194 protein-coding genes, 1 pseudogene and 2 riboswitches (2 of these 197 cut by a window edge) are annotated in these 230,686 nt (G+C 70.8%); of the genes and pseudogenes, 113 read left to right on the top strand and 82 right to left on the bottom strand.

Translation table 11 applies throughout. The annotated features are described in order from the left end of the window. The 6 genes in view from pcaH to F4558_RS17790 are tightly spaced (each overlapping or abutting the next) and all read left to right on the top strand, a layout consistent with a single transcriptional unit that may run on beyond the window. On the top strand, positions 1–400 hold the 3' portion of the coding sequence (pcaH, locus tag F4558_RS17815; RefSeq protein ID WP_167945222.1) for a protocatechuate 3,4-dioxygenase subunit beta. 353 nt of this gene lie to the left of the window's left edge; 400 of the gene's 753 nt are visible here — the last part of the coding sequence; its start codon lies off the left edge, out of view; the stop codon is at positions 398–400. After that, entirely contained in the window at positions 393–965 is a 573-nt protein-coding gene (gene pcaG / locus F4558_RS17810; RefSeq protein ID WP_167945221.1) for a protocatechuate 3,4-dioxygenase subunit alpha, read from the top strand. The genes pcaH and pcaG overlap by 8 nt, the downstream gene beginning before the upstream one ends. Beyond that, positions 940–2,280, top strand: coding sequence for a 3-carboxy-cis,cis-muconate cycloisomerase (gene pcaB, locus F4558_RS17805; protein ID WP_312877354.1), 1,341 nt, complete (start codon positions 940–942; stop codon positions 2,278–2,280). Before pcaG ends, pcaB begins: the two co-directional genes overlap by 26 nt. Beyond that, on the top strand, positions 2,277–3,056 hold the full coding sequence (pcaD, locus tag F4558_RS17800; protein WP_167945219.1) for a 3-oxoadipate enol-lactonase: 780 nt from the start codon (positions 2,277–2,279) through the stop codon (positions 3,054–3,056). Before pcaB ends, pcaD begins: the two co-directional genes overlap by 4 nt. After that, positions 3,053–3,433 carry a 4-carboxymuconolactone decarboxylase gene (gene pcaC / locus F4558_RS17795; protein ID WP_053655946.1) on the top strand — a complete coding sequence of 127 codons (381 nt, stop codon included), beginning with the start codon at positions 3,053–3,055 and terminating at the stop codon, positions 3,431–3,433. Before pcaD ends, pcaC begins: the two co-directional genes overlap by 4 nt. Continuing rightward, entirely contained in the window at positions 3,430–4,287 is an 858-nt protein-coding gene (locus tag F4558_RS17790; RefSeq protein ID WP_053655948.1) for an IclR family transcriptional regulator, read from the top strand. Before pcaC ends, F4558_RS17790 begins: the two co-directional genes overlap by 4 nt. A gap of 57 nt (positions 4,288–4,344) precedes the next feature. On the opposite strand, the gene F4558_RS17785 is transcribed toward F4558_RS17790, so the two are convergent. The 4 genes from F4558_RS17785 to F4558_RS17770 all read right to left on the bottom strand — a co-directional run bounded on the left by F4558_RS17785 (position 4,345) and on the right by F4558_RS17770 (position 9,214). Beyond that, entirely contained in the window at positions 4,345–5,049 is a 705-nt protein-coding gene (locus tag F4558_RS17785; RefSeq protein WP_167945218.1) for a DUF4386 domain-containing protein, read from the bottom strand. A gap of 211 nt (positions 5,050–5,260) precedes the next feature. Next, a complete protein-coding gene (locus F4558_RS17780) occupies positions 5,261–6,295 on the bottom strand; it encodes a hypothetical protein (RefSeq protein WP_231640052.1) in 1,035 nt (344 codons plus the stop codon). 73 nt (positions 6,296–6,368) lie between these two features. Beyond that, entirely contained in the window at positions 6,369–7,505 is a 1,137-nt protein-coding gene (locus F4558_RS17775) for an SPFH domain-containing protein (protein WP_245241342.1), read from the bottom strand. Between the two features lie 389 nt (positions 7,506–7,894). Continuing rightward, positions 7,895–9,214: a CE1 family esterase gene (locus F4558_RS17770; protein WP_053655955.1), complete on the bottom strand. Its 1,320-nt coding sequence runs from the start codon at positions 9,212–9,214 to the stop codon at positions 7,895–7,897. A 792-nt stretch (positions 9,215–10,006) separates the two neighbouring features. Between F4558_RS17770 and F4558_RS17765 the strand changes: the two genes are divergently transcribed. From F4558_RS17765 to F4558_RS17705, 13 genes are read left to right on the top strand one after another with little or no spacing between them, the layout of a single operon-like run. After that, the gene (locus F4558_RS17765) at positions 10,007–11,662 is read left to right on the top strand and encodes an ABC transporter substrate-binding protein (RefSeq protein ID WP_053655957.1); all 1,656 of its coding nucleotides are present in this window, start codon (positions 10,007–10,009) and stop codon (positions 11,660–11,662) included. Between the two features lie 14 nt (positions 11,663–11,676). Beyond that, positions 11,677–12,687, top strand: a complete 1,011-nt coding sequence (locus F4558_RS17760; protein WP_053655959.1) for an ABC transporter permease — start codon at positions 11,677–11,679, stop codon at positions 12,685–12,687. Further along, positions 12,687–13,571, top strand: a complete 885-nt coding sequence (locus tag F4558_RS17755; RefSeq protein WP_053655961.1) for an ABC transporter permease — start codon at positions 12,687–12,689, stop codon at positions 13,569–13,571. Before F4558_RS17760 ends, F4558_RS17755 begins: the two co-directional genes overlap by 1 nt. A 2-nt stretch (positions 13,572–13,573) precedes the next feature. After that, the gene (locus F4558_RS17750; protein WP_053655963.1) at positions 13,574–15,610 is read left to right on the top strand and encodes a dipeptide ABC transporter ATP-binding protein; all 2,037 of its coding nucleotides are present in this window, start codon (positions 13,574–13,576) and stop codon (positions 15,608–15,610) included. Beyond that, entirely contained in the window at positions 15,607–17,658 is a 2,052-nt protein-coding gene (locus F4558_RS17745) for a hydantoinase/oxoprolinase family protein (protein ID WP_053655965.1), read from the top strand. The genes F4558_RS17750 and F4558_RS17745 overlap by 4 nt, the downstream gene beginning before the upstream one ends. Then, complete coding sequence (locus F4558_RS17740; RefSeq protein WP_167945216.1) at positions 17,655–19,343, top strand: hydantoinase B/oxoprolinase family protein; 1,689 nt, start codon at positions 17,655–17,657, stop codon at positions 19,341–19,343. Before F4558_RS17745 ends, F4558_RS17740 begins: the two co-directional genes overlap by 4 nt. Further along, entirely contained in the window at positions 19,336–21,000 is a 1,665-nt protein-coding gene (locus F4558_RS17735; RefSeq protein WP_167945215.1) for a hydantoinase B/oxoprolinase family protein, read from the top strand. Before F4558_RS17740 ends, F4558_RS17735 begins: the two co-directional genes overlap by 8 nt. Then, positions 20,997–22,262 carry an amidohydrolase family protein gene (locus F4558_RS17730; protein WP_167945214.1) on the top strand — a complete coding sequence of 422 codons (1,266 nt, stop codon included), beginning with the start codon at positions 20,997–20,999 and terminating at the stop codon, positions 22,260–22,262. Before F4558_RS17735 ends, F4558_RS17730 begins: the two co-directional genes overlap by 4 nt. Further along, the gene (locus tag F4558_RS17725) at positions 22,259–22,672 is read left to right on the top strand and encodes a nuclear transport factor 2 family protein (protein ID WP_053655974.1); all 414 of its coding nucleotides are present in this window, start codon (positions 22,259–22,261) and stop codon (positions 22,670–22,672) included. Before F4558_RS17730 ends, F4558_RS17725 begins: the two co-directional genes overlap by 4 nt. Further along, a complete protein-coding gene (locus F4558_RS17720) occupies positions 22,669–23,673 on the top strand; it encodes a zinc-binding dehydrogenase (RefSeq protein WP_167945213.1) in 1,005 nt (334 codons plus the stop codon). Before F4558_RS17725 ends, F4558_RS17720 begins: the two co-directional genes overlap by 4 nt. Continuing rightward, positions 23,670–23,999: a TIGR04076 family protein gene (locus tag F4558_RS17715; protein ID WP_053655977.1), complete on the top strand. Its 330-nt coding sequence runs from the start codon at positions 23,670–23,672 to the stop codon at positions 23,997–23,999. Before F4558_RS17720 ends, F4558_RS17715 begins: the two co-directional genes overlap by 4 nt. Next, positions 23,996–24,994, top strand: coding sequence for an LLM class flavin-dependent oxidoreductase (locus tag F4558_RS17710; protein ID WP_167945212.1), 999 nt, complete (start codon positions 23,996–23,998; stop codon positions 24,992–24,994). Before F4558_RS17715 ends, F4558_RS17710 begins: the two co-directional genes overlap by 4 nt. 5 nt (positions 24,995–24,999) lie before the next feature. After that, positions 25,000–26,094 (top strand): alpha/beta hydrolase, encoded by a 1,095-nt coding sequence (locus tag F4558_RS17705; protein ID WP_231640054.1) that lies wholly within the window; start codon positions 25,000–25,002, stop codon positions 26,092–26,094. Positions 26,095–26,182: 88 nt separating this feature from the next. Here F4558_RS17705 and F4558_RS17700 read toward each other — a convergent pair whose 3' ends face one another. Both F4558_RS17700 and F4558_RS17695 read right to left on the bottom strand, forming a co-directional pair. Further along, complete coding sequence (locus F4558_RS17700; protein ID WP_209274339.1) at positions 26,183–26,818, bottom strand: helix-turn-helix domain-containing protein; 636 nt, start codon at positions 26,816–26,818, stop codon at positions 26,183–26,185. Between the two features lie 181 nt (positions 26,819–26,999). Further along, positions 27,000–29,033: a nuclear transport factor 2 family protein gene (locus F4558_RS17695; RefSeq protein ID WP_167945211.1), complete on the bottom strand. Its 2,034-nt coding sequence runs from the start codon at positions 29,031–29,033 to the stop codon at positions 27,000–27,002. A gap of 273 nt (positions 29,034–29,306) precedes the next feature. Between F4558_RS17695 and F4558_RS17690 the strand changes: the two genes are divergently transcribed. Both F4558_RS17690 and F4558_RS17685 read left to right on the top strand, forming a co-directional pair. After that, on the top strand, positions 29,307–30,251 hold the full coding sequence (locus F4558_RS17690) for an acyltransferase domain-containing protein (protein WP_167945210.1): 945 nt from the start codon (positions 29,307–29,309) through the stop codon (positions 30,249–30,251). Positions 30,252–30,327: 76 nt separating this feature from the next. Further along, positions 30,328–30,720 (top strand): YybH family protein, encoded by a 393-nt coding sequence (locus tag F4558_RS17685; protein WP_167945209.1) that lies wholly within the window; start codon positions 30,328–30,330, stop codon positions 30,718–30,720. 124 nt (positions 30,721–30,844) lie between these two features. Here F4558_RS17685 and F4558_RS17680 read toward each other — a convergent pair whose 3' ends face one another. Further along, the gene (locus tag F4558_RS17680; RefSeq protein WP_053655992.1) at positions 30,845–31,174 is read right to left on the bottom strand and encodes a TraR/DksA family transcriptional regulator; all 330 of its coding nucleotides are present in this window, start codon (positions 31,172–31,174) and stop codon (positions 30,845–30,847) included. A gap of 838 nt (positions 31,175–32,012) precedes the next feature. On the opposite strand from F4558_RS17680, the gene F4558_RS17675 reads away from it, so the two are divergent. Further along, positions 32,013–33,554 (top strand): non-reducing end alpha-L-arabinofuranosidase family hydrolase, encoded by a 1,542-nt coding sequence (locus tag F4558_RS17675; protein ID WP_167945208.1) that lies wholly within the window; start codon positions 32,013–32,015, stop codon positions 33,552–33,554. 81 nt (positions 33,555–33,635) lie between these two features. On the opposite strand, the gene F4558_RS17670 is transcribed toward F4558_RS17675, so the two are convergent. Both F4558_RS17670 and F4558_RS17665 read right to left on the bottom strand, forming a co-directional pair. Beyond that, the gene (locus F4558_RS17670; RefSeq protein WP_167945207.1) at positions 33,636–34,352 is read right to left on the bottom strand and encodes a hypothetical protein; all 717 of its coding nucleotides are present in this window, start codon (positions 34,350–34,352) and stop codon (positions 33,636–33,638) included. A gap of 106 nt (positions 34,353–34,458) precedes the next feature. After that, positions 34,459–35,334 (bottom strand): alpha/beta fold hydrolase, encoded by an 876-nt coding sequence (locus F4558_RS17665; protein ID WP_053657129.1) that lies wholly within the window; start codon positions 35,332–35,334, stop codon positions 34,459–34,461. A 153-nt stretch (positions 35,335–35,487) separates the two neighbouring features. Here F4558_RS17665 and argG point away from each other — a divergent pair, with 153 nt between their 5' ends. The 7 genes from argG to F4558_RS17630 all read left to right on the top strand — a co-directional run bounded on the left by argG (position 35,488) and on the right by F4558_RS17630 (position 43,272). After that, on the top strand, positions 35,488–36,939 hold the full coding sequence (argG, locus tag F4558_RS17660) for an argininosuccinate synthase (protein ID WP_053657127.1): 1,452 nt from the start codon (positions 35,488–35,490) through the stop codon (positions 36,937–36,939). 438 nt (positions 36,940–37,377) lie between these two features. Continuing rightward, positions 37,378–38,943, top strand: a complete 1,566-nt coding sequence (locus tag F4558_RS17655) for a pectate lyase family protein (protein WP_053657125.1) — start codon at positions 37,378–37,380, stop codon at positions 38,941–38,943. Between the two features lie 205 nt (positions 38,944–39,148). Continuing rightward, positions 39,149–39,556: a YciI family protein gene (locus F4558_RS17650; RefSeq protein ID WP_053657123.1), complete on the top strand. Its 408-nt coding sequence runs from the start codon at positions 39,149–39,151 to the stop codon at positions 39,554–39,556. Next, on the top strand, positions 39,553–40,692 hold the full coding sequence (locus tag F4558_RS17645; RefSeq protein WP_167945205.1) for an RNA polymerase sigma factor: 1,140 nt from the start codon (positions 39,553–39,555) through the stop codon (positions 40,690–40,692). The genes F4558_RS17650 and F4558_RS17645 overlap by 4 nt, the downstream gene beginning before the upstream one ends. Before the next feature lie 82 nt (positions 40,693–40,774). Further along, the gene (locus F4558_RS17640; RefSeq protein WP_053657119.1) at positions 40,775–41,755 is read left to right on the top strand and encodes a DUF2804 domain-containing protein; all 981 of its coding nucleotides are present in this window, start codon (positions 40,775–40,777) and stop codon (positions 41,753–41,755) included. A 114-nt stretch (positions 41,756–41,869) separates the two neighbouring features. Beyond that, positions 41,870–42,313: a DUF6010 family protein gene (locus F4558_RS17635; RefSeq protein ID WP_053657185.1), complete on the top strand. Its 444-nt coding sequence runs from the start codon at positions 41,870–41,872 to the stop codon at positions 42,311–42,313. A 17-nt stretch (positions 42,314–42,330) separates the two neighbouring features. Then, complete coding sequence (locus F4558_RS17630) at positions 42,331–43,272, top strand: GlxA family transcriptional regulator (protein ID WP_167945203.1); 942 nt, start codon at positions 42,331–42,333, stop codon at positions 43,270–43,272. 8 nt (positions 43,273–43,280) lie between these two features. Here the strand turns inward: F4558_RS17630 and F4558_RS17625 are convergent, their stop codons facing one another. Next, on the bottom strand, positions 43,281–43,718 hold the full coding sequence (locus F4558_RS17625) for an iron chaperone (RefSeq protein ID WP_053657115.1): 438 nt from the start codon (positions 43,716–43,718) through the stop codon (positions 43,281–43,283). A gap of 209 nt (positions 43,719–43,927) precedes the next feature. Here F4558_RS17625 and F4558_RS17620 point away from each other — a divergent pair, with 209 nt between their 5' ends. Continuing rightward, positions 43,928–44,950, top strand: a complete 1,023-nt coding sequence (locus tag F4558_RS17620; RefSeq protein ID WP_053657113.1) for a LacI family DNA-binding transcriptional regulator — start codon at positions 43,928–43,930, stop codon at positions 44,948–44,950. A gap of 27 nt (positions 44,951–44,977) precedes the next feature. On the opposite strand, the gene F4558_RS17615 is transcribed toward F4558_RS17620, so the two are convergent. From F4558_RS17615 to F4558_RS17600, 4 genes are all read right to left on the bottom strand, one after another. After that, on the bottom strand, positions 44,978–46,690 hold the full coding sequence (locus F4558_RS17615) for an amylo-alpha-1,6-glucosidase (protein ID WP_167945201.1): 1,713 nt from the start codon (positions 46,688–46,690) through the stop codon (positions 44,978–44,980). Positions 46,691–46,720: 30 nt separating this feature from the next. Beyond that, on the bottom strand, positions 46,721–47,545 hold the full coding sequence (locus F4558_RS17610) for a carbohydrate ABC transporter permease (RefSeq protein ID WP_167945199.1): 825 nt from the start codon (positions 47,543–47,545) through the stop codon (positions 46,721–46,723). Further along, the gene (locus F4558_RS17605; RefSeq protein WP_312877353.1) at positions 47,542–48,381 is read right to left on the bottom strand and encodes a carbohydrate ABC transporter permease; all 840 of its coding nucleotides are present in this window, start codon (positions 48,379–48,381) and stop codon (positions 47,542–47,544) included. Before F4558_RS17605 ends, F4558_RS17610 begins: the two co-directional genes overlap by 4 nt. 153 nt (positions 48,382–48,534) lie before the next feature. Then, positions 48,535–49,770: a sugar ABC transporter substrate-binding protein gene (locus F4558_RS17600; protein ID WP_053657102.1), complete on the bottom strand. Its 1,236-nt coding sequence runs from the start codon at positions 49,768–49,770 to the stop codon at positions 48,535–48,537. 295 nt (positions 49,771–50,065) lie between these two features. Between F4558_RS17600 and F4558_RS17595 the strand changes: the two genes are divergently transcribed. Beyond that, positions 50,066–51,901, top strand: coding sequence for an RICIN domain-containing protein (locus F4558_RS17595; RefSeq protein ID WP_312877352.1), 1,836 nt, complete (start codon positions 50,066–50,068; stop codon positions 51,899–51,901). A 190-nt stretch (positions 51,902–52,091) separates the two neighbouring features. After that, positions 52,092–53,582: an arabinofuranosidase catalytic domain-containing protein gene (locus tag F4558_RS17590; protein ID WP_167945197.1), complete on the top strand. Its 1,491-nt coding sequence runs from the start codon at positions 52,092–52,094 to the stop codon at positions 53,580–53,582. Positions 53,583–53,662: 80 nt separating this feature from the next. On the opposite strand, the gene F4558_RS17585 is transcribed toward F4558_RS17590, so the two are convergent. Beyond that, a complete protein-coding gene (locus tag F4558_RS17585; protein ID WP_053657096.1) occupies positions 53,663–54,283 on the bottom strand; it encodes a TetR/AcrR family transcriptional regulator in 621 nt (206 codons plus the stop codon). A 109-nt stretch (positions 54,284–54,392) separates the two neighbouring features. On the opposite strand from F4558_RS17585, the gene F4558_RS17580 reads away from it, so the two are divergent. The 3 genes from F4558_RS17580 (at position 54,393) to rox (ending at position 59,225) form a co-directional block, all read left to right on the top strand. Beyond that, positions 54,393–54,860 carry a MarR family winged helix-turn-helix transcriptional regulator gene (locus tag F4558_RS17580; RefSeq protein ID WP_197281568.1) on the top strand — a complete coding sequence of 156 codons (468 nt, stop codon included), beginning with the start codon at positions 54,393–54,395 and terminating at the stop codon, positions 54,858–54,860. Next, positions 54,857–56,494 (top strand): MDR family MFS transporter, encoded by a 1,638-nt coding sequence (locus F4558_RS17575; RefSeq protein WP_053657092.1) that lies wholly within the window; start codon positions 54,857–54,859, stop codon positions 56,492–56,494. Before F4558_RS17580 ends, F4558_RS17575 begins: the two co-directional genes overlap by 4 nt. Positions 56,495–57,797: 1,303 nt before the next feature. After that, positions 57,798–59,225, top strand: coding sequence for a rifampin monooxygenase (gene rox, locus F4558_RS17570; RefSeq protein ID WP_167945196.1), 1,428 nt, complete (start codon positions 57,798–57,800; stop codon positions 59,223–59,225). Positions 59,226–59,309: 84 nt separating this feature from the next. On the opposite strand, the gene F4558_RS17565 is transcribed toward rox, so the two are convergent. Then, a complete protein-coding gene (locus F4558_RS17565) occupies positions 59,310–59,879 on the bottom strand; it encodes a hypothetical protein (protein WP_053657088.1) in 570 nt (189 codons plus the stop codon). A 489-nt stretch (positions 59,880–60,368) separates the two neighbouring features. Between F4558_RS17565 and F4558_RS17560 the strand changes: the two genes are divergently transcribed. Continuing rightward, a complete protein-coding gene (locus F4558_RS17560) occupies positions 60,369–61,736 on the top strand; it encodes an endo-1,4-beta-xylanase (protein WP_167945195.1) in 1,368 nt (455 codons plus the stop codon). A 184-nt stretch (positions 61,737–61,920) separates the two neighbouring features. Here F4558_RS17560 and F4558_RS17555 read toward each other — a convergent pair whose 3' ends face one another. From F4558_RS17555 to F4558_RS17540, 4 genes are read right to left on the bottom strand one after another with little or no spacing between them, the layout of a single operon-like run. Beyond that, positions 61,921–62,253 carry a putative quinol monooxygenase gene (locus F4558_RS17555; protein ID WP_053652806.1) on the bottom strand — a complete coding sequence of 111 codons (333 nt, stop codon included), beginning with the start codon at positions 62,251–62,253 and terminating at the stop codon, positions 61,921–61,923. 13 nt (positions 62,254–62,266) lie between these two features. Continuing rightward, positions 62,267–63,094: a PIG-L family deacetylase gene (locus F4558_RS17550; RefSeq protein ID WP_053652805.1), complete on the bottom strand. Its 828-nt coding sequence runs from the start codon at positions 63,092–63,094 to the stop codon at positions 62,267–62,269. A gap of 43 nt (positions 63,095–63,137) precedes the next feature. Beyond that, entirely contained in the window at positions 63,138–63,743 is a 606-nt protein-coding gene (gene prfH / locus F4558_RS17545) for a peptide chain release factor H (protein ID WP_053652804.1), read from the bottom strand. Further along, on the bottom strand, positions 63,740–64,879 hold the full coding sequence (locus F4558_RS17540; RefSeq protein ID WP_053652803.1) for an RNA ligase RtcB family protein: 1,140 nt from the start codon (positions 64,877–64,879) through the stop codon (positions 63,740–63,742). Before F4558_RS17540 ends, prfH begins: the two co-directional genes overlap by 4 nt. 207 nt (positions 64,880–65,086) lie before the next feature. Between F4558_RS17540 and F4558_RS17535 the strand changes: the two genes are divergently transcribed. Further along, positions 65,087–65,659 (top strand): P-loop NTPase family protein, encoded by a 573-nt coding sequence (locus tag F4558_RS17535; RefSeq protein ID WP_053652802.1) that lies wholly within the window; start codon positions 65,087–65,089, stop codon positions 65,657–65,659. Here F4558_RS17535 and F4558_RS17530 read toward each other — a convergent pair. After that, complete coding sequence (locus tag F4558_RS17530) at positions 65,609–66,259, bottom strand: class I SAM-dependent methyltransferase (RefSeq protein WP_231639912.1); 651 nt, start codon at positions 66,257–66,259, stop codon at positions 65,609–65,611. The genes F4558_RS17535 and F4558_RS17530 overlap by 51 nt on opposite strands. 237 nt (positions 66,260–66,496) lie before the next feature. Here F4558_RS17530 and F4558_RS17525 point away from each other — a divergent pair, with 237 nt between their 5' ends. Continuing rightward, positions 66,497–67,246, top strand: a complete 750-nt coding sequence (locus F4558_RS17525; protein WP_053652801.1) for an SDR family oxidoreductase — start codon at positions 66,497–66,499, stop codon at positions 67,244–67,246. A gap of 3 nt (positions 67,247–67,249) precedes the next feature. Here F4558_RS17525 and F4558_RS17520 read toward each other — a convergent pair whose 3' ends face one another. After that, positions 67,250–69,442, bottom strand: a complete 2,193-nt coding sequence (locus tag F4558_RS17520) for a hypothetical protein (RefSeq protein WP_231639911.1) — start codon at positions 69,440–69,442, stop codon at positions 67,250–67,252. A gap of 230 nt (positions 69,443–69,672) precedes the next feature. On the opposite strand from F4558_RS17520, the gene F4558_RS17515 reads away from it, so the two are divergent. The 21 genes from F4558_RS17515 to F4558_RS17415 all read left to right on the top strand — a co-directional run bounded on the left by F4558_RS17515 (position 69,673) and on the right by F4558_RS17415 (position 95,880). Continuing rightward, entirely contained in the window at positions 69,673–70,890 is a 1,218-nt protein-coding gene (locus tag F4558_RS17515) for an FUSC family protein (protein WP_167945194.1), read from the top strand. A gap of 62 nt (positions 70,891–70,952) precedes the next feature. Then, complete coding sequence (locus F4558_RS17510) at positions 70,953–71,486, top strand: AKAP7-like phosphoesterase domain-containing protein (protein ID WP_053652798.1); 534 nt, start codon at positions 70,953–70,955, stop codon at positions 71,484–71,486. Positions 71,487–71,561: 75 nt separating this feature from the next. Further along, complete coding sequence (locus tag F4558_RS17505) at positions 71,562–72,404, top strand: DUF4097 family beta strand repeat-containing protein (RefSeq protein WP_167945193.1); 843 nt, start codon at positions 71,562–71,564, stop codon at positions 72,402–72,404. A gap of 34 nt (positions 72,405–72,438) precedes the next feature. Continuing rightward, the gene (locus F4558_RS17500) at positions 72,439–73,395 is read left to right on the top strand and encodes an ATP-binding cassette domain-containing protein (RefSeq protein ID WP_167945192.1); all 957 of its coding nucleotides are present in this window, start codon (positions 72,439–72,441) and stop codon (positions 73,393–73,395) included. Beyond that, positions 73,392–74,180, top strand: coding sequence for an ABC transporter permease (locus F4558_RS17495; RefSeq protein ID WP_053652795.1), 789 nt, complete (start codon positions 73,392–73,394; stop codon positions 74,178–74,180). Before F4558_RS17500 ends, F4558_RS17495 begins: the two co-directional genes overlap by 4 nt. A gap of 611 nt (positions 74,181–74,791) precedes the next feature. Next, positions 74,792–76,498 carry a ribulokinase gene (araB, locus tag F4558_RS17490; protein WP_167945182.1) on the top strand — a complete coding sequence of 569 codons (1,707 nt, stop codon included), beginning with the start codon at positions 74,792–74,794 and terminating at the stop codon, positions 76,496–76,498. Then, on the top strand, positions 76,495–77,187 hold the full coding sequence (locus F4558_RS17485) for an L-ribulose-5-phosphate 4-epimerase (RefSeq protein ID WP_053652793.1): 693 nt from the start codon (positions 76,495–76,497) through the stop codon (positions 77,185–77,187). The genes araB and F4558_RS17485 overlap by 4 nt, the downstream gene beginning before the upstream one ends. A 126-nt stretch (positions 77,188–77,313) precedes the next feature. Further along, positions 77,314–78,318 (top strand): ABC transporter substrate-binding protein, encoded by a 1,005-nt coding sequence (locus tag F4558_RS17480; protein WP_369814764.1) that lies wholly within the window; start codon positions 77,314–77,316, stop codon positions 78,316–78,318. Between the two features lie 191 nt (positions 78,319–78,509). After that, positions 78,510–80,051, top strand: coding sequence for a sugar ABC transporter ATP-binding protein (locus tag F4558_RS17475; RefSeq protein WP_053652791.1), 1,542 nt, complete (start codon positions 78,510–78,512; stop codon positions 80,049–80,051). Further along, positions 80,048–81,118 carry an ABC transporter permease gene (locus F4558_RS17470; RefSeq protein WP_053652790.1) on the top strand — a complete coding sequence of 357 codons (1,071 nt, stop codon included), beginning with the start codon at positions 80,048–80,050 and terminating at the stop codon, positions 81,116–81,118. Before F4558_RS17475 ends, F4558_RS17470 begins: the two co-directional genes overlap by 4 nt. After that, positions 81,115–82,104 carry a galactofuranose ABC transporter, permease protein YjfF gene (yjfF, locus tag F4558_RS17465; protein ID WP_053652789.1) on the top strand — a complete coding sequence of 330 codons (990 nt, stop codon included), beginning with the start codon at positions 81,115–81,117 and terminating at the stop codon, positions 82,102–82,104. Before F4558_RS17470 ends, yjfF begins: the two co-directional genes overlap by 4 nt. Before the next feature lie 26 nt (positions 82,105–82,130). Then, a complete protein-coding gene (gene araA / locus F4558_RS17460; RefSeq protein ID WP_053652788.1) occupies positions 82,131–83,633 on the top strand; it encodes an L-arabinose isomerase in 1,503 nt (500 codons plus the stop codon). 347 nt (positions 83,634–83,980) lie between these two features. Next, positions 83,981–86,107 carry a family 43 glycosylhydrolase gene (locus F4558_RS17455; protein WP_167945180.1) on the top strand — a complete coding sequence of 709 codons (2,127 nt, stop codon included), beginning with the start codon at positions 83,981–83,983 and terminating at the stop codon, positions 86,105–86,107. Between the two features lie 411 nt (positions 86,108–86,518). Next, a complete protein-coding gene (locus F4558_RS17450; RefSeq protein ID WP_197281424.1) occupies positions 86,519–87,508 on the top strand; it encodes a LacI family DNA-binding transcriptional regulator in 990 nt (329 codons plus the stop codon). A gap of 373 nt (positions 87,509–87,881) precedes the next feature. After that, positions 87,882–89,027: a multiple monosaccharide ABC transporter substrate-binding protein gene (chvE, locus tag F4558_RS17445; RefSeq protein ID WP_053652786.1), complete on the top strand. Its 1,146-nt coding sequence runs from the start codon at positions 87,882–87,884 to the stop codon at positions 89,025–89,027. 83 nt (positions 89,028–89,110) lie between these two features. Further along, the gene (mmsA, locus tag F4558_RS17440) at positions 89,111–90,649 is read left to right on the top strand and encodes a multiple monosaccharide ABC transporter ATP-binding protein (protein ID WP_167945178.1); all 1,539 of its coding nucleotides are present in this window, start codon (positions 89,111–89,113) and stop codon (positions 90,647–90,649) included. Continuing rightward, on the top strand, positions 90,646–91,896 hold the full coding sequence (gene mmsB, locus F4558_RS17435; protein WP_167945167.1) for a multiple monosaccharide ABC transporter permease: 1,251 nt from the start codon (positions 90,646–90,648) through the stop codon (positions 91,894–91,896). The genes mmsA (F4558_RS17440) and mmsB (F4558_RS17435) overlap by 4 nt, the downstream gene beginning before the upstream one ends. Positions 91,897–92,704: 808 nt before the next feature. After that, positions 92,705–93,874: a peptidoglycan DD-metalloendopeptidase family protein gene (locus tag F4558_RS17430; protein ID WP_245241341.1), complete on the top strand. Its 1,170-nt coding sequence runs from the start codon at positions 92,705–92,707 to the stop codon at positions 93,872–93,874. A gap of 65 nt (positions 93,875–93,939) precedes the next feature. Further along, positions 93,940–94,821, top strand: a complete 882-nt coding sequence (locus F4558_RS17425) for a peptidoglycan recognition protein family protein (protein ID WP_082377244.1) — start codon at positions 93,940–93,942, stop codon at positions 94,819–94,821. 100 nt (positions 94,822–94,921) lie between these two features. Continuing rightward, the gene (locus F4558_RS17420; protein ID WP_053652783.1) at positions 94,922–95,575 is read left to right on the top strand and encodes a M23 family metallopeptidase; all 654 of its coding nucleotides are present in this window, start codon (positions 94,922–94,924) and stop codon (positions 95,573–95,575) included. Between the two features lie 74 nt (positions 95,576–95,649). Continuing rightward, positions 95,650–95,880, top strand: coding sequence for a DUF2188 domain-containing protein (locus F4558_RS17415; protein ID WP_053652782.1), 231 nt, complete (start codon positions 95,650–95,652; stop codon positions 95,878–95,880). 118 nt (positions 95,881–95,998) lie between these two features. Here the strand turns inward: F4558_RS17415 and F4558_RS17410 are convergent, their stop codons facing one another. Continuing rightward, positions 95,999–97,117, bottom strand: a complete 1,119-nt coding sequence (locus F4558_RS17410) for an ROK family transcriptional regulator (protein ID WP_053652781.1) — start codon at positions 97,115–97,117, stop codon at positions 95,999–96,001. Between the two features lie 90 nt (positions 97,118–97,207). On the opposite strand from F4558_RS17410, the gene F4558_RS17405 reads away from it, so the two are divergent. Further along, positions 97,208–98,506: a DUF1479 domain-containing protein gene (locus F4558_RS17405; RefSeq protein ID WP_053652780.1), complete on the top strand. Its 1,299-nt coding sequence runs from the start codon at positions 97,208–97,210 to the stop codon at positions 98,504–98,506. Positions 98,507–98,567: 61 nt separating this feature from the next. Here the strand turns inward: F4558_RS17405 and F4558_RS17400 are convergent, their stop codons facing one another. Beyond that, positions 98,568–99,827: a glycoside hydrolase family 16 protein gene (locus tag F4558_RS17400; RefSeq protein WP_053652779.1), complete on the bottom strand. Its 1,260-nt coding sequence runs from the start codon at positions 99,825–99,827 to the stop codon at positions 98,568–98,570. A gap of 292 nt (positions 99,828–100,119) precedes the next feature. Here F4558_RS17400 and F4558_RS17395 point away from each other — a divergent pair, with 292 nt between their 5' ends. Further along, entirely contained in the window at positions 100,120–100,521 is a 402-nt protein-coding gene (locus F4558_RS17395; RefSeq protein WP_167945165.1) for a hypothetical protein, read from the top strand. 30 nt (positions 100,522–100,551) lie between these two features. Here the strand turns inward: F4558_RS17395 and F4558_RS17390 are convergent, their stop codons facing one another. Next, positions 100,552–102,009 carry an aminotransferase class V-fold PLP-dependent enzyme gene (locus F4558_RS17390; protein WP_157552255.1) on the bottom strand — a complete coding sequence of 486 codons (1,458 nt, stop codon included), beginning with the start codon at positions 102,007–102,009 and terminating at the stop codon, positions 100,552–100,554. Between the two features lie 166 nt (positions 102,010–102,175). Between F4558_RS17390 and F4558_RS17385 the strand changes: the two genes are divergently transcribed. From F4558_RS17385 to F4558_RS17365, 5 genes are all read left to right on the top strand, one after another. Beyond that, positions 102,176–103,354: a glutathione-independent formaldehyde dehydrogenase gene (locus F4558_RS17385; protein WP_053652777.1), complete on the top strand. Its 1,179-nt coding sequence runs from the start codon at positions 102,176–102,178 to the stop codon at positions 103,352–103,354. Positions 103,355–103,966: 612 nt separating this feature from the next. Beyond that, complete coding sequence (mmsA, locus tag F4558_RS17380) at positions 103,967–105,514, top strand: multiple monosaccharide ABC transporter ATP-binding protein (protein ID WP_053652776.1); 1,548 nt, start codon at positions 103,967–103,969, stop codon at positions 105,512–105,514. Continuing rightward, positions 105,511–106,809: a multiple monosaccharide ABC transporter permease gene (gene mmsB / locus F4558_RS17375; RefSeq protein ID WP_053652775.1), complete on the top strand. Its 1,299-nt coding sequence runs from the start codon at positions 105,511–105,513 to the stop codon at positions 106,807–106,809. The genes mmsA (F4558_RS17380) and mmsB (F4558_RS17375) overlap by 4 nt, the downstream gene beginning before the upstream one ends. Before the next feature lie 57 nt (positions 106,810–106,866). After that, entirely contained in the window at positions 106,867–107,970 is a 1,104-nt protein-coding gene (locus F4558_RS17370; RefSeq protein ID WP_053652774.1) for a substrate-binding domain-containing protein, read from the top strand. Positions 107,971–108,068: 98 nt separating this feature from the next. Then, positions 108,069–109,331: an ROK family transcriptional regulator gene (locus tag F4558_RS17365; RefSeq protein WP_082377238.1), complete on the top strand. Its 1,263-nt coding sequence runs from the start codon at positions 108,069–108,071 to the stop codon at positions 109,329–109,331. A gap of 50 nt (positions 109,332–109,381) precedes the next feature. Here F4558_RS17365 and F4558_RS17360 read toward each other — a convergent pair whose 3' ends face one another. Continuing rightward, positions 109,382–109,729 carry an avidin-fold protein gene (locus F4558_RS17360; protein WP_167945163.1) on the bottom strand — a complete coding sequence of 116 codons (348 nt, stop codon included), beginning with the start codon at positions 109,727–109,729 and terminating at the stop codon, positions 109,382–109,384. 88 nt (positions 109,730–109,817) lie between these two features. Between F4558_RS17360 and F4558_RS17355 the strand changes: the two genes are divergently transcribed. The 3 genes from F4558_RS17355 to F4558_RS17345 all read left to right on the top strand — a co-directional run bounded on the left by F4558_RS17355 (position 109,818) and on the right by F4558_RS17345 (position 112,111). Continuing rightward, positions 109,818–110,783, top strand: a complete 966-nt coding sequence (locus F4558_RS17355) for an ATP-binding cassette domain-containing protein (protein ID WP_312877350.1) — start codon at positions 109,818–109,820, stop codon at positions 110,781–110,783. Continuing rightward, positions 110,780–111,604 carry an ABC transporter permease gene (locus tag F4558_RS17350; protein WP_231639909.1) on the top strand — a complete coding sequence of 275 codons (825 nt, stop codon included), beginning with the start codon at positions 110,780–110,782 and terminating at the stop codon, positions 111,602–111,604. The genes F4558_RS17355 and F4558_RS17350 overlap by 4 nt, the downstream gene beginning before the upstream one ends. A 111-nt stretch (positions 111,605–111,715) precedes the next feature. Further along, on the top strand, positions 111,716–112,111 hold the full coding sequence (locus tag F4558_RS17345; protein ID WP_245241340.1) for a divalent metal cation transporter: 396 nt from the start codon (positions 111,716–111,718) through the stop codon (positions 112,109–112,111). Between the two features lie 86 nt (positions 112,112–112,197). On the opposite strand, the gene F4558_RS17340 is transcribed toward F4558_RS17345, so the two are convergent. From F4558_RS17340 to F4558_RS17315, 6 genes and pseudogenes are all read right to left on the bottom strand, one after another. Next, entirely contained in the window at positions 112,198–112,470 is a 273-nt protein-coding gene (locus F4558_RS17340; RefSeq protein WP_167945151.1) for an Rv3202a family protein, read from the bottom strand. A 108-nt stretch (positions 112,471–112,578) separates the two neighbouring features. Further along, a pseudogene (locus F4558_RS17335) lies at positions 112,579–115,275 on the bottom strand (DUF5682 family protein); the annotation flags it as partial. Then, positions 115,272–116,384, bottom strand: coding sequence for an ATP-binding protein (locus tag F4558_RS17330; RefSeq protein ID WP_167945147.1), 1,113 nt, complete (start codon positions 116,382–116,384; stop codon positions 115,272–115,274). The pseudogene F4558_RS17335 and the gene F4558_RS17330, both read right to left, overlap by 4 nt. A 14-nt stretch (positions 116,385–116,398) precedes the next feature. Further along, positions 116,399–117,808: a VWA domain-containing protein gene (locus F4558_RS17325; RefSeq protein ID WP_053652767.1), complete on the bottom strand. Its 1,410-nt coding sequence runs from the start codon at positions 117,806–117,808 to the stop codon at positions 116,399–116,401. After that, positions 117,805–119,196, bottom strand: a complete 1,392-nt coding sequence (locus F4558_RS17320) for a hypothetical protein (RefSeq protein WP_167945145.1) — start codon at positions 119,194–119,196, stop codon at positions 117,805–117,807. Before F4558_RS17320 ends, F4558_RS17325 begins: the two co-directional genes overlap by 4 nt. Next, positions 119,196–119,663, bottom strand: coding sequence for a hypothetical protein (locus tag F4558_RS17315; RefSeq protein ID WP_312877442.1), 468 nt, complete (start codon positions 119,661–119,663; stop codon positions 119,196–119,198). Before F4558_RS17315 ends, F4558_RS17320 begins: the two co-directional genes overlap by 1 nt. A 326-nt stretch (positions 119,664–119,989) precedes the next feature. On the opposite strand from F4558_RS17315, the gene F4558_RS17310 reads away from it, so the two are divergent. The 4 genes from F4558_RS17310 (at position 119,990) to F4558_RS17295 (ending at position 124,055) form a co-directional block, all read left to right on the top strand. After that, complete coding sequence (locus F4558_RS17310) at positions 119,990–121,096, top strand: NHL repeat-containing protein (protein WP_245241339.1); 1,107 nt, start codon at positions 119,990–119,992, stop codon at positions 121,094–121,096. Positions 121,097–121,198: 102 nt separating this feature from the next. Next, positions 121,199–122,248: an NAD(P)H-dependent flavin oxidoreductase gene (locus F4558_RS17305; RefSeq protein ID WP_167945141.1), complete on the top strand. Its 1,050-nt coding sequence runs from the start codon at positions 121,199–121,201 to the stop codon at positions 122,246–122,248. A gap of 65 nt (positions 122,249–122,313) precedes the next feature. After that, positions 122,314–123,402, top strand: a complete 1,089-nt coding sequence (locus F4558_RS17300) for an SRPBCC domain-containing protein (protein WP_167945139.1) — start codon at positions 122,314–122,316, stop codon at positions 123,400–123,402. Between the two features lie 14 nt (positions 123,403–123,416). Then, the gene (locus tag F4558_RS17295) at positions 123,417–124,055 is read left to right on the top strand and encodes a CG0192-related protein (protein WP_167945137.1); all 639 of its coding nucleotides are present in this window, start codon (positions 123,417–123,419) and stop codon (positions 124,053–124,055) included. 53 nt (positions 124,056–124,108) lie between these two features. On the opposite strand, the gene F4558_RS17290 is transcribed toward F4558_RS17295, so the two are convergent. Next, positions 124,109–126,145 carry a glycosyl hydrolase family 28-related protein gene (locus F4558_RS17290; protein WP_167945135.1) on the bottom strand — a complete coding sequence of 679 codons (2,037 nt, stop codon included), beginning with the start codon at positions 126,143–126,145 and terminating at the stop codon, positions 124,109–124,111. A 212-nt stretch (positions 126,146–126,357) separates the two neighbouring features. Between F4558_RS17290 and F4558_RS17285 the strand changes: the two genes are divergently transcribed. Further along, complete coding sequence (locus F4558_RS17285; RefSeq protein WP_053652763.1) at positions 126,358–127,452, top strand: PIN domain-containing protein; 1,095 nt, start codon at positions 126,358–126,360, stop codon at positions 127,450–127,452. A 123-nt stretch (positions 127,453–127,575) separates the two neighbouring features. Continuing rightward, on the top strand, positions 127,576–127,797 hold the full coding sequence (locus F4558_RS17280) for a hypothetical protein (protein ID WP_030335934.1): 222 nt from the start codon (positions 127,576–127,578) through the stop codon (positions 127,795–127,797). Positions 127,798–127,913: 116 nt separating this feature from the next. Here F4558_RS17280 and F4558_RS17275 read toward each other — a convergent pair whose 3' ends face one another. The 3 genes from F4558_RS17275 to F4558_RS17265 form a co-directional block, all read right to left on the bottom strand. Further along, a complete protein-coding gene (locus F4558_RS17275) occupies positions 127,914–128,975 on the bottom strand; it encodes a Gfo/Idh/MocA family oxidoreductase (RefSeq protein WP_167945133.1) in 1,062 nt (353 codons plus the stop codon). A gap of 95 nt (positions 128,976–129,070) precedes the next feature. Then, positions 129,071–129,736: a response regulator transcription factor gene (locus F4558_RS17270; protein WP_053652761.1), complete on the bottom strand. Its 666-nt coding sequence runs from the start codon at positions 129,734–129,736 to the stop codon at positions 129,071–129,073. After that, entirely contained in the window at positions 129,724–131,037 is a 1,314-nt protein-coding gene (locus F4558_RS17265; protein ID WP_167945131.1) for a sensor histidine kinase, read from the bottom strand. The genes F4558_RS17270 and F4558_RS17265 overlap by 13 nt, the downstream gene beginning before the upstream one ends. 116 nt (positions 131,038–131,153) lie before the next feature. Between F4558_RS17265 and F4558_RS17260 the strand changes: the two genes are divergently transcribed. The 3 genes from F4558_RS17260 to F4558_RS17250 all read left to right on the top strand — a co-directional run bounded on the left by F4558_RS17260 (position 131,154) and on the right by F4558_RS17250 (position 134,993). Continuing rightward, complete coding sequence (locus F4558_RS17260; protein ID WP_245241338.1) at positions 131,154–132,914, top strand: MFS transporter; 1,761 nt, start codon at positions 131,154–131,156, stop codon at positions 132,912–132,914. A gap of 52 nt (positions 132,915–132,966) precedes the next feature. Continuing rightward, positions 132,967–133,728, top strand: coding sequence for a TetR/AcrR family transcriptional regulator (locus F4558_RS17255; protein ID WP_053652759.1), 762 nt, complete (start codon positions 132,967–132,969; stop codon positions 133,726–133,728). Positions 133,729–133,805: 77 nt separating this feature from the next. Beyond that, positions 133,806–134,993, top strand: coding sequence for a low temperature requirement protein A (locus F4558_RS17250; protein WP_167945129.1), 1,188 nt, complete (start codon positions 133,806–133,808; stop codon positions 134,991–134,993). Between the two features lie 62 nt (positions 134,994–135,055). Here the strand turns inward: F4558_RS17250 and F4558_RS17245 are convergent, their stop codons facing one another. The 3 genes from F4558_RS17245 to F4558_RS17235 form a co-directional block, all read right to left on the bottom strand. Then, the gene (locus F4558_RS17245; RefSeq protein ID WP_053652757.1) at positions 135,056–135,451 is read right to left on the bottom strand and encodes a hypothetical protein; all 396 of its coding nucleotides are present in this window, start codon (positions 135,449–135,451) and stop codon (positions 135,056–135,058) included. Then, a complete protein-coding gene (locus tag F4558_RS17240) occupies positions 135,448–135,897 on the bottom strand; it encodes a hypothetical protein (protein ID WP_157552253.1) in 450 nt (149 codons plus the stop codon). Before F4558_RS17240 ends, F4558_RS17245 begins: the two co-directional genes overlap by 4 nt. Positions 135,898–136,261: 364 nt before the next feature. Beyond that, a complete protein-coding gene (locus tag F4558_RS17235; protein WP_167945127.1) occupies positions 136,262–137,140 on the bottom strand; it encodes an alpha/beta fold hydrolase in 879 nt (292 codons plus the stop codon). A gap of 151 nt (positions 137,141–137,291) precedes the next feature. Here F4558_RS17235 and F4558_RS17230 point away from each other — a divergent pair, with 151 nt between their 5' ends. Together F4558_RS17230 and F4558_RS17225 are read left to right on the top strand one after the other, a co-directional pair. Beyond that, positions 137,292–140,792 carry an ATP-binding protein gene (locus F4558_RS17230; RefSeq protein WP_167945126.1) on the top strand — a complete coding sequence of 1,167 codons (3,501 nt, stop codon included), beginning with the start codon at positions 137,292–137,294 and terminating at the stop codon, positions 140,790–140,792. 383 nt (positions 140,793–141,175) lie between these two features. Beyond that, the gene (locus F4558_RS17225) at positions 141,176–142,753 is read left to right on the top strand and encodes a Na+/H+ antiporter (protein WP_082377233.1); all 1,578 of its coding nucleotides are present in this window, start codon (positions 141,176–141,178) and stop codon (positions 142,751–142,753) included. 45 nt (positions 142,754–142,798) lie between these two features. Here F4558_RS17225 and F4558_RS17220 read toward each other — a convergent pair whose 3' ends face one another. From F4558_RS17220 to F4558_RS17205, 4 genes are all read right to left on the bottom strand, one after another. After that, positions 142,799–143,536, bottom strand: coding sequence for an amino acid ABC transporter ATP-binding protein (locus F4558_RS17220; protein WP_312877441.1), 738 nt, complete (start codon positions 143,534–143,536; stop codon positions 142,799–142,801). 2 nt (positions 143,537–143,538) lie between these two features. Beyond that, positions 143,539–144,315: an amino acid ABC transporter permease gene (locus F4558_RS17215; protein WP_053652754.1), complete on the bottom strand. Its 777-nt coding sequence runs from the start codon at positions 144,313–144,315 to the stop codon at positions 143,539–143,541. Positions 144,316–144,360: 45 nt separating this feature from the next. Next, on the bottom strand, positions 144,361–145,233 hold the full coding sequence (locus F4558_RS17210) for an ABC transporter substrate-binding protein (protein WP_053652753.1): 873 nt from the start codon (positions 145,231–145,233) through the stop codon (positions 144,361–144,363). A 280-nt stretch (positions 145,234–145,513) separates the two neighbouring features. Beyond that, positions 145,514–145,625, bottom strand: a riboswitch (SAM riboswitch). A 72-nt stretch (positions 145,626–145,697) separates the two neighbouring features. Next, a complete protein-coding gene (locus tag F4558_RS17205; RefSeq protein ID WP_167945122.1) occupies positions 145,698–147,647 on the bottom strand; it encodes an APC family permease in 1,950 nt (649 codons plus the stop codon). A gap of 194 nt (positions 147,648–147,841) precedes the next feature. Here F4558_RS17205 and corA point away from each other — a divergent pair, with 194 nt between their 5' ends. Further along, complete coding sequence (corA, locus tag F4558_RS17200) at positions 147,842–148,963, top strand: magnesium/cobalt transporter CorA (RefSeq protein ID WP_053652751.1); 1,122 nt, start codon at positions 147,842–147,844, stop codon at positions 148,961–148,963. Between the two features lie 30 nt (positions 148,964–148,993). Here the strand turns inward: corA and F4558_RS17195 are convergent, their stop codons facing one another. Continuing rightward, a complete protein-coding gene (locus F4558_RS17195) occupies positions 148,994–149,185 on the bottom strand; it encodes a hypothetical protein (protein WP_157552249.1) in 192 nt (63 codons plus the stop codon). A gap of 297 nt (positions 149,186–149,482) precedes the next feature. On the opposite strand from F4558_RS17195, the gene F4558_RS17190 reads away from it, so the two are divergent. Continuing rightward, complete coding sequence (locus F4558_RS17190; protein WP_053652749.1) at positions 149,483–149,992, top strand: mycothiol transferase; 510 nt, start codon at positions 149,483–149,485, stop codon at positions 149,990–149,992. Between the two features lie 15 nt (positions 149,993–150,007). Here F4558_RS17190 and F4558_RS17185 read toward each other — a convergent pair whose 3' ends face one another. Further along, positions 150,008–151,054, bottom strand: a complete 1,047-nt coding sequence (locus tag F4558_RS17185; protein ID WP_053652748.1) for an NAD(P)-dependent alcohol dehydrogenase — start codon at positions 151,052–151,054, stop codon at positions 150,008–150,010. Between the two features lie 167 nt (positions 151,055–151,221). Between F4558_RS17185 and F4558_RS17180 the strand changes: the two genes are divergently transcribed. Continuing rightward, positions 151,222–151,611 (top strand): SCP2 sterol-binding domain-containing protein, encoded by a 390-nt coding sequence (locus tag F4558_RS17180; protein WP_053652747.1) that lies wholly within the window; start codon positions 151,222–151,224, stop codon positions 151,609–151,611. After that, positions 151,608–153,671 carry an amylo-alpha-1,6-glucosidase gene (locus F4558_RS17175; protein WP_167945121.1) on the top strand — a complete coding sequence of 688 codons (2,064 nt, stop codon included), beginning with the start codon at positions 151,608–151,610 and terminating at the stop codon, positions 153,669–153,671. Before F4558_RS17180 ends, F4558_RS17175 begins: the two co-directional genes overlap by 4 nt. Before the next feature lie 51 nt (positions 153,672–153,722). Here the strand turns inward: F4558_RS17175 and F4558_RS17170 are convergent, their stop codons facing one another. After that, positions 153,723–153,992 carry a hypothetical protein gene (locus F4558_RS17170; RefSeq protein ID WP_157552247.1) on the bottom strand — a complete coding sequence of 90 codons (270 nt, stop codon included), beginning with the start codon at positions 153,990–153,992 and terminating at the stop codon, positions 153,723–153,725. 57 nt (positions 153,993–154,049) lie between these two features. Beyond that, a complete protein-coding gene (locus F4558_RS17165; protein ID WP_053652744.1) occupies positions 154,050–154,550 on the bottom strand; it encodes a DinB family protein in 501 nt (166 codons plus the stop codon). A gap of 134 nt (positions 154,551–154,684) precedes the next feature. Here F4558_RS17165 and F4558_RS17160 point away from each other — a divergent pair, with 134 nt between their 5' ends. Continuing rightward, positions 154,685–155,608, top strand: a complete 924-nt coding sequence (locus F4558_RS17160) for a DUF72 domain-containing protein (protein ID WP_167945119.1) — start codon at positions 154,685–154,687, stop codon at positions 155,606–155,608. Between the two features lie 79 nt (positions 155,609–155,687). On the opposite strand, the gene F4558_RS17155 is transcribed toward F4558_RS17160, so the two are convergent. Beyond that, on the bottom strand, positions 155,688–156,059 hold the full coding sequence (locus F4558_RS17155) for a hypothetical protein (RefSeq protein WP_053652742.1): 372 nt from the start codon (positions 156,057–156,059) through the stop codon (positions 155,688–155,690). Between the two features lie 97 nt (positions 156,060–156,156). Next, positions 156,157–156,783, bottom strand: coding sequence for a hypothetical protein (locus tag F4558_RS17150; protein ID WP_053652741.1), 627 nt, complete (start codon positions 156,781–156,783; stop codon positions 156,157–156,159). Between the two features lie 186 nt (positions 156,784–156,969). Between F4558_RS17150 and F4558_RS17145 the strand changes: the two genes are divergently transcribed. Continuing rightward, on the top strand, positions 156,970–157,140 hold the full coding sequence (locus tag F4558_RS17145) for a hypothetical protein (RefSeq protein WP_157552245.1): 171 nt from the start codon (positions 156,970–156,972) through the stop codon (positions 157,138–157,140). 24 nt (positions 157,141–157,164) lie between these two features. Here F4558_RS17145 and F4558_RS17140 read toward each other — a convergent pair whose 3' ends face one another. Together F4558_RS17140 and F4558_RS17135 are read right to left on the bottom strand one after the other, a co-directional pair. Further along, positions 157,165–158,028 carry an alpha/beta hydrolase family protein gene (locus F4558_RS17140; protein WP_167945117.1) on the bottom strand — a complete coding sequence of 288 codons (864 nt, stop codon included), beginning with the start codon at positions 158,026–158,028 and terminating at the stop codon, positions 157,165–157,167. Positions 158,029–158,228: 200 nt separating this feature from the next. After that, positions 158,229–159,512 (bottom strand): SGNH/GDSL hydrolase family protein, encoded by a 1,284-nt coding sequence (locus F4558_RS17135; protein WP_053652739.1) that lies wholly within the window; start codon positions 159,510–159,512, stop codon positions 158,229–158,231. 318 nt (positions 159,513–159,830) lie between these two features. On the opposite strand from F4558_RS17135, the gene F4558_RS17130 reads away from it, so the two are divergent. Both F4558_RS17130 and F4558_RS17125 read left to right on the top strand, forming a co-directional pair. Next, positions 159,831–161,888, top strand: coding sequence for a DNA gyrase/topoisomerase IV subunit B (locus F4558_RS17130; protein ID WP_053652738.1), 2,058 nt, complete (start codon positions 159,831–159,833; stop codon positions 161,886–161,888). A 32-nt stretch (positions 161,889–161,920) separates the two neighbouring features. Further along, positions 161,921–164,404 (top strand): DNA gyrase/topoisomerase IV subunit A, encoded by a 2,484-nt coding sequence (locus F4558_RS17125; RefSeq protein WP_167945116.1) that lies wholly within the window; start codon positions 161,921–161,923, stop codon positions 164,402–164,404. Between the two features lie 12 nt (positions 164,405–164,416). On the opposite strand, the gene F4558_RS17120 is transcribed toward F4558_RS17125, so the two are convergent. The 7 genes from F4558_RS17120 to pseB form a co-directional block, all read right to left on the bottom strand. Next, positions 164,417–165,052 carry an alpha-ketoglutarate-dependent dioxygenase AlkB gene (locus tag F4558_RS17120; RefSeq protein WP_053652736.1) on the bottom strand — a complete coding sequence of 212 codons (636 nt, stop codon included), beginning with the start codon at positions 165,050–165,052 and terminating at the stop codon, positions 164,417–164,419. Positions 165,053–165,166: 114 nt separating this feature from the next. Then, on the bottom strand, positions 165,167–166,225 hold the full coding sequence (locus F4558_RS17115; RefSeq protein WP_053652735.1) for a PseG/SpsG family protein: 1,059 nt from the start codon (positions 166,223–166,225) through the stop codon (positions 165,167–165,169). Continuing rightward, a complete protein-coding gene (locus F4558_RS17110; RefSeq protein ID WP_312877440.1) occupies positions 166,222–166,977 on the bottom strand; it encodes a cytidylyltransferase domain-containing protein in 756 nt (251 codons plus the stop codon). The genes F4558_RS17115 and F4558_RS17110 overlap by 4 nt, the downstream gene beginning before the upstream one ends. A gap of 68 nt (positions 166,978–167,045) precedes the next feature. After that, positions 167,046–168,857: a class I SAM-dependent methyltransferase gene (locus tag F4558_RS17105; protein WP_167945114.1), complete on the bottom strand. Its 1,812-nt coding sequence runs from the start codon at positions 168,855–168,857 to the stop codon at positions 167,046–167,048. Next, positions 168,847–169,698, bottom strand: coding sequence for a hypothetical protein (locus F4558_RS17100; protein ID WP_167945112.1), 852 nt, complete (start codon positions 169,696–169,698; stop codon positions 168,847–168,849). Before F4558_RS17100 ends, F4558_RS17105 begins: the two co-directional genes overlap by 11 nt. A gap of 10 nt (positions 169,699–169,708) precedes the next feature. After that, positions 169,709–170,860 (bottom strand): DegT/DnrJ/EryC1/StrS family aminotransferase, encoded by a 1,152-nt coding sequence (locus F4558_RS17095; protein WP_053652814.1) that lies wholly within the window; start codon positions 170,858–170,860, stop codon positions 169,709–169,711. 5 nt (positions 170,861–170,865) lie between these two features. Further along, a complete protein-coding gene (gene pseB, locus F4558_RS17090) occupies positions 170,866–171,849 on the bottom strand; it encodes a UDP-N-acetylglucosamine 4,6-dehydratase (inverting) (protein WP_053652732.1) in 984 nt (327 codons plus the stop codon). Between the two features lie 366 nt (positions 171,850–172,215). On the opposite strand from pseB, the gene F4558_RS17085 reads away from it, so the two are divergent. Next, positions 172,216–173,949, top strand: coding sequence for a glycosyltransferase family 39 protein (locus tag F4558_RS17085; RefSeq protein ID WP_053652731.1), 1,734 nt, complete (start codon positions 172,216–172,218; stop codon positions 173,947–173,949). Positions 173,950–174,055: 106 nt separating this feature from the next. On the opposite strand, the gene F4558_RS17080 is transcribed toward F4558_RS17085, so the two are convergent. Beyond that, complete coding sequence (locus F4558_RS17080) at positions 174,056–174,565, bottom strand: GNAT family N-acetyltransferase (RefSeq protein WP_053652813.1); 510 nt, start codon at positions 174,563–174,565, stop codon at positions 174,056–174,058. Between the two features lie 99 nt (positions 174,566–174,664). Between F4558_RS17080 and F4558_RS17075 the strand changes: the two genes are divergently transcribed. The 4 genes from F4558_RS17075 to F4558_RS17060 are packed head-to-tail and all read left to right on the top strand — an operon-like array spanning position 174,665 to position 177,464. After that, the gene (locus F4558_RS17075; RefSeq protein WP_053652730.1) at positions 174,665–174,916 is read left to right on the top strand and encodes an acyl carrier protein; all 252 of its coding nucleotides are present in this window, start codon (positions 174,665–174,667) and stop codon (positions 174,914–174,916) included. Then, positions 174,913–176,175: an AMP-binding protein gene (locus tag F4558_RS17070; RefSeq protein WP_053652729.1), complete on the top strand. Its 1,263-nt coding sequence runs from the start codon at positions 174,913–174,915 to the stop codon at positions 176,173–176,175. Before F4558_RS17075 ends, F4558_RS17070 begins: the two co-directional genes overlap by 4 nt. Then, positions 176,168–176,923: an SDR family NAD(P)-dependent oxidoreductase gene (locus tag F4558_RS17065; RefSeq protein WP_053652728.1), complete on the top strand. Its 756-nt coding sequence runs from the start codon at positions 176,168–176,170 to the stop codon at positions 176,921–176,923. Before F4558_RS17070 ends, F4558_RS17065 begins: the two co-directional genes overlap by 8 nt. Further along, positions 176,907–177,464 carry a hypothetical protein gene (locus tag F4558_RS17060; RefSeq protein ID WP_209273320.1) on the top strand — a complete coding sequence of 186 codons (558 nt, stop codon included), beginning with the start codon at positions 176,907–176,909 and terminating at the stop codon, positions 177,462–177,464. Before F4558_RS17065 ends, F4558_RS17060 begins: the two co-directional genes overlap by 17 nt. Before the next feature lie 447 nt (positions 177,465–177,911). Here the strand turns inward: F4558_RS17060 and pseI are convergent, their stop codons facing one another. Together pseI and F4558_RS17050 are read right to left on the bottom strand one after the other, a co-directional pair. Continuing rightward, positions 177,912–178,964 carry a pseudaminic acid synthase gene (pseI, locus tag F4558_RS17055; protein WP_053652727.1) on the bottom strand — a complete coding sequence of 351 codons (1,053 nt, stop codon included), beginning with the start codon at positions 178,962–178,964 and terminating at the stop codon, positions 177,912–177,914. A 133-nt stretch (positions 178,965–179,097) separates the two neighbouring features. After that, positions 179,098–180,276 (bottom strand): glycosyltransferase family 2 protein, encoded by a 1,179-nt coding sequence (locus F4558_RS17050; RefSeq protein WP_167945110.1) that lies wholly within the window; start codon positions 180,274–180,276, stop codon positions 179,098–179,100. A gap of 229 nt (positions 180,277–180,505) precedes the next feature. Between F4558_RS17050 and F4558_RS17045 the strand changes: the two genes are divergently transcribed. The 5 genes from F4558_RS17045 (at position 180,506) to F4558_RS17025 (ending at position 185,568) form a co-directional block, all read left to right on the top strand. Beyond that, complete coding sequence (locus F4558_RS17045; RefSeq protein ID WP_082377228.1) at positions 180,506–181,690, top strand: acyltransferase family protein; 1,185 nt, start codon at positions 180,506–180,508, stop codon at positions 181,688–181,690. Between the two features lie 94 nt (positions 181,691–181,784). Further along, positions 181,785–182,228 (top strand): hypothetical protein, encoded by a 444-nt coding sequence (locus F4558_RS17040; RefSeq protein WP_167945108.1) that lies wholly within the window; start codon positions 181,785–181,787, stop codon positions 182,226–182,228. A 149-nt stretch (positions 182,229–182,377) separates the two neighbouring features. Next, on the top strand, positions 182,378–183,160 hold the full coding sequence (locus tag F4558_RS17035; RefSeq protein WP_053652725.1) for a hypothetical protein: 783 nt from the start codon (positions 182,378–182,380) through the stop codon (positions 183,158–183,160). Between the two features lie 288 nt (positions 183,161–183,448). Then, positions 183,449–183,590, top strand: a riboswitch (cyclic di-AMP (ydaO/yuaA leader). Between the two features lie 244 nt (positions 183,591–183,834). Beyond that, the gene (locus F4558_RS17030) at positions 183,835–184,686 is read left to right on the top strand and encodes a C39 family peptidase (RefSeq protein ID WP_167945107.1); all 852 of its coding nucleotides are present in this window, start codon (positions 183,835–183,837) and stop codon (positions 184,684–184,686) included. A 135-nt stretch (positions 184,687–184,821) separates the two neighbouring features. Further along, positions 184,822–185,568, top strand: a complete 747-nt coding sequence (locus tag F4558_RS17025) for an alpha/beta fold hydrolase (protein WP_053652723.1) — start codon at positions 184,822–184,824, stop codon at positions 185,566–185,568. Positions 185,569–185,587: 19 nt separating this feature from the next. Here F4558_RS17025 and F4558_RS17020 read toward each other — a convergent pair whose 3' ends face one another. The 4 genes from F4558_RS17020 to F4558_RS17005 all read right to left on the bottom strand — a co-directional run bounded on the left by F4558_RS17020 (position 185,588) and on the right by F4558_RS17005 (position 190,673). Continuing rightward, positions 185,588–187,273 carry a CDP-glycerol glycerophosphotransferase family protein gene (locus tag F4558_RS17020; protein WP_167945106.1) on the bottom strand — a complete coding sequence of 562 codons (1,686 nt, stop codon included), beginning with the start codon at positions 187,271–187,273 and terminating at the stop codon, positions 185,588–185,590. A 39-nt stretch (positions 187,274–187,312) separates the two neighbouring features. Next, the gene (locus F4558_RS17015; RefSeq protein ID WP_053652721.1) at positions 187,313–188,833 is read right to left on the bottom strand and encodes a bifunctional cytidylyltransferase/SDR family oxidoreductase; all 1,521 of its coding nucleotides are present in this window, start codon (positions 188,831–188,833) and stop codon (positions 187,313–187,315) included. Between the two features lie 129 nt (positions 188,834–188,962). Further along, entirely contained in the window at positions 188,963–189,772 is an 810-nt protein-coding gene (locus F4558_RS17010; RefSeq protein ID WP_157552259.1) for an ABC transporter ATP-binding protein, read from the bottom strand. Between the two features lie 4 nt (positions 189,773–189,776). Next, positions 189,777–190,673: an ABC transporter permease gene (locus F4558_RS17005; protein ID WP_167945105.1), complete on the bottom strand. Its 897-nt coding sequence runs from the start codon at positions 190,671–190,673 to the stop codon at positions 189,777–189,779. A 179-nt stretch (positions 190,674–190,852) separates the two neighbouring features. Between F4558_RS17005 and F4558_RS17000 the strand changes: the two genes are divergently transcribed. From F4558_RS17000 to F4558_RS16990, 3 genes are all read left to right on the top strand, one after another. Further along, positions 190,853–191,491: a TetR/AcrR family transcriptional regulator gene (locus F4558_RS17000; protein WP_167945104.1), complete on the top strand. Its 639-nt coding sequence runs from the start codon at positions 190,853–190,855 to the stop codon at positions 191,489–191,491. A gap of 128 nt (positions 191,492–191,619) precedes the next feature. Beyond that, positions 191,620–193,731, top strand: coding sequence for a DUF6077 domain-containing protein (locus F4558_RS16995; protein ID WP_167945103.1), 2,112 nt, complete (start codon positions 191,620–191,622; stop codon positions 193,729–193,731). Positions 193,732–194,009: 278 nt separating this feature from the next. Beyond that, positions 194,010–195,773 (top strand): CDP-glycerol glycerophosphotransferase family protein, encoded by a 1,764-nt coding sequence (locus F4558_RS16990; protein WP_053652716.1) that lies wholly within the window; start codon positions 194,010–194,012, stop codon positions 195,771–195,773. A 53-nt stretch (positions 195,774–195,826) separates the two neighbouring features. On the opposite strand, the gene F4558_RS16985 is transcribed toward F4558_RS16990, so the two are convergent. After that, positions 195,827–196,165, bottom strand: a complete 339-nt coding sequence (locus F4558_RS16985; RefSeq protein WP_167945102.1) for a DUF952 domain-containing protein — start codon at positions 196,163–196,165, stop codon at positions 195,827–195,829. A gap of 103 nt (positions 196,166–196,268) precedes the next feature. On the opposite strand from F4558_RS16985, the gene F4558_RS16980 reads away from it, so the two are divergent. From F4558_RS16980 to F4558_RS16970, 3 genes are all read left to right on the top strand, one after another. Further along, complete coding sequence (locus tag F4558_RS16980; RefSeq protein WP_167945101.1) at positions 196,269–196,580, top strand: hypothetical protein; 312 nt, start codon at positions 196,269–196,271, stop codon at positions 196,578–196,580. Positions 196,581–196,668: 88 nt separating this feature from the next. Further along, positions 196,669–197,325: a response regulator transcription factor gene (locus F4558_RS16975; RefSeq protein ID WP_053652713.1), complete on the top strand. Its 657-nt coding sequence runs from the start codon at positions 196,669–196,671 to the stop codon at positions 197,323–197,325. A 9-nt stretch (positions 197,326–197,334) separates the two neighbouring features. Continuing rightward, entirely contained in the window at positions 197,335–198,771 is a 1,437-nt protein-coding gene (locus F4558_RS16970) for a sensor histidine kinase (RefSeq protein WP_167945100.1), read from the top strand. A 4-nt stretch (positions 198,772–198,775) separates the two neighbouring features. Here F4558_RS16970 and F4558_RS16965 read toward each other — a convergent pair whose 3' ends face one another. The 4 genes from F4558_RS16965 to F4558_RS16950 all read right to left on the bottom strand — a co-directional run bounded on the left by F4558_RS16965 (position 198,776) and on the right by F4558_RS16950 (position 203,098). Then, the gene (locus F4558_RS16965) at positions 198,776–199,732 is read right to left on the bottom strand and encodes a TAXI family TRAP transporter solute-binding subunit (RefSeq protein WP_053652711.1); all 957 of its coding nucleotides are present in this window, start codon (positions 199,730–199,732) and stop codon (positions 198,776–198,778) included. An 82-nt stretch (positions 199,733–199,814) separates the two neighbouring features. Further along, positions 199,815–200,507 carry a hypothetical protein gene (locus F4558_RS16960; protein ID WP_167945099.1) on the bottom strand — a complete coding sequence of 231 codons (693 nt, stop codon included), beginning with the start codon at positions 200,505–200,507 and terminating at the stop codon, positions 199,815–199,817. 103 nt (positions 200,508–200,610) lie between these two features. After that, positions 200,611–201,408 (bottom strand): peroxide stress protein YaaA, encoded by a 798-nt coding sequence (gene yaaA / locus F4558_RS16955; RefSeq protein WP_167945098.1) that lies wholly within the window; start codon positions 201,406–201,408, stop codon positions 200,611–200,613. A gap of 64 nt (positions 201,409–201,472) precedes the next feature. Next, positions 201,473–203,098: an ArnT family glycosyltransferase gene (locus F4558_RS16950; protein ID WP_376767529.1), complete on the bottom strand. Its 1,626-nt coding sequence runs from the start codon at positions 203,096–203,098 to the stop codon at positions 201,473–201,475. Positions 203,099–203,213: 115 nt separating this feature from the next. Between F4558_RS16950 and F4558_RS16945 the strand changes: the two genes are divergently transcribed. Beyond that, entirely contained in the window at positions 203,214–204,254 is a 1,041-nt protein-coding gene (locus F4558_RS16945) for an App1 family protein phosphatidate phosphatase (protein ID WP_167945096.1), read from the top strand. A gap of 7 nt (positions 204,255–204,261) precedes the next feature. Here the strand turns inward: F4558_RS16945 and glgB are convergent, their stop codons facing one another. From glgB to F4558_RS16930, 3 genes are all read right to left on the bottom strand, one after another. Next, positions 204,262–206,364 carry a 1,4-alpha-glucan branching protein GlgB gene (glgB, locus tag F4558_RS16940; RefSeq protein WP_167945095.1) on the bottom strand — a complete coding sequence of 701 codons (2,103 nt, stop codon included), beginning with the start codon at positions 206,362–206,364 and terminating at the stop codon, positions 204,262–204,264. Further along, entirely contained in the window at positions 206,352–208,451 is a 2,100-nt protein-coding gene (locus F4558_RS16935) for an alpha-1,4-glucan--maltose-1-phosphate maltosyltransferase (RefSeq protein WP_167945094.1), read from the bottom strand. The genes glgB and F4558_RS16935 overlap by 13 nt, the downstream gene beginning before the upstream one ends. Before the next feature lie 435 nt (positions 208,452–208,886). Continuing rightward, on the bottom strand, positions 208,887–210,134 hold the full coding sequence (locus tag F4558_RS16930; RefSeq protein ID WP_167945093.1) for an HNH endonuclease signature motif containing protein: 1,248 nt from the start codon (positions 210,132–210,134) through the stop codon (positions 208,887–208,889). Between the two features lie 169 nt (positions 210,135–210,303). Between F4558_RS16930 and F4558_RS16925 the strand changes: the two genes are divergently transcribed. Continuing rightward, complete coding sequence (locus F4558_RS16925; RefSeq protein WP_167945092.1) at positions 210,304–210,702, top strand: fluoride efflux transporter FluC; 399 nt, start codon at positions 210,304–210,306, stop codon at positions 210,700–210,702. Next, positions 210,702–211,097, top strand: a complete 396-nt coding sequence (locus F4558_RS16920) for a fluoride efflux transporter FluC (RefSeq protein WP_082377223.1) — start codon at positions 210,702–210,704, stop codon at positions 211,095–211,097. The genes F4558_RS16925 and F4558_RS16920 overlap by 1 nt, the downstream gene beginning before the upstream one ends. Before the next feature lie 166 nt (positions 211,098–211,263). Here F4558_RS16920 and F4558_RS16915 read toward each other — a convergent pair whose 3' ends face one another. After that, on the bottom strand, positions 211,264–212,172 hold the full coding sequence (locus F4558_RS16915) for an aldo/keto reductase family oxidoreductase (RefSeq protein WP_167945091.1): 909 nt from the start codon (positions 212,170–212,172) through the stop codon (positions 211,264–211,266). Positions 212,173–212,312: 140 nt separating this feature from the next. Between F4558_RS16915 and F4558_RS16910 the strand changes: the two genes are divergently transcribed. Continuing rightward, positions 212,313–212,759 (top strand): winged helix-turn-helix transcriptional regulator, encoded by a 447-nt coding sequence (locus F4558_RS16910; protein ID WP_053652701.1) that lies wholly within the window; start codon positions 212,313–212,315, stop codon positions 212,757–212,759. Between the two features lie 13 nt (positions 212,760–212,772). On the opposite strand, the gene glgA is transcribed toward F4558_RS16910, so the two are convergent. Beyond that, positions 212,773–213,981, bottom strand: coding sequence for a glycogen synthase (glgA, locus tag F4558_RS16905; protein WP_053652700.1), 1,209 nt, complete (start codon positions 213,979–213,981; stop codon positions 212,773–212,775). Between the two features lie 72 nt (positions 213,982–214,053). On the opposite strand from glgA, the gene glgC reads away from it, so the two are divergent. Further along, on the top strand, positions 214,054–215,286 hold the full coding sequence (glgC, locus tag F4558_RS16900) for a glucose-1-phosphate adenylyltransferase (protein WP_167945090.1): 1,233 nt from the start codon (positions 214,054–214,056) through the stop codon (positions 215,284–215,286). 37 nt (positions 215,287–215,323) lie between these two features. Continuing rightward, positions 215,324–216,967, top strand: a complete 1,644-nt coding sequence (pgm, locus tag F4558_RS16895; RefSeq protein ID WP_053652698.1) for a phosphoglucomutase (alpha-D-glucose-1,6-bisphosphate-dependent) — start codon at positions 215,324–215,326, stop codon at positions 216,965–216,967. 138 nt (positions 216,968–217,105) lie between these two features. Here the strand turns inward: pgm and F4558_RS16890 are convergent, their stop codons facing one another. Together F4558_RS16890 and F4558_RS16885 are read right to left on the bottom strand one after the other, a co-directional pair. Then, a complete protein-coding gene (locus F4558_RS16890) occupies positions 217,106–218,026 on the bottom strand; it encodes an NAD(+)/NADH kinase (protein ID WP_053652697.1) in 921 nt (306 codons plus the stop codon). Between the two features lie 92 nt (positions 218,027–218,118). Then, positions 218,119–221,226, bottom strand: coding sequence for a M14 family metallopeptidase (locus F4558_RS16885; protein WP_167945089.1), 3,108 nt, complete (start codon positions 221,224–221,226; stop codon positions 218,119–218,121). A gap of 305 nt (positions 221,227–221,531) precedes the next feature. Here F4558_RS16885 and F4558_RS16880 point away from each other — a divergent pair, with 305 nt between their 5' ends. Together F4558_RS16880 and F4558_RS16875 are read left to right on the top strand one after the other, a co-directional pair. Next, entirely contained in the window at positions 221,532–222,782 is a 1,251-nt protein-coding gene (locus F4558_RS16880) for a hypothetical protein (RefSeq protein WP_167945088.1), read from the top strand. Positions 222,783–222,841: 59 nt separating this feature from the next. After that, positions 222,842–224,047 (top strand): MATE family efflux transporter, encoded by a 1,206-nt coding sequence (locus F4558_RS16875; RefSeq protein ID WP_167945087.1) that lies wholly within the window; start codon positions 222,842–222,844, stop codon positions 224,045–224,047. Positions 224,048–224,114: 67 nt separating this feature from the next. Here F4558_RS16875 and F4558_RS16870 read toward each other — a convergent pair whose 3' ends face one another. The 3 genes from F4558_RS16870 to gmd are packed head-to-tail and all read right to left on the bottom strand — an operon-like array spanning position 224,115 to position 227,445. Then, positions 224,115–225,236 (bottom strand): DegT/DnrJ/EryC1/StrS family aminotransferase, encoded by a 1,122-nt coding sequence (locus F4558_RS16870; RefSeq protein WP_312877349.1) that lies wholly within the window; start codon positions 225,234–225,236, stop codon positions 224,115–224,117. Continuing rightward, on the bottom strand, positions 225,233–226,435 hold the full coding sequence (locus F4558_RS16865) for a glycosyltransferase (protein WP_167945085.1): 1,203 nt from the start codon (positions 226,433–226,435) through the stop codon (positions 225,233–225,235). Before F4558_RS16865 ends, F4558_RS16870 begins: the two co-directional genes overlap by 4 nt. Then, positions 226,432–227,445 carry a GDP-mannose 4,6-dehydratase gene (gene gmd, locus F4558_RS16860; RefSeq protein ID WP_167945084.1) on the bottom strand — a complete coding sequence of 338 codons (1,014 nt, stop codon included), beginning with the start codon at positions 227,443–227,445 and terminating at the stop codon, positions 226,432–226,434. The genes F4558_RS16865 and gmd overlap by 4 nt, the downstream gene beginning before the upstream one ends. Positions 227,446–227,669: 224 nt before the next feature. Here gmd and F4558_RS16855 point away from each other — a divergent pair, with 224 nt between their 5' ends. Further along, positions 227,670–228,881, top strand: a complete 1,212-nt coding sequence (locus F4558_RS16855) for a glycosyltransferase (RefSeq protein ID WP_167945083.1) — start codon at positions 227,670–227,672, stop codon at positions 228,879–228,881. A gap of 40 nt (positions 228,882–228,921) precedes the next feature. On the opposite strand, the gene F4558_RS16850 is transcribed toward F4558_RS16855, so the two are convergent. Continuing rightward, the gene (locus F4558_RS16850) at positions 228,922–229,836 is read right to left on the bottom strand and encodes a dTDP-4-dehydrorhamnose reductase family protein (RefSeq protein WP_167945082.1); all 915 of its coding nucleotides are present in this window, start codon (positions 229,834–229,836) and stop codon (positions 228,922–228,924) included. Continuing rightward, positions 229,833–230,686, bottom strand: the 3' portion of a protein-coding gene (locus tag F4558_RS16845) for a glycosyltransferase family 4 protein (RefSeq protein WP_167945081.1). Its footprint extends 466 nt past the window's final position; the window shows 854 of its 1,320 coding nt (coding positions 467–1,320); its start codon lies beyond the right edge, outside the window — the gene reads right to left on this strand; the stop codon is at positions 229,833–229,835. The genes F4558_RS16850 and F4558_RS16845 overlap by 4 nt, the downstream gene beginning before the upstream one ends.

The raw sequence follows: 230,686 nt of genomic DNA, 5'->3' as shown, positions 1-230,686 counted from the left end.
CGCGAGCGACACCTGGCCTGCACCGCTCGACCCCCACTTCGAGGGGGGGGGCCGGGCGCTCACCGACGAGCGGGGGCGCTACCGGTTCATCACAGTGCAGCCCGGCGCCTACCCGTGGCGCAACCACGACAACGCCTGGCGGCCGGCGCACATCCACTTCTCCCTCTTCGGCCGCGCGTTCACCCAGCGCCTGGTGACGCAGATGTACTTCCCGGGTGACCCGCTCTTCTTCCAGGATCCGATCTTCAACTCGGTCCGCGACCCGGACGCGCGCAACCGGATGGTCGCCCGGTACGACCACGCCACGACGGTGCCGGAGTGGGCGCTGGCGTACGAGTTCGACATCGTGCTGCGGGGCCGGGCGAGCACTCCCTTCGAGGGCGAGGACGACGATGAGTGAGCGGTTGGGTGTGACGCCCGCGCAGACCGTCGGGCCGTACCTGCACATCGGTCTGCGCTGGCCCGACGGCCCGTACGTCGTCCCCGAGGGCACGCCCGGGGCGTTCTGGATCCGCGGCCGGATCCTCGACGGCGCCGGGGAGCCGGTTGTCGACGCGCTTGTGGAGAGCTGGCAGGCGGACCCGGACGGCCGTTTCGACCACCCGGACGACCCGCGCGGGGCCCGGCAGCCAGCGCTGGCGGGCTTCCGTGGCTTCGGGCGCAGCGAGACCGACGGGCAGGGGTGGTACGAGCTGCTGACAGTGAAGCCGGGGCCGCTGCCCGACCCGGACGGCGGCACCGAGGCACCTCACCTGGCCCTGTCGGTCCTCGGTCGAGGGCTGCTGCACCGTCTCGCGACCCGGCTCTACTTTCCCGACGAGCCGGCGGCGAACGGCGACGACCCCGTGCTGCGCAGCGTCGACGCCGACCGCCGGGACACACTGATCGCCAGTCCCGCGCCGGACGGGCTCCGCTTCGACATCCGCCTCCAGGGTGACCGTGAGACAGTTTTCTTCGCCGTCTGACGGGCTGCTGGGCAGTCTCTCCGGCGCTCCCGAGGTCGACAAGGAACTCGGCGACACGGCCCTGCTGCGGGCCCTGCTCGACGCGGAGGCCGCGCTCGTCCGCGCCGCTGCGGACGCCGGTGTCCTGCCCACGACCGCGGCCGACGCGATAGTCGAGCAGTGCCGCGCCGAACGGTACGACACGGCGTCCCTCGGCCGGGCGGCCGACGCGGCAGGCAACCCTGTCGTCCCGCTGGTGCGGGAGCTGACCGCCGCAGTGCCGGAGCACGCCCAGGGTTGGGTGCACATCGGCGCGACAAGCCAGGACATCCTCGACACCGCGCTGAGCCTGGTGGCCGTACGGGCGCTCGGGCCGCTGCTGCGCCACCTCGACGCCGCCGTGGAGGCCGCCGCCCGGCTCGCCGACACCCATCGGGACACGGTGCTCGTCGCCCGGACCCTCGGGCAGCAGGCGGCACCCACCACGTTCGGGCTCAAGGCCGCCGGCTGGTTGACAGGCCTTGTCGACGCCCGGGACCGGCTCCGGCAGGCGGGCGCCGCTCAACCCGCGCAACTCGGCGGCGCGGTCGGCACCCTTGCCGCGCTCGGCCCGGCCGGCCCGGACATCGCCGAGCGGTTCGCCGCGCACCTGGGTCTACCAGCCAGCCCGCTGCCCTGGCACACCCGCAGACAGCCCCGGCTCGACCTGGCCGCCGCCCTCGGTGGGCTTCTCGCGGCCACCGGCAAGGTCGCGCTCGACGTCGGGCTGCTGGCCCAGACCGAGATCGGCGAAGTCGCCGAGGGCGGGGCCGGGCGGGGCGGCTCCTCGGCGATGCCGCACAAGCACAACCCGGTGGACTCGGTGCTTATCGGCTCCGCCGCGCGGCGCGGTCCAGGCCTCGTCGCCACACTGTTCGCCGCCGCCGTGCAGGAGCACGAACGGGCCGCCGGCGCGTGGCACGCCGAGTGGGAGCCCCTGCTCGACCTGCTGCACCTTGCCGGCGGCGCGGCCAGCCGGTGTGCGCGGATGCTGGCCGAGCTCCAGGTCCGCCCGGAGCGGATGCGCAGGAACCTCGACGTCACGGGTGGGCTCGTGCTCGCCGAGGCGGTCGCCGCGCGGCTGGCACCCGCCCTCGGTCGCGACGCCGCACACGACCTGGTCACCCGTGCCGCCGCGGCGCCCTCGTTCCGCGCGGCACTGCTCGCCGACCCGCAGGTCCGCGCCCACCTGTCCGAGGCGCAGGTCGACGAGGCGCTCGACCCGCACCGTTGGCTGGGCTCGGCCGGCCGGTTCGTCGACAACGCCCTGGCCGCCGTGCGAGGGCCGCGGACATGACAGCTCGGCTGCACACCACAGTTGACGGACCGGCCGACGCGCCGGTGCTGCTGCTCGGCAGCTCCCTCGGCACCACGGGCGCGATGTGGGAACCCCAGGCGGCGGTCCTCGCGAAGCGGTTCCGGGTCATCCGGTACGACCACCTGGGCCACGGCCGCTCGGCGGTGCCGTTCGGCCCGTACACGATGGATCTTCTGGGCTGTGAGCTGCTGCGGACGCTCGACGACCTCGACGTGCCGTGGGTCCACTACGCGGGCCTGTCCCTCGGCGGCATGGTCGGCATGTGGCTCGCCGCGCACGCGCCCGACCGGGTGCGGCGGCTGGCGCTGCTCTGCACGTCGGCGTCGCTCGGCCCACCCGAGCAGTGGCGGGACCGGGCGGCGACGGTACGAGCCGTCGGGCTGGAAGCCGTCGCCGACGCTGTGGTGGCCCGCTGGTTCACTCCCGGCTTCGCCGCCGACCGACCGGACGTGGTCGCCACCCACCGTGCCATGCTCACCGCGACGTCCCCCGCCGGCTACGCCGCGTCCTGCGAGGCGATAGCCACAATGGATCTGCGCCCCGACCTGGCCCGGATCGACGCGCCGACACTTGTCGTCGCGGGCGCCGACGACAGGGCCACCTCCGTGGAACACGCCCGCGAGATCGTCGGGCGCATCCCCGGTGCCCGGCTGGCAGTGGTCGGCGCGGCGGCGCACCTGGCAAACGTCGAGCAACCCGAGCAGGTGAGCCGACTCCTGTTGGACCACTTCGACGAGAGACCGGGAGACCGATGAACGACAGGGAGCGGCACGAGGCAGGCATGACGGTACGCCGGCAGGTGCTGGGTGACGCGCACGTCGACAGCGCGGTGGCCGGCACCGACGAGTTCACCGCCGACTTCCAGGACTTCATCACCCGCTACGCGTGGGGCGAGGTGTGGAGCCGGCCGGGCCTCGACCGGCGTACCCGCAGTTGCATCACCCTCGCCGTGCTCGCCACCCTGCACCACGACGAGGAGTTGGCGATGCACGTCCGCGCCGCGCTGCGCAACGGACTGAGCCGGCAGGAGGTGGCGGAGGTCCTGCTCCAGGTCGGCGTCTACGCTGGCGTACCGGCGGCCAACCGGGCGTTCAAGGTGGCCCGGGAGGCCCTGCGGCAGGAGGCCGGGTGAGCGTGCGCGCGGAGGCGACGAGATCGCCGGAGTTCGTCCAATCGCTGGAGCGCGGGCTCGCGGTGATCCGGGCGTTCGACGCCGACCACCCGCAACTCACGCTCAGCGATGTGTCCCGCAGGACCGGGCTGACCCGGGCCGCCGCGCGCCGGTTCCTGCACACACTGGTCGAGTTGGGCTACGTGCACACCGACGGCAGGCTCTTCTCGCTGCGGGCGCGGATTCTCGACCTCGGCTACGCGTACCTGTCGAGCCTGAGCCTGCCCGAGGTCGCGCAGCGGCACATGGAGGCGCTTGTCGCGCAGGTACGCGAGTCCTGCTCGGTGTCGGTGCTCGACGGCGACGAGGTGGTCTACGTCGCCCGCGTTCCCACCAAGCGGATCATGACGGTGGGGATCAGCGTCGGCACCCGCTTCCCCGCGTACGCCACGTCCATGGGCCGGGTGCTGCTCGCCGCGCAACCGGCGGACTGGCTGGACGCCTACCTCGCCACGGCCCAGCTGCGGCCGTTGACGCGGCGCACCATCACCGACCCGGCGAAGCTGCGGACCGTCCTGGCGAAGATCGCCGCCCAGGGGTACGCGATAGTGGACCAGGAGTTGGAGGAGGGGCTGCGGTCGCTCGCCGCGCCGATCCATGGCGAGAACGGAACGGTGATCGCCGCGGTCAACGTCTCCGCGCACGCCTCCCGGGGCTCCTTCGAGGTGATCCGCCGGGACCTGCTTCCGCCGCTGCTGGCCGCCGCGAAGCGTATCGAGGAGGACGTCCGGGGCGGCCACGCCCGGGCAGGTGCCGACCCGTCCGCCACCCACGTCGGCGGCGCGGGTCACCCGATTCGACAGGCCAGCCGATGAGCGAGGTCCGGCGGCGCGCGGCCTGAACCGCGGCCGGCGGCAGCCGCTGCCCCTCGGTTAGACGGTGGCGTCCTGGACGGGCCGGACGCCGTTGACAGCCAGGTCGGCGGTGACCGGCGAGGGCTTGAAGCCCTTGACGATCAGGTAGACGCCCAGCGAGAACTCCCACACGGCGATGGGGAGGGCGGTGAGGGCCGTCACGGGGGACAACCGGTCCCAGAGACCGAACAGGATGCCGAGGTCGGCGGCGACGAGCAGGGGCGCTCCCGCCAGCCCGATCAGTGGGAGTACCCGTGGCACCAGGCGTGCCTGGTACAGCAGGGAACCCAGCAGCAGGGCGTTCACGGCCGGCAGGAAGCTCTGGCTGAGCAGGAAGACCGAGTCGTAGAAGGCGACAAGCATCTGACCGGTGACGAGCGCGTCCGCTCCGACTTCGGCCCGCCGCAGGGCCACGACCGTCAGGAGGCTCGCGACGCCGATGAAGATGCCTGCGGCTTCGAGGACCCGGACGCCGACGAAGCCCAGCGCACGGGCTTCACCCTGCCGCTTGAGCACCGGATACAGCGCGATGGCGGTGCCCATGCAGGCGAGGGCGACGATCACCTCGAGGGCGGCGCCGACGGCGACCGAGGTGTCCGACGTGGTGCCGACGATGTAGTCAGCGTCGCGCACCGGCGCGTACAGGGAGAGCGTCGGAATCGATACGAAGGTGAGCACATAGAACACGCCCGCGACAAGCGAGGTCTTCCTCAGTGCGTCCATCAGGGGCCCTTTCCGTCGCTGTCGCTCAGCCGACCTTTGTCATGCCGTCACCCTCCTGCGGATCGCGGCACTCGCGAATCGGCCACTCGGGCATTCCTCGACCCGTCCACCGATCCGGACCGCTTCGGCGGCCTGAAGCGCATCGGCACGGGCCACCGGTATCGGTACCGGTGGCCCGTGCCGCTGTGCGTGCCCGTCGACGGGGGAGAAGCTAGCGACTCAGCACGTACGCCATCACGAGCGCCGCCACCAGCGCCAGCGCGGCCAGCACCGCCGCCGCGATCTTCGCCGCGCTGTACGGACGCTCGCCGATGACCTCGCCGGTCCGGGCGTTGACCAGGACCTGGTACGACTTGCCGGCGTGCAGGTACGCGGCGATCCACACCGGCAGCAGCATCAACTTGTACGCCACGTCCGAGTAGGCGGTGTCCACCGCGGAGACCCGCTGCTCGTCCCCGCCGATGTCCGACCGGCAGTCCCCCTCGATGACCGGTGCCATCCGCGACTTCGCCTCGACGAGCCCCGCCTCGGGCTCGGTGTCATAGCGCAGCGCGTGATATCCGGCCAGGTAGTCGCTGTGGTACGCGACCGCCTCGGTCAGCGGCCACGGGGCCAGCTCGTCGAGCTGCTTCGCCGGCAGGTGCGTGGTGGCGGGCACCAGCACGTCGTCGAAGTCCCGGCGGACGGTGCCGCTCGCCGGGTGCCACCGGGTGTGGCGCACCTGTCGGGTGCGCGTCTCCTGCCGGCCGTCCACAGTCACCGTGTACGTCTCGGTGACGTAGTAGTGCTCACCGCGCTGACCCTGGTAGTCCGACACGGTTCGCGCGTCGAACGTCCAGTGCGGCAGGTAGGTGCCCTTGAGCGTCTCCGCCTCGCTTACCTTCTTCAGGCTCCCCGGCGCGAACCAGCGGCTGCGGCACCAGGTGCCCAGGGCGGTGCGCACGCCCGCCCGGTCCACAGCGAACGGCAGCACCGCCTCCGGCGCGATCAACTCGCCGGTCACGTTCTCCGCCACCAGTGGCGTGGCGCAGAACTGGCAGCGCTTCGCGATTGCGTCGCTCTCGGTGTGAGCGCCGCAGGCCGGGCAGACGTACGCGTGCGCGGCGACGCTTGCCACCGGCTTGCGCGGCAGGCTCGCCAGTTCGTTGTACGCGTGCTCGCGCACCTCCCGGCCGGCACCGGCGACCTCCTGCCGGTACCCGCAGTACGGGCAGCTCAGCGCTGCCGCGCCCGGCGTGTACTCCACGCGGGCGCCACACCCCCCGCACCCGTACGAGGGCGGGGAAACCGCAATCTCGCTCATGCCGGCACTCGCCCCCTCACTGCGGCGGCAGCGGTGGCGGGACGCTGGCCAGCACCGCCGCCAGCTCCGGCACCTGCCCGGCGGGCTGCCACTGAGCCATGCCGGCCTGCCAGACGAGCGTGTCCGGGCCCAACGTGCCCGCGCCCACCTGCTCGGCCAGCCCACCGAGGTCGTACGGGCCCTGCCGCTGCCCGGCGACGCCGACGTACCACTGCGCCTGGTTCGGCAGCGGCGGCGGCTCGGCGGCGGCCGGCTGAGCGGGGGCCGGCTGTGCGGCGGCTGGTGCCGGCTGCGGCGCGCCCGAGCCGCCCGCCATCGCCCGGGACATCTGCTGGCCCATGGCCATGCCCATGCCCAGCCCGATGCCGGCGCCCGCCTCGCCGCCTGGGTTCTTGGCTGCGGCCTCCATGGCGTTGGCCGCCTGGAACTGGGTGTACCGGCCCAGGTCGCCGACAGCGCCCATGCTGGTCCGCTTGTCGAGCGCCTGCTCCACCTCCGGCGGCACGGAGACGTTCTCGATGACGAACTTGGGGATCGCGATACCGACCTCGGCCAGCTCCGCTGTCAACACGCCCGCGAGGCGCCGGCCGATCTCGTCCTGGTGCGCCGCCAGGTCCAGCAGCGGCACGCCCGCCGTGGCCAGCGCGTTGCCCAGTCGTCCCACGATGAGCTGCCGCAGGTATTCCTGCACCTCCTCGGTGCGGAACTGCGGGTCGGTGCCGACAAGCTCCCGCAGGAGCTGTGAGGCGTCCACCACCCGGGCCGCGTACGCGCCGAACGCCCGCACCCGGACCACGCCGAACTCGGCGTCACGCAGGATGATCGGGTTCTGCGTGCCCCACTTCATGTCGGTGAACTGCCGGGTGTTGACGAAGTACACCTCGGCCTTGAACGGCGAGTTGAAGCCGTACTTCCAGCCCTTGAGGGTGGACAGGATGGGCATGTTCCGGGTTTCCAGCGTGTACGTTCCCGGTGGGAAGGCGTCGGCGATCTTCCCCTCGTTGACGAAGACCGCCGTCTGGGACTCCCGGACGACCAACTGGGCGCCCATCTTGATCTCGTTCTGGTACCGGGGGAACCGCCAGACGATCGTGTCCCGGCTGTCATCCAGCCACTCAACGATGTCGACGAGTTCGCCCCGGAGCTTGTCCATCAGCCCCATCGCACACCCTCCCGTCGGCGCCGAGGTCCGGCGTCGCGGCGACCATAGCAACCCCCCGCCACCTGCGAAAAGCGAGTCTTGGACACCGATTCGCCGCCGCCGATCACCGTCTCGACCGGTGGCTGAGGGCACCTTGCACCGAACGCACTGCCCGGTCGGCACTGGCGTACACCGGCCGGTGCAGACCTGGGCGGCTGGCGGTGGCCGATCGGTCAGGAAGCGTCGCCGGAGGGCTGTGCGCTGCCCGCGTTCGCTCAGGTGGCGTCGCCGGTCGTCGTCCCGGGTCGGACGTACTCGACGTACACGTTGTCCATGTTGGACAGAACTGTCGCGCCGTGTGCCCGGAGCCGGCTGGCTCCGGGCACACGTGTCGCCGTCGGTCAAGGGCTGGTGCAGGTGACGCCGCTGGGCGGCGTGGCGCCGTTGCCGGTGGCGGTGAATCCGAAGGTGGTGGAGGCGTTCGGGCCCAACGAGCCGTTGTATGCGGCGTTCTGGACGCTGACGGTGCCGGTGGTGCCGGTGTTGACGCCGTTCCAGAGGCTGCTGATGGTCTGGCCGGAGGCCAGGCCCAGGCGCACGGTCCAGCCGTTGAGCGGGGCGGTGCTGGTGTTGGCCACTGTGACCTCAGCCTGGAAACCGCCGGGCCAGGTGTTCACGGTGCGGTAGGTGGCGGTGCAGACGCCCGGTTCGCCGGTCGGCGGCGGGGTGGTGGGTGGCGGTGTGGTCGGCGGAGGCGTGGTGGGCGGCGCGGACGTGGGTGGCGGGCTCGTCGGCGGCGCGGTGGTGGGCGGCGGCGTGGTCTCGAACTGGGTGAAGAACCGCCAGATCTCCGCAGAGGTCCACGTCCGCGAGTCGTTCGGGCTTGACGACCCGTCGACAGGGCTGGGGGTGTGGTCGCCGTCGAAGGCTGCCCACTGCACCGGGTATCCGGCCCGGCAGCCGGAGTAGGTGGTGGTGATGTGGGTGAGGCTGCCTCGGCTCGGCTCGCGTGGGCTCTGCGCGGTGCAACCGTTGTTCCGGACGAACGTGTCCCGCAGCGATCGACCCATGGAGATGTTGAGGACGCTGTCGAAGGTGCCGTGGATGCCGAAGTAGGCGACGGGCTGGGTGCCGCCGTTGCATCCGCTGAGGTTGGCGCCGGAAATCACGGTTACCGCCCGGACGACGGTGGGCCGCGCGCAGGCCACCGCGTAGCTCATCGCCCCGCCGTAGCTCCAGCCGAGGGCGAAGCGCTGGGTCGTTTCGACGCAGAGGTCGTTCTCCACCTGCCGGGAGATGTCGTCGAAGAGGGTCAGGTCGCGGCCGTTGGTGTTGGCCCAGCCGTTGTCGATGCCCTGGGGCGCGACGAAGATCGTGCTGTTGTTCGACAGCGGCAGCAGACCGTAGTAGCCGGCCGAGGCGACGTTGTTCGCCGACCCGTTCAGCCAGTGGAAGCCGAAGATCAGCCGGTAGGGGCGGTTCCTGTCGTAGTTGTCCGGGATCCGCAGGATGTAGGTGCGGTTCTGCCCGCTGCTGGAGATGGTGCGCGTCCCGCTGGTCAGGGTGGGCGCCTTACCGCATCCGGCGGTCGCCGCGAGCGTGCCGTTGGTCGCGGCCTCCGCCGTGGCGCCCAGCGCGCCGCTCAACGCCGCACCGGTGGACGCCGCGAGGAGAACGGCTGCGGCGGCGATTGTCGACAACAGCTGTGTACGTTTGACCATTGCTTGCCTCCTTGCCCTTGATCGTCTGGGCCGGTGGTGCGCACGACGTCGACCGAACGACCCGCCGGCTGTGCCCGGCTCGTCCGCCATCGACGAGCCGGTTCGTGCCCGGGCTCTCCGTCGATGCGGGGGCGCCCGTGCGGGCGGGGGGAGGCTGGGCATGTGGCCGGGTCGGAATCGCCCGTTGGCCGCCTGCGGTCAGCCAGCATCGGCGGAGCGGCCCGGACTTGTCGCCGACCGGCCAGGCGGCGCGGTGGTGGTGCCCACGAGCGCCCTGCCGATTGGCTGGGGTGACGGGGAGCGTGCCCTGCACTCCCGCGCCGAAAGATAGCAGTTTATCGATAACATCTCCAGCCGCCGTCTTGCGGAAAGTAGGGCGGCGGCTGCTGTCTCCCGGGGGCGCGGCACCGCCTCGCCGGGTCGGTCCAGGGCGTCCTGGCGGCACGTTCCTCCGCCGTAACTATCGCGCCGCCGACCGCAAATTCCAGAGGTGTGGTCGCCCGGGCGCGTGTGAGCGCTCACAGCGCGTCGGGTCGCACGCCGGGCGACCGGGGGACCCGCTGGAGCCCTTCATTCGGGCGGCTCGCCGTGAACGGGTTTGGTAACGATTCTGTGAACCCGTGTGAACGCTTCCTACCTGCTAATCCCGCACTTCGAGAAGGGTTTCGGGCAAAGGTGCAGAGACGGACCGTGAACACCGTTCACCCGCTTGTTCACTCTCGCTTAATCCTGTAGAACTCGGGGTGGGTCCGCTGGGCGGCCCGTCTCCCCCTGGTTCTAGGAGGACTACTCATGGCTCGTTCACACCGCTCGGGCGCCTCCTCGCCCGCGCTCTCCCGCCGCGGGGTTCTGCAGTTGGGCGGCAGCGTCGCGCTCCTTCTGGCCACCGGCGCCTGCGCTGCGGACAGCGGCAACAAGCCGAAGGACGGCGCGTCGGGCGGACCCGCCGCCAAGACGTTGCGCATCGCTGTCTCGAGCTACCTGTCGAGCTGGGACCAGGACTTCGTCGGCTTCGACCTGACCGCGCTGATGCTCTACAAGAACGTCTTCCCGTACCTGATCGACTACGGGGTCACCACCGCCAGCGGCAGCCAGATCCTCGACACCCAGAACGTCACCCCGACGTTCGCCGAGTCGTTCCAGCCCGACGCCGAGCAGAAGGTGTGGACGCTCAAGCTGCGTCGCGGCGTGAAGTTCGCAAGCGGCAACGAGATGAAGGCCGCCGACGTGAAGTGGTCGAAGGACCGCGCGTTCGCCGCCCAGGCCAACGTGGCAGGCGTCTACCGCACCATCGGCCTCACGAGCGCCGACCAGGTCAAGGTCGTCGACGACTACACCGTCGAGTTCCACCAGGCGTTCCCCAGCGCCCTCACCCGGCAGATCCAGGCGATCTCGCTGTACGTCTTCGACTCCGTCGAGGCCAAGAAGCACGCCACCGCCAGCGACCCCTGGGCCAAGGAGTGGTTCGCGAAGAACCCGCCCACCGGCGGCTACTACAACGTTACGAAGGCCAACCAGGGCCAGGAGATCGAGCTCAGCGCGAACACCGACTACCCGGGCCCCGACCCGGCCAAGACGCCGACCATCCGGATCTCGGTCGTGCCGGCCGCGTCCAACCAGCGGTTGCAGCTGCAGGCCGGTGACGTCGACATCGCCCTCGGCATCAGCCAGCGCGACATCCAGGACCTCAAGAAGACGCCCGGCATCAAGGTCATCTCGGCCCCCAGCAACCGCCAGGTCGCCATCCAGATGTCTGTCACCGCGGCGCCGTTCAACGACGTGAACATCCGTAAGGCGCTCGCCTATGCCGTGCCCTACGAGCAGATCATCAGCAACGTGTACGGCGGTGACGCCCGCGCGGCCAAGAGCACTGTGCCGCTGGACATGCCCGGACACGACGACAACGGCTACCCGTACGCCCACGACATCGACAAGGCCAAGGCCGCGATGGCCGCCGCCGGCCGTTCGTCGCTGGACTCCGAGCTGGTCTTCGAGTCCGACAACGAGGAACAGCAGAAGATCGCCGTCCAGGTGCAGAGCGAGGCCGCGAAGGCGGGCATCAGGCTCAAGCTGACCCCGCTGGACCCCGCGACCCTCGGCGAGCGACGGACCAAGAAGAACATCCCGCTCCAGATCACCTCCGGGCAGCTCTGGGTCGACGACATCGAGTACATGCTCGCCACGAGCTTCGTGAAGGGCGCCAACCTCAACTACTCCAACTACAGCAACCCGGAGATCGAGCAGATCTACGAGAAGTCGCACACCACCGTCGACACGGCTGCCCGTAACGCGCTCTGGAAGCGGGTCCAGGAGATCCTCGCCGCGGACGTGCCGTGGGTGGTCATCTGCCAGCCGAACTTCAACCTGCCCGTGCGGGAGTCCGTGGCCGGTTGGGTGCAGCCCATGGACGGTCTCGCCCGCCTGCGGTACCTGAGCGCGTCGGCCTAGGACGCCATCCGCCCATGCGTATCTTCCGGTTCGTCGTCAGGCGACTGCTCCAGCTGATCCCCGTTCTGCTCGGAGTGGTCGTCCTGGCGTTCCTCCTGGTCCGCGTGCTGCCGGGCGACCCGGTACGCAGCATCCTCGGGCCCAACGCCAGCGCGGAGGACGCCGAAGCCGCCCGGGTCCGCTTCGGCCTGGACAAGTCGCTGTGGCAACAGTTCCTCGACTACCTCGGGGGATTGGTCACCGGGGACTTCGGTACCTCCATCCAGAGCGGCAACTCCGTGGGCTCGGAGATGGCGCTGAGGATCGGGCCCACCCTGGAACTCGTCGTCATCGCCGTGACCATCGCCCTCGTGGTGGCGACAGTGCTCGGCGTCTGGTCGGCCCGACGGGCCAACCGGCTCGGCGACCACAGCGTCCGGATGTTCGCCCTGGCCGGCAACTCCGTACCCGAGTTCTGGCTCGGCCTGGTGCTGGTGCTCGTCGGCTACAGCATCCTCGGCTGGTTCCCGGCACCCAACGGGCGCGTCGACCCCGACACGAACCTCACGCCGATCACCGGCGCCGACCTCGTCGACGCCGTGCTCACCGCCAACGGACCGGCGTTCGCCTCCGCCGCGGCGTACCTGGCACTGCCAGTGCTGACCCTCGTCGTCGGCGTGGTCGCGCCGCTGCTGCGCAGCGTACGGGCCTCCGCGCTGGAGGTGCTGCACTCCGAGTCGTACGCCGCGGCGCAGGCACACGGCCTGCGTGGCCGCACCCTGCACTACGGCTATCTGATGCGGGCGACGCTGGTCCGGCTGCCGTCGCTTGCCGCGTTGGTCTTCGGCACCGCCATCGGCTCGACAGTGCTCGTTGAGTACGTGTACTCGTGGCAGGGCTTCGGCCAGTGGGCCCTGCGCGGTCTGCTCTACCGGGACTACCCGGTGGTGCAGGCGTCGGTGCTGGTCATCGCGTTGTGCTACGTGCTGGTGTTCCTCATCGCCGACGTGGTCCACGCGATCCTCGACCCGAGAGTGAGGCTCTGATGGCCGAGCTGCGCACCGCCGTCACCGGCGACTCCACGGTGCCCGTGGTCGTCCCGGGCGGCGACCGGGACAGCCGTTTCGCACGGCGTCTGATCATCGCCGGGGCGACAATCCTGTCGGTGGTCGCGCTGGTGGCGGTGTTCGCGCCGCTGCTGAGCCCGTGGGGCGAAACCGAGATCGACCCGGCGAACACCCTTGTCGCCCCGGGTGGCAACCACCTGCTCGGCACCGACGGCAACGGCATGGACATCTGGAGCCGGATGCTCTACGCCGCCCGTCTCGACCTGGGCATCGCCCTGGCCGCTGTCGCGCTCGCGGTGGTCGTCGGCACCCTGCTCGGACTGATCGCCGGCTACTTCGGCGGCTGGCTCGACGACGTGCTGATGCGGGTGGTCGACATCTTCCAGTCGTTCCCCACGTTCATCCTGGCGCTCGCCGTGGCCGCCCTGCTCGGCAACGGCACGATCAACCTCATCATCACGATCGCCGCGGTGAACGCCCCGGCGTACGCCCGGCTGGTCCGCGCCGAGGTGCGGTCGCTGCGCGAGTTGCCGTTCGTGGACGCCGCGATCACCTCCGGCGCGTCGCCGGTGGGCGTGCTGTGGCGGCACCTGCTGCCCAACAGCCTCACTCCCGTCCGGGTGATCGCGCCGCTGAACTGCGGCTGGGCGATGCTCACCCTGGCCGGGCTCTCCTTCCTCGGTCTGGGTGTGAGCATCCCCGAGGCGGAATGGGGTGCCATGATCAGCCTGGGCGCCGCAGACGTGGTCGGTGGACGGTGGTGGACCTCGGTCCCGCCCGGCCTGGCCCTGTTCGTCTGCGTCCTCGGGTTCAGCCTGCTGGGCGAGGGCCTGCAGGACCGCGCGAACGCGAAGCGGCGGTGACCATGCTGTCCATCGAGAACCTTTCCGTGCTCATCCGCCGGCCCGGCCGGCAGGTGGCAGCGCTCAGCAACGTGAGCTTCAGCGTGCGACCCGGCGAGGTCGTCGGCCTGGTCGGTGAGAGCGGCGGCGGCAAGAGCATGGTGGCCCGCGCCATCGTCGGCCTGCTCCCCGGCGGTTCACACGCCACCGGGCAGGTGCTCTTCGACGGGTCGGACGTGCTGCGCATGGACGACACGGCGTTGGCCGCACACCGGGGGCGGGGGGTGGCGATCTGCTTCCAGAACCCGCGCGGCGCGCTCAGCCCCACACGCACCATCGGCAAGCAGCTCGTCGACCGGCTCGCGACCCACCAGGAGATGTCCGGCGCCCAGGCCCGCGAGGCGGCGCGTGAGCTGTTCGAGGCGGTCGGCATCCGCAGCCCGCAGCGCCGGCTCGACGCGTACGCCCACGAGCTGTCCGGCGGCATGGCCCAGCGGGTGATGATCTCGCTGGCCACCGGGTGCGCCCCCGACCTGCTGATCGCCGACGAGCCGACCACCGGCCTCGACGTGACGCTGACCCGGGAGATCCTGCGGCAGTTCCGGCACGCCGCCGACACCGACGGCCGGGGCGTGCTGCTGATCTCCCACGACCTCGCCTCCATCGCGGAGGTCTGCGACCGGGTGGTGGTGCTCTACGCCGGAACGGTGGTGGAGAGCGGCCCCGCCGAGCAGGTGCTGCGGGAGCCCGCGCACCCGTACACAAGGGCGTTGCTGCGCTCGGTGCCGGACGTCGGCGGCCGGCCGGTCGTCGCCACCCCCGGCGCCATGCCCCTGCTCACCCAGGCACCGGAGAACTGCCCGTTCGTGGCCCGCTGCGCGCACGCCGACGGCACCTGTTCGTCCCGGCGGCCGGCCACCAAGCCGCTCGCCGGCGGACGCGGTGACTGGTCCCTGGCCTGCTTCCACCCGCAGACCCGGCCGCTGGACGCCGGCGCGCCGTCGACGTCGCCCACAACGGCCGAAGCCGGCGCGGAGCCGGCCGAGGCGGACCGCAAGCCCGCCGTGCTGGAGATCGACGACGCGCACGTGGTCTATCGCAGCCGGTTCGGCTCCGGCGGGCACCACGCGCTGCGGGGCGTCACGCTGCGGCTCGCACCGGGCGAGACACTTGGCGTGGTGGGCGAGAGCGGCTGCGGCAAGAGCACGCTTGCCAAGCTCATCATGGGTCTTGTCGCGCCCACGTCCGGCACTGTCACCGTCGCCGGGCAGGCCCTGGTCAAGCAACCGGGCCGGCCCCGCCCCCGAGGGCGGGCTCTGCGGCGCGCACGTACCCGTGCCCAGCTCGTCTTCCAGGACCCGATCGGCTCGCTGAGCCCGCGCCGTCCGGTCGGCGACTCCATCGCCGAGCCTTTGCGGGCCGCTGGCCTGTCCCCGGCGGAACGGAACGCGCGGGTCGCCGCCGTGCTGGACCGCATGGAGCTGGACCGCTCGATTCTCCAGCGGTACCCGCACGAGCTGTCCGGCGGCCAGGCGCAACGGATCGGCATCGCCCGCGCCCTGGTCGGCGAGCCGAATCTGATCGTCTTCGACGAGCCGACCTCGGCCCTGGACGTCACTGTGCAGGCGCAGATTCTCGCGGTGATCGCCGACGTGGCCGCCGACGCGGACCGCGCCTCGGTGTTCATCTCCCACGACCTGGCGACCGTTCGGGGCTTCGCCGACCGCGTCGTGGTGCTCTACCTCGGCCAGATCGTCGAGGAGGGGCCGGTGGACGTCGTCTTCGACAACCCCCGGCACCCCTACACCCGGGCGCTGCTCGGCAGCGCACCCCGTCTCGGCGGGACGGCCGGATCCGACGGCGAGTCCGTTGAACTGGTCAAGGACCTCGAAGAAGCCGACGCCGCGACCGGGTGCCCGTTGGCCGCCCGGTGTCCGTTCGTCACCGACCGGTGCCGGGCGGAGCGGCAGGAGCTTCAGTCGTACGGCGAGAGCCGGGCCGCCTGCTGGCGCGTTCCCGAGCTCCCCGCCCTCATCGGAAGGCAGGCTGTCACACCATGACCCGTCGCCCCATCCGGCTCGCCGTCGACATTGGCGGCACCTTCGTGGACGCCATGGAACTCGACACGCGCACCAACCGGGTCCGCTTCCGCAAGGCGGCGACGACACCGGCCCGACCCGCGGACGGCGTGCTCGCCGCGATCACCGCGCTCGGCACCGACCTGTCCGAGGTGGAGCTGTTCATCCACGGCACCACCCTCGGGCTCAACGCGGTGCTGGAGCGCCGGGGTGGACGTACCGGAATCATCACCAACGAGGGTTTCCGGGACATCTTCCTGATCGGTCGCGGCAACGTGCCCTCCGACCACATGTACGACTTCCAGTACCAGCGGCCGGAGAGCCTCGTGCAGCGCCGCTTCACAGCGGGCGTACGGGGCCGACTCGACTATCGGGGACGGGTCGTGGAGGAGCTGGACCCGGAGAGCGTCCGGGCAGCCGCCCGCACACTCGTTGTGGACCAGCAGGTCACCTCGATCGCCATCTGCTTCCTGCACTCGTTCCTCGACCCGAGCCACGAGCGGGAGGCCGCGCGCCTCATCCACGAGGAGTTCCCCGACGTCAGCCTGTCGCTGTCGACGGACATCGTGCGCGAGTACCGCGAGTACGAGCGGACCAGCACCACAGTGCTTGAGGCGTACATCCGGCCGATCTTCGAGCGGTACGTGGACGAGCTTGAGGCCGGGCTGGCCGAGCGCGGCTTCGACGGACGCTTCCTGATCATGCGCTCCGGCGGCGGTTCGATGACCAGCGCGGTCGCCAAGACGGCACCCACCCACACAGTGCTCTCCGGCCCGGCCGGTGGCATCGTCGGTGCCGCCTACATCGCCTCGGAGCTGGGCCGCGACAACGTGCTCACCTTCGACATCGGCGGCACCTCACTGGACGCCTGCGTGATCGAGCGCGGCAATCCGGTCGCCGCGTACGAGGCGCAGCTGGAGCACTTCCCGCTGCTCATCCCGACGTACGACATCCGTACCATCGGCGCCGGCGGCGGCTCGATCGCCTGGCTGGACCACGGCCTGCTCAAGGTCGGCCCGCAGAGCGCCGGTGCCGACCCCGGCCCGGTCTGCTACGGCCGGGGCGGCACGAAGCCGACCGTCACCGACGCGGCAGTGGTGCTCGGCTACATGGACCCGGACCGCTTCCTCGCCGGCACCATGGGCCTGCGCGACGCCGAGGCGCGCGCGGCCATCCAGGAGCAGCTTGCCGAGCCGCTCGGCCTGACCGTGGAGAACGCGGCGGCCGGCGTGTTCGACGTGCTGCTGGCCCGCACCGTCGGCGCGGTCCGGCAGATCACCGTCGAGCGGGGCCACGACCCCCGGCAGTTCGCGCTGCTCGCGTTCGGTGGTGCCGGACCGCTGCTCGCCCCGCTGCTGGCGCGGGAGATGGGCATCGGCGAGGTCATCGTGCCGTTCGCGCCGTCCGGTTTCTCCGCGTGGGGCATGCTGTCGGCCGATATCGTCAACGACTTCAGCCGTACCGTGATGGCCACCCTCGACGACGCGGACCTGACCGAGCTGGACCAGCTGTTCAAGGCGGTCGAGGCCGAGGCGGTGGCGTCGCTCGTGGCGCAGGGCGTTCCGGCCGGCGAGGCGGTGCTGGAGCGGCAGTTCGAGCTGCGCTACCTCGGCCAGGAGCACAGCCTCATGGTCACCGTCGGGCGCGAGCTGGACCGCGACGCGGTCCGCGCCGCGTTCGACGAGACGCACCGCGGCCGGTACGGCCACACGATGGGCAACCCGTTGCAGATCCTCAACCTGCGGGTGCGCGGCATCGGCCGCACCGACCGGCCGGAGCTTCAGACCAGGCCGCGCGGCGACGGCGACCCATCGCAGGCCCTGCTGAACCACCGGGACGCCTACGACTTCGGGCAGCACGCTGTGGTGCCGTTCGCGGTCTACGACCGGGCCGCCCTTGAGCCGGGCGACACCTTCGACGGGCCGGCGCTTGTCGACGAGGGCACCTCCACCACTGTGGTGCCCAGCGGCCAGCGCGTCACCGTCGACGACCACGGATACCTGCTCGTCACTCTGGAGGAAGCCGCATGACCACGCTGGACGGAGCCCAGGTCGAGGTCGTCCGCAGCTATCTGTTGTCGGCGGCCGAGGAGATGCGGGCCACGCTGATCCGTACCTCCTTCAACCCGGTCATCTACGAGGTGCACGACTTCGGCCTGTCGATGTACGACGCGGACCTGCGGCTGGTAGCCGAGGCCACAGGGCTGACGTTCTTCCTCGGCGCCAACGACTTCTCGCTGCGCAAGGGCGTGGAGTACGTGGGCCGGGAGAACCTGCACCGGGGTGACGTGGTGCTGCTCAACTACCCGTACTGGAACGCGGCGCACGCCTACGACGCCACGCTGTTCGCGCCGGTCTTCCGGCCCGACCCGGCCGACCCGGACGCCGACGGCGACCTCGTCGGGTTCCTCTGCGTCCGCGCGCACTGGATGGACCTGGGCGCCAAGGACCCGGGCTACGTGCTCGACTCGACCGACATGCACCAGGAAGGGGTCATCTTCCCGGGCACGAAGGTGGTCTCCCGTGGCGAGCCGGTGCACGAGATCCACGAGCTGATCCGTTTCAACTCGCGGATGCCCGACGCGGTGCTCGGCGACCTGCACGCGCAGATCGCCGCGCTGCGCACCGGCGAGCGCCGGATGCTGGAGATCATCGAGAAGTTCGGCCGGGCCACTGTGGACCAGGCGATCGACCGGATCATCGCCGACGGCGAGTCCCGCGCCCGCGCCGCGCTGGCGACCCTGCCGCAGGGCACCTGGACCGCCGAGGACTGGGTGGACGACGACGGCATCACCGACGATCCGGTGAAGATGCGCGTCACCGTCACTGTCGCCGACGGGCGCTTCATAGTGGACTTCGCCGGCTCGGCAGCCGCCACCCGCGGCCCGATCAACATGCCGTTCGGCGCGACCGAGGCGATCTGCAAGGTCGTCCTGAAGTCGCTCACCTCGCCGGACGAGCCGTCGAACGCGGGCACGGTGGCGCCGCTGGAGGTGCGGGCCGAGCCGGGCAGCCTCTTCCACGCCGTCTACCCGCAGCCCACGTTCACGCTCTGGACCGGCATCGTCGCCGTGGAGTTGATCCTCAAGGCGTTGGCGCAGGGCATGCCGGACCGGTTGCCGGCCTCCAGCGGAGGTGACGTGCCCGGGTTCATGATGGTCGGCCTGCACCCGGACACCGGAAAGATGTTCGCGGTCAGCAACAACGACCTGGTGGGCTGGGGCGGCACGCCGCAGCACGACGGCATGGACGCCGCCACCCACGTCTCCGGCAGCACCGGCCGGGGCACCCCGATCGAGGTCATGGAAGCCAAGACCGGGATGTTCTTCGAGCGCTGGGAGATCCGGACGGACTCCGGTGGCGCCGGCCGGTTCCGGGGTGGTTGTGGCCTGCGGCGGGACATCCGCTTCGTGACCCCCGGCGAGTTCCTGACGGTCATCAAGAAGACGAAGAGCGCTCCGTGGGCCCTGGAGGGCGGCGAGCAGCCCGAGCCGAACCAGGTGGTGGTCTTCCCCGGCACCGATCGGGAGCACCGGGTGAGCACCAAGCGCACGAGCGTGGCGGTGGGGGACCGGGTGACGTTGTTGACCGCCGGTGGCGGTGGGCATGGTGACCCGGGGAGTCGGGATCCGGAGGCGGTCCGGCGGGACGTGGCCGAGGGCTACGTCTCACCGGAGGTGGCCCGGGACGTCTACGGAGTGGACGTCGATGGGTGAACCCACCGGGGCGACCGTCGAGGTCGTCCGCAGCCATCTCGTCTCGGCCGCCGAGGAGATGCGCGCCGCGCTGGTGCGCACCGCCTTCAACCCGGTCATCTACGAGGTGTACGACTTCGGCATCTCCATCTACGACCGGGAGCTGCGGCTGGTCGCGGAGTCGACAGGGTTGTCCCGCTTCCTCGGCGCCAACGACTACTCGCTGCGCAAGGGCGTGGAGTACGTCGGCAGGGAGAACCTGCACCGGGGCGACGTGGTGCTGCTCAACTACCCGTACTGGAACGCGGCGCACACCTACGACGCCACCCTGTTCGCGCCCGTCGTCCTGCCCGACAGCGACGAGCTGATCGGCTTCCTGTGCATCCGCGCGCACTGGATGGACCTGGGCGCCAAGGACCCTGGCTACGTGCTGGACTCCACCGACATGCACCAGGAGGGGATCGTCTTCCCCGGCACGAAGGTGTATTCCCGTGGCGAGCCGGTGCACGAGATCCACGAGCTGATCCGCTTCAACTCGCGCATGCCGGAACTCGTCATCGGCGACCTCAACGCGCAGATCGCGGCGCTGCGTACCGGCGAGCGTCGGATGATCGAGCTGTTCCAGCAGTTCGGCCCGCCCGTGGTGGATGCGGTGATCGAGCGGGTGATCCAGGTCGCCGCCGAGAGCGCCCGCGCGGCGGTCGCCGCGCTGCCGCAGGGCAGTTGGACCGCCGAGGACTGGCTCGACGACGACGGTGTCACCGACACCCCGATCCGGATGCGGGTCACCGTCACCGTCGCCGACGGCGAGTTCACTGTGGACTTCGCCGGTTCGTCACCCGCGGTGCCCGGGCCGGTGAACCTGCCGCTGGGCGCCACCATCGCCACCTGCCGGGTCGCGTTCAAGGGCGTCACCACCCCCGAGGAGCAGACGAACGCCGGGCACTTCGCGCCCCTTCGGGTACGCGCCGAGCCCGGGTCGCTGTTCCACGCGCAGTACCCCGCCGCCACGTTCACCCAGTGGACCGGCACTGTCGCCCTGGAGCTGATCCTCAAGGCGTTGGCGCAGGGCATGCCGGACCGGCTGGCGGCCTCCAGTGGCGGCGACGTACCCGGGTTCATGATGGTCGGCCAGCACCCGGACACCGGCCAGCTCTTCGCTGTCAGCAACAACGATCCCGTGGGCTGGGGAGGCACGCCGCAGCACGACGGCATCGGCCCGGCGAACCACCTCTGCCAGACCCAGGCGCGCAACACACCCGTCGAGGTGCTGGAGGCGAAGACGGGGATGTTCTTCGAACGGGTGGAGATCCGGACGGACTCCGGTGGCGCGGGTCGTTTCCGGGGTGGTTGTGGCCTGCGGCGGGACATCAGGTTCGCGACGCCCGGTGAGTTCCTCACGGTGATCAAGAAGACGAAGAGCGCGCCGTGGGCTTTGGCCGGTGGGGTGCAGCCGGAGCCGAACCAGGTGGTGGTGTTCCCGGGTACGGATCGGGAGCACCGGGTGAGCACCAAGCGCACGAGCGTGGCGGTGGGGGACCGGGTGACGTTGTTGACCGCCGGTGGCGGTGGGCATGGTGACCCGGGGAGTCGGGATCCGGAGGCGGTCCGGCGGGACGTGGCCGAGGGCTACGTCTCAGCGCAGTCCGCCCGAGACATATATGGAGTGATCGCGTGAGTGCCGCCTATTCGCCCGAGCCGTCGAGCCTGCTGCTCGGCAACTGCACAGTCCTGGACGCCCGCGTCGTGGACGGTATGGACCCCGTCACCGATGCCGGGGTGTGGATCCGCGGTGACCGGATCGCCGCCGTCGGCCGGTACGCGGACGTGTCCGCCGAGGCGCGGGCCGCCGGAGCGCTGACCAGTGTGGACCTGGACGGGGCGTACGTGACCCCCGGACTGGTGAACATGCACACCCACTTCTCGCTGTCACTGCCGGGCTCCGGGGGCGACAACGTCAAGGGGATGGGCGCGTACGACCTCGCGCACTACATGGCCGACGGTGCACGGCGTACGCTGCGCTCCGGCGTGACCACGGTGCGCTGCGTGGCGGAGAAGGACCACGCCGACTTCGCGCTGCGGCGGGCCATCAACGCCGGACGTACCTCGGGCCCACGCATCTACACCGCCGGTCGGGCGCTGGTCTGCACCGGCGGGCACGGCCACGAGAGCAACGACACCCTGGAATGTGACGGCCCTGTCGGCTTCCGTCAGGGCGTACGTAGCCAGATCAAGGCCGGCGCGGACCTGATCAAGGTGATGATCTCGGGTGGCATCGCGGGTGAGCACGAGAGCATCCACACGCCCCAGCTCTTCACCGACGAGATGACCGCGGTGATCGAGACCGCGCATGCGTGGGGCCGCAAGGTGACGGCGCACGCCGGTCCCGCCGAGGTGATCGGCGCGGCAGTGGAACTCGGGTTGGACTGCGTGGAGCACGGCTACCAGCTCACCCCCGAGGTGGCGGCGCGGATGGCCGAACGCGGCACGGCGCTCGTGCCGACGCTGCTGGTGACCCGGTGCAAGGAGTTCTTCGACGAGCTCGGCGTACCGGAGTGGATGCAGTGCCGCTCGCTCGGCGCCGGGCCCCGGCACCTGGAGAGCTTCGACATGGCCATCGCCGCCGGGGTGGAGGTGCTCCTCGGCAGCGACATGCCCCCGTTCTGGGAGTTCGAGGGCACCACCGCCTCGGTGCGGGAGTTGGAGTACATGTCCGAGCGGATCGGTACCGCGCGGGCGATCCACGCCGGCACGCGTGGCCCCATCCGTTGGCTCGGCGCGGAATCCGACCTCGGCACTGTCGAGGTCGGCAAGCTCGCCGACCTGATCGCGATGGACGCCGACCCGCTGGCCGACACCTCGGCCTTCCGGGACGTGCGGTGGGTGATGAAGGGCGGGCAGATCGTCCGCGACGACCAGAACCAGGAGGACGTGCGATGACGTTCGTGGAAGCAGGCGCGGCGGCGATCGCCGCTGGCATCGATGACATGTACGACGCGTTCCTCGCCGGGGACACCGAGCGGTTCGACACGCACCTGCACGCCGAGGTGACCACCTGGGAGACGCACCTTCCCGGGCCGCTGCGTACCCGTGCCGAGTTGAACGACTACCGCGAGCAGCGCGACGCCGCGGGCCACCGGCCCCAACTGGCGGTGCTCGCCGCGCGGGACAAGCGCATCGACGTGTGGGACGACTTCGGCGTCGCCCGGTACGTGCTGGTCTCCCAGTTGGGCGCGGACGACGAGCCGGAGTTCACCCGGGTCACCGACGTGCTGCGCCGCATCGACGGCCGCTGGGTGATCGTGCACCACCACGCCGAGTTGGTACGGGATCCGGTGGTCGCGGCATGATCCGGCGGCTGGTCGCCGAGCGGACCGGCGAGCCGGCGGACGTGCTGTCGGTGGCCGAACTGCCCGACGACCCGCCGCCGGGTCCCGGTGAGGTGCGGCTCGCCGTGCGCACGGTGGGCCTGAACTTCCTCGACGTCCTGCTGTGCCGGGGCGAGTACCCGGTGCGGCCGGACCCGCCCATGACGCCCGGTGTGGAGGCGGCCGGGCGGGTCGTCGCCGCGGGCGCCGGAGCCGAGCACCTGCTGGGTCAGGAGGTAGTGGCCTGCCCGACGTTGCCGCGCGGCGCGCTCGGAACGACGGTCACTGTGGACGCCGCCGTGGTCGTGCCGCGGCCGTACACAGTCGACCCGGTGACGGCGTCGGCGCTGCCCGTCACCTACCAGACGGCGTGGTTCGCGCTGGAGCGTGCCGGTCTCACGGCCGGGCAGACGGTGCTCGTGCACGCCGGGGCCGGCGGTGTCGGCATCGCCGCCATCCAGCTCGCCGTGGCCCGTGGCGCGCGGGTGTTCGCCACCGCCGGTGGCCCGGCCAAGACGGCGATCTGCCGCGAGCACGGCGCCGCGCTCGCCGTCGACTACGCCTCGGAGGACTTCGTGGCCGCCGTGCTCAAGGCCACCGACGGCCGGGGCGTGGACGTCGTCGTGGACCCCGTGGGCGGCGACGTGTTCGCCCGGTCCTGGGAGTGCCTCGCGTTCGAGGGTCGTCTCGTCGCGGTGGGAACGGCCGGCGGAGCACCTCCACCGGTCGACCCGGTCCGGCTGATGGCGGCGAACGCGACACTCGTCGGCCTGTCCTGGGGTTCCCGGTACCCGTGGCAGCGCGCCTCGGCGGTCGAGGCCGCCTACCAGGAGTTGTTCGACATGTGCGCGTCCGGCGCGGTCCGGCCGCCGGTCAGCAGGGTCGTCTCGCTGGACGAGACACCGGCGGCACTTACCGAACTGGCCGCCCGACGGACCACCGGCAAGATCATCGTACGGATCGACGAGGGGGAGGGACCGTGAGCGACAGCGCCGACGGCGACATGGAGATCTACGACCTGAAGGTGACAGTCGACCGGATCGAGGGTCGGTCGGTGTGCGGCATGGCCGTGGGCGACCACTTCGAACTGACAAACAGCGCGCATCTGCGGCTGCCCGAGGGAAAGCACTTCTGCGTGTACGCGCTCGCGTCGGTGCTTCCGTTCCTCGCCGCGAAGCAGCGTGACCTGGCGGAGGGGGACTGGCTGGCCCAGGACTCCCACTTCATCTGCCCCGACCCGGAGGAGCGACTCGTCATGAAGGTGGAACGGACCTGCCGGCGCACGATGAACTCGGCAGACCTGACATGACAGTCGAGATCGGACTCGGCCTGCAGAGCGACAAGCCCGCCGGCGCGTACGCCCGGCTGGCCCGCGCCGCCGAGTCGCACGGCTTCGACGTGCTTACCGTCTTCGGTGACCTGATGTACCAGCCGCCGATCTTCCCGCTGCTGGAGATGGCACAGGCGACGAGCCGGGTACGCCTCGGCGCGGCCTGCCTGAACCCGTACTCGATGGCCCCGTACGAGATCGCGGGTCAGCTCGCGGCACTTGATCTGGCCTCGCACGGCCGGGCGTACCTGGGGTTGGCGCGCGGGACGTGGCTGGGCGCGGTCGGGCTGCCGCAGCCACGGCCGTTGACAACGATCGAGGAGGCCGTGGAGGTCGTCTACCGCCTGTTGCGGGGCGACCGGACCGGTTTCACCGGCAAGGTGTTCTCGCTGGCGCCGGACACCGCACTGCGCTACGCCGTGCAGCGGCCCAACCCGCCGCTGCTGGTCGGCGCGTGGGGTCCGCAGGGCGCGGCCCTGGCTGGCCGGATCGCCGACGAGATCAAGGTGGGCGGCAGCGCCAACCCCGACATGGTGCCGGTGATCCGGGAGCGTCTGCGGCCGGGCGCGGAGAAGGCCGGGCGCGACGTCGCCGGCATCGGCATCGTGCTCGGCGCCGTGACGGTGGTCGACACCGACGGCGAGGCGGCGCGCGCCAAGGCCCGCACCGAGGTGGCGATGTACCTGGCTGTCGTGGCGGAGCTGGACCCGACGGTCGTGCTCCCCGACGACCTGGTGAAGCGGGTCGGCGAGTTGGTCGACGCGGGCGAGGACGAGGCGGCGGGCCGGTTGATCCCTGACGACGTGCTCGACCGGTTCGCGTTCTCCGGCACCCCGGAGCAGGTCGCCGCGCAGGCCCAGGCGCTCATCGACGCGGGCGTGCGCCGGGTCGAGTTCGGCACGCCGCACGGACTGACCGACGAGCGCGGCGTGGACCTGCTCGGCTCCGCCGTCCTGCCCCTGCTGCGCAGGTGAGTCCCGTGCGGCTCACCGTCGTGCTCGGTCCCGGCCTGGTGGCCGACCACGCGCTGCTGGCGTCGCTCACCGCCGCCACCTGCGCCGAACTCGACGTCACAGGCCGGGTCGTCACCGCCGCCTCGGCCGACGAGATCCGGTCGCTGCTCGCCGCCGCGGATCCGCCGGCGGTGGTGCTGCCCGGCCCGACACCCGAGGCGCGCGCCCTCATCGGCGCCGAACCGCAGAATACCGTCTGGTACGACCCGACGGTCGAGCCGCCGGTGCCCGGCGCGGTCCACCTGGCCGGCCGGGGACTGTGGGGCGTGGCGTGGGCCATCCGGCACGCCGTGCACCGCCTGCGCTCACCCGCCACCCGGATCGCCTACGGCCCGCACCCGGACCAGTGGGGCGACCTGCGGCTGCCGTCCTCCCCGTCCGCCGAGGCGGCGCCGGTCGCGGTGCTGCTGCACGGCGGCTTCTGGCGATCGGTCTGGGGAGCGGACCTGATGGACGCCGTCGCCATCGACCTGGCCGGGCGGGGGTACGCGTCCTGGAACATGGAGTACCGGCGTCCGGACCGCCACGGCTGGGAGGCGACCACCGAGGACGTGGCGGCCGGCGTCGCCGCACTGCGGGACCTCGCGGGCGACGGTTCGCTGGACGCGGACCGGGTCGTGATCCTGGGCCACTCGGCCGGCGGGCAGCTCGCCCTGCGGGTCGCGGCGGACCTGGCGGCGGGTGAGCGTGCTCCCGTCTCCGTCGCGCTTGTGGTGTCGCTGGCCGGGGTGCTCGACCTCACCGAGGGCGAGCGGCGCAACCTCGGCGACGGCGCCATCACCGAGGCCCTGGGCGGCTCGCCGGCCACAGCCCCGCGCCGGTACGCCGAGAGCGACCCGATGCTGCGGCTGCCCATCCGTGTGCCGGCCCTGCTCGTGCAGGGCACAGAGGACAGCCTGGATCTCGTCGACGCCAACCGGCGGTACGCCGAGGCGGCCCGCAGCGCGGGGGACGACGTGCGCTACCTCGAACAGTCGGGGGACCACTTCGCCGTCATCGACCCGGATTCGGCCATCTGGCAGGCCACCATGACCGCCGTGGGACGTCACGTCGACTCGTGAGGCGCGACCTCTCCGGGTGCCCCGCAAAACCCCCGTCACTCTGTTCACGTATGTGAACAGAGTGACGGGGTCGGGGTGCCCGAAGGCGTCAGAACAGCCTGGGCGTGACCACCGAGACCACAGTCGTCACCGAGTCGGTGTCGTTGTACAGCTGGTGCGGCACCGACGACCGCAGGTGCACGCTGTCACCCGGGCACAGCCGGTGCTCGACGCCCTCGACCTCGTAGAGCAGCTCGCCGGAGATGACGTAGGCGAACTCCTCGCCGCTGTGGCCGTACGCGTTCTCCCGCCGGCCGCCGGGGGCGATGTGCACGAGCATCGGTTCGAGCACCAGCTCCGGCCCCCGGTCGGAGAGCATGCGGTAGGTCTGCTGCCCGGAGACGTACTGCGTGGTCACCGTCTCTGCCCTGGTGAGCGTGAAATGCCGGGGAAGCGGCGCTGCGGCGCTGTCGGGGGAGCTGGTGCCGGAGTCGAAGAAATCCGCCACCGAGTGGTCGAGCGCCTTGGCGACGCTGCCGAGCGCGGTCAGGCCGATGGACGAGATGCCGCGCTCCACCTGGGACAGGAAGCCGATCGACAACCCGGCGCGGGAGGCAAGGCCGCGCAGGGTGAGCCCGCGCTCCTTGCGGTACCGCCGGATGCGGGCGCCGACCACGCCGGCCGGGGTGCTCTCCTCCGCTGGGCCACCCGGGCCGGCCTGCTCCGACGGCGGCTGACTGTTCATGGACCGCACGAGGACCTCCTGTCGAGGTGGCGGGGGAGCCCGCCCGACTTTGTTCGATGGTATCGAACAAGCCTGCGGGCATGCGAGAGGGAGCGCGAGGAAGCGCCCCTCCCGATCGGGACCAATCGGGAAGGGCGCCTCGTCATCGGCTCAGCGCGAGCGCCGGGCCTTCAGGGCCGGCTCAGCCGACCTCCACACCGTCGACCTGCGGGCCGGTCGGCGGCAGCTGATAGCCGTGCCGCGTCATGCTCCAGTCCGGCCGCACCTCGCAGGGAGCGCAGTCGTACCAGAACGTGGCAGGTGTCCGGCCGCTCACCGGGTTGCGGTAGTGGAACCACATCGGCACGATGTCGGGCCACTGGATGTATCCGGGGCTGCCGCCGCGGAAGCCCCTGGACCGCTCGCCGAGCGCGCTGTGCAGAACGTCCGGCGGGTAGATGTTCACGAGATTGCTCGGCGGCGGGTCGGGCAGGCTCGGATCGCGCGGGACCGCGCCACCCCAGCCCTGGGCCCAGTTTGCCGACTGCCAGTAGAACTCGTCGATGTCCAGACTCCAGATCCGCCAGATCCCGTCCTCGAGGACGAACTGGTCGTTGTACATCGCGCCGTTTATGTACCCACCGTTGTTCGCCGAGGCGTTGACGTGCATCAGTCGGGCCCGGACCGCCGTCGAGCGACCGTCGTGCGATACGTCGATCACCGGTTGCGGCCGCCAGTGCAGCACGAGGAAGGACTTCGTCGTGGGCGGCGGGGTGTTGCCGTACGTGGCGACCACCGAGCCGAGGATCCGTTCGCGCGTGCCGTTCCAGCCGGCGAACGGCGACAACTTGTGGCCCTTCACCGCGTGCACCGCCGCCATCTCCGGCCAACGGCTGTCGTCGATGTAGTAGCTGTACGCCGCCGAGACGTTCTCGGACCCGTCGTAGGCGAGCGAACGGCTCAACCTCCGCTGGAGGTCAGCGAGGTCGCGCTTGGGGCCCTGCGGCGCGCCGGCCGCCTTGCCGGGCTTCGACGCGGGCGTACGGCCGGCGACGTCGAGGAACTTCGGCACCTTCACGGACGCGACCGGGCCGGTACCGCCGTCGCCCCAACCAGTGCCGTACGGCGCCGTGATCAGGGGCGTCAGGTGCATCTCCTTGAGCTTCCACAGGCCGCCCTGCTTGACGAAGCTGTTCCGGAAGACGGAGAACTGCCAGGACGCGCCGCTCGCGTCGTTGAGCATGCCGACCTCGATGCCGCGCGTGGTCGCCTTGGTGCCGTTCTTCTCGACGTCGACGATCGTGTCGAACTGCGGCCGGTCGTTGAGGATGCCCTGCGTCAGACCTTCCGGGCCCATTCGTTCCATCGCCTGGCGTACGCCGCTGGCGTTGCGGAACTCGCCCACGCCGTCGATGGTGACCTTCGCGCCGTTGGCGAAGAGGTCGACGACGTCCGTCCACATCCGACGGTCCACGTAGTAGCCGTACGAGTGCTGGAGATTGCGCACCGAGTCCTCGTCGTTGAGCGCCTCGATGCGGTCGGCGAGCTCCTTCGCGTTGAACCTGGTCCTGGGCGCCTCCCCGGTCGCCGCGGGGATCGGCACTCCGGCGACGTCGGGCGTGAAGTGGTAGGGAACGACCGGCACCGGCTGCCGGTTGATCGTCCGGAACCCGGTGGCGTAATCCCCCTCGTAGAGCGGGTAGTGGCGCAGCAGCGAGATCTTCCACTCGCCGTTTTCCAGCACGTACTCGTTCTGGTAGATGCCGCCGTCGATGCGGGCCGCGCCGGCGCCGTCGCCCAGGAAGCGGATCCCGGACCAGCGGCCCTTCGCGGTGCGGCCGTCGGCCGACAGGTTGACAAGTGGTTGGTCGATCACAGTGGTGTGCAGCGCGCCCTGGTTCGCGCCGTTCATCGCCCCGGCCTCGGTGGCCAGCCATCCCTTGATGGCCTGGTGGCCCGTCACGACCTGGTTGCCCCACTGGAGCGTGCCGTTGCCGCTGAACAGCTTCGCCATGTCCGCCCAGCGCCCGAACTGGGCCAGGTGGGCGTAGGAGCGCTGCACGTCCTTGACCTCGCGCAGCGATTCGACCCGCTCGACGTCGCGGGCCAGCGAGTCGAGGCTCACCGGGGCGTTGGTGCTCGCTGATGCCTGCGGTGCCCGCACGGCGACGTTCACGCTGACCGCCAGCAACAGCCCTGTCGCCGCTGCCGTCAGCCGTCTTGTCGAAGGTTTCATGGTCACATCCCTATCCGTGCTGCCGCGCGGACCCCGCGCGGTCGGGTGGGGGGACATCGGCATCGCCGGTCCGGGATGGAGGGCGATGCCGTGAAACGTACGCGACATGTTCATGCAACGCAACGGCCGAATCGGCTAGTGAACATCGTAGGGTAGCTGAGTCTCTTTCGGACATCTTCCGAACATTCGGTTCGTCTGATGCCCAGCTTGTGCGTCGACCGGGGCGGAAATCGGCGGCAGGTGAGTCGGCCCGACAGCCGGTAGGGTCGTCGCGTGGATCTGGACGAGACGGCCGCCCGGCTCGGGGTGCCCGTGGCGGACGTCGAACGCGTACACCGCCTCGCCGGCGACCACCCCTCGGCTCCGCTGCCACCCAAGGACGACGCACCCGCGCTCCTCGACCGACTGGCAGTGCGGCCCGACGACGCAGCCGAGATCATGGACGGCTGGCCAGATCCGGGCTCCCCACTGTGGACTCCCGAGCTGCGCTGGCTGCTCGACCGCTCGACCGCCCTGGTCCGAGCCGACGTCGGCGGCCACACCTGGCTGCCGCCCGGTCCGGAGCTGCCCCGCGAGCGAGGCCCCGCCTGGCGGCACCTCTACGTGTACGCGTACCTGGCCCTTGTCGACGTTGCGAGGGGGTACCACAGCGATCACGGGGTCGCCGACGCCGTCACCTGGACGTCCCTCGCCGACCTCGGCCGCAACCTCGCCGTCGACCGACGGATGCGAGGCGAGGGCTGGCCGGTGATGCAGAGCTGGCTGACGCTGCACGCGCGCGGTGCCGTCTATGAGTTGGGCCGCCTGCAACACCATCGCGGCGGCGCCACCATCGACCTGCACATCCCCGAGGCGGGGCCGCTGACCCCACAGGCGATCGACGCGTCACTCGACGAGGCCCGCGCGTTCTTCCCGCGCCACTTCCCCGACGAGCACTACACGGCGTTCGCCTGCGGCTCGTGGCTGCTCGATCCGCAACTGCGGGAATACCTGCCGGAGGACTCCAACATCGTCAGGTTCCAGCGTCGGTTCGAGCTGGAGCCCTACGAGGAGCCGGAAGGGCTGGACGCCGACGTCGAGGTGCTGCGGTTCGTGTTCCGGACCCTGACCACGCCGCTCGACCAACTCCCACGCCGTACCGCGCTCCAGCGCGCCGCCGTCGACCATCTCCGGGCCGGACGTCACTGGCGCTGGCGCCGCGGCCACTTCCCGATCTAGGACGGCCTGCTCGTTGAACGCCACGCGGACGTCGTTTGGCGGGTCGCGCCGCCCGACGGATGGCAATGTGAGGTCCATGAACAGGACGGACGTTGCCGATTGGATCGCCGGCTACGAGCGGGCGTGGCGGACGCCGGGCACTGACGCGTTGGCCGCTCTCTTCACCGAGGACGCGAGCTACCAGCAGGGCCCGTACTGGACGCCCGTCGTCGGTCTGCCGGCCATCGCCCGGATGTGGGAAAAGCAGCGCGAGGGCCCCGACGAGATATTCCAGATGACCACGGAGATCGTCGCTGTCGACGGCGACACTGCGGTGTCGCGCCAGGAGGTCCGCTACGGCGACCCGGTGCACCAGGAGTACCGCGACCTGTGGGTCATGCGGTTCGCCGACGATGGGCGTTGCCGGTCGTTCGAGGAGTGGCCCTTCTGGCCGGGGCAGCAGCCGGCCAACACTCCGGACGGGCCGTGAACCGAGACTCCGCCACGGCCACCGCCACCTGACCGGCCCGGTCGACGACGGCGTCGATCAACGACCTCGCCCCCGGGGTGTGGCTGCCGTGCTGTAGAAGGCGGCACGGCAGCCACATCGGGTGTCACCTGTTGTGCTTCTCCTGGCACGGCACGCAGAAGCGGGCGTGCGGGAGAACCTCGAGCCGCTCTGCCGGAATGGACTTGCCGCACTTCTGGCAGGCGCCGTAGGTGCCGTCCGAGATCCGGCCCAGCGCGCCGGTGATCTGCTCGATGTTGCGGCGGGTGGCCGACAACAGCGCGGCCTGGTGGTGGGCCTCGCTGGGGTCGCCGGTGTCCGCGCTGAGTTCGGTCAGTTCCCGCAGCCGCGCCGTCTGTGTGGCGAAGTCGTCGGCCAGGGACGCGCGCAGATCAGCCAGCCAACTGCGGTCGACGGCACGATGATCGATGCTCATGGTCTGCCTTTCAAATGGATCCGGGTAAAGAAAAAGGGCCGAAGCTGGATAGCTTCGCCCTGGCGGTCGTTTTGGGATGCAACGATTCCGCGGGAGGGCTTCGACCGCTTCGCGCCGGGCTCGACAGCCCCTGTGTAGGCGCGAAGTGCGGTGCGCGGACCACAGGCACCCGCATCCCCGCCATGCGCTGCGGTGCCGCCGTCACGTGGGCAACGCCGAGCACCGTCACGTGAGTGACGGTAGGCGAGCAGAACGTGACCGATGGCATGCATCCACCATAGGTTGATGTCTGCCCTAAAGCCAACGCCCTTCGCCGGATGGCCGGCGCAGCGGCGTGACCCGCGCGGCGTGCCGCCCAGGCTGCGGTGGTTCGTTCCCTTGACTGCCGGCCTGGGGCTCTGGGTCCGATTCGTGTTCCCTGCGGCCGACCCGCGGCGCGCGGGGCGGTTGATCAAGTTATGCGTGGGCGTCGATGTTAGCGCCAATCAGCCGCCGGCTCCAAGGAGCCCAGCTCTGAGCCGTTGCGGCTGTCGGAGGTGAGGCTCACGGTGCCCGGCCGGGAGTGCTCACGCCTGTGGCGACAGCCTGTCACCGCCTGATGATTCCGGAACATTACGTCTTGACGAACAGCATGTTATCGCTCACAGTCGATGCTCAAGGACGACGATACCTGTGGCTTTCCGGGCGAGCCAGCCTCGTCGATCTGGATTCAGGCGTGCGCCAGGGCATGCAGACGTCTTGTAACCGCACATGTTCTCGACGCATGCCTCCGGCCACGCGTCGCGGTGCGCCCATCTTCGGGCAGACCGTTCGGCTCTTGGTCATGTCAAGGAGGATCATGTCTGCCTTTGGTAGGTCTCCATCGATCGCGCCGCCGTCGAAGCGACGGCGCGGATGGTTGCCGCGGTTGGTCACCGCCGGCGTGGCGGCAATGCTGGTAGGCGGTGCCGCCGTGGCGGTGGTGTCCTCACCCGCCGCCGCGGCGACTGTCGACACCAACGCGTGGTACGTCCTGGTCAACCGCAACAGCGGCAAGGCCCTGGACGTGTACAACCTGGCCACGAATGACGGCGCGCGGATCACGCAGTGGGCGCGCAACAACGGCAACCAGCAGCAGTGGCAGTTCGTGGACTCCGGCGGTGGCTACTACCGGGTGAAGTCACGGCTGTCCGGCAAGGTGCTGGACGTCTACAACTTCTCCACCGCCAACGGCGGCAGCATCGTGCAGTGGAGCGACGGCAACGGCGTCAACCAGCAGTTCCGGTTGGCCGACTCGGACAGCGGCTACATCCGGCTGATCAACCGGAACAGCAACAAGGTCGTGGAGGTGCAGGGCGCCTCGACCGCCGACGGCGGAAACATCGTCCAGTACGACGACTGGAACGGCGCCAACCAGCAGTGGCAGCTCGTCCGCGTCGACGGTGGAGGCAACCCCACCACGCCGCCGCCGACGACTCCGCCGCCGGGAGGAACGTGCAACCTGCCGTCGACGTACCGGTGGTCGTCGACTGGTGTGTTGGCGCAGCCGAGGTCGGGTTGGGTGTCGTTGAAGGACTTCACTGTGGCGCCGTACAACGGTCGGCAGTTGGTGTATGCGACCACGCATGACACGGGTACGCGGTGGGGTTCGATGAACTTCAGCTTGTTCACGAACTACTCCGAGATGGCGTCGGCGTCGCAGAACGCGATGAGTTCGGCGACTGTGGCGCCGTCGTTGTTCTACTTCGCGCCGCGCAACATCTGGGTGTTGGCGTATCAGTGGGGTCCGACGGCGTTCTCGTACCGGACGTCGACGGATCCGACGAATGCTAACGGGTGGTCGTCGGCGCAGCCGTTGTTCACCGGGAGTATCTCGGGTTCGGGTACGGGTCCGATTGATCAGGCGGTGATCGGTGACGATCAGAACATGTATCTGTTCTTCGCCGGGGACAACGGCAAGATCTATCGGGCGAGTATGCCGATCGGGAACTTCCCGGGCAGTTTCGGCAGCAACTACACGACGATCATGAGTGACTCGACGAACAACTTGTTCGAGGCGGTGCAGGTCTACAAGCTTCAGGGTCAGAGTCGGTATCTGATGATCGTGGAGGCGATCGGGTCGCAGGGTCGCTACTTCCGGTCGTTCACGGCCACCAGTTTGGGTGGGTCGTGGACGCCGCAGGCGGCCACGGAGAGCAACCCGTTCGCGGGTAAGGCCAACAGTGGCGCGACGTGGACCAATGACATCAGCCATGGTGAGTTGTTGCGGACCAGCGCCGATCAGACCATGACTGTGGATCCGTGCAACCTGCAACTGCTGTACCAGGGCCGCTCGCCCAACTCCGGCGGTGACTACGGTCTGCTGCCCTACCGTCCGGGCCTGCTGACCCTGCAACGCTGACCGGACACAGCCGAACAACGGGCGGGCTCGGTGCCACACCGAGCCCGCCCTTTCGTGTCCGACACGATCACCTGGCGCTTGTCAGACCAGGAGGCGTTCGCGCAGCATCGCGCCCAGGTTGATGCCACCCACCGGGCGTGGGCCGTTGGGGTCGTGGACGGCGACGGTGTTGTTGCGCCGCATCAGTTCCCGGACCGGAGGCGGCAGCCGGGGCGGATCGTCAGTGGCCGTGAGGAGCCGCCCGGTGCTGGAGATCAGCCGGTCGGCAAGGGTGGCGGCGTGGGTGTCGACCCGCACCCGCCCGTACTCCCAGCCGGCGGTGGTGAGGTCGAGTACCTCGAACATGCGGGTCAGCAGGGGGTTGGGGTCGGTCACCCGGTCGACCCGGGGCGCCTGCCTGCCGACCACAGCGACGGCGGCGGTCACCTGCGCGTACGGGTGGAAGCCGGACGGCAACGCGAACAGTGGCCAGCGCAGGGCCGGACCGGCCTCCTTCCACAGTGGCCGGTAGTTGCGGCGGTTCACCACGAGCCGTCGGCCCGTCCGTAGGTGGATGTCGTGTGCCTGGGCCTGGAGGTCGCCATGGGCCTCGTCGGCGACCTGGTTCACGATCTGGGCTGCCACCACCAGGCCGTCGTCACCGTCGAGCATCCCGGTGATCGCCTCGACCTGCTCGGGGAACCGGATCCGGGCGTGGGCGCCGTACCGGTGCCGGGCGTCGTGTAGCAGTGTCTGCTGCCGCTCGGCGTCGAGCTGGATCCGCCCGCCGCCGCCCAGCAACTGCCGGAGCCACCGCATGTCGCCTCATTTCAGCAGAGTCCGTCCGGACGGCCATGCTAGTGCGTCGGATGTCCCTTCTGTCGTGTTGGGGTGCCGGTTGGGCCGGTGTCTCGGAGCGTGCGGGTCAGTGGCCGTCGAGGACGTCGCGCAGCCTCGCCGCGAACTCCTCCGGCTTGCCCGCGTAGCCGTACTCACCGCCGAGGAAACCACCGTGGTGGCTCGGAAACACCACGGCTTCCTGGCCGAGCAGCGCCGCGGTGCCCAGGGCCGTACGCGCGGTGTACGTCCCGGCCGATTCCTCGCCGACCGCGATCACGATCCGGGTCGGCGCGGCGGTGAGCGCGTTCGCGTCGGGCACGTAGTCGGTGATCGCCCACGAATTCTGGGACAGCAGTGGATCGTCCCGGTTGCCGTCGTCGTCGGTCGACAGGCCGAACATCGCCGGGTCGGGCGTGGGCTGGGCGAAGTAGGCGTCGGTGAACTCGCCCTGCCAGGACGTCATGGCGATGAACGCGGCCATGCCGGCTCCGGCGCCGTTGGTCTGGTACGCGTCGTAGAAGGCGGCGCGGGCGCGCTCGGCTGCGGTGGCGTCCGGGAGTACGGCGTTGATGGGCGGCTCGTGCGCGACAAGCGTGACGACGTCGCCGGGGTGGGTGGCTACCAGTTCGAGTGCGGTCACCGCGCCGCCGCTGCTGGCGAACACGTCGACCGGACCGGCGTCGAGCGCCTCGATCAACAGGTGCAGGTCGGCTGCCTGGCGCTGCGGTGTGTGGTCGGACCGGCCGTCCGAGCGGATGCTGCGGCCCAGCCCGCGCGGGTCGTAGGTGACGACAGTGCGGTCGGGGAAGAGTGGGGCGAGGGCGTCGAAGCCCTCAGCCGTCATCGGCTGGCCGATCATGAGCAGTGGTGGGCGTCCGTCGGTCGGCGGCAGCGGGCCGCGAACGTCGTAGACCAGGTCGACACCGGCTATGGCGAGGGTGTGCGCCTGCGGTTCCGTCATCCGGTGAGACTACGGCCGACGGGACGGGATTGAGGTGCGCGAATCGCGCGGCCCGAGCGCCGCTTCCGGCGGGAGGTCGCCCCATTGTTAAAACCTCGTGGCGTCGACCACTTCACTATGCATGACCATGCGGCATGGTGCATACTCTTCCTCGTGTCCAAGGTTCTCACCTCCCTGCCCATCGGCGAACGTGTCGGCATCGCCTTCTCCGGCGGCCTCGACACCTCGGTCGCGGTCGCGTGGATGCGCGACAAGGGCGCCGTCCCCTGCGCCTACACCGCAGACATCGGCCAGTACGACGAGCCCGACATCGGTTCGGTGCCCGGTCGCGCACTCAGCTACGGCGCCGAGGTCGCCCGGCTGGTCGACTGCCGTGCCGCCCTGGTCGAGGAAGGGCTGGCCGCGCTGACCTGCGGGGCCTTCCACATCCGCTCCGGCGGGCGGGCGTACTTCAACACCACCCCGCTGGGTCGGGCCGTGACCGGGACCCTGCTGGTCCGGGCGATGATCTCCGACGACGTCCAGATCTGGGGCGACGGCTCGACGTTCAAGGGCAACGACATCGAGCGGTTCTACAGGTACGGCCTGCTGGCCAACCCGCAGCTGCGCATCTACAAGCCGTGGCTCGACACCGACTTCGTCACCGAGCTGGGTGGGCGCAAGGAGATGTCGGAGTGGCTGCTCGAGCGCGGCCTGCCGTACCGGGACAGCACCGAGAAGGCGTACTCCACCGACGCCAACATCTGGGGCGCCACGCACGAGGCGAAGACCCTTGAGCACCTCGACACCGGCATCGAGACCGTCGAGCCGATCATGGGTGTCCGGTTCTGGGACCCGTCTGTGGAGATCCCGACCGAGGACGTCACGATCGGCTTCGACCAGGGTCGCCCGGTGACGATCAACGGCAAGGAGTTCGGCAGCGCTGTCGACCTCGTGCTGGAGGCCAACGCCATCGGCGGCCGGCACGGCCTGGGCATGTCGGACCAGATCGAGAACCGGATCATCGAGGCCAAGAGCCGCGGCATCTACGAGGCGCCGGGCATGGCGCTCCTGCACGCCGCGTACGAGCGACTGGTCAACGCCATCCACAACGAGGACACCCTGGCGAACTACCACAGCGAGGGCCGTCGCCTCGGCCGGCTGATGTACGAGGGCCGCTGGCTGGACCCGCAGGCGCTGATGCTGCGCGAGTCGTTGCAGCGTTGGGTCGGCACGGCGGTCACCGGCGAGGTGACGCTGCGGCTGCGCCGGGGCGAGGACTACTCGATCCTGGACACCACCGGGCCGGCGTTCAGCTACCACCCCGACAAGCTGTCGATGGAGCGTACCGAGGATTCGGCGTTCGGTCCGTCGGACCGGATCGGTCAGCTCACCATGCGCAACCTGGACATCGCCGACTCGCGGGCGAAGCTTGAGCAGTACGCGACGCTCGGCATCGTCGGCGGCGGAAGCTCGCAGCGGATGGTCGGGGCCGCGCAGGCCGCCTCGACCGGGTTGATCGGCGCGATGCCGGAGGGCGGCGCGGAGGCGATCGCGTCCCGGGGCGTCTCGTCCGCCGACGACGCGGCCCTCGACCGCGCCGCGATGGAGTTCGGCGTCGACTGACGCGCGTTCGATCTTCACCCGACGGCCCGCCACGCAGCCCGCGTGGCGGGCCGTCGCTGTTGGTGGCGATGTCCTGAGGGTGGCGGCGCCACCCGCCTGAGCCGCGCCGCCGGGACCGCGGATGCGCCGACTCCGGCACCGGCACTGCAACAAACCTGCAAGCGCCAGCTCTTGCCTCCAGGGAAACCGCTTTCCTACGATTGCCTTACATCGATGTTTCGTTCGTGGGTCGGGCAGCCACACATCGACCATTGCTGCTAGCCGCAGGGCCGTTCGCGCGACGGTTCCCCATTTCCTGGGCTGTGGCATTCCGGCGAGCTGTTTGCGACTGACCGTCGTCGATTCAGGGCGGTCGGTGGTGCCCCCGTGCCGAAGAAGCGCGGCCGCGACGGCTGCCGCACGCACTGGCAGAACCAAACCGATACGAAGTGAGGCGAGATGAGACGACCAGTCGCACTGCGACTTCAGGCGGTGGTGGCCACGGCGGCCGTGGGGATCGTGACAGGGCTGAGCCTGTCGACCCCGCAGGCGTCGGCGGCGGTCGGGAGCGCCACCGGCTACGCCACCCAGAACGGCGGAACCACCGGCGGCGCGGGCGGGCAGACGGTACGCGCGACCACCGGGACCGCGATCCACGCGGCGTTGTGCGGGCGGGCCAGCAGCAGCACCCCGATCACCATCGAGGTCAGCGGGACGATCAACCACGGCAACACCAGCAAGGTGTCCGGTTCGAGCTGCAACACAGCGGATGGCGTGATCGAGCTCAAGCAGATCAGCAACGTCACGATCATCGGGGTCGGCAGCGCCGTCTTCGACCAGCTCGGCATCCACATCCGCGACTCCAGCAACATCATCATCCAGAACGTGACAGTCCGGAACGTCAAGAAGTCGGGCTCGCCCACCTCCAACGGCGGTGACGCCATCGGCATGGAGAGCACGGTCCGCAACGTCTGGGTCGACCACGTCACCCTGGAGGCGTCGGGCGGCGAGTCGGAGGGGTACGACGGCCTCTTCGACATGAAGGACAACACCCAGTACGTGACCCTGTCCTACAGCATCCTGCGCAACTCCGGTCGCGGTGGCCTGGTCGGGTCGAGCGAGAGCGACCTCTCCAACGGCTTCATCACGTACCACCACAACCTGTACGAGAACATCGACTCCCGTACGCCGCTGCTGCGCGGTGGCACCGCCCACATCTACAACAACCACTACGTGAGCCTGCGCGAGTCCGGCATCAATTCCCGGGCCGGGGCGAAGGCCAAGGTGGAGAACAACTACTTCCAGAACTCCAAGGACGTGCTGGGCACGTTCTACACGAACGAGCGGGGCTACTGGCAGGTCAGCGGCAACATCTTCGACAACGTGACCTGGTCCAGCGCCGGCAGCGAGAACTACCCCGCCGGCCCGAACCCGACGTCCAACACCACTGTCAACATCCCGTACTCGTACAGCCTCGACGGCGCGAGTTGCGTGCCGAGCATCATCCGTCAGACGGTGGGTGCCAACACGGGGCTGAGGGTGTCGAACGGCAGCTGCTCGCCGCAGACCCCGTCGCCCACGACGCCCGCGCCGACCACCCCGCCGCCGACCACGCCGGCCCCCACCACGCCGCCGCCGACCACCCCGCCGCCGTCGGGCGGGACCAACCTCAGCCTCGGCGCCGGCGCGGACGGATCCAGCAAGGCCAGCGGGACCAGCTACGGCAACGTGCGTGACGGCAACCTCGGCACCTACTGGTCCCCGGCCGGGTCGACCGGCACCATCTCGATCAAGTGGGGCTCGGCCACCCGGGTGTCCCGTGTGGTCATCCGTGAACCGTCAGGCACCCAGGGCTCCATCGGGTCCTGGCAGCTCATCAACAACGACACCGGCGCCGTCCTGGCATCCGGCAGTGGGGCGGGTTCCATCAGCTTCGCGGCAACCTCACTGACCAAGATCAACTTCAAGATCAACAGCTCAAGTGGTACGCCGCGAGTCGGCGAGTTCGAGACGTACGCCAGCTAGGCGACTGCTTTCCGTCACCGGGTCCCCTCAGAGCGTGATTCCGCTCCGGCATCGTGATGTCGGAGCGGAATCACGCTCCTGCACGTGCCCAGCCCGACAAGTCCGCGCAACTTTTTCGGGCACTGATGTCGAGAACGCGGGTCTGGTTCCGTCCCCGGGGTGAGCGCGACCACAATGGGTCGGATCAGCTTCGAGGAGAGACGCGATGGCCAAGTACCTGCTGCTCAAGCACTACCGAGGCGCCCCGCCGGCGGTCAACGACGTCCCCATGGACAAGTGGACCCCCGAGGAGATCTCGGCGCACATCCAGTACATGAACGACTTCGCGGCCCGGCTCGAAGGCACCGGCGAGTACGTCGACGGGCAGGCGCTCGCCCCCGAGGGCACGTTCGTCAGGTACGACGGTGAGGGCCGCCCGCCGGTCACCGACGGCCCGTTCGCCGAGACCAAGGACCTCATCGCCGGCTGGATGGTGATCGACGTCGACAGCTACGAGCGCGCCGTCGAACTGGCCGGGGAGTTGTCCGCCGCTCCGGGGGCCGGCGGGAAGCCCATCCACGAGTGGCTTGAGCTGCGCCCGTTCCTGACGGCCCCGCCCACGATCACTGAGTGAACGAGGTCCTGCTCCGGCGTCTCCTGCCGAGCGTGCTCGGTGTCCTCGTCCGCCGCGGAGCTGACTTCGCGGCGGCCGAGGACGCCGTGCAGGACGCCCTGGTCGAGGCCGTCCGCGTCTGGCCGACCGATCCGCCGCAGGATGCAAAGGGCTGGCTGGTCACGGTGGCCTGGCGCCGGTTCCTCGACGCGACACGCTCCGAAGCCGCTCGTCGGCGGCGCGAGGACCTCGTCGACGAGGAACCGGCGCCCGGCCCGGCGCGCGCTGTGGACGACACGCTTCAGCTCTACTTCCTGTGCGCGCACCCGTCGCTCACGCCGTCGTCGGCTGTCGCGCTCACGCTGCGCGCCGTCGGTGGGCTGACCACCCGCCAGATCGCGCGGGCCTACCTGGTGCCCGAGGCGACAATGGCGCAGCGGATCAGCAGAGCCAAGCGCACCGTCTCGGGCGTGCGGTTCGACCAGCCCGGGGACGTCGCCACCGTGCTGCGCGTGCTCTATCTGGTCTTCAACGAGGGCTACTCGGGAGACGTCGACCTGGCCGCCGAGGCCATCGGGCTCACGCGGCAGCTCGCGGCCGCTATCGACCATCCGGAGGTGTCGGGACTGCTCGCCCTGATGCTGCTGCACCACGCCCGGCGGGCAGCCCGGACCGCGCCCGACGGCAGCCTCGTGCCGCTCGCCGAGCAGGACCGCGGCCGGTGGGACACCGCGTCGATCGCCGAGGGCATCGGGATCCTCCAGGCGGCCCTCGCCCGCGACCGGCTGGGCGAGTACCAGGCTCAGGCGGCCATCGCGGCCCTGCACGCCGACGCGCCCACCGCCGAGGAGACCGACTGGGTGCAGATCGTCGAGTGGTACGACGAGTTGGTGCGGCTGACCGACAGCCCTGTCGTACGGCTGAACCGCGCGGTGGCCGTCGGTCAGGCCGACGGGCCACGCGCCGGTCTGGCGGCGCTCGCGGCGCTGGACGACGCGCTGCCGCGCCACACTGCGGTGGCGGCCTACCTGCGCGAACGCGACGGCGACCTGGCGACGGCGGCACGGCTGTACGCCGAAGCGGCGTTGAAAGCACCGAACCTCGCCGAACGGGACCACCTGACGCGCCAGGCCGCCCGGCTCAACGCCCGCCGCTGACGCCGCCGCCGGGAGAGGCAACCTCGCCGGCACGCCCTCGTCACGGCTGGTGGTATGCCTGGTGGCGGCTATCCTCCCCACCGTGACCCACGAACGTGAGCTGACCTCACCTGTAGACCTGTGCCAGCCGGACGGACGGCTCAACCCGGCTGCGGTCGGCTGGTCGCGTCGTCCCCTGCACACCGCCAACCTGCGCGGCTGGGGCCGGACCAAGCGGTGGGAGTACTGGGGCATCGTCACGCCACGACACATCGTCGGGCTTGTCGTCTCGTCGCTCGACTACGCCGGTGTGCACAGCAGCTACGTGCTCGACCGGCAGAGCGGCGTCGAGACGAAGACCGATGTGGTGGTGCCGCTGGCGCGCGGCGCGGTGTTGCCGCCGCGCAGCGGTGCGGGCGAGGTTCGGGCGCGGGGCCGCGACCTGGACATCCGGATCGATCAGCGTCCGGACGGCACCGCCATCTCGGCGAACACCTCCGGAGTACGACTGGAGGTGCTGGTGCCGCTGCCGGCCGGTCACGAGTCGCTCGCAGTGGTCGTTCCGTGGAGCCCGACGCGGTTCCAGTACACGGTCAAGGACGTCGGCCGCCCCGTTTCCGGCACGCTTGAGCTGCACGGCCAGACGTACGAGATCGGAGGACCGGACGCTTTCGCCGTGCTGGACCACGGTCGCGGCAGGTGGCCGTACTCGATCACCTGGAACTGGGCCGCCGGCGCGGCACCGGGACGGGCGATCCAGCTCGGCGGTCAGTGGACCGACGGCACCGGAGTCACCGAGAACGGCCTGTTCGTCGACGGCCGGCTGCACAAGATCGGCGACGAGCTGCGGTGGACCTACGACCGGTCGGACTGGCTGCGCCCGTGGCGGATCAGCGGCGACCGGGTCGAGGCCGAGTTCCAGCCGTTCCACGAGAAGGTGGCCCGCACCAACCTCGCAGTCGTCGCGAACGAGACGCACCAGTGTTTCGGGCACTTCTCCGGGTGGGCGAAGACCGACGACGGGACGAAGGTGAGCCTCGACGGGCTCGTCGGCTGGGCCGAGGAGGCACGCAACCGCTGGTAGGCCGGTTTCGCGCCGCTGGCCGGAACCCGTCGAGGTGTGGCAATTTCGCCTCTCGCCGCTGCGGTTCTCCCTGCTTAGGCTGCCTTTTCGTTACGGAGTTCCGAAAAGGTGATCATGCTTCGCTATGTCCTGCCAATCGTCATCGGGCTGGTCTACGTAGGCCTCAACTCCCTTGTTCCCGAGCCGCACCGCCGTCGTCTGAACGCGCTCATCGTCACGGGAGCCGGTGCCGCCTACATCAGTGGCGGCGGATTCGGCCTGTGGGAACTGGCCTTCTGCGCCGTGCTGGTCGTGGTGGGTTACGCCGGGCTCAGCTCCTACACCTTCATCGGCGTCGGATGGCTGCTGCACACCGCGTGGGACGTCCTGCACCACCGCCGCGGCACCCCGCTCATCCCGTCGCTGCACGACTCGTCGTTCGGCTGCGCCCTCTGCGATCCCGTCATCGCCCTGTGGTGCTTCGCCGGCGGCCTGTCGATCAAAGACATGTACGACCGTGTGAGCCGCCGGGCGACAGGTGCGGCCCGACCCGCGCCAACCGTCAGCGTCGAGGCCTGACTGGCTAGATTTCAGCCATGCACACCGTGGCAGTGCTCGCTCTCGACAGTGTCGTCCCGTTCGACCTCGCCACGCCGATGGAGGTGTTCCACCGCACCCGCATGGCCGATGGCAGGGCCGGCTACCAGGTTCGGATCTGTGCGGCGGCGCCCACTGTGACCACGGGCGCGTTCAGCATCGCGGTGCCGTGGGGGCTGGACATCCTCGACGACGCCGACACGATCATCGTGCCCGGTGTCAGCGACCCGGGCGCCGCCGCCCCCGCCGCCGTTCTCGACGCGCTGCGTGCCGCCGCCGCGAACGGGACCCGTATCGCCTCGATCTGCGGTGGCGCCTTCACCCTGGCCGCCACCGGTCTCCTCGACGGGCTCCGTGCCACCACGCACTGGGTCGCCACCGATGTGCTCGCCGCCCAGTTTCCGCGGGTCCAGGTCGACCCGAACGTCCTCTACGTCGACAACGGCCAGTTCCTGACCTCGGCGGGCGCCGCCGCCGGGCTCGACCTGTGCCTGCACATGATTCGGCGCGACTACGGCGCCACGGTGGCAGCCGACGCCGCCCGACTGTCGGTCATGCCGCTGGAACGCGCCGGCGGGCAGGCACAGTTCATCGTGCACGAACCACCGATCCCCGACGGGATCACCCTGGAGCCGCTGCTGGCGTGGCTGCGCGACAACGCCCGTCGCGAACTGACCCTTGCCGACATCGCCCAGCACGCCGGCATGAGCATCCGTACCCTGAACCGCCGCTTCCGTGACCAGACCGGCACCACCCCACTGCAGTGGCTGCTCCGCGTGCGCGTCCACCAGGCGCAGCGCCTCCTGGAAACCACTGCCCATCCGGTCGACCGCATCGCCGCCCGGGTCGGATTCGGCTCCACCACCGCCTTCCGGGACCGCTTCAAACTCGTCACCGGCACCAGCCCGCAGGCGTACCGGCGAGCCTTCCGCGGCACCTGAGCCGAGGGTCAGGAGATCGCGGCACGCACCAACTCGATGACCTTCTTCTCCACGGCCGGGCTCCATGCCTTCAGCGCGTACGCCACGGGCCACAGGTCGCCGTCGTCGAGGTTGGCAGTGTCCTGGAAGCCCACCGTGGAATACCGGTAGTTGAACTTGCCGGCATCCTGGAAGAAGACGACGATCTTGCCGTCGGCGTTCGTGTACGCGGGCATCCCGTACCAGGTCTTCGGTGCCAACTCGGGGGCGGCGGTGGTGATCGCCACGTGCACGCGCTCGGCGAGCACGCGATCCTCCGGTTCCATCTGCGCGATCCGGTCGAGGACCGCCTGTAGCCCGTCGGCCTTCTTGGCGCCCTTCCTGCCCTCGGCGCGCATCTCGGCGGCGCGCTCCTTCATCGCGGCGCGCTCGGCGGCGCTGAAACCATCGGTGGTGGTCGTGGACATTCTCGGCTCCCTCGTTCACGGCTCGGCGTGTGCCGGCCACCTGCGAAAAGGTTAGGTCCGGCGACCGTCGGGGTGCTTCTTGATTCCTGATCGAAAGTGCGGGCTGCCGAGCTGTCGCCGAGCCGGGGACGGGAATCCGGACGGATATGCTCGCGTCGGCGGAGCATGCTGCGTCCCCACTTCGGGGCAGGTGTCGATTCGAGGCGTACATGAACATCGGGGAGATCGCCCGCCGGGCCGGGGTGTCCCGCAGCACCGTCTCCTACGTGCTGAGCGGCAAGCGGGCGGTGTCCCAGGCGACCCGGCAGCGGATCCAGGCGGTCATCGACGAGCTGGACTACCGGCCGAACGCCAGCGCCCGTGCCCTGAAGGAGGGGCGCACCCGCACCCTCGGGCTGGTGATCCCGCCGGCGAGTCAGCGGTTGACCGACATGCAGTTGGGCTTCGTCGCCAGTGTCGTCGAGGCGGCCGCCCGCCATGACCTGGACGTGCTGCTGTCCCCGTCCGGTGGTGATCACGACCGGTCGTTCGAGCGGATCGTCACCGGCCGCCGGGTCGACGGCGTGGTCCTCATGGAGATCCGGCTGGAGGACGACCGGGTGACCCGGCTGGCCAAGGCGGGCCTGCCGTTCGTCACGATCGGTCGGACCGCCGAGCCGCGCGGCATGAGCTGGATCGACGTCGACTACGCCGGGTTGATCGCCCGTTGCGTACACCATCTGGCCGATCTGGGGCACCGGCAGGTCGCGCTGGTGAACCGCTCCGCCGAGCTGGTGGCGGCGGGGTACGGCCCCAGCCACCGAGCGCTGGCCGGCTTCCGGGAAGCGGTCGCGGAGCGGGGGCTGACCGGAGTGGACGTCTGCTGCGGCGACGACACCGCCGCCGGAGAGGCGTGCGTCGAGCAGTTGCTCGCCACGCACCGGGAGGTGACGGCGGTGGCGACGATCAACGAGGCGGCGTTGCCCGGAATGCAGCGGGCACTGACAAACGCCGGGCTGTCGGTGCCTGCCGACTTCTCCGTCACCGGAGTCGCCGCCCAGCACTGGGCGGAGGACTTCCGCCCACCGTTGACCGCCGCGGACGTGCCGACCCGGGAGATGGGCGCCGAGGCCGTGGCGCTGCTGTTGGAGAGCATCGCCGAACCGGGGGCGGTGCCCCGGCACCGCCTGTACAGCCCGCCCATCTCGTTGCGCTCCAGCACCGGGCCGAGGGCTCGTGAGTCGATCCGCTGACGCTTTCCGCCGTGCCCGGTCCGCTGCCTAGCCGCCTGTCGTCCGCCGCTGCTCCTGGGCTGCGGCGAGGATGAGATAGCTGCTTGCCGTCCAGGTGTAGGCGCGGTCCCGCAACCCGGCACCCGTCTCGGCGTCGAAGTTCTCCGCGAAGCCGGACTTCTCGCACAGAGCGAGGAAACGTCGGCTGACGTCGTCGGCGATGCTGGTGTGTCCGGCCCTCCGCAGACCGTCTTCGACGAGCACAGTGGAGGGTGCCCAGATCGGGCCACGCCAGTAGCCGTCGGCGACGTAGTGGGCCGAGTCCGGCGGCTCGGTGGCCAGGCCGTGCGTCGTCAGGTGAGCCTCGACGCCCCGGGCCAGCGCGGTGCTGACCGGGGCGGGCAGGTCCGCGCCGAGCGCGATGGGCATCAGGTCGAGCAGGCTGCGGCTCGCCCGCCGCTGCCCGGTGAGTGGGCTGCGGGCGGCGAAGCGTTCGCCGTCCCACAGGTCACGCAGCAGTGCCGTGCGAACCCGGTCGGCCTCTCGTGACCACTGCTCGGCGGGTTCGCCAAGCTCGACAGCGAGGTCGGCGAGACAGCGTAGTTGCGAGACCAGGAACGCCGCGAGGTCGGCGGTTTGCAGGACCCGGTCGTGGTCGAAGGTGCTGGCGTTGTCCCAGCCGCTGTCGTTGCCGTGCTGGTAGTGGGGGAGGTCGTGGCCGGGGGCGCGACGCGCGTCCAGCCAGAAACGGCTCCAACGGGCCAACCGGTCGTACGTCTCGGCAAGGGCCGCCCGGTCCGGGGGCTGGGGAAGACGTCGGCGCAGCTGTCGTAGGGCCCAGCCGTGGATGGGGGGTTTGACGTAGTTGTGCAGGACCTCGGAGTGGGCGACCGAGTCCGGCAGGGCACCGGCCGCGTCCTGGTGGTCGAAGGGCAGGTGGAACTGGTGCCAGGCCAGCTCCGGCTCGCCGGCGGCCAGGGCGATCGCGTTGAAGCAGTGGTCCCAGCTCCACACCTTGTCCATCCAGTGCTTGGACATCAGGACGGCCGGTCGGGCGAGGAAGCCCGCGGGGGAGACGGTGGCCGACCAGAGGACGTACGCGGCAAGCTCGGCGGCCGGTGTTTCCGCGCCGCGCCACGGAGCGACCGCGTCGACGAACGCGGCGAACTCGCTGCTGCGGTGACGGCACAACTCGTCGAAGGTGGCCGACGGGGTATACGGCTGGCGCGCTGTGGCGTACTCCTCGATGGCGATCTCCCACTGTTGCTCGCCACCGAGGTCCAGGAACCGGTCGGCGGTGCCGAGCGCCTCCACGCCGTCGGTCAGCCGGAGCGCGCCGGAGAGCACTGTGATCCGGTAGCGGCGGCCGGTCTCGTACGAGGTGAACACGTGCGAGCCGTCGGTCGGGTCGAGGTACAGGTAGGTGCCGCTGAACGGGGTGAGGGTGTCCGCCGCCGCGGCTATCCGCAGCCCCAGGCGGTGGCCCCGGATCCGCAGGGCGGCCGGTCCGTCGTAGACGGCCTCGATCCGGTCGGCGCCGCTGCGCCAGGTCAGCAACGCGGGCGTGGCGACGACAGTGGTGCCGGCGGCCGCCGGGGCGAGGCGTAGCACCGGATGCAGCCCGGTCTGGTGCGAGACCAGGTGCACATCGTCGGCGTACGTCTTCTCGGCTACCACAGGTGAGAGGTTGAACCAGGATCCGCGGTAGCTGAAGGGGATGTCCTGGATGGGGAACTCCGGACCGGGCGAGGCTACGGTCATGTGGCGGTTGCCTTTCTGCGCTGCGGATGGTCAGTCCTTGACCGCGCCGGCCGTCACGCCCGTGGAGACGTACCGCTGGGCGAGGACCAGCAGCACGGCGGCCGGGACGGAGGCGACGACGGCGGTGGCCATGATGGCGTTCCACTGCTGGTTGTTGTTGCCGATGTAGTGGTAGATGCCGAGGGTGATCGGCTGGTGGTCGCCGCCACCGGCGAGGGTCGAGGCGAAGATGAAGTCCGACCAGGACCACAGGAACGCGAAGAGTGACACAGTGACGATCGAGTTGCGGCTGACCGGCAGTACGATCGACCAGAAGGTCCGCAGCCGGCCGGCGCCGTCGACAACGGCGGCCTGGAGCAACTCGTCGGGGATCCCGGACATGAAGGCCGTGAAGATCAACACTCCGAACGGTACGGCCAGTGTGGAGTCGGCAAGGATCAGACCGGGCAGCGTGTTGAGTACGCCGAGGTGGAGATAGACGGCGTAGAAGCCCATGGCCATGATGATTCCCGGGATCATCTGCGCGATCAGCAGCACGAAGCTCAGCGCTGGGCCGCCGGGCGGGCGGAGCTTGGCCAGCGCGTATCCGGCCGGGGCGGCCAGCGCCAGGGTCAGCGCCACAGTGCCGAGACCGACAAGGAAGCTGGTGCCGAGGTACGGGAGTTGCTGGTCGAGCACGGCGCGGTAGCCGTCCAGGGTGCCGTCGGTCGGAATCAGGTGCGGGGGAGTGGCCCGCATGTCCTGGTCACGGGTGAACGACACGTTGATCATCCAGTAGACCGGGAAGAGCATCAGCCCGGTCAGCATCAGTCCGACGCCGGTCTTCCACCGGGAGCGGGGCGGGGAGGCGGTCATCGCAGGTCCTGACTCCGCTGGAAACGGATGTATCCGAGCCCGGCCACCAGGGCCATCACGATGAGCAGGTTGCCGACGGCCGCGCCGGGCCCGAACTCCGGCAGCAGATTGCCGAAACCGAGCCGGTACGACCAGGTGGCGAGCGTGGCGGAGGAGTCGGTGGGGCCACCCCTGGTCATGATCCAGATGATGTCGAAGACCTTCAGCGTGTAGACGAGCCCCAGCAGCAGGGTGATCGCCGAGACGGGACGCAGCAGCGGAAAAGTGATCGACCAGAACCGCTGCCAGCCCGTCGCGCCGTCCAGCGCGGACGCCTCGTACACCTCGGTCGGGATCGCCTGGAGGCCGCTGTGCAACACCACAAGGTTGAACGGGATGCCGATCCAGACGTTCGCGATGATCACCGAGGTGAGTGACCAGCCCGGCGAGGTGAGCCAGTTGACCCTGTCGACCCCGACGACGCCGAGCGCCGCGTTCACCAACCCGGAGTCGCTGTTGAGCAGCCACGACCACGTCGACGCCGAGACGATCAGCGGCAGCAGCCACGGAATGAGGATCACCGCCCGCAGCGTGCGCGACAGCGGGAAGTGGTTGTGGAAGAAGAGCGCCAGAGCCATGCCGATGGTGAACTGGAAGAACAGCGACGCGCCGGTGAAGACCACTGTGTGCGCCAGCGTCGGCCCGAAGGCGCTGTCGGTCAGGACCGTGCGGTAGTTGTCGAGCCCGGCGAAGGGCGCGCCGCCCTGCACGAACGAGCGGACGGTGTACTCGCGCAGGCTCAACTCGACATTGCGGTAGAGGGGATAGGCGTAGAAGGCGGTCAGGTAGACGGTCACGGGTGCCAGGAAGCCCCAGGCCGGCCATCGGCGGGGCCGGCGTCGGGCGCCGGACGGGGCACGCCCGGGTGGAGCGACCGTCGCCGGTGCGCCCGGTTCCCGTGCGCTTGTGGAGGTCTGTGTCGTCGGGGGCATGGTGTCGCTTCGGCGCGCTTACCTGGTCGCCGCCGCGGCCTGCGCGGCGCTCAGCGCTTCACGAGGCGACTTCTGACCGCTCAGGGCAGCCTGCACCGCCGTCCACAGTGCCTCTGAGATCTTCGGGTACTTCGTGCCGAGGTTGTCCCCGGTGCGACCCTTCGCCGCCCGGACCGCCTGCACCCAGACCGTGAGCTTCGGGTCCGCCGCCGCCTGCCGATCCTGCACGGCCGTGACGGGCGCTACGTAGGAGAGAGTGGTGTCGGTGGTGAGCAGGTTGTCGGCACTTGTCAGGCAGGTGACAAGCTTCTGCGACGTCGCGTACCGCTCGGTGTTCTTCTGCACGGGGATGGAGACGAACTCACCGCCGGTGGGCGCCGGCGCCGGACCGCCGGCGCTCGCCGGAATGGCGATGGTGCCGTACGAGAACCCGAGCTTCTCGGCGTTCGCCAACTGCCAGGTGCCGTTCTCGGCGAACGCGTAGTCGCCGGTGGCGAACTCCTGCCAGCTCGTGGTCTGGGTGTTGTTGATGACGGAGTTGGGGGCGTACCCCTGCTTGAGCCAGTCCGTCCAGAGCGTCAGCGCGGAGGCCGCCTGCGGCGAGTCCAGGCTTGTCAACTGGGCTCCGGCGCCCCAGAACCACGGCAGGAACTGGAAGCTGCCCTCCTCGGTGCCGATGGCGGAGAAGGTGATGCCCTTCTTTCCCGCGGTCTTGACTTTGGTGAGCGCCGTGGTCAGCGACGTCCAGTCGGTGATGGTGGCCGGATCCACGCCGGCGGCAGTCAGCAGATCCTTGTTGTAGTAGAGCGCGAGGGTGTTCGCCCCGATCGGCACCCCGTACGTCTTGCCCTCGCTCTGGCCCGCGCCGAGCAGGTTCGGTGCCATGGCCGAGACGTCGAGCTTGTTGTCGTCCGTGGTGGTGAGCGTGCCCGCCTCGGCCAGTGTGGAGATGACGGGGTTGTCCACGATCAGCACGTCCGGCGAGTTTCCCTGCTGGGCGGCGAGCAGGGCCTTGTTCGTCAGGTCGGTGGTGTCGTAGCCGGTCCGCTCGACAGTCACCCCCGCGGAGGTGCCGCACCTGTCGAGCAGCGCGACCCACTGCGAGTCGTCGGCGAACTGCGGGTACGGATCCCAGACGACGTACGCGGCGTCGCCGGGATCGTCGGCGGAGGACGAACAGGCGCTGCCGGCGGCGACGGCGAGTGCCGTCACGGCGACAGCGGCCAGGCGCCACTTGTGGCTGGGTCGAGTCATCTGGTGCCTCACTTCACGTCGATCGTCAGGTGGGGTGGGCTCGGCCGTCGGGGGCCGTTTCGGTTCGGCGAGGAAGCGAATCGATTCGACAAGTGGTTCGGCCGAAGATAGGTCGGCCCCTGCCCGGAGGTCAACAGCTGATCGCCGCGGATGTGCGGTTGCCTGGAAACGCCCGCTTCATCGAATCGTCATCGCATTGACACGGTTGAGTATCCGGTCCTACGATCCGTGCGAATCGATTCGCAAGTGCTGCCCTCCGGAGAGCGTCCCCCACGCCCCACCAAGGAGCCGCCCCGTGCAAACCCCGTCCCGTGGCAGGTCAGGACGAACCCGTGCGACAGTCGCCCGCCTCGTCGCCGGCCTGCTCGCCGTCGCCGCCACCACAGTCGCCGCCGCGTCTCCGGCCCAGGCCGCCGACGAGTCGATGAGCGTCAACTTCTCCACGACAAGCGGTTCGCCGGCCTACCGCGCGTCCGGCTGGATCTACGGCATGACCGAGAACGCCAGCGGCCCGCCCGACCACTTCTACCGGGACGTCAAGTTCCAGTACATGCGAGCGGGCGGAGCGCAGCTGCCGGGAAGTGGCTGGGTCGGCGGGAACTACGACCGCCGGTGGAACTCCACAGTCGCCCAGGCACGCCGCACCGTCGCCCTCGGCGGTCAGTTCATCCTGCTGCCGCACGACCTGTGGGGCGCCGACGGCGCCGGGATCTCCCGCTTCCCCGGCGACAACGGCAACTGGGCCGACTACGACGCCTTCCTGAGCCGCCTCGTCAACGACGTTCGGGCGTCCGGGCTCTCCGTGCAGTGGGACATCTGGAACGAACCCAACATCACCATCTTCTGGAACCGGCCGATCTCCCAGTACCTCGAACTGTGGCGGCGCACCTACCAGCGCATCCGGGCGGAGTTCCCCAACCAGCTCATCGTCGGGCCGAGCTGCGCCTGCGTACCGTCGACCACGCACACCTTCTGGAACCAGTACCTGGACTTCGTCCGCTCGACGAACACAGTGCCGGACATCGTCAGCTGGCACTCGCTGCCAGGCGACCCGGTCGCCAACGTCGCCGCCGCAAACGCCACCCTCGACCCGCGCGGCATCGCCCACCCCCGCCCGTACCAGATCAACGAGTACGGTGCGCCCGAGGAGCAGAACCCGGCCGACGGGGCGTGGTACATCGCCCGTCTGGAGCGAGCGCGCGCCGACGGCCTCCGCGCCAACTGGGCCGGTGGCGGCAACCTGCACAACGACCTCGGCAACCTGCTGGTCCGCAACTCGGCGGGGCAGCACCAGCCCAAGGGTGAGTGGTGGGCGTACCGCTTCTACGCCGGGCAGACGGGGCAGGTGGTCGCGGTGACCGCAAGCCAGTCGTACGACGCGTTCGCCACCAAGACGACAGGCACGGCGAAGGTCCTCGTGGGCGGCGGTCGGACCACCGGCAACCTGGCAGTCAACATGCAACGCCTGGACACGACGAGCGGCATCGTGCAGAACAACCAGGTCCGGGTTCTCGTCCAACGCATCCCGCACAACGGCGGCGGTGCCGTGCAGGGGCCGATCACCGTCTCGAACAGCGTCGTCGGCGTGGCAAACAACAACGCCACCGTGAACCTGCCGTACACCAACCAGAGCGACACGTACACGATCACCCTGCTGCCGCCCTCCGACGGCGGGTTCCAGTCGGTGGCGGTGGCCCAGCACTCCCAGCAGTGCCTGGACAACGCAGGACTGAGCACCTCGGACGGCAACGTCCAGCAGCAGTTCTACTGCGAGGGCGGCGACCAGCAGCTCTGGAACTTCCGTCCGGTCGCCGGGGTGGCAAACACGTACACGGTGGTCAACCAGCAGAGCGGCAAGTGCCTCGACGTCAGCGGCGTCTCCACCGCCGACGGCGCGGCGGTGCACCAGTGGACCTGCCTGAACGGCCTCAACCAGCAGTTCACCCTCCGCAAGGTGACCTACGCGGGCAACGACTCGCACGACTACCAACTCGTGGCCCGCCACAGTGGCAAGTGCGTCGATGTCAGCACGATCTCCACGGCGCCCCGGGCACCCGTGCACCAGTGGACCTGCAACCCGACCGGTCAGGGCAGCCCGTTGAACCAGACGTGGCGGGTCCTGGGCCGGTAGGCGTCACCGTGGGAGTTCGAGGTGCCTGCACCGCTTCCACGCAACAACCCCACCACCCGTAGCGCGTCGGCGAGCCCTCGCGCTTCGACGACTCCGAGGAGCCGCCCCCGTGCAACCCTCGTCCCGCACCGGGCCAGTTGATGCCCCGGTGGAAGCCCGTCACCCGCGACGCGGTCGCGTCCGTCACCTGATGGTGCTGACCAGCGTTCTGGCCGGTGCCCTCGTCGGGGTCGGCGCCGTCCCTGCCGCCCCACAGGCGTCCGCCGCCGCCATCGAGCCGGGTCAGAGCACCCGGATCGTCGGCGTGCCCTCCGGTCGCTGCCTTGACGTCCCCAACTCCAGCACCGCCAACGGCACCCAGACGCAACTCTGGGACTGCCAGGGCGGCGCCAACCAGACCTGGACCTGGACATCGAGCAGACAACTCATTGTGTACGGCAACAAGTGCCTGGATGCCTCCGGCCAGGGCACCGCCAACGGCACGGCGGCGATCATCTGGGACTGCAACGGTCAGACGAACCAGCAGTGGAACGTCAACGCCAACGGCACCATCACCGGCGTGCACTCGGGGCTGTGCCTCGACGCCAGTGGTTACGGCACCACCAACGGCACAAAGATCCACCTGTGGGCGTGTCACGGTGGCACGAACCAGCAGTGGACCTCGCCGACGACCACGCCTCCGACCACACCGCCTCCGACGACTCCGCCGCCGACGGGCGCGCGTCCCTGCGACATCTACGCCTCCGGCGGCACCCCGTGCGTGGCGGCGCACAGCACGACGCGGGCGCTCTACGGGGCGTACGCCGGCAGCCTCTACCAGGTCCGGCGTTCGTCGGACAACACGTCCCGCGACATCGGGTTGCTGAACGCCGGTGGCACCGCCAACGCGGCAACGCAGGATGCGTCCTGCGCCGGTACGACGTGCGTGGTGACAGTCGTGTACGACCAGTCGGGGCGCGGAAACGACCTCTGGTACCAGGGGTCGAGTGTGGTTCCCGGTTCGCCGCAGAGCAGGCCGGCGGTGGCGACCTCGGAGTCCCTGACCGTGGGCGGCTCCAAGGCGTACTCGCTCTACATCAACCCGGGGAACAGCTACTGGCGCGACGGGCACCTGACCGGCGTGCCGACCGGGGCCGCTCCCGAGGGCATGTACATGGTGACAAGCGGCACCCACGTCAACAACGGCTGCTGCTTCGACTACGGCAACAGCGAGACGACGAGGAAGGCCGATGCCGCCGGGGCGATGGACGCCATCAACTTCGGCACCCAATGCTGGTTCGGCGGCTGCTCCGGCACCGGACCCTGGGTGCAGGCGGACCTCGAATGGGGTCTGTTCCCGGGTGGCAGCCAGACCTGGAACCCCAACCAGCGTTCCTTCACCAGCAAGTTCGTCACCGCGACGCTGAAGAACAACGGCATTTCGCGGTTCGCCATCAAGGGCAGCAACGCCCAGTCGGGCAGCCTCTACACCCTCTGGGACGGCTCGCTCCCGCCCGGATACAGCCCGATGAAGAAGCAGGGCGCGATCATCCTGGGTAGCGGAGGGGACTGCTGCAAGCCCGACGGCGGCGCGAACCTGAGCGCCGGCACCTTCTACGAGGGAGCCATGGTCGCCGGCTATCCGTCCGACGCGACCGAGAACGCGGTGCAGGCCAACGTGGTGACCGCCGGCTACCGCTGAACCGGCGCGGCGCTGGCGGACCAACCCGTCGCGCCGGTCATCACCGCACAGTGGGTGGTGGCCGGCGCGGCGTGGTCACGTCAGTCGTCGGCGGCGCTCGTACGATCCGGGTCGGCCGGCGGGGGAGCGACCTCGGCGAGCGCGGCTCGCACCGTGTCCAGCAACTGGTCGTCCGGGTGGTCGATCCAGTGCTGGATGGCGACGCGCAGGATCGCCAGGAACGTCGCGGCCAGGAGGCGGGCGCGCAGCGCCACGTCCGCGCCGGTGAGCCGAGGTGCGAGTTCCGTCGCCAGTTCGCGCTCGATCGCCGTGTACGCCGCGACCTGATGTGCGGCCAGGCCGGAATATCCACGCAACTGTCGGCGTCGGGGCAGCCAGGACCGGTCCCGCCCGCCGAACGCCTCGGGCGTGAAGCGCTCCGCCGCCCGGCTCAGCGCCGTCCACGGCGGCTCGTCTGCCGGCCGCTCGTGGACCAGTTGCAGCAGCCGCCGCAGGCGTACGGTGTCGCCGTGAAAGAACGCTTCTTCCTTGTTGGAGAAGTAGTTGGAGAACGTCCGCCGGGAGACGTTCGCGGCGTCGGCGATCGCCTCCACGGTCACGCCGTCGGGCCCGTGTTCGGCAGCCAGGCGTAGCGCCGCCTCGTGCAGGGCGAGTCGGGTGGCCGCCTTCTTGCGCTCCCGTAGCCCGGTGATCTCGTCCATCGGCCCCAGCGTAGTGGGGGTGATGCGCTTCTCAACGAGCAAACTTGCCTAGTGGGCAAGATCGGTAGATGCTTGCGTGAGGCAACCAACTAGATGTGAGGGGCAGGGCGTGGACAGCACCGCGGGGGAGCTCGGCCTTCGGCTGTACGACCTGGTGCGGACTGTCCGGTTACTGAAGCAGCACCGGGCGGAGGAGGGGCAGGCCGTCGCGCCGGGCCTGCTCGGCATGCTCATGCAGATCGACAAGACCTCCGGCGGCTGCCAGGCCCGTGAGCTGGCCCAGCGCACCCGACTGGACCCATCCACGGTCAGCCGCTCGATCGCGGCGCTCGTCGCGGACGGTCTGGTCGAGCGGCGGCCCGACCCGTCCGACAAGCGGGCGAGCTTCCTCGCTGTCACACCGGCCGGCCGGGCCGCCCTTGCCGAGAGTTTTGGCTGGTACGGCGACGTGCTGCGCCGAGCGCTGGCCGACTGGACCCCCGACGAGGTCGACGCGCTGAGCGGCGCCCTCGGACGGTTCGCCCGCGACATCGAGGTTGCCCTCGGAAACCACGACAACCTGGAGGCCGCGCGATGAGCGCACCCACCATGACCGGCGCTGAGCCGATGACCCATCGGCGAACGCTGGAAGCGCTCAGTGGTCTGCTGCTGGTGCTGTTCGTCGCGATGCTCAGCAGCACTGTCGTCTCCACAGCTCTTCCAAAGATCATCGGAGCGCTGAACGGCTCGCAGACCCAGTACACCTGGGTCGTCACCGCCACCCTGCTCACCGCGACCGCTACCACCCCGATCTGGGGCAAGCTGGCCGACCTGTTCAACAAGAAGGTCCTGATCCAGGTCGCCATCGTGGTGTTCCTGCTCGGCTCGGTCATCGCCGGGTTCTCGCAGACCGCTGGCCAACTGATCGCCGCCCGCGCGTTCCAGGGCATCGGGGTCGGTGGCCTTCAGGCTCTCGTCCAGGTGGCGATCGCCGCCATGATCCCGCCGCGTGAGCGGGGCCGCTACAACGGCTACCTCGGTGGCGTCATGGCGGTCGCGACCGTGGGTGGCCCACTGCTCGGCGGCCTCATCGTCGACACGTCATGGCTCGGCTGGCGCTGGTGCTTCTTCGTCGGCGTGCCTGTCGCCGCCGTGGCGCTCATCCTGCTCCAGGCCACCCTGCACCTGCCGACCGCGCGCCGTGAGAACGTCAAGATCGACTACCTGGGCGCCGGACTGATCGCTGCCGGCGTGAGCGTACTGCTGATCTGGATCTCGTTCGTCGACGGCTCGTTCGCCTGGGTCTCCTGGCAGACCGCGGCCATGGTGGGCGGCGCGGTCATCCTGCTCGCACTGGCGGTCTGGGTCGAGTCGCGGGCCAGCGAGCCTGTCGTCCCGCTCGACATCGTGCGCCAGCACACCACCGCACTGGCAATCCTCGGCAGCCTCGCGGTCGGCATGGCCATGTTCGGCGGTGCCGTCTTCCTCGGCCAGTACTTCCAGATCGGCCGCGGCTACAGCCCCACCGAAGCCGGCCTGCTCACCATCCCGATGATGGCCGGAGTACTGCTGTCCTCCATCATCGCCGGACGACTCATCACCAAGAGCGGAAAGATCAAGCCGTACATCGTCGCCGGGTCGATCACCCTCGTCGCCGGGTTCGCGCTGCTGGGCACCGTCGACCACGAGACGTCGCTCGTCCTGGTCGGCGTCGCGATGTTCATCGTCGGCACCGGTGTCGGTATGACAATGCAGAACCTCGTCCTCGCCGTACAGAACACGGTCTCGCTCAAGGACATCGGCGCGGCCAGCTCCAGCGTCGCGTTCTTCCGGTCCCTCGGCGGCACGATCGGTGTGTCGGTACTCGGCGCCATCCTCGCCCGCCGGGTCAACGACCAGATCACCCACGACCTCGCCGCCGCCGGAATCCCCACCTCCGGCAACGACGGCAACAGCAACCTCAACATCACCGCCCTGCCCGAGGGGGTGCAGGAGATCGTCCGTGCCGCGTACGGCGACGCCACCGGACACATCTTCCTCATCTCCGCCGCCATCGCTGTCGTAGGCGTCATCGCCGCGCTGCTGCTCCGACCCGTCACCCTCCGGACCAGCCTGGACCTCCCGGACGCCGCCACCTCGACGGCAGTGGCAGCCGACGCTGTCGACGGTGCTCCCGCGTTCGACCAGACATCGGTAGTGGACACGTCGAAGGAACCGACGCGCCGCCGCTGACGCCAGACCCGACGTCGAACCCGCACGAAGGCGCGAACCGGGGCCGCCACCGACTTTCGATGGTGGCGGCCCCGGCACCTCGGTGGCGAGCCAGATCGGCTGCCAGGCCCGACGTACGCCGCCTCACGACCGTTGTGACCCACCCCAGTCGCCGTGCCTGAGCGGGGTGCCCTCAGAGGGTCGTCATCCCATGTCCCGGTCGTTCCCTCTTGCTGGCCGGGACGACCGTACTGATCGACTCGGTTTCCTTGAAATCGGGGTGTCCCTGGTAGTGGGACACCCCGATTTCATTGACCCCGTGTTGATCTCGCCGTTGGTGCCCGGAGCTCCGCTTCGGTGGCCCGATTGCCTCGAAGATGTGGTGGCTCCGATGGTCGCTTGCCGGCAGGGAGCCGCCGATGCCCGCCGCGTGCCTCGAGCACACGCGACGCCTCCTGCCGCTATTGGTGCTCCTGCCGCTCGGTGCTGTGCACCTCGACGATTGCCGCACTGGCGGGCGCTGAATTGTCGGCGGCGTCGTCGCGTTGCTTGGCGCCTGGCGTTGCCTGGCGCCTGGTGTTCCTGGTGCCTGGCGTTCCTGGCGCGTTGCCTGGCGTGTTGCCTGGCCTGTGGGCCTGGCGTTGCTGGCGTGTGGGCCTGGCTGCCTGTTCTGAGGCGGCAGTCGTGCGGGTCCGCCGACGCGTGAGCCGGGGCGATCGGTGCCGGCGAATGACGCGTTTGGAGGGTCGCGCCGAATGGGTTCATGCGCGGATCGCATGCCTGACGCGGCTTCCTCCCATCCGCTGGTCAGTTCCTCTCATCTGCCGAGATTTCGGAGAAGATCCACTCGGCTTCCTTGAAATCGCGGTGTCCTTGATGGCGGGATACCCCGATTTCAAGGAGCCCGTGTTGATCTCGCCTGATGGCGGCCCGGACGCATTGATCGCACTGTCGCCGCATGGGCCATGGCCCCGATGGCGCTGCGCCGCCTCGCTCGCCGCGTCACGTTGGGGCGGGGATGCCGTCGTGGCGGGGACACGATGAGCGGAAAGGGCGTCGCGGGCTGAGGGATGCGCCGACCGAAGGGGTGGGCGATGCGCCGACCGAAGGGGTGGCTGAGCAAATCTGGACGCAGGAGGCAAGAGTCGCACTCCCTGCCACTTTCAACATATACCGCACCCGGGGTCTTGCGGCAAGACCCGGGTCGTACCGCAGAATCTTCCAGCCGAGGCCACAGCCTGCGGAAACGAGGCGGGGTGTGCCGCGCGGATCGCGCTGGACGGCTGGCGCGGACGCAACCGTGGCGAATGGGGGAATGCCTTTCATGATTGACGTGATCATTGCCGGCGGGGGCCCGACCGGCTTGATGCTCGCGAGCGAGTTGCGGCTGCATGACGTACGCGTGCTCGTGCTGGAGAAGGACGAGGAACCGACCAGGTACGTTCGTGCGCTGGGTCTGCACGCGCGCAGCCTTGAGGTGTTGGATCAGCGCGGGCTGTTGGAGCGGTTCCTCGCGCTCGGCCGGCAGTTTCCGGTGGGTGGTTTCTTCGCCGCCATCACCAAACCGTCGCCGGGTCGGCTGGACACCTCCCACCCGTACGTCCTCGGGATTCCGCAGCCCATCACCGACCGGTTGTTGGCGGAGCGCGCTGTCGAGGTCGGCGTCGAGGTGCGGCGCGGCTGTGCGGTGGTCGGGCTGCGTCAGGACGAGCACGGGGTGACGGTCGAGCTGGCCGACGGGGCGCAGGTGCGTTCGCGGTACCTGGTCGGCTGCGACGGGGGTCGCAGCACGGTACGCAGGCTGCTCGGCGTGGGCTTCCCCGGTGAGCCGAGCAGGGTCGAGACGTTGCTCGGTGAGATGGAGGTGGGGGTGCCGCCGGAGACGGTGGCCACTGTGGTGGCGGAGGTCCGCAAGACGCAGCTCCGGTTCGGTGTCGGGCCGGTCGGGGAGGGGGTGTACCGGGTTGTCGTACCGGCTGAGGGGTTGGCGGAGGACCGGTCCGCGCCGCCGACGCTCGATGAGGTGAAGCGGCAGTTGAGGGCCGTTGCCGGCACTGACTTCGGCGTGCACTCGCCGCGTTGGCTGTCTCGGTTCGGTGACGGCACCCGGCTTGTCGAGCGGTATCGGACGGGTCGGGTGCTGCTGGCCGGCGACGCGGCGCACATCCACCCTCCGACCGGTGGGCAGGGGCTGAACCTGGGCATCCAGGATGCTTTCAACCTGGGATGGAAGTTGGCCGCAGAGATCAACGGTTGGGCGCCGGACGGACTGTTGGACAGCTACCACGCCGAACGGCACCCGGTTGCCGCCGACGTACTGGACAACACCCGGGCCCAGATGGAGTTGCTGTCCACCGAGCCAGGTGCCCAGGCGGTACGTCGGCTGCTGGCGGAGTTGATGGACTTCGAGGACGTGAACCGTCACCTCATCGAGAAGGTCACCGCGATCGGGGTCCGCTACGACTTCGGCGCGGGGCACGAACTGCTCGGCCGGCACCTGCGGGACGTACGTCTGAAGGGGGGTCGGCTCTACGAGCTGATGCACGGCGGGCGCGGCCTGTTGCTCGACCAGACCGGCCGGCTCTCGGTCGCGGGGTGGGCGGACCGGGTCGACCACGTCGTCGATGTCAGCGAGGAGGTGGGCGCGCCGGCGGTGCTGCTGCGACCGGACGGTCACGTGGCCTGGGCCGGTGACGACCAGCAGGGCCTGGTTGGCCAGCTGCGTCGATGGTTCGGCGCAGCCGCCGGCTGACGGACAAACCGTCGTCAGCCGCTGGCTGACACGGACTGTCGGCGTCAGCCGGCGTCACCGAGGCGCAGCACCCCGGTACGTCTGTCAGCCCGCCGCGAGGCCGTATTCCCGGTCGGTGAACAGGTCCACGTCGCGGGGCCCCAGCTTCGCGACCCGGCGGGCGTGCAGGGCAAGTTGCCGGCGTGCCTCGCCGAGGCGACGGCTGGCGATCGTCATCTCGTCGGACGGTTCGAACGGTTCGGTGCCGCTGCACTGCATGGCGGCGACCATCACCCCGTTGAACGCGGTCATGAGTCCGTTGGCGAGGGCGATGCCGTCCTGGTCGCCGTGGGTCCAGATCTGCGACCAGGCGCTCTCCACAGTGGTCATGTCCCGGGCCAGCCAGTCGTGCAGCGCCATGGGTCCCAGCGGCTTGTGCCCCGCGAACAGTTCGTTGCCCGCCTCCGGCAGGCTCGAACGCCAGTACCTGGTCTGCCGCAACGCTTCGGCCTTGTGCGCGAGCCGCAGGGCGCCGGACAGGATCAGCACGTACGCCCGTTGCAGATCTGCCCGTTCCTGGTGCCGTCGCCTCATTCGGGAGTGCACCAGGACCACGAGCAGTGATGCGAAGGCGGTGATCGCGGAGCCGAGGAGGGCGGCCAGGGTTGAGTTCACGCCGACATGATGCCTGCCGATCAATAGCGCCGATCCTTGGGATCACCCGATCCGGTCTGCCCGAGGGCACGGCGAACCGCCGGTGAGGGCAGGCGCGGGCCGCCCTGTTACCGGTAACAGGGCGGTTGGCAGCCCGTTTGCGGCGGCTCGATAGATGTCCTTCGTTACGACTTGACGAACGGCATGTTATCGCTCACAGTCGATGTCGAGGACGACAGTAGCTGTGACTCACCGGGCGAGCCCGCTGGTCGTACCTCACGACCAGACGTCCCCCAGGGCATGCGGACGTCGCATCAGCACCGTGTCAGCAGCAGCCGGCCACACGGCGGGCACATCGCGCCTGCCGACCGTCACAGGACGACCGACCCGGAACTCACTGTGATCGAAACGTCCAGCGCCAGCCGGCGATCCACCCCGGGTCATCCGGGAACCGACGCCGGCAGCGACGTCGGGTACCACCACCGCTGCAACCTCCACGAAGGACTCGACATGAAACCCAAGAAAGCCGTGCGGGCGACGGTGATCCTCGCCGTCGCCGGCGCACTGACCGCGGCCACGATGGTGGCCCTGGCTCCGACCGCCAGCGCCGGGACGACCCTGCGCACGGCGGCGGCTGAGAAGGGCCGCTACTTCGGCGCCGCGGTCGCGACGGGCAAGCTCTCCACCAGCACGTACGTCAACATTCTGAACCGCGAGTTCAACAGTGTGGTGGCTGAGAATGAGATGAAGTGGGATGCCACCGAGCCGCAGCAGGGTCGGTTCAGCTATTCCGGTGGTGATCGTCTGGTCAGTCACGCGCAGGCCAATGGCATGAGTGTGCGGGGTCATGCGTTGTTGTGGCACCAGCAGCAGCCGGGTTGGGCGCAGGGCTTGTCGGGCAGCGCGTTGCGTAACGCGGCGATCAACCATGTGACGCAGGTGGCCACCTACTACCGGGGCAAGATCTATGCCTGGGATGTGGTGAACGAGGCGTTCGCCGATGGTGGCAGTGGTGGGCGGCGGGATTCGAATCTGCAGCGCACCGGTAACGACTGGATCGAGGCGGCGTTCCGGGCTGCGCGGGCCGCGGATCCGGGTGCGAAGTTGTGTTACAACGACTACAACACCGATGGGATCAACGCGAAGTCGACGGGTATCTACAACATGGTGCGGGACTTCAAGTCCCGTGGTGTGCCGATCGACTGCGTCGGTTTCCAGTCGCATCTGGGTACGACGTTGGCCGGTGACTACCAGGCCAACCTGCAACGCTTCGCTGACCTGGGCGTTGATGTGCAGATCACCGAGTTGGACGTGATGACCGGCTCCAACCAGGCCAACATCTTCGGCGCGGTCACCCGCGCCTGCCTGGCCGTCACCCGCTGCACCGGCATCACCGTGTGGGGCGTGCGCGACTGCGACTCGTGGCGTGGGTCGGACAACGCGCTGCTGTTCGACTGCAACGGCAACAAGAAGTCCGCGTACGACGCCGTGCTGAACGCCCTCAACAGCGGTACGCCCATCCCGACCACCCCGCCGCCGAACCCGACCACCCCGCCGCCGAACCCGACGACTCCTCCGCCGGGGCCGAGTGGGTGTTCGGCGTCGGTGACTGTGAACTCGTGGACCGGCGGGTTCGTGGTGAACGTGAAGGTGACAGCTGGCTCGTCCGGCACGAGGGGTTGGAACGTCGCGCTGACGCTGCCCGCTGGGGCGAGCGTGACGAACACCTGGTCGGCCACGGCCAGTGGCAGCAGCGGCTTGGTGCGGTTCGCGAATGTGGACTACAACGGTCAGCTTGCTGCCGGTCAGGTGACCGAGTTCGGGTTCCAGGGCACGGGCACCGCCTCGGGCCTGGCGCCCACCTGCACCGCCAGCTGATCACCGAAGTGCGCTGCGCCAGCCGACACGGCCAGCGGTAGGACGACAGTCGAGCCGGTGCCCGGCCTGGGCGCCGGCTCGACGTACCCCCGGGGCAAAGCGCCGACGCGGCCTTGAACGGCGACGCCGGCCAGAACACCGGCGCGAGCCCGGAGCAAGACGCGAGCCCGGGCGGTGAGCCCGGTCAGCGGCCTTCGGGAACTGCCATCTCGCCGAGCAGCGACCAGTCCTGCTGCGGCACCGTGGTGTTGACGATGCGCGGCGTCTCGGCCAGGTGCGGCGGCAGGTGCTCCTGTGCCGCGCGGAAGTGCGCCGACTGCACGTGTGCCCCGCCGGCCTCATCGTCGCGGAACGCCTCGACCAGGACGTACTCGGTCGGGTCGTCGAGGCTGCGGGACCAGTCGAACCACAGGCAGCCCGGCTCGGCGCGGGTCGCCTCGGTGAACGCGGCGGAGATCTGGGGCCACTGGTCGGCGTGCTCCGGCAGCACCCGGAACTTGGCGGTAATGAAGATCATGGCACCAGGTTACTCAGCGTAGGCCGGCGAAGAGGTCGTCCTCGGGCAGCGGCGCGTCAGTGGTGTCCCGCACGCGGACGAACGTCTCGACGCCCATCAGCTCGGTGAAGCGCTCCCGGCCCAGTTGCAGGAAGAAGATGTTCTCGGTCTGGCTGGCGTGCGCCGCCAACGCGTCGAACTTCTGGTCGCCGTATGCCTTCGTGTCGACCCAGGTGCTGATCTCGTCGTCGGGCAGGCCGAGCGCCGGCTCGGGCGACGACGGGTCCGGGTCGGCCCACTCGATGCCCAGCTCCTTCATGATCCGGCCGAAGTCCTCGAACGCGGTGCGGGGCACGGTGGTCCAGTAGACCTTCGCCGCAACGTCGGTCTGCGCAACGGCCGCCATCGTGATGCGGTGGGCCTGGATGTGATCCGGGTGGCCGTAGAAGCCGTTCTCGTCGTAGGTGACGACGACGTCCGGTCGGTACCGGCGGATCAGCTCGGCCAGCCGGTCCGCCGCCTCCGCCACCGGCGTGGACCAGAACGAGCCGGGCTGGTCGTTCGTCGGCCAGCCCATCATCCCCGAGTCGCCGTAGCCGAGGGTCTCCAGGTGGGTGACCTTCAACGCCGCGCAACTGGCCTCAAGCTCGGCCTGGCGCATCGCCACGACGGCGGCGGGATCGTGACCGGGGTCGCCGGGCTTCACCCCGCCGGGCCCGTCACCGCACCGGCCGTCCGTGCAGGTCACGAGGACCGTCGTCACTCCCTCGGCCGCGTAGCGGGCCAGGACGCCGCCGGTGCTCGTCGCCTCGTCGTCGGGGTGGGCGTGCACCGCCATCAGGGTCAGAGGTCGCTCAGCCATGCCACCACCCTACGGGCATCGACGCCGGGGAACGGACCATCGCTCATCGTTCGGTGCGGACGGGGTCGCCCCGGACCAGGTAGTCGTGGATGCGCCACCGGGCGGTGGTCACCGCGCGCCGGGCCGCCTCGTCTCCGGCCTTCATGCGCTCCCGTAGCAGGCGCAGGGCGATGGCGCGGTTGAGGCTGAACTGCCGTTCCCTGTCCACCACCACGACGAGCCCCGACGGGCGGTGGGTAGCCCGTACCGCGGTGCTTGCCTTGTTCCGGTGCTGACCGCCGGGGCCGCCGGTGCGGCACGCCACGACGTCGACGTCCGCCTCCGTGAACGTCGTCGTCCCGGCGTCGCCCGGCGGCGGTTGCGCTGTGACATACCAGTTCTTCCGGCCGTGGCCGGGACGGTAGGGGCTTGGCCCCTGCCAGCACAGCGTGCCCGTCCAGGAGGCGGCGAACGCCTCGGCGTCGGCACCTGATATCTGGATCAACGCCGACCGGTAGGTGCCGGACTGGTTGCCCGGCACCACCTCGACGCGACGGACCGTCAGGCCACGCCGGGCGGCTTCGCCCTCCAGCCGGCGCAGCAACCGGGCCAGCGCCCAGGCGCACTCCTGCGGGCCGTGCCCGCTGGACAGCAGCAGCCGCGTACTCATGATCGGCTCCGCCCGCGGCGCTGGCGGTCCGGTCGTGGCGTGGCCCCCGCTGCCGGAGTCTTGTAGGTGATCACCGGAGTCGTTGTGGCCACAGGTGTGGCAAGCCGGTGCTCGACCAGGTCACCGATCACCTGCTCGATCCTCTTGTACGCGGTGGGAGCCTCCTCGAAGAGCAACTGGCGGTCGCCGCACACCACAAGCGACCCCACCGGCGTGCGACGCAACTCCTCGACAGTGTGCTTGGCCCGACCGCGGCGCAGGGCGTCGGCGCGGGACATCTTGCGGCCCGCGCCGTGCGCCACCGAGTGGTTGGCATCGGGGCCGGCGTGCGCGGCCACGAGGTAGGACGCCGTGCCCCGCGTACCGGCGATGAGCACGTCGCGGCCGTCACCGGGCGCCGCACCCTTGCGGTGCAGGTAGACGCCGTCGCGGACCTCGACCAGGTTGTGGCACTGGTCGACGATCGGCTCGGTCGGTTCGGCACCCAGAGCGTGCGCGACCCGGGCGGCAAGCAGCCGCCGGTTGAGTGAACCCCACCGCACGGCGTCGTCGTGAGCGGCCAGGTAGACGTCCGGGTCCGGCGCGGGGCCGGCGCCGTGAACGCTCGTGTGCGCCCGCAGGATCCGCTCACCAAGGCCGCGCGAGCCACTGTGCACGATGAGTACGAGGTCACCGGCGTCGAGCCCGAGGCGGCTCGCGTGCCCGGGGTGCGCGACGGTGTCGACGCGGGCCAGCTCGACGAAGTGGTTGCCGCGCCCGACCGTAGCGAGCCCGTCCAGGTGACCTGCGGGTATCGCACCCCGCAGGACATCCCAGGCCCTGTCGTCGGCGTCCTGCTCCGGGTCGAGCGGGCGGTCGAGGTCGGGGAACCGAGCCGCCAGCCGCTCCGGTACGACGCGCTTGAGCCGGAAGGGGAACACGGCGATGCCGCAGCCGATGTCGGATCCCACCAGGTGCGGGTACAGCACGCTCGACGCCATGGCAGCGCCGATCGGGGCACCCTTGCCCGGGTGCAGGTCCGGCATGCCGGCAACGTGGATCATTCCGTCGAGGGCGGCCACCTGTCGGCACTGCTCCAGCGCGTCGGACTCGATCCAACTCGCGGGAGAGGCGAACACGGTGACGGTGGCCGGCATGGACGCGGACAGAGACTCCCCAGGGGAGTTGTGCTCAGACAACGACGCTCACTTCTCGCTGAGAACGCAAGGGACGGACGGTGATACGGCACCTGTCGGCCTCATGCGGCCCGGTGCGGCGAGGTGGCGCCCGTCAGTACGTCATGGGGAGCACTCTGGCCGAACTCGTCCTCGGCGGCAACCGACTTTCGCGCGTACGCTTCCGCGATGAGCGCACCACGGCGCATCCTGGTCTACGGGGTGTACGGCGCCGGCAAGACCACGCTGGCGCAACAGTTGGCCGGGCGCCTCGGGTTGCCGTGGTATCCGGTGGACGACCAGTTGTGGTTGCCGGGCTGGGTCGAGGTGCCCGTCGAGCAGCAGCGCAGCCGGATCGAGGCCATCTGCCGCCGGGACACGTGGATCCTCGACGGTGCGTACCACGGGTGGCGGGACGTACCCCTTGCGCGCGCCGACCTGGTGGTGGGCCTGGACTATCCGCGGTGGCTGTCGTTCTGGCGGCTGCTGCGTCGGACAATGCGCCGGCTCGTGACGGGCGAGGTGATCTGCAACGGCAACCGCGAGTCGCTGGGCAGCGTGTTGTCCCGGGACTCGATCCTGCTCTGGCATGTCGGCGCGTTCGGCCGGGCGCGACGGCGGATGCGCGCCTGGCAGAGCGATCCCGCCGTACCGCCGGTGCTGATGTTCCAGAGCCCGGCGGCCCTGGACGCCTGGCTTGCCGGCCTGCCCTCAGCTGCGGCCGGGCTCCCGCCTGATCGCCCGGCCCAGAACGCAGGGTGAGGACGGGCTGGAACTCGTGGCCGGGAACCGGAAGCGGCGCAGCTCCCCGATGGCGAACCCGGCGGTGCCGATGGCGGCGGTGGTGTCGCGGGCGGTGTGGCAGCCGCCGAACAGTTTCGGCCAGAGCGTCGCGTCGGACAGCCGTTGGATCCGGCGCAGGCGTCCGGGTTCCTCCACTGCGACATGCTCGAAGAAGCGCAACTGGCCGCTGGGGCGCAGCACGCGGTGGATCTCGGCGAGCGCGTCCGCCTGGTCGGTCACGCTGCACAGCACCAACGCGACCACTGCCGCGTCGAACTCGCCGTCCCCGGCGGGCAACGCCTCGGCCAGACCGTCGACCACGGTGACCGGGACCGGCGCGGTCGTTGCGGCCCGGATGGCGGCGGCCCGCAGCCGTGGCTCCGGCTCGACCGCCACGACCTCGGTGACGCCCGGCGGGTAGTGGGGAAACATCCGACCGTTGCCGGCACCGACTTCGATCACCCGGCCGGACAGGCCGGCGACCAGGTCCCGGCGGAACTCGTCGAGGCCGGCGCGGTCCATCGCCACACTGAGCCGCTCGTAGACCCGGGCGAACACCGGGTGGGACACTGCGGCCACGTCGACCTCCCGCTGGGTGTGGGTGCCGGCCCCCCCGTGTCGCCGGCGCCTGCCATCAGCAGGCTAGCGGGCACCCGCCATCAGCAGGCCAGCCAGGCGCTTCGGCGACGGCAATCATCACGCCTGATCTCTGCGCCTCGGTGAGGCGCAGCTCCGTAGGCTGGAATCGGCCCACTGGGGCGCCGTTCCGGTACAGCGGCTCGATCCGACGCCTGAGGGACAGGGAGTGGTTCGATCATGAAGATCGTCGTCATCGGTGGCAGTGGCCTCATCGGCTCCAAGCTCGTCGGGATCCTCGCTGAGCAGGGCCACGAGGCGGTGGCGGCGTCACCGAAGACCGGTGTGAACACGCTTACCGGCGAGGGAGTGGCCGACGTGCTCGCCGGTGCGGACGTGGTGGTCGACACCTCCAACTCTCCGTCGCTCGACGGCGGGGCCGCGCTGGAGTTCTTCGAGACGTCCACCCGGACCCTGCTCGCCGCCGCGACGGATGCCGGAGTGCGGCATTACGTGGCGCTCTCGATCGTGGGCAGCGATCGGCTCCCGGACAGCGGATACATGGCGGCGAAGGTCGCCCAGGAGCGGCTCGTCGCCGCGTCCGGGCTGCCGTACTCGCTGGTGCACGCCACGCAGTTCTTCGAGTTCGTCCAGGGCATCGTCGACGCCGCGACGGACGGCGACTCCGTACGCCTGGCGCCGGTGCTGATCCAGCCGATGGCGGCCGACGATGTCGCGGCCGGGGTGTCGGCGGTCGCGGTCGGTGCGCCGACGAACGGCGTCGTCGAGATCGCCGGCCCGGAGCAGTTCCGCCTCGACGAGCTGGGTCGGTCCGTGCTCGCTGGCCGGGGCGACCCCCGTTCGGTCGTGACCGACCCCGACGCCCGCTACTTCGGCAGCGTGCTGGGCGAGCGCTCGCTCGTTCCCGCCGACGGCGCCCGCATCGCCGGCACGCGCCTTGACGCCTGGCGCGCCCGGAATGCGGCGTGACAGTCACGATGGGCCGAGGCGGCGTGCCAACTCCCGTACCGCGTCGGTGAAGGTCTCGTCGGATTCGCACGGCCAGTGTCCCTGGATCGGCGGGGGCACGCTGTCACCCGGCGGGGTCACCACGTCGATGGGGTCCCGCTGACGACGATCCACTCTGGACGCCGGATCGCTGGTCGGACCGTGGGTGGGGAAGATCCGGCCGCCGATCGAGTCGGTGTCGCGCCACAGGTTCACCCATCGCCAGCCGATTCGCTCGCCGATCTCGCGCAGCACCGCGTCGTCGATGTACGCGGGAAAGAGCCGCGCGTAGAGCCGGCGCAGCGGTGACCCGTGCGTGAGCAGCGCGACGCGGGCGCCGATCCGTGGCGGCAGTTGGAGCACTGTCGCGGCGAGCAGGACCGAGCCGTGGCTGTGACCGGTGAGCACCACTGTGTCGCCGCGTTCGACCAGGTAGATGATTCGTCGGGTCAGCTCCGGCACGGCGCGTTCGGCGTAGCAGGGTGGCGCGAACGGGTGGGCGGCCCGGGGCCAGAAGGTGCCGAGGTCCCAGATGACACCGACGTGCCGCCGGAACGGGACGGTCCGGTACGCGAAGATTCCGCCGATGATCAGGGCGAGGATGACCGCCGCGATCTTCCAACTGCCGAGCGCGATGCCGAAGGTGATCACGTCGGCGGGCACTCCCACGTACCTTTCGGCGACGTGGCTGGGAAACACCCCCAGCAGGCCGATGGTGGTGGTGGCCATGCCGACGCCGGTGAGGCAGGCGAAGACGACTGCCAACAGCACCAGTTTCTCGGTGAACAGTGCCTTTGCTATCGCGTCGCGGACCTGCCGCAGTCGTGGCAGGGCCTCCGCCGGCCGATCTGGGTAGTCGCGTGCGACGACCGTCGCCGCGGCGCGGTTCCGGCCAGGGCGGGAGAACACCACGACAAAACCGGCGACGACCGTCGTGACCAGCACGGTCCGGAAAAACCCGAAGATCGCCCAGGTGTACGCCCCGGGCGGGCCGGCAGCGAGGCCCTCCCCGGTCGGCAGGTTGCGGTCCAGGAAGTCCGCCACCCGGTAGACAAGCTCCGAGGAGTACGCCACCGCAATGCTGATGGAGATGGATGAGATGGCCAGCGCTCCCAGACCGAAAAGCGGACTGCCGTCGCTCTGGCGGTCCCGGTGCCGGAGCAGGACCCCGCCGAACACGGCCAGCAGTGTCGTCTGGGCGATGCACAGCCCCGCCAGGATCGCCTCGTAGCCGGGCAGCGTGCGCCCCTCCTGCCATGGCTCGGGGCTGGTCAGCACGTGGATCACCGCCAGGGCGGCAAGGATGACGGCGATGGTCCGTAGCGTGCGCGTGATCGTGTCGAGTCGGGTGTTTGTCGGAGCCCTGTCGATCAGCGCGGGGGTGCACAGCAGGCCCACACAGGCGGTCAGGACCACGCCGGTGGCGACCGCCAGCGTGAGCGTGGCGGCTGAGGCACTGTTCGTGGCGCGGGCGGCGAGCAGGACGGTGCTCAGCGTCGCGAACGCCGCAGCGACGTGTACGGAACGGAGCCGCCCCACAAGCGGTTCGGCGTCCCACTTGCCGACCGCGCTGAGCCGATGCCCGCCCAGCTCCTCGTCGGGTGCCCGGAACGCCTCGAACGATCTTCCGGGTCGGTTGCTGAGCCGCCAGACCAGGGCGATCGCGGCGGCCGGGACCAGCGCGAGCACCGCCAGCCGCACCCCGATCCGCTGCCCGCTCAGCCAGGACAGCCAGCTTCGCCCGGCCAGGCAGCGGGATGACGTCAGGCACTTCCAGGCGACAAGGTCCAGGGCGACGCCCGCGACGGCCAACACGTACAGCACGGTGAGCATCAGTGCCAGCACCCGGCACAGGGATTTGACCACCGCCTCCGAGCCCGGCTTCGCGGGGCGCATCCAGATCGCCACGTTGGCCAGCATGAACGGCAGCAGGAACACCAATCCGAGGGTCCGGGCCACGGTCCCAGAGGGCAGGTCACCCCAGCGGTACGCCTCCAGCGTCACGCCCGGTACGCCCTCCGGCGCCGGTCCGGACGGGCGTATCCGGAAAAAGCCCCCGCTGCGGTCGCCGGCGACCTGCGCCGACTGCTGTAGACCCAGCATCTGGTCGGCTCCGGCGCCGGAGACTCCGTGCACCCGCAGTTCGATGATGTCGCACGAGGTGTCGCGCCCGTTCAACAGTGCTGATCCATCCGCCATCGCCCCCCGAGGCGTTCCGGCAGCCCGGCCGACTATCCGGGCCGGGGACGCCCCGCCACCGGTGTGGCGGACCCGCGTCTACCCCGGTTCGGCGGAGCCATTCGTGCGGTGTCGTCCTGCCGCGCGAGTTCGGAACGTCCGGTCGGCCCGGCGACGACCGGCCGTCGTCCCGGCGGGCATGAGTCGGGCCGACCCGGGTAGCCGCCGCCATGGCGGCTGCCGGTCGGTCGGGAACGGACGGGGGAGCTCCGACCCGTACCGATGATTCCGCGTGGGCGGGCCTCGCGGCAACGGTCGCCCGGCTCCGTGAGCGTGCGGTGGCGACGCTGCGGGACCGTCTGCGTCGGGTGGGGGCCATCGGTGGCCTGGCCCTGCAGGCCGGGCTGGCCGCCGCGTTGTCCTGGCTTGTGGCGCACGACATCCTGCACGTCTCCCAGCCGGTGTTCGCGCCGATCTCCGCCGTGTCGACCCTCGCTGCGTCGGTCGGCCAACGCCTCCGCCGTACCGTGGAGCTGATCATCGGGGTGTCCGTTGGGGTGTTCGTCGGTGATCTGCTGCTGGCGGCGTTGGGCACCGGGGTGTGGCAACTCGCGCTCATCGTCGTGCTGGCGGTCCTCGTCGCGCTGTTCCTCGTCGGCAGTGCTGCCGTGGTGCTCCAGGCCGGCGCGACGGCGGTGCTCATCGCCACCCTCAGCCCTTCCGTGCGGGACCTGGAGATCCCGCGCTTCGTGGACGTGCTCATCGGAGGTGGCGTGGCGCTGTTGGTCACCGCCGTGCTGCTGCCCCTGAATCCGCTGCGTGTGCTCAACCGGGCCGCCCGGCCGGCGTTTGACCTGCTCAGCACGCAGCTCGACGCCACCGCAGCGGCGTTGGCAGACGGCGACGCCGGCCCTGCCCGGACCGCTCTGGCGGCGTTGCGGCAGAACAAGGGGGAGTTGAGCGCGCTCGTCGAGGCGACCCAGGGTGCTCGGGAGGCCAGCACCCTGTCGCCTGTGCACTGGCACGAGCGGCGCGGGCCGGTGGGTCGGTACGCGCGGGCGGCGGAGCCGATCGACCGGGCGATGCGCAACACCGGCACGCTGATCCGCCGGGCGGTGAGTCTGATCGAGGACGGTGAGCCGGTTCCGGCGTCGATGCCGCAGGCGGTCACCGAGCTGGCCGACGCGGTCCGGCTGCTCAAGCAGCAGTTCGCCGCCGGTCACGAACCCGATCGGGCGCGGGTGCGGGCGTTGCAGGCGGTGTGCAGGGCCGGTGACGCCTATCGGGAGGGGGTCGGCTTCTCCGGTGCCGTCGTGGTGGCTCAGGTCCGGACGACTGTCAGCGATCTGCTGGTGGCGACCGGGCTGACCCAGGAGGCAGCGAACCGGCTGGTCAGGCGTGCTTTCGGAGAGCTGGTCCGGCACGACGCTGCCGACGCGGGCGAGTGAGATGGCATCACTCTGAGCCTAAGGTGTTGCGTGCTGAGCCAAAGTGGTGCCATCATGGCGTCATGGATTTGAGGCCGTACGTCGAGAACCTGCGTAACGAGTTCGCCGTCGCCGCCGAGGGCGTCGACCCGGACGGCCGGGTGCTGGCCGAGCGGCTCTTCACCCAACTGGAGGCGGCGACCCACCTCACGCTGCTGGAGGCGCTGTCCGACGCGGCCGACGAGATCACCCGCGACCTCGCTCCGGGGTCGGTGCACGTCCGGCTACGCGGGCGCGACCCCGACTTCGTGGTGACACCTGCCAACCCGCCGACCAGCGGGCCGGCCGAGCAGACCGAGCAGTCCGGGCCGGCGACGCTGCCGGCGCCCGTGCTGCCACCGGACGGCGACGACGGCGGCACGTCGAGGATCAACCTGCGCCTTCCCGACCACCTGAAGGCAAGCGTCGAGGAGGCCGCCGGCCGGGCCGGGCTGTCGGTGAACGCCTGGCTGGTGCGGGCTGTCGCCGCTGCCGTCGGGGCCGGTGACGCGGACCGTCGCCCCGCCCGCCGGCCGGAGCCCCGCGCCGGCCAGCACTTCACCGGCTGGGCGCGCTGACCGCCCGCTCCCTCTTTTCCTTTCCACCCCGCTCACCAGCGGCGACACCCGCTGGCATCCTCCCGGGAGACCACCATGCCTGTTTTCGACACACCCGAGCCCATCTCCGTGCATGTCGAACTGCCCGTCGGCGACGCGTGGATCTCCGCGTCCGACCGCACCGACACCGTCGTCGAGGTGCGGCCCCGCGACCCGTCGAGCAAGGCCGACGTGAGCGCCGCCCAACAAACCACGATCGAGTACGCCTCCGGCCGACTGACGATCCGGGTGCCGAAGAGCTGGCGCCGCTACGGCCCCGGCCCCGGGCCCTCGGTCGACGTCCTCATCGAGGTGCCGGCCGGCTCACGGATGCACGCCGAGGCGTCGTGGGCGGCGTTCCGCGGTGAGGGCCGGCTCGGCGAGTGCCACGTCAAGACCGGCGGCGCGATCCGACTCGACGAGACCGGGCCGCTGGACATCGACACCAACCACGGCGAGGTCACAGTGACACGCGTCGACGGCCCCGCCCGGGTGAAGGCGTCCTCCGGCAAGGTGCGCCTCGGCGAGGTCGACGGCACCGCCGAGATCAAGAACTCGTCCGGCGACTGCTGGATCGGCCGGGGCGGCGGAGACATCCGGATCAACACCGCACACGGCGACATCGCCATCGACCAGTCGGCGGCCTCCGTGACGGCACGCACCGCGTACGGCAACGTGCGACTCGGCGAGGTCGCCCGCGGGTCGGTGGAGTTGCAGACCTCGTACGGGGCCATCGAGGTCGGCGTCCGGCGCGGGACCGCCGCGTGGCTCGACGTCGGTTCCCGCCACGGCCGGGTCCACAACGCCCTGTCCACGACCGACAGCCCGGCAGAGACCGACGAGACCGTCGAGATCCGGGCCAACACCTCCTACGGCGACATCATGATCCGCCGTGCCTGACCGCCGGGCGACACCGGACACGAATCGAGGAGCCATGACCCTGCCAACCCAGCCCGCGATCGTCGCGAGCGGCCTGCGAAAGTCCTACGGCGACAAGGTGGTCCTCGACGGCATCGACCTGGAGATCCGCGCGGGAACGATCTTCGCGCTGCTCGGTCCCAACGGTGCCGGCAAGACCACCACCGTGCAGATCCTGTCCACCCTCATCGCCGCCGACTCCGGCCAGGCCAGCATCGCCGGCCACGATCTGACCCGGGAGCCGTACGCGGTCCGCGCGCTGATCGGCGTCACGGGCCAGTTCTCCGCCGTCGACAGCCTGCTCACCGGGCGGGAGAACCTTCGCCTCATGGCCGACCTGTGTCACCTGGGCCGGGCGGCAGGTCGACGGCGTACCGCCGATCTGCTCGACCAGTTCGATCTTGTCGAGGCGGCGGACAAGCCGGCGGCGACGTACTCCGGTGGCATGCGACGGCGGCTCGACCTCGCCATGACACTTGTCGGCGAACCCCGCGTCATCTTCCTCGACGAGCCCACGACGGGCCTCGACCCGCGTAGCCGCCGCGCCATGTGGCAGATCATCCGCGACCTCTCCGCCGGTGGGGTCACCATCCTGCTCACCACGCAGTATCTGGAGGAGGCCGACCACCTCGCCGACCGCGTCGCGTTCCTCGACCACGGCCGCCTGATCGCCGAGGGCACCCCGCACGCGCTCAAGCGGCTCATCCCCGGTGGGCACGTCGTGTTGCGGTTCGCCGACCAGGACGGGCTCGACGCGGCGGCCCGTACGTTCGCCGGTGCGACCCGGGACGACGCGGCGCTCACCCTCCAGGTCCCGAGCGACGGCGGCGTCGGATCGTTGCGCTCAGTGCTCGACCAGCTCGACAGCGCGTCGATAACCGTGGCCGGCCTCGCCGTGCACACCCCCGACCTCGACGACGTCTTCCTCACCCTCACCGGCCAGACCGACAAGGAAGGGGCCCTGGTGCGATGAGCACCCTCACCCTCGCCGCCCGCGATTCGGGCACGATGTTGCGGCGCAACCTGCTCCACATGCGGCGCTACCCGTCGCTGACACTCATGCTCGTCGGCATCCCGGTCATCCTGCTGCTGCTCTTCGTGTACGTCTTCGGCGGCACCCTGGGCGCCGGCCTCGGGCCCACCGGTGACCGCGCCGATTACGCCAACTACGTCACCCCGGGCATCCTGCTCATCACTGTGGCGAGCGCGGCGCAGGGCACCGCCATCTCGGTCGCTATGGACATGACCGAAGGCATCATCGCCCGTTTCCGTACGATGGCGATCTTCCGGCCGTCGGTGCTCACCGCCCACGTGCTCGGCAGCCTCATCCAGGCGTTGCTCAGCCTCGCGGCGGTCACCGGGGTGGCGCTGCTCGTCGGGTTCCGGCCCAACTCCACGGCGATCGAGTGGATCGCCGTGATCGGCGTCCTCGCCATGATCACTTTCGCGGTGACCTGGTTGTCGGTCGCGCTCGGCCTGGTCACCAAGAGCGTCGAGACGGCAAGCAATCTGCCCATGCCGCTGGTGCTGCTGCCCTTCCTCGGCAGCGGGTTCGTCCCCACCGACTCGATGCCGACCCCGGTGCGGTGGTTCGCCGACCACCAGCCCTTCACACCGGTCATGGAGACCCTGCGCGGCTTGTTCTTCGGTACCGGTATCGGCAGTAACGCGATCGAGGCGGTCGCGTGGTGCGCGGCCATCAGCGTGGTCTGCTTCTTCTGGGCCAGGGCGTTGTACAACCGCGACCCGAGCGCCTGACCCGACACGCACCCGTCGTGACTCGCGGCGCAGTCCCGGCCGAGGCGAGGCGCGAACGGGGGTGGCCCGCACGATTGCCCGACAGCCCGGCCCCGATGGGCCGGGCTGTCGGCTGTCGGCGCGGACGTGGTTCGCGTCGGCCCCGGAGCACGCTCGACCAAACATCAAATGTTATCGATAACAATGCGCCGCCGGGTCGGCTGGCCGGGGTCGCCGCTGGTCGCCGGAGCGCTTGATCCTGGGCACTGTGCTGACCCGTCGGTCGATACAGAGATCCGACCACAGGACCGCGAAGCCCGATGATGTTATCGCTGACACTGGCGCTGGCGGCAGTCGCTCCTGTTCGGATGTCCGCCTCGCGATCGTGGTCGACGGCGGGCGACTCGTCCCTGACCGTCGGGGAGGGTGCCGTCGTCGAGGCAGCCCCTACGGGGCCGCCGACCCGCCAGCATGTCCCCAGAATGCCGGACTTCCGCGCTTTGCCCCGGTCTGATGGCTGCCTGTGTGCCCGGATGGGCCTCCGCGTTCCGTTACGGAGCTGTTGCGGGTAGATGTCTTGACGAGCCTGGATGTGAGCGTTAACACTATCCCCGTTAACGGCGGAGGTGAACATGAACCGTGTGGACGGAGCTGCCGAAAGCTACGTCGTCGGTGTCGACTACGGCACCCTCTCCGGGCGGGCACTCGTGGTCCGGGTCGGTGATGGTGCCGAGGTCGGGACCGCGGTGCACGAGTACGGCGACGGGGTGATCAGCGCGGCGCTTCCCAACGGCCGGTCGCTGCCCCCGGACTGGGCTCTGCAGAACCCGCAGGACTACCGCGACGTGCTGCGTCACGCCGTTCCGGCAGCGGTGTCCGCAGCGGGGATCGACCCGGCCGCCGTGATCGGCATCGGCATCGACTTCACCGCCTGCACGGTGCTGCCGACGTTCGCCGATGGCACCCCGCTCTGCGAGGACCCCGATCTGCGCGACCGGCCGCACGCGTGGGTCAAGCTGTGGAAGCACCACGCCGCGCAGCCGCACGCCGACCGGATCAACGCGTTGGCCCACGAGCGGGCCGAGCCGTGGATCGGCCGGTACGGCGGCAAGATCTCCGCCGAGTGGCAGTTCGCCAAGGGCCTGCAGATCCTGGAGGAGGACCCCGAGGTCTACCACCGGGCCGAGCGCTTCATCGAGGCGGCCGACTGGATCGTCTGGCAGCTCTGCGGCGCCGAGACCCGCAATGTCTGCACTGCCGGCTACAAGGGGATCCTCCAGGACGGCCAGTACCCGTCCGAGGGCTTCCTGACCGCGCTCAACCCCGGCTTCGGCGACTTCGTAACCAAGCTGGACGGTCCGCTGCTGCCGCTGGGTGCCAAGGCCGGCACGCTCACCGCCACCGCTGCGGCGTGGACCGGGCTGCCGGAGGGGATCGCGGTGGCCGTCGGCAACGTCGACGCGCACGTCACAGCGGCCTCGGCGCAGGCCGTGGAGCCCGGTCGGCTCGTCGCCATCATGGGCACCTCCACCTGCCACGTGGTCAACGGTCGGCAACCCGCCGAGGTGGCCGGCATGTGCGGGGTGGTCGACGGCGGCATCAGCCCCGGCGCATGGGGCTACGAGGCCGGGCAGAGCGGTGTCGGCGACATCTTCGGCTGGTTCGTCGAGCACGCCACCCCGGCCGGGGCCGCCTCGCACGAGCACCTCACCGCACTGGCCGCCAGCCAACCGGTCGGCGCGCACGGCCTTGTCGCGCTGGACTGGTGGAACGGCAACCGCTCGCTGCTTGTCAACCACGACCTGAGCGGGATGATCGTCGGGATGACCCTGGCCACCCGGCCGCAGGACATCTACCGGGCGCTGCTGGAATCCACCGCCTACGGCACCCGCATGATCATCGAGGCGTTCGTCGAGGCCGGCGTGCCTGTCGACGACCTGGTGATCGCCGGTGGCCTCACCTCCAACGAGCTGCTGATGCAGATCTACGCCGACGTGACCCGACGGCCGCTGAACATCATCGCCTCCGCGCAGGGTCCGGCGCTCGGATCGGCGATCCACGCTGCCGTCGCCGCCGGCGCGTACCCGTCGGTGCACGAGGCGTCGCAGGCCATGGGGAAGGTGCACGAGGCCGTCTACCGGCCGGACCCCGACCGGGCCCGCGCCTACGACGCCCTCTACGCGGAGTACCGGGCCTTGCACGACCACTTCGGCCGGGGCGGCAACGACGTCATGCTCCGCCTGCGGGCGATCCGCAACGCGGCGGTGGGGACCGCCGAGGCGCCGGCCGACAGCGCCCCCGTGACCGCTCACGAGACCCCGTTGGAGGTCGTCGCATGACCATCGAGGTGACCCGACAGATCCGCGAGCTGCGTGAGACGGTCGCCCGTCTGCACTCCGAGCTGACCCGCTACCAGCTGGTGGCCTGGACGGCCGGCAACGTCTCGGCCCGCGTACCGGGCAGCGACCTCATGGTGATCAAGCCGAGCGGTGTGAGCTACGACGACCTCACGGCCGACACCATTGTGGTCTGTGACCTCGACGGCGTTCTCGTCGAGGGCGACCTCGCCCCGTCCAGCGACACCGCCGCCCACGCCTACGTCTACCGGGCCATGCCCGAGGTGGGCGGGGTCGTGCACACCCACAGCTCGTACGCGACCGCCTGGGCGGCCCGCGGTGAGTCCATTCCCTGCCACCTCACCGCGCAGGCCGACGAGTTCGGCGGCGAGATCCCGATCGGCCCGTTCGCGTTGATCGGCGGCGACGACATCGGCAAGGGCATCGTCGCCACGCTCGCCGGGCACCGCTCACCTGCGGTGTTGATGCGTAACCACGGCGTGTTCACCATCGGCCGTGACGCCCGCGCGGCGGTCAAGGCCGCGGTGATGTGTGAGGACGTCGCCCGCACCGCCCACCTGGCCCGGGCGCTCGGTCAGCCGGTGCCGATGGCACAGGCAGACATCGATGCCCTGTATCACCGCTACCAGAACGTCTACGGTCAACAACCAGTCGCACCGGCGAGTTCCTGACCGTCCAGCGTGGATCAGGGTCGCAGGTCTGCACCACCGACGTACCAGCACGCACCACCCGCGTAGGTCGCCTCTCGTACGTCGGCGGCGGACGCGGTCCCCACCACACCCAGCCAAGGAGAACTGATGAGAAAGATGCGTACGCAGTCCGCGCCGTGGCGCGCTGTCGCGGTCCTCGCCAGCGTGCTGCTCGTCGGCGGCGTGGCGGCCTGCGGCAACAGCGACACGGGCGGCGGCGGCTCCACGGACGACGGCAAGATCACGATGGGCTTCTCGCAGGTCGGCGCGGAGAGCGGGTGGCGTACCGCGAACACCACCTCGATCAAGGAGGCGGCAGCCGCGGCGGGCATCGAGCTGAAGTTCGACGACGCGCAGCAGAAGCAGGAAAACCAGATCAAGGCGATCCGCAACTACATCCAGCAGAAGGTCGACGTGATCGCCTTCTCGCCGGTTGTGGAATCCGGATGGGACACCGTCCTCAAGGAGGCCAAGGACGCCGACATCCCGGTCATCCTGACCGACCGCTCGGTCGACTCTGCCGACAAGTCGCTGTACAAGACCTTCCTCGGCTCGGACTTCGTCAAGGAGGGCCGGCTCGCCGGTGAGTGGCTGGTCGAGCAGAAGAAGAGCGCCTCGGGCCCGGTGAACATCGTCGAGTTGCAGGGCAACACCGGCGCGGCTCCGGCCAACGACCGCAAGAAGGGCTTCGGCGAGGCGATTGCCGCCAACCCGAACTTGAAGATCATCGCCTCCCAGCCGGGTGACTTCACCCGGGCGGGTGGCAAGCAGGTCATGGAGCAGTTCCTCAAGGCCAACCCGAAGATCGACGTGCTGTTCGCGCACAACGACGACATGGGCCTGGGTGCCCTCGAGGCGATCACCGCGGCCGGCAAGGAGCCGGGCAAGGACATCACCATCATCACTGTCGACGCGGTCAAGGACGGCATGCAGGCTCTCGCCGACGGGAAGTTCAACTTCATCGCGGAGTGCAGCCCGTTGCTCGGCCCACAGCTGATGGAACTGGCCAAGAAGGTCCACGCCGGCGAAGAGGTGCCGCCTCGGATCGAGACCGAGGAGACCACGTTCACGCAGGAGCAAGCGAAGGAAGCGCTGCCCAACCGTAAGTACTGATCGACGCCGGGGGGCCGCCGCGCTCGCGTGGCGGCCCCGCCGCGTCGCCTCCCTACCCGAAACGGACCGGGCTTGGCCCGCGGCGACCCCCGTACCACGCCCGCCCGAGCGACCCCCCAGGGTCGACCGGGCGGGCGTCGCGGGGGCGTAGCGGCCCTTCCGTGTCGACAACCCAGAAGAGGTCTGATGGGATGACGGATAGCCGTCCGGTCCTGACGATGACCGGGATCAGCAAGTCCTTCCCCGGGGTGCGCGCACTCCACAACGTCAACTTCCGGCTCTTCCCCGGCGAGGTGCACGCCCTGATGGGCGAGAACGGCGCCGGCAAGTCGACCCTCATCAAGGTGCTCACCGGTGTCTACGACACCGATGAGGGCGCGATCACCCTCCATGACGAGCCCGTGTCGTTCACCGGGCCCATGCAGGCGACCGCAGCTGGTGTGAGCACCGTTTTCCAGGAAGTCAACCTCTGCACCAACCTGTCGGTGGCGGAGAACATCTTCATCGGCCGTGAACCCCGGCTCCTCGGGGCCGTCCGCTGGGGTGAGGTCCGCCGCCGCGCCCGTACGCTGCTGGCCCGCCTCGACCTCGACCTCGATGTCAGCGCGCCACTCGGCTCGTACTCCCTGGCGATCCAGCAGATGGTCGCGATCGCCCGCGCCATCGACATCAAGGCGCGGGTGCTGATCCTGGACGAGCCGACGTCCAGCCTCGACGCCGGCGAGGTGGCGCAACTGTTCCGCATCATGCGGCAACTGCGCGACGAGGGCATCGCGATCCTGTTCGTCACCCACTTCCTCGACCAGGTCTACGAGATCGCCGACCGGATCACAGTGCTGCGCAACGGTGGACTCGTCGGCGAGTACCAGACCGCCGAGCTGCCCCAGCTCGCTCTCGTGGAAAAGATGATCGGCAAGGAACTCGACGTCCTGGAGGGCATCGAGGAGCACTCCCGCCGGGACCTTGCCGCGCTGGAGGAGGGCACCCCGCTGGTGGCGGTGTCGAACTTCGGCCGGTCCGGCGCGGTCGAGCCGTTCAGCCTCACCATCCACGCAGGCGAGGTGGTGGGCCTGGCCGGCCTGCTGGGCTCTGGGCGTACCGAGGTGGCGCGGTTGTTGTTCGGCGCCGACCGCACCGACGGCGGCCAGGTCGCCATCGACGGCACGGCGAGCAGTCTCCGTACCCCCGCCCAGGCCATCGACCACGGCGTCGGCTTCTGTTCCGAGAACCGCCGCGCGGAGGGCATCGTCGCCGACCTGTCGGTCCGCGAGAACATGATCCTCGCCATGCAGGCGGCCCGGGGCTGGCTGCGACCCATCCCGCGACGTCGCCAGGACGAGCTTGTCGACAAGTACGTCAAGGCCCTCAACATCCGGCCCGCTGACCCGGAGGTGCCGGTACGCAACCTGTCCGGCGGCAACCAGCAGAAGGTGCTGCTGGCCCGGTGGCTGATCACCGAGCCACGACTGCTGATCCTCGACGAGCCGACCCGGGGCATCGACATCGGCGCGAAGACCGAGATCCAGAAGCTCGTGACGCAGCTGTCCGACGGGGGCATGGCCGTGCTGTTCATCTCCGCCGAGTTGGAGGAGGTGCTGCGCCTGAGTCACAAGGTGGCAGTGATGCGGGACCGGCAGATGGTCGCGCAGCTCGCCAACGACGAGAGCCTCGACGCCGACCGCATCATGCAGACAATCGCCAGCGGATCCCACCGGGAGGAGGCAGACCGATGAACGACACAATGAGCCGCTTCCGGACGATGACCGGTCACCGGCTGTTCTGGCCCGCCGCCGTGCTGTTCGCCATGCTCGCCGCGAACACGATCTACCGGCCCGGGTTCCTGTCCATCGAGCTCAAGGACGGGCACCTGTACGGCACGCCGATCGACATCCTGCGGTTGAGCGCACCGCTGATCCTCGTCGCGCTGGGCATGACCCTTGTCATCTCGACCGGCGGCATCGACCTGTCGGTCGGCTCGCTCTGCGCGATCAGCGGCGCGATCGCCTGCATGTACATCAGCAAGCAGCCCGACCAGAACAGTCTCGGTGTGGTGGTGACCGCCCTCGCGCTGGCGATGGGGGTCTCGCTCGTGCTCGGCGCCTGGAACGGGGTGCTGGTGGCCGTGATCGGCATCCAACCGATCATCGCCACCCTGATCCTGATGGTCGCCGGCCGGGGTCTCGCCCAGCTGATCACCGAGGGCCAGATCATCACCATCAACTCGGAGCCGTACCGGGCGATCGGCCTGGGCCACGCGTTGACCCTGCCGCTTGCCATCTTCATCGCTCTCGCCGCGGCCCTGCTGGTGGCCGCGTTCACCCGTCGTACCGCGCTCGGCATGATCATCGAGTCGGTGGGCGGCAACTCAGTGGCGAGCCGGCTCGCCGGCATCCGGTCCAGCCGGGTCATCTTCCTCGCTTACGTGATCAGCGCCGCGTGCGCCGCGGTAGCCGGTTTCATGATGACGGCAAACGTCTCCAGCGCCGACGGCAACGCCGCCGGCCTCTGGGTCGAGCTGGACGCGATCCTCGCGGTCGTCATCGGCGGTACGTCCCTCGCGGGCGGTCGGTTCTTCCTCAGCGGCACGATCATCGGCGCGCTGATCATCCAGACCCTGACCACCACCGTGTACGCAATGGACATCTCACCGCAGACGTCGCTGCTGTTCAAAGCGGTGGTCGTCATCGCCGTCTGCCTCATCCAGGCGCCGGCCTTCCGGGCCAGGTTCAGCCGCCGTAGGCGAAACGTCCCGCCGCCCGCCCCCGTCGCCGACAAGCCGAAGGAGCAGGTGCCGGCATGACCACTGGATCGCTTACCGCCGGTCGTACCCGGTTCCGGCTGCCGAGGAAGCAGATACCGGTCCTGGCGACGCTGGCACTGCTGCTGGTGATGTACGGCATCGGCGTTTCGCAGTACACGGCGTTCTCCAACGTGCAGGTCATCTTCAACGTCTTCATCGACAACGGCTTCCTGCTCGTCGTCGCGGTGGGCATGACCTTCGTGATCCTCACCGGTGGCATCGACCTGTCGGTCGGGTCGGTAGTGGCCATGACGGCGATGGTGTCGGCCTGGCTGCTCCAGGAGGGCCTGCCGGCGGCACTGGTGCTCGTCATCGCCCTGCTCATCGGCCCGACGCTCGGCCTGCTGATGGGCTGCGTCATCCACTTCTTCGAGATCCAGCCGTTCATCGTGACGCTCGCCGGGATGTTCTTCGCCCGGGGCATGTGCACGTTCATCTCCGGCTCGTCCATCCCGATCACCGACGGGTTCTGGACCAGGATGTCGCAGGAGCGGATCGGCGACCCCAAGGGCAACTTCGTCTCGATCAGCGTGCTCATCGCCTTCGCCGTGGTGGCAGTGGCCGCGTACACGCTTGCCTACACCCGGTTGGGGCGCAACGTGTACGCCATCGGCGGCAACCCGCAGTCGGCGCTGCTGATGGGCCTGCCGGTGGGGCGGACCCGGATCGCCGTCTACACGATCAGTGGTCTGTGCTCGGCGATCGGCGGCATCCTGCTGTCCTTCTACACCCTCTCCGGCGCGCCGTTGATCGCCGTGGGAATGGAGTTGGACGTCATCGCCGCCGTCGTCATCGGTGGCACGGTGCTCACCGGCGGCGCGGGGTACGTCTTCGGCACGGTGCTCGGCGTACTGGTCCTGGGCGTCATCCAGACTCTCATCACCTTCGATGGGAGCCTCAACTCCTGGTGGACCAAGATCGTGATTGGGGGCCTGCTCTTCGTCTTCATCCTCCTCCAGCGCCTCATCGGAATCCGTTACAAGTGACCGCCCCTCTCGCGGAAGGCAACCCCATGGCACCACACCCCGAACCCGTGATCTGGTTCCTCACCGGCAGCCAAGGCATGTACGGCGAGGAAACGCTCCGGCAGGTCGCCGAGCAGTCCCGCCAGATCGCGGCCGCGCTCGACGACTCGCCGCAGATCCCTGCCCGGGTGGTCTGGAAGCCGGTCCTGACCAACAGCGGCGAGATCCTCCAGGTCTGCCGCGACGCCGCCGCTCAGGGCGCGATCGGGGTCATCGCGTGGATGCACACCTTCTCCCCGGCGAAGATGTGGATCGCCGGCCTGGACGCGTTGCAGACGCCGTTGCTGCACCTGCACACCCAGGCCAATGTCCTGCTGCCGTGGGACGACATCGACATGGACTTCATGAACCTGAACCAGGCCGCCCACGGCGACCGCGAGTTCGGGTACATCCAGACGCGTCTCGGTGTGGCCCGTAAGACCGTCGCGGGGCATGTCAGCGACCCGAGGGTGACCAGCCGGGTCGGCGCGTGGGCGCGGGCGGCCCTGGGGTGGTCGGCGATGCGGTCGCTGCGTCTGGCCCGCTTCGGTGACAACATGCGCGACGTCGCGGTGACCGAGGGCGACAAGGTCGAGGCGGAGCTGCGCTTCGGGGTGTCGGTGAACACCTACGGCGTCAACGACCTGGTCGAGGTGGTCGGCGAGGTCACCGACGCGCAGGTCGACGACCTCGTGAAGGAGTACGAGGACACGTACCGCGTCGTCGCGGCGCTGGGCTCCGGGGGCGAGCAGCACGACTCCCTGCGGTACGCGGCCCGCCTGGAGCTGGGCATGCGGGCCTTCCTGGACGCCGGCGGGTTCCGGGCGTTCACCACCAACTTCGAGGATCTCGGCGGGCTGCGTCAGCTGCCGGGCATCGCTGTGCAACGGTTGATGGCCGACGGCTACGGCTTCGGCGGCGAGGGCGACTGGAAGACCTCGGTCCTCGTGCACACCCTCAAGGCGATGTCGGTGGGCGTGGAGGGCGGCACGTCCTTCATGGAGGACTACACCTACGACCTCACCCCCGGCTCGGAGCTGGTGCTCGGCGCCCACATGCTGGAGGTCTGCCCGACCATCGCGTCCGGCGTACCCAACGTGGAGATCCACCCGCTGAGCATCGGCGGGCGGGAGGACCCGGTCCGCCTCGTCTTCGACGCCGAGCCCGGCCCGGCGGTGGTGCTGGGGCTCGCCGACATGGGGGAGCGCTTCCGGCTGGTGGCCAACGAGATCGACGTGGTGACGCCGCCGCAGCCGCTGCGCCGGCTGCCGGTGGCACGGGCCGTCTGGCGTCCACGACCCGACCTGCCCGTCTCGGCCGAGGCGTGGATCACCGCTGGCGCTCCCCACCACACGGTGCTGTCCCAGGCCGTCGGCGTGGAGGAGTTGCACGACCTGGCCGAGATGAGCCGTACCGAACTCGTCGTCATCGACGCCGACACCGAGCCGCGCCGCTTCGCCGACGAGATCCGGTGGAACCAGGCCTACTACCGGTTGGCGCGCGGCTTCTGACCCCACTCACCAGCGCTTCCCAGACGGGTGGCGCGTCCCCGGCGGCAGTCGTCGGCCGGGACGCGCCACCCGTCTGCGTGTGCGCCTAGCACGATCGCGAGCCGGCTGTGTTACGTCTTGACTAAGGACGTGTTATCGCTCACAGTCTATAACCAAGACAATCAATGTCTGCGGCTGGCCCGCCCGCGAATTGTGTCCGCCCCCCGATTTTCACAGATTGCTGCCCTCGTGGCACGGGGAGCGATGTTAGCGATCACATCGGTCGGGCCCGTGGCCAGGCACGGCACCCCGCCCGGTGCCGGGGATGCCGGCCCAGACCGCTCGGTTCGCGTTCTCGAAGGAGGATCATGGTTGCCATCGGTCGGGTTCCCTGGGCCACACCATCCGCGCGTCGGCGCGGCTGGTTGCGGCGGCTCACCGCCGCCGCGGCGGCGGTGCTGGTGGGCGGCACGCTCACCGCGGTGGCCGCGTCACCCGCATCGGCAGCGACGGTGGACACCAACGCCTGGTACGTGTTGGTGAACCGCAACAGTGGCAAGGCGCTGGACGTGTACAACCAGGCCACGAACGACGGCGCGCGCATCACCCAGTGGGCGCGCAACGACGGCGCGTGGCAGCAGTGGCAGTTCGTCGACTCCGGCGGCGGCTACTACCGGCTGAAGTCCCGGCACTCCGGCAAGGTGCTCGACGTCTACAACTTCTCCACCGCCAACGGCGCGTCGATCGTGCAGTGGGCCGACGGCAACGGGGTGAACCAGCAGTTCCGCCTGGCGGACTCCGCCGGTGGCTACGTTCGACTGATCAACCGCAACAGCAACAAAGCAGTCGAGGTGCAGAACGCCTCCACCGCCGACGGCGGCAACATCGTGCAGTACGACGACTGGGGCGGCAACAACCAGCAGTGGCAGCTCGTGCAGGTGGGCAGCGGAGGCAACCCCACCACGCCGCCGCCGACGACTCCGCCCCCGCCGAGCGGCACGTACACCAACCCGGTCGTCTGGCAGGACTTCGCCGACGTCGACATCATCCGGGTGGGCGACGCCTACTACATGTCGGCGTCCACGATGCACTACTCGCCGGGCGCTCCCGTCCTGCGCTCGTACGACCTTGTCAACTGGGAGTTCGCCGGGCACTCGGTACCCCGCTTGGAGTTCGGGTCGAAGTACGACATGAGCGGCGGTAACGCGTACGTCGACGGGATCTGGGCCTCGACGTTGAACTACCGTCCGAGCAACCGGACGTTCTACTGGGCCGGGTGCATCGACTTCGCGCAGACCCACATCTACACGGCGAGCGCCGTGGACGGCACCTGGAGCAAGCACACCACCATCCCCAACTGCTACTACGACGCCGGGATGCTGATCGACGACAACGACACCATGTACGTGGCGTACGGCAACGGCACCATCAGCGTCGCCCAGCTGTCCGCCGACGGGAAGTCGCAGGTCCGCGCCCAGCAGGTCTACCAGACGCCGTCGAGCATCGGAACGCTTGAGGGCGCACGGTTCTACAAGCGCAACGGTGCCTACTACATCTGGCTCACCCGACCGGCCAACGGCCAGTACGTGCTGAAGTCGACAAACGGCCCGTTCGGCCCGTACGAGCAGCGCCAGGTGCTGCTCAACCTGCCCGGCCCGATCTCCGGCGGCGGGGTTCCGCACCAGGGTGGACTGGTGCAGACCCAGAACGGCGACTGGTACTACATGGCGTTCGTCGACGCGTACCCCGGTGGTCGGATGCCCGCCATGGCGCCGATCACCTGGACCGGCGACGGGTGGCCCGTCCTGCAGACGGTAAACGGCGCCTGGGGCAGCTCGTACCCGAAGCCGAACCTGCCCGCCGCGCCCCGGGCGGTGAAGCCACTCACCGGCACCGACACGTTCTCCGGCACGACCCTCGGCCCGCAGTGGGAGTGGAACCACAATCCGGACACCAGCAGGTATTCGGTGAACAACGGACTTCGCCTGCAGACCGCCACCGTCACCGGCGACCTGTACGCCGCCCGGAACACGTTGACGCACCGCATTCAGGGCCCCACCTCCACCGCCACCATCGAGCTGGACTACTCGACGATGCGCGACGGTGACCGCACGGGCCTGGCGGTGCTGCGCAACTCGTCGGCCTGGATCGGCATTCGGCGGGACAACGGTTCCACTCGTCTGGTGATGCAGAACGGCTTGACGATGGACGGCAACTGGAACACCACGAGCACCGGCAGTGAGGTGGCGAGCACCGCCGTCTCCGGTGGCCGGATCTGGTTGCGTGCCAACGCCGACATCAGACCCGGCTCCGGACGGCAGGCCCGCTTCTCGTACAGCACCGACGGGGTCAACTTCACGTCGTTCGGCAACGCCCTGACGCTCGCCAACAACTGGCAGTTCTTCATGGGCTACCGGTTCGCCATCTTCAACCACGCCACCCAGGCGCTCGGGGGAGCGGTCACCGTGAGCCGGTTCGACCTGACGACACCGTGACGCCTGTCACACACCTGTCGATCTGACCGGTGGCGCGGACTTCCCGTCCGGATCTCGGACGGGCAGTCCGCGCCACTGTTTGTGCCCGTCGCCGCCCTGCTCCGCGCCCCTTCCGGGAACGGGGAACCGGCCGGCGGCAGGGGCGCCGCCAGGGCCGTCCGCCGCCCTCGGTGTGGGTGACGGGTGGGCCGGTCCGCCGACCTGCGGCCCGTCGCGCCGTTCCCCCGCAGCCAGGCCCTGTCCAGGCCGATGCCTGGCGTAGACTGTCGGCGATCCAGCGCTGGTCACCTGGGATTCAGCACCGGCGTGGTGACTGAGCGAGGGGGATCAGGCCGGGCCGCTCCAGTCGACGTCGACGGGCTGCGGTCCGGATTTGGCGGGGGGAGTGAAATGGCCGTCCATGGTCCCGCGATGACTGATGTCGCTCGTCTCGCCGGTGTCTCCCACCAGACCGTGTCACGTGTGCTCAACGGGCACCCCAACGTGCGTGAGCAGACCCGTTTGCGGGTGCGGGCGGCGATCGCCGAACTCGGCTACCGCCCGAACGGCGCGGCGCGAGCCCTGGTGACCGGCCGGTCGCAGGTGATCGGCGTGGTGGCACAGAACACCACCCTCTACGGCCCGGCGTCGCTCCTGGCAGCCCTTGAGCAGACCGCCGCGGAGGAGGGCTTCGCGGTCAGCGTGGGCAGTGTCCGGGACCTCGACCACCGGTCGATCTCGGCAGCGGTCGAGCGGCACCTGGCGCACCGGGTCGCCGGCATCGTCGTCATCGCGCCGGTCGAGTCGGCCGGCGAGGCGCTGGAGCGGCTGCCCCAGGACGTCCCGTTGGTCACCGTCGACGGCGACCCGCATCGGCCCATGCCGCTGGTGACTGTCGACCAGGTGGCGGGCGCTCGGGCGGCGACCCAGCATCTCCTCGACGCCGGGCACCGCACCGTGTGGCACGTGTCGGGGCCGTCCGACTGGTTCGACGGCGCCGGTCGCATCGAGGGCTGGCGCGAGACCCTGCTGGCCGCCGGGATCAGCCCACCGCCGCTGATGCCGGGCGACTGGTCGGCGGCATCGGGCTACCGGTGCGGGCAGATGCTGGCGCGGATGCCCGAGGTCACCGCCATCTTCACGGCCAACGACCACCTCGCCCTGGGCGTGCTGCGGGCGCTGCACGAGTTCGGCAGGCGGGTGCCTGCCGAGATCAGTGTGGTGGGTTTCGACGACGTGCCGGAGGCCGCGTACTTCATCCCGCCGCTGACCACCGTCCGGCCCGACTTCGACGCGGTGGCGCGGGCGAGCCTGCAGATGCTGTTGACGCAGATCGAGTCGGGCAGCGGTGGGGCTCTGCGGCAGACCATCGCACCGACACTCGTCGCCCGCGACAGCGTCGCCCCGCCCCCTTCGCGCTGAGGCGCCACACGTCCCCTCGGCGGACGTGCCGGTCTGTCGCGTCCCGTCGCCTTGCCCTGACGGCCCGCCGCGCTTCGGTCGGCGGAGTCCTGCTGGCCCGTCGCGTCCCGTCGGCGGTGCCCGTCCGCGCGTTGCACTGACGGTGGTGGGCGGTCACCCTGAGGCAGCCGCTACCCAGCGTGCGATCGGGTGGCGGCATCCACTGTGGACGGCGGAATCCCAGGCCGCGCCGCCGGGAAGCCTCTCGTTACGAGACCGTGACACCGGTATTTCAGATCTACTGTTGACGTGCCTTATGTGAGCGCTAACACTACCCCAAAGGTGACACGTGGGCCCCGGCGGTCGGCGGGGGAATCCGGAGGAGGAGAGGCCCGTGAGCAGGAAATTCCTGGTTGCTCTGGGTAGCGCGATGCTGGCGCTGAGCCTGGCGGCATGCAGTGGCGAAGGCGCCGGTAGCGGCGGTAACACGAGTGAGAAGAAGCCCGGCGACCTGACCATCGGCGTCTCGATGCCGACCCAGACCTCCGAGCGGTGGATCGCCGACGGCAACGCCGTGAAGCAGAAGCTGGAGGCCAAGGGCTACAAGGTCGACCTCCAGTACGCCGGCGACGACATCCCCACCCAGTCGCAGCAGGTCGACCAGATGATCACCCAGGGCGCGGATGTCCTGGTCATCGCGGCGATCGACGGAACGGCGCTCAGCGGCCAGCTGCAGGCCGCCGCCGACGCGAAGATCCCGGTCATCTCGTACGACCGCCTGATCCGTGGCAGCAAGAACGTCGACTTCTACGTGAGCTTCGACAACTACAAGGTCGGCGTCGCCCAGGCCACCGGGCTGCTCGTCGGCCTCGGCCTGCAGAACCAGGACGGCTCGAAGGGTACGGCCACCGGCCCGTTCAACATCGAGCTGTTCGCGGGGTCGCTCGACGACAACAACACCCAGTACTTCTTCGGCGGCGCCATGGACACGCTGAAGCCGTTCATCGAGGCCGGCACGCTGAAGGTGAAGTCGCGCCAGACCACGATCGAGCAGGTGGCGATCCTGCGGTGGCAGCAGGAGACCGCGCAGAAGCGCATGGAGGACCTGCTCACCTCCAGCTACAACGACGGCTCGCAGGTCGACGGCGTGCTGTCGCCGTACGACGGCATCTCCCGGGGCATCATCACCGCCCTGCAGAACGCCGGCTACGGCGGTAGCGGCAAGAAGAAGCTGCCCGCGGTGACCGGCCAGGACGCCGAGATCGCCTCGATCAAGCTGATCAACGACGGCGTGCAGACCTGCACCGTCTTCAAGGACACCCGTCTGCTGGCCGACCAGGCCGTCAACGCCGCCGAGGCGTTCCTCCAGGACAAGCAGCCGCAGGCCAACGACACGCAGACGTACAACAACGGCGTCAAGGTCGTTCCGTCGTACCTGCTGCCGTTCGTGACGGTCTACAAGGACAACATCAAGACCGCGCTGATCGACTCCGGGTACTGGACGGCGGAAGAGGTCGCCGCCGGTCAGGCCAAGAAGTAAGCCATCCGTCGGGCTCGGCGGTCACCCCGCCGGGCCCGACGTTCGTGGCGGACCACGTCGGGACCTGACAGAGGACAGCGACCATGGACGACACCATCCTCGAGATGCGTCGCATCACGAAGACCTTTCCCGGGGTGACCGCCCTTGAGGACGTCACCCTCGCGGTACGCCGGGGAGAGATCCACGCCATCTGTGGCGAGAACGGCGCCGGCAAATCCACACTCATGAAGGTGCTGTCCGGCGTACACCCATCGGGCTCGTACGACGGAGAGATCCTCTTCGACGGCAAGCCGATGCACTTCCGGGGAATCCGGGACAGCGAGGCGAACGGCATCGTCATCATCCACCAGGAACTCGCCCTGGTGCCGCACCTGTCGATCGCCGAAAACCTCTTCCTCGGCAACGAGCGCCGGGGCCGCAGCGGCCTCATCGACTGGAACCGGGCCAACGCCGAGGCGGCGGAACTGCTGGCGTCCGTGGGGCTGCACGAGAACCCCGTCACCCCGGTCATCCAGCTGGGCGTGGGCAAGCAGCAGCTTGTGGAGATCGCCAAGGCGCTGTCGAAGAAGGTGCGCCTGCTCATCCTTGACGAGCCGACCGCCGCCCTCAACGACGTCGACTCGGCGCACCTGCTCGGGCTGCTCCGGCAGCTCAGGGACCGGGGGATCACCTGCATCATGATCTCCCACAAGCTCAACGAGATCACCGCGATCGCCGACTCGACGACAGTGATCCGCGACGGGCGCGCGGTGGAGACCCTGGACATGCGCGCCGACGACGTGACCCAGCAACGCATCATCCGGGGCATGGTCGGGCGCGACCTGGACAGCTTCTACCCCGACCGCGAGTCGTCGCCGGGCGAGGAGGTGCTGCGGATCGAGGACTGGTCGGTGCGCCACCCCACCCATGAGCGGATGGTCGTCGAGGGCGTCGGCCTGTCCGTGCGCGCCGGTGAGGTCGTCGGCATCGCCGGGCTGATGGGCGCCGGCCGGACCGAGTTGGCGATGAGCGTGTTCGGCAGGTCGTACGGCAGGGACATCAACGGCCGGTTGTTCATGCACGGCCGGCAGGTCAACGCCCGTACCGTCGCGGAGGCCATCGACAACGGCATCGCGTACGTCACCGAGGACCGCAAGCGGTACGGCCTCAACCTCATCGACGACGTCCGGCGCAACGTGTCGGCCGCCGCCCTGGACCGGCTGTCCCGAATGGGCTGGGTCAACGGCAACGAGGAGATCAAGGTCGCCGAGTCGAGCCGCCGGGACATGAGCATCAAGGCGCCAAGTGTCATGGCGGTGGTCGGCAAGCTCTCCGGCGGCAACCAGCAGAAGGTCGTGCTGTCGAAGTGGCTCTTCACCGACCCGGACGTGCTGATCCTCGACGAGCCGACGCGCGGGATCGACGTCGGGGCCAAGTTCGAGATCTACACGATCATCAACCGGCTGGTGGCCGACGGCAAAGCGGTGATCATCATTTCCTCCGAGCTGCCGGAGCTGCTCGGGATGTGCGACCGCATCTACACCCTCGCCGCGGGCCGGATCACCGGCGAGATGCCGGTGGGTGAGGCGACCCAGGAGAGCCTCATGGAGCTGATGACAAAGGACAAGGAGCTCGTCGGATGACAAGCATCAAGACCCCTTCGACGGAGCGCCCGACGTCACCGGACGCCACGCCGGCCGCCGCCCTGCACACCGGGACGAGCGACCTGCGGGCGCTCGTGTTGAACAACCTGCGGCAGAGCGGGATCTACGTCGCCCTGGTCGTCATCGTCGCGCTGTTCGCGATCCTGACCGACGGGGTGTCGCTCAGTCCCGGCAACATCACGAACATCGTCCTCCAGTACTCGTACATCCTGGTTCTGGCGATCGGGATGGTCATCCTGATCATCGGTGGGCACATCGACCTGTCGGTGGGGTCGGTGGTCGCGCTGACAGGTGCGGTCTCCGCCGTCCTGGTCATCCAGCAGGGATACCCGTGGTGGGTGGGTGTCCTTGCCGCGATCGCCGTGGGCATCGCGGTCGGCGCGTGGCACGGCTTCTGGGTCGCGTACGCCGGGATTCCCGCGTTCATCGTGACCCTGGCGGGGATGCTGCTGTTCCGTGGTCTGACCCTGCGGGTGCTCGACAACATCTCGCTGTCGCCGTTCCCTGCCGAGTACCAGCGCGTCGCCGCGGGCTTCCTCAACGGGCTGCTCGGCGGTCAGGGCTTCGACGCCTTCACGCTGCTCATCGGCGCCGTCGCCGTCGCCGGGTACGCGGTCAGCGGTTTCCGTACCCGCGTGGCGCGGATCCGCTACCAGCAGCCCGTCGAGTCGTTCCCGCTGTTCGTCGCCCGGGTCGTCGCGGTGGGTGCCGTCATCATGTACTTCGCCTGGCAGTTGGCGCACGCCCGTGGCCTGCCGATCGTGCTGATCATCCTGGCGGTCCTCGTGCTGGTCTACGGCCTGCTCACCCGGCGTACCGTCTTCGGTCGGCAGGTCTACGCGATCGGCGGCAACCTGTCGGCGGCGGCGCTGTCCGGGGTGAAGGTCCGTACCGTCAACTTCTGGATGTTCGTCAACATGGGCTTCCTGGCGGCGGTGGCGGGGGTCATCTACTCCTCCCGGTCCAACGGGGCGCAGCCCGCCGCGGGCAACATGTTCGAGCTGGACGCCATCGCCGCAGCGTTCATCGGGGGTGCGGCGGTCACCGGCGGGGTCGGTACGGTCGTGGGCGCGATGGTCGGCGGTCTGATCATGGCCGTGATGAGCAACGGCATGCAGCTGATGGGTATCGACCAGTCGACACAGTCGGTGGTGAAGGGGCTCGTCCTGCTCGTCGCCGTCGCGTTCGACGTCTACAACAAGCGCCGCGCCGGAACGGCCCGCTGACGTCGCAACAGCACGATCGTGGCCCCTGCCCGCCTCTGCGGGCAGGGGCCACGCGTCAACAGGTGGTGGTCGGTAGGCACAGCGTGCCCGCCTCGGCCCCGCGCCGGTGCCCGGCACGCTGGTTGAGGGCTTCCCGCGGCGATGCCTGAGCCGCCCTGCAGGGTCGACCCACCTGTCGGTGGTCCTGTAGAGCTGCCCCACATATGGACCGTGCCCTGCGGAGACGGTTGTGGTGCTCCGGCCGCTCGTGGTGCTCCCGCTGCTCGTGGTGGCTCCGACTGCTCGTGGTGCTCCGGCTGCTCGTGGCGGCTCCGGCTGCTCGTGGTGCTCCCGCTGCTCGGTCCTCGTGGTGCTCGTGGTCCTCGTGGTGCTGGTGGTGTTCGTGGTGCTCGCGGTGATCCGGCCGGCGCCGCCCCATTTCTGGGGCAGCTCTACAGGGAGCCGGACACACCCCAGGGCCGGCCAGGGAGGCGACACCGCAGCGCCGCAGGGTCGAGCGCGAGACGATCCCGCTGCGCCGCGGACGACGCAGCGGGATCACGCGGTCAGTGGCAGTTGCCGGTGCCGCTGTCGTTGTCGCTGCCCGGCGCGGAGTCTCCGTCACCGCTGATCTGACGGAGTGGGATGTAGGAAACCTTCGATGAGTACGTTGACTTCGACGGTTTACTACACAACAATCATCGTCAATATTCATATCCCTCTCTATCTATGCGGCACTCCACTCAGCCTCGCCGGTACCCCCACCCGCCAGCGGCCGCAGGCTCTCCATCGCCCCGGCCTCGATCCCCGTATCGAAAGTGAGGTCACGATGAGACTCGATCGACGATGGGCAGGCGGCGCAGCCGCAGCCCTGCTGACGGTCACCAGCCTGTTCTGGGCGACCCCCAGCGTCGCCGCGCCGACCGCCGACGCCTCCGCACTCACCGAGGCGGTGACCGCCAAACTCCTCGGCACCGCCCGGATGTCGAGCGCTGGCGCGCAACAGGACACCAGGATCACCGTGAGCCGCAGCAGCGGCCGGTGGGCGTTCGGCACCGCCGTCGCGGTCGCACCCCGACAGGAGGACGCTCACCCGACCGGGTCGGTCTTCATCGCGCGGGCCGACCGCGCCGGATGGCGGATCGCCTTCGACGGTGAGGCCGCCTTCGGTGAACTGGCCGCCGAGTCGCCCCTGGTGGGCGCCCAGGAGCGAAGCGTGCTCACCACGACGCCGAGCCCTCTGTACGCGGGCGGGGACTACCGGACCGGGATGGCCCTGCCGTTCGGTGTCGGACAGACGTGGACGCTCACCAGCGGCCCGCACGGCTGGGGCGGGACCGATTCGCCGTACAGCTCGATCGACCTGGCCGGCGGCGACCAGGTGGTTCGCGCGACGCGGGCCGGTGCGGCGTACACCATGTGTCGCGGGTGGATCCGGGTCATCCACGACCGGGGCTACTCGACCGACTACTACCACCTGTGGAACAGCATCTCCGTCAACGGCGCCAGCGTCGGCCAGGGCGCCGTCCTGGGCAACACCGGCACCGACGTCACCTGCGGTGGGGCTGCCTACGGCCGGCACGTCCACTTCGGACTGCGGCAGAACAGCGCGTACGTGCCGATCGCCGGGCATGACATCGGCAAGTGGGTGCTGGCCAACGGCGGCGCCGCCTACCAGGGCGGGGCGCGGCACGGATCGGCCTTCGCCGGTGTCGGCGGTGGCCTCTACAACTACGGCGCGCTCGGCTTCAACCAGGGCGTTGTCGACGCGAACGGCGGTGGCGCGCTCACTCGCCGGGCCGGTCCGGGAACGGGCTACGGCTCGCTCGGCTCGGTGGGCGACGGCGCGACAGTCACCATCTCCTGCTCCGCGAACGGCACCTCCCACACCGGCCGGTACGGCACCACGGCGCTCTGGAACCGGTTGAGCGACGGCAGTTGGGTGTCCGACGCGTACCTGTCGACAGGTGTGAACGGTCCGGTAAACGGCTGGTGCTGACGAGTACGACCGCCGAGGTTGGCGGCCCCACAGGCCGCCAACCTCCGTTCCCGCGAGGAGTGCAGATGTCCGTTCGACCCATCCTCCGAGGCCGCCTCCTACTCGCCCTGACCACCGCCCTCACCACGGCGCTCACCACTGCGCTCACCGTCGCGGTCGTCGCACCGGCCGCCGCCGACCCCAGCGGGATCGGCACCCTCAGCACCGACTACGGGCCGGCCGCGTGGGCGCCGGCCAGCACGAGCAACTACACGGTGGCCAGCCGGCCGGGCAGCCACCAGGTCACCCGCGTCGTCATCCACACCGCGCAGGGCTCGTACTCCGGCACCGTCAACTGGTTCCAGAACCCGGCGGCGCAGGCCAGCGCGCACTACACCTTCCGGTCCTCCGACGGGGCCGTCACCCAGTCGGTGCGGGAGAAGGACATCGCCTGGCATGCCGGCAACTGGACCTACAACACCCAGTCGATAGGCATCGAACACGAGGGGTACGTCGACAACGCCGCCTGGCTCACCGACGCGATGTACCGGGCATCCGCCGCACTCACCCGCAACCTCGCCAACAGGTACGGCATCCCGAAGACTCGGGCGCACATCATCGGGCACAACGAGGTGCCCGGCGCCACCCACACCGACCCGGGCCCGAACTGGAACTGGACCTACTACATGCAACTGGTGAACGGGATCACCGGCGTCGGCTCCGGAACGGTGAGCACCAGCGCGAGCACCCTCAACGTGCGCTCCGGCCCCGGCGCCAGCTATCCGGTCGTCGGGTCGGTCCCCGACGGCGCGACAGTGGCCGTCTACTGCCAGGCCGTGGGAAGCACTGTCACCGGCCCGTACGGCACGACCTCCGTGTGGAACCGGATCGGCACCAACAGGTACGTCTCCGACGCGTACCTGTTGACCGGCCACGACGGGTACATCCCGAACGTGCCGCGCTGCTGACGGCACGGCCCGGCACGGCCCGGCGCCAGCTCACCGCCGCCGGGGAGCGGTGAGCTGGCGCCGGCAACCGCCCGGATCCCACGCGTTGCCGGCGTCTGTCATGCTCGGGCCGGTGACGACCGGCCGCCCCCGCAGAGCCCGCACCCACCGCCGCCCCCGGAGCCGGCTGATCGGTGTCCTCGTCGGGCTCGTCGCGCTGGCGGTCGTCGTCGGGGTGGCAGTGGTCGTCGTGCCGCTGCTGCGCCCGCCGGGTCCGCGCCCGCTCTTCCAGATGCCCGTGGCCTGCGGCGAGACCTGGCAGTTGAGCACCTATCCCGGGCACGACGACTTCGACGTCGACCTGTTCCCGATCGAGGGCGAGGCGTGGGGGCGGCCAGTCCTCGCGTCCTACGGCGGCACTGTCACAGTGGCGGGCATCAACGGAACCCTGGGCGGACGTACCCCGGAGAACCCGGAAGGTCCACGCGGCCGTGGTGGCGGCTACTGGGTGAAGATCGACCACGGCGGCAAGTGGGAGACGCAGTACCTGCACCTGCTCGAACCGCCGCTGGTGAAGGAGGGCCAGGAGGTCACGCAGGGCCAGCAGATCGGGCGGCTCGGCAGCACCGGCAACTCCGGCGCACCGCACCTGCACTACGAGCAGCGCCGGGGGTGGGAGAAGGTGGAAACCCACTTCGACGGTACGCCGTCGGGTATCACCACCGACGAGCGCGAACAGACGCTGCGGCGCACGAGCAACAACTGCGTCTCCTGAGGACGGCGTTTTGCCCGACCCGGCTCGGGGCACTGATCGAAGGACAGTGCAGAGGCGCACGGAGGGAGCAGGCCATGGCCAAGGGTGACGTCGACACGTACCAAGAGGACGGGCAGTGGAAGAACAAGGCGGAGGGCAACGAGCGGGCCAGCAGCACGCATGAGGGCAAGGCCGACGCGCAGGCCCAGGGTCGGGAGATGGCTGCCGACCGTGGGGTCGAGCACGTGATCAAGAAGCAGGACGGCACGATCGGGGAGAAGAACACGTACCCGCGCAGCCGGGACCCGCGCGACATCGCGGGCTGACAGCTTCCCACCTTTTTCCGCGGACTGACCCCGTCGGCGTGGCCGGCGGGGTCCGCTCTGTGTCCGGCCGGGCGGGCAGGTCCAAACGCGCGTGGCGCCCGGCGGAGGGCCGTCGCGGTCAGGATGTCCGGCGGGCGATGATTGCCGAGCGTAGACGGTCGAGGGCTTCCGCGCGGGCGCCGGTGAGCGCCGGTTCGTCGGTGAGTCGTGCCGGACGCACCTCGACGTGCCGGGGCATTCCGCTGAAGACGTTGGTGACGGCGTCGAGGATCGGCGGATGGGTGCCCCATGCGCCGCCGATCAGCACGAGCCGGGGGTCGGCGAGCGCCACGACGGCGGCGAGCACGCCGCTGACGGCCTGCCCCAACGCCGCCCTGCCGGCTGCCGGAAGGCGGCGGACCCGCTCGACGTCGATGGCGGTCGTGCCGGCATGGCGGAGGCCCAGATCGGCGAACACGTCGATGAACCGGGTTGCCCTGCCGTCCGGGCCGGTGGTCAGCAGGTGGGCGATCTCCCCGGCGACACCGCTGTGGCCCCGGCGTACCGCGCCGTCGCTGACGACCGCGCACCCCAGCCCTTCGCCGAGGAAGACGTAGGCGAAGTCGCTCAGGCCGGCCGGGTCGAGGTCGCGCTCGGCCTGCGCCGCCCAGTTGACGTCGTTGTCGACGACGACCGGCCCGGCGACGTGTGGCGTCAGCACGGCGACCGGGTCGAGGTCGCCGAGCAGGAACGGCGCGTCCGGTAGCCGGATCAGCCGGCCGGTGACCCGGTGCACCGGGTCGGCGGCGCTGACGACCGCCAGCCGGATGGCTCCTCCGCCGCCCTGCCCCGCCTGCGTCGCTGCGGTGCCCACTGCGGCGGCCACCCGCTCGGCGTGTGCGGGCCGACTGATGTCGTGCCGGGTCCGTCCGACGATGTCGCCGTGGGCGTCGACCCGCTCGACCACCACCCCGTCCGGGGCGATGCTGACGGCCAGGGCGGTGCCCGCTGAGCCGGCGAGCGCGTAGTACGAGCCGACGCGGCCCATGCCCCGACCGCCAGGGGTGCGCTCCCCGGTGTCGACGACAAGCCCGGCCTCGGTCAACCGGCGCACGCTCTCCCCGACGGTGGGCTTGGACAGGCCGCTGCGGGTTGCCAGGTCGGCCCGGGTCAGCCGTCGTTGCCGCATCAGCTCCCGGAGCACGTGCTCGTCGGTAAGCGAGCGGAGCAGCTCCAGGGAGGGCTTGGCGGTGGTCACGCCAGGATTCTAGGCAGGAGCCTTGCCTGGAACGGTGAACGCACCTAGAGTCTTTTCCAAGAAGGAGCCCTTACTAGAAGGAGTCGCGCCATGAACGCCCAGCCCGACCTGGCCGTCGCCCCGCTCCCGTCAGTACCGCACTGGGAGTCGACCCCGGCCGACCTTCCGTCCGCCATCCGCGAGGTCAAGGCGGCGCTGCGGGCCCGGATCGAGGCGTCCGGCCGGACTGTCGAGGAGGTGTTCGCGGTCGTCGAGCAGCGTGTCCGGGCGCGGGTCGAGGAGATCGCCGCCGCCAGGGGCCGCGGCGAGACGATCTGGCCCGTCATCGAGTACGCGGACATCGCCGCCGGCACCGTCTCGGCGGAGGCGCTGGCGAAGCTCCGCCAGCGGGGTTGCCTGGTCGTACGCGGGCACTTCGACCGCCAGCAGGCGCTGGACTGGGACCGCGACATCGTCGACTACGTGGAGTCCAACAGGTTCTTCGAGACCTACCGGGGCCCCGGCGACGACTTCTTCGGCAGTGTGGGGTCGAAGCCCGAGATCTACCCGATCTACTGGTCGGCAGCTCAGATGCAGGCCCGCCAGAGCGACCGGATGGCCCGGGTCCAGGCGTTTCTCAACAGCCAGTGGAAGCACGAGTCCGACGGCGTGCGCTGGTTCGACCCCGACCGCGACTCGCTCTACCCGGACCGCATCCGCCGCCGGCCACCGGGCGCCGACTCCAACGGCCTGGGCACCCACCTCGACCCCGGCACGCTCGACCTGTGGATGACCGAGGCGTACCAGCGGGCGTTCCGGCACCTCTTCGACGGGACGGTCGAGGAGTACGACCCCTGGGACGCCGCCCACCGCACCGCCGGCCCGCAGTACCCCGGCAGCACCATGTGCTCGGCCTTCCGCACCTTCCAGGGCTGGACGGCGCTGTCCGACATGGACAACGACCAGGGCGTGCTGCACACCGTCCCGATCCCCGAGGCGATGGCCTACCTGATGCTCCGGCCGCTGCTGCCCGACGTACCGGAGGACGACATGTGCGGCGTCACCGTCAACCAGGTCTTCCCGGTGAGCGAGCGGTGGCATCCGCTGCTGCTGGAGGCCCTCTCCGGCATCCCCGACGTCCGGGCGGGCGACTCCGTGTGGTGGCACTGCGACATGATCCACAGCGTCGCGCCGGTACGCGACCAGCAGGGCTGGGGCAACGTCATGTACATCCCCGCGGCGCCGTGGTGCCCGCGCAACGAGCGGTACTCGGCAGCCGTCCGCGACGCCTTCCGGACTGGGTCCAGCCCGACCGACTTTCCGGCCGAGCACTACGAGCGCAGTTGGTCCAACCGATTCCAGGCCGACGACCTCAACTCCACCGGTCGGCGCGGCCTGGGTCTGGACTGACTGTCGGCAGCGGGCCGCCCGACAACGGTGTCGGGCGGCCCGCAGGCCGTCGGTGCCGTACTCAGATGCGGGACCACTTCTGGTTCGACGCACCGTTGCAGTCCCACAGGTGCAGCTTGCCACCGTTGTTGGGGTTGGCGTCCCGGACGTCCACACAGCGGTTGGCGCTGATGTTGACGAGGTCGCCGGCGCCGTTGAGCGTGAAGCGCTGCGCGGGATTGCCGTTGCAGGTGACCAGGTTGACCTCGGTGCCGTTCGCGGTGCCGGCCCAGGCGGGGTCCATGCACTTGCCCATGGCGCGGACGGTCCCGTCCGAGGCGAAGGTCCACGCCTGCGCGGCGGTGGTGTTGCAGTCCCAGATCTGGAGCTTCGCGCCCTCGACCGGGTTGGCGCTGGGGATGTCGATGCACCGGCCGCTCTGCGCGCCGCGGATCCGGCTGGTGCCGGGCGCCGGGTCGCCGCCACCGCCGGAGGTGTAGCCGGACACCCGGACGTAGTCGACGAGCATCTGCTGCGGGAACTGGGTGGAGCCGTCCGGGTAGCCGGGCCAGTTGCCGCCGACAGCCACGTTGAGAATCATGAAGAACGGGTGGTCGAACACCCAACGGTTGCCGCCCAGCCGGGCCGGGTTGACCTGGTGGTACTGCACACCGTCCAGGTACCAGGTGATGAGGTTCGGCTCCCAGTCCACTCGGTAGGTGTGGAAGCCGTCGGCGAGCGGGCTGCCGACGGTGCGGCTGCCGGTGATGCCGCCGCCGCCGGAGTAGCCGGGGCCGTGCACGGTGCCGTAGACGGTGTTGGGCTCCCGGCCGATGTTCTCCATGATGTCGATCTCGCCGGCGTCGGGCCACCCGCCGCCGGTGCCGAGCATCCAGAACGCCGGCCAGATGCCCTGGCCGCGCGGGATCTTGATGCGGGCCTCGAACCGGCCGTACGTCTGGGTGAATGTGGACGCGCTCAGCAGTCGCGCCGACGTGTACTCGCAGCGCCCGTAGTGGCACTGGTAGTTGGCCGGGTTGTCCCGGCGGGCGGTGATGACGAGGTTGCCCTGGCCGTCGTGCACCGCGTTGCTGGTGCTGTTGGTGTAGTACTGCCGCTCGTTGTTGCCCCAGCCGCCGCCTCCGATGTCGAAGCGCCACTTGTTCTGGTCGACGGGCGTGCCGGCCGAGGCGTTGAACTCGTCCTGCCAGGTGATCGGGCCGATGGCGGCCTCGGCTTGGTCGTTGTGTCCGGGTACGACGAGGGCGGCGGCGGTGGCGATGAGCGCGACCGCCGCGAGGACGAAGGGTCGCAGGCGGGGGGCGGGACGGGCTGTGAACACGGGAGGCTCCTCAGCGGGAGAGGTGGCGGAGGCTTCGCGCCGGAAAATCCGGAGAGCGCTCTTTCGACGAAGGATGTCGATATGGCGCCTTTCTGTCAAGAGTCCTTCCAATTAAAGGAGTGGCCGAGTCGCCCTGCCAGAAGGGCGAAGCGCGCCTTCCTCCGATAGGGGATGAATCGACTCCTGCTATTGCCGTCGGCGTCCACGCGGGACAGGATGACGAAAGCTCGCTCGAAACCTCGCCGTAACGTGCGAGCTGCTGGTCTCTGTCACAAGGAAGTGGGAGTCAGTCATGAGCGACGCGTCGACGGCGCTGGGTGTGCGCCTCTACCCGGACCTGGTCGAGCGGGATGGCCTGGCCCCCGCGCTCATCGAAACCGCCACCGCGCACCAGCTCGACATCGGCCGGGTGACAGCCCCCGACCAGGGACGGGCCCGGTTCACCTGCGCCGAACTGCACTCCGACCAGGGAGTCGTCTGCGTCGGGCTCGGCTCACAGGCCCGGTACTTCATGGTCGATCTCCGGGTCGACGGTGAGGTGCAGGCCCGGGGCGACGCCATGGACCTGCTCCAGGTCGCCCAGATGGCTGCGGCCTGGCACGCCGGGGCGACGCTCGCCGAGCTCACCGCCCGGTTCCCGTTCATGGAGGAGACGAAGCGGCACACCGCCGCGCCGGTCGCCCAGGTCAGCTAGCGACACCCCGCCACCGGGCCGCGCAGCCGGTCAACAGCGCAGCCGGGGCGGCAGGGGCGGCCCGCTCGTGGCGTCGCGGTCCAGATAGGTCGACTCGACGAACGCGAGAAACCGTTGCGCGTCGTCCGCCGTGGACACCAGCCCGAACGAGACGCGAACCGCGCCGCCGATCGGCAACCGCAGCGCGTGGAGGTACTGGTCGATCGAGTCGAGCCGGGCGGGCACCCGTCGCCGCAGCAGGCCCCGGCTGATCCCGAACGCCTCCTCGCCCGCGCCCGGATTGCAGAAACAGCCGGTCCGCAGCAGGAATCCGGCCGATGCGGCCTCCCGCGCGACCAGCCGCTCGTCGACAAGCGTGCCGTCCGGGCGACGGAGGTTGAACGTCACAGTGGCACCCCGACCCTCGCCCGTCACCGGCCCGTACACCTGAGCCAGCGGCTGGCCGGTGCCGTGCCGCAACGCGGTCAACCGGGCCAGCAACCACTCGGTGAGCAGCCCGACCCGGGTGTGCACGAGATCCACGCCTATCGAGTCGAGCCAGCGCAACCCGAACTCCACGTCCGGGATGCTCAGGAAGTTGAGAGTGCCGTCCTCGAACGCCGACTCGTCGTCCATCGTGCGGTGCCAGTCGCCCTGCACGCTCACCGCGCGGATCGTGCCGCCGGAGAACCACGGCCGGCGCAGCCGGGCCAGCGCGTCCCGACGGGCCAGCAGCGCGCCCACGCCGGTCGGATACCCGAACAGCTTGTACCAGCTCAGGCAGACGAACTCCGGTCGTACGACGCTCAGATCCAGCCGGTTCGTCGGCGCGAACGCGGCGGCGTCGAGCAGCACGTCGTAGCCGTGCTGGTGGGCCAGCTCCACCCAGCTCAGCGGATGCTGCACCCCGGAGAAGTTGCTCTGCGCCGGGTACGCGAACAGTCCACGCCGGGATGGGCGACCCGACAACCCGGGAAGCCGACGATGGCCGGCGTCCAGCACCCGCACCAGATCCGACTCGGCGACCCGCAGCTCCGGGCCGGCCAACGGCACGTACCGCACCGGCGCTCCGGCTGATCGGGCGTACTCGCGGATGCCGTTGACCGAGTTGTGGTTGTCCCAGGTCAGCGCCAACGGCGACGACCGGCCGAAGTCGTACGCCTCGCCGACCAGCCGGCACGCTCCGCTGGCGTTCGGAGTGAAGACGACCGCGTACTCGGAGGGGTCGGCACGGAAGAAGTCGAGCACCGCGCGGCGGGCCGATCCCACTGTCGCGCCGGAGGCCACCGAGGTGGGGTTCTCCGAGTGCGGGTTGCTGTACAGGCCGGCGAGCAACCTGTCGTGGTGGGCGCGTACCTGCGCCTGCGCGGCGACCCCCGCCCCGGTGTAGTCGAGATAGACCCGGCCGCCCTGGTCGAGGTGCCGGTATTCGGTGGCGCGCAGCTCGTCGAGCCGGGCGGTGTCGGCGTACCCCCGCATGGCCGTCGGTGTGCTCTGCTCGGTCGTCATGGCGAAGGCCCCGATCCGGTCGGTGACGTGTCCGCCTGAATATCGTGCCTCGCCGATGCGATGTCTGTCGCGACGCCGACCTGCGCGCACCCCGGCTACAGGTTGCATGATCGCGCGGGCGGCGGGAAGACCGGCGTTTCTACGGTTACCGCGCGAGGGGGTCGGGATGAGAGCCGTCGTGTACGCCGACGTGCGGTCCGTCGCCGTGCGGGAGGTGCCCGACGCGACGCTGGAGGCGGACACGGACGCGCTCGTGCGGATCACCTCCACCGCCATGTGCGGCACCGACCTGCACATGTACGACGGGCGCACCGGCGCGGACCCCGGGCTGGTGCTCGGTCACGAGCCGCTGGGCGTGGTGGAGCAGGTGGGCAGCGGGGTGCATACCGTCCGGCCGGGCAGCCGCGTGGTCATGCCGACGCACCTGTTCTGCGGTACGTGCGTCATGTGCGCCCGAGGGCTCTCGGCGGCCTGCCTGCGGGCGCGCGCCGAGGGGCCGGGTGCCGCGTACGGCTACGCCGGGATGGGCCCCTACCGGGGTGCCCAGGCCGACCTGCTGCGTGTGCCGTGGGCCGACGCGAACTGCGTGCCGTTGCCGGGGGAGCCGGGTGACGCGTACGAGGACGACTTCGTCCTGCTGGCGGACGCGTTCGTCACCGGCTGGCACGCCGCCTCCGCGCTCGCCGACGTACAGCCCGGCGACACTGTGGCAGTGTTCGGCGCCGGAACGATCGGCCTGCTCAGCGCCTACTCGGCGCTGATCCGGGGCGCACGGGTGGTGTACTGCGTGGACGGCGTCGACGCCCGGCTCGACAAGGCCGGTGAGATCGGCGCGGTGCCTGTCGACTTCCGACACGGTGACCCGGTCGAGCAGATCCGCGCCGACCGCGCCCGTGCCGGGCTGCCGCTGGGCGAGGAGAAGCTGGGCGGGATCGACAAGGTCATCGACGCGGTCGGGTTCCAGGCCCGTAACCGGGAACGCCCCGACCAGGAGCGCCCCGACCAGGTGATCGCCGACGCGGCCCGGTTGGTGAATCCCGCCGGGGCGATCGCTGTCGCCGGTGTGTACCCGGAGAGGGACCTGCATCCCCGCCCCGGGGCGAGCAGCCACGAGGACCTGCGCGCCCCCTGGGGAACGCTGTTCGGCAAGGGTGTCGCGGTGCGGTTCGGGCGTACGCACGACCGCCGCTACACGGTGCTGCTGCGCGACATGGTCGTCGCCGGCCGTGCCCGACCCAGCGTGATCGTCACGCACCACGGCAGCCTCGCCGACGCTCCGGAGCTGTACCGCAGCTTCGACCGGCGGGAGCACGGAGTGATCAAGGCGGTGCTGCACCCGAGCTGACAGGTCGCGGCGTCACCGGGGCCCGGTTCGTTGCGGAGAGGTCGCTCCCGCGCCGACGGCGACCGGGCTCGGGCGTGGTCGTCCGATGCGTGGGCCGGGCAGACGGGCACGATCGGCGCAGCGGGGGACAGCGTGTCACGACGGGGCTTCGGAGCGCCGTGAGATGACGACTGCGGGGCACCGATCCTTTTCGATTGGCCGGGCCAACGGAGTTATCGATAACATCGAAATATTCTGATGTAGCGCCGGTGGCGCATACCGCCGCTGGGTGGGCTGGCGCGCCTTGGTGGCCGCCGGCCTCCGGCTGCCTCGCGCCCGGCGGCCATGGGTCCTGCCTGGTGGGAGCCCGGTGGTCGAAGATCGGTTTCGATCAAGGCGCGAGCGTGGGTTCCGCGGGGCGCACGGCTGCTGTTAGCGGGCGGCGAGGGGCTCCTGGGACTGCTGGTGCACGTGAACAATGGATCACGTCAATATTGCCGGATTGTTACCTTTTCAACAGTCCCTCGCCTTGCAGATCGGCCGTCCGCCGCAATACGTTGCCGACAACAACAAAACCAAGTGAAGGTCCAACCTTCCGGAGGCAACGATGACGTTGGCGAGGTGGTACGAGCGATGAGCGACGTGCCGATCCTCCTTGAGATGCGTTCCATCACCAAGGAGTTCCCCGGAGTCAAGGCCCTCTCCGACGTCAACCTGGTGGTTCGCGCCGGCGAGATCCATGCCATCTGCGGCGAGAACGGCGCAGGCAAGTCCACGCTGATGAAGGTCCTCAGCGGGGTCTACCCGCATGGCACGTATGACGGCCAGATCATCTACCAGGGGTCGGAGAGCAGGTTCTCCGACATCCGGGCCAGCGAGAACGCCGGCATCGTGATCATCCACCAGGAGCTCGCGCTCATTCCGGACATGTCGATCGCCGAGAACATCTTCCTCGGCAACGAGCCACGCAAGTGGGGCGCGATCGACTGGAAGGCCGCGAACCGGATGGCGTTGGACCTGATGGCCCGGGTCGGCCTCCAAGAGGACCCGGACACCCTGATCAAGGACATCGGGGTCGGCAAGCAGCAGTTGGTGGAGATCGCCAAGGCGTTCGCCAAGGACGTCAAGCTGCTCATCCTGGACGAGCCGACGGCCGCGCTGAACGAGGCGGACTCGCGGCACCTGCTCGACCTGCTGCGCGGCTTCCGCTCGCGTGGCATCACCTCGATCATGATCTCGCACAAGCTGAACGAGATCGAGGCGATCGCCGACCAGATCACCATCCTGCGCGACGGCCGGACGGTGGAGACGCTCGACGTCAAGGCCGACGGTGTCGACGAGGACCGCATCGTGCGGGGCATGGTCGGCCGCGAGCTGGGCAGCCGGTTCCCGGACCACACCCCGAAGATCGGCGAGGTCTTCTTCGAGGTCCGCGACTGGAACGTGCGGCACCCGATCTCCGCCGAGCGGCAGGTCTGCAAGAACGAGAGTTTCGTGGTGCGCCGCGGCGAGATCGTCGGCTTCGCCGGCCTCATGGGCGCCGGCCGCACCGAGCTGGCCATGAGCGTGTTCGGCCGCTCGTACGGGGTGTACGAGTCGGGCACGATCATCAAGGACGGCAAGGAGATCGTCCTGAAGTCGGTGGCCGACGCCATCGACCACGGGCTCGCGTACGTCAGCGAGGACCGCAAGGCGATCGGCCTCAACCTGCTCGACGACATCAAGGCGTCCACGGTGGCCGCCAAGCTGTCCAAGATCTCCCACCGGGGCGTGCTGGACCAGGTGGAGGAATACAAGGCGGCCGAGGCGTACCGCAAGGAGTTGCGGACGAAGGCGCCGACGGTCGACGAGGGCGTCTCCAAGCTCTCCGGCGGCAACCAGCAGAAGGTGGTGCTGGCGAAGTGGATGTTCACGGACCCGGACCTGCTGATCCTCGACGAGCCGACGCGCGGTATCGACGTGGGTGCCAAGTACGAGATCTACGGCATCATCCAGCGGCTCGCCGACCAGGGGAAGGGCGTCGTCGTCATCTCCTCGGAGCTGCCTGAGCTGATCGGGCTCTGCGACCGCATCTACACCGTGTTCGAAGGCGCCATCACGGGCGAGATCGCCCGGGCCGATGCCACACCGGAAAACCTCATGAAGCAGATGACCTCTACGAAGAAGATGCTGACACGATGAGCCGATTGAAGGACCTTCAGAAGAACCTGTTCGGAGGGACCACCTCCAACGCTCGCCAGTTCGGGATGATCTTCACCCTGGTGGCGATCGTCGTCCTGTTCCAGATCCTCACCGACGGCCTGACGCTGCGGTCGGACAACCTGATCGCGCTGTTCCAGCAGAACTCGTACATTCTGATTCTGGCCATCGGCATGCTCATGGTGATCGTCGCCGGGCACATCGACCTCTCGGTCGGGTCCGTCGCCGCCTTCTCGGGCATCCTCGTGGCGAAGGCGATGGCCGACTGGTCACTGCCCTGGCCCCTCGCCATCCTCTTCGGCCTCGGAGTCGGTGCCCTCATCGGTGCCTGGCAGGGCTTCTGGGTGGCCTACATCGGGGTACCGGCGTTCATCGTGACCCTGGCCGGCATGCTGCTCTTCCGCGGCGGCAACCAGTTCATCGGTAACGCCAACACCATCCCGGTGCCCGAGGGCTTCCGGCAGATCGGCTCCGGCTTCCTGCCCGAGTTCGGGCCGGACACCGGCTACAACAACGCCACACTGCTGCTCGGCCTCGCCGCGGCGGTGGCCGTGGTGTGGCGCGAACTCCAGGCGCGCAAGACCCGCCGCGAGATGGACGCCGACCCGGCGCCCATGTGGATCTCCATCCTGCGGATGGGTGTCATGGTCGGGGTCATCGCCTTCGCCGCGCTGCGCTTCGCCAGCGGTCGTGTCGGCACCAGCTTCCCGATCTCCGGCATCATCCTTGTCGCGCTCGTCATCGCGTACTCCTTCTACACCCGCAACACGGCAGGTGGCCGGCACATCTACGCGGTGGGCGGCAACTCCCGGGCGGCCGAGCTGTCCGGCGTGAAGCTCAAGCGGGTCAACTTCTTCGTCATGATGAACATGTCCGTGCTGGCAGCGCTGGCCGGCATGATCTTCGTGGCCCGTTCGGCGGCCTCCGGTCCGCAGGACGGCAACGGCTGGGAACTGGACGCGATCGCCGCGGTCTTCATCGGCGGCGCGGCCGTCTCCGGAGGTATCGGCACCATCAGCGGGTCGATCGTTGGTGGTCTCGTGATGGCCGTGCTCAACAACGGCCTGCAACTGATGGGCGTCGGCACCGACCGCGTCCAGATCATCAAGGGGCTGGTCCTGCTGCTGGCCGTCGCGATCGACGTCTACAACAAGAGCCAGGGTCGTTTCTCGATCATCGGAAGCCTGATGCGGCCATTCCGTCGCGAGGAATCCGGACCGCCCGCCTCACCGCCGGACGCGGAGCGCGAGCCCGCCAAGGCAGCGGTGTCCGGCTGAACGGCCACCGACCCTCACCACCCGTCTCCACCCTTTCCAGAAAGGCAAGTCCTCACCATGCGTAAATCCTTCGGCACGTCGGTGGTGGCCATCAGCGCCGCCGCCATGCTGGCCCTCGCCGGCTGCGGCTCCGGCCGCAGCGAGGAGTCCGGTGGCTCCAACGGAGACGCCAAGGGCTTCGCGGCGAACTCGCTGATCGGCGTCGCCCTGCCGGCCAAGACCTCGGAGAACTGGGTCCTCGCCGGTGACCTCTTCAGCAACGGTCTCAAGGAGGCCGGTTTCCAGGCTGACGTGCAGTACGCCGGCGCGTCGACCACTGTCGCCGACCAGCAGGCTCAGATCACCGCCATGGTGACCAAGGGCGCCAAGGTCATCGTCATCGGCGCGACCGACGCCGCTCAGCTGTCGACCCAGGTCGCGGCGGCCCACCAGGCCGGCGTCAAGGTCATCGCCTACGACCGGCTCATCACCAACACGCCGGACCTCGACTACTACGTCGCGTTCGACAACTTCAAGGTCGGCCAGCTCCAGGGCCAGGCCCTGCTGGAAGGCATGAAGGCCAAGAAGCCGAACGGCCCGTACAACATCGAGCTGTTCTCCGGCTCGCCGGACGACAACAACGCCGGTGTCTTCTTCAACGGCGCCATGGACGTGCTCAAGCCTGAGATCGACAAGGGCAACGTTGTCGTCGCCTCGAAGCAGACCGACGTCAAGCAGACCGCCATCCAGGGCTGGAAGGCCGAGGGTGCGCAGGCCCGCATGGACCAGCTGCTCACCTCGACCTACGGCAACAAGGAGCTGGACGGCGTCCTCTCCCCGAACGACACCCTGGCCCGCGCGATCCTGACCTCGGTCAAGGGCGCCGGCAAGCCGGTCCCGGTCGTCACCGGTCAGGACTCCGAGGTCGAGTCGGTCAAGTCGATCGTCGCTGGCGAGCAGTACATGACGATCAACAAGGACACGCGGAACCTGGTCAAGGAGACCATCAACATGGTCAAGGCTCTCCAGGCCGGTGACAAGCCGCAGGTGAACGACACCTCGTCCTACAACAACGGCAGCAAGGTCGTCGAGACGTACCTCCTCCCGCCGGTCGCCGTCACCAAGGCGAACGCGGCCGAGGCGTACGCCAACGACCCGAAGCTCGCGCCGCTCACCAAGTAATTCTGTACCGCAGGTAACGCGATGGGTCCCGGATCTCCTGTTCCGGGACCCATCGTCGTTTCAGCACCACAGGTAACGACCCGGAAGGAGGTCTGACCGTGGCAACACCCGCACGGTCCGGACCAGCCGGCGTCGGCCGTAACCTCGAATCCCCACTGCAGTCGGTTCCCGGCGCGAGCCAGGAGGAGATCCGGCGGCAGAACCTCGGCGCCGTCCTGCGCTACGTCCACCTGCACGGACCGACGTCCCGGGCCGAGCTGACAAGCCGTCTCGGCCTCAACCGCAGCACCATCGGTGCCCTGGCTGCCGAACTGACCGCCAGTGGCCTGGTCACCGAGGAGGTGCCGACCACCGCTCGCCGCGCCGGTCGTCCCTCGCTGGTGGTCAGCCCTCGCTCCGACCGCGTCTACGCCAACGCCCTGAGCATCGACGCCGACCGGCTGCGTGCCGCCCGGGTCGGCCTGGGCGGGCGCATCCTCGACCTGCGCGAGGTCGTCCGTCCCGGTGGCATGTCGGCGATCGACGCCGTCGGCCCCCTGGCCGACCTCGTCCGCGACATGGAACGCGCCGTCGCACCCGACACGCTGCTTGTCGGCGGCGCGGTCGCCGTCACCGACACCACCCGTGATCCGGACGGCCGCATTCGGATCGCAAGCGTCGACGAGAGTCTGGGTGCCGCCCTCGACGCCGAGTTCGCCCCCGGCCCGGGTTTCGTGACCGGTGACCTGGCCGACATCGCGGGCCTCGCCGAGCACATCCGAGGCGTGGCAGCGGACGTCGACGATCTCATCTACCTGCACGGCGACGTGGGCATCAGCGCCGGCATCATCGTCGCCGGACGGCTGGTGATGGGCCACCAGGGTCACAGCGGCAAGGTCGGCCACATGGTGGTCAACCCGAACGGTCTGCCCTGCGGCTGCGGCTCGCGCGGCTGTTGGGAGACCGAGGTCGGCGAGGCAGCCCTGCTGCGCCACGCCGGCCGGGACCCCGGTGACCGCGCCGCTGTGGCCGAGGTGCTGGCAGCGGCGGCCGACGGCGACCCGAGGGCCAGGGAGGCCGTCGAACAGGTCGCCGACTGGCTCGGCTTCGGCGTGGGCAACCTGGTCAACGTCGTCAACCCGGATGCCGTCGTGTTCGGCGGATCGCTGCGCGACGTCTTCATCGCTGGCGCGGACGTCGTCCGGCGGCGGCTGGACACCATGCCGCTTCCGGTCTCCCGCGAGCACCTGCGGCTGCAACCGGCGGCCCTCGACGAGAACGCCGTCCTGATCGGCGCCGCCGAACTGGCCTTCGACAAGCTGCTGGCCGACCCACTCAACGTCGGCGTCGCAGGCCAGGTCGGCTGCCCCGAATCGGCCTAGCGCCTGCCGCGTGCCTTGCCTGCCCGGACGCCGCCTGAGAGGCCCGACCGTTACGCGGGACCGGGCAGTTCCTGAACCACGCTGGTGCCGCTGCCTGGCCGCGACTCCCAGGACCAGGTCTCGTGCAGACTCAGCCGGCCGTCGGCCAGCACCGTCACCTCGGAGACGCAGTGCCCGGAGGACGTCTGTCCCTCGGCGTTGAGCTGGACGTAGCGGAAGTCGAGCCGGTCGCCCTCGCGGGTGCCGACGAGGTAGCCGCGGCGGATGGACCCCCCGGCGTACTCGGCCCACACCTCGCCGGCCCGCTCGTGGTACGCGAAGACCGTCTCCGTGCCCACCTCACCGGCCACCACATCCGTCTCGGCGGCGAAACGCCGACCGTCCAACGAGATCGTCATGCCGCCGAAGGTACTCGATCAACTGTTCCCGTACCTCTTACCGTATGTTGTACGGTAGACGCCTTCGATGCGTCGGAAGGGGATGGATGTGACAACGAGCGGTGCGGCGATAGTCGCGGAGGGGCTACGGAAGCGGTATCGGGACCGGTACGCCCTGGATGGCTTCGACCTGCGGGTGGACGCCGGGACGGTGTGTGGCCTGCTCGGCCCGAACGGGGCCGGCAAGACCACGTCGGTACGGATCCTGTCCACCCTGCTGCGACTGGACGGAGGGCGGGCCGAGGTCGCCGGCTTCGACGTGACCCGCCAGCCCGACCAGGTGCGCTGTCGGATCGGCCTGGTGGGGCAGCACCCCGCGCTCGACGAGGCGCTCAGTGGCCGGCAGAACCTCGTGCTCTTCGGCCGGCTGTTCCAGCTCGGTCGCCGCCGAGCCGGCCAGCGTGCCGACGAGCTGTTGGGGCGGTTCGGCCTCGCCGACGTCGGCGAGCGACCGGTGACCACATACTCCGGAGGCATGCGTCGTCGCCTCGACCTGGCCGCCGGCATGGTCCTGGCGCCTGCCGTGCTCTTCCTCGACGAGCCCACGACCGGGCTGGACCCACGAGGCCGTAACGAGGTGTGGGCCTCGATCCGGGAGCTGGTCCACGCCGGCACCACCGTGCTGCTCACCACCCAGCACCTGGACGAGGCCGATCAGCTCGCCGACCGGATCTGCGTGGTCGAGACCGGTCGCGTGATCGCCGAAGGCACCCCGGACGACCTCAAGGCCCGGCTGGGTGGCGACCGAGTCGAGGTGGTCGTCGCGGATCCAGCCGACCTCGCCGCCGCTGCCGCTCAGGTACGCCGCATGGTCGACGACGAACCGACAGTCGACGTGGACCGCCGAGCGGTCAGCGTCGGCGTCGGGCATCGACCCGGTGCCCTCATGGAGGTGCTGCGGGCGCTCGACGCCGCGCAGGTCACGGTGGCCGACGTCGCCCTTCGTCGTCCCACCCTGGACGACGTGTTTCTGCGCCTCACCGGGCGCGGTGTCGCCGAGGAGGTGGCAGCGTGAGCGTGACCCTGCCCTCGACGGTGGACCTGACGCCCGGCCGACCCGCTCCGCTGGCCGACAGCGGCACGCTCGTCTGGCGCGGCCTGGCCCGGTGGCGCCGCGATCCAAGCCCGTTGATCGCTTCGCTCGGTTTCAACATCCTGATCGTGCTGATGTTCGCGTACCTGTTCGGCGGGGCGTTGCAGGTGCCCGGCGGTGGCAGCTACCGGGAGTTCCTGATGCCCGGCATGTTCGTGATGACCATGGTGTTCGGCATCAGTCTCACCACGATCGCCGTCGCCGAGGACCTGGAGCGCGGGGTGACCGACCGGCTTCGTTCGATGCCTGTCGCACCACTTGCCCCCCTCGTCGCCAGAGCCGTGACCGACATGCTGTTCGCCGTGGTCACCCTGGCGGTGCTGCTGGTCACGGGCCTCGCGGTGGGCTGGCGGGCGCACGGCGGGACCGGCGCCACGCTGGGCGCGGTGGGGTTGATCCTGCTGTTGCGGTTCGCCCTGGTCTGGGTCGGCATCTTCCTCGGCCTGGTCACCCGCGGTCAGTCGGCCGTGGTCGCCGTCCAGACCCTGGAGTTCCCGCTCGGCTTCCTCTCCAACGCGTTCGTCGCACCGGCCACCATGCCGGCCTGGCTCGGCGCGGTGGCCGAGTGGAACCCGCTTTCGGCGACCGTCGGGGCCGCCCGCGAGCTGTTCGGCAACCCCGGCTGGGGCGGCGACTCCTGGGCGGCGCAGCACTACCCCTGGTTGGCCGTGGCCTGGCCGATAGTGCTGGTCGCCGTGTTCCTCCCACTCTCGGTCGCCCGTTACCGGCGGCCGGCCGGCTGAGCAGCGGGCGGGTGCGCCCCCGGTGGGCCCAGCCACCGGGGGCGCGGTCGGTCAGCCCTCGGGACGCGAGCCCTGCCCGGGGGCGGCCTGGCTACTCCGGCCGGCTGGCAGGTGCAGCGAGCAGTCGCCGACAGCCTGGAAGGCGTGCACGCCGGTCTCGGCGAGACCATCGGCACCACCGCCGCGTTCGGCTTCGCCATCGCCCTGCTGGTCTCCGGCCTCGCCTCCACCAGCGTCGGCACCCAGGTCATCCTGAGCTTCGGCATCCCGTTCGCGCTGATCCCGGTGGTCGCCTTCACCCGCCGCCGCGACCTGATGGGCAACCTGGTCAACCACCCGCTCACCACCGGCCGCCGCATCACTCGTGGCCGTGCTGGTGGTCGCGCTCAACGCGTTCCTGCTCTGGCAGGTCGTCGCCGGCTGAACCGGCCGGTCGATGGCGTCGCCGTGCGGCGCGAGCGACACCCAGCCAGCGGGCCGGGCCCGGCCCTCTCCCTGACGCGGTGATACCTGTGAGTCATCTTGATGACTCACAGGTATCACGCCCACGAGGGCGGCGGAGACGGCCGACAGGCCCAGACTCACATCGCCGGTCAGGTTCGGCGGCCCTCGTCGCGGGCGGGGATCTCCTGGCGCTGTTCGAGAGCGTCCGCCGGGTTGGCGTCGGCCGGAAGGGTTGTGACCTCCTCGAGCGTTACCGCCGGCAGGGCGCCCTGCTCGGCCAGATCCGCCTCGGACGCCTCCGGGTCGACGTCACCCGACATCCGGTCCGGCGGCCCGTAGTCGACGGCGTTCTGCCGTTGCTCAAGGGCGTCCGCCTCCGGAGGAGGAAACGTTGCGTCCTGTTCGTCCCGGTACGTGCTCATCGGAGCCTCCTGCCCGGCGGGTGTCGACATGACGCCGGGCCACTGCCTACCCGGCGTCGCCGACCACATGCCCGGAGATCACATCGCGGCCCCACGCCCACGCTGAGTCAGGAGCGCGTTCACGGCCTCGGCGGTCTCGGGGTGGGCGGCCAGCAACGCGCCCACCAGACGCTGTGGCGCGGCAGCGGTGACCGCGCCCGTAGGGGCCGGAGGTGCCAGCCATGGCGGCACCCAGGAATCCAGCTCCGGCAGCGCCCCCGGGAAGATGCGCCCGGCCTCACGGACCAGCAACGGAACCAGCTCCGGGCCCTGGTCCCGCAGTGTGGTGATGAGGGTGGGCAGCCAGGGCAGCAGCACCGGGTCGGGCAGCTGGGCGAAGGCTGTGGACATCGTCTCGACGACGAACGGCGCCAACCCGGGCACCGGCTCCAGCGCGTGGACGAGCCCGGCAAGATACTGCGGGAAGGCGGGCACCACCAGCGGATTGGCCAGCAACTCAGCGCACCGGACCCGCAGCTCGACGAGGGGCAGCAGGCCGAGCTGGTGCTGACCCGCCCAGAGCAGGGCGACCTTCGCCGGCGCCGTCGGATGTGACTGCGCGACGGCCAACTCCAACTGGTGCCTATCGCAGCCCAGTGACAGGGCCAGGCCCTCCATCGAGAACAGGAAGCCGAGCATCGCGGCGACCTGCCGGACCTCCGTCTCCTCCGCCGTCACGGCGGTCGGCAGCAGGGTGCAGTAGTGCGCGTACCCGGTGGTGACGAACGCCTCGCACCAGGCCGGCAGGCTCGGCGCGGTGGCCCGGTAGTGAGCCAACAGCCGACGGATACGCCGCAGCACGTCCGGGGCGCCGTCGACGGTGCGCTCGGCGGCGAGCAGGTCCACCGCCCGCGCGCCCAACTCGTCGACCAGGCGCGGGCTGCCGAGCAGCCGAATCGCATCCTCCACTGCGGCGAGCGCACCGGCCGCGGTGGCGTCGGGGCCGCGCACCGACCGGCGTAGCCGCTGCTCCAGGACCTGCTCGACTGTCACACCCTCGTAGCCCAGCTCGATGAGCGCGCGCTGGTGGTGACCGAGTGCCAGGTCCCAGCTCTCCTGGATCGAGCGGTGCCCGAGCCGGCGCTCACCCATGATCGGGCGAACCGCGGCCGGTGGCAGCAGGTGCCGAAGGATCCACAGCAGGTCCGAGCAGGGGGCCAGCTCCGGGTGACCGGTCAGATCCAGCAGCGCCCGTTGGACGGACCGCTTCTCCAGGGCCAGGCCGAGCGGCTGGAGCCGGTCGAGGACGTCGCGGGCCAGGGGCGGGAGGGCGTCGTAACCGACCTGACCGACCCGGTCGCCGCCCAACAGGATCTCGCAGAGCCGCCGCACGTCCCGCCGGCCCGGTACCACGTCCTTCTCAATGCAGGTGACAGCCGCGTCGGCGAAGTCGTACGGGGTGGGTCGTGCCCGATTACGCAGACCGGCAAGCAGGACCGAGGTCTCGAAGACGGCTATCGCGTCGGCGGTGCTGGCCAGGTATCCATTACGGCGGGCCAGGCGGACGATGTCGACGCACCAGCCGCGCAACTCCGCCTCGTCGAGGCCGTCCAGGGCCGGCGGTGCGGAGAGAAAACCGGTGAGTACGTCGCTGACCGGGCCGTCGACAGGGGAGGGCGCCGCCGGGGCGCGGCCCCGCCGGCCCCGGGTCGCCGTGGCCCGTTGACCCTCCAGCCGGTACGGGGACAGCCGGTGACGGCTCACCGCCTTCGCCCACGTCGCCGCCGCGATCGACACCGAGCCGGGTGCCAGGCCGAACTGCGCCTCGATCGCGGAGTGACTGGACGGGATCAGCCCGTACCGCCAGCGGGTGGCGGTGCGCGGGGTGATGTCGAAATCGGCGGCGACGGAGTCCAGCCCGAACTGCTCGACCCGGCTTGCGGCGTGGAAGGCGCCGCAGACGTAGAGGCATTCGGAGGGATCGACGCCGGAGGCGGCAAGGTGTTGGCGCATTCGCGTCCACATGTACCGCTCGCGGTCCTCGTCACGGTCCAGTCGGTCCGCGGCGGCCGGGCGCAACCGCCGGAACAGGCTGCCGATCAGCACCATCACCTGGCGGTAGGTGTCGTAGTCGGCGTCGGCCAGCGGGCCTTCGACGTACTGGTCCCACCACTCCGACCAGTGCCGCACCTTGCCGTGGTGCAGCAGGTACGCCTCCAGCTCCGCGAATCGGGGCCGCAGGTCACCGATCTCCACCCCGACGGCGTCGCCGTGCAACCCGGACTCTTCGCCGGTCTGCGCGGCCGGCACGGTGTCGCCGCCCTCGGCGGTCGGATCCTGGCGCGGCGACCACTGGAAGACGTGGTCGGTGGAGCGGTCCACAAGCACCAGCTCCACACCGGGGGTCTCCAGCGCGTACGCGATGGCCTGGTATTCCGCCGACGCCTCCGTGACGGGCGCGACCACGCTGAGCGGCCCCCAGTCGGCGGGGAAACCGGACAGCTCCGACGCGAACGCCTGCACCGCTACTGGCAGACGGCAGTTGCGCAGCTCGCCGAGCAGCGGTTGGAGATCCTCGCACAGCTCCAGGTAGATGACCCGGGGTTGCTTGGCCCGCAGTCGGCGCACCATGGCAAGCGCGGAGGCCGGTGAGTGGTGGCAGACCGGGAAGATCTCCAACCGCTCGCCGAGCGCGCGGTCGACGTCGTCGACGATGCCCGCGAGGATCGCACCGAGCGCGTCGGGGGAGCCCGCGAACGCGGACGCCGCGTCGGTGAGCTGCTCGCGCAGCGGGCCGAACGTGCCGGTGACGGTCGGTGCGGTCACGACAGGGACGCGATCGCCTGGCGACCGCCGTCGAGGAAGCCCGCCCACCCGTCGGCGTCCTTACGCGCGCGGGGCTCCACCACGCCGTGCAGGTACTTGTTGAGGATCGCCAGGTCCTCCGGGCTGCGCCGGGCCAGCGAGCCGACCAGGGATCCGGCGATCGTGGCAGCCCGCAGCGTACGGTCGCCGAAGAACTGGCTGTGCAGGATGGCGTCCTCCAGTACGCCGATCTGCTCGGCGGTGGACAGCGCCGACTCCAACTTCTCGTCGTCGCTTGTCGCGGCGGCGGCACCGGCCCGCAGGTCGGCGAAGCTCTGCAGCAGGATGTCGAGCAGCGTGGGCGGCACGTCCAGCTCGATCTGGTGCCGGCGCAGCAGCTCCTCGGTACGGAAGCGGACGATCTCGGCCTCGCTGCGCTTGTTTGTCACCACCGGGATCCGGACGAAGTTGAACCGCCGCTTGAGCGCCGAGGAGAGGTCGTTGACACCTCTGTCGCGGCTGTTCGCGGTCGCGATGATCGAGAAGCCGGGCTGGGCGAAGACGATGTTGTCGTGGTCCAGTTCGGGGATGGCCACGTACTTCTCGGACAGGATCGAGATCAACGCGTCCTGCACGTCGCTTGTGGAACGGGTCAGCTCCTCGAAGCGGCCGACCACGCCCTGCTCCATCGCCGTCATGATCGGCGACGGGATCATCGAGTCCCGGGACTGTCCCTTGGCGATCACCATGGAGACGTTCCACGAGTACTTGATGTGGTCCTCCGTGGTGCCGGCGGTGCCCTGCACGACAAGTGTCGAGTTGCGGCAGATCGCGGCGGCCAGCAACTCGGCCAACCAGCTCTTGCCGGTGCCGGGGTCACCGATCAGCAGCAGGCCGCGATCCGAGGCCAGTGTGACGATGGCCCGCTCGACGAAACTGCGGTCGCCGAACCACTTCTGCGGGATCTCCCTGGACAGGCCGTCGGCCCGCTCTGAGCCAAGGATGAACAGACGGACCATGCGTGGGCTCAGCCGCCAGGAGAACGGCTTCGGGCCGGTGTCGACCGACTCGAGGAAATCCAGCTCGTCGGCGTACGTGACCTCGGCGGGGGCGCGCAGCATCTCGGACATGAGGGGTTGGTCTCCTAGGTGAGGAAGTTCTTCAGCTCGACGACGAGTTTGCGGATGTGCCCGGAGATGACCGGGGTGCCCTGGTCCTTGAGGCGCTGCCGGAACCAGGGGTTGACGCTCTGCTGCCCGGAACTGCTTACCGAGCCGACCGGGATGACCCGGGCACCGGAGCGGTGGACGGCCTGTAGACCGTCGAAGACCGCCTGGTTGTTGACCTCGTAGAAGTCGGAGATCCACACCAGCACTGTGTTCTTCGGCTCGGCGATCTTCGGTCGGGCCAGCGCCAGCGCTGCCGTGCCGTCGGTGCCGCCGCCCAGCTGGGTACGCAGCAACACCTCGAACGGGTCGTGCACCCATGGCGTGAGGTCGAGTGCACGGGTGTCGTAGGCCACCAGGTGCACGTCGACCTTCGGCAACCCGGCGAAGATCGACGCGAGGATCGTGCAGTTGACCATCGAGTCGACCATGGAGCCGGACTGGTCGACAACGACGATGAGCCGGGCCGGCGTGGTACGCCGGGCGGTCTGCCGGTAGTAGAGCCGGTCGACGTAGAGCCGCTCGTCCTCCGGGCTCCAGTTGGTCAGGTTCTGCCAGATGGTCCGGTCGAGGTCAAGGTTGCGGAACACCCGCTTGGGCGGCACCGACCGGTCCAGTGCGCCCACGCTGGTCTGCTGCACCTGCGTACGCAGCACCTCGGCCACCTCGTCGACGAAACGCCGGATCAACGCCTTGGCGTTGGCCAGTGCCACCCCGGAGAGGTTGGCCTTGTCCCGCAGCAACTGCTCGATCAGTGACATGCTCGGGGTCAATGCCTTGGCCAGCGCCGGGTCGGCGAGCACCTCCCGCAGGTGCATCCGCCGGACCAGGTCACCCTCCAGCCCCGCGAGGGTGGCACCCAGCCCACTGCCCTCCCGCCGCAGGTCGCCGGGCTCGGCCCCGAGGGCCTGCTCGAACCAGCCGGCGTCGGACTGCCAGCGGGCCAGCTGGGTGGCGCTGACCGGACCGGAGCCGGTGGCGAACACGTTGAGCAGCACCTTCGACACGAGCGCGGCCCGGCGCACTTCGGCCTCGCCCGGCCGGTAGGCCGCGCCGTCAGCAGGGCCGCCGGCACCGGAGCCGCTGTCAGCGGAACTGTCGGCAGCCGGGCCGTCGTCAGCAGAGCTGTCGGCGGCCTGCTCATCGTCGGAGGTGAGCAGTCCGCGCAGCTCCGCCCCGAGCGCCGGGAAGCGTTGCACGATGGTGTCCACCGAGACCGCCGGGTCCAGCAGGGCGGCGGGCAGCCCGAGATCGTCGACAAGAGCGACGCTCGCCGACTCCAGGCTCGGTTGCTCGTCGCGGTCGAAGAGACGTGACAGCAGCCTCCAGTAGAGGACCTGGCGGCGGTTGGCGTCGGCGGACCCGCCGGTGGGGATCGGCTCGGTCATCGGCGCAGCAACCGTCCCGCGCGCTCGCGCAACACGGCCACGGCATCGCCCGCCCTGGCCTCATCCTTGGCGACCTTCGGGTCGGTGACGCCGCACGCCCAGTCGCCGTTGTGCGCCTGCACCGTCCGCCGCTTCACAGTGGCGCGTACCGCGAACGGTTGGAGCTGCCACCGCCCGTCGTCCCAGCGCAGCAGGCCCAGGCAGGCGGACGAGGCGGCCACCAGCTCGGCCGTGAGGGGACCGGCGGCCGGTAACCGGTCGACGGCCAGGACGACCCGTTCGCCGTCCACCTCGATGGCGAGCGTCCCGTCCTCGTCGCGGAGCGGGGTGCCCTCGATGAGTACGGCCTCGCCGATGGCTGTCGGGTGTCTGTCCAGTGGGGCGGTCGTCGCCGCGACAGCCGCTGGGAGCAGCACCCGGGCGGTGGCGAACGGGTCCGCGGGCTCGTCGAGTTGGACCCGATCATCGACCCAGCCCAGGTCGCCGCCGTGCAGCGGCAGGTCGGTGACAGTCAGTGCCCGCTGCTCGGCCAGCGCCGTGAGCAGCATCGGGTGCGCCGACAGCAACCGCCAGACTGCCGGACCGACGATGGTTGCCACCTTCGCGGCGGCGACCGCCGTGCGGACCAGCCGCGGCTGCCCGCCGCCCGTCGGCTCCAGAACGGCGTGCAGTTGCACCTGCACGGCCGTGTCGTGGACGTGCAGGTCCACGCCGAGCGGCAGCAGTCGTCCGGAGACCCGTGGTGCCTCGTCGGTGACCTGGGTGCCCTCGGTGAGCAGCACGCCCCGGGCCCAGAGATCGGCCCAGCGCCGGGCCGGCACTTCCGCCATCGTGGCGATCGGTGCGCAGGCCCGTAGCTCGGCGGTCAGGCCGTCGAGCAGCACCGCGAGCCGACGGAGTGCCGGCACGGCAAGGGCGGCCTCGACCGTCGAGGCGGCGGAGGACAGCAGTTCGTGGTCGACACCGCGCCAGCCGGCGACGGCCACCTCGTGCCACCACGCCCGCGCACCCGCGAGGGCGGGCAGCGCCTCGGCGGGTCGGACGGCCGGAGCCGTCCATGGCGACCGTGCCCGGGCCGCCGCCGTGTCGAACTGCGTCAGCAGGGCGTCGTGCGCCGCGCCGAGCAGCGCCGAGCGTGCTCCGGCGAGCGCGCCGAGGTGCTCCGGCGTGACCGACCCGGCGGTGATCGCGGCGACAGCCGCGGCGACCGGGTCGGCCAGCGGCGTGCCGACAAAGGCGTGGGCGAAGGCGGCCAGTGCCGCCCCGTCCCGCTCGCCGACCCGGCCGAAGCCGTTGGTGAGGGCGTCGTCGAAGCCGGCGACCACGTCGAGCGTGTCGGCCAACCCGACCGGAACCTCGCGTAGCTGCGCGAGGTGCGTGCCGCGCATCAGCGGGTCGCCCCGGTGCCCGGGAACCACTGCAGCTCGGGAAGCGCGATAGTGCTGCCCGCCAGCTCCAGGTACGACAGGTGGCGCAGGAAGCGACTGAACACCACCGCCGCCGAGGCCGGCTCGGGCTGGCCGTCGAGCCGGGCCAGCAGGTCCGCGCCGCCGGCCACCCCGTCGCCGATGTCGACCCGCAGGTAGCGTGCGACCCGGGCGCCGCCGTACTGGAGGAGCGCCTCGTCGGTGAGCGCCTGCAGGTGCTTGCACGGCGCGCCGCGCAGGCCGCCGCAGGGCCGGTTGTTGTTGGTGCTGCACTGGTAGGCGTGGGTGCCGGCGGAGATCGACGAGACATAGACCCGCTCGATGTCCGACCCGCTGGACACGACGCCCTGCAACCGCCCGTCGGCCAGCTCGACGAAGGGCACCTTTGCCAGCTTGCGGGGCCGCGCAGGCGGCACCACCGCCAGCACGCTGCGCCGCCGCCAGCCGGCTCCGTCGGCGTCCGTCACGTCAGGCCCTCCCGCCATCGACAAACTCAGGATGATGCGCACAACCGCCGGGACCCGGCGGCGCTGCGACGACACGATCATGGACTACGGGTACGACGAAACGGCCGCCCGCCATCGTCGGGGACGGACCACCAGGGGCGGTGCGTGGCACCCCGGATCCGCGACCGGGCGGAGCGTCAGTACGTCGACAAGGGGTGTGGCGTGCGCCCCGATGGCCGTCGCCGGTGGTCGTGATCGGCCAGGATGGGCAGGTGGTCGGGTCGCGGCCGCGACGAGGAGGGCTGGCGATGCGGGTGCGCGGGTGGTTGAGCTGGGGGCGGCGTGCCCGCGTCGGGGCGGCGCTGGCGGCTCTGCTCACCGGCCTGGTCCCACCGACGGTGCTGCTGACGCCGGGTGCGGCGGGCGCGGCGACCGGCGCGTCGGTGTGCCAGATCCGCGACGACCGGCTCACCGAGATCTCCGGGATGGTCGCCACCGACGACGGGTACGTGGTGGTCAACGACGGTGCCGACAATGAGGCCCGCCGACGGATCTTCTTCCTCGACGATCGATGCGCGGTGCAGCGGACGGTCAGCTACCCGTCCCGGCCCCGGGACACCGAGGACCTGGCGATCGGTCGGGACGGCACCATCTGGGTCGCCGACATCGGTGACAACGACCGCACCCGGGAGACGATCGGGCTGTGGCGGCTCGCTCCGGGCGCCGATCAACCGGTGTTGTACCGGATGACGTACCCGGACCGCCCGCACGACGCGGAGGCGATGCTGCTCGACGGGGAGGGCCGGCCGCTGATCATCACCAAGGGCGGCAGCGGCACCGTCTACCTGTACGCGCCGACCACCGCGCTGAAGCCGGACGGCACCACAGCTCTGGCGTTGGTCGGTCAGGTTTCCCTGCCGTCCACCACCACAAGCAACCCGTACTCGTTCGTCGGTCGCAACGTGATCACCGGCGGGGCGAGCGCCCCGGACGGCCGGCGGGTGGCGCTGCGCAGCTACGCCGACGCCTTCGAGTACGACGTGTCGAACGGCGACGTGGTCGCCGCGCTGACCAGCGGCACCCCCCGGATCGTCGCGCTGCCCGACGAGCCACAGGGCGAGTCGATCACCTACAGCCGCGACGGACGGTCCCTGCTCACCGTCTCCGAGTCCGCAAGCCAGCCGGGCACCCGTCCGACGATCCTGCGGTACCCCGCCAGCAGCACGCCGACCCCGACGTCGCCACCCGCGGAGTCGGCCGCCGCAGCCCCGCCACCCACTGCGGGCAGTCCGGCGGCGCAGGCGAGCGGCCCCGATGTGAGGCAGTTCTGGCCGCTGATGGCCGGCGGGGGGACGCTGCTGGCGCTACTCGCGGTGGGCGCGGTGCTGTGGCGGCGGCACACCCTCCGGCGCTGACGACCAGCCACCGGCGTACCCGCCCGGCCCGTCGACCGCTGAACCTGTCGTACGCGCGGCGGGCACGCCCCGACCAGCGAATCGGTGCGGCAGGATGGGTGGATGTCAGTGCTCTCCGCCCTGCGCCAGCCGATCGTCGCGGCTCCGATGGCCGGTGGCCCGTCCACGCCGGCCCTCGTGTCGGCCGTCTCCGCCGCCGGCGGGTTGGGCTTCCTTGCCGCCGGAATGATCGACACCGGGCGGCTGGTCGCCGACATCGCCGAGGTCCGCGCGCGTACGCGGCGGCCGTTCGGGGTCAACGTCTTCCTGCCCGGTGACGACGCCGTCGACGAGTCCGCCATCCGGGAGTACGCGCGGCGGCTCGCCCCGCAGGCCGACCAGTTCGGTGTGAGCCTGGGCGAGCCGGTGGGCGGCGATGACGCGTACCCGGAGAAGTTGGCGGCCCTGCTCGCGGACCCGGTCCCGGTGGTGTCCTTCGCCTTCGGGCTGCCCGATCGGGCAGCCGTGGCGGCCCTGCGCGAGCGGGGTACCGAGGTGTGGGCAACTGTCACCCGCCCCGACGCCGCCACGGCCGCCGCCGAGCTGGGTGTGGACGCCGTCGTGGTGCAGGGCACCGAGGCCGGCGGGCATCGCGGCGGCGTGCCGGATGACGACGACTACGCCTTGCTGCCGCTGCTCCGGCTGGCCGCCGCCGTTTGCGACAGGCCACTTGTGGCCGCCGGTGGCATCGCCGACGGCCCCGCTCTGGCGGCGGCGCTGGCCGCCGGTGCCGCCGCGGCCCAGCTCGGCACTGTGTTCCTGCGCTGCCCGGAGGCGGGTAGCTCGCCGCTGCACCGCGCGGCGGTGGTAAGCGCCGCACCCACCGCGTTGACGCGGGCGTACACCGGCAAGCGTGCCCGGGGTGTGGTGAACGCCTTCCTGCGTGCGCACGACGCGGCGGCACCGGCCGGCTACCCGCAGGTGCTGCACCTGACCCGCCCGCTGCTCGCCGCGGCCCGGCGCGACGAGGACGCCTCGGTGGTCAACCTGTGGGCCGGTCAGGCCCACCCGCTGGCCCGGGACGTGCCGGCGGCGCAGCTCGTCGCCGAGATCAGCGCCAGTGCCCGGGCTGCGCTGGCGACGGCGGCGCAACTGTCGACGCGCTGGGGTTGACCGGCGCGTCCCGGGCAGGCGGGAGGGGCCCGACGCGTCGGTGGGCAACCCGTTAGAGTCTCGCCGTGATCGAGATCGACGCGCACGTCGACCTGTCCCACCCACCCGACCGGGTCTGGCTCGCATTGACCGATCGGGAGCTGATCGGCCGCTGGTTCGCCGAGGCCGACATGGTCGAGGGAGTGCCGGACCGGCTGCTGCTGCACACTGCCGGACTGCCCGGCTTCGATGCCAACGTCGAGGTCGAGGTGATCGAGCGTCAGGTGCCGGAGCTGCTGGAGCTACGCTGCGACGAGGCCGGTCGACTCACCGAGCTGACCTGCGTGGTCACCCCCACCACCCAGGGCTGCCGGCTGGGCGTTCGCGAGGTCCCCACCCACGGCTCCTGGTCGGCGGAGCAGCACGGACCGCGTGAGCAGCAGCTCCGTCAGGCGTTGACAGTGCGCCTGCCGGCGATCCTGGACTGGCTCGCGTTCCAGCAGGTCGACCTGCGTCGCGGCGAGGCCGGGATGACCGCCGAACTGCCGTTGATCGGCGGGGTCGGCGCAGCGCGGGCACGCCGCCGCCGTCGGACGGTGGTCACCGCCCTGGTCGGTGTCGTTCTCGTGGCGGGGCTGGTGGCCTGGATGACGCTGCCGGGCGGGTCGAAGCAGGCCGCCGCGCCGGTCTCGTCATCGCCCACCGCGACGTCGGAGCCGAGCGCCGCGACCGCCACGTCCACCGCACCACCGAAGGCGACATCGTCGGCGCGCCCGTCCCGGACCGCCGCGTCGCCCACCACCAGCCCGAGCCGCACCCCGACGGCGAAACCCTCGCGTACGCCCACGGCCGCGCCGCCCCCACCGCCGCTGACGGCCCGCTACGACACCGACTCCAGCCGGTTGTTCGGCTACACGGGCAAGGTGGTGGTCAACAATCCGGGCCGGGCACCGGCCGACCAGTGGTCCGTGGTGGTGACCCTCGCCGAGGGCAGCAGCGTCGACGAGGTCGAGGGCGCGGAATGGCGGCAGGACGATCGGGCGATCACCTTCAGCGGGCCGGCCGTGCCGGCGGGCGGGTCGCGGACGATCCGCTTCGACGTCCGCGACGGCCGACCCAAGGCCAGGGAACCGGTGGGCTGCACGGTGGACGGCAACCCGTGCGCGGGCCTCTGACCTAGGCTCTCCACATGGCACTGCTGCACCGGGCGACGCTGCGCCCCTCGAAGCTGGCCCTGCTGACGACCTGGCTGCCGGACCGACAGTGGTACCAGGGGCCGGCCGGGGTCGACGTGGTGAGCTCGGGCGCCTACCGCTTCGACGACCCGGCCGGCGAGGTCGGCATCGAGACGATGCTTGTCGGCGTCCCGGGCGGGCCCGTGCACCAGGTGCCGCTGACGTACCGCGCCGCGCCCGTCGACGGCGCGGACGCTTGGCTGGTGGGCACCACCGAGCACTCGGCGCTCGGCCGGCGCTGGGTGTACGACGGCTGCGGCGACCCGGTCTACGCAGCGGCGCTGGCCCACGCAATCCTTGCCGGCACCGGCCAGGCCGAGCAGTATTTCGAGGTCGACGGTCGGCGCGAGGTGCACGAGCCGACGATGACGGTGGTCGCCAGCGGCGCCGGGGACAACAGCGTGCGCCCGGTGGGCGACATCCGTCGGGTGGTCGACGGGGACAGCACGATCATCGTGACCGACTCCGTCGAGCTTGTCGTCGTCCGGAGACCCGCGGAGGACGGGGCCGCGGGCGCGGCCGGCGCCACCCTGAGCGGCAGCTGGGCAGGGCAGCCGACGACAGTGCCGCTGGCGTACGCCCGGACGCTCTGACGCGGCAGGAGCCGTGCGGTGGGCGGCCCGACTTCCCGGGCCGCCCACCGCGTTCACCAACGCGACGGAGGCGGTGGTGGCGAGACCGGTGGCCGGTCGTCGCAGGTGATGGTGTTGGGCAGCAGCCACGGGGCGAGCCAGCCGCCGTCGTTGCCGCCCAGGTCGGTGACTGTGAACTCCGACCCGGCCGGTGTGAAGTGGAACGACCCGCAGTTGTTGACGCCGACCGCGCCGACGTTGCGGGCGTCCACGTTGGCGAACGACGCCGACCCCGCCGAGCGGGCACTGACAACTGACGTGCCGGTGCCGTCGACCCGGATGTCGCGGAACCGCACGTCGTTGATCGAGTAGAGGTCCTTCACCGGCCAGTCGCTCACCAGCATGATCGCGTTGTACGTGTTGTCGAGGTAGGCGTCACCGGTCACCTCGATGCGCGCGTCGATGCTCCGGTCCAGGGCGAAGATCCAGATGGCGCCCAGCCCGATGTTCCAGTTCAGCTCGTACGTTCCGGCGCGGACGGTGGTGTTGTTGGTGATCCGCAGGTGCCCGGTGAACGGCTCCGCGCCGAAGCGGGCGCCGACGTGGAGGGCGCTGCCCTCGCGGACCGGGTCGGCGACGAGGTTGTGCGACACAGTGGCGTCGGTGCCGCCGTAGATGGCGATGCCGTTGGCGAGCGTGGGGGACTGCACCGTGTTGTGGTCGAACGTGTTCCGCGCGTTGGCTGTCTTGTCCGACCACATCGCCAGGCCGTCGTCGCCGGTGTTGCGGACGAAGTTGTGCGCGACGACCGAGTCGGTCACGCCGGTGTGGAAGTTGAGCGCGTCGGCGATCTGGTCGACGATGATGTTGTTGGTGACGCGCACGTTGCGCATCGGCCCGTCGAACCACACGCCCACCTTCGTGTGGTGCAGGTAGAGCCCGTCGATTGTCGAGTCGCTCATCGCGCCACCGATGGCGTTCACCTGGTCGGTGTCGATGCGTTCCCGTACGTCGCCCTCGATGGCGAAGCCGGAGAGGTGGACGTTGCGGCTGCCACCGTCGGCGGCGTCGCGGCCGTAGAACCCGACGCCTGTGTGCACAGAGCCGTCCGGTGCGGGCGGCGACAGGGCCACCTCGCGGCCCTTGATGATGGTGTGCCAGTTGCCCGCGCCCTCGATTGTGACGTCGTCGACGACGATGTGCCTGTTGACCTGGTAGGTGCCCGGCGGGAGGTACACGGTCAGGTGGGTACGCCTGGCGAACGCGATGGCCCGGTCGAGGGCGTCGGCGGAGTCCCGGCGGCCGGTGGGGTCGGCGCCGAAGGCCAGCACGTTGGCGGCGAGCAGCCGGACGCGGGGCGGCGCGACCAGTTCGGAGTCGAGCAGGTCGATGACGGTCCAGGCGGCGGCGCTGCCGCTCGGCGCGGTGAGCCGGATCGTGTCACCGGCCCGGTAGGTGCGCCCGAGCAGGAGTCGCTGCTCGTCGTAGAAGTGGGTGGGCCGGAACGGCGTGCTGATGCTCGGGTACGGGGTGGTGGCCGACGGCACGCACTGGCACTCGGTGATCCACCAGTCCGGGTGCAGCAGCCCGGCCCGGGGGTCGTTGGAGAAGGGGTACTGGTTGTACAGCCAGGAGTACTGCGACGTCAGCGTCATGTCGCGCACGTGTTTACCGTTCGCCGAGATGCGCAGGGGTGCTGTGATCCCGCCTCCGGTCGGCGCGTCCGGGATGCTGTACCGCACTGTGATGCCGTTGGCCGCCCTGGGCAGGACGAACTCGACGTACTGGCCGGGAGTGAGCCGGACCGCCCGGCGGCCGGACGCCTCCGCGGGCAGCGTGTAGGCGGACCGGTCGGGGCCGATGACAGTGCCGTTGGTGCGGGCGTTCTCCGCCTCCTGTTCGACGAAGTCCACGTCGGCGCCCCGCCCGGCGACAAGCGCCGGGTCGAGGCCGGCTCGGGTGACCACAGGCGTCGCGGCGGGTGCCGGCGGACCGGCGACGGCGGCAGTGGACCCGCCGGCCGCCAGCACTGTGATGGCGGTCGCGAGGCTGACGGTGGTGATGGTCGGGCGGCCTGGGCGACCCCGCGCCCGCATCGAGTTCCGGAACATCGGTGCCACTCCTTCGTGGATGGTGGTGGGGAGGTCCGCCCGGCGCTCCCCCCACGCCCGACATTGATCGTCATCGTGCCAGTACCGACCACTGTGCTGCAAGATGCCTATCCGTAAACGAAAAAAAGCGACAACATGCCGGTAAGAAATGGACTGTCGCATTGGGTGGTGGTTGCGCTCCGGCCGCCTCTGCGCGGCGTACGCTGTGCCGCGTGGAGCAAGAAGACCGGATCGCCCTTTTCCTGGACTACGAGAACCTCGCGCTGGGCGCCCGCGACCATCGTGGCGGCGCGGCCTTCGACTTCCGGCCGATCGCCGACGCGCTTGCCGAGCGGGGACGGGTGGTGGTGCGCCGGGCGTACGCCGACTGGTCGTTCTTCGACGAGGACCGCCGGATGCTCACCCGGTCCCACGTGGAGCTGATCGAGATCCCGCAGCGCATGGGCGCCTCCCGCAAGAACGCGGCAGACATCAAGATGGCAGTGGACGCGATCGAGTTGGCCTTCGAGCGCGACTACATCTCGACGTTCGTCATCTGTAGCGGTGACAGCGACTTCACCCCGTTGGTGCACAAGCTCCGCGAGCTGAACAAGAAGGTCATCGGTGTCGGGGTCGAGGGGTCGACCTCGGCGCTGCTGCCTCCGGCGTGCGACGAGTTCCTCTACTACGACCGGCTGGAGGGCGTGGACATCCCGCCGACCGCCAGCAGGCGGGGCCGTCCGGCCCGACAGCCGGGCCCGGGTCAGCGACCGCCCGAGCCGGAGCAGGAGGAGCGGGAGCAGGAGCCCGAGGGTCGGCCGGCGGGGGAGGAGCCCGGTCGGGACGTCGACGCCCTGGCCGTGCTGGTGGCCCAGACGGTGGCCGGGTTGCAGGGCAGCGCCAGCGGCGAGGTGACCGCATCCCGGCTCAAGCGGACCCTGCTGCGCAAGGACCCGACCTTCAGCGAGTCCGACTACGGCTTCCGTACCTTCGGGGAACTGCTGCGCCACCTTGCCGGGCACAACGTGGTCGACCTGGCCGAGGGGCCCGCCAAGGGTGACCCCGAGGTCTCGCTGCCCGAGCACGGCGACCGGGAGGTGGCCTTCGGTCTGCTCCGGTCCGTGGTGGGCGACCTCGGCAGCGCCGGCAATCCGGTGGCGCTGTCCGGTCTGAAGAACCAACTGCGTCGGGCCCGGCCGGACTTCAGCGAGAAGAAGCTGGGGTACCGCAGCTTCCTCCAGTTCTGCAAGGCCGCCGCGACCGGTGGCGTAGTCGATCTGAGGTGGAGCCCGGAGGCGGACGACTACCTGCTCACCGCGCAGGGTTGACGGCCGTCGAAGGTTGCTAACCGTTAACACTGGTCTCGATTTGCGCCTGAATTGCGGCTCTTGCCCTGGTCCGGGCGCACCTGCGCCGTACCCTCCGCGCAAAAATTGCTATACGGTCGGCGAATGAAGGTCGAGGAGCATTGGTGGAACGGAGACACGACCCCGCGCGGGCGCCGGGACGTGTACATCCGTACTGATGGGCAGGGTTGGGAGGTCCGCGCCCAGATCGGTGGGGCGTCGGGTCGTGAGCGGGTGCAGCAGTGCCCCAGCCGGGCCTCGGCGGCCATCCTCGCCGACGCCTGGCGCGGCACCCACCCATCCTGGCGCGAGCTGAAGCAGCGCTGATCCGGCACCGGGCCGGGCCGGCAACGCTCCTGGGCTCCCCGCCCGGCGCGCTCACCGGCCGGCCCGGTGTCCACGTCAACCCGCCGGCACCCCCGCCGGCCAGGCTCGGCAATCGGTCAGGCGATCGGGACCGGTAGCACCACGCCTTCGGCCGCTGACCGGTGAGCCAGCTCGATCAACTCGACGGTGGCCACCGAATCCCGCGGGTCCACAGGCATCGGCGTACCCTCGCGCAACGCCGTTGTCACCTGCGCGTAGAAGCTCTGGTACGCCCCCGGCTCGGTCGGCACCGGACGCAGATCTCCGTCGACGCCGAGCAGGCCGTACCGCTCCGGCGGGACCTCGCCCCAGCCCGGCTGGTCCGGTCGGCCGCCCTCGTGCAACGCCGCCTCCTGCACGTCGAGGCCGTACGTGGTGTAGCCGGCCCGGTCGCCCAGCAGCCGCAGCCGGGGCCCGAGCTGAGCGGTCATCGCACCCATCCACAGGTGCGAGCGCACCCCGTTGGCGTGGGTCAACGCCACGAAGGCGTCGTCGTCGACAGCCGCGCCCGCACGCCGACGGTCCACCTCCGCGTAGACGCGCTCGACCCGGCCGAACAGCTGCACCGCCTGGTCGACGAGGTGCGCGCCCAGGTCGAAGAGGGCGCCGCCAGCCTCCTCGGGGCCGGCGAGCTCCCGCCAGCCTGGCTTGATCGTCGGCCGGAACCGCTCGAACCGGGACTCGAAGCGCAGTACCCGCCCCAACTCGCCCCGCTCCACCAGCTGCCGGGCGGTCAGGAAGTCGCCGTCCCAGCGCCGGTTCTGGAACACCGTCAGCGGCACGCCACGCTCGGCGGCCTCGTCGACAAGCGCGCGGCTCTCGGCGGAGGTCGGTGCGAGCGGCTTGTCCACGACGGTCGGCAGACCGGCGGCCAGCGCCGCCCGGGCCATCGGCACGTGCTGCCGGTTCGGCGTCGCCACCACGACCAGGTCCAGAGCCTCGGGTGTACGCCACAGCGCGTCGGCGTCGTCGACCAGCCGGGCGTCCGGGAAGTGCTGCCGTGCGTGCTCGCGCCGCTGCGGGTCGCGGGTCACGATGGCGTCGAGTCGCAGCCCCGGCGTCGCGGCGATCAGCGGCGCGTGGAACACCCGACCCGCCAGCCCGTACCCCAGCAGACCGACCCGCAACGCCTCCGACATGCCGTGCTCCTCCCCGGCCCGCGCCCGGGTGGCGACGGCACCGGCTGTCGAATCTACGCCCCGACGCAGCCGGCCTGATCTAGACCCGGTGCTGGTCAGCCGGCCGGGTCGGCGCGCAGATAGGTGAGAACGGCGAGCACCCGGCGGTTGGTGTCGTCGCTGGGCGGCAGGTCGAGCTTCAGCAGGATGTTGCCGACATGCTTGCCGACCGCCGCCTCGGTGACGTGCAGCCGGGCGGCGATCGAGGCGTTGGACCGGCCCTCGGCCAGCAGCGCCAGCACCTCGCGTTCCCGGGCGGAGAGGGCGCGCAGCGGGTCGCGCGGGCGGTGCAGCAGTTGCCGCACCACGTCCGGGTCGATGGCGGTGCCGCCAGCGGTGACCCGCCGCAGAGTGTCGACGAACTCGGTGACCTCGGCCACCCGGTCCTTGAGCAGGTAGCCCACCCGCTGGCCGTCGCCGCTGTCCAGCAGCGCCGCCGCGTACCCGGTCTGCACGTACTGGCTGAGGACCACCACCGGAAGCCGGGGTCGCTCGGCGCGCAGCGCGACGGCCACGCGCAGCCCGTCGTCGCGCCGGTCCGGTGGCATCCGGATGTCGGTGAGCACCAGATCCGGCTGGTGCGTACGGGCCGCGTCAAGCAACTCGGGCGCGGAGCCGACGGCGGCGCACACAGTGAAGTCGAAGCGGGTCAGCAGCGCGACCAGGCCCTCCCGCAACAGCACCTCGTCCTCGGCGAGCACCACCCGGGTCACCGCGGCCATGGCAGCTCCACCCGGACCAGGGTAGGCCCATCGGGCGGGCTGGCCAGCAGCAGCCGCCCGTCGGCGGCGGCGACCCGATCGGCGAGACCTGTCAGTCCGGTGCCCCGGGACGGGTCGGCGCCGCCGCGCCCGTCGTCGGACACCTCGACGACGAGATCGCCGTCGGTACGGCTGAGGCGTACCTCCGCGCGGGTCGCCCCGGCGTGCCGGACCACGTTGCCAAGCGCCTCGGACACCACGAAGAAGGCGGTTGTTTCGACGATCTCCGGCAACTCGCCGTCCAGGTCGGCGGAGACGGTGACCGCGACGGGGGCTGCATCGGCAAGTTCCCGGACGGCGCCGGCAAGGCCCAGGTCGGTGAGGCTCTGCGGCCGGATGCCGTGCACCAACTGCCGGAGCATCACCATCAGGCCCCGCGCCTGGTCGTGCGCGACCGCGAGGGGCCGGGCGGCGGGGGAGTCCTCTCCCACGTCCAGCCGGGCCAGGCCCAACTGGAGCGTGAGGCTCGTCAGCCGGGGTTGCGCGCCGTCGTGCAGGTCACGCTCGATCCGGCGCCGTTCCGCCTCGTACGCGCTGACCAGCCGGGTCCGGGACCGGGCGACCTCGCGCAGCGCCGCCGCGTCGACCGGCCGGGCCAGCGTCCACCGCACCACCGCTGCCTGGCCGGCGGCGAGCAGCCCGGCCGCGTACCAGAGCACCGGAACGAGCAGCACGCCCACTATCGCGTACGGGACGGCCTCGCCCGCGGTGTCGACAGTGCCCCAGACGACGATGACCTGTGCGGCGTCGCCGGGTTCCGACGTGCTGTTGAACGCCAGCCACGGGCTCGCGATCAACCCGATGTCGAGGAGCACCAGCAGCAGGAACACCCAGTACGCGATCGGCGCGATCCCGCCGAGGCAGAACAGATACGCCACCTCGCGCCAGCCGGCCGCGCTGCGGTAGCGGGCGGCCAGGCCGGTCCACCGCGGCACCGGCAGAGGACGGCCGTCCACGAGGCCGAGCCGCCAGCGTTCGACGACGGCGACCGGGAAGCTCACGATCGGCGCGAGCGCCAGCACTGTGAGACTGCCGACGGCCAGGAACAGCATGAGGGGGAGGTCCGGCGGTCGGCCGTGCTGCCGGAACGCGTTGAGAGCGGCCAGCAGTGGCGCGCCGATGACGAGAAGCCCGATGGCGAGCACGCCGGCGATCGGCACGGTGCTGACGAGGTAGGCGAGAGCGCGCCAGGGCCAGGCGGACACCAGCCAGTCGCGGCGGCGCAGCGCCTCGGCCAGGTGACGAGGGCGTTCCGGGGTCATGCCGCAGACGCTATTCGCCGACGGCCCGGCACCCCAGCCGTCCAGGCCCCCTTCCGGGGTATGCCCAGCCCTACCTGTGCCACCCGCCGTCGATCCGGACGCTCACGAGGTGTGGCATGACCGCAAACGGGAAGGAGATGCCGTCACGCGACAGGTGTGACCTCAGGTCCCGGCTGGAGAGACATGGGTGCAGGAATGTCCGTGGTGGTCGGCGGTGGGCGCCGGCCGCGCGCGGCCGGGCGGTGGTGACGGCGGCGGCCGGACCCGCTGACCGTCCGACCTCCGCCTGGGCGCCGCTGCGTACCGCGGCCTACCGCAATCTCTGGCTGGCCCTGCTCGCCGCCAACGTCGGCACCTGGATGCAGACCGTCGGCGCGCAGTGGCTGCTCATCCACCAGGCCAACGCGTCCACGCTTGTCGCGCTGGTCCAGACCGCCAGCCTGCTGCCGGTGCTCCTGCTGGCGCTGCCCGCCGGGGTGCTGGCCGACAGCTTCGACCGTCGGCATCTGTTGATCTCCGTGCAGCTGTTCCTGGTCGCGGTGGCGGCGCTGCTGGCAGTGCTCACCCTGACCGACCGGATGCCGCCGGCGCTGCTGCTCACCCTCACCTTCGCGTTCGGGGTCGGGCAGGCGCTGACCCTGCCGGCCTGGGCGGCGGTGATTCCGGAGCTGGTGCCGCAGGAGCACCTGCGCTCGGCGTCGGCACTCGGCTCGATAAGCGTGAACGCCGCACGGGCCGTCGGGCCGGCACTGGCCGGCGTGCTCATCGCCCGGACCGGCGTCGCCCCGGTGTTCGCGCTGAACGCTGTGGCGTTCGGCATCTTCGCGTACGCGTTGTGGCGCTGGCGGCCCGGCAACACCCGCGCCGTCGAGGTTCCCGAGCGGTTCACCGCAGCGCTGCGCGCCGGCAGCCGCTTCGTACGTCACTCACCGACAGTGCGCCGGCTGCTGCGCCGTTCCATGGTCTTCGTCGTCCCGGCCAGCTCGTTGTGGGCGTTGCTGCCGCTCGTGGCGGACCGGCGCCTGGGGTTGGGCTCCGGTGGGTACGGGCTGCTGCTGGCCGCCCTCGGGATCGGCGCGGTGGGAGGTGGCTTCCTGCTGTCAGTGATCCGCGCCCGGCTGTCGGCCAACCATCTGCTGCTGATCTCCGGAGCGCTGTTCACCATCGCTTTGACAGTGGTCGGCACGGTACGGGTGGTGCCGCTGGTGCTCGTCGCCCTGCTACCCGCCGGGATGGCCTGGGTGACCGTGCTGGCCAACATCAACGCCGAGATGCAGCTCTTCCTGCCCAGCTGGGTACGAGCCCGAGGGCTGGCCGTCTACCAGATCTTCTTCGCCGGCGGGCAGGCGGCCGGCGCCCTTGTCTGGGGTCTGGTCGCTGACCTGGGCGGACTGGTGCTCGCCTATCTGGCGGCGGCCGCGGTCATGCTGATCGGCACCGTGACGAGTCGGCTCTGGCCGTTGCCGGACCTGCGTACTGGCAACCGGGAGCCGGCTGTCTACTGGCCGCAACTGAACCTGGTGTACGAGCCGGATCCGGGCGTCGGGCCGGTGCTGGTGACCGTGCAGTACACGGTGCGGCCGGAACGGACGCAGGCGTTCCTCACGGCGATGGACATGGTGCGCGGTGCCCGGCAGCGGACCGGCGCGATGCGATGGGGGCTGTTCCGGCCGGCCGAGACGGCGGACCGGTTCGTCGAGGTGTACCTGGTGCCGTCCTGGGGCGAGCACCTGCGCCAGCACGGCGGCCGGTTGACAGGCGAGGACCGTGCTGCCGAGCGGCGGGTCCAGGACCTGACCGAGGGCGCACCGGAGATCCACCACCTGGTGCCGGCAGCCGCCGGCCCGACAATGACCGACGATCGGGAAGGCGTCTGACCCGGATCCGGGCGTCGTACGGCGTACGGCCGCGTTGTTAGGATTGCCGACCATGGCGAGTCAGCGTAAGGCGAGCGCGGACCCGGCCCGCAGCCTGGCCATCCTGTGGCGCACCCGGGAGCCGACCAGTCGCAGCGCCGGCCAGGGGCTCAGCGTCGACCGGATCGTCCGCGCCGCGATGGACATCGCCGACACCGAGGGCCTCGACGCGCTGACCATGCGCAGGGTCGGTGAGGCGCTCGGCGTCGGCACCATGTCGGTCTACACGTACGTGCCGGGCAAGACCGAACTCGTCGACGTCATGATCGACACCGCCTACGGCGAGATGCCCCGCACCGCTGTCGACGGCGACTGGCGGGCCCGGCTGGAGCGGATCGCCCGCGACAACCTCGCGCTCTACAAGCGCCATCCGTGGATGCTGCGGGCCGAGACGACCCGGCCGGTGCTGGGCCCGCACACGATCGCCAAGTACGACCACGAACTCGGCGCGGTCGCCGACATCGGTCTCACCGATGTGGAGATGGACGCGGTGCTCACCCTCGTCCTCGGGCACGTCAAGAGCGCCGCCCGCGCCGCGTCGGAGGTGCTCGACCTGGAGCGGGAGACCGGCATGACCGACGGCCAGTGGTGGCAGTCGCACGCGCCGTGGCTGGAGACGTTCCTGACCGCCGACAGGTTCCCGACCGCGTCCCGGGTCGGCACGGCGGCCGGGCAGCAGCACGGCGCCGCGTACGGCCCGGAGTACGCCTTCGAGTTCGGCCTGCAACGGGTCCTCGACGGGATCTCGGTGGTGGTCGCCGAGCGGTCCCGCTAGCGAATCGACCCGGGCGCCTCGGCGCGGGTGGTACGACTGGGGCGGCGACTGCGGCTGCGTGCCCGGGGGGACGGCGAATGACGAGTGGGCTTCCGGGACGGCTGTTGCAACGGCGGGAGAACCCCCGCCGTACGTCGTTCCTGGAGTTGTTCTTCGACCTGACCGTCATCTTCGCGCTGACCCGGCTCTCCCGGGCGTTCCTGCACGACCTCAGCATCCTCGGCGGCTTCCAGGTGCTGGTGCTGCTGGCGGCGATCTGGTGGGTGTGGTTCGTGACAGCCTGGTCGGCCGACTGGTTCGACCCGCGCGCCCCGCTTATCGTCGCCCTGCTGCTCTGGGTGATGTTCGGTGGCCTGCTGATGGCCGCCGCCGTGCCCACAGCATTCGACGAGCACGCACTCGTGTTCGCCGTCGCCTACGTCGCCATCCACCTGGGCCGGGCGGCGCTGCTGCTCCCCGCCCTGCGCGGGCACCCGTTGCAGGTGCGGACGGCGCGGGTGGCGATCTGGTTCGCGGTCTCCGGGGTGCTCTGGATCGTCGGTGCCGCCCTCGCCCCGGTGCGGGAGCTGCTCTGGGCGCTCGCCCTGGTGATGGAGTACGGCCTGGCGCGGCTCGGCTGGCCGACGCCGAGGCTCGGCCGCAGCTCGTGGCCGGACCTCCAGGTGAACGGTGGACACCTCTCCGAGCGCTATCAGCAGATCTTCATCATCGCGCTCGGTGAACTCATCCTGATGGCCGGTGTCACCTACAGCGACGCGGGCTTCGACCACGAGCACACCATGGCGTTCGTCCTGGCGTTCGTGACGGCGGTGGCCCTGGCCCGCCTCTACCTGGTGCCCGCCGGCGGGCGGGTGGGTGCGGCCATCGAGGCCGCCGGCCCGCCCGGCAGCAAGCTGGCCCTCCTCGCCGGTTACCTGCACCTCGTCATGATCGCCGGCGTGCTTGCGACCTCCGTGGCCATGGAGATGACGATCGAGGACCCGGCGGTGCGCGACCACGGGCACCTGGTCGTGGGCGTCGTCGGGCCGGTCCTGTTCCTGGTCGGCCGGATCCTGCTGTCGATGCTTGTCGACTCCCACCTGCCCTGGGCCCGGCTGATCGGTGTGCCGGCCATCATCGTGGGCGGGTTCGTGAGCATCGGGCTCTCGCAGCTCGCCGCCAGCGCGATCGTCGCCGGGATACTGCTGCTGATCGTCCTGCTCGACGCGATGCCCGCAATGTGGAGGCGGGAGTCCGTCGTCGGAAGTGACGCGGCGCCCGGCTAGCCGGCCGGGCTACCAGCCCGCGTCGGCCAGCGATGGGGCAGCCACGCCGGAAGCCGGGAAGCTCAGGAGTCTTCGGGCTGCCGGTCGGACTCCGCTACGACCGCCCGGACTTTGCGCAGGGTGGCGTCGGGCGCACGGATCGCCGTCCGCCACCGGTCCAGTGTGCGGGTGAGGACCCGGACGACGAACTGCAACTGGTTGACCTGCTCGCGCAGCAGTCCCAGCTCCGATCTGGCGCTTATCGCCTGACCCTCCAACTCCGTGATCCGCGACTGTAGTGGCTGCACGAGGGTCAGGGCGGCCTCGGTGAGGGTGTCGGCCGCGTCGGCCTTGAACTTGCCGCGCTGCACAACGACTGTGGCGATGGCGGCCAGGCCGGTGCTCCCGCCGAGGATGCCGAGCAGGCTGATCAGCACCTGTACCCAGCCCGGCGCCTCGGGGGTCGGTGCTGAGATCACGTGACACCTCCCACGACCCGCCGGTGGGTCGTGCACTGGTGGCCGTAGGCCAGGCAGCGCAGGTCGTTGGCGATCTGGGCGGCCCGCCAGAACGACCCCGCAGGCACCGCGCTGATCAGCGACGCCGCGACGACGCCCTGCTGGCCCGACACCGCCACCAGCGCCACTGCGTACATGCCGGTGATGGTGCCGAGCACCAGAACGGATGCGAACTCGATGCCGAGGCCGGTGGAGAGACGACCGGGCCACAGGATGCCCAACAGCCCGGCCACCCCGACGACGATCAGGGAGACCTCCCAGCCGAGCTGGATGGGTTCGGGCATTGACAGTTGGACGGACGGTGGTCGGGCGTCGAGCGTCATCAGCAGGACACCGCAGATGGACGTCGTGATCAGAGCGGCCACCTCGAACGGCTGGTGCTTGGCCCGGACTCGCAGAATTCCCACGGCAACTCCCTGGTCGAAGGACCGTGGTCACCCGCCGCCCGCCGGGGGATGTGCCGTGCTGCTGGTCCCGCGTTCGCGGCGCGGTCCGTCTGCGGCCTTCGTCCAGGCGGTGCGTGTGGACGGTCGATGGTCGAGGAGGTGAGCGACTCGCCGTCGTTGGCTGGCCGGTATCTGCCTGTGTATCACCGGCGGGCGGTTCGCGTCCACTTGCGTAACGTCGTGTATCCGCAGGTCAGATGGGGTGCCGAAGGGCTCCGGCCGGGCTGCGCGCAGCGTGGCAGGGGGAGGGCCGGCGAACCGGCCACCTCCCTTCCATAACTATACGTGTCGGGAATCTAACTGAAAGTCATGGGCGGTTGTCGATCTATCGCCGCAGCAGGGCGCGCAGCGCCCGGACCACCTCGGCCGGCGCCTCCTCGGCCATGAAATGCCCGCAGGTGACGGTCTGGTGCTCCAGGTCCTGCGCCCAGGCCCGCCACACCTCTGCCGCGTCGTAGCCCAGTGCGGCACCCCAGTCCTGCTGGAGGACCGTCACCGGCATCCGCAGCTGGTTGCCAGCCGCCCGGTCGGCGGTGTCGTGGGCGACGTCGACCGCGGCGGACGCCCGATAGTCGGCCACGATCGAGGGAACCGCCTCCCGGGAAGCGCGCAGGTACGCGGCCCGTACGTCGGCGGGGATCGCCTCCGGATCGCGTGCCCACAGGTCCAGGAAGTAGCCGAAGAACTCGTCCGGGCTGCCGCCGATCATCTGCTCGGGCAGGCCCTGCGGCTGCGCCATCAGGTACAGGTGGAACGCGATGGCCGCCGAGACGCCGTGCAGCACGTCCCACATGTCCAGGGTGGGCAGGATGTCGAGCAGGGCGAGTCGGCTGACGGCCGCCGGATGGTCCAGGCCCGTCCGGAACGCGACAAGGGCACCCCGATCATGGCCGGCCAGCGCGAAGCGTTCGTGACCGAGCGCGCCGGCCAGCGCCACGATGTCCGCCGCCATGGTGCGCTTGGCGTACGCCTCGCCGTCGGTGTCCACGGGCTTGTCGCTGTCGCCGTACCCGCGCAGGTCGGGGCAGATGACAGTGTGGTCGGCGGCCAGGTCGGCCGCGACGTGGCGCCACATGAGATGGGTCTGCGGGAAACCGTGCAGCAGCACGATCGCCGGCCCGGAGCCGCCCACGGCGGCGCTGAGCGTCACGCCGTCGGCGACGGTGATGCGGCGGTAGTCGAAACCGTTGATCCTCGGGTCCACGGGAACCTTTCTGATGAGCGGGGTCGGCGGTGGCGGGTGCCCGTCGCCGTCGTACCTGATCGAGCCTGGCCGGTGGGCATCAGCGACCGGTCAGCGACGGATCAGTACCGGTCGGCCGAGGTGGCCCGGGACGCCCGCCTAGATTGGTCCTGTGACCAGGCAGCAGGCCGCACCCGAGGCGGTGACCTTCGGCGTGCTCGGGCCGGTGACCGCCACGACGGAAGGTGGCCCGGTCGCGCTCAAGGGGCCTCGGCAGCGCACCGTGCTGGCCCGGCTGCTGATCGCCAGGGGCCGGGTCGTGCCTGTGGAACGCCTCGTCGACGACCTGTGGGAGAGCCCTCCCGACGGCGCGGTGGGTGCCATCCGTACCTTCGTCGCCGACCTGCGGCGGGCGCTGGAGCCGGACCGGCCGCCCCGGCAGCCACCCCGGCTCCTGGTCACCGAACCCACCGGGTACGTGCTGCGGGCCGCCCCGGACGCGGTGGACGCCTGGCGGTTCGAGGCTGCGGTCGGCGAGGCGGGACAGCTGCTCACGGCAGGACTGCCCGCACCCGCCCTGGACGCCGTGGACGCGGCCCTGGAGTTGTGGCGCGGGCCCGCGTACGCCGACTGCGCGGGTGAGATCTGGGCGGCCGCGGAGATCAACCGGCTGGACGAGCTGCGGATGCTCGCCGTCGAGCGACGCGCCGAGGCGCTGCTGGCGCTGGGTCGGCCGGACGAGGCAGCCGCCGACCTGCCCGCCCACCTCGCCAACCATCCGCTCCGGGAGGACGCCTGGCGGTTGCTCGCGGTCGCCCGGTACCGCTCCGGTCGACAGGGCGAGGCGTTGGCCGCTCTGCGCCAGGCGCGCGACGTCCTGGTGGCCGAGTTGGGCCTGGACCCGGGGCCCGAGCTGCGGCAGCTGGAAGCCGACATCCTGGCCCAGGCGCCCCACCTCACCATCGCCAGCACCGCGCCGCCGCCGTCCGGGCGAGTCGGGTCCACGTCGCCGTCCGCGCGAGTCGGCTCGCCGCCGCCACCTGGTCGAGTCGGCTCGGCGCCGCAACGGCCGTTCGTGGGCCGGGACGCGGAACTTCAGCGGCTGCGGGACGCCGCCGAGGCCGTCGGCCGCGCCGGTCGGCCCGCGCTCGCCCTGCTCAGCGGTGACCCGGGCGCCGGCAAGACCGCGCTGGCCGAGGCGTTGACCCGCCGACTCGCCGCCGAGGGCTGGACGACGGCGTGGGGTCGCAGCCCGGAGTACGAGGGCGCCCCGGCGGCCTGGCCGTGGACCCAGATCACCGACGCGCTCACCGGGCCGACGCTGGCGGGGCCGGCAGCGCTCACCGGGCCGACGGCGCTGGCCGGGCCGGCTGAAGATGGGTTCGAGGGTGCTGGCGATCCGGCGGTGGCCCGGTTCCGCAGGCACCGCGCGGTGGCGTCGCTGCTCTCGGGCGTCGCCGACCGGAGCCCGCTGCTGCTTGTCCTGGACGACCTGCACCGCGCCGACGGGGACACGCTCGACCTGCTGACCGGGCTGCTCACCGGCCCGCAGCCGGCGACCGGGCCGGTGCTGATCCTCGGCACCTACCGGGCCACCGAGATCAACCCCGAGCTGACCGCCGCGCTGGCCCGCTCCGCAGGCCTGGAACCGGTACGGGAGTACCTGGCCGGCCTGTCCGACGAGGCGACCGGCGAACTGGCCCGTGCCGTCGCCGGGGTGGAGCTGGACCCGCCGACCGTCCGGCTGATCCACCACCGCAGCGGCGGCAACCCGTTCTTCGTACGCGAGCTGGCCCAGTTGTACGCGGGCGAGGGTGCTGTCGCGCTGGCGGCGGTGCCACCGGGAGTGCGCGACGTCATCCGGCACCGCGTCGGGCAGCTGCCCGAACCGACCCGTACCGTGCTGCGGCAGGCGGCCGTGCTGGGCCGCGACCTCGACCCGGAGGTCCTCGGCGCGCTCACTGACGACCCGACGACGGTGCTGGACGCACTGGACCGCGCGTTGCAGGCCGGTTTCCTGACCGAGCGGGAGTCCGACGGGCAGCTACGGTTCACCCACATCCTGGTCCGCGACACCCTCTACGCCGACCTGTCCGCGCCCCGCCGCGCCGCCTGGCACGCCTCGGTGGCCGACGTGCTGCAACAGCGCCAGCCGGTCGACCCGGCCGCGCTCGCGCACCACCTGCTGCGCGCGGGTGGACCGGACGCCGCCCACCGGGCCGCGGGCTACGCGCGTACCGCCGCCGAGCTGGCCGAGCGGGCTGGGAACCCGCACGAGGCGGCCCGGCTGTGGGCGCAGGTCATCGAGGCGTACGACAGGGCTGGTGGGACCGAGCGGCGCGTGCGGCTGAGCGCCGTGCTCGGCCTCGGGCGGGCGCTGGCGGTGACGGGCCGGCTGGCAGAGGCGCGGCGGTACCGGGCCGGGGCGATCGCCGACGCCGAAACCGTCGGCGATCCCCGGCTGACGGCGGCGGTGCTGGCCGGCTTCGACGTACCCGCCATCTGGACCCGCAACGACGACGACCTGCTCTCCGAGCGGATCGTCCGCGCCGCGGAGCACGCCCTGGCCGGTCTGGGCTCGACCGGCTCGGCGCAGCGCAGCCGGCTGCTCAGCACGCTCGCGTTGGAACTACGCGGAAGCACCGGTGACCGTGGTCGCCGGGCCGCCACCGAGGCCGAGACGATCGCCCGGACCGCCGGGGACGCCGGGCTGCTGGCCTTCGCGCTCAACGCGCGCTTCATGCACGCCTTCGACAGGGTCGGGCTGGCCGCCGAGCGGGCGCGGATCGGGGAGCAGCTCATCGACGTTGCCGCCCGGCACCAACTGGTGACTTTCGAGGTGCTGGGCCATCTCATCCTGGTCCAGGCGTGCTGCGCGCGCGCCGACCGCGCCGGTTCCGACGCGCACGCGCGCGCCGCCGACCGCCTCGCCCAGCGGTACGAGCTGCCGCTTGTCGGCGTCTTCACCGGCTGGTACGCCGCGCTGCGCCTCGCCCTGGACGGCGACCGGGCCGCTGCGGCGCACGCGTACCGGGCGGCTGCCGACCGGCTGCCGGCCGACGACATGCCGGGCCTGACCCGTGGGCTGCTCCCGCTCGCGCTGCTCGGCCTGCACCTGGACGCCGCCGCCAGCGCCGATCCGCTGGCTGCCGATCGACCGGCGCGTGCCGATCGACCGGCCGACGCCGGAGGACCGGTTGCCGGGCCGGTGGGTGCGGCGTGGTTGCTCGGTGAGGCCCAGCCGCCCGGTGCGGTGCGGCTCGTCGACGGGGCGCGCCCGGTTTCGGTCCTGGACGCCGAGGACTGGGCCAGCCTGGACTGGGGGCCGCACGAACCGTGGGTCCGACCGCTGCTGCTCGCCGCCGCGGGCGACCGGGACGCGGCCCGCAGCGCGTTGCGGACCCTCCCGGACGGTCCGCACGACCTGCTGCGGGAGACCCGGCTCTGCCTCCTCGCCCAGGCGGCGCTCGCGGTGGACGACAGATCCACCATGGAGTATGTCGCCGCCGCGCTCCGCCCGGCCGCCACCGAACTGGCCGCCGGCAGCGGGATCCTCACCGCCGGCCCGGTAGCGGGTCACCTCGCCGCGCTGGCCGCCGCGCTGGGCCGCCCCGAGGAGGCGGCCGACCACCTCCGTACCGCCCGAGCGGTCACCGCCCGCGCCCGCGCCTGAGCCTGAGCCGTCACCGCCCGCGCCCGCGCCTGAGCCGTCACCGCCCGCGCCCGCGCCTGAGCCGTCACCGCCCGCGCCCGCGCCTGAGCCGTCACCGCCCGCGCCCGCGCCTGAGCCGTCGCCGCCCGCGCCTGCGGTGTCGCCGCCGACCCGCTCTGTGCGCGCCGCCGGCATTCACCGTGAGCGTCGCAGCCACCGACACCGGTGACGTGGCGTGCGCGCTGTCGTCGGCCTGACCGGAGCGCCGTCGTCGACCGACAAGGGGTGCTGCCGCGTTCCGGCGGCCGGTCGACTTGCCGGTTCTCGTGGAACCGTCCGGCGGCGTGCGGTCAGATGGAGGCACCGGCGGGTGCCGTCGTCGCCACGGATCGAGGGAGGTACGCGTGGAGGCGCTTGTCCTGATCGTGGTGCTGGGCATGACAGTCCTGATCGGCACCACCCTCGGCGGCCGGTACCGGGTCGCGCCGCCGATCCTGCTCATCGCGTTGGGAGTCCTGCTCGGGCTGACACCGCCGTTTTCCGAGGTGACCCTGGAACCGGACCTGGTGCTGTTGATCTTCCTTCCGGCGATCCTCTACCGGGAGAGCCTCACCATCAGCCTGCGCGAGATCCGGGCCAACCTGCCGGTGATCGGGCTGCTCGCCGTGGTGCTCGTGCTGCTCACCATGGTCACGGTGTCGCTGACCGCGCAGGCGCTCGGGGTGAACCCCGCTGCCGCGTGGGTGCTCGGCGCGGTTCTCGCGCCGACCGATGCCGCCGCGGTCACCGGCCTGGCGAAGCGGTTGCCCCGCAAGCTCCTCACCACCCTGCACGCGGAGAGCCTGATCAACGACGGCACCGCCTTGGTGATCTTCGCGGTGGCCGTGGGTCTGCTCACCGGCGCCGCCGAGCCGGGTGTGCTGGGCATCAGCGAGGAGTTCGTCGGCGCCAGCGCCGGTGGGGTGCTCGCCGGGCTGCTGGTGGGCGGCTTCGTGGTGCTGATTCGCAAACGGCTCGACGATCCGCTGCGCGAGGGCGCGTTGAGCGTGCTGACGCCGTTCGGCGCGTTCCTGCTGGCCGACTCGGTGCACGCCAGCGGTGTGCTCGCGGTGGTCGTCGCCGGCCTGGTCCTCGCCTACGCCGGCCCACGGGTGATCCGCGCCCGCTCCCGCGTGCTGGCCTACGCGTTCTGGGACCTGTCCACGTTCCTCATCAACGGCGGCCTGTTCGTCCTGCTCGGCACCCAGATCCCCCGGGCCGTCCAGGGCATGACCAGCACCTCGCCGCGACGGGCTCTGGTGATCGTGGTGGTGGTCGCCTCGGTCGTGATCGCCACGCGGCTGCTGTTCGTCTACCTGACGAGCGAGTCGGTGTCCCTGCTGCGTCGCCAAATGTCGGACGACGGAAAGTCGGTGTCGACCCGCTGGCGGGTCGGCACCGTCGCCGGCTGGGCCGGGTTCCGGGGAGCCGTCTCGCTGGCTGCGGCCCTGGCCGTCCCGACGGTGACTGTCGCCGGCCGACCGGTGGTCGAACGCGACCTGATCATCTTCGTCACCGCGTTGACCATTGTGTTGATCATGCTGTTGCAGGGCACCACCCTGCCACTTGTGGTGCGCTGGGCGGGGCTGGGCGGTGACCCCGGACGCGACGACGAGTTGCGGCAGGCGCGGTTGCGCGCCACCGAGGTCGGCCTGTCCGCGATGCCCCAGGTCGCCGCGGAGATCGGTGCCGGGGAGGACGCGGTTCGCCGCTTGGAGGCCGAATACCAACGGCACCTGGCGGACGTGAAGGAGGGCGGTGGGGAGACGGCCGAGGAGCGTGACCTGGAACGCCAACTGCGCCTCGGGCTTCTCGCCCACAAGCGGCGCGAGGTCACCCGAATGCGCGACAGGCGGGAGATCGACGACCTCGTGCTGCTTGAGTTGCAGGCCACGCTCGACAACGAGGAGATCCGGCTGCTGGGGCGCGGCCCCGAGGACTGACGCTGCCCTGCGGGGCGCGGCTCAGAGCACCTGGTCGAGCGCGGCTCAGAGCACCTGGTCGAGGAACCGGCGCAGCCGTGGATGCTCGGCCCCCTCGAAGATCCTCTCCGGTGGGCCGGCCTCCAGCACCACGCCCCGGTCCATGAAGGCGACGGTGTCGGCGACCTGCCGGGCGAAGCCCATCTCGTGGGTGACCACCACCATCGTCATTCCGCCGGCGGAGAGGTCGGCCATCACGCCGAGTACGCCCTTCACCAGCTCGGGGTCGAGCGCCGAGGTGGCCTCGTCGAAAAGCATCACCTCGGGGCGCAGGGCCAGCGCCCGGGCGATCGCCACGCGCTGCTGCTGGCCGCCGGAGAGTTGCGTCGGCCGGGCGTCGGCCTTTCCGGCCAACCCGACAAGCTCCAACTGGGCGCGGGCGACCGCGACCGCCTCGTCCTCGCTGAGCTTGCGCAGCCGGCGCAGTGCGAGGGTGATGTTGCGCAGCACGCTCATGTGCGGAAAGAGGTTGAACTGTTGGAAGACCATTCCCACCCGCTGCCGCAGCGCGTCCGGGTCGTCGCCCAGCACGCTGCGCCCGTCCAGCAGCACGTCGCCGCGGTCCGGCTCGATGAGCCGGTTGAGGGTACGCAGCAGAGTGGACTTGCCCGAACCGGAGGGCCCGATCACGCAGGCCGTCGCACCGCGCGGCACTGTCAGGTCGACGCCGCGCAGCACCCGGGTGGGCCCGAAGGCGAGGTGTACGTCCCGCGCGTCGAGGCTGACCGAGGTTGTCGTCGCGATGCTCATCGGCGGTCTCCTTCCGGAATGCCGGCAAGCGCCAGCTCGTCCTCGTCGTCGTCTGGTGGCGCGGTCGCCGGCCGGCCGAGGCGCAGCCGCCGGTCGATCCAGTTGACGATGTGCGTCAGCGGGACTGTCAACGCCAGGTAGAAGAGCCCGGCCAGCAGCAGCGCGGACTGGTTGCCGGTGTTTGCCGCGTAGTCCTGCCCGATCCGGAACAGCTCCCGCTGGCTTGCCACCAGCCCGAGGAAGTAGACAAGGCTGGAGTCCTTGATCAGCGCGATGAGCTGGTTGACCCAGGCGGGCAGGACCCGCCGGATGCCCTGCGGAATGATCACCAGCCGCATCGAGTCGGCCCAGGAGAAGCCGAGCGCGCGAGCGCCCTCCAACTGGGCGGCCTCCACCGACTGAATGCCCGAGCGGAAGATCTCACCGATGTACGCCGACGCGATGAGCGACAGCGCCAGAATGCCCAGCGGGTAGGGGTCGGGCCCCCAGATCTCCATTCCCAGCGGGGCGAGCCCGACGCCGATCAGCAGGATCGTGGCCGCCGCCGGCAACCCGCGGAAGATGTCGGTGTAGACGCGCGCCGGCCAGCGCAGCCACCGGCTGCGGGAGATGCCGGCGACAGCGAGCAGCAGGCCCAGCACGGAGCCGAGCAGGGCGGCGGAGACCGCCAGGATCAGGGTGTTGGGCAGCCCGACGGTCAGCATGTCGGGCAGTGCCTCGCGCATCGACCTCCAGTCGAAGAAGGTCTCCCACAGGGTGCTCAACGGATCCATCGGTCGCCTCTCCTACCGCCCTGCTCGCTCGTCACCGGTACGCCGTCAGGAAGCGGCGGACGCGGACGCAGCAGCCGACGGCACTGCCACCGTGCCGCTGCCCGGCTTGAAGTCCTCCGGAACCGGCCGGCCCGGGTAGTACTGCGCCTGCAACCGGCTCCACGTGCCGTCCGCGATGACCTCGTCGAGGCCCTTGTTCAGCGCCTCGCGCAGCTTGTCGTTGCCCTTGGCCACCGCGTACGCGGTCGGAGAGTTGCTGAGCTGCTTCGCCGCCACGGTGATCTTGCCGTTGCTCTCGGCGGCCAACTTGTCGCCGATCTCCGCGGGGGCGATCCACGCGTCGGCGGTGCCCGCCTTGAGCTGGTTGACCGCGCCGTTGTAGTCCGGCACGCGGACCGGGTCGAGCTTCTGGCCGGTGGCGTAGTCGTCCTGGACGGTGCCCTGCACCACGACGACCCGCTTGCCGGCGAGCTGGTCGAAGCCGGTGATCGGCGAGCCGGCCGGAACGTCCAGACCGAAGTAGCTGAAGTCGTAGCCGTTGCCGAAGTCGACTGTCTTCTTCCGCGCCTCGGTGATGGTGATCGAGGAACTGCCGACGTCGAACTTGCGGTTGTTGACCTGGGACAGCAGCGCGGAGAAGTCGGTGCCGACGAACTCGACCTTCAGGCCGAGCTTGTCGGCGACCGCCGTGAGCAGGTCGTTGTCGAAGCCCGTGAACTTGCCGTCCTTGAGGAACACGTTCGGCGGCGCGTCGGACAGGGTGCCGGCCCGCAGCACGCCGGGCTGCGCCAGGTTGTACGGGTTGGCGGTGGCCTCGGACGAGGAGTCGTCGGAGCCGCAGGCGGTGAGGGCGGTCGCGGCGAGGATCGCGGCGGCACCGACAGCGGCGGCACGGGTCAGGGCAGGAAGGAATCGCACGAGTGTCTCCGAAGGTCGCGTCAGGGGCGGGCGTGGACGTGCGCCGCCCACGGTGCGCCCGATGAGGGCGTACCGCTGGTGTGGTTCCTGGAAAGGGGGAGTGCGCTAGTGCGCTGCGCGGCCGCGACAGGCGGCGCTGCACACCCGCATCATGTCCACGTGCCGTCGCCGGATCAGTACCGGCGTGACCCGACCTGTGCGGAAGTCCGCGCCGTCGGCGTGTGGATCGGTGGTGAGGATGCGCATAGAGGTCTCCCGGGTCTGTGCTGACCTGGGTGCCAGGCCACGCTTGCACCGGCGTCCTGCCGGTGCCTGGTCTTCACCCGGGGCACCCCACCGCGGAGGAGGGTTGCCGGCCAGCAAGCCGGGGCTTCGCGCTGGCACTCATGACCTGCGCCGAGGCTAGCAGCAGACCCCGGCCCGCCGTCCAGCCGATATGACCACGCTCACCGTCCGTTGCCTGGTCAGCCGGCATGCACGTGCGGCCGGCGCGTCGGGTCGGGCTCCTGGCGGCGCAGGATCTCCCTGGTCACCGAGGCGATCTCGCCCTGCCCGAACGCCAGGTAGCGCAGGACGTTGCGGGCCGGACCGCCCTCGGTCCACTCGAAGTAGATGTGGGGGCGCCGACCGCTGCGGTCGCGGATCTCCAGCAGTAGGGCGGCCAGCGCATTGGGCACCGACGAACTGGCCAGGCTGAGCACCGGGAAGCGGTCGTGCGCCACACTGCCGCGCACCAGCAGCCCGGTCTCGAAATCCGACGGGTCGGTGACGTGGACCTCGACGAAGACGACGTCGCTGTCGTCGGGGAAGTCGTTGTCGGCCATGGTCTGCGCCAGCTTGTCGCGGTACTCCGCCAGGTCGCGTCGCCCCGGCTCGTGGGCGATGAGGCGGATCCGACGCCCGGCACGCTCGGCGACGAACGCCGTCGCGAGCGGGTCCAACTCGACCCGGTCGACACGCAACTCGAAGGCCCGCAGCACCCGCGAAAGCGCCGACACCAGGATCATCGCACCGATGAAGCAGGCGGCGATCTTGACGCCGTCGGGGCGTTGCACCACGTTCGCCGCCGTTGTGTAGACGAACACGACGGCGATGACTCCGAACGCGATCATGCGCCCGCGCTGCCCGCGCCGCCGTGCCGCGAGGGTCACCGCCGTCGACGCCGAGGTGATCAGGACCAGAACCCCTGTGGCGTACGCGCCGCCCTGCGCGTCGACGCTGGCCCTGAAGATGATCGTGATGAGGAACGCGACGCCGGTGAACACCAGCACCAACGGCCGGACCGCCCGCGCCCAGGCCGGCGCCATGCCGTACCGGGGCAGATAGCGGGGCACCAGGTTGAGCAGGCCGGCCATCGCCGAGGCGCCCGCGAACCAGAGGATCCCGATCGTCGACAGGTCGTACGCCGTGCCGAAGACCTGGCCGAGATTCTCGTGCGCCAGATAGGCCAGGGCCCGCCCGTTCGCCGGACCACCCGGCTGGAACGCCTCGGGCGGAATCAGCACTGTGGTGGTCACGCTGCTGGTGATCAGGAAGACGCTCATTGTGGCGGCGGCGGTGGTGAGCAGGCGACGCGCGCCCCGGATCCGGCCCAGCGGACGGTCCTCCGAGTCCCGCCGGTCCCCCCGGATGTGCGGCATCACCGCCACGCCGGTCTCGAAGCCAGAGAGGCCCAGCGCCAGCTTCGGAAACACCAGCAGGGACAGCGCGACGACCATCAGTGGGTCGCCGTGCCCGGTGGTCAGGGCTGTGGTCCAGTCCCCGACCGCACTCGGATGGGTCACCACCCGCCACAGCGCGTCGACGATCACCACGGCGTTCAACGTCAGGTAGACAGCGACCAGGACGACGGCGATCCCGACGGCCTCACCGAAGCCCTTGAGGAACACCGCGCCGAGCAGCGCCACGAGCAGCAGCGTGAGCAGCACCTCGTGACCCTTGAGGCCACTGGGCCAGAACGGGTTCTCGTCGAGGTGCGCCGTGGCGTCGGCGGCGGACAGGGTGATGGTGATGATGAAGTCGGTGGCCGCGAAACCGAGCAGCACCAGCACGAACAGCTTGCCCGGCCAGTAGCTCAGCAGGCGTACCAGCATCGCGATGGAACCCTCACCGTGCGGGCTGTCCACCGCCACCCGCCGGTAGACCGGCAGCGCGCCCAGCACCGTCACGAGCACCAGCACAAGGGTCGCCACCGGCGAGAGCGCCCCGGCGGCAAGCGCCGCGATGCCCGGCTGGTAGCCGAGCGTCGAGAAGTAATCGACGCCGGTCAGGCACATCACCTTCCACCACGGGTGGTTCCGTTGCGCCGGTGGGCGGGCGTGCAGACCCTGCGGCACGGGCCGCTCCGACGCGTCGGCGAGCAGCCAGCGTCGCACCCGGTCGGTCCGCCGGCCGGCGCGCCTGTCGACCTCCATCGGCGCTACCCCCGTCCCGCCCATGGTCACCGCGAGTATCCGTCGGCGCACCGCCGCCCGTCCGCCGAAACCGTTGGTCGCCGGGCGTCCGGCGGGCGGCACGCCGGAGGGTTTCGGGCCGCAGGGCCCGGGGAAAGCAGCGCGTCCCGGTGGGGAGGCCGCCGGACGGGCGGCACCGGAAAAGGGAGCGCGTCATGGTCGGCGGCCGTCGGTTTCGCCCGGGCGGTGGTTTCGGCCGCCAACTCGACGAGTACGAGACCCGCGTCGGCGTGCCACCCATGGGGGAGCCGACCACGGAGCCCTCCGGCGGTCTTGTCGACAGCGCCGTCTACGTCCAGGGGCACCGGTTCGCCTCACCGAACGGTCTCGCCGACACGTACCGCTGCCTCCAGGAGCAGACCGACGCGATGGCCTGGATCGGGTTGTACCGGCCCGACATCGACCAGATCACCTCGCTGGCCCGGGAGTTCCGCCTGCACGACCTGGCGGTCGAGGACGCGATCAACGCCCACCAGCGGCCCAAGCTGGAGCAGTACGGCGACACCCTGTTCGTGGTGCTGCGCGCCGCCCGCTACGACGACATGCGGGAAGAGGTCGAGTTCTCCGAGCTGCACCTGTTCATCGGGCCGGACTTCGTGGTGACGGTCCGGCACGGTGAGGCCCCCGACCTGGCCGCTGTGCGGCGACGGATGGAGGCCGACGCGCCGATGCTCGCCCAGGGGCCCGAGGCGGTCCTGTACGCGGTCCTCGACCAGGTCGTCGACGGGTACGCGCCGGTGGTGGCGGGGCTGGAGAACGACATCGACGAGATCGAGACGCAGGTCTTCGGCGGTGACCCGAACGCCAGCCGGCGCATCTACGGGCTCAGCCGGGAGGTCATCGAGTTCCAGCGGGCGGCCCGACCGCTGCTGGCAATGCTCGGCGCGCTGGCCGGCGGTGACGGCGCCGACGAGGAACTGAGCCGCTACCTGCGGGACGTCACCGACCACCTCACCCAGGTGGTGGAGCGGGTGGACGGTTTCCGGCACCTGCTCCAGAGCATCCTCACCGTCAACGCCACCCTCGTCTCGCAGCAGCAGAACGAGGAGATGCGCAGCCTCACCGCCGCCAGTTACGCGCAGAACGAGGAGCTGAAGAAGGTGTCCTCATGGGCGGCGATCCTGTTCGCGCCCACGCTTATCGGCACCGTGTACGGCATGAACTTCGTCCACATGCCCGAGCTGCACTGGCGCTTCGGTTACCTGTTCGCGCTGCTGCTCATGCTGCTGGTCTGCGGCACCCTCTACCTGATCTTCAAGCGGCGCGGCTGGCTGTGAGCGCGCTGGCGGCCACCGGGCCGCGCGCTGTCACTCGATGCCGCGCAGGATGTGCCGCTCGTCCTCGATGTCGTCGTCACCGGCGCCGATCCGGCCGAGCAGCACGGCGGCGGCCCAGATGGTCAGTGGCGTGGCCGCCCCGGTCATGCCGCCGCCGGTCCGGTCGTCCCGGGTCTGGCTCCGCTGGTTGCGCGGTGGCCTGCGCTGAGCCTGCATGGGCACTGCCTCTCCTCGTCGAAGCCGCCCTCGGCGAAGCGGTGTGCTCCCGCGCCACCGGCCGGGCCACCCGCATCCCGGCGGGTCGACACCGGTACGGCATCCACGTCGAACCATCCCACGGCCGGCCACATCCGCACCGCCTGTTTTCGGTTTCCCGACTGTCGCCTGCCAAACCGGACATTACGCACCTAGTCGCTGGTCACCCATGCCGCGGACAGGACCATGATCAACCTGGCGGCCGAGGTTTGGCCGTTGAGTGTCGGCGGTACCTGACCCGCAATCGACAAGGAGACGTGACCTGTGGACGTGAACGACCTTCTGACCGAAACCTACGACCGGCTGCCCGACCTTGTCCGCTCGGCCGTCGACGGGCTCACCCCGGAGCAGCTGCGCTGGACGCCCGCACCGGGCGCCAACTCGATCGGCTGGCTGGTCTGGCACCTGACGCGGGTCCAGGACCATCACGTCGCCCAACTGCTCGACGCCGAGCAGATCTGGGTCAGCGGCGACTGGGCGCAGCGATTCGGCCTGCCCGCCGACCCGGACGACACCGGCTACGGCCACACGCCGGAACAGGTCGCGGGCGTACGCCCGGAGAGCGCGCAGGCCCTCGTCGACTACTACGCGGCCGTCTCGGCGCGTACCGGATCGTTCCTGGCCGGATTGCGACCGGCGGACCTGGACCGGGTGGTCGACGAGGCATGGGACCCGCCGGTCACCCTCGGCGTGCGGCTGGTCAGCATCGCCGAGGACGACCAGCAGCACGCCGGCCAGGCCCACTACGTCCGCGGCCTGCTCGACGCCGGCTGACCGGCGTCCGCCGACTCACGGCACGATCACCGCACGACCCTCGAGCGTCCCCTCGCGCATCTGGCGGTACGCGTCCAGGGCGTCGTCGAGCGCGAACGTGGTGGTCTTCGGCCGGATCAGCCCCTGCGCGCCCAGTTCGAGCACCTCGATCAGCTCGGGCCGGCTGCCCCAGTAGGTGGTCGCGATGCTCACCTCGTAGGGCACCGAGAAGAACGACACCGGCAGGGTCCCCCCGCCGATGCCCACGATCGTCAGGTCGCCAACGGTGCGGGCCACCGCCACGCCGAGCGCCAGTGTGGCGTCCGCGCCCACGAAATCGAGCACCACGTCCGCGCCCCGTCCCCCGGTGGCCGCGCGGATCTCCTCGGCGGCGGTCGGGCCGGAGGTGACGGTCTGGTCGGCGCCGCACTCGTGCGCCAGCCGCAGAGCCTCCGCACGGGTGTCCACGGCGATCACCCGGGCGGCCGTGGTGGCCTTGAGGATCTGCACGCCGACGTGGCCCAGCCCACCGACACCGATGACGACTGCGGTGCTGCCCGGTGGCAGCTTCGGCCACGAGCGCCGGATGGCGTGGTACGGGGTGAGGCCGGCGTCGGTGAGCGGCGCCGCCTCCACCGGATCCAGGCCGTCGGGCAGGGGCACGATGTGCCGCGCGTCCGGCACCAGCTCGTACTCGGCCATGCCGCCGTCCAGGCCGAGCCCGCCACCGCCACCGGGGACCGGAGCGCCGGCAGGGTTCTCGCAGTACGGGTCGACGCCGACGCGGCAGCGGGCGCAGGTGCCGCAGCCCCACGGCCCGTACACCGCCACGGGTTGACCGATCGTCAGTCCGGTCACGCCGTCGCCGACGGCATGCACCCACCCCGCGTTCTCGTGGCCCAGGGTGAACGGTGGGTTCCACGGCACCGAACCGGGCTCGAATTCGTCCATGAGGTGCAGGTCGGAGTGGCAGGCGCCAGCAGCGCCGATGCGCACCACCACCTCACCCGTTCCGGGCGTCGGTTCGGGCACCTCCATCAGTTCCGGTTCCGACTTCCACTGCCGTAGCCGCAGCGCACGCATTCCGATACCTCCCATAGGTCTGGCTTGCCGGTGCCTGCCCGCTCCGGGAGGCGGCAAACAGCCCTCGGCCTGGTCGCCGCGCTGTCCTGCCCGCATCACCCCGTTCGGGTGAGCCGGGCTCATCCCGACGCGGGCGACCCTGTGGAAATGCCGGGAGAGGGGACGTGATGGGCGCGACCGCGACGCAGTTCCTGCAACACCTGGACGTCGGCCGTCGTCCTGACCTGCCGGAGACGACCTCCGGGACGGTGCGGTTGGACCTGCGCTGCGACGGCTGCACCGACCACTGGTACCTGACGATCGCCGACCAGCACATCCAGGTGACCCGGTCGTCCGACGACGCCGACCTGGTGGTCGGGGCCTCCCGGGACGTCTTCGACAAGCTGGCCAACGGCCGGATGCACCTCGCCGTGGCGTTGCTGCGCAACGAGCTGACAGTGCGGGGCAACATGGCGCTGCTGATGCTGCTGCGGCGAGTCTTCCCCGGCCCGGCCGGCGCACGGCACCCCCGCGAGCTGGGCCGGGCCGCTCTGGCGCGACGGGAGGGGCGGCAATGAAACAGGAGCGGGTGAACGTCATCGCCGGCAACGTGTTCGCCATCAGCGACGCCCAGGGCGACATGGAGGTCGATCCGCAGGCACCGGTCGGTCTCTTCTCGTTCGACACCCGCTTCCTGTCCCACTGGGTGCTCAGCGTCGACGGGGAACGCCTCAACGCCCTCTCCCGCGACGACGTCGCGCACTACGAGACCCGGTTCTTCCTGGTGCCCGGCGTGGCGAGTCACTACATCGACGCCGACGTCTCGCTCATCCGGCACCGCTCGATCCACGACCGCCTGCACGAGCGGATCACCGTGCTCAACCACTCCTCCGAGCCCGCCGAGTTCACAGTGCGGATGGAGGTGGGCACCGACTTCGCCGACATCGCCGACATCCCCGAGGACGCAGGCGTCCGGCAGCGCCACGTCCAGATCACCGCTGACTCCGGGAACCAGCGGCTCATGTTGCGCTACCAGCGGGACCGGTTCGTCCGCGAGACCACAGTGAGCAGCAGCGCCTCCGCCGACATCGACGAGCAGGGGCTCACCTTCCGGATCCGCGTCGCGCCCGAAGGGACGTGGGAGACCACCCTGCACGTCGCCACGACAATGCGCGGCGAGGGTGGCCGGGACGTGCGCGCCAGCCTGGAGTCCCACCAGCACGACATCGGCAGCGGGATGCACGACGACCTGTCCACCTGGCTGGATCGGGCACCGCAACTGGTGGCTGAGCGGAAAAGCCTGGAGCGGATGTACCAGGGCAGCCTCGCCGACCTGAGCGCGCTGCGGTACACGCCGCTCGCATACAGCGAGCGGGTGCCTGTCGGTGGCCTGCCGTGGGCCATGGCCCTGTGCGGGCGGGACAGCATCATCACCTGCCTGCAGACAATGGCGTTCACCCCCGAGCTGACCCCGGCGACGCTGCGGATGTTGGCGTTGCTGCAGGGAAGCCGGCTCGACGACGTCCACGAGGAGGAGCCGGGCAAGATCCTGGTCGAGGCGCGCTACGGCGAATCGGCGGCGTTCGGCGAGCGGCCGACCGCCGGCTACTACGGCGCGGTGGACACCACCCCGCTGTTCGTCGTCCTGCTCGACGAGTACGAACGCTGGTCCGGCGACACCGACCTGGTCCACGAACTGCGCCACCCGGCCCGGATGGCTCTGGACTGGATCGACGAGTACGGCGACCTGACCGGCGACGGCTACCTGCGCTACCAGCGCCGAAACGAGCGGCACGGCACCGTCAACCAGTCCTGGAAGGACTCCGCCGACGCCATCGTCGACGCGTACGGGCGGGAGCCCGCCTTTCCCCGGGCCACCTGCGAGGCGCAGGGCTACGCGTACGACGCCAAACGGCGGGGTGCGCGACTGGCACGTGAGTGCTGGGGAGATCCCGAGTACGCCGACCGGCTGGAACAGGAGGCGGCGGCGCTGAAGGAACGGTTCAACAGGGACTTCTGGCTGCCGCACCGGGAGTACTACGCGCTGGCCCTCGACCCGTACGGCGAGCCGGTCGACGCCCTGTCGTCGAACATCGGGCACCTGCTGTGGAGCGGGATCGTCCCGGACGACCGGGCCGAGGCGGTCGCCGAGCATCTCGTCGGGCCGCAGCTGTTCAGCGGCTGGGGGGTGCGTACCTTCGCCACCGACCAGCGGCCGTACAACCCGGTGGGCTCGCACCTGGGATCGGTGTGGCCGTCGGACAACGCGCTGATCGCCGCCGGGTTGCGGCACTACCGCTTCGACGCGCACGCGGCCCGGATCGCGGCGGGCATCTTCGACATGGCGCAGACACTCCGCGGGGCGGTGCCGGAGGTGATCGCCGGCTACGAGCGCAGCCTCACGAAGTATCCCGTCCAGCTGCCCGTGGCCGGTCGGCCCCAGTCGTGGTCGTCGGGTGCGCTGCTGATGCTGCTGGGCACCCTGCTGGGCCTGCGACCCACAGGCGAGAACCTGCTTGTGAACCCGGCCCTCCCCGCTGGCTTCGGCCGGATAGAGCTGCTGGGCATCCCCGGCCGGTGGGGCCTGCTCGACGCGTACGCCGGGGACCGCCGGCTGGGCCGGCCCCGCGTCAACTGACCGCCCACCGTGTGCCTGGTGATCAACCGGAGAACGCGAGCCCGGCGAGGGCTACGCGCCGGCCACCGGTGGCGACTGCACGCCGGCTGTTGGTGCGGACTGCACGCCGGCTGCCGTTGGCGACTGCATGGCGGCCGGTGCGGCCCGGGCGCGGCGGAAAGCGAGCACGGCACGACCCTCGCCGGTCAGCTCGCCGGGGCGCGGCGCGGCACGCGCCGCCGTCAGCAGCCGTGCCACAGGCAGTGGGTTGGCCGGCGAGTCGACGAGACGACCGTCGAGCAGCCGCTCGCTGGTCACCCGGTCCAACGCTTCTGAGGTCATCTCGTGACCCTCAGCGCCGCGTCCGGGCACGACGTCACATCAGGCCCGCCTCAGGGCTCAGCCCATCGTCTTGGCGCCGTCGATCGCCTCGCGCAGGATGTCGGCGTGCCCGGCGTGCTGGGACGTCTCGGCGATCAGGTGCAGCAGCACCCGGCGGACCGTCCACGCCGCACCCGGCTCGAACCATGGCGCCTCGGGAAGCGGGTGAGCCGCGTCCAGGTCGAGGGTGCCGATCAGGTCGTCCGTCCGGCTGGACACCGTGTGGAACCGCTCGACCAGCCCGGCGAGCGTCTCGTCGGGCGCCATCTGGAACTGACCGACCCAGTCGACGGGCTCACGCTGCATCTCCTCCGCGCCACCGACGGCGAAGCGCATCCAGCGTTCCTCCATGGCCGCCACGTGTTTGACGAGGCCGCCGAGGCACAGCTCGCTGACTGTGGTGCGCGTCGCCGCCTGCTCGTCGGTGAGCCCGTCGACTGTCTGCAACAGAAAGCCCCGGTGCCGGCGCAGCGACTGGAGCAGGTCGGCCCGTTCGCGGGTGAGGTCAGTGGTGGTCATGGCGGCAACCCTCCGTCGATGTGCGCTCCGCCGCAGCGTAGGACCGGGGCCCGACATTTCTCGGCCCCTCGGGACCGCCGCGCGTGAGCCCTCACCGGTTGCCGATTCGCCCGGAGAGCGGTCCACTGAATGACATGGGTGTCATTAGGGTGGGTACGTCCTCCTGGGCCGACCAGTCGCTGCTGCGCTCCGGGTGGTACCCGCGCTCGGCAAACACACCGGCGCGCCGACTGGCCTTCTACGCCGGCCGGTTCCCACTGGTCGAGGTGGACACGTCCTACTACGCGATCCCCGTGCCCGAGGTGACGCAGGGCTGGGTGGACGCGACACCTGACGACTTCACATTCGACGTCAAGGCGTTCAGCCTCTTCACCGGCCATTCCACCCCGGTCGCCACGCTGCCCCGCGACCTCCGTCCGGACGCCGGCCCGAGCCGGGTCCGCTGGCGTGACCTGCCGGAGTCGACGTACGACGAGTTGTGGGCCCGGTTCCGGGCAGCCCTGGACCCGATCGCGGGCGCCGGCAAGCTGGGGGCGGTGCTGTTGCAGTTCCCGCCGTGGCTGGCGCGGGGCGTCGCCGCGGAGCGTCGGATCGTCGAGCTGGCGCAGCGCTGCCGGCCGTGGCGGGTAGGGGTGGAGCTGCGACACGGGTCCTGGTTCGACGGTCCGGCCGCAGCCGACACTCTGGACCTGCTGCGCGCGCACGACCTGTCGTTGGTCTGCGTCGACATGCCGCAGGGGCACCCGTCGTCGGTGCCGCCCATCCTCACCCGCACGGCGGAGCCGGCGATCGTCCGGTTCCACGGGCACAGCGACGCCTGGCGGGACGGCGACAAGCAGGAGAAGTTCCGCTACGCGTACGCCGAGGAGGAGCTACAGCGGTGGGCCGACCGGTTGGCCGAGCTGGCCGACCCGACCGACGAGCTGCACGTGCTGTTCAACAACTGCTGCGCCGGTCAGGCCCAGCGCGACGCGACACGGATGGCGCAGCTGCTCACCGAGACCCTGCTCGGCGACGAGGCCGAGCGGCGGACCGCCACCGCGGTCTCCGGCACCTGACGAGCGGGTCGCCAGCGGGCTGTCCCCCGCCCGGCGAACGGCCGCCCGATCAACGGGCCGGCCTCATCGCGCCGGTGTCTCAGGAGCGCCGGCCACGACTGCGCAGCGCGTCCTGGGTTCGGTCGTCGACGTCCGCGTCGTCGGGAAAGGACCGGCCGCTGGGTGCCGGGTCCGGAGGCGCGGTCGGTCCGGCCGATGCCGTACGGGTCGGCTCCACCGAGCCGAAGCCGTGCCGTCCGGCCGGGTCACGTCTGCCCGCTGGCGCCCCGGCGCGACGGTCTCCGCGCCGTCCCTCGGGCACCGCCGCCTCTTCGCTGCCCTCGTCCAGCGGCGAGTCCTCGCCCACACCCCAGGGTGGTTCCGCGTCGAAGCCGCCGTCGGCTTTCCACGGCTGGGTCGCCTCCGGCTCCAGCCGGTCGCCCGCGCCACTGCGTCCCTCATGTGCCGTCATGGCCACCTCGCTCGTCGGTCCACCGCAATTGGAGGGTGTGGGCCGGCCGGTGCCCCGCCGTCGAGGTGTCGGCGGGACGCCGGCCGGGCCGGGACGGTCAGCGCCCGGCCATCGCCATCTGTCGCTTGCCCATACCCATACCCATCTTGGCCATCGACTTCGGGGCGCTCATCAGCCCGTTGGACCGGCCGAGCAACCCGCGGAGGACCTGGCCGGGCTTCTGCTGCTCGCCCATGTACGCGGTCACCACCACAAGGGTTCCGGTGATCGCCGGCACGGCCCACTGGAGCAGCTTCATCTGCCGCTGTGAGGAGGCCACACTCGCCGGTGTCTGGTGATTGGGCTCGGTGGTGCCGTTCACGGGCGGGTTGCCCGCCTTTTCCAGCCGCATGCCGACCAGGCGGCTGTAGCCGGTCACCGCGAGCGCGCCGATGGTCAGCGCCGTCTTGATGGCGCTGGCCCGGGCAACCCCGGACTGTGCGGCCACCCGTGGGCTCTCCGTCACCAGTTCGCCGACCGCGCCGGCCAGGTGGGCGCCGATAGCGGCCGCGTTGACAGGGGTCCACTTGGACCATCCCGCCGATGCGATCGGGAGCCGCTGGGTCGAATCGCTGATTTTCGCCGCTGCGCTGTTGACGCCAAGCGCTCCCATCAGGGAGCCGCCGAACCAGGCCGCCAAGCCCAGATCGTGCATGGAGCGCAGTGCGGTATGCCGTTCGGACATCTGATCCCCTTCCGCCGTGTCGGGCGCTGCGGCTTACCCGCCGCCCGGGTGGCTAACCCCGCCCCGGGCAGGCCGATCCGTGCCGCAGCGGGCACGTCGCGGACACCACGGTCGGTGGGGCGACAGCAGGAGTCGTCCGGTCGGTGGCGGGTAGATCCCACCGACCCGACGAAAGAGGGGAACGTCATGTCGCAGCCGGAGGAGAGCAGGGAGAAGACCGCCACCACCGATCCGGTGCTCATGCACCCGGACAACGATCCGCACAAGAACATCGCCGAGGTGGCCCCGCGCAAGGACCACGGCGCGATCCAGGTGGAACGCGACGACGAGTTGGTCCCGCTCGACCAGGACGAGTGAGTCAGCGGGCGGTGCGGCTCGGGCTCAGCGGCGCGGCAGGTCCTCGGCGAAGCGGGCCACCTGCCGCGCCAGCGGAGTGCTCGCACGGACCCAGGTGAAGTGGTCCAGCTTCGCGCCGGCCTGCTCCACCGTGTACCGCTGCCGACTCACCGGGGCGGCGGCCAGCTTCCCGCAGAGGTGGTCCACCGTCTCGTGCGGGGTGTACTGGTCGTCGTCCACGCTGACCGCGAGCACAGGGATCCGCACCGCGCGTACGGCCGCCTCGGTGTCCGTACCGTCGAGGTGGGGGAAACGGCCGGTCCGCGCGGTGTGTGCCCAGTCGCGGATGACGCCGCGTGCCTGCCGGCCGCCGAAACCCCAACCCGGCCAGACGCCGAGCAGCGCCGCGGTGGCGGCGATCCCCTGGGTGTACGGCAGCACGCCGTACCCTCGTCGGCCAGGGTAGGTGCGCCAGTAGGGGATGCCGACCGCGACAAGCGCCAACCCGTCGACCGCGTCGCCGCCGTCGAGGGCCAGGTGCACGAGCGCGGCCTGCCCACCGAGGGAGTGGCCGAGCAGCACCCGGGTACGCCCGTCCAGGCGGGGCTTCAGCGCGGCCAGGACAGCGCCGACGTCGCTTGCCAGCTCGGCGTAGCCGTACCTGTCGGCGCGGCTCGGCACGGGGGTGCTCGTGCCGGTGCCGCGCAGGTCGGCGACCACCACGGCGAGTCCGGCGGCGCGTAGCTCCGCGGCGAACGGCCGGTAGTAACGGGCACGGACCCCCATCGCGGGCCAGATCACCACGACCGGGGCGCCGGGTGGGCCGTCCGGCTCCGGATAGATCTGCACGCCGATCCGGGCACCGTCGACCTCGACGAACTCCTGCGTGTACTCCGGATCCCCGTTCACCGGCTCAGCCTAGCCGCGTGAGGTTACCGGCGGGTAGCCGCGGGCGGGGGCGTACCGGTCGGGTCCCGATGCCTCCCGGACCGGGTCGACACTCTGAAACGCTTGATGACTCTGAGGCATATTGATACCTCAGAGTCATCACCCTCAAACTGGTGGCCCGGGTTCCGGGGCCCGCCGGTCGGCGGGCCCCGGGCGACGCCTCAGGAGACGCTGATCGTGCCGTTGGTGGCCCGGACGCAGCTCACCGCGCGGGCGCTGGTGGTTGCCGCCCCGGCGAGGCACTGGCCGAGGACCTGGTGCCCGGTGGCGTTCGGGTGCCACGACTCCTGGCAGGTCTGGAAGTAGCTGACACAGGTGTTGGCGATCCGCTGAATGGCGATCTTGTCCTTGCCGGAGAGGCTGGTGACGAAGGTGCCGTTCGGGTTGCTGTCCTGCAACCGGATGGGGGTGGCCAGCGAGCCGGTGGGGCTTGTCGTCGTCTCGCAGAGCCGGGCGCCGTCGAAGGCGCGCTGCACGTTGAGGTAGACCAGGTCGTCGGCCGGGAACTCGGCGGCCAGGGTGTCCCGGGTGGTCTTCACGATGGTGCCCAGGCCCTGCGAGAAGCGGTGCCCGGGAGCGAGGCTGGCCCGGTGGATCGGGCAGCCGGCCGCGTACCGCTCGGCCCCGAGGTCGCGGAACTTGTCCCGGGTGTCGTCCCGGCTGTCCTCGGTATGGAACGTCGCGTTCAGGTCCAACGGCAGCGGGTTTGTGTAGTCCTGGAACACCACCCGGTGCTGCCCGTCCGCGTCCACCTGGTCGAGGGTGGTCAGCAGTTGGCGTACGGCGGCGGTGGTCTCGGCGGTGGCGGCGCTGAGCTGCGCCGCGGTGGCCAGGTCGGCGTCGGTGCACGGCTTCTGCTCCACCGGCCCGCCCAGGTACGCCCAGAACTCCCACCAGCCGGTCCAGGCATCGGCGATGAAGCGGTTGGCGCACTTCTCGGCGACGCTGCCGAACGTGAACGAGCTGTTGTTGGACCCGAGGCCGATAAGCACCAGGTCGATGTCGTTGGTCTGCGCCACGGCGCGCAGTTGGTCGAGTTGCGCGGCCACCGTACGGCCGTTGGCCCGTGCGCCGGAGGCGGTGGCGATGTCGTGCGGCTGACCGCCGGAGCAGGCCAGGTTGAACCGGTTCTGGATGCCCGGCAGGTTGGCCTTGTGCAGCGAGGCGTTCGCCGACCGGTGGCAGAAGTACGCGTTGTTGTTCGGAGCCGTCCAGCCGGGGAAGCCCTGGGCGACGCCGTTGGCGTCGACCACCGGCGCGTACGCCCCGGCGCCCTCGCCACTGATGAAGCTGTCGCCGAGCGCCACCGCGGCGGTGGGCAGCGCGGCTGCGGCAGCGGTCGACGGGGCGGCGGCCACCGGTGAGGGCAGTGCGACGGCCGTCGACAGGGCGGCCGTGACGATCGTGAGGGCCGCCGCGAGCGCGGTACGCCGGATTGTGGGCATGGGGCTCCCATCCATCGAAAGATGAAAGATTCTCTGAGAGCGCGATCACATCACCCGCGTGCGACGGACGTCAATGGCCTGTAACGGATTCGTTCGATGAAGGACACACAAGGACTGCACCCTCGAACCCTGCGGAGCGCCCGTGCGGCGAGGTGGCGGGCTGTCAGGTTGCTCACGTCCGTGAGGTCCGGGCCCGGCGGGTCGCGCGGGGCCTACAGCTGATGTCTCAGCCTCCGGCTAGGCTCGCTGCGGCGCGCCACGCCGGCTGATGTCGCCGGTGACCGGCTGCACACCGCCGAGACCGGGGAGTACGACCAGTTGACCGCAGAGCCTGACACCCTGTACGGGGCCGATGACCTCACCCACCTTGAGGGGCTGGACGCTGTACGCAAGCGGCCCGGCATGTACATCGGCTCCACCGACAGCCGTGGCGTGGGTCACCTCGTCAACGAGATCCTCGACAACTCGACCGACGAGGGCGTCGCCGGTCACGCCAGCAACGTCGAGGTGATCCTGCACGCCGACGGCTCGGTGCAGGTCGACGACGACGGCCGGGGCATCCCCACCGACGTGCACGCCAAGTCCGGCATCTCCGGCGTCGAGCTGGTGCTGACCCGGCTGCACGCCGGCGGCAAGTTCGGCGGCTCCGGCTACAAGACCTCCGGCGGCCTGCACGGCGTCGGCGCCTCGGCGGTCAACGCGCTGTCGCGCCGCTTCGACGTGACGGTCCGCAGGGCCGGCAAGATCCACGCGATGTCGTTCCGGCATGGCGTCCCGGGCGTCTTCGACGGCGACGGTCCGGACGCCCCGTTCACCGCAGGCCCCGGCCTCCAGGTGACCGGCAAGATGAAGCGCGGCCAGCCCACCGGCACCTCGATCCGCTGGTGGCACGACGCCCGCTACTTCGAGACCGGCGCCGCGCTCGACGTCGACGCGGTCCGGATGAAGCTGCGCAACACCGCGTTCCTGGTCCCCGGCGTGACGTACCTGCTGCGGGACCTGACCGGCGAGACGCCCGCCGAGGAGCGGTTCCACTACCCCAACGGGCTCAGCGACATGGTGGAGTTCCTCGCCCCGGCCGGCGACCGGCCCGTCTCCGGCATCCTGCTTGTCAACGGCGAGGGGACGTACCGGGAGAACGCCGCCGACGCCAACGGTGTCATGCAGTCCAACGTGCAGCGTCGCGCTGAGGTCGAGGTGGCGTTCCGCTGGGGCACCGGCTATGAGCGCACCGTCGAGTGCTTCACCAACACGATCCGCAACGCGCACGGCGGCACGCACCGCAAGGGCTTCGAGCGCGCGCTGGTCCGCTCCCTCGCCGACGCCGTCCGCAACACCCGAGGGCTGCTCAAGGCCAAGGAGGAGCCGCCCACCCTGGACGACGTCCTGGAGGGCATGACCGCTGTCGTGCACGTGCGGATCCCTGAGCCGCAGTTCACCTCGCAGACCAAGGACGAGCTGTCCACCACAGGCATCACAAAGGTGCTCCAGAGCCTCGTCGACGCGCACGTCAAGGCCTGGCTGGAGGACCGGCGCACAAAGGCCGAGGCGCGCGTCGTCCTGCAGAAGATCGTCGACGCGGCGCGGGTGCGGCTCACCCAGAAGCAACAGAAGGACGCGGCCCGGCGCAAGACCGCCCTGGAGGGCGCGTCGATGCCGCCGAAGCTCGTCGACTGCCGGGCCACCGGCGTCGAACGCAGCGAACTGTTCATCGTGGAGGGCGACAGCGCGCTCGGCACGAGCCGGATGGCCCGCTCCTCGGAATACCAGGCGCTGCTGCCGATCCGGGGCAAGATCCTCAACGTGCAGAAGGCCAACCTCCAGCAGGTTCTGGACAACGCCGAGTGCGCGGCAATCGTCCAGGTGCTCGGGGCCGGCTCGGGGCGCACCTTCGACCTGTCCGCGCTGCGCTACGGCCGCGTGCTGATCATGGCCGACGCCGACGTGGACGGCGCGCACATCCGTACCCTGCTGATCACCCTCTTCGCCCGCTACATGCGGCCGTTGATCGAGGCGGGTCGGCTCTACGCCGCGATGCCGCCCCTGCACAAGATCACCACCAAGGGGCGCAACCCGCAGACGGTCTACACCTACACGCAGGCCGAGATGGAGACGACGGTCCGCAAGCTGGAGAAGGCCGGCAAGCAGATCGTCACCCCCATCCCGCGCTTCAAGGGTCTCGGTGAGATGGACGCCGACGAGCTGTGGGACACCACGATGAACCCGGCCACCCGGGCCGTACGCCGGATCACCATCGAGGACGTGGACGCCGCCGAGCGGATCCTCGAACTGCTGATGGGGGAGAAGGTCGAGCCGCGCCGTAACTGGCTGATCGACTCCGCCGACCGCGTCGACCGGGAAGCGATCGACGCATGAGCACCCGTTTCGTTCGAGTGGAGATCTGAGTCATGGCACGCCGTAAGGACAACAAGGTCGATCTCTCCTCGTTCGACCAGGCTGGCGCGCGGGTCTTCGACAATCCGCTGGTCACCGAGGTGTCCGACTCCTACCTGGAGTACGCGTTCTCGGTCATCCACTCCCGCGCCCTGCCCGACGCCCGCGACGGCCTCAAGCCCGTGCACCGGCGCATCCTCTGGTCGATGTACGAGCAGGGCTACCGCCCCGACCGCGGCCACGTGAAGTCTGCCCGAATTGTCGGGGATGCGATGGGTAAGTACCATCCGCACGGTGACACGGCGATCTACGACGCCATGGTCCGCCTCGCGCAGGACTTCTCGCTCAACGTGCCACTCATCGACGGGCATGGAAATTTTGGGTCCCCAGACGATGGACCGGCTGCCTCGCGTTACACCGAAGCGCGGATGTCCCGCGAGGCGATGCTGCTCGTCGGTGAGCTGGGCGAGGACACCGTCGACGTCGAGCCCAACTACGACGGCTCGCTGACGCAGCCGACGGTGTTGCCGGCGGCCTTCCCCAACCTGCTTGTCAACGGTGCGTCCGGGATCGCGGTCGGTATGGCCACGAACATGATCCCGCACAACCTGGCCGAGGTGGTCTCCGCCGCCCGCTGGCTCATCAACCACCCGGACGCCACTCTGGACAAGCTCATGGAGTTCGTCCCCGGCCCCGACCTGCCCACCGGTGGCGTGCTGCTCGGCCTGGACGAGGTGCGCCGCGCGTACGAGACCGGGCGTGGCGTCGTGCGGATGCGCGGCAAGGTGGAGATCGGCCCGCTGGAGGGCAGCCGGGGCCGCCAGGCGATCACAGTGGTGGAGTTGCCCTACGGTGTCGGCGCGGAGAAGGTCATCGCGGCGATCACCAACGAGGTCACCAAGACCAAGCGGCTGACCGGGATCGCCGACGTCAAGGACCTCACCGACCGCGAGAGCGGCACCCGGCTCGTCGTCGAGTGCAAGGTGGGGGTCAACCCGCAGGCGCTGCTCGCCGACCTCTACCGGCTCACCCCGCTGGAGCAGTCGTTCGGCGTCAACAACCTGGTCCTGGTCGACGGCCAGCCCCGTACCCTCGGGTTGAAGGCGTTGTTGGAGGTCTTCCTGGCCCACCGGTACGAGGTGGTCACCAGGCGCACCACGTTCCGCCGCCGCAAGCGTCAGGAGCGGCTGCACCTGGTCGACGGTCTGCTGATCGCGTTGCTGGACATCGACCGGGTGGTCCGGCTGATCCGGGGCAGCGACGACGCGCAGGCCGCCAAGGACGGGCTGATGAGCCAGTTCGGCCTCTCCGACATCCAGGCCACCTACATCCTGGACACTCCGCTGCGCCGGTTGACGAAGTTCGACAGGCTCGAGTTGGAGGCCGAGCAGGAGCGTCTGCGTGCCGAGATCGCCGAGCTGTCCACGATCCTGGACGACGAGCGGGTGCTCAAGAAGGTCGTCTCCGACGAGCTGGCGGCAGTGGTCAAGCAGTTCGGCGCGGAGCGTCGCACCACGCTCGTCGACGGTGACCTCAAGGAGGTGCTTGCCGCGTCCGCGCCGGCCGGCCCGCTGGAGGTCGCCGACGATCCGTGCCAGGTGATTCTCTCCGCGACCGGGCTGGTCGCCCGGACCGCTGCCGAGTCGGAGGAGAGCGCCGAGGGGCGCCGGCGCAACGGCCGGGTCAAGCACGACACGGTACGCGCGATCGTGCACTCCACGGCCCGTGGCCGCGTGCTCCTGGTGACGAGCGCCGGCCGGGCCTTCAAGATCGACGTGTTGCCGCTGCCGGTGTTGCCCGAGCAGGCCGGCACGGTGTCGCTGCGGGGCGGCATGTCCGCCGCCGAGCTGGTGCCGCTGGAGGCGGGGGAGACGGTTGTCGGCCTGGCCCCGCTCGGCGGCCCGGCGGAGGGCTCACCCGGGCTGGCGCTTGGCACCCGGCAGGGCGCGGTGAAGATCTGCTCGCCCGAGTGGCCGGTACGGTCCGACGAGTTCGAGGTGATCGGCCTGCGCGACGGCGACGAGGTGGTCGGGGCGACCTGGCTGACCGACGGCTCCGAGACGCTGACATTCGTCACCTCGGAGGCGTCGCTGTTGCGCTTCGCCGCCGGGCTGGTCCGTCCGCAGGGCCTCAAGGGCGGCGGGATGGCGGGCATCAACCTGCCGGCCGGGGCGCGGGTGGTCTTCTTCGGGGCGGTGCGCACCGACGATCCGGGGCACGGTGAGCCGATGGTCGTGACGTCCACAGGTGCGACGGTCAAGGTGACGCCGTTCAAGGCGTACCCGGCGAAGGGCCGGGCGACCGGCGGCGTGCGGGCGCACCGCTTCCTCAAGGACGAGACGGACGTTGCTGTCGCCTGGGTGGGGCCGCGCCCGGTCGGCGCGACCGGCACCGGCGAACCTGTCGAGCTGCCCACAGCCGATCCCCGCCGCGACGGCAGCGGCTTCGCGGTGATCCTCGGCCCGACGGTCCTGGGTCACCTGGTGGAGCGCGACTGACCCCGGGGAGGGTCAGGCCACGTTGACGGGGCGGAACTGGACACTCACCCGCGGGCCGACAGGACGGGTGGTCTTGGGGATCGCGTGTTCCCAGGTGCGTTGGCAGGAGCCGCCCATCACGATCAGGTCGCCGTGGCCCACCGGGAAACGGAGGCTGTCGCCGCCGCCGCGCGGACGCAGCAGCAGTGGTCGGGGCGAGCCGAACGACACGATCGCGACGATGGTGTCGCTGTGCGCGGAGCGGCCGATGGTGTCGCCGTGCCAGGCGACGCTGTCCCGCCCGGAGCGGTAGAGGCACATGCCGGCGGTCACGAACGGCTCGCCCAGCTCGGGGGCGTAGTGCCGGGTCAGGGCTTCCCGTGCGGCGGTGAGCACAGGGTGCGGCAGTGGCCGGTCGGCGGCGTACCAGCAGAGCAGGCGGGGCACGTCGACCTCGCTGTCGTACATGGTGCGTCGCTCGGCACGCCAGGGCACCTCGCTGAGCAGGGTGTCGAGCACCGCGTCGGAGCCGCGCACCCAGCCGGGCAGCTGGTCGACCCACGCGCCCCGGCTGAGGTGGTGCCTGCGGATCTGGCCGGGCAGCGGCCCCACTGTCGGCCCGGCGTCGGCGAGGTCGAGCATCGACGGCTGGTAGGAGGCCTGCGTCATGCGGCCACCCTAGCAGCCCATTAGTACACCCGTGCTATTACCGCACCGCCCCCGCGAGCGTGATCATGCGGAGGAGGGCGGCGATCATGAGGGTCACGCGGCGCCGGGGCGGCGTCAGCCGCGTAGGGCCGCCGGGCGAAGCGCCTCGAACACCGCGTCGACGACCCTCGCCCGGCCTTTCCCGTCGACGGCGGACCAGGCCCGGGCGGCAAGCGCTGCCCGGCGTTGCGGGGAGCTGAGCAGCCCATGCACTGTTCGCGCCGCCGAGGCCCGCGCGGTACGCCCCGCGAGGCCGGCCTCGGCCAGCTCCGGCAGCTCACCGAGGCCGGCGGCCAGGCCGTGCTGGACCACCCGGGCGTACGACTCGCGTTGGTTGTCGACCACGCAGACCAGCGCGGCGGGTGCGCCGAGGCAGCACAGCTCCCACGTCGAGGTGCCGGCAGCGCTCACCACCAGGTCCACCTCGGTGATCAGCGACGGTAGTGAGCCGGTGGGCGGGACGGTACGGATGACCTGCCCTCGCCCGGGGGTGATGTCCTCCAGCTCCGCCTCGATCTCGGGTCGCCCGACGACGACAGTGAGGTCCATGGGGTGTCCGGTGGCCACCAGCACCCGGGTCAGCAGCGGAGCAGCGCCGAGGGCGTCGGTGCCGCCGAAGAAGGCCAGCACCCGGGGCCGGCTCACGGTCTCGGCGGGCCGAGGTGCCGGCGGTCGGGCGGTCACGACCGAGTCGCGCAGCAGGGCGTAGTCGCTGCCGGCGAGCAGTCGCCCGGCCAGTTCGGGAAGCCTCGCCCCGAAGTTCTGGTCGAGGTAGAGGTCCGCGTCCTGACCTCGGGAGTCTCCGTCGATCAGGGCGACTGTGAACACCCCGGCGGCGCGCAGCGCGCCCGCTCCGGCGGGATCCAGTTCGTAGGAGTCGAGCACAAGCACGTCCAGGTCGTGCCGGCGGGCCGCCTCGACAAGCCCGGCCGGCGACTCGGGGCCCGGGTGCAGGGGGATGCCCCGTGCGGCCAGCTCGGCGGTGGCCCAGTCGACCCGCTCCACAGTGCCGAACACCGCCACGTGGGCGCCGCGCGCCAGGAACTCCTCGGCGAGCGCCAGGCAGCGGACGAGGTGGCCGACGCCGCGCCGCGGCCCGGCGTCGCAGCGCAGTCCGACGCGGAGCGTGCTCAGGACTCCTCCAACCGCTTCTGCTGTACGTCGGCGTTGAGCGCCCGCAGCCGGGGCTGCCCGTCCAGCCAGTCCGCGAGCCTGGCCAGCGGCACGCTGACGTCGCCGAAGTGGTCGGTCACCGCACTCACCAGCGCCCAGTCCTGCTCGGTGTCGAGGGTCAGCCGCAGCGCCGAGCGGTCCGGCGTGAGGGTAACCCCGAGCACCCGGAACAGCTCCGGATGGGTGTACGCGTACGAGGTCACGTGCACCCTGTGGTGCCCGGTGGCGAGCCGGCCGAGGGTACGTAGCGTCTCCGCGCGGATGATCTCGACGTCCAGCCCTCGCGGCAGCGTACGGGCGATCGACGTGCTCGCGTAGTCCAGACCGGGCACCGCCCGGTACACGGAGGCGACAAGCGTGATGATCTCCGGGTCGAGCAGTGGGCAGTCGGCGGTGAACCGCATGACCGCGTCACCCGGGTGCGCCACCAGGGCACCCACGAACCGGCCGAGCACGTCGTCGACGGGCCCCCGGTGGCAGGGCACGTCCAGTCGCTCGCACTCGGCCGCCACCGCGTCGTCGACAGCGTCCGTGCTGGTGGCGACCACAAGGTCGGCGAGGACGCCGCTGTCGCGGGCGGCCCGCACCACCCGGCCCAGCACGGACCGGCCGGCGAGCGGCCGGAGCACCTTGCCCGGCAGCCGCGACGACCCCATCCGGGCCTGCACGATCCCGACAATGCGCGCCCCGGCGGCTTGCGCCCCGACGGTCACCCCCGTGTCGGCCGTCGGAGCCGTCCCAAGCGTCCCGGCGGGAGTCACCCGGGCGTGGCTGTCGCCGGTCACTGCTGCTCCTCCTGTTTGGGGGCGAGCGCGGCGCGCGCCCGGCGTTTGGCGGCACGGGCGCCGCGTTTGGCCAGCCGGGCGGGCGTGATGGCCAGCCGGCCGACGCGATAGCTGATGGAGCCGCTGAGCAGGCCGATCTTCGCCTCGGCGCGGCGTAGCGCCCGCTCCCGGGAGGTGAGCAGTTCCTCGGTCCACCTGGTCAGCGCCACGAGACGGCTGATCTCCTCGCGCTGGCGCAGCCACGCCTCCCGTACCTGCTGGTAGCTGTGCGTGCCGATCGGGGGGTCGGTCGGCTCGACGGCACGTAGCTCGGCAGCGAGGTTGGCCTGGCCGTCGGCGTCCAGGCCGTGCAGGGCCGCCGTGATCGCCGCCTCGGCCCGTACCGCCTCGGCCACTGTCGCCCGGTCCAGGTCCCGGTCGGCGAGGCCGCCGAGGACCACTGTCAGGCCCGCCACGTCGACTGTGGACGGCCACGGGTTGGCGTACCCGCCGGTGAGCAGGCCCGCCGCGAAGCGCCACAGCCCACGGGCCAGGACCACGTCGCCGGGCAGCGCGTCGGTGGCCCGCCAGCTCGGGTCGAGCACCGCGTAGCCGGCGTCGCTGACCACCACGTTGTCGGCGCTGGCCAGCGCGAGCGCGCCGGTGAGCCGGCCGTCGGCGTCGGCGTGGTCGGCGAGCCAGGCCGCGTACCCGCGCAGCAGCGTGCGTAGCGTCGTCAGGTCGCGGCGCAGCGCGGCGTCGAGCAGCAGGGTGCGCAGCAGCCGTCCGGGCGGCACGGGCCCGGACAGGGCGTCGAGGTCCCGGTACGCGGCCTCGCGGCTGGCGAACGGCGCGGCCGGCGCTTTCGTGTCGGTCCCTGTGGCGCGGCCCCACCGCCAGCCCGACGGACCGTCCAGGACCTCCAGCACGCCGGTGCCGGGCGGCCCGGTCTGCACCAGCGCCACCGGTAGGTCGCCGTCGGCGGGCAGATCAGGGCCGCCGGGGCGGCGGGCGAGCGTGAGCCAGCCGGGCGCGAGGTCGGCGGCGCGCCCGGCGTGCAGCGCGTCGACCGCCAGCCGCGCCGGGTCCTGGAGCACCGTCGCCGTGCCGGTGAGCCCGGCGCAGGCGCCGTGCAGCACCGCGTCGAGCAGCCCGGAGCCCGCGCCCCGGCCGAGCTGGTCGGCGGCGAGCAGCGCCGTCGCGGCACCCCCGACGGGGTACGCGGCCCAGCACGCCGTCGGGTGCAGCCCGGCACTGACCAGCCGCTCGCGCAACTGGTCCCGGTTGGCCGGATGGCTCTGGTCCAGCACCCCGCCGATCACCCAGGCGGAGTCGTCGCGGGCGGCGTACCAGGGGGTGGTGTCGACGAGCCGGTGCAGCCCGAGCGGGTTGTCCAGGCGCAGCAGCAGCGCGCCGCCGGGCCGTACCGCCGCGACCAGCCGGGCCAGCACGCCGTCCCAGCCGAGCCGGGCGCCCTCCACGGACTCCACCGGGTCGAGACCGGCGGCGGCGATCACGACGTCGTACGTCTCGTCGTCGGGCAGCCCGGCAGGGCCACCCACCACCACGTGGGCGGCCCGTTCGGCAAGCGCCACCGCGTCGGGATGGCTGCGCAGCAGGCAGGTCACCTCGGCGTGGGCGAGTCGGTCGAGCAGCGCCGGGTCGTGCGGGCCGGCAAGGAGGACGCGCGCCCTGGGCGGCACGATGCGGGCGGCCAGCGCGGCGAGGGGCCCACCGTCGGCCAGCCGCTTCTTCGGCAGGTCGGACCAGGCCAGCATCTCGCCGCCCGGCACTGTGATCCGGCCGGCGGGTGCCGTCTCAGTCTTCACTGTCGTCCTCTTCTTCTTCCGGGAGGTGCGCCCAGCCGAGCAGCTCCCGCAGCTCCGCTGGCGTGCAACGGTGGTCGGTGCCCAGCTCGGCGTGGGCGATCCGGACGGCGGTGGGCAGGTCGACCGAGGTGCCGTGCAGCTCCGGCCACTGCCGGCGGATGCGGGCCGTCCCGCCGAACGTCGGGTCCTCGTTGGACAGGATCATCGGGTCGCCGTAGACGGCTGGTTCGCAGCCGGCCGCGATGCCGTAGAAGATCGCGCTGGTCAGCCGGTTGGACGCCACCCGGCGGTGGCGGCGCAGCTCGGTCAGCTGCTTGTCGAGGAACTCCGGGTCGGTGTCCTTCCACCAGTGCCCCCGGTAGCCGTGGCAGATGACCCGGAACCCGGCGCGCTCGTAGAGGCGGCGGACGTGGCGCATCCCGTACTCGTGCCAGTAGAGGCAGACGGTGACCGGGCCGGGCTCGGTGTCCCGGATGCGGGCGATCAGCTCCCGGTGGTCGCCCTTGACGTGCTGACCCTCCCAACCGTGGAACGGATACCAGATGGTGCCCTCGCGTTCCTCGGCCGGCGGATCCTCGGGCCGCATGGCCAGCAGGTACACGAAGGGAGCACCGAGGACGACCACGTTGCGTCGCCCCACCGACCAGGCGCGGCGGCGGGTCTGTTCGGACCAGAGCAGGCTCGGGGTGCGCTCGGCGTACGGGTGACCGGGGGCGAGGCCGTCACCGATGTTCCAGCCGTGCTGCACGTACCCGTTGATGCGCGGGGGATGGCGGTCGCCGAGGCCGGTGTAGCGGGCCAGGACGTGGGCGTGGCCGTAGAAGTGGTTGGCGTGGTGCATCAGCGTCCCATCACGCGGCGGCGGGCCGCGCCCGGTGGCCGCGCAGCGCGGCGGTGAGCACGTCGATGACGCGGTCCTGGTCCGCGTCGCGCAGCGTCGGATAGAGCGGCAGCGACAGCTGTTGGATGTAGAACGACTCGGCGACCGGGCAGGACCCCCGCCGGTAGCCCAGGTCGGCGAAGACCGGGTGCCAGTGCACGGGGATGTAGTTGACCTGCACGCCGATTCCCGCCGCGCGCATCGCGTCGTAGATCTCGCGGCGACGTCCATCCAGGACGCGGATCGGGTAGAGGTGCCACGCCGGCTGGGCCCACGGCTGCTGGACCGGCAGGCGTACCCCGTCCAGGTCGGCGAGTGCCTCGTTGTAGCGGGCGACAAGTGCGGCCCGGCGGGCGACGAACTCGCCGAGCCGGCGCAGTTGGCTGCGACCCAGCGCGCAGAGTACGTCGGGCAGGCGGTAGTTCAGCCCGAACTCGGGCACCTCGTAGAACCAGCCGCCCTCGTCGGGCCGCCGCAGGTCGTCACGCTCGCGGACCATGCCCACGCCACGGAACCGGCGGACCCGCTTCAGGATCTCCGGGTCCAGCGCGGCGACCCCGCCGCCCTCGGCGGTGGTGAGGTTCTTCGTCGGGAAGAACGAGAACGTCGTCAGGTCGGCGAGTGATCCGACCGGCCGGCCGTGGTACGTGCCCCCGATCGAGTGCGCCGCGTCGGCGAGCAGCAGCGCGTCACTGCCCTCAACGGACTTGCGCAGCGCGTCGTAGTCGGCGGGGTGGCCGGCGTAGTCGACAGCCGCGACCACAGTCGTCCGCGACGTCACGGCGTCGGCCGCCGCCGCTGGGTCGAGGCAGAAGGTCTCCTCCTCCACGTCCGCGAAGACGATCTTCGCGCCGAGGGCGACCGCGCTGCTGGCGGTCGCCACGAACGTCATCGGCGGAACGACCACCTCGTCGCCGGGGCCGACGCCGGCAGCCGCGTACGCCACGTGCAGGGCGGCGGTGCCGTTGGAGACGGTGGCGACACCGACGCCACCGGTCACCTCGGCCAGGTCCGCCTCGAAGGCGTCGACCTGCGGGCCGGTGGTGAGCCAGTCACTGCGCAGCACCGCCGAGACCGCCTCGACGTCCGCATCGGTGACCGACTGCCGGCCGTACGGGAGCATCGCCATCACGCGGCGATGCCGAGCATGGTGCGTAGCTGGTCGACGCTGAGCCACTCGTCGTTGGTGTCCGACTGGTAGGCGAACCCGTCCGACACCGGCTCGCAGTCGACAGGCGGCTGGTAACCCCAGCCGGCGATCGTCGGCTGGACGATGTAGCGGTCCTTCGCGCGCAGCGTCCGCCGGCTGTCGTCCGGGGCGATCATCTCCTCGTGCAGCTTCTCGCCGGGGCGGATGCCGATCTCGTGCGTGGTGGCCTCCGGGGCGACCGCCTCGACCAGGTCGAGAATCCGCATGCTCGGGATGCGCGGTACGAACAGCTCTCCGCCCTGCATCTGGTCGAACGAGTCCATGACGAACTGCACGGCCTGCTCCAGCGTGATCCAGAACCGGGTCATCCGCTTGTCGGTGATCGGCAGGCTCTTGCCCTCGGCGGCCAGCCTGTGAAACAGCGGAACGACTGAGCCGCGGCTGCCGACCACGTTGCCGTAGCGGACCACAGCGAACCGGGTCGGGTGGTGTGCGGCGTAGTGGTTGGCCGAGACGAACAGCTTGTCGCCGACCAGCTTTGTGGCGCCGTACAGGTTGATGGGGCTGGACGCCTTGTCGGTGGAGAGCGCGATGACCTTCCGGACGCCTGCCTCGATCGCGGCGTCCACCACGTGCTGGGAGCCGGTGATGTTCGTGGCGATGAACTCGGAGGGGTTGTACTCCGCGGTGTCCACCTGCTTCAGCGCGGCGGCGTGCACGACGTGGTCCACGCCGTGCATCGCCCGGGTGAGGCGGCGCCGGTCCCGGACGTCGCCGATGAACCACCGCAGGCGCGGGTCGTCGCCGAGTTGCTGGCGCAGCTCGTACTGCTTGAGCTCGTCGCGGGAGAAGACCACCACCCGGGCGGGGTCGGCCTCGGTGAGAATGTGCTTGAGGAACGTCCTGCCGAAGGAACCCGTTCCCCCGGTGATCAGAATGGACGATCCATTCAACTCACTCAATTTGGTGCTCCCGTGATCGTGGATGAGCGGGCGGCCCTCGGCCAGCCGACCGGGGTGGAACGCTAACTCCGGCGGGTTAACGGGCCGGCGCTCACGGGTGAACCACTCACCCGGCCAACGTGAATGGCCGGCAGCGGGCAGGCGAACACTTCCGCTCCCTGCGCAAGTGGACTGACCAGGCCGGATCGGGTCGCTACAGTGGCCGCGCGAGCGACAGGGTCACCCGCGTGTGGCCTCAGTTCCCGCGTTCACCCGACATCCGCGCCACCTCGGCGCGAGCGGGTCATCCCCGAGCGCCACCGGCCGGTCCGACGTGCCCACCGACGGGCGGGGGACCGGCCCGGACCGGCACTTCAGGAGGCGTTGATGGCATCCGGCAGCGACGTGATCCAACGGCCGGCGGCCCCGGCCGGGACACCGCCAGCGGCACCCGCGCGGCGATGGCTGGTGCCGCTGCTGCTCGTCGCCGGCTGGGTGCTCAGCGTCGCCTGGCGGATGTGGCTGTCCCGGCACATCGTGCTGCCCATCGCGCACACCGACGAGGACAGCTACCTGAACACCGCCCGCGCGCTGATGGGCGGGCCCGGCGGGTTCAGCAGCGAGAACGACCTGCTGCGGCGGGTCGGCTACCCGATGCTGATCTCGCCTGCCTTCCTCGGCGACAGGGACTTCACCGACAGCTATCGGCTGGTCCAGCTGATCAACGCGATGGTCAACTCGACGCTGTTGCCGCTGGCGTACCTGCTCAGCAGGCGGGTGCTCCGCCTGCCCCGCTCGTACGCCCTGCTCGCGGCCATGGTGGCGGCGACAGTGCCGGCCACCGCCTTCTACGCCGGCGTCGCGATGATCGACACGGTGATGGCGCCGCTGGTCGTCGCCTGGCTGCTCGCCGTCCACCGCTGGGTCGAGCGACCCGGCCCGCTCGCGGCGGCCACCGTCGGCCTGCTCGTCGGCGCGTTCCACCTGCTGCACTCCCGCGGCCTGGTGATCGTGGCGGTACACGCCGGGCTGGTCCTGCTGCTGTTCGTCCGCCGCCGCATCACCCCCGCCGCCGTGCTCGCGGCGCTGCTGCCGGTGCTGGCCCTGGCGCTCGTCAACGAGGCCGGCATCCGCTTCCTCGGGGACAAGGTCTATCTGCTGGGCAGCACACCGGGCGGCGGCACTGTCGCGGCGGTCGCCTCCGGCCAGGGCGTGGTACGCGTCGGCGCGGCAGTGGCCACCCAGCTCTGGTACCTCGTGGTGATCACGTTCGGGATGGCCGGTGTGGCGTGGGCCGCCGCCGTCCGGGAACTGTGGCGTCCGCGACGCGGCGACGCCACCCGCTGGACGATGGGCGTGGCGCTCGTGGTGAGCGTCGGGGTGGCCAGCGGCGCGTCGGTGATCCTGGCCGGCATCACCGGCAAGCCGCTGGACGCGATCTACGGCCGCTACGTCCAGATGCTCGCCCCGTTCTGGCTGCTCGTCGGCCTCGGGGTGCTGCTCACCGCCGGACGACGGGTGGTCCTGCGCCAGGCAGCCGTCGCGGTGGCGCTTCTCGTGGCCGGCGGCGCGCTGATCGCCGCCCGGCTCGCCTACGTTTCCAGCCGGGGACACACACTGCGCTACGGCGGCTTCGGCGCACCGGACCTGATGGCGCTCACCGGCGGCTGGCGGGAGATGCGACCCGTCGTCGGGTCGCTTGTCGGCATCGCCGGCTGCCTGCTTCTCGTCGCAGCGGTCCGGGTGCCCCGGCTGCGCCTGCCGATGCTCGGCGCCCTGGTCGCGGTCAACCTCGTCACCATGCAGGTGATCGACCAGAGGCTCGTGCGACCGATGGCCGCGAGCACCGCGCCGACCCCCCGGGTCGCCGACCTCGGGGTACGCCAGGGCGAACGGGTGTGGGCCTCCACGGGAGTGCACTACATCCTGCGGTTCAACCTCAGCCACCAGGTGACCTGGACCGACGTGCGGTGGTTCCGCGACAAGCCACCGGCCGAGGCGCAGGTGGTGTTCACCCGCTGGGCGCCCGGCCAACCCGACGACTGGAACGGCACGGCGTACGGCTTCGTCCGGCTCGGCGGCAACGTCGAGCAGCACTGGGCGGCCTGGCGGCGCGCCTGACCCGCGCATTGTCGTCGCCCGCGCCCCTGTGGAAATCGCCTTTCGTGAACGGCGGATGACTACCGGGGGCACGGGCGGTTAAATGTCAGAGAATGCGCGCCGACAATCAGCGGTGACGGCGCTCCTCCCGGCTCAGCGAAATCGGGATGACGGTGATTTCCCGGCCGTCGGAAGCCTCTTGTCGCGGGGGGCCCTCGACGAATCGGAAACGGCGATTCATCTGTCGTACGGCGGTGTTGTGCGCGAGCACCTCCCCGTTCAACCGGTCCAGGTGCAACCCGTCGAAGGCGTACTCCACCGCTTCGCGCATGACCCCCAGCCAGGCGGGCAGCGTCTCGCCCCGCTTGGCCAGCCCGTCACCGTCCAGATAGAAACCCCACGCGCCGGTACGAGGGCCGTCCAGCCGCAGGTCGAAGAAGGTGACCACACCGCACGGGCGGTCGTCGTGGACGTACACCAGAACCCGCCGGGACGGGTCGGAGCGCACCGCCGCCCACCACCGGAAGTGCTCCTCGGTGGTGATTTCGTGGTTGGTCTTGCTGGCCTGACGGTTGGTTTCCTGATTACGCCAGGACAACATCAGATGAACGTCTTCCGGCGTCGCTTCGCGCAGCACGTGCGCCTCTCTTTCCACCTGTTCAGGACCGGTCTCCGGCACCTTACCGGCCGAACCGGGAAATCGAATATCCAATCGCTGGGTTGTAGACTCCGGCGCATGAACGAATTGAGTCGCGCACAGATCCGCGACCTCATGGATCAGGTGCTGAAAAACCAGGACAAGGAGTTGCCCGACGACGACTCGGCGCAACTGCGGGAGATCGGTTTCCGCTCGCTGGACTTTTCCGAGCTGGCCCTGCGGGTGGAGGACGAGACGGGGGAGGAGCTCAACTTCGACGCCCCCGGCCTGCGGCGCATCGCCACCGTCTCCGACGTCCTCGACTTCCTCGTCGAGCTGCAACAGCAGTGACCGTCGCGACCTCCCGCCCGGCCTCCGCGCGTCCGGAGCCGGCCGGCGTCGACAACCGGCTCGTCGTCGGCGGCACCCCGTTGACCTGGCGGGCCCTGCCGACGCCAGCCCTGCCCGATCCCGCCGCGGTGCTGGCGCACACCGCCGGGCACGCGCTCGCCGCCGCCCGGCAGCACGCCACGCACGGCACCGAGCTGCTGCTCAGCACCGCGAGCCGGGTCGACGCGGCGATGCGCGCCGAGCTGCTGGACGCCGGCTTCACCGTCGCCCTCGTCGGCGACGACGGCGTGCACCCCAGCGCGCCGACCCGGCCACGGGCCGCCGAGCCCGGCCGGCTCTGGCTGCTGACCTCCGGCTCGACCGGTCGCCCCAAGCGGGTCGGGCACACCCTCGACACCCTCACCACAGTGCGTGGCGACCAGCCGGACCGGACGTGGCTGTGCCCGTACGCCCCCGGCACGTACGCCTGGTGGCAGGTGGTGACCCTGTCGCTGACCCAATCCGGTCAGCACCTGGTCGTCGTCGAGCCGGACGAGCTGGACGACTGGCCCGCCGTCGCCGCCGCGCACGGCGTCGACGCCGCGTCCGGCACCCCGACCTTCTGGCGGCGCACCCTCTACCGGGACTCCGCCGCGCTGGCCCGGGTGCCGCTGCGGCAGATCACCCTCGGCGGCGAACCGGTGGATCAGGCGATCCTTGACCAGCTGCGGGAGGTCTTTCCCGCCGCCCGGCTCTCCTGGATCTACGCCTCCTCAGAGGTGGGGGCGTCCATCGTGGTGCACGACGGGCGGGCCGGTTTCCCGGTCGAGTGGCTGGGCCGAAAAACCCCGGGCCGACCCACGATCACCGTCCACGGCGACGAACTGGTCGTTACCTCGCCCTACCACGGGGCTGGCCTGGCCGGCCCGATCCACACCGGGGACCGGGTCCAGCTGATCGACGGTCGGGTGCTCATCACCGGGCGACTGGACTCCGACGAGATCAACGTCGGTGGCAGCAAGGTCTCCGCAGGTGTGGTGCGCGGTGTGCTGACCGGGCACCCCGCTGTGGCCTGGGCCCGGGTGACCGGCCGCCGGGCTCCCGTGCTCGGCGCGATGGTGGTCGCCGACGTGGTCCTCACCCCCACCGCTGCCCCCGTGCCCGACGAGGCCGCGCTGGTCCGCTGGTGCGCCGAGCGGCTACCCGAGTACGCGGTACCCCGCCGGATCCGCGTGCTGACCGAGATTCCCGTCAAGGAGACCTTGAAGAGCGATGTCTGACCTCCCCGACACCCCGCTCGTACCGCCCAGCTCCGTGGTCCTCGTCTCCGGCGGCTCACGAGGGCTGGGCCTGGCCATCGTCACCGACCTGCTCGACATGGGCGTACGGGTTGCCGCGTTCGCCCGTACCGTCACGCCGGAGCTGGAGAAGCTCGCAGCCGAGCACCCCGGCCGGGTGCATGTCGGGCCGGTCGACGTCACCGACCTGCGTGCCGCCCAGAGTTTCGTCCGCGAGGTGGAGCAGCGCCTCGGCCCGATCGACGGCCTCGTCAACAACGCCGCCGTCGGTCAGGACTCCCTGCACGTGCACACCGCCACCGACGACATTGCCCGGATCATCGAGACCAACCTGACCGCGCCGCTGCAACTGACCCGACTCGTCATCCGGCGGATGCTCGGCAAGGGCCTGCGGGGACGGATCGTCAACATCACCTCGATCTGCGCGCAGCGCGGGTTTCCGGGCCTGGTGGCGTACTCGGCCACCAAGGGCGGCATGGACGCCGCCACCCGTTCGCTGGCACGGGAGTTGGGCGGCCGGATGCTGGTGAACGCTGTCGCGCCCGGGTTCTTCGCCTCGGAGATGTCCGCAGTGCTCGGCCCCACCCAGCTCGACCAGATCGTGCGCCGTACCCCGAGCGGCCACCTGACCGAGCCGACGGAGGTCGTACCTGTGGTGCGGATGCTCCTGCGGGACCACACCAACATCAACGGCCAAGTGATCGTGGTGGACGGTGCCGCCTCCATCTGACCTGCGCTCGGTCGTCCGGCCCCGCCCGGTACCGGCGCTGCTCGCCGCCGCCGAGCGGTACCTGCGGGTGGCCGCTGACGCGGCGCAGTCGGCCGACGCGGCGACCCGCAGCCACCTCGACGACGGTCGCTGCGTGGGCTGGTACGGGCCGCCGACGGTCGGTTGGCGGGTCGCGATCGACGCGGAGCGCGCCGACGCCCCGGTCCCTCCGACGCTGGCCGGCCGATTCGGTACGGCGGACTTCTGGGCCCGGTGGACCCGGGCCGAGTGCTGCTGCAAGCTGGCCGACGTACCGGTGGCGCTCTGGTGGCGTCGCTACGGGCTGGGTACGCCGGCCGGCGGGGCGGTGCTCTGGCGCACGCTGAGGGTCGCCGACCTGGTCGTCACAGTCGGCTTCGCCTCAGGGCCTGGCTTCGCCTCAGGGCCTGGCTTCGCCTCAGGGCCTGGCTTCGCCTCGGGCCCTGGCTTCGCCTCGGGGCCTGACACTGCCCCGGAACCCCGCATCGCGCTCCCGACGGGCCGGGGTCACTCCTGCCTCTGACGGCCGCCATGCTGCCGATGCGCGTGCCTGTCGAGCTGCCCCAGATATGGGGCAGCTCGCCGCCGGATCGCCGGCCGGGAACGCCCGACGAGTGGGTGGTGTTTCGCCGGCCGGAAACGTCCGACGAGTGGGTGGTGTTTCGCCGGCCGGGAACGCCCGATGAATGGGTGGTGTTCGCTGTCGTCAGAGCTGCCCCGTGTCCGGGCGCTCGCCGCCGCCGAGGTTGCCGCGGGGGTCGCCCGACGAGTGGGTGGTGTTCGCCGTCGTCAGCCGCCCCATATCTGGGGCAGCTCGACAGGCACCAACGTTGGCCCAGACCTCGCCAACGCCGGACCGACCCGCACAGCCGTAGGCCGGCTCAGGGGCAGGGCAGGGCAGGGCAGGGCAGGGCAGGGCAGGGCAGGGCAGGGCAGGGCAGGGCAGGGCAGGGCAGGGCAGGGGCTACGGTCAGATGAGGTCCCAGCTCAGAGGGGTGCCGCGCGGGACATCGGTGGTGAAGGTGCGGCCCAGGACCCGGTCGATCTCCACCGGGGCCAGCCCGCCCGCCGGCCGGATCGACCGCACGTTGCGCGCCGTGACCGGGTCACCGGCCCGCACGTCCTCGACGACGTAGAGCGAACGCCGGAACCGCAGCCCTTCCCGTTCGGCCGGGGTCGGGCCGATGGCGGTGCCGCCCAGCGCCGCGTACGCCCTGCCGGACTCGGCGACCAAGGCCGCCAGTTCCTCCGGGTTAAGCGAGAAGTCCGAGTCCACGCCGCCGTCGGCCCGGTCCAGCGTCACATGCTTCTCGATGAAGCAGGCGCCGAGAGCCACCGAGGCGACGGCCACGCCGATGCCGGGCGTGTGGTCGGAGAGCCCGACCGGCACGTCGAAGGCGCCGGCCAGCACGGGCAGGCGGCGCAGGTTGCTGTCGGCGGGGGGCGCCGGGTAGGACGCGGTGCAGGCCAGCAGCACGATGCCCGTCGCCCCGCCGTCGCGGGCGGTCCGTACGGCGGCGTCGATCTCGGCCACCGTCGCCATCCCGGTGGAGATCACCAAGGGCTTGCCGGTGCTGGCCACCAGCCGGATCAGCGGCAGGTCCACAAGCTCCGACGAGGCGATCTTGTACGCCGGTGCGTCAAGCGATTCCAGCAGCTCCACAGCGGTCGCGTCAAACGGTGAGGAGAAGACCGTCAGCCCGCGCTCCCGGGCGCGCTCGAAGATCGGGGCGTGCCACTCGTACGGGGTGTGCGCCCGCTCGTAGAGGCGGTACAGATTTTCGCCGCCCCACAGTTCGTGACCGGTGGAGATGCGGAAGGCCGGGGTGTCGACGTCGATCGTGATGGTGTCCGGCCGGTACGTCTGGAGCTTCAGGGCGTGCGCCCCGCTCTCGGCCACCGCGTCCACGATGGCCAGCGCCCGGCTCAGGTCGCCGTTGTGGTTACCGGACATCTCGGCGACCACGAAGGGTCGCTCGCCGGCACCGACCGCGTGCGGTCCGATCTTGATTGTCGTCGTCATTCCGACCTCTGTTCAGGTACGTCCGCACGAGGGTGCGGTGGTGTCGTCGTCCACCGGACGGGTGGGCGACCGGTAACCGGGGCGCCGACAGCCGACCCTGCCCCCGGCGTGGCGTGCGGTGAGGTGTGAGCGGTCACTGGCGGCGACCTCCGCTCAGCGCGCCCGCGTGGTCCGTCGCGGCCGGGCCATCGTCCTGCCCGGCCGCAGCCCCGCTGGCGGTCGCGGCTCGTCGGCCCGGGTTCTCGTCGGCGGAGCCAGCGCTGCCCTCGGTGCCGCCCGTGGCTCCCGGGCGGCGCAGCCGGCCCGCGACCCGGTGCGCCTGGCGCAGCGCCGAGTACGCCAACCAGTCGCCGCGCCCGACCAGCCGGTGCTTGAGCCCTGTCACCCCGGCGGGCATCGGGTAGCCGCCGGTGGGCAGGTAGCGGCGGTAGTGCTCGGCGACCCGCTGGAAGAAGGCCCGCCGCAGGTGCGGGTGCAGCCGGTTGTCGTTGCCGACCACCACCAGGTAGTGGCTGATCATCAGTTGGAACAACTCGGCCCGCAGGGGTCCGTCCGGGTGGCGTCGGTTGACCCAGTCCATCAGTCGCTCGTACTGCGCGAACGCGTCGAAGTGCCGGCCGCTGCGGGTGGAGGTGATGGCGCCCTGCCGGCCCTGCCGATACAGGTAGCAGACCCGGTCCAGCACCGAGATCTTCTCCGCGCCGATCAGCAGCGGGTGACTGAACGGGATGTCCTCGTACCAGCCGGGAAAGAAGCGCAGCTCCAACTCGTCGAGGAAGGCGCGGCGGACCACCTTGTTCCACGCGGTGTGCTGCACCCGCAGCAGGTGCGGCTGGTCGGCCAGCCGGGAGACACCCGATACCCCGTGCAGCAGATGACTGCTGGCGTCGACCTCCCGCCTACCGTCCTCGTGCACCCGCAGGTGGTCGAGCATCAGCACGTCGGGCTGGTGCGCGCGCAGCCGGTCCAGCACCGCCGCGACAGTGCCCGGGGGGAGCCAGTCGTCGCTGTCGACGAACCAGACGTACCGGCCGGTGGCCACGTCGAGGCCCGCGTTGCGGGCCAGGCCGAGACCCACGTTGCTTGCCAGGTGTACGACCCGGACGCCGTCGCGCCCGGCGGCGTACGAGCGCAGCATCGTGCCGCAGCCGTCCGGCGAGGCGTCGTCGACGGCGATCATCTCGACGGCGTTCGACTCGCCGGCCGGGATGTCGGCCCGGATCGACTCGAGGCACTGGTACAGGTACGCCTCGACGCCGTAGACCGGCACGACGATGCTCAGCAGCGGTGCCTGCGTCTGCTCATTGACCACGCCGCCACCATTGACGACGAGGATGGCCAGCCCCGGAACCTGACGTGGCGGCGGAAGGTGAGATTCCTGAACTCCGGCGGAGCAGGAGGTAAACAACGGCCGCCCGGTTCACCCGGGAGTGACCCGGTAAGGTGCCCCGGTGCGGCCTTCCGGGGCCGCCACGTCGTTTGACCCGGGCCGAGGAGGAGACGTACGTGCTGGTGACCCTGCGAAGCGTCGGGACCCCGGCATGACGAGCACCGCTGACGCCGCGGCGGCGCCGCCCGCGCCCGCGTTCGCCAGGCTTCCCTCGCTGACCGGGCTGCGGTGGATCGCCGCGCTGCTGGTGTTCGGCTTCCACGCCGGCACGATGCGGATCATCGCCGAGCCGGACTTCAAGGCCGTTGTCGACGCGGTGTTCTCCCTGGGCCTGTCCGGGGTGCAGTTCTTCTTCATCCTGAGCGGTTTCGTGCTTGTCTGGTCGGCCCGCCCAGGCGACTCACGGCGCGCCTTCTGGCGACGGCGGGTCGCCAAGATCTATCCGAACCACCTGGTGTTGTGGGCTGCGGCGCTGCTTGTCGCCTGGTGGTTCGCCGACCCGGTGCTGCCGGCGGCGGCGCTGGAGAACCTGTTGCTGTTGCAGGCGTGGGATCCCCGGCCGGGCTGGTTCTACAGCATCAACACGGTGAGCTGGTCGCTCTCCTGCGAGTTCTTCTTCTACCTCTGCCTGCCGCTGGCGCTGCCCCTGCTGCGCCGGGCCCGTCCGGCGGTGCTCTGGACGCTGATCGTCGCGCTGCCTCTGCTGATCCTCGCGCTCTGGCCGGCACAGCAGTTGGTGCCGGAGGTCAGCCGGTGGTGGTTCACGCAGATCTTCCCGCCCGTACGGTCGCTGGAGTTCTGGCTTGGTGCGGTGGCGGCCGAGCTGATGCGCCGGGGCCTCTGGCGCGGTCCTGGCCTGACGACGGCCACCGTGATCTTCGTGGCGACCTGGGTGGCCGCCTCGCAGTGGATCCGCGCCGAACTGTGGACCACCCTGCTCGCTGTCGCGTACCTGCTGGTGATCACCGCCGCCGCGGACGCGGACGTGCGGGACCGGCGCTCGCCGTGGCGCTCCCGTCCGCTGGTGTGGCTCGGCGAGGTCTCCTTCGCCTTCTATCTGGTGCACGTGTTGGTGATGACGAGCGTGCTGCGGTGGAGCGGGGACTGGGGGACCGGCTTCCAAGGGTGGCGCGGCCCGGCTGTGGTGCTCGGGTTCCTGGTGGTCAGCCTGATCCTGGCCGGGTTGCTGCACCGCTACGTCGAGACGCCACTGATGCGCCGACTGGCACCGCGCCGCCCGGCCCGCCCGTCGGCCGTCCCTCGGCAACGGACCGCCGACACCGAGGCCGGGGCCGGAAAGCCCGACGACCGATCGACGTACGCCGACTCGCGCTGACGGGTCCAACCTGGTCAAACGCGGTCCGGCGCGGCGTGCGTCGACACGCCCGGCGCCCGATGCGCCCGGTCGGCGCCGGCGGTAGCGTGAGACCGTGCTTCCGGTCGCGCTCACCTGTCCTCTGTGGTGGGTGGCGCGCTGGTCGACACGGCTGCTGACCAGCTTCGCCGTCGCCGCGCTCGCGCTCGGCCCAGGCCCGCAGTCGACGGCAGCCGCCGGGTCACCGCCGCCAGCCGCCGGGTCAGCGACTGTCGGCGTCGGGTCGTCCGCGTCGTCGTCCCTCACCGCCGCCCCGGTGCTGCGCCTCGGGCTGCAAACGTCCGTCGCCGCCGAGATGGCCGCGAGGTTCACCGTCGCCGACGTGTCGGCCGCCGACGAGGCGACCACGGTGCGGTCGACCGACCCTGTCCCGCCCAGCGGCGTGGGCGGTGTGCCTGCCGCCACGGCAGAGTCGTTGCCGGCGCGTCCGGCCACCGATCCGTTGCCCCGCGCCGACGAGCCGACCCGGCCGGGCACCCGGGCACCGCCGGGCCGCTGAGCCACACCGCGACACCTGTCGCGATCACCGGGACACCGTCCCGCCGCCGCGCCTGACGACACATCACCTCGCACCGGCCGACCGTGGCCCCCTGGCCCGGACGCTCGTGCGGCTTCCCATCGCAACGCTCTCCCACCGAGGTGCCGACCATGGAGACCGTCGTCTTCTACGAGTTCCTGACCGAGGTGCCGCAGGCCGCCGCCATCTGGTCGGCCCTGCTCCTGCTGACACTGACAGTGCTCGCCGTCCTGGTCGCCCGTCCGGAGCGGGACGGGTCGGCCGCCGAGCGGGACGGGGAGGCCGCCGAGCCGGCGCCCACCGCCCGTGAGGCCGCCGTCGCCGAGGCCGCCGACCTGCGCCGGTACGCCGAGGAGGTGGCCGTCGCCGCGGCCCGCGCGGCGCAGACCGCCCGCCGACGGCGTGCGGCCTGGCTGACTGCTCAGGAGCAGGTGGAGCAGACCTGGGCGCGGTACGACGAGGCGGACGCCGTGGCCCGCCGGTTCGCCGGCGCCGGGGCGCTGCCCACCCCGCGAACCCCGCGCACCCCCGCCGAGTACGCCATCCGGGAGCGCTACCTGCACCGGGCGGCGATGGCCGCGTACTGGCGGGGGGACCTGACCATGCGGCAGCTCGGCGACGTGTTCGGCCACCGGCACGGCTGGGATCCACGACGGCACCCGGTGGAGCAGGAGGTGCTGATCAGCCGGGCGGCCCGGGAGACGCGGCGGGCCGACTACGAGGCTGCCGCCGGACGGGAACGGGCGGCCTGGCGCGACGCCGAGCTGGCGGCGTCTGCGGCGCGCGCCCTGGCCGAGGAGGCGTACGCGGCGGCGGCCCGGTTGCGGCCGACCCGGGTGGCGGCCCGCCGCACCGTCCGTGTCGCGGCTCTGCCGGCGGCGGCGGCGCGGTGGCGCCCGGCGCGGGTGGGGTGAAACGCGCCGATTATTCGGTGAGCCCGGTCACACGCGCGGGAAATCGGGCGGCTGGCGCGTTCGGCCGGATTGTTCCCGCAGATCCGGCGGCATTGTCGACGACGTGTCCGCTTGTCGACCTACGGTGCCTCCGTAACCGCTCGTCCCATCGAGTCACGTCAGCGGCAAGACGCCCGGAAATTGTCGCCCCGTTCAAGGTTTACGCAGGTGAGCGAGGCTTGGCAGGGCTCTGGGCGGCCAGTAGGGTTCGTCCCGTCCGGTGCGGTAATCGATCGCGAATGGCGACGCCGCACCGACCCGCTCAATCGTGATCAACGAACCGGGGACCCACAAGTACGTCCGGGGTGAATCCGCGAGCCACGGCCCGCGGTAGGGCGATCTTCCCGCCCGAATCCGTCAGCTAACCCGGTAGGCGGTGTCGGAAGGAGTTCCATCCCCATGCAGCACCCGCACACCCCTCGGCTATTCCTCCGCCTTCACGGCGTCGCGGTACCCACGCTTGCCCTCCTCGTGGCGGTGAGCTGACCCCCAGGGTCACCGCATTTCCCGCCCGGCCGCGCCGGGCGTTTCCCTGAGCGGTTCCACCATCCGCGGACCACGGTCCGCGCGCTGGCGCGTGCCCGGATACCGGCTGCCCCCGGTGTGCCGCTCTCCCCCTGAACCGTGGAGGACCCGTGAAGCACACCCTGCAGCGTCAGCTGCGTCGCCTCGCCACCGAACGCCCGTACCAGATCGCCGTCGCCTCCGCCGCGGCCCTCGCCATCGCGACCACCACCGGCGCCCTGGTGGCCGGTGCCGACGAAGCCCCCGTCGGCCAGCACACCGCGTCGACAGTCGCCGAGATGCGCAGCGACACCGCCGCCTCCCGCGGCGACGCCCGGGACGCGGACCCCTCGGCCAGCGCCGCCCCGACCAGCGCCAGCCCGAGCAGCGCCGCCCCCTCCGCAAGCGCCGCATCGCCGGCGGCCAAGGCCAGCAGCGACCCGGACCTGACCGCCAAGAAGGCAGCGCCGAAGCCGCCCGCGACAAAGGTGCTCGACTTCCGCTACCAGGCGCAGAACACCTACTACAACTGCGGCCCGGCGGCCGTCCGCAACGCACTCAGCGCCACCGGCATCAACCGCACCCAGGACCAGTTGGGCGCCGAGCTGGGCACCACCGAGATGGGCACCAACTCGGCCCTGGACACCACACGGGTGCTCAACGCCGAGGTGAAGGGCTCCCCGTACCGGACCCGGACGTTCGCCGGCTCGCCCAGCCCGGCCCAGATGGACCGCCTCCAGGCTGACGTCGTCACCGCGATCACCGACGGCCGTGGCGTGGTGGCCAACGTGGCCGGGGACGCCGTCGACACCAACGGCGGCTGGCACTCCTTCGGCGGCGGGCACTACGTCGCGGTGGTCGGCTACAAGGACGACGGCCGTACCGTGCGGATCGCCGACTCGGCGAACGCGGCCTACGGCGAGTACTGGATGACCACGATCAACCTCGCCAACTGGATCGCCACTCGGGGCTACTCCGCCTGACCCAGGCGTGAGGCCCACCAGACGCCGCGGGCGCCGTCTCCCACGAGGGGCCGGCGCTCGCGGCGTCTTCGTCGACGCCGGGCCAGGGCGGCGACGGCTCTCGTCGTGGGCTGTGAACCGTGGGAGACTGCGGCCGTGCTGGATGAATCGGGTGGTCACGCCGACCGTAGGCCGGTCCTGCTTCTGCTGCACGGCATGGGGGCTACCGGTGACGTCTGGCTGCCCTGGGCGCCACTGCTGGAGCAGCACTGGCCCGGCAGGTGGCTGGCACCCGACCTCGCCGGCCACGGCTGGTCGGCGCCGCTGCCGACGTACTCCTTCGAAGGTTTCGCCAACCGCATCGCCCAGGCCCTGGCGCCCGGCGACCGCATCGTGGTCCTCGGGCACTCGCTGGGTGGGGTCGTCGGCCTGGCGCTGGCCGCCCGCGCCGCCGGAACGCCCGTGGACGCCGTGGTGGGACTCGGCATCAAGGCCGTCTGGACGCCGGACGAGCTGACCCGCGCCGCCGACGTAGCGGCCCGCCCGGTCAGTTGGTTCGCCAGCCGGTCCGAGGCGGCCCGTCGCTACCTGCGGGTCGCGGGGCTTGCCGGCCTGGTCCCGCCGGACCACCCGATGGTGGACGCCGGCCTGCGCCAGATCGACGGCCGGTGGCGCCTCGCGATGGACACTGGCGCGTTCGCCGTCGGGGAGCCCGATCTCGCCGCGCTCCTGGCCGCGACCGACGTGCCGGTGGTGCTGGCGCGCGGCGAGCACGACACGATGGTCACCGACGCGCAGCTCAAGGAGTACGGGGTGCCGGTCGCCACGCTGCCCGGGCTCGGGCACAACGCGCACGTGGAGGACCCGGCGGCCGTGCTGGCGCTGCTGGACGCCTACCGCTGACGCTCGGCACGCCTCTGGTTCAGGCCAGCGGAGTGAGCTGCGTCGACCGCTCGGTCGAGTGGTCCGTCGACGCCAACTCCCGGCGGGCGGCGGTCAGGAACGCCTCGGCGTACGACTCGGCGGGGAAGTCACCCAGGTAACGCCTGCGGGTCGCCCAGCGCGCCTCGGCCAGCGGATCGGTGTCGAGCAGGGCGGTCAGCACCTCGTCGGCGTTCGACATGTCCCGGCGCAGCACGTAGCCCGACGCGGCAAGCGGGAAGTTCTCGGTGAACCGTTCGCCCTCGTCGCCCATGTCGGTGACGGCGTACGGCTTGCCGGAGTAGAGGTAGTCCGAGATCACCCCGGACACGTCGGAGATCAGCGCGTCGGAGCGGTTGACGCACTCGGTCAGGCTCAGCTCCCGGGCCGCAGCCCCGACCACGTGCGGTCGCCCGGTGCGGCTCCGGTCGGCGACCAGCAGCTCGGTGAGCCGGCCCAGCTGACGGGCGGATGCCGGGTTCTGCGTCGTGTACGGGTGGGCCCGCAGGATCACCGTCGCGCCGCGTGCCAGCAGCCGCCGCAGCAGCGCCTCGGCCACCGGCAGCGAGCAGTAGTCGGCGTCGGCGTGGTGCCCCGTCCAGGTCGGCGTGTAGAGCACAGTGGGCTGGGCCAGCCCGACGGCCGGCTCCGGGCGTACCTGGATCGACTCGACCTGCGGGCGGCCCACCACGACGAATTTCTCCGCGGGGATCTGTACGCCGGCGCGGGCGTACCTGTCGATCGCCGCCGGACCGGCCACGAAGATCCGGTCGAAGATTCCCGAGACCGGGTTGGCGCTGGGCGCCTTGTCGCTGTCGCCGTGGTGCAGCTGCACGTGGGTGAGCTGGGTGAACCGGATGCAGTGGCTGTTCTTCGCGCCGTGGTTGACGTAGAAGGCGGTGCGCAGGCTCGGCACCAGCGCCTCGTCCATGGTCCGCAGGGTGGGGCAGTAGACCACTGGCGCGCTTGTGGCCGCGGCGATCGGCGCGAGGAACTCCGGCTCGCGCACCATGACCAGGAACGGGCGGCCGATCCGCTCCAGGTACGGCAGCCACATGGTGACCTGGTATTCCGAGCCGGGCGGCGCGGAGAAGTGCAGCAGGAACTCCGGCTGGTGCCGGCGCAGTGCGCGAGCCACCGGGTTGCCACCGCTGGCAGGCCGGAACCGCCGCCGGGCCAGGTCCAGCGCGACAGCCCCGGCGCCGGCGCCCACCAGGAGGCTGGCGGCCAGCGCGACGACGGCGGGCAGAGCGAGCGCGGCGGCCACCGCCACGACGGCGAGCAGCCCGAGCAGGGCGGTGCCGAGCTGACCGGCGATCAGCGGGGTCCACGTCCGTACCGGCAGGTTGGCTGCCCGGATCTCCAGGTTGCCGGCGGTCCGCAGCGGCCCCACCAGCAGCACCAGCCCCAGCAGGACCAGGGCGGTGGCGGCGAGCGCCAGGTCGAACCCGTCGTCAAGCCGTCGGGCGTAGCCGACCAGCACGGCGGCGGCGATCAGCGTGGTCTCCGCCACGAGGTCGGCGCCGGGCCGGGCTCGCTGTTCGGCGGCGGCCGCCGCCAGCGCGGCGACAGCCAGCGCCAGCCCCCAACCGGTGGCGCCGGTCAGCGCCACCACGACGAACGCCAGCACGGCCAGGCCGACGCTCAGGCACCGGGCGGCCAACTTTCGGACCAGGTCACCGCGCATGTCGCTCCGTTCGCCGCCGTCCCGCTTCCGCTACCCGCGTCAGCTTGCGGAGGTCGTGCCAGCCGACACCTCGACCCGCCCCGCGCCGGACTGGGCCGGTACGGCAGCCGGCGCCGGCCCGTCGCCGGGCGCCCGGCGTACGTCGATGACCTGGCCGGTGAGGTCGGAGACCAGCACGTCGAGCGAGGACTGGGCGACGGCCTCCGCGGCGAGCAGGGTGTGCTCCGGCTCCTCGCCGAAGGCCCGCGTCCGCATCGGGGTGGCGGTCCGCTCCGGGTTGATGCAGTTGACGCGGACGCCGACGTCGGCCCACTCGTCGGCGAGCGCCTGGGTCAGGTTGACCAGGGCGGCCTTGGTGGCCGAGTAGAGCGCGTAGCGGGCCCGACCCCTGGTGTACGAGCTGGACGTGTAGAGCAGCAGCTGACCCTTGGTCTGCTGGAGGTACGGCAGGGCCTGGCGGGCGATGGTCACCGGGCCGACGAAGTTGACCTGCAACAGCCGGTCCATCGTCTCCTCGTCCATCTCGGCCAGCGCGCCCCGCTCCAGGATCCCGGCGGTGACCACCACGTGGTCGATCCGGCCGGTGGCCTCGAAGGCGGTCTTGAGGGCGGCCTCGACGTCCTCGGCGCGCTCCACGTGGGTGCCGGTGGTGGAGCGGCTGAACGGGAAGACCTGGGCGCCGTAGCCTCGGGCCAGCTCGGTCAGCTCGTGGCCGATGCCGTAGCTGCCGCCGAACACCACGATGGTGCGCCCGGTCAGCTCCTCGGTGTAGCTGCGGTGGTTGGTCAGCCGGGGCGCCTGCGCCGCGGCGAGCTGGAAGAGCTTGTCCGCCAGGTGCACGTCGACCGGGTGGGTGACCTTGATGTTCTCGTCCGAGCCGTCGATCACCTTGATCGGGGTGCCCGGCAGGTAGCGCAGCACCACGCCGCAGTCGTCGGTCGCGGCGAAGTTGGGGTCATCCTCGGCGATCCGGTACGCCTCACGGATGGTGGGGGAGCGGAACGCCTGCGGGGTCTGGCCGCGGCGCAGCCGGGAGCGCACCGGGATGTCGGTGATGCAGTCGTTCTCGTCCACCTGGATGATCGTGTCCGCGGACGGGATGGCCACGTCCACGGCGTCGTAGGTCCACAGCGCGTTGACGCACTCGCGGACGATCCGGCCGCTGAGCAGCGGGCGGACGGCGTCGTGGAAGAGGATGTTGCAGTCGGCCGGGCCGACCGCGTCCAGCGCGATCCGGGTGGTGGCGTTGCGGGTGTCGCCGCCCTCGATCACCTTGGTGACCTTGCGCAGGCCGGCCTTCTCGACGATCTGCCGGGCGTCCTCGACGTGTCCGGTCGCCATCAGCACGATGATCTCGTCGATCTCCGGCGCGGCCTCGAAGACCGCGAGGGTGTGCTCGATGATCGGTTTGCCGGCGATCTTCAGCAGCTGCTTGGGAATGCCGAGGCCCAGCCGGGTCCCGGTGCCGCCGGCCAGCACCACGGCCACTGTCCGCGACGGCCGCCAGGGTACGGGGGTCTCCGTTGCGGCGTCCGGGCCAGTGGTCTGGTCCTGCGTCATTGCCGGATCCTCACTCTCGTCGAATGCGTTAACGGAAGGTTCCGCCCGAGCGGCGACGGAATGAACCTTAACGCGCGGACCGCGCCGCCCCAACGCGGGCGGCGCGGTCCCCCTGGTGCCGCGTCGGTGCTACTTCTTGTTCGCGTACGCCTCGTATGCCCGGATGACCTCGTCGGTGGGGCCGTCCATCCGCAGGACGCCCGATTCCAGCCAGAGGGTCCGTTCACAGGTGTCGCGCACCGAGGAGAGCTGGTGGCTGACGAGGAACACGGTGCCGGCACCCTCGCGCAGCTCCCGTACCCGCTGCTCGCTGCGCTTGCGGAAGCCCTTGTCGCCGGTGGCGAGCGCCTCGTCGATGAGCAGCACGTCGTGCTTCTTGGCAGCGGCGATGGAGAACCGCAGCCGGGCCGCCATGCCGGAGGAGTACGTGCGCATCGGCAGGCTGGCGAAGTCACCCCGCTCGTTGATCCCGGAGAAGTCGATGATCCCCTGGGCCTGCTTGGCGACCTCGTCGGGATGCATGCCCATGGCCAGGCAGCCCAGCACGACGTTGCGCTCACCCGACAGGTCGTTGAGCAGGGCGGCGTTCACGCCCAGCAGCGACGGTTGCCCCTGGGTGTGGATGGCACCTCTGTTGACCGGCAGCAGGCCGGCGATGGCCCGCAGGATCGTGGACTTGCCGGAGCCGTTGCTGCCGATCAGCCCGATCGCCTCGCCCCGGTACGCGGTGAACGAGACGCCCTTGACGGCGTGCACCTCGCGGATGTTCGGCGCGTTCGTGCGCTTCACCAGCCGGCGCAGCGCGGCCACCGGCGTGGTGCCACCACCGGCGCCCTGGTGCACCCGGTAGATGATGTGCGCGTCGTCCACCACAACTGTGGGGATCCGTTCCGGCGTCAGCACGGGCAGGGCGACGGTCGCCTCGTTGGCGGCGTGCAGGGAATCAACCACGGCCGTACTCCTGTTCGCCGCGCCAGAAGTAGATGAAGCCACCGATGCCGGCCACGAGTGCCCAGCCGGCGCCGACCAGCCAGAGCTGGGTCAGCGACTCGTTGAGCAGCGGCGGCTCGTCCAGCAGCGCGTAGCGGGCCAGCTCGATGTAGACGAGCAGCGGGTTGTACTGGACCAGCGTCGATGCCCAGCCGGGCAGCCGCGAGAAGAGGCTGACGCTGTAGAGCACGCCGGAGCCGTACATCCAGGTGCGCATGAGGAACGGCATTACCTGCTTGAGGTCGCTCGCCTTGGAGCCCATGCGGGCGACGAACAGCACCACGCCGGCGTTGAACACCGCCTGTAGCAGCAGGGCCGGCACGAGTATCAGCCACTTCCACGTGATCGGCTCGCCGGTGACGAGCACGATCCCGATGAGCACCACCATCGAGGCCAGCAGTTGCTGGAACTGGGTCACAGTGGTGGACAGCGGCAGGCTGGCACGGGGGAAGTGCAGCGCCCGGATCAGCCCGAGGTTGCCGCTGATCGACTGGGTGCCCGCCAGCACCGCGCTCTGTGTGAAGTTGAAGATGAACAGACCGGTCGTCAGGTAACCGATGAAGTTCGGGATCCGGTCGTTCTGCGCCAGCACCACCCCGAAGATCAGGTAGTAGACGGCGGCGTTCGTCAGCGGCGTGAGCACCTGCCAGAGCTGGCCCAGCTTGGCATTGCTGTACGAGGCGACCAGCTTGGCGTTGGCGTACGCGGCGATGAAGTGCCGGTAGGCCCACAGTCGGCGGCTGTACTCGACCAGGGACGGGCGCTCACCGGCGACCCGTAGTCCGTGTCGAGCGGCCAGCTGCGCCTGGGTCAGGCCCGTGTGGGGGTCGACCAGCGCGGGGGTGGCCATGGAAATGGCGCTCCGATCTTTCGTGCAGACGGGGTGGCTCGCGACGATGGAATCCTAGTGGGAAGTGTGCGCGGGGCGCCGCCTCGTCGCTGCCAGGACAGTAGTCCGAAACACGTCGGGACGCAACCGTACCGTCGTTGCGCTACGCTGGTCGGCGTGACCTGCGAGAAGAGTCTCTGGTGACGACCGAAAAGAGGCGTGCCCCTGCCGGCGCGGCGGTGCTGCGTGACGAGATCACCACCGCCATCCGCCGCGCGCTGATGCAGGAGCTCGCCGCTGTCGGCTACGGCCGGCTTTCCATCGAGGCGGTGGCCCGCCGGGCCGGCGTCAGCAAGACCGCGATCTACCGACGGTGGAACTCCAAGCTCGACCTGGTGGTGGAACTCGTCGCCGCGGCGGCGCACGGCAAACTGCCGGTGCTGGACACCGGCGCCCTGCGCGGCGACCTCGCGGTGCTGTTCCAGGCGGTGGCGCACGCGCTGCGTCACCCCCTCGCGTCGCAGATCATCCCGGACCTGCTGGCCGAGGCCGCCCGCAATCCGGCCATCGACCAGACCTTGCGTGAGGTGCTGCACGCCCGTCAGCAGGAGATCGGCGGTCGCCTGATCACCAGGGCCGTGCAGCGAGGCGAACTGCCCGCCGACACCGACCCGGACGCCGCCGTCGACCTCATCGTCGGCCCGCTCTACTGGCGGCTCGCCATCGCCCGGCTGCCGCTCACCGACAGCTACCTGGACAACCTTGTCGAATCAGTTGCCGTCGCGCTCGGCGCGGGCGTTTCCCTGCCGCAGCCGAGGGTGGCGCCAGCCTCTGGCTGAGCGGCCGCGCGACACCCGCCGCGCGAGGGCCGACCATCCCGTTCGCCTCGGCTAGGCTGCCCCCTTGACACTTGGCCGTCACCAGGCCGACACCTCCCTTGATCCCCGCCCTGACGAGAAGGACGCCCGTGGCCAACGTCGACAGCATCGCCGTCGCGCCCACCGATTCGGACCCACCGTCGCGGTCCGCACAGGCACCCGGGCCGGCCGTCGGCCCCGACCGAAGCCCGGCAGCGCGGGTACGCGCGCTGGTGGCCGCCGCCCCGGCGCTGCTCACCGATGGCGCCGTTGTCGCGTTCGCGCTCTTCACCGTGATCTATCACGCGGCCTTCATCTTCGCCCTGCGTCCGTCGGTGACCTTCCGGATCTGGCTGCTCGCCTGCGTGGTGCTCGCTGTGGTGGCGCTGGTGCGCGCCCGCCGTCGCCCGGCCGCCACCGGAGCGGGAAGTGAACAGCCCGAACCTGTCGCTTCGACCGACACGCGACCCGCCGTCGACCGCCGACTGCTGATCGGCGTGCTCGTCGCCGCCGGGGTGGCCGCGCTCACCGCCGGTGTGATCGGCACCGGCGCTGGCGTCTCCTGGTGGATTCCGGCGGTGTTCGGCCTGCTCGCGGCCATCGGGGGGATCCTGCTGCTGCGCCGGGTCTGGCTGGCTGGCCCGACGTCCACGTCGATCGGGCCGGCGCCGACCGCGGCGCAGTCGGCGTACGCGCTGGTCGTGTCGGTGCTGGTGGCGATCTCCTCGTTCTTCCTGGCCCGGAACACGCCCGACGACGTCTACTACGTCGGGAAGTCGGTCTGGATCGCCGAGCGGGATCTCATCCCGCTCAACGACTTCCTGTTCTCCGAGAACGTCCTGCCGGCGATGGGTTCGCAGCCGCCCATCCCGTCGATCGAGGTGTTCAACGGCGCGCTGGGCAACGTGCTGGGCATCCACGCCGCGTCGGCCACCTGGTATCTGATGCTGCCGATCCTGGCGGTGCTCGCGGTGCTGGCGCTGTGGCGGCTGACCCACAGGTGGGCCCCGCGCCGTCCGGTGCTGGCCTTCACCGTGGCCATCGCGTACCTCTACCTGGTCGTCGGCGGGGACGCCGCGCTGGGCACGTTCCACCTGCCCCGCCTCTACGAGGGCAAGGGCATGTTCGTCTCGGCCGTCATCCCGCTGATGTGGCTCTACCTGACCGAGTGGTTCGACACCCGGTCCCGGCGCAGCCTGGTGCTCATCGTGGCGCTCTCGATCACCGCGATCGGCCTCACCACCACTGCCGCGATCATCCTGCCGATGCTGGTCGGCGCCGCAGGCTTCGCCATGCTGCTGGTCGGGCGGTGGAAGGCCGCAGTCGTGGCGGGCGTGGCGGCGCTCGCGTACCCGATCGGCTCGCTCGTGGTGTCCCGCCTGGTCCTCGGCGGGCTGAGCGCGGACGGCGCGGACGACGCCTTCTTCGACGCTGCCTACACCTACAAGCGGACGCTGACGGTCGGCGTGGTCGGGGTGATCAGCGGCCTGGCGCTCTGGTGCGGCCCGCTGCTTGCCCGTCGACGTACGCCCGCGCTGCTCACCGCCGGTGCGACGCTCGCGTTGAGCGTGCTGTTCGTTCCCGGTGTGCTGGAGACGCTGAGCGCGCTGAGCGGCATCTCGGTGGTGCTGTGGCGTGTGCCGTGGTTGCTCGCCCTGCCCACGCTGATCGGGCTGCTCTGCACGGTGCGGGTGCCGGCGCCCACGCCGTTGCTGCGACGCGCGGCGGCGGGCGGGCTCGCGGCAGCGCTGGTCGCCTCGTTCGCCATCTTCGCCACCCCGATGTGGTCGGCGACGAGCTGGGTCGAGGTGCACGACCGGCCCACCTGGAAGCTGCCCCAGCAGCGCCAGTCCATCGCCTTCTGGATCAAGGGGCTGGAACGGCCGCCGGGACTGCTGCTCGCCCCGAAGACGATCATGCGGGCGTCCCTTATCGTCACCAGCGAGGTCCGGGTCGTCCTGCCCCGCGACTTCTACCTCGTCGAGTACGACCTCGAATCCCAGTTCGCCAAGGACCGGCTGCTGCTCGCCGATTTCGCCGACGGCACCGAGAAGCCGACGTCGACCGAGCTGGCACCGGCGCTCGACCGGCTCGACGTGGGCACCATCTGTGTCTACAACGGAAACCAGTACGCCCGTGAGATGGCGCCGCAGCTCGGTTACCAGGAGTTCGCGAAGCGGCGGGCACCCGGCGCGACGACCTGTTTCCGGCGGGTCGGCTGAGAGCAGCATCGTCGATCGGTTCGGCCGGGCCCTGCTGCGGGGCCCGGCCGGCCGAGGTACGAGCTTTGACCGAAATGATGGTGGATACCCGAGCGACGCCTCCTTGTCCCCTCGCGTTAAGGTCGCAGTCACGCGCTGCCGGCCGTCGCACGGGAATCCGGACCACAGCCGCCGTGACCTGCCGCGCCCCTGGGCATGGTCGCCCGTGCGCGATGGGGAGTGCCGTCGACCCACCGAGGGCTCCGGCCCGTCCTGGAAAATCGTAGGGAGCGAACTCTTTGTTCGGCACGTTGACAGGCCGCCTCGGAGTGGCCGCATACAGCGCGTTGCTGGTGCTGACCTATCTGCTCATGCTCGTCGGTGGCGTATTCGGCTGGGTCGGCCTGTTCGCCGTCGCCGGGCTGGCAGCCATCCTCGGCGAGTTCGCCGTCGCCCGCTGGTCACCGTCCTCGCAGTTGCTCCTGGAGAAGGTCGGCCTGCACTGGTCGTACCGGCAGCTGACCCGCGACCTCGCGGCCGTGTTGCTGGTCGCCGCCGAGGTGCGCTTCAGTGGCGGAGAGCTGACCCTGCTGCTGGCGCTGCCTGCCGCGGTGTGGGTCGTGTCGGTCTTCGCCGGGGCGTTCTCCACAATGATCGAGCGTCGTAACCCGCTCTCGGCAATGGTGCGCAACATCGAGCTGGGCCCGCTGCGCGCCGCCCCCCAGCCGCCGGCCTGGGCGGCAGCGGTCGCCGGGGACCGGATGCCCCTGCTCAACCTGCTGCTGGTGCCGGCCGCCGTGGCCGCCGCGGTGCAGCACGATCCGACGCCGTTCTTCGTCGCTGGCGCGGTGGCGGTCGCGGCGACCGGTGTGGTGGGTGCGATCGTGGCGCTGACCTGGCTGCGCGGTCGGGGCCAGAAAGCCGGCCAGGGCACGCTGATGGCCGCCGTGCAGCGCTGGCTGGACACCAACCAGCCCGAGGTGGCGCTCTACTTCGCGGGGCCCGCCAAGGACGTCTACCAGGCCAACATGTGGCTCGCGCCGACCGAGGCGCTCAACCAGCGCGCTGTGGTCCTGCTCCGCAGCAAGGAGGCGTTCGCCGAGCTCGCCGACACCCGGCTTCCGGTGATCTGCGTACCGGCCGGGGTGGACTTCATGAACCTCGAACTCGGCAGCGTCCGTGTGGCGCTCTACGCCGCGAACGTCGGCGCGAACATCCACATGCTCCGCGAGCCGGGCACGAAGCACATCTTCGTCGGGCACGGCGACAGCGACAAGCAGGCGAGCGTCAACCCCTACAGCAAGGTGTACGACGAGGTCTGGGTCGCCGGTCTGGCGGGCCGGGAGCGGTACGCCCGGGCCGGGGTGGGGGTGCTCGACTCGGACATCGTCGAGATCGGCCGGCCGCAGCTCGCCGGTGTGCACACCTTCGGTGCCGAGTCGGTGGACCGGCCGTTCACAGTGCTCTACGCCCCCACCTGGGAGGGCTGGCTCGACGACGACCCGTACCACACCTCGCTGGTGTTGATGGGTGAGCGGATCGTCAAGGGGCTGCTGGCCACGACTCCCCGGCTGCGCCTGATCTACAAGCCGCACCCGCTCACCGGGTCGCGCTCCAAGGCGGCCCGGGCCGTGCACGAGCGCGTGGTGGCGGCCATCCGCGCCGCCGGCGGCAACCCGGATGCGGCCTCCCTGGACGGCACCGCGCACCTGGTCGTGACCGGCCGGACGCCGGCGCTGTTCGACTGCTTCAACCAGACCGACCTGCTGATCAGCGACGTGTCCAGTGTGGTCTCCGACTTCGTGCAGAGCCAGCGGCCGTACGTGGTGGCCAACCCCGCCGGCCTGCCGGAGGACGAATTCCGCAGGCAGTACCCGACGGCTCGGGCCGCGTACCTGCTTTCCAGGGACTGCGGTGAGCTGGAGAAGATCGTGACGGTGACCCGGGCCGGCGACGACCCGATGACCGAGGCGCGCCGGGAGCTGAAGACCTACCTGCTCGGGCCCGCCGAGGCCAACCCGATGGACCGGTTCCAGGAGGAGATCGCCCGCCTCTGCCGCTGACCGTACGACGACCCGCGCCCGGCCCGACACCTGTCGGACCGGGCGCTGTCGTGTCAGCCGAGCAGCGCGGCCACCGCGTCGGCGACCGGAGTGTCCGCCGGCAACGCCTGCGCCGCCACCACCGCCGTCACCGGCAGCGGGCCGTACACGTGCGGAAACAACTGCCCGCCCCGCGACGGCTCCCAGCGCAGCGCGTCGCCCAGCGGCTGCTCGTCGACGCTGAGCAGTGTGAGCCCGGTGGCGCCGGTGAAGTGCCGTCGGGCTGTCTCCACCACCTGGTCGGCGGCGGACAGGTGGATGAAACCGTCCTGCCGGTCCACGGCCGAGCCGGTGAAGCTGCCGGAGGCCCGGGCATCGTCCCACTCGACTGTCGGCAACAGCTTGTAGATCATCTCCGCAGCCTACGTTGGCCGGTACGCGCGTTTCGGCCGTACCGCCGCCGACGCCGGTCGCGGCCCGGCATGCTCAGGTGGAGCGGCCGTGGAGGGATGGACGATGGCGAGCTACGACGACGACTGGACCGACACCCAGCGTGCGCTGTACGACGAGTGCTACCGGGCCGGCGGTGAGTGGGCCGAGGACCCGGACACCCCGTCCGACGACGTGCAGCATGTGATCAACCTGGCCGAGGCGGACGACGACGCCTTCAACGACGCCGAGATCGACTACCCACCTCTTGTCGACGCGGTCACCCAGGCCAGCGGAGTCGAGGTCACGAGCGTGCCGGCCCGCCACGACGATCCGGGGTTCCGGGGCTTCGCCGACGGCGTCCGGGACGCTGTCGCCGACGACGTCTTCGGTCTCTGATCGCGGGCGGCCGGGAGGCGGCCCTCCCGCTCGCAATGCCCTTCTGCGACCATTCGCAGGACGGCGCTGCGAGGGATGGAGGGCACGGGTGCGGATCCTGCTGGTGGAGGACGACCGTCGGGTGGCCGCAGCGCTCTCCTCCGCCCTCACCCGCCGCGGCTACGAGGTCGAGCACGCCGCCACCGTCGCCGCAGCGCTCTCCGCCGCCCCGTGCGACCTGGTGCTGCTCGACCTGACCCTGCCCGACGGAGATGGCACCGACCTGTGCCGGGAGTTGCGGCGGCGCAGCAACCAGCTCGGCATCATCGCGGTGACAGCGCGGGGCGAGGAACGCGACCGGGTGCTCGGCCTGCGCCTGGGCGCCGACGACTACGTGGTCAAGCCGTTCTCGATGGTCGAGTTGCAGGCGCGGATCGAGGCGGTGCTGCGACGGGCCGCGAACGCCGCCCCCGAGCGGCACCTCATCGAGGCGGGGACGGTACGCATCGACGTGGCTGCCCGCGCGGTGACCGTGGAGGGGCGTGCTGTCACGTTGACCCGCAAGGAGTTCGACGTGCTGCTGTCGCTGGCCCGCCAGCCGGGGGTGGCGGTGCCCCGCGACCGGATCCTGCTCGACGCCTGGGGCACCACCTGGGCCGACCGGCACACCGTCGAGGTGCACGTCGGGTCGTTGCGCGGCAAGCTGGGCGACCCGCGCCTGGTCGAGACGGTACGCGGGGTCGGCTACCGGTTGCGCGATGCGTGAGGGGCTGCCGTGCGCCGTCGACTGGTGATCAGCTACCTCCTGTTGATGGTGCTCGTCCTCGTCGCGTTGGAGAGCCCGCTGGCCATCACCCTGGCCAGTCGGGAGACCGAGCGGGTCCGCGCCGACCGGCTCGCCGACGCCACCCGGTTCGCCTCGCTGGCCGGGCCGGCGCTGCGCGGCGGCGTGCCCGGCCCGATCGCTGCGGAGCTGCGCAGCTACGACGAGTTGTACGGGATCGGCGCGGCCGTCGTCGACCGGGACCGGGACATCGTGGTCGGCTCGGCGCTCTGGCAGGCCGCCGATACCTCAACGGTCCTGGACACCGCGCTGTCCGGCCAGCAGGTCAGCGACCCCGATCTGGTGTGGCCCTGGTCGACCGGCCCGGTGGTGGTGGCGGTGCCGATCAACGACGGCGGCGAGGTGCTCGGCGCGGTGGTGATCGTGACGCCGGCCGACGAGATCCGACGGGCCGTCGTCACCTGGTGGCTGCTGCTCGCCGTGGCAGGCCTGCTCGTGGTGTTGGCGTGTGTCCTCACGGCGTTCGGGCTGGCCGGGTGGGTGCTGCGCCCGGTCACCGAGCTGGATGCGGTCACCCACGAGATCGCCGAGGGTGACCGGCGTGCCCGGGTGCAGCACCGGCTCGGCCCTCCGGAGCTGCGCCGGCTCGCGACGAGCTTCAACCACATGGCCGACGTGGTGTCCGACGTGATGGACCGGCAGCGCGCGTTCGTCGCGCACGCCAGCCACCAGCTGCGTAATCCTCTCACCGCGCTGCGGCTGCGGGTGGAGGAGCTCGGGCCCAGCCTCACCGACCCCGACGGGCGCTCCGAGCACCGGTTGGCGTTGGAGGAGACCGACCGGCTGGCGCTGGTGCTCGACGCCCTGCTCACCCTGGCCCGGGCCGAACGCGAGGAGAACGAGCGGGTCACGGTGGACGCCGCCGCGGTGGCCGCGTCCCGGGTGGCCGCGTGGACGCCGCTGGCCCGGCGTGAGTCGGTCACACTGCGGCTCGCCGTGACGGACGCTCCGGCGTACGCCCTGACCGTGCCGACCGCCGTCGACCAGGCGTTGGACGCCCTGATCGACAACGCGGTGAAGTTCAGCGGGGCAGGCGGGGTGGTGACGGTGGCGGTGGCGTACCAGGACGAGGGGGTGGCCCTGGAGGTGCGCGACACCGGCCCGGGGATGACCGAGAGTCAGCTCGGTCAGGCCACCGAGCGGTTCTGGCGGGCGCCGGACGCGCAGAACGTCGACGGCGCCGGGCTCGGCCTGACCATCGTCGCCGTGCTTGTGGACGCGTCCGACGGTCGGCTCACCATGCGGTCGGGAAAGCCGCAGGGGCTCGTTGCCGGCCTGTGGTTTCCAGCGCCCGCACCCGTACCGCCTGCGGACGCTGTGGACGAGGAGGACCTGGCGGTCGACCTGCGGCCCACCCCGGCGCGGTAGCGAATCAGGGTTTCGCCGCCCGGTACCAGGCGGCGGCACCGGGGTGCAGCGACAGCGGGGCGGTGGCGATCGCCGAGCGGGGGCTCATCCGCCCCGCCGCCGGATGCGCGGCGGCCAGCTCGGTCCGGCGTTCCATAAGCAGCCGGGTCACCTCCCGCACCAGGCGTTCCGGCAGGTCGGCCCGGACGATCAGATAGTTCGGGTTGGCCACCGTGGTCACGGACATCACGCCGTACACGGAGCGGGGGATGTCCCGGGAGACGTAGACCTGCCCGTAGCGGACGCGCAGCAGCTCGGTCCACTCACCGAGGTCCACGATCCGGGTGGCTCTCTGCCCAGCCAGGTCATCGATGCCCCGCACCGGCAGACCGCCGGAGAAGAAGAACGCGTCGATGCGTCCGGAGCGCAGCGCGGCCACCGAGTCGTCCAGCCCGAGACGCTCCCTGTGGACTCCGTCGGGGCCGCCGAGCGCGGCCACCTCCAGCAGTCGCATGGCGGTGATCTCGGTACCGGAGCCGGGTGCGCCCACGGAGACCCGCCGGCCGCGCAGGTCCTGGAGCGTGCGGACCGGCCCGCCGTCGGTAGTGACCAGGTGCAACTGGTCGTCGTACACCCGGGCGACCGCGTCCACCAACGGGACGTCCGCCGGGTTGGTGGGCAGCACGTCCGCCTGCGTGAAGCCCAGTTCGGCCGCACCGGAGCCGACCAGGCGGACGTTCTCCGCCGAGGCGGCGGTGACCACCACGGTGGCCCGTACCCCGGGCAGTTCCCGGTTGAGGATGGTCGCCAGGGACTGTCCGAACGCGTGGTAGACGGCGGTGGGGCTGCCGGTGGCGATGCGGATGGCCACGGGTTCGGCGCGGGCCTCCCGGCAGCCTGCGGGAAGGAAGGCCGCGATCAGCAACAGCGCGGCCGTTCCCGCGCGGCGGTGACCGACCCGGCCCGACGAGGTACGACTCACGCGGTGCACTGTGCGCCGTCGAGCGGCGGTGCGCAAGCTCGTCCCGGCGGCCGGTCGGCACGGCGGCGCGGCGTTGCCCGGTTCAGCCGGCGCGGAGTGTCACCTCCGACACCGTGCCGCGAGCCGCCTCCATCGACGCACTCCGCAGGATGCGCTCCCGGTCCGGGCCGTCGGCCACGCTCACCAGGCAGCAACCGGTACCCGCGCGGAGCACTGCCGGCACGTCCAACACGGCCGCGCCTCGGACCAGCACGGCGGCCAACTCCCGGTCGGTGATCCGTACGCCGAGGATGTGCCGCCGCACGTGTCGCCCGCCGGCCAGCAGCGCCGACCGCCACGCCGCCGCCGCGAGCCGGGACACCCACAGCCGACGGGCCGGCGAGGCGCCCGGCAGGGGACCGCCCAGCAGCTCCCGTCGGCCCTGCCACCAGCCGGCGTTCATGAGCCGGGTGTACGAGCCCCGGTGCGCCGGGGACACCTCGAGGCGGTGCAGTTCGTAGCGGCGGCGCAGACCGCCGACGGCCACCTCCTGGGTGACGGGGATGTCGAGGCGGCCGAGCAGTTGCCGCATCCGCTGGGCGGCGTCCTCCCTGTTGAATTCCACATACGGTGAGTGCGAGGGGAGCGCGGCAGCCGGCCGGGTGGTGGTGGGCGGTGCCGCGCAGCGCAGCAGGCAGGCGGCCTCGAACGCGTCGCCCAGGGTCAGCCAGTCCAGCGGAGGTGGTGTTGTCACCGGTGGGCGGGGCCGTTCGAGCAGAGCGGGATCGCGGGCCAACGGGGCTCCCTCGTCGGAGTCTGGGTTCCCCTACCGTGGCGTCTGCAGGGCCGTTGCGGAACCGTTGCCGCCCAGCCTTGAGGAAAATTTGCGGCAGCCGCCCCTACAGGTCGGTGACAACGAGGTCCACCTGCCGCATTCGGCCCGCGGTGGGTGCTTCCTCCTCGACTGTGTACTTCAGCTCGCGCAGCACCTCGACAAGCCCTGCGGCGGTTCGTGGCCGGGCCCCGGCGAGCAGCAGGTCACGGACCAGTCGACCCTTTGTGGCCTTGTTGAAGTGGCTCACCACCGAACGGACCGGCGCACCGTCGACGTCGCGCTCGTGCAACACCCGCACGGTGACGGTCCGCTCGGCCAGGTCGCCGCGGGGCGTCCAGGTCGCCGCGTACGCGCCGGAGCGCAGGTCCAGCACCGGGCCTCTGCCTGCCGCGCCGGCCAGGACCGACGCCAGCTCCCCGCGCCAGTACGCCGACAGCGCCCCGATGCCGGGCAGGCGCGCGCCGATGGGGCAGCGGTACGGCGGGATCCGGTCGGCGAGACGTACCGCGCCCCACAGCCCGGAGCTGACGAGGATCGACCGGCGTGCCGCCCGCTGCGCCTCCGCCGGCAGCGACGCCAGGTCCAGCGCCTCGTAGAGCACACCTGTGTAGATCTGCGCGGCCGGCGCGGTGGCGGCCACCCGCAGTCGGGCGTTGCGGCGCAGCTCGCCGCGCTGGCCCTCGCTGAGGCCGAGCGCGGCCCGGGCCGCCTCCTCGTCCGGCCCGTCGCTGAGCGTCACCAGCGCGTCGAGAACGCGCTCGCGGGCCGGGTTCAGCTCGGGCAGCGAGAGCTTGTCCGGGTTCCACCGTCGTCCGGTGCCGGCGTCGGCCTTCCCCTCCGAGGGCGGCAGCAGGATGAGCATCGGGGTCTCCTCGACGGGCGGTACGGCGCCCCACGCGCCGGCCCGGCCAGCGTACGACCCGTCGTTACCGCCAGGGCCGTACCGGGGTGTCGGGGTGGTACACGCGATAGCCACCGACCTCGCGCACGGGTGCGGAGTCGGGCCGGTCGGCGAGCAGGTGGCGCAGCCTCCGGTCCATCGGCGAGTCGGCCTCCACCACATAGCCCGGCCGCTCGGACCGCCCGACCTGCCGCCAGTACGGCCGGTAGCGGTTCTGCCCGGGGGACAGGTCGCCGTCGAGCACCCCGCACACCACCGTCTCGTCGGTGTTGAACACCAGCCGGTTGCAGGTCCAGTAGTCCCCGTACACCTCGTGGGGGCCGTGGGCGCGCAACGCGGCGGCCAACTCCCGGGCCTGGCGCTCCTCGGTCCTGGGCGCGGCGACGCCGGTGGTCGCGAAGAGCACTGTGACCACGAGCGTGGTCACCGTCAGCGCGACCAGTGCGGCGGTGGCCAGCGCGCCGATGAGCCGGCCGAGCGCGCCCACAGTGCCCCGCCAGGCGGCGACCGCCGCCAGCCAGAGGGGCCAGAGCACCGCCGGCAGCGACAGTTGCAGCACCGACAGGTAGCGGGCGTTGTCCAACGGGCTTGTCGCCGCGAGGGGGCTGCGTACGTACGACAGCAGTGTCAACGCCGCGCCGGCGACCAGCGCGAGGTGCACCACCGGCCCGACCCGCGTGCCGCGTGGCGTGTTCGTGGCCCGGCGGTACGCGAGCACCGCGAGCACGGCGGTGGCCACCAGCAGCACCGGGTAGAGCAGCCCGAACCACTGCTGCCAGCGGCCGCAGCCGTCCACCGGGCAGAGCCCGTGCGCCAGCGGCACCCCCTCCAACAGGCCACCCCGGATCCGTTCCGACCACTGCGGCATCGGGCCGGCCTTGGTGCTGACCTGCCGGAACACCGACAGGGAGTCCTCGCCCGGACCGGCCCGCAGGTTGTCCCAGAGCATCGGTGCCACGCCGACGGCGAAGCCCGCCACCAGCAGCAGACCGGACCAGCCGAGCAGGTCCCGCCGCAGCGCCCAGACCAGCGCCAGCCCGGCCACCGCCAGGTACGGCAGGATCAGCCAGTCCGACCAGGCGGACAGCCCGACGAGCAGGCCGAACAGGGCGACGGCCAGCCGGCGGTGGCGTACCGTCCCGGCGGCCAGCCCCACGGTGATCAGCAGCATCAGCAGCACCGCCGGCTTCACCTCCGGCCGCCCGCCGACGACGGTGAGCTGGTCGCGCACCACCCGTTCCGCCCCGAGCGCCAGCAGGCCCACGACGAGGACGGCGAACCACGGTGAGCAGATGCGTCGGGTGAGCCGGTAGATCAGGTAGAGGAACACCGCGTACAGGGCGAGCATCGGCAGCCGCAGCACCGGCCAGCTCGGCCCGGTCACCGCGAGCAGCGGCGCGGCGAGATACGACTCCAGCATGCCCATGTAGTGCTGGCCGTAGAGGAAGACCGGGCGCTCCCGACCCTGCCCGATGTGCAGGGCGGCCAGCCCGAAGGTCGCCTCGTCACTGTTCGACGACGGCACTGTGTACAGCGTGAGGACCAGCCGGTACCCGACGCCGATCAGCCCGAACAGCAGCGCGACGAGCGCCGGCCGGTCGAGTCGCGGACGCCACCGCCCACGGTGCAGCTCTGGATGTGACACGACCACGCCCCCGTCGTCGCTCCGACGGAGTGTTTCACGTTCGCCGGGGTCGCCGAGGTGGATCGCCGCAGCCGGGCCCGCTCGCGTGGCCGCTGCTGCCGACGTGTGGCAGGGTTGGCGGGTGCCACCCACTCCCGCCGGCCAGTTGGCCGTGCCGAACCTGCACCGGGCCGCGCGGATCGAGGACGCCGTGCACCAGCTCGTGGAGCGCCGGTTGCGGCGCACCGGCTGGCGCATGAACATCGTCGCGTACGCCGGCTACGGCCGCCCCGGTTGGGTACGCGTGATGTGCCGGGTGCTGCTGGGCCGTCCGGACACCCGTCAGCGGGGTCGCCTGGACAAGGTCCGCGGCTGGCGCAGCTTCACGACCCTGCCCGCCAAGCACGTCACGGTGCAGATCGAGGCCGGCGGGGTGCGGTGTGAGGCGCAGGCCGACCGCAGTGGCTTCGTCGACACGCTCGTCGAGGCCGATCTGCCGCCCGGCTGGGGTTCGGTGCGGCTCAGCGTGCCCGACGCCGAGCCGGTCGACGCGCCGGTGCGGATCCTCGACCCGGACGTCACGTTCGGCATCCTGTCCGACATCGACGACACGGTGATGGTGACCGCGCTGCCCCGGCCGCTGCTCGCCGCGTGGAACACCTTCGTCCTCGACGAGCACGCCCGCAACGCCGTGCCCGGCATGGCGGTCCTCTACGAGCGGCTTGTCACCGCCCACCCCGGCGCCCCGGTGTTCTACCTGTCCACCGGCGCGTGGAACGTCGCGCCGACGCTGACCCGGTTCCTCTCCCGGCATCTCTACCCGGCCGGGCCGCTGCTGCTCACCGACTGGGGTCCGACGGCCGACCGCTGGTTCCGCAGCGGCATGGAACACAAGCGCAGCACCCTGGCGCGGCTGGCCAAGGAGTTCCCCGACGTGAAGTGGCTGCTTGTCGGCGACGACGGCCAGCACGACCAGGAGATCTACCGCGAGTTCGCCGCCGCCCACCCGGAGAACGTCGCCGGGGTGGCGATCCGCAGGCTCTCCCCGACCCAGGCGGTGCTTGCCGGTAGCCTGCCGGCCCCGGCGGGCGCCTCGTCGGCGGGGCCGGTGGGGCAGAAGTGGCTGTCCGCGCCGGACGGCGCGGGGCTGTGGCAGTTGCTCCGCGACGCCGGCCTGGTCTGACGTCGGGTCAGTTCCTGCGGAGCCACACGGCACCCAGCGGGGGCACCTGGAGGGCCGCCGACGCCACCATTCCGTGCCACGGCACGTCTTCGGCGTGCACCGCGCCCAGGTTGCCCACGCCCGACCCGCCGTAGTGGTGGGCGTCGGTGTTGAGCACCTCGATCCACGTCCCGCCGGCCGGCAGGCCGATCCGGTAGTCGTGCAGCGGCTGGGCGGAGAAGTTCGCCACGCACACCAGCGTCGAGCCGTCCGGGGCGATCCGGATGAACGACACGGTGTTGTTGGCGACGTCGTCACCGGCGATCCAGCGGAACCCGGCCGGTTCGGTGTCCTGTGCCCAGAGCGCCGGCGTGTCCCGGTAGACCCGGTTCAGGTCGCCGACGAGCCGCTGCACGCCCGCGCGGGCGGGGTCGTGCAGCAGATACCAGTCGAGGCCGCGTTCCTCGCTCCACTCCCTGTCGTCGGCCAGCTCGGAGCCCATGAAGAGCAACTGCTTGCCGGGGTGCGCCCACATGTACGCCAGCAGCGCCCGTACGTTTGCCAGCCGCTGCCAGGTGTCGCCGGGCATCTTGCCGGCGAGCGAGCCCTTGCCGTGCACCACCTCGTCGTGGCTGATCGGCAGCACGTAGTTCTCGCTCCAGGCGTACGCCAGGGAGAACGTGAGCTGATGGTGGTGGTGCTGGCGGTAGATCGGGTCCTTCGAGGTGTAGAGCAGGGTGTCGTGCATCCAGCCCATGTTCCACTTGAACCCGAAGCCCAGCCCGCCCTCGGCCGTGGGCTGGGTGACCCCCGGCCAGGCCGTGGACTCCTCGGCGATCATGACGACGCCGGCGTGGTGCTTGTAGACCGTCGCGTTCACCTCCTGCAGGAACGCGATGGCCTCCAGGTTCTCCCGACCGCCGTACTTGTTGGGCGCCCACTCGCCGTGGTTGCGGGAGTAGTCCAGGTAGAGCATCGAGGCGACCGCGTCCACCCGCAGCCCATCGATGTGGAACTGGTCGCACCAGTAGAGCGCGTTGGCGACCAGGAAGTTGCGCACCTCGCGGCGGCCGAAGTCGAAGACGTACGTGCCCCAGTCGGGGTGCTCTCCGCGCCGCGGGTCGGGGTGCTCGTAGAGCGGGGTGCCGTCGAAGCGGGCCAGCGCCCACTCGTCCTTGGGGAAGTGGGCGGGAACCCAGTCCAAAAGTACGCCGATGCCTGCGGCGTGCAGCTCGTCGACGAGGTGGCGGAACTCGTCCGGGTCGCCGAAGCGGGACGTGGGCGCGTAGTAGCCGGTCACCTGGTAGCCCCAGGAACCGCCGAACGGGTGCTCCATGACGGGCAGGAACTCCACGTGCGTGAAGCCCAGTTCGGTGACGTACGCGGTGAGCTGCTCGGCCAACTCGCGGTAGCCCAGGCCGGGCCGCCACGAGCCGAGGTGCACCTCGTAGACGCTCATCGGCTCCTGGTGCGGCTGCCGCTCGGCGCGTCGGGCCAGCCAGTCCGCGTCGTTCCACCGGTACGTCGAGTGGTACACCACCGACGCGGTGGCCGGCGGCACCTCCGCGTACGCCGCCATGGGGTCGGCCTTGTCGCGCCACTGCCCGTCGGCGCCGAGGACCCGGAACTTGTAGCGGGCGCCGACGCGGGCATTGGGCACGAACAGCTCCCACACGCCGCTGGACCCGAGCGAGCGCATCGGCCACCCGTCGTCGGGCGCCCAGCCGGTGAAGTCGCCCACCACCCGCACGCCCCGGGCGTTGGGTGCCCACACGCTGAACGCCACGCCCTCGTCGAAGACCCGCGCGCCGAGCGCGTCCCACAGCCGCTCGTGCCGTCCCTCGCCGATGAGGTGCAGGTCCAGTTCGCCGAGGGTCGGCGGGTAGCGGTACGGGTCGTCGTGGACGGCCCCGTCGACCTCCACCCGGTAGTCGAGCACTGTGCCGTCGACCTGCGCCTCGAAGACGCCGACGTCGTGCACCCGCTTCATCGGGTAGCGCTCGTCGCCGACGAGCAGCACCACGTCGCCGGCACCCCGGCGCATCGTCCGGACCGTCGTCGAGGAGTCGGTCGGGTGCGCGCCGAGCAGTGCGTGCGGGTCGTGCGTCGCGCCGGTGATCAGCTGGTCCATCGGGCGTCCTTCGGGGCGGCGTCGGTCGGGGCGGCTGGTGCCGGGGTCGTCGGTGCGGTGCCGCCGGAGAGCTCGTCGGGCACCTCGGCGACGGTGAGGTCCGCCGGCTCGGCGCCCGCCGGTTCCGGCGTGGTCGGCGGGGTGGGGCGACGCACTGTCAGCACGTGCGCCGGTTGCAGGTACGGGTCGAGTCGCACGGCGTTGCGCTGACCCCAGTCGTAGCTGGTGCCGGTCAGCTCGTCGTGCACTGTGAACCGCTCGTGCCAGTCGAAGCCGAGCGCCGGCATGTCCAGTGTCGTGTTGCCCCACTGCACCTCGCGCGAGTCGAACGAGCAGACCACGATCACCGTGTTGCCGGTCGCCGGGTCGTGCTTGGACCAGCAGAGCAGCGCCGGGTTGTCGATCTCGTGGAACCGCAGGTTGCGCAGCTGGTGCAGGGCCGGGTTGTTCCGGCGTACCCGATTGAGGGTGGTCAGGAACGGTGCCAGCGAGCGGCCCTGCGCCTCTGCGGCGGCCCAGTCGCGGGGCCGCAGCTCGTACTTCTCGTTGTCCAGGTACTCCTCGGCGCCCGGTCGGGCCACGTGCTCGAAAAGCTCGTAGCCCGCGTACAGACCCCAGGAGGGGGACAGCAGCGCGGCAAGCACCGCCCGGATCTTGAACATCGGCGGGCCGCCGTGCTGCAACGACTCGTGCAGGATGTCCGGGGTGTTCGGCCAGAAGTTCGGCCGCATGTAGTCGGCCGACGCGACCAGTTCCTCGCAGTACTCCCGCATCTGCGCGGCCGTCGTGCGCCAGGTGAAATAGGTGTACGACTGCGTAAAGCCGATCTTGCCCAGCCCGTGCATGATCGCGGACCGGGTGAACGCCTCGGCCAGGAAGAGCACGTCCGGGTCGACGGTCTTGACCTCGGCGATCAGCCAGTGCCAGAAGTCGAACGGCTTGGTGTGCGGGTTGTCCACCCGGAAGATCCGGATGCCCTCGCCCACCCAGTGCAGCACCACCCGCAGCACCTCGGCCCGGATGCCCTCGGGGTCGTTGTCGAAGTTGACCGGGTAGATGTCCTGGTACTTCTTGGGCGGATTCTCCGCGTACGCGATGCTGCCGTCGGCCCGGGTGGTGAACCACTCCGGGTGCTCGGTGACCCACGGGTGGTCCGGCGCGCACTGCAACGCCAGGTCCATGGCGACTTCCAGGCCCTGCGCCGCCGCCGCCTCGATGAAGGCGCGGAAGTCCGCGGGCGTACCCAGGTCGGGGTGGATGGCGTCGTGGCCGCCCTCGGCGGCGCCGATGGCCCACGGCGAGCCCACGTCGTCGGGCTCGGCGGTGAGCGCGTTGTTGCGGCCCTTGCGGTTGATGCGGCCGATCGGGTGGATCGGCGGCAGGTAGAGCACGTCGAAGCCCATCGCGGCCACACCCGGCAGCCGGTCGGTCGCGGTGGCGAAGGTGCCCGACCGGCCGCCCGCCGCCCCTTCGGAGCGGGGGAAGAACTCGTACCAGGCCGAGTAGAGCGCCCGCTTGCGGTCAACCCAGATGGTGTACGCCTCACCGGCCGTCACCAGCTCCCGCACCGGGTGCTCCCAGAGCAGGTCGGCCAGGCTCAGCGCCGGCCCGACCCGCTGCGGCAGCGGCAGGTCGGTGTCGGCGAGCGCGGTGAGCGCGTCGGCGAGCCTGGGCCGGTCGCTCGCCGGCACGAGGTCCCGGGCGGCGGCGAGCACCCGCGTGCCCTCGGCCAGGTCGTTGGCCAACTCGGCCGGTCCCTGCCCGGCGGCGATCTTCTTGGTCACCGCGTTCTGCCAGGTCAAATACGGGTCCTGGAACGCCTCGACGGAGAACGTCCACTCGCCCACGGCGTCCGGCGTGATGGTGGCGTGCCAGCGGTCCTGGCCGGGCTCGCCGGGGCGCATCCGGGTGAACGGCCGGGTTTCGCCGTCCGGGCCGGCCCACACCACGTTGCAGCCCAGCGCGTCGTGCCCCTCCCGGTAGGCGCGTGCCGACACCGGAACCGGTTCGTCGACCACCGCCTTCGCCGGGTACCGCCCGCACGAGACGACGGGGGAGACGTCTTCGATCGGGAACCGTCCAGTCACCCCGCCAACCTACTGTGCGAGATCGGCTCGCGCGCGGCCAAGCAAGCCTGTCTCCCCCTGCGGCCGGGCCCGCGGTCGGTCTCACGTCCGGTCGGCCCCCGCTGCCGTCTGGTGGGCCGGTCCTGTCGGGTGGCGCGGTGGTGCCCTTTGGCGCGGTCCTGTCCGATGGGCCGCGCGCCGACCTGGTCCGGGTCCGCGTCGGCGGCCAGCGTTCCGGCCTGCTGCCAGCGGCGGGCGATCTCGGCCGACGCCGTCGCCAAGGCGGCATCCCGGCCCGCGGCGCACGCCTCGGCGTGACCGTCGGGTTCCCCGTGGACCAGGCAGCCCGGCGCCCTCGCGACCGACAGGGTCGGTGGCCATGCGTCGGTGGCGGTCTGGGGGCAGCGGCTATCTGCGTCGCCCGCTATCTGCGTCGCCCGCTATCTGCGTCGTCCGCTATCTGCGTCGGTGGTAGTGGTTGCGGCGGGGGAGTTGGTCCGGATCGAGCCAGGCCGGCGGAACAAACTCGGGGTGGCCGTCGCCGCCGAGACGCACGGCCCAGTCGCCGCGGTGGATGTGGCGGTGGTGGTGACCGCAGAGCAGCACCGCGTTGGCCACGCTGGTGTCGCCGCCGTCGGCCCAGTGCCGGATGTGGTGGCCGTCGCACCAGCGTGGCGGGCGGTCGCAGCCGGGGAAGGCGCAGCCGCCGTCGCGCAACACGAGTGCCCGACGGAGCGGACCGCTGATGAGGCGTCGCTGTCGACCGACGTCGAGTGGTTGGCCGGCGCCGCCGAGGACGGCGGGCAGGATCGCTGCGTCGCAGGCGAGCCGACGTACGGCCTCGGGGGTGAGCTGCTGACCGAGGTCCAGGGTGCTGCCCAGGAGCCGTGTCAGCCCGTCGTAGCTGGTGGTGACGACGATCTGGGCGACGTCACCGCCGTTCTCGGGCAGGTCGCCGGTACGCAGGGCGAGCCGGCACACGTCGGCGAGCGCGTCGTGGCGGCGTTGCCCGGCAGAACGGATGTCGTCCTGCCCGGAGGGCGTGGTCAGCGGGTCGATGGCGGTGCGCAGCAGGGCGGCGGCTTCGGTGTCGAGGACGCCGGAGAGGCGCAGGCGCCCGTCGGGCTGCTCGCTCACTGTCACGTGCCGGTCGCGGGCCTCCCGCGCCTCCTGTGCCCGTAGCGCCGCCTCGGCGGCCGCGTCGGCGACCTCTGGGGCCACGTGGTCGAGGATCCGGGTGCCGAGCTTGCGCAGCAGGACGGCGTCGAACTGCGTGGCCCAGTCGACGAGGACACCGACGGCCTTGTCGGCGGCCTCCGCACCGGCGGCGCTGTGCACGGTCTTGACCGTGTCGGCGATGACCTGGACCTGTTCCACGGTGACCGCCCCGCCGGCCAGCGCGTCACGCACCCCGGCCGGAGTGGCGTCGAGCAGGGCGGCGAGCTCGACCAGACGGCGCGCGGCGCCGACCCCGAGGCGCAGGCGGTCGCGCAGCCACACCGCCGTCGAGGACGCACCCTGCGCGGTGGCGGTGCCTCGACCGTCCAGCTCGCGCACGAGGGTCAGCTTGACCGCGGCCAGGCGTTGCTCCAAGCGGTGGGCGGCGTCCAGGGCGGCGACGAGGTCCTGCTCGTCGGCGGCCCAGGTGGCGCGGTCGAGGCAGGCCGCCACAGCGGCCTCTGCCTGCGCCAACGCATCGATCACCCACAAAGACTAGAACAGGTGTACGACAATTCCGGGCGCTGTCGACACCGACCAGCGACCCTCAACGGATCCGTTCAGGTGGCGGTGTCCGGGGTTGGCCCTTCGACCGTACGGGTGACACCTTCCGCGCTTGGGTGGTCACGGCGTACGCCGATGCGTGATTGGGTGCATGACCATCCTCGCGATCGTCGTTGGCGGTGGCATCGGTGCCACCTTGCGGTACCTGCTGGGGCTCGGGCTCGCGCCGTCCACACCACCGCACTTCCCCTGGGTCACCTTTGTGATCAACATGGTGGGCGCGTTCGCGCTCGGCGCCGTGATGACGCTGCTCGCGGCGCACCGGCTGCGCGGCCCGTGGGGCAAGCCGTTCCTGTCGACCGGGCTCATCGGCGGGTTCACGACCTGGTCGCACTTCATCGTCGAGTCCGATCAACTGATCGGCGCGCGGCGCAGTGGGATAGGGATCGTCTACCTCGTGGTGTCCATCGTCGGAGGCGTGCTCGCGGCGGCGCTCGGCGCCCGTCTCGTGGAAATGCGGGTGGGGCATCCGGCGGGTAGGGGCGCCTGATGTGGGTGGGCATCGGCGTGTTCCTGGCCGGCGGGCTCGGCGCGTTGAGTCGCGCCGGCGTCGACGCGCTGGTGAAGCCGTGGTGGAGTAGGCGGGCCACCGGGTCCAGCAAGGCGTTCCCGGCGAGCACGTTCCTGATCAACGTCTCCGGTGCGTTCGTGCTCGGCATCGTCACCGGTTACGCCGTGAAGAATTCGGCCGCCGGGGCCCAGGACTTCGCTGCGGTCGTCGGGGTCGGCTTCCTCGGCGCCTACACCACCTTCTCCACGGAGGAGTGGCACACCCTGGGGCTGCTGCGTAAGAACGCGGCCGTCGAGGCGTTCAACGTGCTCGGCAGTCTCTGCGCCAGCCTCGTGCTGGCCGCGCTCGGCCTGTGGATCGGCAGCCTGCTGTAGCCCGCCAAGCTCGACTACCGCAGCGCGCTCGGGTCAGTGGATGACCAGCCGCACGGGCGCCCGCCGCACGAGGCGCCGCCCCACGGGGCGCGCCGGGCACCCGACGCGAAGGTGGCCGGGCACCCGACGCGAAGACGACCGTGCACCCCGCGCGGCGGACGCGTCGTCACCTTCCGATCTTGTCCAGGTCGGCGAGGTCCTCGTCGGAGAGCGACAGCCCTGCGCCGGCGACGTTCTCGCGCAGGTGCGCGACTGACGACGTACCCGGAATGAGCAGGATGTTCGGCGAGCGCTGCAGCAGCCAGGCCAGGGCGACCGACATCGGCGTGGTGGCCAACCTGGCGGCCACGGCCGACAGGGCAGCGGACTGGAGCGGGCTGAAGCCGCCGAGCGGGAAGTAGGGCACGTAGGCGATGCCTTGTTCGGCGAGCGGGTCGATCAGTTCGTCGTCCTGGCGGAAGGCCAGGTTGTACATGTTCTGCACGCACACGATCGGTGCGATCGTCTGCGCCTCGGCGACCTGCTGCGCCGTCGCGGTGCTCACACCGAGGTGCCGGATCAGGCCCTGCCGCTGGAGGTCGACGAGCGTCTCGAACGGTTCGGCGAGCGAGCCGGGTTGCGGGCCTTCGGCGTTGCCGAGCCGCAGGTTGACCAGGTCGAGCACCTCGACGCCGAGGTTCTCCAGGTTCTCGTGGACCGCCCGGCGCAGGTCGTCGGGCTTGCGGGCGGGGGGCCAACCGCCCTGCTGGTCGCGGGTGGCGCCGACCTTTGTGACGATGTGCAGCGATTCGGGGTACGGGTGCAGAGCCTCCCGGATCAGCCTGTTGGTGATGTATGGCCCGTAGGCGTCGCTGGTGTCGATGTGGGTGATGCCGAGTTCGACGACCTCGCGCAGGACGGCGAGCGCGCCGTCGTGGTCGGCGGGCGGCCCCATGACCCAGGGGCCGGCAAGCTGCATGGCGCCGTAGCCGAAGCGGGTGACGGTCAGGTCGCCAAGCATCCAGCTGCCGCCGGGAAGGGAAGCGCCGCCGCCGGGAAGGGAACGGGCGTCGTCGGGATGGGACGTGGAGCGCATGTGCAGACCTCGGATTCCAGGTGGAGTGCGGCGCGATCGGTGCCGCGCAGGTGCCTGCTTCACTCTGGTCGGGTAACTTCCTGACAGGAAGTAGGCACTTTGAAGTGCGTAACACACCGACAGGTGGGGGAGCGGCGCGGATGGCGACGACGACGGCGGCCCAGCAGAGAGCACAGACCAAGGAGGCGTACGACGTCTTCCTGGCCGAGTGTCCCAGCCGCAAACTGCTCGACCGGATCTCCGACAAGTGGGTCACGTTGATCCTGGCCGCGCTGGGCAGCGACGGTTCCCACCGGTTCGGCGCCGACTGCACCGGTGAACCCCGCCCGCTGCGCTACTCCGAGCTGTCGCGCCTCCTGGCCGGCATCAGCCAGAAGATGCTCACCCAGACGCTGCGCTCCCTGGAACGCGACGGACTGATCACGCGCACGGCGACGCCGACCGTGCCCGTCACTGTCACCTACGAGCTGACCGACCTCGGCCTCTCGCTGCACCACATGATGCGCGGCCTCAAGGGCTGGGCCCAGACGCACATGGACGAGGTGCTCCGCAACCGAGCGACGTACGACGGCCGTTCCTCAGCCTGATGACCGGGGCGGGTCAGCCCGCCGCGCCGACCGAGCGGTACACGTCCAGGGTCTGCCGGGCGATGGCGTCCCAGGAGAAGTGCTCCACAGCGCGCTGACGGCCGGCCAGGCCGAACCGCTGGGTGCGCGCCGGGTCGGTGAGCAACGTGTTGATCGCCGCCGCCAGGTCGGCCACGAAACGGTCCGGGTCCAACGGGGTACCTGACCCGTCGGTGGCCTGCTCGATCGGCACCAGCAGGCCCGTCTCACCGTCGGCCACCACCTCCGGGATGCCGCCGGTGGCGGTCGCCACCACAGCCGTCTCGCAGGCCATCGCCTCCAGGTTGACGATGCCCATCGGCTCGTACACCGAGGGGCAGACGAAGACCGTCGCGTGGGTGAGCACCTGGATCACCTCCGGCTTGGGCAGCATCTCGGCCACCCAGACCACGCCGGACCGGTTGGCCCGCAGTTCGGTGACCAGATCCTGCACCTCGGCGGCGATCTCCGCGGTGTCCGGTGCGCCGGCGAGCAGCACGAGCTGGGTGTCCGCCGGCAACTCCCGGGCGGCGCGCAGCAGGTAGGGCAGCCCTTTCTGCCGCGTGATCCTTCCCACGTACACCACGCTCGGTCGGGCCGGATCGACGCCGAGCCGTTCCAGCACGTCGATGCCGGCGTCCGGGGCGTACTGGAGGGTGTCGATGCCGTTGTAGACCACCCGTACCCGGTCCGGGTCGACCTGCGGGTAGGCGGTCAGCACGTCGCGTCGCATGCCGGCGCTCACCGCGATGATCGCGTCGGCGGCCTCCATGGCCGTGCGCTCGGCCCAGGACGACAGCGCGTATCCGCCGCCGAGCTGCTCGGCCTTCCACGGCCGCAGCGGCTCCAGGCTGTGCGCGGTCAGCACGTGCGGCACCCCGTGCAGCAGCTTCGCGGTGTGCCCGGCCATGTTCGCGTACCAGGTGTGGCTGTGCACCACGTCGGCGCCGGCCGCGCCGGCGGCCATCTCCAGGTCCACACCGAGCGTGCGCAACGCGGCGTTCGCGCCGGTCAAACCAGGCGGATCGGAGTACGCGGTGACGCCCGGCTCGGTGCGCGGCAGGCCGAAGCAGTGCACCCGCACGTCGGCGAGGTGGCGCAGCTCCCGGGCCAGGTACTCGACGTGCACACCGGCGCCGCCGTAGACCTCCGGCGGATACTCACGGGTCAGCAGGTCGACGCGCAGCGGGGTGGGTTCCGTCATGACCTCGCACCCTAGTGCAGAAGACTCCCCGTACGAGTGGTGAAGTCCGACGCGGATGGATAGCGTCGGGGCATGGCTGCCAAGGTGCTCGCGATCGTCCTGGCGGGTGGTGAGGGCAAGCGCCTGATGCCACTCACCGCCGACCGGGCCAAGCCGGCCGTCCCGTTCGGCGGGATGTACCGCATGGTCGACTTCGTCCTCTCCAACCTGGCCAACGCCGGCTATCTCAAGATCGTCGTGCTGACCCAGTACAAGTCCCACTCCCTCGACCGGCACATCACCAAGACGTGGCGGATGTCGACGTTGCTCGGCAACTACGTCACCCCGGTGCCGGCGCAGCAGCGTCGCGGCCCCTGGTGGTTCGCCGGCTCGGCCGACGCCATCTACCAGAGCTTCAACCTCATCCACGACGAGCAGCCCGACTATGTGATCGTCTTCGGCGCCGACCACATCTACCGGATGGACCCGCGGCAGATGGTGGAGGACCACATCGCCTCCGGCGCCGCGGTCACCGTCGCCGGCATCCGTCAGCCGCTGTCGATGGCCGACCAGTTCGGCGTCATCGAGGTCGGCGAGGACGGCCGGCGCATCCGGGCGTTCCGCGAGAAGCCCACCGACGCGGTCGGCCTGCCGGACGCGTCGAACGAGATCTACGCCTCGATGGGCAACTACGTCTTCACCACCCGGGCGCTGTGCGAGGCGGTCGAACGCGACGCGGAGGACAAGACCAGCAAGCACGACATGGGCGGCAGCATCATCCCGATGCTCGTCGAGCGGGGCGAGGCGAACGTCTACGACTTCCGTGACAACGAGGTGCCGGGCAGCACCGACCGGGACCGCGGCTACTGGCGTGACGTCGGGACGCTCGACTCGTTCTACGACGCGCACATGGATCTGATCAACGTGCACCCGGTGTTCAACATGTACAACTTCGACTGGCCGATCTACACCGAGCAGCTGCCGTGGCCGCCGGCCAAGTTCGTCCACCAGTGGGGTGAGCGGGTCGGTCGGGCGGTCGGCTCGATGGTCTCCCCGGGCGTGGTGATCTCCGGCTCGCTGGTGGAGAACTCGATCGTGTCGCCGAAGGTGCGGGTGCACTCCTGGGCGCACGTCGAGGGTTCGGTGTTGATGGAGGGTGTGGAGATCGGCCGCCACGCGGTGGTCCGGCGGGCCATCCTGGACAAGAACGTGTTCGTCCCGGAGGGCGCCGAGATCGGCGTCGACCTGGAGAAGGACCGGCAGCGCTACACCGTCTCCGACAACGGCGTCGTGGTGATCGGCAAGGGCCAGAAGATCGAGCCGTGACCACCCGTACCCGTACCTGCTCCAGGAGGATCCCGCAGTGACCCATCCCCGTGCCGGCCAGCCCGCCCAGCCCGCCGACCTGGTCGACGTGCCGCGCCTGGTGACCGCCTACTACGCCGAGCACCCCGACCCGGCGGACCCGGCGCAGCAGGTCTCCTTCGGCACCTCCGGCCACCGGGGTTCCAGCCTGCGCAACGCGTTCAACTCCGACCACATCCTCGCGGTCACCCAGGCGCTCTGCGACTACCGCCGGGAGCAGGGCCTCGACGGGCCGCTGTTCCTCGCCCGGGACACCCACGCGCTCTCCGCGCCGGCCGCTGTGGACGCGCTGGAGGTGCTCGCCGCCAACGGTGTGACCGTGCTGGTGGACAGCCGCGACGGTTACACCCCGACGCCGGCGCTGTCGCACGCGATCCTCACCCACAACCGGGGCCGCACCAGCGGCCTCGCCGACGGCATCGTGATCACGCCGTCGCACAACCCGCCAGACGACGGCGGCTTCAAGTACAACCCCACAAACGGCGGGCCCGCCGACACCGACGTCACCCGGTGGATCCAGGACCGCGCCAACGCGATCCTCTCCGCCGGGCTCAAGGAGGTCCGCCGGATCACCTACGCGCGGGCCCGGGCCGCCGACACCACAGGGGAGTACGACTTCCTCGCCAACTACGTCGACGACCTGCCGGCCGTGATCGACGTGGACGCGATCCGCGACGCCGGTGTGCGAATCGGCGCCGACCCCCTGGGCGGGGCGAGCGTCGCGTACTGGGGTGAGATCGCCGAGCGGCACCGGCTGGACCTGACCGTGATCAACCCGACGGTCGACCCGACCTGGCGGTTCATGACCCTCGACGGCGACGGCAAGATCCGGATGGACTGCTCCTCGCCGAACGCGATGGCGTCGCTGATCGCCGCACGCGCCGACTACCAGATCTCCACCGGCAACGACGCCGACGCCGACCGGCACGGCATCGTCACCCCCGACGCCGGCCTGATGAACCCCAACCACTTCCTCGCGGTGGCGATCGACCACCTGTTCCGTACCCGCGCCGACTGGGGTCCGGCCGCCGCCGTGGGCAAGACGCTGGTCTCCTCGTCGATGATCGACCGGGTCGCCGCCGACCTGGGCCGGCCGCTGCTGGAGGTGCCGGTCGGCTTCAAGTGGTTCGTGCCGGGGCTGCTCGACGGCGCTGTCGGCTTCGGCGGCGAGGAGAGCGCCGGCGCGTCGTTCCTGCGCCGGGACGGCTCCACCTGGACCACCGACAAGGACGGCCTGCTGCTCTGCCTGCTCGCCGCCGAGATCCTGGCCGTCAGCGGGCGCAGCCCGAGCGAGCACTGGGCGGAGTTGGCCGACCGGTTCGGCGCACCCGCGTACGCCCGCATCGACGCCCCTGCCACCCGCGAGCAGAAGGCAGTGCTCGCCAAGCTCTCCCCGGACCAGGTCACCGCCACCGAGTTGGCCGGTGAGCCGATCACCGCGACGTTGACCACCGCGCCCGGCAACGGCGCCCCGATCGGCGGTCTCAAGGTCAGCACCGAGTCCGGCTGGTTCGCCGCCCGACCCTCCGGCACCGAGGACGTCTACAAGATCTACGCCGAGTCCTTCCAGGGCCCCGACCACCTCAAGCGCATTCAAGAGGAAGCCAAGTCCCTGGTAGACCAAGCCCTGACCAACACCTGACCCTGCTCCTGCCCCCTACAGACTTCGTTGATCATGAAGTTGGCGGGTGGCGCTCGGTGTGTCGCGCCCGCTAACCCCATGATCGACGGCCGAAACCAGAGGTGGGGGACGCGGCGGGGTGTGGTGGGTGGGTGAGGTTCAGCGGCGTGGGGGCATCTCCCGGTCGTGGCTTCGCTGGGCTCCGTCGGGCAGCAGCTCGCGGAGCTGCTCGGGCAGGAACGGCAGGTCGAGCAGGGTCATCTTCAGCTGGTTGCGTTCCTGGTAGCGCTGCCGGTCGAAGCGCACCACCAGACCGGCGTTGCGGCGGTAGCTGATGTCGACGGCCCCCTCGGTCGCCGCGTCGCGGAACACCAAACCGTCCATCTCCACCACGACCGCCGACGAGTGGGGCTCCAGTTCGAGGCGGACCTTCTCGTCCGGCGACAGCACCACCGACCGGGAGATGCCGGCCATCGGCGCCGACGGCGTGATCACCACCGCGTCCGTCGCCGGAGAGATCAGCGGACCGCCGGCGGCATAGCTGTACGCCGTCGAACCGGTCGGCGTGCTCACCACAACGGCGTCGGCGCGGTAGTAGCCGTACTGCTGGCCATCGACGGCGAGGGTGGCGGTGACGAAACCCGACCCGGGCTGGCGGACCAGCGCGATGTCGTTGAACGCCACCACGTCGTCGCCGCACACGTCGCAGGCCAGGCAGGCGTGCGACTCGATGGTGAAGTCCTTGGACAGCAGCCGGCTCAACGCCTCGGGCAGCGCCGGCGGCTCCACCTCGACGAGAAAACCGAGCCGACCCAGGTGTACGCCGAGCACCGGCTTCGGGTCGAGGACGGCCGAGCGCAACGCCCCGAGCATGGTGCCGTCGCCGCCGATGCTGATCAACGCGTCGGCGCGGGTGGCCACCTCGCACTCCGGCACCGGCTCGACGCTGGTCGGCACGCGGTGCCTGTCCTGCGCGCGCACCATCAGCGACTTGTTGTGGCGCGTCGCCCACCGTTCGATGATCTCGACCACCTCGGTGACATCCCGGGTGGGGTGCAGCACCAGTCCCAGCCCTGACATTCGTCCAGCTCACCACATCGGCGGGGGACGCGCCCGGCGTACCGTCGAAGGTGCGCCGACGGTCCGGGGACCGTCGGCGCACCTCGACGCCGTCAGCGGCGGGGTCGGCCGGTCAGGTGGGTCAGCGAGCGGGCGACCAGGTCGTCGCGGGCCGCGGGCGACAGTCCTTCCAGCCCGAAGCCCAGGTAGACGGTGTCGGCGGTGACCACCACCGAGCCCTCCTCGAACGCCTGCTGGCTGCGCGACCAGTCGTTGGGGTTGCCCGCGGAGCCTGCCGGTGCACCGGCCACCGTCCAGCCTCCCAGGTCAGCGGACTCGAACGACGTCTCCGCGACCGTGGAACCGTCGACGATCACCCGAGCGTCGTCCACGAAGACGCCGAGGCCCTGGGTGGCCCAGTCCGAGACGTACGAGATCGACACCTCGACCTGCTTGCCGGCGTACGCGGACAGGTCGACGACGAACTCCTTCCAGCCGCCCGAGGAACCGGTCGCCGCGTTCCAGCTGCCCGTGCTGCCTGTCGAGGAGCAGTCCGCGCCCTGGTAGTGGGCGAGGAACGGGTGCAGCTGCTCCACCCAACCCGAGGCGCAGCTCTCCCCGGTGGCCGTGCTGGTCTTGCCGTTGGCGTCCGGCAGGGTCGTCCAGCCGTCACTGCCCACCTCATGCGCCTCGACGATGAGGAAGTCCCAGTTCTGCTCGATCTCGTACGACGTGAAGAAGCGCAGCTCGCCGCTCGTCGCCCCGGTCAGGTCGACAGTGCGGGAGAGCCGCTTGTACGACTCGTCGGACTGGCCGCTGTGCAGGTACCACTCACCGGTACGCGGGTCGAACGGCGCGCCGCCCGGCCTGGTCCAGCCCACCGGCGCGGAGCTGGCGAACTGGGGGAACTGGTCCGGCGGCAGGAAACTCGACGTGGTCAGGAACGAGGCGGTGTGCGCCTGGTTCTGCGCCGACCCGGGAGCGTTGAGCTGCCCGGTGAACCCGGTGAACGCCGCACTGTTGCCGGCGACCGGGTACGGGTCACCCTCCGGCGACGTGCCGCCGTCGCTGACGTAGGTGTGCGCGCCCAGCCAATACTGCTGGAAGTCGTTCAACAGTGGCAGGCACGTGGGGTCCTCGGCGTCGGTGCACTCCGGCGGCGCGTCCGGGCGGTACACGTACGACCCGTTGGCGCCCTGCGCGTACAGCGCGTACTGCCCGCTGACCAGCAGCTTGCCGCCCTCGTTGAGGTAGTCCCGGACGGCCAGCTCAGTGTCCAGCGCGGCCTTGGCCGCCGTGCCGGGCACCTGACCGGCGGAGCGCGGGATCACGTCGTCGCCGGTCTCCCAGACCACCGTCTTGTAGTGCGACAGCACGCCGAGCGGATGCGGCGCCGTCCGCCCCTGCGCGTCGAAGTCGTACACGTCACTGCTGCGCCCGGCGGCGGTCAGGGACGCCGCGATCTCGTCGGCGTACTTCGCCGTGGTGCCCGTCTGCGTCGGGCTGAGCCCCGTGACGTCCTCCATTGCGAGGACCAGCACGTCGCCGCCGATGTCGCCGTGCACCCGGTAGGTGAAGTGTTCGCTGGACACCACTCCGGCCCGCTGCTTGACCCCGGTGAACCAGACCTCCACCCGGTCGCCCGGCTTCGCCCCGGTGACAGTGCCGCGCAGCTCGGCGTAGTAGGCGTCGTGGGTGTCGCCGTACCGCTCACCACCACGCCACTCGCGGACCGCCGTGGTCTTCGGCCGGCCGCCGTTGACGACGTAGTGCATCCGTACGTTCTTCAGCGCCCGGCGGGTGATCGCGGCGACCTGCTGAGTGCGCCCGTACGAGGTGTTGAACGCGTCCACCACGAAGTCCGGGGTGGTGCGGCCCACTACCGACACCGGGTCGTCCGGGTCCGCCGCGGAGCGCGCCACCGACAGCGCGAACGGCAGGTTCTTGCTCACCTCACCGGCGATCAGCTTCTCGTCGTCGGGGAAGATGAAGCCGCTGACGCAGTCCTCCGGGCGCCACTGGTCGTCCGGGTCGACGGCCGCGGCTGCCTCACATGTCGACATCTCCGGGGTGAAGCCCAACGTGCCGTACTTGACTGTGGCGTGGCTGTCGGTGTCACCGTTCGTGGTGTACAGCTCGGCGGAGATGTCCGGGTCGTAGCCCGGTACGGCCGGGTTCGCGTCGTCGCCGGCCATCGCCTCGTAGATCACGTCGTCCGGGGTGGGGGTGCTCACCTGCCAACCGACGCCGTAGAGCAGCAGTTGGGCCGCCGAGTGGTAGTTGACGAAGAACTCGAAGCCGACCCGACGGAAGAGCCTGTCCAGGGCTACGGTCTCCGGCTCCGAGTTCGGCTTGGGGCCGCGGTACGTCTCGCTGCTCGGCTCCGGCGACGAGCCCTCGTTGTCGTACCCCCACTTGTAGGCGAAGTTGCGGTTCAGGTCGACACCGTCACCGGAGGTGATCTGCCCGTCGCCGTTGTTGTCACGCAGGTTCTTGCGCCACAGCCGGTTGCCGGGGGTGAACGTGAAGTCGTAGCCGTCCGGGTTGGCCACCGGCAGGAACCACAACTCGGTGGTGTCCAGCAGACGGGTGATCTCCCGGTCGGTGCCGTAGCGATCCAGCACGTGGTGCATCAGCCGGCGGGTCATTTCCGGCGTGATCCACTCCCGGGCGTGCTGGGCGCCGGCGTAGAGCACCGCCGGTCGCTTGCCGTCCGGGACGGTCCGCGCGTTCTTTGTGACCTTCATTGCGAGGATCGGCTGACCCTGATGGGTGCGGCCGATCGTCTCCACCTTCGTGAGCTTCGGGTGACGGGCGGCTGTCGCGTTCAGCTCGTCCCGGATGCCGCCGGGCTCCCCGTAGGGGCGAAACGACGTCCAGCCGGCGGCGGCCTGCTCCCGCAGCGCCTGCGAGGCCTCCCTGCCGCGGACCTTCTTCACCGACAGCGGGACACCCTTGTCGGTCAGCCGCTTCGCCTGCCGTCGGCTGAGGACCGTCTCGACAGTGGTGCGACCGGCCGAGTCCGTCTTCGCGTCGTGGCCGAGGTCCACCCCCGCCGCGCGTAGCTGGTCGCGTTGCTTCGCGTCGACAGTGCCGACGTACACCTCCAGGCCGTCGCGGGCGCCCGGGTCGGACGGTGGCCGCGCGCTCGCCGGTGGGGCCAACGCCAGTGCGCCGAGCAGGGTGACCACGCCGGCGATAGCCAGTCGTCTCGGTCTCATCGCGCCTCCTTGGGTGAAGGACCTGTAGGCGCGAGCCTTCCGGTGCGAGCTGATCAATGTCAATCGGTCGATGGGAGCGCGGTGACTGGCCGTGTCGGCATGGCTTTCCGGGGTGACGGATGGGCGTCGCAGGTGCCCCCGGAGGCGTATCCCAGCGTCGGGCATGTCGTTGCTCACTAGGTAGACGACAGCGAGGCGGAGGTCCCTGCACGATGACGGCCCGCGTGGGACCTTTGGCCAGCCATCCATCCCTGGCAGGCTCTTTCGTCGCGGTCGCGGCACATCGAATTGCCAGGCACCGCGCGGTGACCGACAGCCGTCGACCGGGGCGACTCCTGCCGCGGATCTTTCGGTGCTACCCGGTAAGCCTCGTCGTCCTCGCGCCGTTCCTGCTCCTCATCATTCCCACCGCCGTGCTGTACCGGAACCCGGAACTCGGGTTCCTCCTGCGCCTGGTGGGGCTCGCCCTGCTCGGCAGCGCGCTTGTGGAGACAGCCGCGCTGATCTTCGGCCGGCCCGACCACCAGTGGCGACGCGGCCTTCAGCGCGCCAACGCCCAGTATCCGAGGATCTACGGCGTCGCCCGTGTGGTCGCGGTGGTCAGCGTGCTGGCCAGCCTGCTGGGGGCGTACGTCGGCAGGGGAACGATCGTGGCGCAGGTGTCCGGCGACCTGCCCGATTCCAGCCTCGCTCCGATCACGGCGCTGGTGTCCGGCTGGAACGCGCTCGCGTGTGCGTTGTTGATCGCCAGCCACCTCGGTGGCCACATCTCCATCCGGAAGCTCTACGGGTGGCTGGCCCTGCTGACGGCGGTCGAGGTCGTTCTGGCCACGATGACCGCCCGCTCGGCGCCCCTGATGGGCTTCATCTCGTTCGTCGCCGCCGCTGGCGTCATCTGCGGAGTGATCCGGGTCCGGTACCTGGTGGTCACGGCCGCACTGCTGTTCCTCGTCTGGCCGGCCATGTTCGAAATCCGCAACGCGATCCGCACCGATCACGGTGTTGCAGTGTCGGAGCAGGTGACGGCAGGAGATCGGGCGCGCCTGGATCTGCAACTGGCACCTCTTGCGGACATCAGCGTCCCGGTCGACCTGTCCCGGCCCGGCCTCGCGGACTACCTCAGGTACGGCGTTCTGCCCCGAGTCGTCGACCCGGACCGGCCGGCCCTCTCCACCGGCCAGGCCATCAACCAGTACCTGGGTGGCGGCCCCACGTCGGCGTACACCTTCCTGTCGATCGGGAACATCTACCTCTTCGAGGGTCCGACGGGGGTGGTCGTCTTCCACGGCGTCTGGGCAGCGGTGGTCGGGTTCCTGCTGCGCTGGCGCGGCGCACCAGGCCCGTTCCGGCTCAGCATCCTGTGCCTCATCCTCACGAACCCGCTGCTGTGGTCGAGTACGTACCCGGACTCGATGATCAGCCTGGTCCAGCACACGGTGTCGGTGCTGCCGGTGTTCTACGTCCTGGTGACGACCCGCCGCCGGCCGTCGACTGTCGACGCTCGACGTTTCGTCGGCACTCGGGGGTACGAGTTCCGGGTCCCAGCCATCCGGTGATGGCCGGCATTCATCGGCCGGCTCGCGCGCACCGATCGGGCTCTGCGCTCACCCGTCTCGTGAGGAGCCGAGCGGCACCGGCGCTGCTCGTCGGCGGCGTGTCCAGCGCTGGGAACTTCCTCCTGGCCATCACTGTCACTCGGCTCGAGTCGGTTGGCGGCGTCGGGCATTTCGCTGTCGCCTTCTCGTTCTACATCCTGGTGTCCGGTCTCACGCGGGCGATGGTCACCGACTCGGTGCTCGCCGCCGGCACGCAGGCGGATGTCGCCGGCTCCGCGTCCGCACGGGTCATCACGGTGAGCACCGTGGCGGCGGCGGCGGTCGTCGTCGCCGGTCTCGCGACCGGCTCGGCCTATCTGACGATCGTCGGCGCAGCCCTGCCGGGGTTGGCGCTCTACGACTACGCCAAAGCTGTCAGTCTCGGGATCGGGTCACCACGGATCGCCTGTCTCCAGGAGATTGGCTGGGCCGCGCTTGTGGTCGCCGTCGCGGTGCCCGGCCTGCTCCACCTGGTGCAGCCGGTGGTGGTGTTCGCCGGCTGGGCGGGCGGTGGCGCGCTGGTCGGGCTCGTCACCGCGTGGCGCCAGGGCTTCCGGACGTTCCCGGGCTGGCGGACGGACCGGGCCGAGACGCGCGTCGCGGCGAGCTTCGGCGCTCAGTTCCTTGTCACGACCGGCTCGGCGCAACTCGCTCTCACGGCCGTGGCAGCCACGGCGGGAACGGCAGTGGTCGGCGCGCTGAGCGCCGGTCGGACCGTGCTCGGGCCGGTGAATCTCGTCGTGTCCACAGCCTCGGCGCTCGTGCTTCCCCATCTGCGACGAAGCCACGGCGCCACGGCTGCGGCGCGGATGCGCGCGGCCATCCGGCTCACCGTGCTGGTGACCGGGGCGGCCGCACCACTCGCGCTGGCCGTGGCGGTGCTACCGGATCGGATCGGCCTCGCGGTGCTGGGCGGCAACTGGGAGATCGCGCAGATGCTGCTGCCCCTGCTCGTGGTCGAGAGCTTGCTGGCGGTGCCTGCCGTGATCGGCTTCGCCGGGGTACGGATCGAGGGGGCCGGTAGCCGGGCGTTGCTTGCCGGCGCTGTGCTGGGCGTGCTGCGGGTGCCTGTGGTGGTCGCCGGCGCGGTGGTGTTCGGCGCCCCCGGAGCGGCCGCCGCGCTTGTGGTCATGGCGCTGCTCAGCGCGGCGCTGTGGTGGCGCAGCTACCAGGTGCTGCTGCGACGCCGCGACGCCCGGCGGCAGCTGGTGCCGCAGCCCGCCTGATCCGTTGCCGGCCAGGCGGGCCGCATGCCTCAGTCGCCTGTCCCGGGCTGTGGCGCGTCCGCCGTGCTCACGATGCGATCGTCTCAACAGCGGCCCGGAGGCGTTCACAGATCACCTTGATGTCGCCGTCGTCCAGGTCGGCGTACGTCGGCAGGTTGATTCCCCGCCGGCTCAGGTCGTCGGTCACCGGGCAACTCACGCCGTCCCGGTACGGAGGTAGGTCCGGGATCGGGACGAAGAACGGGCGGGTCTCGACGCCGAGGCGGTCCAGTGCCTGGGCCAGTTCGTCCCGCAGCGGCTTCGCATCGCTTTCACCGACCAGGAAGGACGCCATCCACGGTGCGCGCTGGACGTTCGCGGCGACCGGCTGTGGTCGCAGCAGGGGCAGATCCGCCAACTGCTGCTCGTACGACGCGATCACCCGGTCACGCCGCTGGATGATCTCGTCGGCGCGTTCGAGCTGCGCGCAGAGCACTGCGGCGGCCAGGTTCGTCAGGCGGTAGTTGTAGCCGACGACCGGGAACCAGTACCGGCGCTGCGGATCCATGCCCTGGTTACGCAGCAGGCGCATTCGGTCCGCGAGCGCGCGGTCCGACGTCGTCACACACCCGCCCTCGCCGGAGGTGATGACCTTGTTGCCGAAGAACGAGAAGGTGGTGACGTCTGCCAGGGACCCGGTGGGCCGCCCGTCCAGGGTCGCCCCGAACGATTCGGCGGCGTCGCTCACCAACAGCAACCCGTGCGTGTCGCACATCGCTCGCAGGGCTGAATAGTCGGCCGGGTGGCCGTAGAGGTCGACAGCGAGAACGGCCCGTGTTCGGGGACCGATGGCCGCCCGTACCTGGTCCGGATCGATGCACCAGGTGTCGGCCAGGACGTCGACGAACACCGGCCGGGCCCCGCAGTAGGCAACGGCGTTGGCCGTGGCCACATATGTGAGAGCGGGAACGATCACCTCGTCGCCCGGGCCGATGCCCGCCGCCGCGAGGACGAGGTGCAGGGCCACAGTGCCGTTGCCGACCGCCACAGTGGATCCAGCGCCGCAGCGCTCAGCGAACTGGTGCTCGAACCGGTTGAGGTACGGGCCCTGCGAGGAGATCCAGCCACTGCGGAACGCGTCGAGCAGGTAGCTCTCCTCAAGCTCCGACAGGCACGGACGGGCCACCGGATATCGACCCGCCGTACTCACCGTGTCTCTCCGTTGGCCAGCGCGGCGGCGAACGGGGAGCGGGGTATCGGGCCCGGCCGTCCGGCGGCGACCCATTCCAGGACGGCCGCGTAGTCGCTCGCAGTGTCCGCCCAGGTACGACCGGCCAATCGGCTGTTCGCCCTGCGGGAGGCCGTCGCGTAGTGCTCCCGGTTGGCCCGCAACCGCCGGATGGCGTCGGCTAGCGCCACCGGGTCCTTCGCGCTGAACACCGCCGCGTCGGCGCCGGTGAACTCCAACTGCGCGCGCAGCGGGTCCACGTCCGCACACGCCACCGGAAGACCCCAGCTGAACGCCTCGAGGATCGCTCCGCTGGCGGCCTCCCACAGGGACGGCACCACCACGGCCTCGGCGCGGGCGTAGAGCTTGTTGAGCTCGTCGAGCGTCACGAACCCCGGGAACGTCACCCGGCCCCGCAGGTCGGGACGGGCGGCGCGGGCCAGCAGCCGGGTGGCCTCGGGCTCGACAAGCGGGCCGGGGCAGACGAGCCGGCATTCGGGTAGCAGCGCCATCGCCTCCAGCAGCGTGGCGTGGTTCTTGTGGGTGGCTGTCGATGACGGATAGAGCAGCAGGCCCGGCTCCGGGTCGGACAGCAACCTGTCGGGCGCCGGCTGGAACGTGGGCGGAGGTATGAGGGCGACCCGGTCCGCCGCCTCCGGGAAGAGCGTCAGGACCTCGCGGTACGGGTGGGGCCACGACACGACCACTGCGGAGGCGTGGGCGACGTTCTCCCGCACCACCTCCCCGAACCCGGGCGAACTGAACGCGGCGTGCAGGTGGCGCAGGTCGTGCACCACCACCACCGACGAGCGGGCCCGCGCCGGAGCGCAGTGGAACGGAAACAACACGACGTCCGAGTCGTCGCGGGCGGGGCGGGCCCGTTGCCGGAGCGCGTTCACCGTCCGCCGCAGGGCTACCGATTCGCGGACCCGGTCCGGTGTCCAGCCACGCAGGATGCGTCCGTAGCGGTTGTCCGACCGCAGCGGCATCCCGACCTCCGTCCAGGAGAGCCGGTTGTGGGGCACCCGCTCCCGCCATGCGTCGAGCGTTCCGCGCAGGACGTTCACGTGCAGATCGTGGGAGGTGGCGGTCACGAGCCCGTCCAGCAGCCCATAGGTGAACGCCTCGACTCCGGCCGCGTGCGCGGGGCGGATCGGAGTCGCCTCGATCGTCACCTTCATCGGTCCACCCGCACCAGGCGGCCCATTCGCTCGTCCTCGAGCAACTGCCGGTCGGCGTCCACCATCACCCGGACCAGGTCCGGGAAGAGCGTCTTGGGTGCCCAGCCGAGCGTCCGGCGGGCCTTGCTGTAGTCGCCGATGAGGGCGTCGACCTCCGCCGGACGGTAGTACACCGGGTCGGTTGCCACGTGCTTTTCCCAGTCGAGCCCGACGTGGGCGAACGCGGCCTCGACGAACTCGCGGACGGTGTGCCCTTCGCCGGTGGCGACCACGTAGTCGTCGGGCTTGTCCTGCTGAAGAGCGAGCCACATCGCTTCGACGTACTCCGGCGCGTAGCCCCAGTCCCGGACCGCTTCGAGATTGCCCAGGTAGAGCGTGTCCTGGATGCCGGCCTCGATCCTGGCCACCGCCCGGGTGATCTTGCGGGTCACGAAGTTCTCGCCCCGGCGTGGCGACTCGTGGTTGAAGAGGATTCCGTTGGCGCAGTACATGTCCCAGGATTCCCGGTAGTTCACCGCCGACCAGTAGGCGTAGACCTTGGCGCAGGCGTACGGGCTGCGGGGGTGAAACGGCGTGTCCTCCCGCTGCGGCGGCGGGGTGGAGCCGAACATCTCCGAGGAGGACGCCTGGTAGAACCGGCAGCCGATGTTGGCCGCGCGAGCCGCTTCCAGCATCCGCATGGCGCCGAGCCCGGTGACATCGGCGGTGTAACCCGGAATGTCGAAGGACACCCGGACGTGGCTCTGCGCGCCCAGGTTGTAGATCTCGTCGGGCCGGATGTCGCGGATGAGCGTGGTCAGGGAAGCCGGGTCCGACAGGTCGCTGTAGTGCAGGAATAGCCGCGCGTCGTTCTGCCGCGGGTGCACGTCGATCCGATCGATTCGCTCTGTGTTGAAACTGGATGACCGCCTTTTTATTCCGTGCACCGTGTAGCCCTTGTTGAGCAGAAGCTCAGACAGATAACTGCCGTCCTGCCCGGTGATCCCTGAAATGAGCGCTACTCGCGACATGCGTCCCTCTCGAGGTGCCGATACCTCCGGTGGTGTTCGAAGAAAACCGGAGGACTGCGTCAATTCCTTATACCGGATGCGTGGTTCTTTTCCCGTGGTTTCACATATTCGGCCAGTGGTGGTCCTCATCGCGTTCGCGAATCGTCACCCCGGCTCGGTCTCATTCGTTGACCTTTCCGGCCCGTGCGCTCCCGCCGGGTTCAGCCGAGAGCCGGGAGATCGCCATGGCGTACGACGCGGACCGGTTGGCAACGTCGCGAGAGGACGCGCCGGATCCGTACCGGGTGTTGGTAACTGCCGATTACTTCGAGCCCGGCTACCTCGCGGGTGGGCCGATCCGATCCGTCTCGTCGCTGATGGACGCCGCGAGTCCCGCGATCGAGGGGACACTCGTAACCCGAGACCACGACCTCGGGGCTCCCGAGTCGTTTCCCGGCCTGTCCGGCCGATGGGTCCAGCGTGGCCGGCACCGGGTGTTCTACCTCGGCGCCCGACGGCTCCGGCACTGGCGGCGGTTGTACCGCGAGCTCCGGGCCACTCGGTTCGACCTGCTGTACGTCAACAGCCTCTGGTCGCTCTTCTCGATCGTGCCCATCCTGGCGGCGAAGATGGGTGCCCTGCGGGTCGAACGCGTGCTGATCGCTCCGCGCGGTGAATGTGGCGTGGGCGCCCTATCCATCAACTCGACAAGGAAGCGGATCTTCCTCGTCGGCTGGCGGTGGATGCTGAACGGCCAGCGGGTCTACTGGCACGCCACCACCGCGCTGGAGGCGGCCGACATCCGTCGGGTCGTACCGTCGGCCCGTATTCCGGTAGTGGTCGGAGCGGGCGGCCCCGAGCCGGTCGACCTGCCGCCCGCGCGGTCGTCCGGTCCGGCCCGGCTCGTCTTTCTCGGCCGCATCTCACCCATGAAGAACCTGGACCTCGTCCTCACCGCGCTGTCTGAGGTCAAGGGCCCTGTGGAATTCGACATCTTCGGTCCGACCGAGGACCAGGCATACTGGCGGACCTGTCTGTCCCTGCTGGAGTCGTTGCCGGGAAACATCCGGGCGACCTACCGAGGAGCGGTGCAGCCGGACCAGGTGTGCGACGTCTTCGCCGGCTACGACACCTTCGTCCTGCCCACCCGTGGGGAGAACTTCGGACACGTGATCGCCGAGAGCCTCGCCGTGGGCTGCCCGGTGATCTGCTCCGACCGGACCCCCTGGACACCGGTCCTGCGTTCCGGCGGTGGAATGGTGCTGCCCGACCTCACCGCAGAGGCCCTGCGGGACTGCATCGAGGAGGTCGTGGCCGCGTCGCCCGAGCAGCGTCATGCTGCCCGGATGGCGGCTTCTGCTGCATACCGCGACTGGCGCCAGCAGGTCGGGCGGCTCAGCGTCCTCGACCGTGCGCGGGAGGCGCTGACAAGGCCCCGGGCGTACGCCGGACGGTGAGGCCGACGGGAGCGGTGCCGGGCCGGCGGCCCGGCACCGCTCAGTAACGTGCCGGCTGGGCGGTGCCGAGGGCCGCCGGAAGGCGCCACTGGACCGCGCGGCGGTGCATCTCCACGATCATGTCCCGCCACTCCGGCGGCAGGTAGCCGGTCCGCTGCCGAAACGCGTCCGCTGACAGCGACCTGTCGCACCGGACCTGATCCGACGGCTCGATCCGCCCCGGCCACCCGTACACCTCGGCGACGATCTTCAGCAGCTCGTACTTCGAGATCGGCGCCGAGGCCACGTGGTAGAGGCCTGTGAGATCCGGGCGGGGCAGCACCACCGTACGCAGCATCGCGGCGAACTCGACGGTCGTCACCCCGCTGTAGATGGCCTCGGTGTAGCCGTTGACGGTCCCGCGCTGGGCGAGGAACCAGTCCACCAGGGAGCGGGCGGTGCCCAGTTCGTGACCGATGATCGAGGTACGCAGTGTCAGCGCCGGCGCCTGGACGGTCTCGCCGAGCAGCTTCGCGCGACCGTAGAGGTCGTACGGGTCGGGAATGTCCTGTTCCCGATAGTCGCCATGCCTGCCGGAGAAGACGCAGTCGGTGCTCACCTGGACGAGCCGGGTGCCCTGCGCCGCGCACTCCCGGGCGAGGACGTGCGGAAAGAGCGCGTTCACCGCGATGGTGTTGGGGGCGTCCTCGACGTCCGGGCGCTGCTTGATGACGCCCACGCAGTTGACCACCACGTCCGGGCTCAGCTCGGTCAGGATCCGGCGGAGCGCACCCGGATCGGTGACGTCGACCCCCGGCGTGATCTGCTGCCTCAGGTGACCGGGGAACAGGGCCGGAGTCACGGACGTGCTGCGCGCACAACCATAGACGTCCAACTCGGCGGCTTCGCTCAGCGAGCGCAGCAGGGTGTGGCCGAGCATCCCGGTCGCCCCGAGGATCAGCACGCGCTGCGTCATGGCGTACCCCCTGTGCCGCGGCCGCGGCGACGCCGGCCGGAGGAGGCCCGGACAATCCCGGCCAGCGCCCGGGCGTTGATCTCCTCGCTGAGGTGGGACCTGTAGTACGCGTAGCCGGCCCGGCCCATCGACCGCAGCTCGCCGCGTGGCACCTCGGCGGCCTGCCGGATGGTCTTCGCCAACTGATGTGGGTCGCCCGCCGGGGAGCTGAAGCCGGCACCTGCCTCGTGCACCACACGGGCCGCGTCCCCCGGTGCGCACGTGACGATCGGTTGGGCGCAGGCGAGGATGGACTGGACCTTGCTGGGCAGCGTGAAGCGGAAAAGTTCCTCGTCGGCGAGCGCGACCAACTGCATGTCCGCGGCGGCCATGATGGCCGGCATCCGCTCCGGCTCCACCGGGTCGAGGAAATGCACCGAACGGAGACCGAGGTCGGAGGCGAGCGAGCGCAGCCCGACCTTCTCGATGCCGTCGCCCACCAACACCAGGTGGATCGGCAGATCGCGCAGCTCGCCCATCGCCCGGACCGCGACGTCCAGGTTCTGGGCAGCGCCGTGGTTGCCGCCGTACATCAGCACGAACTCGTCGGACAGGCCCAGGCTGGCCCGTAGCTGCCGGTCGGGCTCGCTGGGCCGCATGACCTTCTCGTCGGTCCAGCTGTAGACGACGGAAACCTTGTCCTCGGGTACGCCGCGCGAGACCAGCGCGTCGCGCATCCCCGGCGACGTGGCGGTGATGTGGCTGGCCCACCGGTACGTCTGCTCGGTGTACCAGGTCAGGGCGGGCTCTGCGATGCGGCGCTTGGCCCCACCGGTGAGGAAACCGGTGGCGAAGACCGAGTCGGGCCAGA

Source organism: Micromonospora profundi, assembly GCF_011927785.1.
Classification (GTDB): Bacteria; Actinomycetota; Actinomycetes; order Mycobacteriales; family Micromonosporaceae; genus Micromonospora; species Micromonospora profundi.
The sequence above is the reverse complement of the archived record's forward strand: the minus strand, read 5'-3'. Positions and strand labels throughout refer to the sequence as shown.

Excerpts from the sequence above, each read along its gene's own strand:
- pcaG (WP_167945221.1), top strand. The coding sequence starts at position 393 with ATGAGTGAGCGGTTGGGTGTGACGCCCGCGCAGACCGTCGGGCCGTAC.
- pcaD (WP_167945219.1), top strand. The coding sequence starts at position 2,277 with ATGACAGCTCGGCTGCACACCACAGTTGACGGACCGGCCGACGCGCCG.
- pcaC (WP_053655946.1), top strand. The coding sequence starts at position 3,053 with ATGAACGACAGGGAGCGGCACGAGGCAGGCATGACGGTACGCCGGCAG.
- F4558_RS17785 (WP_167945218.1), bottom strand. The coding sequence starts at position 5,049 with ATGGACGCACTGAGGAAGACCTCGCTTGTCGCGGGCGTGTTCTATGTG.
- F4558_RS17775 (WP_245241342.1), bottom strand. The coding sequence starts at position 7,505 with ATGGACAAGCTCCGGGGCGAACTCGTCGACATCGTTGAGTGGCTGGAT.
- F4558_RS17770 (WP_053655955.1), bottom strand. The coding sequence starts at position 9,214 with ATGGTCAAACGTACACAGCTGTTGTCGACAATCGCCGCCGCAGCCGTT.
- F4558_RS17765 (WP_053655957.1), top strand. The coding sequence starts at position 10,007 with ATGGCTCGTTCACACCGCTCGGGCGCCTCCTCGCCCGCGCTCTCCCGC.
- F4558_RS17760 (WP_053655959.1), top strand. The coding sequence starts at position 11,677 with ATGCGTATCTTCCGGTTCGTCGTCAGGCGACTGCTCCAGCTGATCCCC.
- F4558_RS17755 (WP_053655961.1), top strand. The coding sequence starts at position 12,687 with ATGGCCGAGCTGCGCACCGCCGTCACCGGCGACTCCACGGTGCCCGTG.
- F4558_RS17750 (WP_053655963.1), top strand. The coding sequence starts at position 13,574 with ATGCTGTCCATCGAGAACCTTTCCGTGCTCATCCGCCGGCCCGGCCGG.
- F4558_RS17745 (WP_053655965.1), top strand. The coding sequence starts at position 15,607 with ATGACCCGTCGCCCCATCCGGCTCGCCGTCGACATTGGCGGCACCTTC.
- F4558_RS17740 (WP_167945216.1), top strand. The coding sequence starts at position 17,655 with ATGACCACGCTGGACGGAGCCCAGGTCGAGGTCGTCCGCAGCTATCTG.
- F4558_RS17735 (WP_167945215.1), top strand. The coding sequence starts at position 19,336 with ATGGGTGAACCCACCGGGGCGACCGTCGAGGTCGTCCGCAGCCATCTC.
- F4558_RS17725 (WP_053655974.1), top strand. The coding sequence starts at position 22,259 with ATGACGTTCGTGGAAGCAGGCGCGGCGGCGATCGCCGCTGGCATCGAT.
- F4558_RS17720 (WP_167945213.1), top strand. The coding sequence starts at position 22,669 with ATGATCCGGCGGCTGGTCGCCGAGCGGACCGGCGAGCCGGCGGACGTG.
- F4558_RS17710 (WP_167945212.1), top strand. The coding sequence starts at position 23,996 with ATGACAGTCGAGATCGGACTCGGCCTGCAGAGCGACAAGCCCGCCGGC.
- F4558_RS17700 (WP_209274339.1), bottom strand. The coding sequence starts at position 26,818 with ATGAACAGTCAGCCGCCGTCGGAGCAGGCCGGCCCGGGTGGCCCAGCG.
- F4558_RS17695 (WP_167945211.1), bottom strand. The coding sequence starts at position 29,033 with ATGAAACCTTCGACAAGACGGCTGACGGCAGCGGCGACAGGGCTGTTG.
- F4558_RS17685 (WP_167945209.1), top strand. The coding sequence starts at position 30,328 with ATGAACAGGACGGACGTTGCCGATTGGATCGCCGGCTACGAGCGGGCG.
- F4558_RS17680 (WP_053655992.1), bottom strand. The coding sequence starts at position 31,174 with ATGAGCATCGATCATCGTGCCGTCGACCGCAGTTGGCTGGCTGATCTG.
- F4558_RS17675 (WP_167945208.1), top strand. The coding sequence starts at position 32,013 with ATGTCTGCCTTTGGTAGGTCTCCATCGATCGCGCCGCCGTCGAAGCGA.
- F4558_RS17670 (WP_167945207.1), bottom strand. The coding sequence starts at position 34,352 with ATGCGGTGGCTCCGGCAGTTGCTGGGCGGCGGCGGGCGGATCCAGCTC.
- F4558_RS17665 (WP_053657129.1), bottom strand. The coding sequence starts at position 35,334 with ATGACGGAACCGCAGGCGCACACCCTCGCCATAGCCGGTGTCGACCTG.
- F4558_RS17655 (WP_053657125.1), top strand. The coding sequence starts at position 37,378 with ATGAGACGACCAGTCGCACTGCGACTTCAGGCGGTGGTGGCCACGGCG.
- F4558_RS17650 (WP_053657123.1), top strand. The coding sequence starts at position 39,149 with ATGGCCAAGTACCTGCTGCTCAAGCACTACCGAGGCGCCCCGCCGGCG.
- F4558_RS17635 (WP_053657185.1), top strand. The coding sequence starts at position 41,870 with ATGCTTCGCTATGTCCTGCCAATCGTCATCGGGCTGGTCTACGTAGGC.
- F4558_RS17630 (WP_167945203.1), top strand. The coding sequence starts at position 42,331 with ATGCACACCGTGGCAGTGCTCGCTCTCGACAGTGTCGTCCCGTTCGAC.
- F4558_RS17625 (WP_053657115.1), bottom strand. The coding sequence starts at position 43,718 with ATGTCCACGACCACCACCGATGGTTTCAGCGCCGCCGAGCGCGCCGCG.
- F4558_RS17620 (WP_053657113.1), top strand. The coding sequence starts at position 43,928 with ATGAACATCGGGGAGATCGCCCGCCGGGCCGGGGTGTCCCGCAGCACC.
- F4558_RS17615 (WP_167945201.1), bottom strand. The coding sequence starts at position 46,690 with ATGACCGTAGCCTCGCCCGGTCCGGAGTTCCCCATCCAGGACATCCCC.
- F4558_RS17610 (WP_167945199.1), bottom strand. The coding sequence starts at position 47,545 with ATGACCGCCTCCCCGCCCCGCTCCCGGTGGAAGACCGGCGTCGGACTG.
- F4558_RS17600 (WP_053657102.1), bottom strand. The coding sequence starts at position 49,770 with ATGACTCGACCCAGCCACAAGTGGCGCCTGGCCGCTGTCGCCGTGACG.
- F4558_RS17590 (WP_167945197.1), top strand. The coding sequence starts at position 52,092 with ATGGTGCTGACCAGCGTTCTGGCCGGTGCCCTCGTCGGGGTCGGCGCC.
- F4558_RS17585 (WP_053657096.1), bottom strand. The coding sequence starts at position 54,283 with ATGGACGAGATCACCGGGCTACGGGAGCGCAAGAAGGCGGCCACCCGA.
- F4558_RS17575 (WP_053657092.1), top strand. The coding sequence starts at position 54,857 with ATGAGCGCACCCACCATGACCGGCGCTGAGCCGATGACCCATCGGCGA.
- rox (WP_167945196.1), top strand. The coding sequence starts at position 57,798 with ATGATTGACGTGATCATTGCCGGCGGGGGCCCGACCGGCTTGATGCTC.
- F4558_RS17560 (WP_167945195.1), top strand. The coding sequence starts at position 60,369 with ATGAAACCCAAGAAAGCCGTGCGGGCGACGGTGATCCTCGCCGTCGCC.
- F4558_RS17555 (WP_053652806.1), bottom strand. The coding sequence starts at position 62,253 with ATGATCTTCATTACCGCCAAGTTCCGGGTGCTGCCGGAGCACGCCGAC.
- F4558_RS17550 (WP_053652805.1), bottom strand. The coding sequence starts at position 63,094 with ATGGCTGAGCGACCTCTGACCCTGATGGCGGTGCACGCCCACCCCGAC.
- prfH (WP_053652804.1), bottom strand. The coding sequence starts at position 63,743 with ATGAGTACGCGGCTGCTGCTGTCCAGCGGGCACGGCCCGCAGGAGTGC.
- F4558_RS17540 (WP_053652803.1), bottom strand. The coding sequence starts at position 64,879 with ATGCCGGCCACCGTCACCGTGTTCGCCTCTCCCGCGAGTTGGATCGAG.
- F4558_RS17535 (WP_053652802.1), top strand. The coding sequence starts at position 65,087 with ATGAGCGCACCACGGCGCATCCTGGTCTACGGGGTGTACGGCGCCGGC.
- F4558_RS17525 (WP_053652801.1), top strand. The coding sequence starts at position 66,497 with ATGAAGATCGTCGTCATCGGTGGCAGTGGCCTCATCGGCTCCAAGCTC.
- F4558_RS17515 (WP_167945194.1), top strand. The coding sequence starts at position 69,673 with ATGGCGGCTGCCGGTCGGTCGGGAACGGACGGGGGAGCTCCGACCCGT.
- F4558_RS17510 (WP_053652798.1), top strand. The coding sequence starts at position 70,953 with ATGGATTTGAGGCCGTACGTCGAGAACCTGCGTAACGAGTTCGCCGTC.
- F4558_RS17505 (WP_167945193.1), top strand. The coding sequence starts at position 71,562 with ATGCCTGTTTTCGACACACCCGAGCCCATCTCCGTGCATGTCGAACTG.
- F4558_RS17500 (WP_167945192.1), top strand. The coding sequence starts at position 72,439 with ATGACCCTGCCAACCCAGCCCGCGATCGTCGCGAGCGGCCTGCGAAAG.
- F4558_RS17495 (WP_053652795.1), top strand. The coding sequence starts at position 73,392 with ATGAGCACCCTCACCCTCGCCGCCCGCGATTCGGGCACGATGTTGCGG.
- araB (WP_167945182.1), top strand. The coding sequence starts at position 74,792 with ATGAACCGTGTGGACGGAGCTGCCGAAAGCTACGTCGTCGGTGTCGAC.
- F4558_RS17485 (WP_053652793.1), top strand. The coding sequence starts at position 76,495 with ATGACCATCGAGGTGACCCGACAGATCCGCGAGCTGCGTGAGACGGTC.
- F4558_RS17480 (WP_369814764.1), top strand. The coding sequence starts at position 77,314 with ATGAGAAAGATGCGTACGCAGTCCGCGCCGTGGCGCGCTGTCGCGGTC.
- F4558_RS17475 (WP_053652791.1), top strand. The coding sequence starts at position 78,510 with ATGACGGATAGCCGTCCGGTCCTGACGATGACCGGGATCAGCAAGTCC.
- F4558_RS17470 (WP_053652790.1), top strand. The coding sequence starts at position 80,048 with ATGAACGACACAATGAGCCGCTTCCGGACGATGACCGGTCACCGGCTG.
- yjfF (WP_053652789.1), top strand. The coding sequence starts at position 81,115 with ATGACCACTGGATCGCTTACCGCCGGTCGTACCCGGTTCCGGCTGCCG.
- araA (WP_053652788.1), top strand. The coding sequence starts at position 82,131 with ATGGCACCACACCCCGAACCCGTGATCTGGTTCCTCACCGGCAGCCAA.
- F4558_RS17455 (WP_167945180.1), top strand. The coding sequence starts at position 83,981 with ATGGTTGCCATCGGTCGGGTTCCCTGGGCCACACCATCCGCGCGTCGG.
- F4558_RS17450 (WP_197281424.1), top strand. The coding sequence starts at position 86,519 with ATGACTGATGTCGCTCGTCTCGCCGGTGTCTCCCACCAGACCGTGTCA.
- mmsA (WP_167945178.1), top strand. The coding sequence starts at position 89,111 with ATGGACGACACCATCCTCGAGATGCGTCGCATCACGAAGACCTTTCCC.
- mmsB (WP_167945167.1), top strand. The coding sequence starts at position 90,646 with ATGACAAGCATCAAGACCCCTTCGACGGAGCGCCCGACGTCACCGGAC.
- F4558_RS17430 (WP_245241341.1), top strand. The coding sequence starts at position 92,705 with ATGAGACTCGATCGACGATGGGCAGGCGGCGCAGCCGCAGCCCTGCTG.
- F4558_RS17425 (WP_082377244.1), top strand. The coding sequence starts at position 93,940 with ATGTCCGTTCGACCCATCCTCCGAGGCCGCCTCCTACTCGCCCTGACC.
- F4558_RS17420 (WP_053652783.1), top strand. The coding sequence starts at position 94,922 with ATGCTCGGGCCGGTGACGACCGGCCGCCCCCGCAGAGCCCGCACCCAC.
- F4558_RS17415 (WP_053652782.1), top strand. The coding sequence starts at position 95,650 with ATGGCCAAGGGTGACGTCGACACGTACCAAGAGGACGGGCAGTGGAAG.
- F4558_RS17405 (WP_053652780.1), top strand. The coding sequence starts at position 97,208 with ATGAACGCCCAGCCCGACCTGGCCGTCGCCCCGCTCCCGTCAGTACCG.
- F4558_RS17395 (WP_167945165.1), top strand. The coding sequence starts at position 100,120 with ATGAGCGACGCGTCGACGGCGCTGGGTGTGCGCCTCTACCCGGACCTG.
- F4558_RS17390 (WP_157552255.1), bottom strand. The coding sequence starts at position 102,009 with ATGACGACCGAGCAGAGCACACCGACGGCCATGCGGGGGTACGCCGAC.
- F4558_RS17385 (WP_053652777.1), top strand. The coding sequence starts at position 102,176 with ATGAGAGCCGTCGTGTACGCCGACGTGCGGTCCGTCGCCGTGCGGGAG.
- mmsA (WP_053652776.1), top strand. The coding sequence starts at position 103,967 with ATGAGCGACGTGCCGATCCTCCTTGAGATGCGTTCCATCACCAAGGAG.
- mmsB (WP_053652775.1), top strand. The coding sequence starts at position 105,511 with ATGAGCCGATTGAAGGACCTTCAGAAGAACCTGTTCGGAGGGACCACC.
- F4558_RS17370 (WP_053652774.1), top strand. The coding sequence starts at position 106,867 with ATGCGTAAATCCTTCGGCACGTCGGTGGTGGCCATCAGCGCCGCCGCC.
- F4558_RS17360 (WP_167945163.1), bottom strand. The coding sequence starts at position 109,729 with ATGACGATCTCGTTGGACGGTCGGCGTTTCGCCGCCGAGACGGATGTG.
- F4558_RS17340 (WP_167945151.1), bottom strand. The coding sequence starts at position 112,470 with ATGAGCACGTACCGGGACGAACAGGACGCAACGTTTCCTCCTCCGGAG.
- F4558_RS17330 (WP_167945147.1), bottom strand. The coding sequence starts at position 116,384 with ATGTCCGAGATGCTGCGCGCCCCCGCCGAGGTCACGTACGCCGACGAG.
- F4558_RS17325 (WP_053652767.1), bottom strand. The coding sequence starts at position 117,808 with ATGACCGAGCCGATCCCCACCGGCGGGTCCGCCGACGCCAACCGCCGC.
- F4558_RS17320 (WP_167945145.1), bottom strand. The coding sequence starts at position 119,196 with ATGCGCGGCACGCACCTCGCGCAGCTACGCGAGGTTCCGGTCGGGTTG.
- F4558_RS17310 (WP_245241339.1), top strand. The coding sequence starts at position 119,990 with ATGCGGGTGCGCGGGTGGTTGAGCTGGGGGCGGCGTGCCCGCGTCGGG.
- F4558_RS17305 (WP_167945141.1), top strand. The coding sequence starts at position 121,199 with ATGTCAGTGCTCTCCGCCCTGCGCCAGCCGATCGTCGCGGCTCCGATG.
- F4558_RS17295 (WP_167945137.1), top strand. The coding sequence starts at position 123,417 with ATGGCACTGCTGCACCGGGCGACGCTGCGCCCCTCGAAGCTGGCCCTG.
- F4558_RS17290 (WP_167945135.1), bottom strand. The coding sequence starts at position 126,145 with ATGTTCCGGAACTCGATGCGGGCGCGGGGTCGCCCAGGCCGCCCGACC.
- F4558_RS17280 (WP_030335934.1), top strand. The coding sequence starts at position 127,576 with ATGAAGGTCGAGGAGCATTGGTGGAACGGAGACACGACCCCGCGCGGG.
- F4558_RS17275 (WP_167945133.1), bottom strand. The coding sequence starts at position 128,975 with ATGTCGGAGGCGTTGCGGGTCGGTCTGCTGGGGTACGGGCTGGCGGGT.
- F4558_RS17270 (WP_053652761.1), bottom strand. The coding sequence starts at position 129,736 with ATGGCCGCGGTGACCCGGGTGGTGCTCGCCGAGGACGAGGTGCTGTTG.
- F4558_RS17265 (WP_167945131.1), bottom strand. The coding sequence starts at position 131,037 with ATGACCCCGGAACGCCCTCGTCACCTGGCCGAGGCGCTGCGCCGCCGC.
- F4558_RS17260 (WP_245241338.1), top strand. The coding sequence starts at position 131,154 with ATGACCGCAAACGGGAAGGAGATGCCGTCACGCGACAGGTGTGACCTC.
- F4558_RS17255 (WP_053652759.1), top strand. The coding sequence starts at position 132,967 with ATGGCGAGTCAGCGTAAGGCGAGCGCGGACCCGGCCCGCAGCCTGGCC.
- F4558_RS17250 (WP_167945129.1), top strand. The coding sequence starts at position 133,806 with ATGACGAGTGGGCTTCCGGGACGGCTGTTGCAACGGCGGGAGAACCCC.
- F4558_RS17215 (WP_053652754.1), bottom strand. The coding sequence starts at position 144,315 with ATGGATCCGTTGAGCACCCTGTGGGAGACCTTCTTCGACTGGAGGTCG.
- F4558_RS17205 (WP_167945122.1), bottom strand. The coding sequence starts at position 147,647 with ATGGAGGTCGACAGGCGCGCCGGCCGGCGGACCGACCGGGTGCGACGC.
- corA (WP_053652751.1), top strand. The coding sequence starts at position 147,842 with ATGGTCGGCGGCCGTCGGTTTCGCCCGGGCGGTGGTTTCGGCCGCCAA.
- F4558_RS17185 (WP_053652748.1), bottom strand. The coding sequence starts at position 151,054 with ATGCGTGCGCTGCGGCTACGGCAGTGGAAGTCGGAACCGGAACTGATG.
- F4558_RS17180 (WP_053652747.1), top strand. The coding sequence starts at position 151,222 with ATGGGCGCGACCGCGACGCAGTTCCTGCAACACCTGGACGTCGGCCGT.
- F4558_RS17175 (WP_167945121.1), top strand. The coding sequence starts at position 151,608 with ATGAAACAGGAGCGGGTGAACGTCATCGCCGGCAACGTGTTCGCCATC.
- F4558_RS17170 (WP_157552247.1), bottom strand. The coding sequence starts at position 153,992 with ATGACCTCAGAAGCGTTGGACCGGGTGACCAGCGAGCGGCTGCTCGAC.
- F4558_RS17165 (WP_053652744.1), bottom strand. The coding sequence starts at position 154,550 with ATGACCACCACTGACCTCACCCGCGAACGGGCCGACCTGCTCCAGTCG.
- F4558_RS17160 (WP_167945119.1), top strand. The coding sequence starts at position 154,685 with ATGGGTGTCATTAGGGTGGGTACGTCCTCCTGGGCCGACCAGTCGCTG.
- F4558_RS17155 (WP_053652742.1), bottom strand. The coding sequence starts at position 156,059 with ATGACGGCACATGAGGGACGCAGTGGCGCGGGCGACCGGCTGGAGCCG.
- F4558_RS17150 (WP_053652741.1), bottom strand. The coding sequence starts at position 156,783 with ATGTCCGAACGGCATACCGCACTGCGCTCCATGCACGATCTGGGCTTG.
- F4558_RS17145 (WP_157552245.1), top strand. The coding sequence starts at position 156,970 with ATGTCGCAGCCGGAGGAGAGCAGGGAGAAGACCGCCACCACCGATCCG.
- F4558_RS17135 (WP_053652739.1), bottom strand. The coding sequence starts at position 159,512 with ATGCCCACAATCCGGCGTACCGCGCTCGCGGCGGCCCTCACGATCGTC.
- F4558_RS17125 (WP_167945116.1), top strand. The coding sequence starts at position 161,921 with ATGGCACGCCGTAAGGACAACAAGGTCGATCTCTCCTCGTTCGACCAG.
- F4558_RS17120 (WP_053652736.1), bottom strand. The coding sequence starts at position 165,052 with ATGACGCAGGCCTCCTACCAGCCGTCGATGCTCGACCTCGCCGACGCC.
- F4558_RS17100 (WP_167945112.1), bottom strand. The coding sequence starts at position 169,698 with ATGCACCACGCCAACCACTTCTACGGCCACGCCCACGTCCTGGCCCGC.
- F4558_RS17095 (WP_053652814.1), bottom strand. The coding sequence starts at position 170,860 with ATGCTCCCGTACGGCCGGCAGTCGGTCACCGATGCGGACGTCGAGGCG.
- F4558_RS17085 (WP_053652731.1), top strand. The coding sequence starts at position 172,216 with ATGGCATCCGGCAGCGACGTGATCCAACGGCCGGCGGCCCCGGCCGGG.
- F4558_RS17075 (WP_053652730.1), top strand. The coding sequence starts at position 174,665 with ATGAACGAATTGAGTCGCGCACAGATCCGCGACCTCATGGATCAGGTG.
- F4558_RS17065 (WP_053652728.1), top strand. The coding sequence starts at position 176,168 with ATGTCTGACCTCCCCGACACCCCGCTCGTACCGCCCAGCTCCGTGGTC.
- pseI (WP_053652727.1), bottom strand. The coding sequence starts at position 178,964 with ATGACGACGACAATCAAGATCGGACCGCACGCGGTCGGTGCCGGCGAG.
- F4558_RS17045 (WP_082377228.1), top strand. The coding sequence starts at position 180,506 with ATGACGAGCACCGCTGACGCCGCGGCGGCGCCGCCCGCGCCCGCGTTC.
- F4558_RS17035 (WP_053652725.1), top strand. The coding sequence starts at position 182,378 with ATGGAGACCGTCGTCTTCTACGAGTTCCTGACCGAGGTGCCGCAGGCC.
- F4558_RS17020 (WP_167945106.1), bottom strand. The coding sequence starts at position 187,273 with ATGCGCGGTGACCTGGTCCGAAAGTTGGCCGCCCGGTGCCTGAGCGTC.
- F4558_RS17015 (WP_053652721.1), bottom strand. The coding sequence starts at position 188,833 with ATGACGCAGGACCAGACCACTGGCCCGGACGCCGCAACGGAGACCCCC.
- F4558_RS17005 (WP_167945105.1), bottom strand. The coding sequence starts at position 190,673 with ATGGCCACCCCCGCGCTGGTCGACCCCCACACGGGCCTGACCCAGGCG.
- F4558_RS16985 (WP_167945102.1), bottom strand. The coding sequence starts at position 196,165 with ATGATCTACAAGCTGTTGCCGACAGTCGAGTGGGACGATGCCCGGGCC.
- F4558_RS16980 (WP_167945101.1), top strand. The coding sequence starts at position 196,269 with ATGGCGAGCTACGACGACGACTGGACCGACACCCAGCGTGCGCTGTAC.
- yaaA (WP_167945098.1), bottom strand. The coding sequence starts at position 201,408 with ATGCTCATCCTGCTGCCGCCCTCGGAGGGGAAGGCCGACGCCGGCACC.
- glgB (WP_167945095.1), bottom strand. The coding sequence starts at position 206,364 with ATGGACCAGCTGATCACCGGCGCGACGCACGACCCGCACGCACTGCTC.
- F4558_RS16925 (WP_167945092.1), top strand. The coding sequence starts at position 210,304 with ATGACCATCCTCGCGATCGTCGTTGGCGGTGGCATCGGTGCCACCTTG.
- F4558_RS16920 (WP_082377223.1), top strand. The coding sequence starts at position 210,702 with ATGTGGGTGGGCATCGGCGTGTTCCTGGCCGGCGGGCTCGGCGCGTTG.
- F4558_RS16915 (WP_167945091.1), bottom strand. The coding sequence starts at position 212,172 with ATGCGCTCCACGTCCCATCCCGACGACGCCCGTTCCCTTCCCGGCGGC.
- F4558_RS16910 (WP_053652701.1), top strand. The coding sequence starts at position 212,313 with ATGGCGACGACGACGGCGGCCCAGCAGAGAGCACAGACCAAGGAGGCG.
- glgA (WP_053652700.1), bottom strand. The coding sequence starts at position 213,981 with ATGACGGAACCCACCCCGCTGCGCGTCGACCTGCTGACCCGTGAGTAT.
- glgC (WP_167945090.1), top strand. The coding sequence starts at position 214,054 with ATGGCTGCCAAGGTGCTCGCGATCGTCCTGGCGGGTGGTGAGGGCAAG.
- F4558_RS16890 (WP_053652697.1), bottom strand. The coding sequence starts at position 218,026 with ATGTCAGGGCTGGGACTGGTGCTGCACCCCACCCGGGATGTCACCGAG.
- F4558_RS16885 (WP_167945089.1), bottom strand. The coding sequence starts at position 221,226 with ATGAGACCGAGACGACTGGCTATCGCCGGCGTGGTCACCCTGCTCGGC.
- F4558_RS16865 (WP_167945085.1), bottom strand. The coding sequence starts at position 226,435 with ATGAAGGTGACGATCGAGGCGACTCCGATCCGCCCCGCGCACGCGGCC.
- gmd (WP_167945084.1), bottom strand. The coding sequence starts at position 227,445 with ATGTCGCGAGTAGCGCTCATTTCAGGGATCACCGGGCAGGACGGCAGT.
- F4558_RS16855 (WP_167945083.1), top strand. The coding sequence starts at position 227,670 with ATGGCGTACGACGCGGACCGGTTGGCAACGTCGCGAGAGGACGCGCCG.
- F4558_RS16850 (WP_167945082.1), bottom strand. The coding sequence starts at position 229,836 with ATGACGCAGCGCGTGCTGATCCTCGGGGCGACCGGGATGCTCGGCCAC.